This window comes from Flavobacterium sp. C3NV (genome assembly GCF_046825355.2).
Lineage (GTDB): Bacteria > Bacteroidota > Bacteroidia > Flavobacteriales > Flavobacteriaceae > Flavobacterium.
In genome coordinates this window covers 1-230686 of sequence record NZ_JBKQBJ020000006.1, presented here as the reverse complement: position 1 = coordinate 230686, position 230686 = coordinate 1, and the positions used below count along the sequence as shown (strand labels likewise).

The following is a 230686-nucleotide window of genomic DNA, read 5'->3' as shown; positions in this document are numbered from 1 at the left end:
GGGGTAATAAATTCTTTTACTGGTAAATGTTTTTTACTTGGCTGTAGGTATTGACCAATAGTAACAACATCCACATTTGCATTGCGTAAATCTGTCATAGTCTGAAAAACTTCTTCTTCAGTTTCGCCAAGACCTAACATAATTCCGGATTTGGTTCTGTTGATTCCTTTTTCTTTCAGGTAACGTAAAACCTCTAAACTACGATCGTATTTTGCCTGAATACGTACTTCACGAGTCAAACGACGAACCGTTTCAACATTGTGAGATACTACTTCAGGGTTTGCTTCTACAATTCTGTCCAGGTTTCTTTCGATTCCTTGAAAATCAGGAATTAAAGTTTCAAGAGTGGTGTTTGGGTTCATTCTGCGAATCGCCTTTACGGTTTCGATCCAGATAATAGAACCGCCATCTTTCAAATCATCTCTGTCAACACTTGTAATAACAGCGTGTTTGATGTTCATGATTTTTATAGAACGGGCCACTTTTTCAGGTTCGTCCCAATCTACCGTTTCCGGTCTTCCGGTTTTTACACCGCAAAATCCGCAGGAACGCGTACAAACATTTCCTAAAATCATAAAAGTAGCTGTTCCTTCACCCCAACACTCACCCATATTTGGGCAACTTCCTGAGGTACAAATGGTGTTTAAGCTATATTTATCTACTAAACCACGAAGTTCAGTATATTTTTGTCCAATTGGAAGTTTTACTTTTAACCATTTCGGTTTTCCAGTTGGTATATTTTCAATGACTGTTTCCATATATCAAAATTCAAAGTACAAAGATACGGAATGTTGTTTATTTGGAGATGCTAATTTGCTTTTCGTTTACTTTTCATGTCTCTTACTGTTATTTGGGATTATGATGTTCAAATATTAATTATTTGTTTTTAAATATGTTCTAAAGGTTTTCTTTAATAATTATTATCAATATTTTGTTATTTAATTTATCTTTTTAAAATTTAAATTCAACCTTAATATATTACAAATTTGACTTTTGAAGTAAAATAAAAAAAATATCATGTAGTAATTTTGTTGTTAATTTAACAATGTAAGAAACATGAAAAAAAGATTTATTTTATTAGGAGTTTTATTTGCTGCTTTTGGTTGTACTACTATGAATGCGCAAATTCTTTCAGATAAAGCTATGGGAGCTTTAGGAAAAGGTGTTTCGGGATTTACTTTTAGTGATGCAGATGCAGCAGCTCTTGCTAAAGAATCGATTGTAGAAATGGATGCAAATAATCCTGTTGCTGATGCGGCAGATGGTTACGCGATTCGATTAAATCGTTTATTTGGAAAACACGCCTCAAGCGAAGGAGTTAATTTAAATTATAAAGTTTATTTAGTAAAAGACATTAATGCTTTTGCAGCAGCAGACGGCAGCGTTCGTGTGTTTGCAGGTTTGATGGATATTATGGACGATAATGAGTTGCTTGCCGTTATTGGTCATGAAATTGGTCATGTCGTAAATCACGATACAAGAGACGCGATAAAAGCTGCTTATAAAAAAGAAGCTCTCTTAGATGCGGCTTCTTCGCAGTCAGGAAAAATTGAAACTATTTCAAAGTCTCAGTTAGGAACATTAGGAAATGCAATGATTGATAGTAAACATAGCAGAAAACAAGAATCTCAGGCAGATTTATTCTCATATGATTTCATGAAAAAAAATGGTTATGATGTTAATGCAGTCGAATCAGCTTTTAGAATTCTACAAAACTTAAGTCAAGGCGCAGATTCTTCTTTTCTTACGAAGATGATGAGTTCTCACCCTGATTCTGGTAAAAGAGCTGATGAAGCTAAGAAAAGAGCTGTAAAGGATGGTTTGTATAAAGCTTATGAACAACAAAAAATTGTAAATACGGCACCTGCAAAAGCGACAACCAAAACTGCAACGAAAACAACCACCAAAAAGACAACTGCAAAAAAGAAATAATTTTCTATAAAATGAAAAACCGGTAAACGATCAAAAGTTTACCGGTTTTTTTATTTTTAGTAGAATGATAGTTTATAAAATGTTATAAATTCGTTTTAAATTTTTATCTTTAATTGTTAAAAAAATAAGCTTTGTCTAAAATGAAATAGTATTTTGTTATTTACATTTGTTGTTAAATTGTAATTATAAAAAGATGAAAAAGAGATTTGTAATAGTAGGACTAATATTTGCGGTTTTTGGTTTTACCAAAATGAATGCGCAGATTAATTTTGGCGAAAAAGCCATTGGAGCTGTTCAGAAAGGAGTTACGGGTTTTACTTTTAGTAATGCCGATGCTGCTGCACTTTCTAAAGCTGCAGTAGATAAAATGGATACTGAAAATGAAGTTGCAAGTGCAACTGATCCTTACACTTTAAGATTGAACAGAGTATTTGGAAAATATACTGCTGGTGACGGATACACCTTAAATTATAAAGTGTATAAATTAAAAGAGGTTAATGCTTTTGCAACTGCAGACGGAAGTGTTCGTGTATATTCTGGTTTAATGGATATTATGGATGATAATGAACTTCTTGCTGTAATTGGTCATGAAATTGGTCACGTTGCCAATAATGACTCAAGAGATGCGATAAAAGCGGCTTACAGAAAAGAAGCTTTGCTAGAAGGTGCGGCTTCACAATCTGCGACCATCGCAAGTGTTACAGATAGTCAGCTGGGTAAAATAGGAAGTGCGATAATCGACAGTAAATTTAGCCGTAAACAAGAAGCTGAAGCAGATTTGTTCTCGTATAATTTCCTGAAAAAGAATGGTTATAACGTAAATGCCGAAGAATCTGCTTTTAGAATTCTGGCTAAGATGAGCGAAGGATCGCAAGCGTCATTTATTGATCAGATGATGAGTTCGCATCCGGATTCACAACAAAGAGCCGAAGATGCTAAAAAAAGAGCCGAAAAAGACGGTTTATATAAGCCGTATGTGCAACAAAAAATTGTAAATACTGCGCCTGTAGCTACGAAAACGACAGCCAAAAAAGCTACAACTACGAAAAAAACAACTACTAAAAAGAAATAATAATTTCTGATAGAAAAATAAAACCCGATAAGTTTCTCAGAAATTTATCGGGTTTTTATTTTAAGATTAACCTAAAACGTGAAAAGCCAGTACTTTTTGTACATCGTACACATTTACAGATTTATTAAATTGCTTTACAATACTTGGGTTTAGCTCGCTTGAAACCCAAATTTTCAATTCGGCATCAAGATCAAAAGTTCCGGCAGTTTCTACGCTAAAGCGAGTGATGCTTTTGTAGGCGATAGATTTGTATTCTGTTTTGCTGCCTGTAATTCCTTGTACATCAACCAGGATTAATCTTTTGTTGGTAAAGATAAAAGTATCACGAATAAGTTTAAAACCCATTTCGATTTCCTCGTTATCAGTCAAAAGTTGTCCGTATTTTTTAATTAAATCTTCCTGACTTACTGAACCTGCGTTGCCAAGTATAGCTGAAAATATTCCCATTTTTTAGTTTTTAATTTTGATAGATTTGATTTTCCTTTAAAAGGTGATGTAAAAGTAATTAAAATTAAAAATAATATTGATTTTCTACCATTAAGAGATTAAGAAAAATTAAGTCAAAAAGTTGTGCTTAATTTTTCTTAATCTCTTAATGATTCAATTAAAATGTAGTTTTAAATTAAAGTCATAAAAAAAGCAGAACCTAAGTTCTGCTTTTCTATTTTTATTATTGAGCTTCCGTTTTTATAGTAATCGGAAGGTTATAGGCAGTTCGAACTGCTTTCCCGTTTAATACTCCGGGAATCCATTTTGTTTTTAATGATTTTAGCACTCTGATAGCTTCTTTTCCAAGTCCGTAACCAGGATCATTTTTCACCATGATATCGGTAATAGAACCGTCTCTTTCGATTACGAATGAAACATACACTTTTAAAGTTCTGTCAGCATCCAGTTCCGGTCTGTTGAAATTGTTGCCTACATAAGTATAAAACTTAGCCATTCCTCCTGGAAATTCCGGCATTTTGTCTAAAAGCGCAGGAAGTACAGGTTCGTTGGTTATTGGTGCTACTGATACAACTTCTGTATCTCCACCGCCGCCTCCAGTTGTTGGTGTTGCGTTTAAAGCACTTCCTGTTCCTGCAGGATTTTCCGGAGCAGTCACATTATTTGCATTTGTAGCAATTTCAGGAGTAGCCTGATCTGGCGTTACAATAACAGGACGAGTTAATTGCGTGCTGGTAGATGGCGCTGCCGCTGCAGTTTGTTGTTGTTGAACTACTGGCTCTTCTGTTTTTGGAATAACAGGGTGCATTTCATAAGGGGTTACCACTACAGGCCCCGGATCAAATGGTACTGTTTCTACCACAGAAGGTTTGAACTTGTTAATTAATACTGATACACTTCCCAAAGCCGCTAATAATAGCAAACCCATAAATAGAGCTGAGATGGTAGTTTTTGAATTCTCTTGGCGTAATTGATACGCGCCGTACTCTTTGTTTTTGTTTTCGAAAACAAGATTGGTCCAGCTTGTTTCGTAGATACTTGATTTAGACATGATTTATGGATTTTAAGGTTAAGTAACATTTAAATCATAAGCGATAAGGTTTTGGGTTTGGCAAACAACGGAAACGTTGTTGTTTTAATGTGTGGATAATTTACTTTTTTAAGAATAAAGTGAATTATATTTTATTCTTTACCTAAAGATAATAAATTATCTATTACGTTCGATAATTTCTGCCAATAATTTTTTAGCACGAAGTAATTTTACTTTTACATTGCTTAAAGGCTCATCGATTTTAAGTGCGATTTCCTGATAAGTCATTTCCTGAAAATAACGCAGCTGGATTACTTCCTGATAATGTGGTTTCAGTTCTTTGATGCATTGTAGCAGGCGGGAAAGATTTTGCTCTTTAATTAAAGCATCTTCGGCTGATGGAGTAGGGTCGGCAATATTGTAAGCCTGTTGGTCTTCGTTATCAGTGATTTCTATAAAAAGATTGGTTTTCTTTTTACGCAATAAATCAATATATACATTTTTTGCAATAGCAATTAACCAGGTGTTGAATTGAAATTCAGGGTTGTAAGAACCTATTTTGTCAAAAGCTTTAGAGAAGGTTTCAATAGTGATATCTTCGGCAGTAGTTTCGTTTTCCGTACGCTTTAGCATAAAGCCGTACACTTCGTTCCAGAAATAATCTAATAAAAAAGTAAAGGCGATTTGATCGCCCTTTTTTGCTTTTTCTATTTTAGAATTTATTTCCAATATACAGGTTTTGAAAAGATATTAGTTATAAAGATATTAATTTGTGTGAATATAAGCATGATTTCTACGATAGGAAACCAAACTTTAATATCATTTTCTTTTAATTTTCCAGCAGAAAATCCAATTACAGTCCATGCCACGGTATAACGTGTTGCTAAAATAGCCAGTACTGCAATCCATTGAAATTGGAAAGCTAATAATACTATAACTAAGATAAAGAAGAATAATTGTGATATAAAAAACAAAGCCAATTGCATTTTGTCGAAAAACTTATAATGCTCGGCAGTAGAAATGTGTCTTCTTTTTTGAGTAAACCATTCTCTGTAAGTTTTTTTTGGTTTCGAGTAGGTGAAACTTTCCGGAGTGTAAGATATAGTCGTATTATTTTTATTTGCAGCCTGATTGATAAACAAGTCATCGTCGCCTGAACGAATCTGAATGTGCTCTATAAAACCATTTACATTAAAAAACTCTTCTTTTTTATAAGCTAAATTACGGCCAACTCCCATATATGGAAGTCCTAATTTTGCCCATGAAAAATATTGTACTGCCGTTAAAACAGTTTCAAAACGAATGATTTTATTCAATAAAGAACGCTCAACTTTCTCATAGCCTCCATATCCTAAAACAATCGTTTTATTCATGGTAAATTGAGAAGTCATTGCCGTAATCCAGTTTTTTGAAGTTGGATAGCAATCTGCATCAGTAAATAATAAGTATTCTTTTTTAGAAGCTTTGATTCCTAAGGTTAAAGCATATTTTTTATTACCCCAAAAAGCTTCGTTATTTTGCACTTTTACTAAACGAATGTTAGGATATTGTTGTTCGAATTGCTCAAAAACTTCTAAGGTTTCGTCGCTTGAAGCATCGTCTATTAAAACAATTTCGAAATCAGGATAATCTTGTTCTGCCAATAACGGAATAAACTTTTTTACGTTTTCTTCTTCATTTTTAGCACAAACAATTACCGAAACAGGTAATTTTTTTGATGTAATATCTTGTGGTTTGGCAAAAGCAAACTTTCCAAAAATCCCTAAGTAGTAGAAAACCTGGATAACAACAATAGCAATAAAGAAGTAAAATAAAGTTATAAGCATCTGATTTTAATGTCTTTTAATTTCTGAATCTTGCGCGTGCAAATGTACTTATGAATTCCTAGATTTCAATGGCTAAAGCCAATTTACTTTCGGCATTTTGACATTTCTTTTGCAACAGCAATAGCCTGAGGGTTTTCAGTTTTTTCTAATTCCGTAATAATGTTTTTATAATTGTGGTCGTTGCGGTTTTGAGACAGTTTTTTGGTGGCCTGAATTTCATCAATTTCAATTTCAAAACCAAATATTCCTCTCGCTTCGCGCATTGTTTTTGTTGATAAATCTTCAACACGAACCGGATTCTCAGAACCCGCTTCATATTTATCAACCAATTTTTTAAGCTGCTCTATTGTCGTGTTTTCGTCTACAATTTTAATTCGGCCATAAACATGTACGGCTATATAATTCCATGTAGGTACATTTTCGTGATCGTACCAGGAAGACGAAATGTAACTGTGCGGACCTGTAAAAATAGCCAAAACCTGATCGTTCTCGGCAAAACCTTCTGCTTGCGGGTTTAATTTAGAAATATGTCCTTGTAAAATTTCTTTTCCGTCAGCGGTAACTTCAAGTTCTATCGGAATATGCGTAGCGCATAATTTCCCCTTAGTTTGATTGATGAGAATGCCAAAACTATTTTCTTTCAGAAAGGTTCTGATCGATTCCGGATCTTCGTCTTTGTATATTTTAGGAGTATACATTTTTATGAATTTTGATTTAGAGATTTTCCCAGGCAAATGGCTTCCGGTCGATCTGTATATTTTCCGTAATTCGGAATTACTTTGTATCCTTGTTTTTGATAAAACTGAACGGCGCTTTCATTTTTTACTCGTGTTTCTAAAACCAAATTGGTATAACCAAGATTTACAGCTTCGTTTTCTAAAAAACCTAAAATCGTTTGTCCAATTTTCTTTCCCGGATATTTGGCATACATTCGTTTTACTTCTCCGATATTTTGATCAATTGGCCTGATAGCGCCACAACCCACAATTTCAGAATTAATTTCAGCTACAACAAATACAAATTTTGAATTTTCATTCTCCCAATCCTGAAAAGAATTTTTTCCATCACTTCCAAAACGAAGGTAAAGATTTTCTGATAATTCTTCTGTAATTGCCAAAACTTTTTCGTCGTTCGGATTTACTATTTTTATAGAAATACTTTGTATCATCTTATTTGAAGAAAATGAGTTTTTTAGATTTGTCACATCGAGCGTTCCGAAACTTCGGAAGAGATGCTTCGTTGATATAAAGGACTTCGACTTCGCTCAGTCTGACAATATTGTGATTAGTAAAAATTAGTCAATTCGTGTTCTTAAATCACATTAACTTCCGCTTCAATATGAATTCCAAACTTTTCGAAAACAGTTTTTTGAACATCTCTCGAAACGGCTAAAATTTCCTGTCCGGTTGCGTTTCCGTAATTTACCAAAACCAAAGCCTGATTTTTATGAACTCCGGCGTCGCCAAAACGTTTTCCTTTAAAACCTGCTTGTTCTATTAACCACCCTGCCGGAACTTTTACCTCAGTTTCTGAAACTTCATAATATTTCATTTCAGGAAACTTTTGATGGATTTTCTCGAAATCAGATTTTAATAAAATCGGATTTTTAAAGAAACTTCCGCTGTTTCCCAGTTCTTTAGGATCCGGTAATTTGCTTTGTCTGATGGAAATTACAGCATTACTCACGTCTTTTAAAGTTGGAGTTGTCACATTGTTTTTAGCCAATTCAGCCGTAATGTCTCCGTACGAAGTATTGATTTTGTGATTGCGTTTTGTGAGTTTATAAATTACCGAAGTGATAATATATTGATCTTTAACTTCATTTTTGAAGATGCTTTCTCTGTAGCCAAAATTACATTCGGCATTGGTGAAAGTTTTTATTTCCTGAGTTTCAATATTCATGGCTTCGCAAGAAACAAAAGTGTCTTTTATTTCGGTTCCGTAAGCACCAATATTCTGAACTGGCGTTGTGCCTACATTTCCGGGAATCAGAGACATGTTTTCTAAACCTCCAAAATTGTTATCGATGGTATAAAGAACGAAATCGTGCCATGTTTCTCCAGCCTGACTTTCGACCCAGACAAAATCGTCATCTTCCTTGATGATTTTCTTGCCTTTTAAATCTATATGAATGACCAAAGCCTCAATATCTTTGGTTAAAAGCATATTACTTCCGCCGCCTAAAATAAATTTTTTCGCGTTTTTGTTTTCTTCTAAAATGGTTTTCAATTCATCAACTGAATGAACGGCAACAAATTGTTTGGCTCTGGCTTCGATACCAAAAGTATTGTGGTTTTTTAAAGAAAAATTGGATTGAATTTCCATAAATAAAAGGCTTTTTTTGTCCCGAAACGTCGGAATATTTCTGAGTTCAAAAGTAAGGATTATTATTTATTTGGGTTGGTTTTCTATAAAATAACAGACAATTAAATGATTAAAATTATGCGTGAGAGAGGATCAATTGGTTTTTGTGAAGTTTTATTTTATAGCTTCAATAAATTGCTGCATTTCTTTCATTGTTCCAATAGTAATTCTGCTCCATTTTCCATTTTCTTCATAGATTTTGGTTCCTATAATATTATTGAGTTCTAATTGTTTAAAGAAATCCTTTTTATAATTCTCCAGCGAGAAATAAATAAAGTTAGAATAGGAAGGAATACATGTTAAGTTGAGTTGTGTAAGTTGGTCAATGGTATATTTCTTAGCCTCTTCATTTTTTGCATATACTTCCTGAATGAATTTTTCATCATTTAATGAAGCGATTGCGGCGACTGTAGATACCTTGCTAATTGATAAGCCAGGAGATGATTTTAAAATATTGAGTGAATCAATTGTCGTAGCATTTGCAATAGCATAACCTACTCTTGCACCAGCTAAACCATACATTTTGGAGAAAGTTTTGGTTATAATTAAATTTTTGTTGTCAATAACCAGATCACTTAATGATTGTTCTTTTGTAAAATCGATATAGGCTTCATCGACAAAGACAATCGCTTTTTTGGTAGCCTCTTTTACAAAAGATACTAATTTTTCTCTATCACATATTGTTCCTGTCGGATTGTTAGGATTGCAGATATAGATCATTTTTGTATCTGAATCAATTGCTTGTAACATGGCTGTTAAATCATGTTTTTTGTCTTTAGTTAACGGAACAGCGATTTTTTTTATTCCTAATTTTTCAGATGGAGATGTCCAGTAGTCAAATGTATTTTCGGCGATTATAAAATTACCTTTATTTAAAGAACTGTATTGAAGAACTAAATCTAAAATTTCTGTTGAGCCGGCACCAAGCAGAATGTTATTATCTAAGACATTGTTCTTTTTTGCAATAGCGGTAATTAATTCAGGATAAATATTCCAGGCGTATCGATTGCTGTTATTGATACTTTTGGTCATAGCAATTCTGGCTAAGGGAGAAGGGCCATAAGGATTTTCGTTTGATCGTAATAAGATGGGAGATTTATCGAAATTTGGTAAAAGATATTCTTTGGATGGATTTGCAAATGCTTCAAATTGGCAAAAACCTAATCCTACCGCACCTAAACCTATTTGTTTTAACCAGTTTCTTCTATTACTCATCTCTTTTTTATTAAATTAAACGATTCAACAATATGTCGTTGCAATTGAAGAAAAGTTACATGTTGGTTTTTCTTAATAAAATTTTTAATTTGAATTAAAGTTTGTGTTCTATCTTTTGTATGTTTGGTTCTCTGTATCTCAAAAATATATGTATGAAACAATTTTGTAAATTATTAGTTTTTTTAGTCGTGATTTTTCAAGTTTTAAGTTGTGACAAAAAGAAAACCGATACTGCAATTAAGAAGTTTGAAAGTAATAAAACCTCTGATAAAGCTGCAATTGTAAAAGTTAATAATGAAGTTGATGATTTTTCTTTTCCTGTTGATAGTACGTTACAGGTTAAAATTCTTCGAACAGAAGTATTTCATAACGATGAGGTTGAACAGAATTTCGACAAGAAAGTTTGGTTTGGTCTCTTTAAAAAAGATAATGTTTATACTCTTTCTCAAACCCAGGTATTTATAAAGTCTGTAAATGATCCTATTGTAGATGAAAACGAAGAAGACAAAACGGGTTGGGAAATTACAACATCAATAAAAGATACTTGTATTGTTCTAATTGAAAAAAAGCCATATTTGAGTAATAGAGAAGTATGGAATATAAAAGTGCCTGCAAATCTTGCTGATAATGAGGATTTTGAGTTTAATTATAAAAACATTGAATATACTTTATTTGCATTTGTGAAAAAAAGAAAAGAAAGAGTCGATTCAGAATGGATTGAGGTTTCTGATTATAGCCTTTATTTAAGAGCTTATGAAAATGGCAAAGAAACTAAGACACTTTTAGTTGCGAAAAAAAACATTGATGAAAGGTTTATAGAAATAGTATTTGCAGGCGATATCGACGGAGATGGAAAATTAGATTTAATTATTGATACCTCAAATCATTATAATGTTTCAAGGCCAACGCTATATTTATCAAAACCGGCATCCGAAGAAAAAAAGATCATCAAACCAGTTGGAGTTTTTACAACCGTAGGATGTTAGGTTTTGCAATGCAATTTATAGGTTTAACTTTAATTTTTAAAATGTAATAATGGTAGAATCAAAAATGATATCTCGAAGAGAAAACATTAAATCAGTTCTTAATAAGTTGGTATTAATTTTAGTTTTTTCCTTTCTTCCAACATTAGTTATTGCTCAGATGAACATATATGGAAATTGGAAAATTGGTAATTTAATAGGACTTAATGATGTTGATGAATATTCTATGATCAAGCAAAAAGAGTTTTCATTGGGAAATAGTTTGACTTTAAATTTAGATGGGACATTCTCAAGTGGATATTCAGCTAAATGTGGTAATGATTGTTTTAAAAACACCTCGGGAAGATTTATATTTATTGATGAAGTGCATATTCGTTTTATCTTAGAAGATATTCATTTTAGTGGTTTTTGTGGGGGCAATTTAAAATCGGAAACAGAATTAAATAGAGATTTAGGGATTTTTTATATTTATAAAGATTCAGATTCAGTTCGGTTAATTAAAAGCAATGGAGTTTTAGAAGATGATAATAATAAAATTTTATATAATGAGTTAATGGATTCTTTTGATTGGAGATCGTATGATTTTGTCTGGAATAATACGAAAGGAAAAGATCAGGAAGATATCATAAAAGATTGTATTGATAATAGAAAGCTGATTGATTTTTTTAAGTGTAAAGTTGTCTTTTCAAAAAAAGAAAAATACGGTGATGTTATTCTTGTTCAGGAAAATAGTAATTTCCACTTTGTGATTTATGATGATTTCAAAAAGAAAGTTTCTTTGGCTTATCCTCGCGTTATCGAATGAAATTTTTTATAGCAAAAATTCGCAAAGTTAGCAACGTTTTATCAATACAAAGCTTTGCGAACTTTGTATTTTTAAAAAAGTTTGGGAGGTAAAAATCTTGCGTTCTTTGCGGTTAAACTAAGCACAAGAATCCAGCAATTCATGATATTTATCCGCAATAATCTTCATATTAGTATCATAATTCGCATTTTGCTCTACAAATTTTCTGTTCTGAATAATAGCATTATTTCGGGATTCAGCATTTTCAAAAGACCAAATTAGTTCTTCGGCCAGCATTTCGATATTATCAATTTCAATCAATTGTCCGTTTTTGCGATGCTTGATCCAGCTTTGATTTCCGGGAATGTCTGAAACTACAGGATAACAATTACAAGCCATTGCCTCGAATAAAGACGCCGAAACTCCTTCGGTAATTGGCATGCTGATATAAATATTCGATTGTTGTAATAATTTAGGAAGTTCAGTATTTGGAATTCTTCCTGTAAAAATTACCTTGCTTTCGATTTGAAGCTCTTTTGCCAAGTCTTTTAGAAACTGCAATCGTGTTCCGTCGCCAACAATTGTCAGCGAAAAATCAATCCCTTTTTGGTTTAAAATTGCAAATGATTTCAAAATCGAATCATGGCGATATTCTGGTTGTAAAGATCGTGTTACAATCGCTTCAATTTTATTTGAATGGTTCGTTGAAGGAGAAAAAAGTGATAAATCAATTCCTTTTGGAATAACCAAAACTTTATTCATGTCAACACCAATTGCTTTCATCGAAATAGTCATGACCGGACCCCAGGCATGAATTAAATCGGCTTTTTTGAAAGCGTGTTTCTGAATGATTTTTTTTAAGGGTAATAAAACCGAGCCTTCCGGCCATAAATCTGTTCGGCCTTGTTGTGCAATTGCGATAGGATGCATTCCTGAAATCGCAGCCAGAAAACCGTAACTGGTTGTTCTCTCTGCAATAATCATATCCGGTTTTTCTCGACGGATTGTTTTTCGAATTGAAATAGGAGAAAAGACATATTCTAAAATACGTTTGAATCGGTTGAGTTTTGAATTGTTGGGTGTTTGAAGTTCCCAGGTGCAAATTTCAAAATCGCCAAATTCTTTCAAACCATTCATCCACGTAATCGCATCCGCACGATAAGATTCTCCCAGAAAAAGTATTTTTCTTTTTTTCATGCGATGATTTTTTTGCCACAGATTAAAGGATTTAAAAGATTTCTTTACTAATCTGTGTTAATCTGTGAAATCTGTGGCAAAAATAGATCTAATTTTTTAAAATTCATCCGTCTCTAAGGCGCGATTGATGAATTCGTTTAAAGGTTTTAAAGCAATTAGTTTTTTGCTCATTTTGGCAACAAAGTCTTTTTGAGTGACTTCAGCAAAATCATATTTTTGAGTAGCTGTAAAGCTTTTCAACTTTAAAAACTCAATTGCAGGATGATCTTTTTCGTAACCTCGTGGAGGATTTTTAAGCGAATTGGTTTCATTTACATCCAAACGTCCAAACTCTTTCTTAAAGTTTTTATCGGCAATAATAGCTTCCAGATCTTCATGAAAAAACGCAATTTCTTTACGTACTTTTTTTAAGTCTTCCGCTTCTGGCGAATAAAATCCGCCGGCGATAAAACTGGCGCCTTTTTCAATATGTACATAATATCCGGCGCGATTAGCTCCTTTAACGCCGGTAGACATCCAAACTCCTAAATGGGCTTTATACGGCGATTTGTCTTTAGAGAATCGAATGTCGCGATTGATTCTGAAGGTGCAATTTTTAACTTCGAGCAATTCTAATGACGGATCAAGAGGTTTCATTACGTCAAGAAAATCACTTACTAACTGGTGGTAATCTTTTTTGAAAATCTCATATCTCTTTTTGTTATCCTGAAACCAATCTCTATTGTTGTTCTTTTTTAAATCGTCTAAAAATTGCAATGATTCTTTCGTTAGCATATTCTTTATTTTATTGCAGTTGTTTTTTTAAGTCTTCTTCACTGATAAAACCTGTAGTTTTCCATTGTACAGCTTTGTTTTCGTATAATACAATTGTTGGTAATTGGTCAATTTTTAGCTGAGTTGCCAATGTTTTATTTTTATCAACATCAATTCTAATAATCTTTACTTTATCTGCCATGTCTTTTTGCATTTGTAAAAGAAACGGTTCCATTTGCTTGCATGGTCCGCACCAAACAGCATAAAAATCGACCAAAACCTTTTTGTCTGAATTTAATAAATCATTAAAATCATTCATAGACATTCCGGCTTCTGCCGCTGCGGGAATTCCAAATCCTTCTTCGTTCCAGTTCAGGAAACCGCCATTTAATTCGTAAACGGTATCAAAACCTAATTCTTTTAGTTTTGTAGCTGCTTTTTTGCTTCTTCCTCCGCTTAGGCAATAGACAAAAACAGGTTTCGATTTGTCGTAAGATGCTGCTTTTGCTTCGAAATCATCACTATTCCAGTTTACGTTTTTGGCATTGTCGATATGTTCCGATTCGAATTCGTCAGGAGTTCGAACGTCTAAAATTTGTGGATGATCGGTTGTTTTAATTTTTTCTGCAAATTCTTTTGGATGCAGTGATTCAAAAGAGCTTGATTTTTTATCGTTGCAGGAAATGAATACAATTGAAACTATTAGCAATAAAATTTTGGGGAATTTCATGGGATTAAATTTTAAAAATGGTATCGCTAAAGTAATGATTTTTCAATTTATATTTTCGCCACGAATTTCACGAATTAGCACAAATTAGTTTTTCTGAAAAATGAATTTCACAAAACTTATCTATTTTAGATTGATTTTAAAATTTAAATAAGAAAATAATTAGCGTTAATTCGTGAAATTCGTGGCAAAAAACTTCTCACAAATTAAAAATCTTATAACTCTGATGTGTCGATTTTACAATAGTTTCGGTACGTTCAGGATGTGTATCTGAAATAAAGAGCTGACCAAAAGTCTCGCTGTTTACCATTTCGATAATTTTACCAACCCGGGTTTCATCAAGCTTATCAAAAATATCATCAAAAAGTAATAACGGTTTTACGCCGCTTTGTTTTTTTAGAAATTCAAACTGAGCCAACTTCAAAGCGATCAAAAATGATTTTTGCTGGCCTTGCGATCCGAATTTTTTTATAGGATGCGAGTCGATCTCAAAAGATAAGTCGTCTTTGTGAATTCCTACGCTCGTGTAATGCAGTGCACGATCTCTGTTGATATTTTCCTGTAAAAGCGTTAGTAAGTCTTTTTCGAACAAATGACTTTCGTAAACGAGTTGCACCGTTTCTTCAGATCCGGTTATGGCCTGATGATGTACATTAAATATAGGTATAAATTGTTCAAGGAAATCTTTTCTTTTTTCAAAAATCGATTGTCCAAAACTATTCAGTTGTTCATTATATATAGATAAGGTATCATTATCGAAAGTATGATTCAGGGCGAAATACTTCAATAATGCATTTCGTTGTACAATTACTTTTTGATATTGAATAAGCTGATGCAGGTAAGTGGAGTCTAATTGCGAGATTACGCTGTCCATAAATTTACGGCGTGTTTCGCTTCCTTCAATAATTAAATCGCGATCTGCCGGAGAAATTATTACTAACGGAATGAACCCAATATGATCGGAGAATTTATCGTAAGCTTTTCCGTTGCGTTTTAAAATTTTCTTTTGCCCTTTTTTTAAACTGCAAACAATTTGTTCTTTTCTGTCATTCTTTTCCAGTTCGGCATCAATTACAAAAAACTCTTCTCCGTGTTTGATGTTTTGCACGGCCAACGGATTAAAATAACTTTTTCCGTAAGCCAAATGATAAATAGCATCCAGTACATTTGTTTTCCCAATTCCGTTTTTGCCCACAAAACAATTGATCTTGCGGTCAAAATCAAAACTGACTTCGGAGAAATTTTTATAATTGAATAAAGAAATTTTGTTTAAATACATTTTTTTCGAAACTGTAATGATAAAAGTTGGCATTTCCCATTTATGACTTCTCCTGCAGATTAGGTTTTTTCTACAGCTCCGGATAACTCTCGGGATAAAAGATTAAAAAGGATTTTGTTCTGCAAATTTAATTGAATAAAAGCGTAATCTGTTACAATCTGTGAAATCTGTGGTTAAAAATTACTTTTAATGGTATTGAAAACTTTTGTTAAGTAGAAAATAGTCAGATGCAAATGGCTAAAAAGATCCAAATAGTTAGGCTTTTAGCGGATTTTGGGGTGAATTATTTCGGGATTAAAGAGTAAGAATTGGCTGTTTAGTGAATTATTTTTTTTAAATAGATATAAATTTGCTTTTTTTTACGTTAGTTTCAATAAAAATTTTATTTTTGCCGTTCACTAAATTAATTTTAAATGGCTACTTACAATAAAAGAGGATATAAAGCACCAAAGGAAAAGGAAGTTAAAGAGGAGGTTGTGAATGAAGAACAACAAGTAATTCTTGATGGAAAAAACAGTACTACAGCCGACGTTTTTTCTAAACTGGATGAAACTGCTTCAAAAACTGAGGATTGGGTTGCTAAAAATCAAAAAATCATTATTGGTTTAGTTGCCGGTATTGCTGTTGCTACTATTGGATATTTGGCTTACCAAAAATTCATCGAAGCTCCTAAACAAGACGAAGCTGCAAGCGAAATGTTTGTTGCTCAGCAAAATTTTGATAAAGCGACAAATGGTGTAGCAAGTGATTCATTATACAAATTGGCTTTGAACGGTTCCGAAGGTAAATTTGGATTCGTAAAAATTGCTGAAGAATATTCTGGAACTGATGCTGGAAATTTAGCAAACTATTATGCTGGTATGGCATATTTGAATACAGGTAAATTTGATGACGCTATTAAATATTTAGGTAACTTTAAATCTAAAGAAGCTATCGTTAATGCATTGGCAATTGGTGGAATTGGAGATGCTTATTCTCAAAAAAACCAACAAAAAGAAGCTTTAGACTATTACGTAAAAGCAGCTGAATCTAACAAAAACGATTTTACAACGCCTCGTTTCTTATTAAAAGCTGGTAAGACGGCTTTGGCTTTAGGTCAAAAAGAAGATGCTTTGAAATATTTAACAGATATTAAAGAAAACTACGATGCAACTCCAGAAGCAGCTTCTGTAGATGTGTTGATTGGATTAGCGCAATAATATTATGGCAGAGTTTAGATTTTAGAGTTTAGATTTGTATTTTTACAATCTGAAATTAAAAAATCTAAAATCTTAAATATAAAAGATGGCTACCGAAAATAAAAATTTATCAGAATACGATAAAAACACGATCCCAAATGCGAAAGATTTTCGATTTGGGATTGTTGTTTCTGAGTGGAATGAAACTATAACCGAAGGGCTTTATAATGGTGCTTTTGAAGCATTAATTGATAATGAAGTTCCGGCTCAACAAATTATCCGCTGGAATGTTCCGGGAAGTTTTGAGCTGATTTATGGTGCAAAGAAAATGTTGCAGACACAAAATGTAGATGCAGTTATTGTAATTGGATGCGTAATCCAGGGGCAAACGAAACATTTTGATTTTGTATGCGAAGGTGTAACACAGGGAATTAAAGATTTGAATGTTCAAACTGATATTCCGGTTATTTTTTGCGTTTTGACAGACAACAATATGCAGCAGTCAATCGATAGAAGTGGAGGAATTCACGGAAACAAAGGTACTGAAGCTGCAATTGCTGCAATCAAAATGGCTTATATCCGCCAGCAAGCTTCGATGTCGCACCCGTTTCATCAGCCGTTATTGTCTTCAGGAGCAATTCAGATAGAAGAAACGCCGATAAAAATCGAGAAAGAATAGCAATATTTTTCTTCTAAAATATTAAAAACCTGTGCTGTGTAAAATAGTACAGGTTTTTTGTTTTTTTTATGACAGCACTTATTCTAAAAGCCAAGAGAAATTCATTAAATTTGTGCTTCTTGGTTCAAAAATTTTAACCTTAACTTTTTAATTATTTTTTCTTAATGTCGAGTATCATTCAATTACTTCCTGATCACGTTGCTAACCAAATTGCCGCTGGAGAAGTGGTTCAAAGACCTGCTTCAGTCGTAAAAGAGCTGTTAGAAAATGCTGTTGATGCTAAGGCAACCGACATTAAATTGATTATTAAAGATGCCGGAAAATCATTAGTTCAGGTAATTGATAATGGTTCAGGAATGAGTGTGACCGATGCGCGTTTGTGTTTTGAGCGTCACGCTACTTCTAAAATACGCCAGGCTGAGGATTTGTTTTCACTATGTACAAAAGGTTTTCGTGGAGAAGCATTGGCTTCTATTGCGGCAATCGCGCACATGGAAATGAAAACCAAACAAGATCAGGACGAACTGGGAACTCATATTGTTATTGAAGGAAGTAAATTTGTTTCGCAGGAAGTTGCCGTTTTGCCAAAAGGAACCTCATTTGCTGTTAAAAATTTATTTTTTAATATTCCTGCCCGACGCAATTTCTTAAAATCTGATATAGTTGAATTTCGGCATGTTATGGATGAATTTCAGCGTGTAGCTTTGGCACATCCTAATATTCATTTTACATTTTATCATAACGGCAGCGAAATGTACAATTTGCCTGCTGCAGGTTATCGTCAGCGTATCGTTGGGATTATGTCAGGTAAAACCAATGAAAAATTGGTGCCTGTTAATGAAGATACAGAAATTATCAATGTTCAGGGATTTGTTTGCAAACCCGAATTTGCCAAGAAAAGCAGGGGAGAACAGTTCTTTTTTGTAAACGATCGTTTCATAAAGAGCGGTTATTTGCATCATGCGGTAATGGCGGCTTATGACGGACTTTTGAAAGATGGTTCACAGCCAAGTTATTTCTTGTTTTTGCAAGTTCCGCCAAACACGATCGATATCAACATTCATCCTACTAAAACAGAAATTAAGTTCGATGATGAACAAGCGTTGTATGCTATTTTAAGAGCTTCGATCAAGCATAGTTTAGGGCAATTTAATGTTGCGCCTGTTCTTGATTTTGATCGGGATGCCAATTTAGATACACCCTATCATTATAAAGATTTAGAGGCAGAAACGCCAACAATTCAGGTCGACGGAACTTTTAATCCGTTTACAGATGATAAAACCAATCAGCATTATGCTAAATCGGGTTCAAGTTCAAGTTCTAGTTTTAGTTCAGGATCTGGATCAAGTTTTAGTTCAGGATCCGGATCTGGTTCAGGATCAAATTCATATTCGGGATATAATAAAAGAGTAGAACCAACGGCAACGTGGGAAAGTTTATATGTAGGTCTGGAAACCGATACAATAGAAAGTTCGCCTTTTACATTCGAAAATGAAGAAGTAACTTCGTCCTTGTTTAATGATAATGAAATTGAGCAGGCAAGTCAGGGAACGTATCAAATTCATAAAAAATACATTGTTTCGCCTATAAAATCCGGAATGGTAATCGTTGATCAGCAACGTGCGCATCAACGTATCTTATACGAACAATTTTTGCTTAATATGACCGTAAATCAGGCTTCGAGTCAGCAATTACTGTTTCCGTTGAATTTGTTTTACTCTTCTGATGAAATGACATTAATCGAAGAATTAAAACCTTCATTAGAAACCACCGGTTTTGTTTTTGAAGAAGCGCAGACCGATCATATTGTAATTTCGGGAATTCCGGTAAATATTACCGAAAGTGAAGTTTCTCTTGTAATTGAACAATTATTGAGCGATTTACAAGACGGAATCCCGGCCAGCAGTTATAGCCAGAATGATACAATTGCCAAATCGATGGCCAAAAGTTTAGCGGTTAAAACAGGATCTTACTTAACCGAAAAAGAACAAGATAATCTGGTAAACGGTTTGTTTGCCTGTAAAGATCCAAATATTTCACCTTTTCAAAAACCAACTTTCATCACCATGCGTGTGGAAGATATAGATAAAAAGTTTGCCTTATGATGAATATGACTCCCGTTGTAAAACAATTATTGATAATTAATATTATCTTTTTTATTGGTTCTCAATTAGTGCCGGTTTCTTATGAATATTTTGCTATGTTTTTTCCTGAAAATCCAAATTTCAGAGCATGGCAGCCTATAACGCACATGTTTATGCATGGCGGTATTATGCATATTGCTTTCAATATGATTGCAATGGTTTCGTTTGGTTCTGCATTAGAACATTTTTGGGGAGGTAAGAAATTTTTATTTTTCTATATTTCATGTGGTTTAGGTGCCGCGTTACTACATACAGCAGTAAATTATTATTCTTTTCAGGACACTATGAATGTTTTAATGGCTAACGGATATCAGAAAGCAGATGTTATGAAGCTTTTAAGCGAAGGTAAAATCGATACAAGATGGCAGGATTTAGTTTCTGTTTCGCAGTTTTCAAGTTTTACAGATTCTTATATTGGTACGGTTGTAGGAGCTTCCGGAGCTATTTACGGTTTGCTTACGGCTTTTGCTTTTATGTTTCCTAATGCTGAGTTAGCGCTTATGTTTATTCCCGTTCCTATTAAGGCTAAGTATTTTGTGCCGGGAATTTTGGCTGTTGATTTGTTTTTAGGATTTAGAGGAAGTTCTTTGTTTGGAAGCGGAGGCACAGGAATAGCACATTTTGCACACGTTGGAGGAGCTATAACTGGGTTTTTAATTATGTGGTACTGGAAAAAAAATCAGTTTAACAATAATCGTTGGAATTAATTTTTAACTTTAATATAGAATAAAAACCAAAAGAAGCTTTTATGAATATTCTTGATGATTTAAAATTACAGTATAAATTAGGTGGTATAGCAATGCGTGTTATTTACTGGAACGTTGCTTGTTTTATGATCGCTTTAGTGTTTTTTTATCAATATTCAGGAGGCGGTTTTGCTTATCCGGATTGGCTGGCTTTATCATCAGATCCAAATGTGTTTTTGTTTAAACCCTGGACATTCTTAACCTATGCTTTTTTTCATGCATCGTTTTGGCATTTATTGTTCAATATGATGGTTTTAAATTTTGCCAGTAATTTGTTCCTGACCTTTTTTACTCAAAAACAATATTTAGGTTTGTACATTTTGGGTGCAATTTTCTCTGGAGTTGTTTTTGCGCTAAGTTTTTATTTTTCAAACGTAGCAGGTTCTATTGTTGGTGCTTCGGCAGCTATTATGGCAATCCTGGTTGCGGTAACAACTTATCAGCCTTTGATGGGTGTGCGTTTAATGTTTTTTGGAAACGTTAAACTTTGGCATATTACGGCTGTAATTTTAGTTTTGGATTTAATGCAGTTCCGATTAGAGAATACCGGCGGACACATTTCGCATTTAGCCGGAGCAGTTTTTGGATTTGTCTTTATTAAATTGCTTCAAAACGGAATAGATTTAAGTAAAATAGTGTCCAGAATATTAGGTTTTTTTGCGAATCTATTCAGAAAATCCCCTTCGACCCCTTTCAAAAAAGTTCATAAAAATTACCAAAAACCTACAGAAAAAGTGACATCAAGAATTGTTACAAAAGACAAAACGCAACAACAAATTGATGAAATTTTAGACAAGATTAGCCAGTCAGGTTATGATTGTTTGACAAAAGAAGAAAAAGAGTTTTTATTTAAAGCTGGAAAATAATCCTTTTAGCAAGAAAATATGAAAAACCTTTCGTGGTTTAATAAAATAATGTTCTTTTTGAATATAGTACTGACTGTAGTGACATTTAGTATTTATATTTTACCTTTTTTGGCACCTAGAAGTTTTCCGCTTCTATCGGTGCTTACACTCTTTATGCCGGTTTTTTTTGTGCTAAATGGGTTGTTCTTTATTTACTGGGCAATTCAGTTTAAAAAACGCCTTATTTTATCTGGTTTGGTTTTGTTGACCGGAATTACCTTTATCAGTAAATTTTATAAATTCTCTGCCAAGGAATATATCAAAGACGAAAAAGACTTTTCTATTATGAGTTACAATGTTCGTCTTTTTAATGTTTTTAAATGGCTGGACCGGGATGATATTCCGTCTAATATTAAGGCTTTTATAGATGAAAAAGACCCGGATATTCTCTGTATTCAGGAATACTCCAATTCGGCTCACATCGACTTAAAAGTATATCCTCATCGTTATATTTTTATAGATGGAAATCAGATTAAAACTGGTCAGGCTATTTTTTCTAAGTTTCCTATTATATTCGAAGGGAATATTATTTTTCCTAATTCAGATAATAATGTTATTTATGCTGATATAAAGCGTGGTAAAGATGTAATTCGTGTGTATAATATGCACTTGCAATCCATCAAAATTTCGCCTGATGTCACTAATATTTCGAATAATATAGATAATGTAAATCAGGAAAAGTCACAGCTTATTTATACCCGAATAAGTAAAGGATTCAGGCAGCAACAAGAGCAGGCAGAAATATTTAAAGAGAATATTAAAAAATGCAAAACTCCCTTTATTATTTGTGGGGATATGAATAATAGTCCGTTTTCGTATGTATACCGAAGTATAAAAGGAAAACAAAAAGATGCTTTTGAAGAAGCAGGAGAAGGCTTTGGTGCGACTTATAAGTTCCGTTATTACCCAGCGAGAATTGACTATATTTTTACTGATAGTAAAATGAAAGTAAAAGGTTTTGAAAGCTTTCCTGACTTCGAAAACTCAGATCATTATCCTATAATGGCAAGGCTTTCTATGGAATAGTGCTTTTAATCATAAAAGAGCGCAAAGGTTTATTTAGAGTTCCTAAAGTTTAATTAATAAGCTTTACGAACTTTGCTTTTCTAACCTTTGCGCTCTTTTTGTCTACGAAAATAATCTGAAAGATTAAAGAAATTGAACAATTACTAAATACCACCTAAATCATGATTAAAAAACATTTTTTATTACTTCTTTTTGTTTGCTCAGGTATATTTGCTCAGAAAGATATTGACATTAATGAGTTAAAATGGCTGCCAAATTCGCATTCATTTTGGGTAAATTCAGCTGAGAATATTTTGATTTATGATGTAGATAAATTAAATCAGAATACAACTGTTTTAACCGCTAAACAATTAAAAGACGCTGGTTTTAATGGAAACATCGAAGAGTTGGTCTGGAATCAAAATAAGACAAAAATATTGGTTTATACCAACTCAAAAAAAGTATGGCGTGCTAATACAAAAGGAGATTATTGGTTCTTTGATTTAAAAACCGGAAAAGGACGAAAACTTGGTGTGACCTTAGAAGAATCGTCTCTTATGTTTGCAAAGTTCTCTAGTGATAATGAAAATGTTGCATATGTTTCAAAACATAATATTTATTTGGAAAATCTAACTTCAGGTAAAATTACGCCTCTAACAACTGACGGAACGGATAAGGTTATTAACGGAACTTTTGATTGGGTTTATGAAGAAGAATTGGCAGCGAGAGATGGATTTCGCTGGAGTCCTGACGGAAAAAGTATTGCTTTTTGGCGTGTTGATGCAACAGATACAAAGTTTCATTTGATGATTAATAATACGGATGCTTTATATCCGTTTGTTGTTCCTGTTGAATATCCTAAAGCGGGAGAAAAACCTTCGGCTGCGAAGATTGGAGTTATTGATGTTGCTTCTGTAAAAACAAATTGGCTTAATATTCCGGGGGAACCTGATAATAATTACTTGGTTCGTATGGAATGGGTTGCCGCAAATGAAGTAATGGTGATTCAGCTTAACAGACATCAAAACCAAGCTTCTATTTATAATTGTAATACTCAATCAGGAAAAGCAAATTTAATTTATCAGGAGAAATCTCCTGAGTGGATTGATGTTTTCGATATTTCTTCGGGAGTGTATGATGGTTTTCCATGTCAATTTGTAGATAACGGAAAAGCTTTTTTATGGAGTTCTGATGCTGATGGATGGATGCATGTTTATAAAATTAGTAGTGACGGAAAAAAGAAGGAACTAATTACGACCGGAAAATTTGATGCTTATTTTAAAGCCTATAATGAGAAAACAAAATCTATCTATTATATTGCCAGTCCAACAGATGCAACACAACGCTATTTGTATGAAACGAATTTGAACTCGAAGAAAACAAAAAGACTTACCCCTGAAGCTTTTGAAGGGACTAATAAATATGAATTCTCTACAGACGGATCTTATGCAAAACACACCAATTCTAATATTAACCGTAATCCTAATATTAGATTGGTTTCGCTTTCAGATCATAAAAAAATACTGCCAAAAGAAGAAGATGTTTTTACAGCTCCTGCACGTGAATTTTCTTTAGAAAAATTTAAAGTAACCACTGTTGATGGTGTTGAAATGGATGGGATAATGGCAAAGCCTCTGGATTTTGATTCATCTAAAAAATACCCCTTGTTTTTTTATGTTTATGGCGAGCCAGTAGCTACTGTCGCGAATGATGTGCCGTATTTTAATGGATTTATAGATCATTTGATTCCAAAAGGATATATCGGGATTGCAATGGACAACAGAGGAACTCCATCTCTTAAAGGAACAAAATGGAGAAAATCTATTTATAAAAATATAGGAATTATCAATACGCGTGATCAGGCGATGGCGGCGAGAGAAGTTTTGAAATGGAATTTTATCGATAAAGATAGAGTTGCTGTTCACGGATGGAGCGGTGGTGGAGCTGTTACTTTAAATTTGATGTTTCAGTATCCGGAAATATACAAGACCGGGGTAGCGATTGCTGCAGTTACAGATCAGCATTTTTATGATAATATATACACAGAACGTTATATGGGATTGCCAGATGAAAATGAATCAGCTTATGTTCAGGCTTCGCCGGTGACTCATGCGAAGAATTTAAAAGGAAATTTGCTGTACATTCACGGAACAGGAGATGATAATGTGCATTATAAAAATGCAGAGGTTTTGATCAATGAATTAATTAAATATGATAAAGTTTTTAATTTAATGATTTATCCAAATCGTTCGCATTCTATTTACGAAGGTGCTGGTACCCGCAAACATTTGGTAGATACTTTTTTGAAATTTATAGAAGAAAAATGTCCTCCGGGAGCAAAGTAAATAAACTCTGAAAATAAAAAAAAAGGAGAATTTCTGTAATGAAATCTCCTTTTTTTTATTTTATAAATGCTGTAGTGCCAGCAAATAAAAATATAGTATTTTTTATGTAATCGAAATAATTTACAATATTTTCTGGCTCTTTAGATAATCCATTGCAAATTTTCCTTCGTTAAAAAGTAAATCCAAAACACTTAAATTGTTGATGAATCCGTGTTTGTCATCAAAAACCTGAGTATATTTTTCAAAAACATTTGGATCTTTTTTTCCGTTTGCTAAAAATCTGAAATCAGTAATGTTTTCGACCTCATGAAAATATTCTGTTGTTTTAGAAAACTCTAATTTCATTCGTAAACACTTCGTTACAATATCGAAAACTTCCATATTCAGGTCCATTAGAAAAGTGTGTTGCTTTTCGAAAACAGGAGCGATATCATCTTCAAAGAACTCAAAAAAAGGTGAGCTTCTATAAGCTGCTTCTAAGGATTTAAAATGCTGTTTCTGCCAGTCAAATTCATTTTCGATCATAACATCTTTTGTTTTTTGATGAGCAGATTTCGAATGTTTAACAGGGATGTTTAATAACTGAATTCCGTTTGGACTATAGATATAAGTACGGTTTCTATTGGTCTGTTTTTGAAAATTATCTTCCATTTCAAAAGTAATATTTTCAGATTGAGCCATAACTGCAAAGTGACTAATCGACGGAAAATAGGTAGGAAGTAATAACGAGTTCATTATATTCTTTGTTTAAAAGTTTCAGGTTTCATGTTTCAGATTCTTTGCGAACTTGAAACATGAAACCTGAAACAAAAATAACTAATTTTTTTTATGCTTTGTTTTCTTTTCTTTTTCTCCAGAAATATTCTCCAACAAAATAAAGTGCAAGAATAATCAGGAAGTATTTAAAGTAAGATTGTGGCTGTCCTTCACCATTAACAGTAGTGAAAACCCTGTCCCAACGAACTTTGTTAATTCCTTTTCCGTTGGTATCCCAGCTCATCCAGATAAAAACCGGTTTTCCTACGATATGATTGGCAGGAACGTAACCCCAGTAACGGCTATCTTCAGAGTTATGACGGTTGTCTCCCATCATCCAGTAATAATCTTGTTTGAAGGTGTATGTCGTTGCTTGTTTCCCGTTGATTAAAAAATGAGAACCGTCCAGCTGTAAAGTATTGCCTTCGTATTTGGTAATGATTTCTTTGTAAAATGGCAAAGATTCATTGGTCAAAGCTACTGTTTTTCCTGCTTGAGGAATGTAAATAGGGCCAAAGTTATCCTGACTCCATTTGTTGATGTGAGGAAAAATCGCGTTGTCATTTCCTCTGTCAATTTCTCTTTTTACAGCAGTAATTCCGGGAGTGTTTTTTAAACGTTCAGCGCTTGCTTCTGTTAATGCTCTAAAATAAATAGTATCTCTCTTTTCCTGATCTTTAATATAAGCGCCATCAGTAATATCAAGCTCTTTCATTAATGATTCAAAATCAACCGGAGTTTTTCCATCTAAAGCTACTGAATAAGAATATTGAGGTTTAGCGCGTTCCGGTAAAATTAATTTTTTTCCGTTAATAAAAACAAAACCGTCTACAATAGATAAACTGTCGCCAGGAATACCAACGCATCTTTTTACATAATTCGATTTTTTATCGATAGGTTTTATAACTCCTGGTCTTCCTTTTGGCTCGTAGAAATAATGAACAGTATCTACAGGCCAGTTGAAAACAACAATATCAGATCGTTTTATTTTTTCTAAAGCCGGTAACCTGAAATAAGGTAATTGTGGCCAGCTTAAATATGATTTTCTTTTTACAAATGGTATCGTATCATGAACCATTGGCAGCGCCACAGTTGTCATAGGTACACGAGGACCGTAGTTTACTTTGCTTACAAACAGGAAATCACCAATTAATAATGATTTTTCTAAAGATGAAGTCGGGATTGTATAAGGCTGTACGACATAAGTGTGTACTAATGTTGCTACGATAATAGCGAAAAGTAAAGAGCTTACAGTATCAGCAGTTTTATTTTGAGGCCTTAATTCTCTGTTGGCATTATATTCTAATTTCTGGGTATAATTTACATAATAGATGTAAAAACCAAAAGTAAAAATTCCTAATAAGGTATCTAGAGTAGATTTTTTGCCAAATGTTCTTAAGGTTTCTACCCAAACAACAGGAAACATAATTAAGTTAATAATCGGGATAAAAAGTAATATAGTCCACCAGGTTGGGCGGCTAATTATTTTCATTAAAATTATTGAATTGTAAACCGGAATTGCAGCTTCCCAGGTTTTTCTCCCGGCTGCCTGATACAGTTTCCAGGTTCCCAGAAAGTGAATTATTTGTACGGCTAAGAAAAATACGAACCAAAGATATAGTGTCATAGTTTTTTTGTTTTATGTTTCAAGTTTCAGGTTGTTCTATAGAAAACCCTGATGCTTTAGAATTTTATTATTTTAAATTTAATACATCTTTCATGCTGTAAATTCCTGTTTTACCAGCAAGCCATTCAGCAGCAATTACAGCTCCAAGAGCAAAACCTTCGCGGTTGTGTGCAGTATGTTTTAATTCGATGCTGTCTACAATTGAGTCGTAAGTTACGGTATGAGTTCCCGGAACATCTCCAATTCTTTTAGCTTCAATATGAATTTCATTATTGTTTTTTGCTTCTTCTAAAGTCCAATTGGCGTAATTGCTATTTTCGATCACACCTTTTGCCAAAGAAATAGCGGTTCCGCTTGGGGCATCTAATTTTTGCGTATGATGAATTTCTTCCATCGATACTTTGTAAGAATCAAATTGAGACATGATTTTAGCCAAATATTCATTTAATTCGAAGAAAATATTAACTCCTAAACTAAAATTTGAACTGGATATAAAACCGCCTTGTTTTTCGTTGCAAAGAGCGACCATTTCATCAAAATGTTCTAACCATCCTGTTGTTCCTGAAACTACAGGTACATTGTTGTTAAAACAGCTCGAAATGTTGCTTACTGCTGCGGTTGGAACGCTAAAGTCGATTGCAACATCTGCAGTTGAAAGTCCGTCGTATGTATTGAATTCGTCTTTCTTTAAAACAATTTCATGACCTCTTTCTAAAGCAATTCGTTCAATTACTTTACCCATTTTTCCGTAACCTAAAAGCGCAATTTTCATTTTGTATGTATTTTTTGAGTTTAAATAACAGCAGTTATTTAAAAGTGGTAATTAAAAGTTAGTCCAACGTTTGGTCTGAAAGTAATATCGTTAGGATATACTTCCGGACGCATTGATAGTCTTTCGTTTACGTTGAATTGAATCAAAGCCGCGTCAACATTGGCATCTATAATGTTCAGGGCATAAAAAGCAACAACAAATAAAGCAGATAAATCCCTGTTTCGCTGATAGAATTTCTGGCCTGCAACAAGTCGGCTTTCATCAAGAAATTGGTATTTATCGTCGTTATAGCCTTCTAATCTTCGTTTGTAAGCGTTACGATAATCACGGTATTTGTTATTGTTATCAATATAAAAATACAAACTCGTACCAATTGCTCCGTAAACCAAAGGAATTTTCCAGTATTTTTTATTGTATGCCTGACCTAAACCGGGCAAAATTGCAGAATAAAAAGCTGCTTTTGCCGGAGTAAGCGGATCAATTTCTTGTAATTTGCTAGTGTCTTTAACAACCAAAACCGTTTCTTCTTTTGCCTGGGCAAAAAGAGAGACGGTTCCTATTAGAAAGAACAATAGACTTATGGGGACAATCTTATTCACTATCCGTTTATTAATTTTATAATTCTATTAAAGTCGGCTTCAGAATTAAAAGGAATAGTGATTTTTCCTTTTCCGTTGCCAGCGACTTTTACATCAACTTTCGCACCAAAATAATCGTTGAAAGTGTTTTTTTGTGTTTCTCTAACTACAAATGAAGATTCTGCTTTTGGTTTCCCTTCAGCTTTTGGCTTTAAACTTTCGTGATAATTTTTTACTAAAGTTTCTGTTTCACGAACAGATAGATTGTCACTTACGATTTTTTGATATATATCAGTCTGAATATCCAGATCTTCAATATTGATGATTGCTCTACCATGTCCCATGCTGATAAAACCATCACGAATACCGGTTTGAATAATCGGATCCAGTTTTAAAAGACGTAAATAATTGGCAATTGTAGAACGTTTTTTTCCAACGCGCTCACTCATTTGTTCCTGTGTCAATTGAATTTCATCAATCAAACGTTGGTACGAAAGTGCGATCTCGATTGGGTCTAAATCATGACGCTGGATATTTTCTACCAAAGCCATAACCAGTGACTCATTGTCGTTTGCAATACGAATGTATGCAGGAACATGAGTTAAACCTACTAAAGTTGAAGCGCGTAAACGACGCTCTCCGGAAATTAGCTGGTATTTATTGAAGTCTAATTTTCGAACAGTAATAGGTTGAATCACACCAAGTTCTTTAATAGAAGTGGCTAATTCGCGTAACGATTCTTCATTAAAATTGCTTCTAGGCTGAAACGGATTTATTTCGATAGCACTTATTTCAAGCTCAATGATGTTTCCAACAACCTTGTCAGCATTTTTGTCTTCTACTGATGTAATGTCGTTTTCCGGATCTTTTAATAATGCTGATAATCCTCTTCCTAAGGCTTGTTTTTTAATTGCTTTTGTCATAAAAACTATTTACTGTTTTTCTTTATAATTTCTTGAGCTAAATGAATGTAATTTACTGCTCCTTTGCTTGTTGCGTCATAATTAATGATGCTTTCGCCAAAACTTGGAGCCTCGCTTAATTTTACATTTCGCTGAATAACGGTATCAAAAACCATATCGTTAAAGTGTTTTTGAACCTCTTCTACAACCTGATTGGATAAACGTAATCTCGAATCGTACATGGTTAGTAACAATCCTTCGATATCAAGATCTGGGTTGTGTATTTTTTGAATACTTTTTATCGTGTTCAGTAATTTTCCTAATCCTTCAAGTGCAAAATATTCGCATTGAATAGGAATTACTACAGAATCCGCCGCTGTTAAAGCATTAAGAGTTAATAATCCTAATGAAGGTGCGCAGTCGATGATGATATAATCATATTCGTCTTTTACACTTTCTAATGCTTTTTTAAGCATGTACTCTCTGTTTTCTTTGTCAACCAATTCAATTTCGATGGCAACAAGGTCAATGTGAGCAGGAATCACATCAACATTTACAGCTGAACATTTTATAATGGTTTCTTTGGGAGTGTTACTGTGTTCAAGTATTTGGTAGGTACCCATCTCAACAGATTCTACATCGATCCCAAGGCCAGATGTGGCATTTGCTTGAGGATCAGCGTCGATCAACAATACTTTCTTTTCTAAAACACCCAATGAGGCTGCAAGATTTACCGATGTAGTAGTCTTTCCAACGCCTCCTTTTTGATTAGCAATCGCAATGATTTTGCCCATTTATTTTCTGAATTTTGAACCGTAAAAATACAATTATTTATGGTTTCTGAAAATCTATTTTGTTAACATTTAAGAAACTTCGGTTAATCGTTGTATGGTGCGTGTTTTGAGGGATTTAATTTCTTATAGAATAAAAAAAGAGTACCGAAAATTCGTTCTATTTTATTCTTTTTTTTAGTATAAATGAACAAATCTGGCGTTTTCAATCCTGAAAAGTATTTAAATGTTAAATCTGGTTCTTACTTTAATTTTTTGTTTTTAAATCTTTTACTAAACTGGCTGTAAAAAATAAAATGGTAATGCCTCCCAAAACAATGCAAAGCCACATAAACCAGGATTGTTGCCAAAAAGACTGATTTGCTATTGAAGCTTTTGTCGCATTTTTTTGCTGAATATCGTATAGGGTTGTTTGTGGTAAATTGCCAGTAATATTATTTTTAAAATTCGAAAGATCATATTCCGGTGCCCCCAGTTTTTTGTTTCCCGTTTTTAAGATATAAGTTTCATTAGAATTTAAATCTGCAATAATAGAAATTGGTTTTTGATGGTATTTGATTTTTGAAATCGATAAGGGCTGATTATCGTGATTTTTGATTTTTATAAAGAACTCTCTTTCGAATATTTGAGGAAATATAAAAGTATTTGTGGCATTTGAATTCAATTCGAAAGAAGTAATTTCTTCGTCGAATATTTGAGATTTCCTTTTTGTCTGGCGTTTTGTTTTCTTGTAAAGAATGGCAGTTCGCTTGTAATAAGTAGGTTTTGAAATTTCGAATGAAATCTCATTAATAATTTGTGGCGCATCAAAAAGAATATGAATTTGAGTTTCTTTGTCTGAAGGAATTTCTGTTGTTACTGATTTCTTTGGAAAGATCTCCTGCAAAACACTTTTTTGCGATTGGGAGGTAAAATTCCCAACTTTAAGAACATTGACCGGAAGTGTTTTTTGATCATCAAAATCTATTTTTAAATAGCGATATGTATTCAATGGATATGAAATCGTTTTAACGACACTCGTTTCTGAAGTACTGCTTAATTCATACAGCATTTGAGAATTTGAAATTCCGAACCATTCTTTTTGGTCGTCACTTCCGGATATAGAGTATTTTTTTTCGACATCAGAATTTGCAATAAAAAGCGAAAGCTGGTTATGACTTTTATTCGACGGAATTGCAACAATTACCGAAGTGCTCTTTTTGGGCAAAACTGTTTTAGAAACAATAGTATATTCTTCGAAAGTGTTGAAGGAACTATTTTTAGCTGTTTGAATAAAATAGGGAACTTCAATTCCTTTAGAATCAAATAGCCTGATGTCGCTCAAATCCTGTTTAGAAAAAGATCGGACTTCAGGTGATACAATGATTTCATGAAAGCCGTTTTGAGTGACTTTCTTTAGTTTCGCAGTAGTTTGATATTGCCCAAACGAAAGGTTTGCGATAAATAGTAAGGCGAGAAATTTATTCAGTTTCATTGGTTTCTTTTGGCTTATTTTCATCAATAACTAATACTTTGATTTTTTGATATACAAAAGAGATAATCAAAATTAAGATTCCTAAAAGGATAAACGATATGATTTTTCCCGTTTCGGAAATATTACTAATGTCGTATAAAAATAGTTTTAAGATCGTTAGACCAAGTAGCGATAAAGCGATTATTCGTAAAGATTTCAGTTGTTTTTTTATTCCGATAATTAAAAACACAAAAGCTAAAACTCCCCAAAGAACTGGAAATCCTGTTTTGACGATTTTAGTTCTGGCCAATGCAATATAATCTTCGGCAATAAATTCACGTAAATACGGCAAATTCGATTTGTAACTCGCGTACATAGGACTCGTTTGTATGTCCTGAACTGTTACAGGAGAATTCATAAATACAAGACCATGAAGCATCACTTCTGAACTTGCGATATAAATAATAAAAAATGCTGCAATCCACATAAAGTATCGGCTTTTAAGAAAAGTAAAATCGACTTTTTTATAGATTTGAAACAATTGATATCCAAAATATATCGTGATAATCAATGAAATATAATGCAAGTAAAAAGCAATTGCTCTTCCGTTTCCTGAACTAATAATGTCTTTATGTTCAAAAAAAGGATAATTGGAGAACCAGAAAGCAAACAATACGATATTAGAAATTACTAGTAATAAAGCACCCTGATATCCGGTTTCTGTTTTTCTTTTTATCAGATAAGAAGAAAACAAAGCCGAGAATAACAAATGATATAAAATAGGTAATGCTATCGAACTGTAAAGGTTATCGATATAATGATTCGATTGATAAATAACTTCGAATAAACCGGTGAAATAGGTAATTACAAAGCCAACTTCTAAAACAATTCTTTTATATTTTTCAGGATTAAAGCTGATGCCGAATATCGTTGAATTTTCAGTTTCATTTTTTAATAAATACCAAATGGCAAACAATGAGCCTGCAGCAAAAATACCCGTTATAAATATAGGATTTATGATAATATTTAAAGGTAAAGTGCCATTGTAGTATTTGTTCCAGTCCATGATCAGACTGAAAATCATTAGAATATGAACTATTATAGAGCCAAATCGGTAGCTTGTAATTTTAGATTTTTGAGATAACCATAATAATAGAACGGCTTCTGCTGCCCAAAATAAGGTAATAAAATTCCCTTCGAACTGAATAGGAATTGCTAATGTTATAAAAGTCAGCGTTAGACCAATAAGTAAATAAGCAGCTTTCTGGTCGAGATCGAATTTTTTGTATAAAATCCAGGCGTAAATTAAATTCAACAAGGCAAGAATCGTAGTAAATAAACCTTTTAATTCCGGATGATAGTTGGTCAAAATCGCCATTCCGGCACCATAAAACAAAAAGGTATTGCTGGCCAGAATTGTCAGTTGAGTTTTAGAAAATTCTCCTTTCGATCGAATGTTATTTATAAGGTTCATTAATATAAAAATGAAATAGAAAATAAATCCAAATATTAAGGCTCCTAAATAATGGGGTTTATCAGAACTTAAATCCCTGGTTAACCAAGCAGCATATAATAGGACCGTAAAGATGTAGGCAAGTATATTAACCAGATTCCATTTTTTATAATAAGCAATGCCTAAGATCCCAATATTTAAAATGATGATATAACTAAAAAGAACTACATAATTTCCTTCGCCGGTGCTTACCATAAACGGAACCGCAAATCCGCCTATTAGTGAAAGAACGGCTAGTTCGACCCTGTCATAAGATAATGATATTAAAGCGCTAAAAGCTGTAATAATGACCATGATACTAAAGGCAACTGTTTGATTGAATAAATGATAATCGTGAAAAGCGATTCCTATCGTGAAGTAAAAAATCGCAATCGCTCCGGCAACAATGACCGAACTGAAGGCTGCGTAATTTTTACGCAGTTTATGAGCAATTCCCATAACTAGTACACCACATAATACGCCAATTCCAACTCTTGCCGGTTCGTTGATCCAGTCTTTGTCGATGGCATATTTTACAAAATAACTAATTCCTAAAACCAGAATTAAAACTCCAATTTTGTTGATCAGGTTTTCTCCGATGAATTTCTCTAAATCCGGATTTTTCTCCTTGAAGTTTTCCCAAAATGATTTTTGTGGTTCAACAGGAACAATTGGTCTTTGAACTGGTTTTGGTTCCAGAGGTCTCGATTCAATTGGTTTAGGTGTATTATCAATATTAGAAGATAAAGCTATTTTTTCTAATTGCTCATCTGATATTTTTTCTTTGATTGCTTCTGGTTGCGTAGGTTCAAAAATAGCCTTGTTCGATTGTTCAGGCTCAATCTTAAATTCTTCTTTTTTTGCAACAGGAATTGGTGCAACAGGAATAATTTCAGCAGGTTTTTCAACTGTTTTTAAAAGATCAATCTTTTTGCTAAGTTTCTGAATGTCGTTTTCGAGGTGATTAAAACGACCTTTGATGGTATTAAAGATATAGATTAAGAAACAAAATAACGCAACTAAAAGAAAACTTTCCATAAAGAACTAGGTATAATGTTATGATTGGTAAATATAATAACATTTTAATACGAAGGGTATTTTTTTAGTTCTTTTCGTGTTAAATGAAGTATTTGTTTTTTTCTGTAGAATTCGCTTGATCTAAAACTCTCTATTTGTAATTACAACTCTGTTATTTACTCAGTTTTTACTTTTAGCATTGCTATTAAAGAAAAATTAAGCCTTTGTATAGTTTTTGATGAGAAAATTGGGAGCAAATACGGACATATAGATTAAAGATTATGACTATTTTTCGAATCCTTAAAAACTATATTAAACCCAAAAATATTATTTATGATTAAAAAGTTAATCTCAGTATTTGCTGCATTTACAGTCATGCTGATGCTATGCAGTTTTGTAACGTTAAATTTATCTGATGAAAAAAATCAGGACAATAAGTTAGAAGGCAAGATTGTTTACAACAAAAAGAAACATAGTATAACCTTATCATGGCCAGCATTTGGCTCTACAGGAAATTATGTAATTACAAGGGGAGGAAGTCGTTTGGCATCCCATTTTGTTGCTGTTGGTTCGACTACGAAATTGACATTTACAGATAATAAACCAAATGCGGATAAATACGAGAACTATTATAAAATTACCCGAAATGCTATAACGATAATAGTTTCGATAGAGAACCAGATTTTTGGCAGTAATATGTATTTCTATGATAGAAAATATGAAAAAGCAGAAACTGCACGAAACGATATTAATTCGCAGTTTAGCGCTATTGGCCTGGGCGGATCAAATGGCGAGTGGACTACAAAACGTCAGGCGTATTATTTTAAAGCAAATATTGAGGATCAAACTTACGATTCGGGCGGGTCAGGTTCTGCATCTTCGGGAACAGCAAATTCAATAGAATTAGGATTTTATTCTCATATAGGAGGTTTGGGTAAAGTGCCATCGGCTGTTAAATTGGGTTCTATATTCACGAGACCTCATCTTTCTGGCGGTGCAAATGCTACATGTACATTTTGGCGTTCTGTAGAAAATGTAGCAGTAATGCGGGATTTTGGCTGGACAGTTTCACAATCCACCAGTGCAAGAAGAATGCTAATTGAAAGTACTTCGAAATACATTTCAGATATTGGAGATACCAACTTTTGGGGCAGCGGCGGTTTTATTGCCGACACGCATTACACATCCTCCAGACCAAACTGGGGCGGGCAACAACAATGGTACACCAGAAATGCTGTTTTTCCTTCAGGTTCCGGAGCAATGGGAGGTTCATACAATATGGTTTGGCAAGGTTGCGTGAATCCTCCAAAAGCGGATGATGCCAATTCGCCAGTTCCTAGTACACCTATTATAAGAGAAAAACCTTTTCTTTTTATCGATAATGATGGCGAGTATAAAGTATTTGTTCCGGAATGGCAAAAGGACAGAGTGGGAGTTTCCTGGTCGGCAACAGATATGGGGAGAGGAAAAGTTCAGGATTTGCTTACCGACTGGTATGTTGCCAAAGAAGGTGACACTGATGTTGAAATTAATAATGCACTAAAATCAGGTAAAAATATATTTTTTACGTCAGGGCATTACGCATTGAATGCTCCTATTCAGGTAAATAGAAAAGATGCCATACTTTTGGGTGCCGGTATCGCTTCGGTAACGCTGGAGCCTACGGAGAAAAACACTTGGGGATGTATATATGCTGATGACAAAGACGGGATTATCATTGCCGGACTTCTTATGGATTCATTTAATAGTACAACGTATCAGGTTAGAATTGGTAATGAAGGAGCAAATGCTGACCACTCTGCAGATCCTATTTTACTTTCAGATATCACTTGTAGAGTAGGTGGGGTTCAGTCAAAAAATATTCAAATACATGCTTCTATGGAAATCAACAGCAACAATGTGGTTGGGGATCATTTCTGGTTGTGGCGTGCTGACCATGGTTCGCAAAAAGGCGGAAATGCACGCTGGCTAAGGGACAGATGTAAAAACGGACTTATTGTTACAGGTAATGACGTTACGCTTTATGCTTTATTTGTCGAACATTTTCAAGAATATGAAGTATTATGGTTAGGAGAACGAGGCAGAACTTATTTCTTTCAAAACGAACCACCATACGATGCACCAAATCAGACAAGCTGGAGCAGTCAGGGAGGTAAAGTAGATGGTTATGCAGCATTCAAAGTTGCTAATACTGTAAAAGAACATCAAAGTATAGGCATGGGATCTTATGCTGTTTTTACGGGAACGGATGGCAAAGTGAATAAGAAAAATGGTTTTGAAGCTCCTAATAGTCCAAATGTGAAACTCGAAAAAATGTGTATCACACGTTTTGCGGGGCCGGGTAATATTCAAAATGTGAGTAATAGTATGGGCGGTAGTACAGCAACAGGTGTAAAACGTGTCGCATTATATAACAATGGAGAAGGTACTCAGCCGTACGACGAAGAATTTGATTTACCAAATCGTGAATCCTATCCTGCCTATATTGTTATGGAAAAGTAAAAAAGAAGCGTTACTATTAAACTGGAAAATCTTTCAAATCAAAAAACTCTGAAGACCAATTGATCTTCGGAGTTTTTTATTGTCCAAAATTAGTACATAATATTTCAATATTTAAGAAGCAGGACTTAATTTATCAAAATCTCGATTTTTACATTAATTGCACCGCTCTTTTTGTTTGAAGCAATATCCATAAAAGCTTTTTTAGAGAGATCAATTTCCCGACCTTTTACAAAAGGACCTCTGTCGGTAACTTCTACGATAGTGGATTTTTTATTTAATATGTTTGTTATTTTTAGTTTTGTACCAAAAGGAAGTTTTTTATGCGCAGCAGTGAGCTTGGTGTTGTCGAATTTTTTACCGCTTGCTGTTTTTCTTCCGTTAAATTTATCATGATAATAAGAAGCATGAGCTTTTTCTTTATACAGTTTTAAATTCTCAATCTTCGTGTTTTCATCTCTTGATATAGGACTTTCTTGTGCAATAGCTGTCATTGAGATAGCGAAAACAATATATAATAGTATTCTTTTCATTTTCTTGAATTTGTTTTTGCAAAAAAAGCTTAATCGATAGAATTAAGCGTATTGTAAACGCCATATTTATAATATTAAAAGCCATATTTGTTTTTTTTATAAATGAATAATTGAGTTTAATTGGCTCATTTGTTTCTAATTATAATTTACTGGGGAAATATTTTTTTTCTTATTTCTAAATTTGTTTTGGATAAGCAAAAAATAGTTATATATTTGCACCCGCTTACGGGGTGTAGCGTAGCCCGGTTATCGCGCCTGCTTTGGGAGCAGGAGGCCGCAGGTTCGAATCCTGCCACCCCGACAAAAGTCTTTTCATTTTTTGAAGAGACTTTTTTTTTGCATTGAATTGAAATTGCAATTTCAAAACTTCTGAAGAGAGAAGAAAAATTACCACAGAGAACACTAAGTTTTTTAAACATTGTAAATTCAGTAAAAACACAAAGTTCACAAAGCTTCGCGGACTTAGAATTGTTTAACATAATTCCAATCTCCATAAACTCTGCGGAAAACCTTTGCGATCTCTGCGGTAAAAAATAATTACGAAACATAATTTTTTCAGTGTTTCTCTATAATATGTAGCATTGATATGTCACGAAGAATTTTTATTTCTCCCATATTCACTATTCTCTATTTCAGAATAGCAAAAACTGATTAATTGAGTTCTTTATTCCAACAATAAAAACTTACTTTTGCACCATCAATTATTAATAGAATCATATTATGTCAGATACAATCGAAAAAATTAAATGCCTAATCATAGGTTCTGGTCCTGCAGGTTATACTGCTGCTATTTATGCTGCCAGAGCAAATATGAATCCAGTTTTATATCAAGGAATGCAGCCTGGTGGTCAGTTGACTACGACTAACGAAGTAGAAAATTTCCCGGGTTATGTTGATGGTGTTACAGGACCAGAAATGATGGTTCAATTACAAGAGCAAGCAAAACGTTTCGGATCTGATATCCGTGATGGTTGGGCTACAAAAGTTGATTTTTCAGGAGATATTCATAAAGTATGGATTAACGATTCAATCGAATTGCACTGTGAAACGGTTATTATTTCTACAGGAGCATCGGCTAAATATTTAGGATTACCATCAGAACAACATTATTTACAAATGGGTGGTGGAGTTTCTGCTTGTGCCGTATGTGATGGTTTTTTCTACCGTAATCAGGAAGTTGTAATTGTTGGAGCAGGAGATTCTGCTTGTGAAGAAGCACATTACTTATCTAAACTTTGTAAAAAAGTAACGATGTTGGTAAGAAGCGAAAAATTCAGAGCTTCTAAAATCATGGAAGAACGCGTTCGCAAAACCGAAAATATAGAGATTTTATTAAACCATGATACTGTTGAAGTATTGGGAGATGGAAATGTTGTACACGGCATTAAAGCGTTGAATAAAACTACTGCAGAAGTTGTTGAAATTCCTGCTACAGGATTTTTCGTTGCCATTGGTCACAAACCAAATACAGATATTTTTAAAGACTACCTTACTCTTGATGAAACAGGTTATATCATCAATACTCCGGGAACATCTAATACCAATATACCAGGTGTTTTTGTAGCGGGTGATGCTGCAGATCACGTATACCGTCAGGCAATTACTGCTGCAGGTACAGGATGTATGGCTGCATTAGATGCTGAGAGATATTTGGCGTCTAAGGAATAAGTTTTCAGTCCCAGTCTCAGTTTTCAGTTTATTGAAATAGGAATAGAGCTATCAACAAAAAGTCCCATTCGCCGCGGCGAATGGGACTTTTTTGTTGATTTTACATTTAAGAAGCTTCAGACTGAAAACTGAAACTGAACACTGCGACTTTTTACTTTATCTTCTTCAATAATTTTGCTTCTTCAGAAAAACGTGTCAACGTAATAGCAGGACTTCCTAAAAGAGAAAGTTCAGCTTTGTCTCCAAGCGCTATTGAGGCTGTAGTTTCTACTAAAACACTTCCTGTTGCATAATTTTCTGCAGTAATATTGGCATCTTTCAAAGTAAACTTGGTTCCTGTAAAAATGGAATTATTATCTAAACGAATCGTAGCTTTTTCGGCAATTCCTTCAATATTGGCAACCGATTTTTGATATAAGTCACATTTGAATTTTATAGCCGATACCAATGTTTTAATCGAGGAATTTTTACTCAATTGTAAATTTGCATCTTCAGACTTTAAGTTCAATTCGGTTTTTGATTTATCATCAGCAAATAAGGTAAACTTTTTAGAATTTACATTCAGGAATAACTTAGCATAATCAAAAGTATTAAATGTAATATCATCTAACTGAAGTTCCTGAATGGCATAAACTATAGCATCATTTTTGGCTATTACAGTTTTTAATGAACTGGTATACGTAACACGAACAATTAGTTTTTTAAAAATAGTACTTTCTTTAGAAGTGTACAAACGAAGTACTTTTTCTCTTAAATCCATACCGATAATATCATGTAAATTATCGTCGGCTTCAATTTTTATTTCATTTTTTTCTCCTCTTTCAAGATAAACTTCTAAATTATCATCGGCTTCAATGCCATCAAATTCTCCTACTTCTTTTACTGAAGTGGTTACGATTTTAGATCCTTTTATTTTTTCTCTTCTTTGACCAAAAGTTAATGTCGTAACCAATAATAATAGGAGTAAGGCTGTATTTTTTTTCATTAATTCTAGATTTGATTTTCACAAATATAAAAAAATCATCCACTTTCGATGAATGATTTTTTTATATTTAACAGATAAATATCTTTTACCCCTGGCTGATACTTCCTCCTGAATTCGAAGTTTTCTCGATTGTTTTAGGAGTGTTGTTGTAATTAACACTTCCTCCGCTGTTTGCTTCAGCTTTCAATTTTACAATAGGATGAACATTTACACTGGCTCCGCTTGAAGCTTCAGCATGAATATCATTGGCTAATAATTCACCTGCATTTACATTTGATCCGCTTGACGCTGAGGTATGAAATGTTAAAGCTTTTCCTTTTACACTAATAGTACTTCCGCTTCCGGAATCAGCAGAGATATTGTCCGATTCTACATTAACATCTATTGTCGCTGCGCTTGAAGATTCTAAATCTAGATTTTCACCCTGAATTATTCCTTCGTTTGATACAGTTGAAGCACTAGAAGCTTCCAACTTGTCAATTTTAGGCATTTTTACCGTTACTTTTTTCTTAGTTATATTTCGAAAAGAATTGAATTTAGATTTAATGATCAAAGTTCCGTTCTCTACTTTCGTAATAATGTCTTTCTGAAGATTATCATCGGCTTCAACAACAATTTCAGTTAAATCAGATTGTATGACTACTAAGTCAATCGCATTGCTTACATCTATTTTTGTAAAATCTCCCTGAACAATTCTTTTTTCGGTAGTCACATTTCCGCTTCCTTCAATTGTATTCACGTTAAGATTACATGAAGCAAACAATAGTGCAGTAACAGTCGCAACTATAAATTTCGTAATATGAATGATTATTTTTATCATGGCTTAGTTAATTTTGATTATAACTCCGTTTTTGTCAGTGGTTAATCTGCCGTTTGTTTTTTTTCCGTTTAAAATTTCTTTTCCATTAATTTTAACCGAAACCTCATTTACTGTGTCATTGTCAGTCTGAGTTTCTTCTTCGTATATATCATTATGGTCATTCTCTCCAGCTGGACAATTCAAACATTTAATTTTAGAACCGTCTACTCTATAGTTATAGTTGCCACTAAAGTGTAAGTTGAAAAAATTATCTTCAGAATCATCATAATCCTGAACCGAAGCGTCTGGCTTGAATAATTGACCTTCAGGTAAGTACAAATATACATCAACTTCCTGACCTCTAAATTTGTTTTTTACATCGGTAAGAAAATAATTATCTAAAACTAAATGATTCCCGTTGATCTGAAATTTATAATTGATTTTTTCTGCTCTTTGTCTTGCTGAGATAAACGAATTTCCTCTGGCACTTTTTTCAATCTGAATATAAGGAGCAGCTTCATCAGTATGCAAAACATGTAAACGAACATCATTCGAATAGAGTAATTGATTATTAGCTGAATCCTGAACAAATTCAAATTCTCTATGATGATTTAGATCTTTAGCATAATAATCATTGTATCTGAATTTTACGAACAATGTATCTTTTGGCGTAATGTTAAGCGTTTTTTTCTCTACTGTTTTATTGTCATGCGAAATTTCAGTAGCTTGTTTAATTCCAATACTAATAACGATTGCAATGGCAATAATCCAAATTGCTAGCAAAGTATATTTTACAATATTTCCAATAGATTTTAAGTTTGGAGATAACAATTTGAAACCTAAAAGTGTCAAAAAGAAAAACGGAATTCCAACGGCAAAGAACATTAATAAACCAAATGACCAGATAGGGTAATCTGTAAAGTTTCCTGCTTCAACAAAGTTTTGCCAAGGAAAATCGATAAAGATGTTTGTTCCTAAAGTAAAAACTCCAATCAGTAAAGCGATCAAAACACTAATTCCTGAAATGATCAAAATTACGCCTAAAAACTTTGCGAAGATTTTAAAAACCGTCATGATAAAGTCTCCAAATGAACTACTTATTCTCTCAGCTCCCGACTTTACCTGGTTTCCCATTGCGTCATAATCTGCATTTTTAAATTTATCAGATAAATTTTCAATTTCCTCACGCACTTTTTTCTCTATGTTCGAAATCGTAACCGGTTCACCAGTCATTTCCAGTTTTTCAGATGTTGTTACCGCTTCTGGTGTTACAATCCAAAGAACGAAATAAGCTAAAATTCCTGTTCCAAAACCTGCAAAAACAAATATTAAAAAGATAATTTTTATCCACACAGCGTCAATCCCAAAATAGTGTCCTAAACCAGTTGCTACACCACCAATCATACCTTTTTCTTTGTCACGGTATAATTTTTTATGTTTTCTTGTCGTGTTATAATCACTAAAAGACTGATTTGTTTTTTCTTCGTCTTCAAGGATATAATCTTCCGGTTGTCCCATTACAACAATCACTTCATCAACATCTTTCAGTCCTACAACATGTTTGTCGCTTTTTTGTTTTTCCAATAATAATTCAGAAACACGCATTTCGATGTCTTTAATAATTTCATCTTGTCCAGATGAGTTGTTCAATGATCGTTTTATAGCGTCAAAATAGCGTGTCAATTTTAAATATGCGTCTTCATCTATATGAAAAACCATACCGCCTAAGTTAATATTTACTGTTTTGTTCATGACTTATTGATTTTGATTGGTGATTAGATTTACGGCGTCAGACAATTCAGTCCATGTTCCGCTAAGTTCGTTTAAAAATGTTTGTCCTATTTCGGTTAATCCATAATATTTTCGTGGTGGTCCTGAAGTCGATTCTTCCCAACGATAATTAAGCAAACCGTCGTTTTTCAGCCTGGTTAGAAGTGGGTAAACTGTTCCCTCAACAACTAGTAATTTAGCGTTTTTTAAAGTGTCTAATATTTCTGATGTGTATGCGTCTTTTTCTTTTAGAACCGATAAGATGCAAAACTCAAGAACACCTTTGCGCATCTGTGCTTTTGTGTTTTCAATGTTCATAATTTCATTTTGTTTTTTTTAGATTGAACAATTCGTTTTTTGATTGATGATGATTGATTGATGATGATTGATTTCGAAACGATTCGTGTTGATTGCTTGTAAAGTTTCGACTATAACTTTTAATTCTTTATGTCACACTGAGCGAAGTCGAAGTGCTTCATAAAATACTGATTACTTTATAAAAGGAATCGAAAGCGGATATTTATAAAACTCTCCGTTTGAAGCTTTTATAGAAGCGTAAATCACTAAAAAGAATTCAACAAATTTTAATAATCCAAAAAGTAAAACTGCCGTTGCTCCAATACTTAAAATTCCAATATTTCCGTCGATGTTCAGATTTCTGATGATTAAATCTTCATCGTTAAAAACCGTATTGATTGGTAGGTTTTTTAACAGTACAAATGCAAAAATCGGAATTGCAATTAATGCTAAAATTAAGGTGTAAAGCAAAAGACTCAATTGAAAGTTTAATGTTTGCTTTCCGTGATAATTTACAAATTCTGATTTGTCTTTGTAACTCGTCCAGATCAAAATTGGGAAAATATAATTCCCAAATGGGATGATGTATTGACTCAAAGTGCTTAAGTGTGTGAACGTTGCAGTGTTCTTTTCTGATGTTTTTTCCATGATGAGTGGTGTTGTTGTTTCCATGATTAAAAGTATATAGTATTTTCTTATGCAAATATATGTCTAAAAGACAGTATCTTGTTTTGCATAGTACCAAATATTAACATAATTTTAACAAAGTTGAAATTTTTAAATTGCTTATAATGCATTGAAAACCATTCAAAACGCTTGGTTTTGTTGGCTTTTTAGGAAAGTAATTGCGATTTATTGTGCGTGCATAGTTTTTTTGTATTTTTACATGAAAAAATAAATATCATGGCAATATCAGTTTCTAAACTCAACAAATTTGTATTATTCAAATTACCATCAGCATACTTTTGCGGTGTACGTGTAAAGGCAATCGACGAAGATAGATGCGTGGTAAGCGTAAAACACAGATGGATCAATCAAAATCCTTTTAACTCGATGTATTTTGCAGTTCAGGCAATGGCAGCAGAGTTAACAACCGGAGCATTGGTCATCTCTCAAATTCAACAAAGCGGAAAAAAAATATCGATGCTGGTTGCCAATAATAAAGGAAACTTCACCAAAAAAGCAACGGGTAGAATAACATTCGTTTGCAATGACGGACATTTAATTTCCGAAGCAATTCAAAGAACAATTGCAACGGGCGAGGGCCAAACCTTCTGGATGAAATCTGTAGGAACAAACGAAGAAGGAGTTCAGGTTTCAGAAATGGATTTTGAGTGGAGTGTTAGATTGAAATAAGTTTCTAAAATTTTTTGCCACAGATTAAAGGATTAAAAGGATTTCTAGGCGATGAACTTTGACAAAGTTTGAAACTTTCTCAAAGTTGATGTATAATTTTTTTGTCGCGAAATTAATATACGCATTTTTGTTATCCCGAACGAGGGATCTCCACAAGCAGTTCGACAGTTTAATGAAAAATACTTTGCGTTAGTTTCTGGCGGAGATCCCTCGTTCCTCGGGATGACAAGATTGTGATTACTGGACTTTTAAAAATCTTTTTAATCTGTGAGATGAGTGGCAAAAGAAACATAAAAAGAAAAGGCCTCGAATATATTCGAAGCCTTTTTGGTAAAATGATGTTGCTACTATTTTTTAGAGCAACATTTTTTGTCTTTGTCACCTGATTTTTTAGAACAAGCTTCTTTTTTAGCTTTTTCTTTTTTAGGAGCTGGTTTTGTGTCTTGCGCTTGTAAACCAATTGTAAATAAAGCGATGGCTAAAACGGTAAATAATTTTTTCATTTTTTTTATAATTTAATTGTTAGGTAATATTCTTTTTTTGATTGAAGATGTTGGATCAAATATAATACGATTTAGTTTTCAAAATTGTCAACGATAAGTTAATGCAATCAAAATAGTATTAAAATTATTGTTAATAATTCAGATTTACCCCAAAACCAATTCCCATATCACTATCATAATGAGTTGTAATCCCAAAGTTTCTGCCAGCGATATATTTTAGACCCGCCATATATTCTTTATCTGTATTCCACATTAAGTTCATTCGCAAACGTCTCGAAAGCGGAATGTCTTTTCGTTCAAATTGAATTCTCACATTTCCATCGGTGTAAACCTCAACTTGCGCTTTCACGAGCATTGGCAAAGTATATTCCATACCGGCACTAAAAACCGAACGATTGTCTTTGGTATTCTTTTGTCCAAACATATTTTGTTCCTGTTCGTCCATTCCCATTTTTCTGTAACGCCAGTCAAAACCTATAAAAGGCATAAACCATTGCATTTTGCCAATATATCTACCAATATGAGTTTCCGTTTCATAACCGTGTTCATTATTATAACCCAATCTCCATTCGGTTCCAATACTCCATCGCGTGTTGCTGTACATTGCTTCACCGTCATTTCCGTTTGTGGCAAAATCATTTTCGGCCATAAAATGAAACATACGATCGTCCATTTTTAGCATTTTATACGCCATTTTCGGATCATGAATCAACGGATTTGGTGCTGAATTTTCATAAGTAAAAATACGTCCCATTCCCGCCATCATGTGATATAGAATATGACAGTGGAAAAACCAGTCGCCATCGGCATTTGCCTGAAACTCGATAGTGTCGGTTTCCATAGGCATAATATCAATTACATTTTTTAACGGAGAATAATCACCATGCTCGTTTATAATCCTAAAATCGTGTCCGTGTAAATGCATCGGGTGGCGCATCATAGATCCGTTGTACAATACAATTCGAACGTTTTCTCCTTTTTTAATTAAGATTTTGTCCGTTTCAGAAATCACTTTATTGTCCAGACTCCAAACATAACGGTTCATATTTCCGGATAATTCGAAACGAAGTTCTTTTACCGGCGCATCTTTGGGTAATGTTGTTTTGGTTGGAGATTTTAGCATTCCATAATTCAAAGTCGTAATCTCGGCAACTTCTGTAGTATCGTTCGACATTTTCATATCGTCCATTTTCATGCCTTCCATATTATGCATCGAATGATCTTCGGTTTTTGCAGATGCATCTTCACCGGAAATTTCAGGATACATTACGGCATTCATGTCCATTTTATTTAGGGACATTTTCATCCCCATATCATTCATTTCTCCGTTCATCTTCATCATATCGTTCATCATTTTCATCCCTTCAAAATACTTTAATTTCGGAAGATGAGAAACAGATTGTTTGGTTCCTTCACCTAAAAATAAAGAAGCAGATCCGGTTCTGTCTTCGGCTGTAGCCAAAAAAGCAAAGGATTTATGATCTTCAGGAATGGTAACGACAACATCATAAGTTTCAGAAACGGCAATAATCAATCGGTCGACTTCTACAGGTTCAACATCATTACCATCACTCGCTACAACCGTTATTTTTCCGCCTCCATAAGTCAGCCAGAAATAACTCGAAGCACCTCCATTTGCAATTCTCAATCTTACTTTGTCTCCAGCCTTAAATTGCGAAAGTTGATCTTCATTTTTTCCGTTAATTAAAAACTTTTCATAATAAACATCACTCACATCCATGGCATTCATACGTTTCCATTCATTGGTGACTTTCGTCGAAAACTGACCTTTTTTAATCGCTTCGGCATAACTTTGAGTTGTCCCTTTTTTTATAGCAAACCAATCATTGGCATTATGAAGCATTCGCTGTACGTTCTCCGGTTTAAGATCGGTCCATTCGCTTAGTATAACCGGAATAGTTGGTAAATCATCAATTCCTTTTCTAAAAGTAGAATCGTCTTTCTTTTTATTAATGATGAAAAGTCCGTACAAACCAATTTGTTCCTGTAAACCTGAATGGCTGTGATACCAATACGTTCCGTTCTGGATAATTGGGAAAGTGTATTTATGAGTCGTTCCCGGCTTAATGGGCATTTGTGTTAAATACGGAACACCATCTTCTTTATTTGGCAGAAATAATCCGTGCCAATGCAGTGCAGTATTTTCTTTTTTTAAATCGTTATGCACATAAATCTCAGCAATATCACCTTCGGTAAAAGTTAATGTTGGCATCGGAATTTGTCCGTTGACTGCGATCGCGCGTTTTTCTTTTCCGGAAAAATTGACAATCGTATCACGAACATGCAAATCGTAACGAACTACTTTTTGTGCACTTGAACTTAAGGCAATCAAAAAGGCAATTATAGTAATATGTAATTTCATATTGATTTTTTAAAGGTTGAGGTTTCGCAATCGCAAAGCATTTACAATTACCGAAACAGAGCTTAAACTCATTGCCAAAGCGGCTAACATCGGCGAAAGCAAAATCCCAAATACAGGATATAAAATTCCCGCCGCAATAGGAACTCCCAAAACATTGTATATAAAGGCAAAAAACAGATTTTGCTTAATATTTTTCATAACCGAAAAGCTCAGCTTTTTAGCTTTTACAATTCCGTTTAAATCTCCTTTTACAAGCGTTATTTTAGCACTTTCAATGGCAACGTCGGTTCCGGTTCCCATAGCAATCCCGATATCCGCTTTGGCTAAAGCCGGAGCATCGTTAATTCCGTCGCCGGCCATGGCAACTATTTTTCCTTCAGCTTGTAAGCGTTCAATTTCTCTCAGTTTATCTTCGGGAAGACAATCTGCTTTAAAAGAACTTAAATGAAGCTGATCAGCCACTGCTTTTGCCGTATTTTTATTATCTCCGGTAAGCATTATAACCTCAACGCCCTGATCGATTAAATCTTTAATTGCTTTTGCACTATTTACTTTTATGGCATCTGTAATGGTTACGTAACCCAAAACAATATTGTTTACGGCAATGTATGAAACCGTTTTTCCCAGATTTTGCTCGGCTGTAATTTTGCTTTCAAAATCATCAGAAACCGAAGCGTTAATCTGTTCCATCAGTTTTTTGTTTCCTAATGCGATTTTCGAATTGTTAACCGTTCCTAAAACTCCTTTTCCGGCAACAGCTTCAAAATCCGGAACTTCCAATAATTGCTGATTTTTAGCTTTTGCAAAATTGACAACGGCTTGCGCCAAAGGATGTTCGCTGTGTTGATTTAGCGAAGCAATGTTTTGCAACAGAATATCTTCGTTATTATCAATCGCATAAATTTTTTCTACAGTTGGCTTTCCTTCAGTAATAGTTCCGGTTTTATCTGTAATTAAAACATCGATTTTATTCATGTTTTCGAGCGCTTCGGCATTTTTAATTAAAATTCCGTGTTGTGCACCTTTTCCAACTCCTACCATAACCGACATTGGTGTTGCCAATCCTAAAGCACAAGGGCAGGCGATGATTAAAACCGCAATAGCATTAATTAATCCGTAGATATAAGAAGGTTCAGGACCAAATTTTGCCCATAGAATAAAAGTCAATATAGAAATAGCAACTACTGTTGGAACAAAATATTTCGCCACGCGATCTGCCAGTTTTTGAATTGGTGCTCTCGAACGGCTTGCGTCGTTAACCATTTGAATAATCTGCGAAAGCAAAGTTTCTGAACCTACTTTTTCGGCAATCATGACAAATGATCTGGTTCCGTTTATGGTTCCCGAAATCACATTGTCGCCCGCTTTTTTATCCACCGGAATGGGTTCTCCGGTAATCATGGCTTCATCAATACTGCTTTCTCCTGAAGTTATTTTTCCGTCAACCGGAATTTTTTCTCCTGGTTTTACTCGCAATAAATTACCTTTTTTAATATCATGAATTGAAATTGTTCTGTCGTTTCCGTTTTCTACCAAAGTGGCTTCGGTTGGTGCTAATTTCAGTAATTCTTTAATCGCGCCATTGGTTTGTCCGTGAGCTTTGGCTTCTAATAGCTGTCCTAATAAAACTAACGTAATGATAACCGTGGCGGCTTCAAAATACAAATGAATGGTTCCGTGATGCGATTTGAATTCAGACGGAAAAAGATCAGGAAAGAACATTCCGGCAACGCTAAATAGAAAAGCAACGCTGGTTCCAATTCCAATTAAAGTAAACATGTTTAAGTTCCAGGTGATAATCGATTTCCAGGCACGAACAAAAAACATCCATCCTGCATAAAATAAAACCGGTATTGAAAATAGAAACTGAACCCAGTTCCATTTTTCAATCGACATAATGTTAAAAAGAGGATTGTTCGGAATCATTTCTGACATTGAGATAATGAAAATAGGAAGCGTGAACAATGTTGCAATCTTCATTTTTTTTAGCAAGTCAGTATACGTTTTATTTTCTTCAGATTCAGATGCCTGCATCGGCACTAAATCCATACCGCAGATTGGACAATCGCCCGGTTCATTCGCAATAACTTCTGGGTGCATTGGGCAGGTAAATTGAGTTCCAATTGCAATTTGCGGAACCAAATCCATTCCGCAAACCGGACAGTCCCCGGGTTTATTATATGTTTTATCGCCTTCGCAATGCATTGGGCAGTAAAAAACTCCGGTTGCGTTATGATTATGAGTTACAACTTTTTTTTTATGATCATGGCCAGCATGATTGTCTTTGTTTTGGCTGGAACAACAGGATTTAACAGGCGTTTCCGTTGTATTTTTAGATGAAGTCATCTCAATAGTATATTTTCCGGCTTCGGTTAAGACTTCCTGAAATTTTTCAGTGGCAACATGTTTTTCCATTGTAATAGTTGCCAATGGAGGATTTAAAGTCACTTCGGCCTGAATTCCTTCTACTGAGTTCAAAGTTTTTTCTACTTTTTTTCGGCAGCCATCGCACGACATTCCTGAAATTATATATTGATGAGTCATTGTTTTTTGTTTTTTAAGGTATTACAATGCAAATTTCCGAAGTAAGATCTACAACGGTTTGTATAATTATGAGAATGATTTGTAATATTTAGGAAAGAGTATTTAACCGCAAAGGGCGCAAAGTTTTTTTGGATATGCTTGGTTTTATAAAAACGCTAAGTTCGCAAAGCTTTGTCTAAAATAACTTTGCGAACCTTGCGTAAATCTTTGCGCCCTTTGCGGTTAAATAAAATTTACAAATTCTCTATTTGAATGCGTTTTTTATCTTTCAACTGCTTGAAATAAGTAGGCGTGAAACCAGTAATTTTTTTGAACTGATTACTTAAATGAGCAACATTGCTATAGTTTAACATATCAGCAATTTCGCTTAGCGAAAGTTCATTATAAATCAAAAGCTCTTTTACCTTTTCTATTTTTTGGCTGATAAAGTATTTTTCGATCGTAGTATTTTCAATTTCCGAGAACAGATTACTCAGTGTGCTATAATCCTGGTTGAGGTTTTCGACCAAATAATCAGACAAATTAACTTTAAGTTCGTTGTTTTTATGATGAACCAAATCGACAATTAGATTTTTAATCTTTTCAATGGTTTTACTTTTTTTATCATCAATAAAATCAAAACCCAAAGCTTGCAGATTTTTAAGTAAAATCTCTTTCTGAGAATCGGTAATATCATCTTGCAGTTCGACTTCGCCTAATTCAACAGCAATAGTCTGAAGTCCGAGTTTATCCAACTCAGACTTCACAACCATTTTACAGCGACCACACACCATGTTTTTGATGTAGAGTGTCATATTTATTTGATGGTTTCTACCACGTTTCCGCAAGTCAGCATCGAAGAACCATAATACGGATTCTTAACTGCTTTTTCTTTGCTTAACCAGTCAGCATCTGCCATTGGGCAATATTGTTTGTAAACAGCGACATCAGATTTAGAAACTTTAATTAAATCGTAGGTATTTTTTGAAAGTGATTTAAAAGTTTCACGTTGTTTTTTAAGATCTGAAGTACCTGAAATGCTTTTGGCATCAGCGGTTAATTTTTTTACCACTTTCATCCAAACAGTATGCTCGTTACTTTTTAGTTTGTCCATTTTTACTGCAGTAATTGCAGCTAATAAATCATTGGCTTTCGCCGAAGTTAATTTTGCATCGCTTTTTATTAAAGCATCTTTTACCGTAAAATAAGCATCATAAACAGTTTGTAACTGACTAGAATCAACATCTTCATTTGTAGTTATTACTGTTTTTATTGTTGTTGCCTGAATAGTATTTGCAGAAAATAATAATGTGATTATTACTGCTATAGTTGAAATTGTATTTTTCATTGTATGTGATTTTTGATAGAGAATGTGAATTTATCCTCTAAGTTAAATAATTTTATTTTTTAATTGAATGTTTAATCTCGCAAAGTCCCAGTGACACAAAATGTGATTTTTTTTCGCAGAACCTTACAGTCTTAGAGCCTTAACAGCTAAACCTAATTATGGCTGTCAGAAATAGAATTATTTTATTTTTGGTGGTAACCAGATCGAAGTAAAACCATCAGAAATACTAGCATTATTGTAGTATGAGATTTGTTTTTTTGTAGAAAAATTAAAAAGATTATTGCTTAAATCAATTTCGTTTGTGATCAGGCTCAATTGCAGAAATGAAGTTGTACAACCTGAATGGTCGCATTTTCCGTTGCAGCCATGTTGTCCTTTTTTATCTTCTTTGGTTTTCTTACAACAATCTTTCTGGCAAGAATCTGTACTTTCTTTTTTTGAAGTTTCCTTCTTTTCGCATGACATTTTCTCTTCAGTTCTTCCACAAGCATAACCCGAATTGGACATCAAAAAGAAGCCAAGAGTTAAAAAGAGAAATAATATGTGGAATTTCTTAGTCAATGAAATTGTTTTTTGAAAGTACAAATTTAGATATTTTTTTTAAGAGCAACTATATATTTAAGATTTCCAATTTTAAGTTTTTTTAAAATCGGTAGGTTTCATGTTTTTTCTTTTTTTAAAATAGTTCGAAAGATGACTTTCATCTGTAAAACCAAACTCATATGCTATTTGTTTGATAGGAAGCTGATTGTTGTGAATTCGTTTTTCGATCAGAGTAGTTCTCAAATTATGAATATATTCACGATAACTAATAGAAAATGTTCTTTTGAAATAAGCACTAAAATAGGTTTCGGCAATATTAAAATGATTCGCAATAACCTTTATCTGAACCAGTTTTGGCTGATAAATGTTCTGATGAATATAAGATGTGATTTGTTCGTTATCAATTGAATTTCCTTTTACGACAAGATTTTGGCCGCGCATGGTTTCTTTAATTAACCCGAAAATCGAAAGAATCTGGTAAAATACAATAGGAGAGGTCGAAACATCGGTTTTACAATTATAAGCAGCAATGTTCTCGATTGTGTTTTTTAATATCGTTTTGCAGGGATCATCTAGTTTAAGGACGGTTTCTTTTAATGTTTTATCGCGCATGAAACTTTCCGGGGTATGAATTAAAAATTCATCGCAAGTAAGATTTTGTTTCGAGTTGAAATAATTATCGGTAAACTTAATATAGAAAAATCGAGTACTTTTTTTAATATCAAAATAATGCTCGTCTTCCGGAGAAATCACAAAAAGATCACCTGTTTTATAAGGTAATAAGTTGTTGTTTAGATGATGAACGCCGTTTCCTTTTTTGATGTAAATAATTTCATAATAAGTATGCGTGTGAGGCGGAAGGTGAAATTTCTCATCTTCAAATTCATCAATCACCAGAGTTTTGAATTGATTTAATATTGGCATAACTTAAATTTACAAGTTTATATCGCAAATATACAACTAATTTTCTGTTTAACAGCGTTAACTTTGCACCATAGAAAATCTATTCCTTTCTTATAAAAACAAATGAAAAAAAGTCTTATCGCACTCTCATTAGGAGGATTAACTATCGGTATTACCGAGTTTGTTATGATGGGTTTGTTGCCAGATATTGCCTCAGATATGAAAGTCTCGATTCCGGTTGCAGGATATTTAATTTCTGCTTACGCACTTGGCGTTGTTATTGGAGCTCCTTTATTAGTAATCCTTGGAAGAAACTTTCCGCCAAAAAAAATGCTTTTAATCTTAGCATTGATGTTAACCGTATTTAATGCGCTTTCGATCATTGCACCTACTTATAATTTTTTATTCGCTTCCAGATTTCTTTCCGGATTGCCACACGGAGCCTTTTTTGGGGTTGGAGCAGTTGTAGCGAGCCGTTTGGCTGATAAAGGCAAAGAAGCTCAGGCTATTGCAATTATGTTCTCAGGTCTAACATTGGCCAATTTAATAGGTGTGCCTATTGGTACTTATATAGGACATCATTTTATATGGCGTTATACTTTTATATTAATTGCTATTGTTGGTCTACTTACGTTTTTGTTTATTTCTTTATGGATGCCAAACTTAGAAAAAAGCGGAAACGTAAATATGAAAACGCAACTGCAATTTTTCAGGAAAACCGAGGCTTGGTTAATCATCGGTATTACTGCCATTGGATTTGGAGGATTATTTGCCTGGATCAGTTATATCGCACCTTTGTTGATTAATGTTTCTAAATTTTCAGCAGAAGATGTTTCGTATATTTTAATTTTAGCTGGTTTAGGTATGGTTGTTGGGAATTTCCTTGGAGGTAAATTAGCCGATAAATATTCGCCGGCACCAACAGTATTAGCTTTGTTGTTTGTAATGTCGATCGATTTGATTCTGGTGTACTTATTTTCATCCAATCAATATGTTTCTTTATTCCTGACTTTTCTAACAGGAGCTATTTCTTTTTCGGTTATTGCGCCTATCCAAATGTTAATGATCAAAACGGCTAAAGATGCTGAAATGATTGCTTCAGCTGCACTTCAGGGAAGCTTTAATATAGGGAATGCTTTGGGAGCCTTTTTAGGAGGTTTGCCTTTGGCAGCAGGATACAGTTATGCTTCGCCAAACCTTATTGGTGTGGTAATGGCAATTATCGGAATGATTATTACTTTTGTTCTAATGCAAAAACATAAAAGCAATTTGCAATTGCAACGTGCTTAAGTAACATGTAAAAATTTTATTTCTTAAATTATACAGCCTTTAAACGGAATCGTTTAAAGGCTTTTTTTGTGCTATAATTAATTACTTCTTCTGTTTAAACTATCCTTATTTCTATATATGAATGTCATAGGACGGACATGGAGAGTTTCTTTTTCTTGTTTCACACTTCCTTTTAAGAATTTTTATCGTCTTGTTTTGATCATTAATAATTTTACAATCTTTATTGATGTAATCGATTGTTTTTTCTTTAAAATCGCAATGAATTCACAAAAAACAATAATATAATTCATATTTTTATTTAGCTAAAATTACATAAGTCGTATAAAAAAGGCGTTTTATTTTTAATGCTTTATTTTATTTATGAAATTATTATGAATTTTAACTTTTTATATAAAAAAAATATTTATGTTTGTGTAATCGATTACAACTTTTTATTGTCGCACTAAAAAGGAGCTGTTCATAAAATTAAAAGCAGTATTATTCTCAGTTAGGATAACCTTTCGTAAATAAAAAGCTTAATAAATTACAACCTGAAAAACCACTTAAAAACAATAAACTATTAATAACTTAAACAATCAACCATGAATTTTAAAGATTTATTTAACAAAGGAACCAATTGTTGCTTTGCAGTTGTTTTCTTATTGTGTTTACTGACGAGCAATCGAATGAATGCCCAGACTGTAATACTTGAAGGAACAGTAGTAGATGCTGCAGGATTGACTTTACCCGGTGTTAATGTATTAGAAAAAGGAACAAAAAATGGTGTTTCGACAGATTTTGACGGGCATTATAAAATAAAACTTTCAAATCCGAAAGCAGTAGTTACGTTCTCGTATATAGGTTTCAAGATGCAAGAATTAGCTGTGTCTGGAAAAACAAAATTAGACGTTGTTTTAGCAGAAGATTCACATGCATTAAATGAAGTTGTAGTTGTTGGATACGGAACAGTAAAAAAATCAGATTTAACAGGTTCTGTTGCTTCAATTTCAGGTAATGATTTAAAGAAAGTTCCTGTTTCTAACGTTGCAGAAGCTTTAACCGGAAGAATAGCAGGGGTTCAGGTTACTTCATCCGAAGGTTCTCCGGATGCAGAAATAAAGATTAGAGTTCGTGGTGGCGGTTCACTAACACAAGATGCTTCGCCTTTAATTATAGTAGATGGTTTTCCTGTAAATAGTATGAATGACATTGCATCTTCGAATATTGAATCAATGACCGTACTAAAAGATGCATCTTCTACAGCAATTTATGGTTCAAGAGGTGCAAACGGTGTTATTATTATTACGACTAAAACAGGGAAAGACGGAAAAATGGCAGTTAGCTTTAATATGTTTTATGGTATGAAAACAATGGCTAATGATATTGATGTTCTTCCTGTTGATGATTTTGTAAAATGGCAATACGAATATGCTTTGCTTAGCCAGACAGATAAAACTATTGTAAGCAATCCAACTTCTTATACCAAATATTTTGGTAACTGGGCCGATCGCGATTTGTATAACGGTGTGAAAGGAACTGATTGGCAAAAACAAATTTACGGTCGTCGTGGTGAAGTAAATAGCCGTGATTTAGGAATTCGTGGAGGAAATGACAAACTTAATTATAATTTCAATTATTCCTATTATGATGAGAAAGCAATCATGATTGGTTCTAATTTTAAAAGAAATAATTTATCATTGGCACTAAAAAATAAGGCAAGTGACAAAATTGATCTTGCTTTTACAGTACGTTACTCTGATACAGAGATAGATGGAGGCGGTAACAATGATCAAAAACAATCTTCATCACTTGACAGCCGTTTACGACATAGTGTTGGCTATTCTCCAGTTCCAATGCCGGGATTAACAACTGATAATGAAGACCAAACGGTTAACAGTTATTTAGTAAATCCATTTTTAGTTGTAAGTGATAATGATCGTCAGCAATCTAGAAAAAATTACAATTTATTAGGAAGCTTTGGTTGGAAACTTGCTAAAAATCTAAAATTTCAAAGTGAGTTTGGATTGGATAATAATAATTCTACAGATTATCGTTTCTACGGATCAACTACCTATTTTTCAAGTACTGCAAAATTTGGAGCAGGAATGCCGGCTATGGTAATGAGTGACCGTAAAGATGTACGCTTTAGAAATGCCAATACATTAAATTATGATTTTAAAAATCTTTTAGGAGCTAATCATCATTTGACAGCACTTTTAGGAGAAGAAATGATTACGACTACTTCAAATAATGTGACAACAACAGTTCTAAACTATCCTAGTTTCTTTGATTTGGATGAGGCAAGAAAATTGACAACTCAGGGAACCCCGCTTTCCGTTGACAATTTTTACAGCCCTGATGATAAATTACTGTCGTTTTTTGGTCGTTTAAATTATGATTATAAAGATCGTTATTTATTGTCTGCATCTTTTCGTGCAGATGGTTCAAGCAGATTTCTAGGAAATAATCGTTGGGGATATTTTCCGGCAGCTTCGGCAGCATGGAAAATTTCTGAAGAAAGTTTCTTGAAAAATACATCCTGGTTAAATCTTCTTAAGTTTAGAGTAAGTTACGGAGAAGCAGGTAATAATAATATTCCGGTAGGACAAACAGTTCAAAGCTATCAATCAAGTACTAATAGCAGTATGAACGGTTTTGATAATTATTGGTCACCATCGAGTGTTTTAGCAAATCCAAATTTAAAATGGGAAACTACTGTAACACAGGATTTGGGTCTTGATTTTGGATTTTTCAAAAATCGTTTAAGCGGAACTTTTGATGTGTATAAAAATGTTACACAAGATTTGTTAATTGAATTTCCGGTAGGAGGTACAGGGTATAAGACACAGTTTAGAAATATGGGAGAAACACAAAATAAAGGTTTCGAAGCTACTGTGAATTTTATAGCAATTGAAAAGAAAAATTATGGTTTAAATTTTTCTGTTAATATTGGTATTAACAAAAATAAAATTAACTCTCTTGGTGTAATGGATAATTTTGGAATGAATACCAATTGGGCATCAACAGATATTGGTAACGACTATGCTGTAAATGTGGGTTCTCCAATAGGGTTAATGTATGGTTATCAAAGTGATGGCAGATATGAAGTTTCAGATTTTGATTATGTTGGAGGAAAATATACTTTAAAAGCAGGTGTGGCTGATGCTACAAGTGTTATTGGTACTGTTGTACAGCCAGGTATGATGAAATTAAAAAATACTGATGGTTCTACAGATAATAAAGTTACCGCATCAGATCAAACAATTATTGGTAATTCTAATCCTAAAAGTACAGGAGGATTTGTAATTAATGGTAATGCTTATGGCTTTGATCTTTCTGCAGCTTTCAATTGGAGTATAGGAAATGATATCTATAATGCAAATAAAGCAGAGTTTTCAACATCAAACAGAAATGGGCAATACAAAAATTTAAGTTCTGAAATGGCAGATGGTAAAAGATGGACAAGTGTAGATCCTGTGTCAGGACAATTGGTAACAGATCCTGCTACTTTAGAGACTCTAAATGCTAATACGACAATGTGGTCTCCTTATATGAAAAATTTTATGTTTACAGACTGGGCGGTAGAAGATGGTTCTTTCTTAAGGCTGAATACACTTACTTTAGGATACACCACGCCAGAATCATTTACTTCTAAGTTGGGAGTAAGTAAATTAAGATTCTATTTTACGGCAACGAATGTTTTTGTGATTACAAATTATTCTGGTCCGGATCCTGAGGTGTCAACAATAAGAAGAACACCACTAACACCGGGAGTTGATTATTCAGCATACCCGCGCAGCAGACAATTGGTTTTTGGTTTAAACCTTAATTTCTAATTTAAAATTTATCAAAATGAAATATAAAGTAATAATAGCAGGATTGCTTGTCTCAGGTTTATTGGCTTCTTGTCAGGATTTAGGTGATGAATACTTTGATACGCCTGCACAATCAACATTAGGAGACGAAATTATCTTTTCTAATGCTGAATTAGCACAAGGTGCTGTTGATGGAATAAAAATCTCATTTGGTGAAGAGCAGTCCTACAGAGGAAGACTTTTAGCGTACCAGGGATTAAATACTGATACGGAGTGGCTTTTAGCTTCTTCCAGTGATAACGCCAAATCAGATTTGGTAATCTATAATGCTAAGCCTGACAATACAGAGATGAACTCTCCAAAAAATGCCTGGGCAATGATGTATGAAGGAATTGAGCGCGCCAATTTATGTATTAGAGGTTTGCGTACTTACGGAGATCCTAAGCCTAATAGCGCATTAGGACAGTTATTGGGAGAAGCGCTAACACTACGTGCTATTTATTATGCTGATTTGGTGAGAAACTGGGGAGATGTTCCTGTTCGTTTTGAGCCTGTTGTAACGGCAACTATTTATATTCCTAAAACAAGCCGTGACGAAATTTACAAGCAATTAATTGCTGATTTAGACGAGGCTTCTGATTTGGTAGCATGGCCTAATGCATCTTCGGCAACTGCAACTACAGAACGTGTAAATAAGGCTTTTGTAAAAGGTTTGAGGGCTCGTTTGGCCATGATGGCAAGCGGCTATCAGCAATATCCTGACGGAGTTAGAAGGAGTAAAGATCCTGAACTTTCTGTGGCTAATATGTATAAATTGGCATTAGATGAGTGTCGTTCTGTAATTAATAGTGGTTCTGCACATTTAGAGCCAACTTTTGAAGGGCTGTGGAGAAAATACAATCAGGAAATTTTAACGGCTGGTGGTGAGTCTCTATGGGAAATTCCTTTTGGACCTACGAGAGGAAGAATGTTATATACTCTTGCAGTTAGACACGATGCTGTAGATCAGTTTCAAGGTATGGGAACAAACAAAGGTGGTGCTAATGGACCATTACCATTCGTTTACTATGACTACGATCAGGCTGATACCCGCAGAGATGTTACTTGTGTTCCTTATAAATGGGGGCCTGTAACAAACGGGAAAGCAAAACAAGAACTTACAGATTTACAAACCTGGTATTTTGGTAAATACCGTTTTGAATGGATGAACCGTTTTGTTAGTGCACCAAATGATGATGGTGTAAATAAAATTTATATGCGATATGCAGAGGTACTTTTAATTGCTGCTGAAGCTGCTAATGAATTAGAAGGGCCGGCATCTGCATCAGTTTATTTAAAGGAAATTCGCCGCAGAGCTTTTGCTTCAGGAAGTCAGGCTGTAAAAGTAGATGCTTATGTAGACGCATTGACCAGTAAAGAAGCAATGATGAACGCTATTATTGAAGAAAATAAATATGAATTTACCGGAGAAATGGAACGCAAATATGCGCTTATACGCTGGAATTTATTAAAAACAAAATTAGATGAAGCCAAAGAGAAAATGACTAATCTGAAAGCCCGTACAGGTTCTTATCAGGACGTTCCTTCAACATTGTATTATAAATACAAAGATGATGGAGTTACTTTGGATATTTATGGATTAAACCGAGGAGAAACTTTGGCTCCGACAGGGTTTACTTCTAAAGCTTGGGATAAATTAGAGGATAATAAAATAAGCACTTTGTACAAGTTAGGAGTTGATCCTGATAAGAGACAATTTTGGCCAATTTGGCAAACGTTTATTGACGGAAGTAATGGGCAATTGACAAATGACTGGGTTTTAGGTAACTAATCACAATTAACAAATAAATTATAGTTTATAATTATGAAAGCAAAATATATATTAAAAGGATTGCTGGCTATGTTTTTATTGCTAGTTGCCAGTTGCGAAAGCTATAATGAAGGAGTTTTAGAAGATATTGGAGCGAGCAGAGCATTTTCTCCAATAGAACTAAAAGCCTTTGTTAGAAATCAAACCTCAGTAGAATTAAACTGGACAGTAAAAGATGATGTAGATCATTATGTTGTAGAATTTAGTGCAGATGATACTGAGTTTAAAACGATCTACAAAACAGTAAATGTATTACCTACAGAACTTCCTGTAACAATTCCGTTAGAAGGAGAAACCCTTTATTCAATCAGAGTAAAAGGAGTAAGCGCAACAGGAGCAGCAGATTCTAAATGGTCTATTGTTACAGCAAAAACATTAACAGAGCAAATTTTATTTCCTGTCGAAGATATTGATGTTGAGGCTAAACAAGTTACTTTAAGATGGACGCCAAATAGTACTGTGACTCAAGTTTCTATCAATCCAGGCAATATTGTACATACTATAACTCCTGCAGAAAAAACAGAAGGGGTTGCAGTTATAACCGGATTAGCAAGTGAAACAGATTATACAGCAACTTTACTTAATGGAACTAAAACAAGAGGAGTTAGGACGTTTAAAACCGGAATAGATATTGGAACCGGAATTTTAGTAAAACCTACCGATGATTTAAATGCGGCTATTGTTGCTGCTCCTGCAGGTTCTACACTAGTGCTTATGCCTGGAGATTATCAGGTATTTAAGGGTGAAATTATTTTAAACAAAGCAATTACAATAAGAGGATTACGTGCAGGCGATAAACCGTTATTGCATGTGAGATTTACACTTAATGCCGGCACAGGAAATGTTTCGTTAATTGATTTAAATTTGGAAGGAAGTACTGCTGGCGATACTAGTTTTATTACAATTAATACTCCTAGTGCAACTTACGGTGATATATTAATTAGTGGTTGTTATGTACATGATTATTTACGAGCTTTAATTTATGGAAGTGTTAATTTGGCAAAAGTAAATTCATTTACTGTAGATAATAGTATAGTTGAAAATGTAAGTACAAATGCGCAAGCTGAAACTGTAGATTTTAGAAACACGTATGTAGCAAATATCGTATTGAAAAATAGTACATTTGACTCTTGCTCAATCGGACGTGAATTTGTTCGTGTAGATAATGCCGGCTTAACAGGTACGGGTTTAACAACAAATGTACTAATTGACAAATGTACTTTGTACAATGTTTCAAGTAACGTAGCGTCGAAAAGAATTTTATATCTTCGATTTGGAGCCAATACTTCTACTGTAAGAAATACAATAATTGCGTCAACAACTGCAATTTATTCGAATCAGAACGGATCAGGAACACCTACGGCTCCACCAACATTTGCAGGTAATAATTATTTTAATGCTAGTTTATTATATACAGTTGGTGCTGCGGCAATAACAGTTGATAAATCGACATCATTTACAACATTAGATCCTCAGTTTGCAAATGCTGTCGGAGGCGATTTCACAATAAGTAATCAAACCCTAAAAGACAACGTAGTGGGTGACCCTCGTTGGATAAAATAGTTCATTTTTAAGTGTTAGTTAGAAAAAAAGGGATGTAGCTTTAGGCTATATCCCTTTTTTGTTTTAAGATTAAGTAGTTCAAAGGTTTTTAAATCCAGAACGGAAATCTGAGATTAGAAACTGCGACCGTAAACTTTTTAGTTATTCAATATCCAGATCAAATTTTTCTAATAATCCGGCAAGTGCGGCATGAGATACTTTAGTTCTTTTTATTTTATTTTCAGAGGGATCAAAGGCATAATTTCTGGAAGAACGAAAATCAGTTCTTTCCAAAATACAATCCTGAAAAGTAGCATTGGCAAGATCACAATTTTTAAATACAGCTAAAGACAAATCAGTATTCGAGAAATCGACGTCTTTTAGCGAGCAATCGATGAAGTTTGTCTTCTTTAATTTTTTATAAATAAAAGTCGAATAGTCCAAAAGGCAATCCTGAAAAGACATCGAAAATAAAAAACTATTACTGGCACTGAAATCTAGTCCCATTAATTTACAACCGATAAATTTGATGTTTTTTAATCCTGTATTTTTAAGGACAGAAAGCGAGAGATTGCAGTTTTTAAAAGTACAATCAAGAAAATCGATAGAACTGAAATCACTTTTAGAAAAGTTACAATTGATAAACTCGCAGTTTACGAATTCGTTATCTGATAATTTTTGATCCGAGTAATCAATAGTGTCAAAAGTTTTGTTCTGGTGCAATGCAGTATTCATAATAATAAGTTGAGGTTTGAAAGAGTTTTAAAAAAGGCAGTTACTCTAATTCGATACAATCGAAAACTTCATTTTTTAGAACCGTTTCGTTTATTTCGTCTTCGGTGTCAATTCTTAAAATGTTATCACAATCTTCAAGATCAAAATTCCATAAAGCGTGTGGCAGCAATTCCTGAAGTAGTGCATTTGCGAATTCTAATTTCGAATTTGTATCAACGGAAGTTTTAAAAACATAAATCATAATTTGCTTTTTTTTACTTGGCAAATTTCAATAAATGCTTTTCGTTTTGATAGGATTCTACAAGCAATAATTAGGACTTATCAATCAATTTTCGATACTGGATAGGAGTGATTCCTTCATATTTTTTAAAAAACCGACTAAAGTAAGAATGATCCTCATGTCCTACCTGCATTGCAATTTCGCTTATAGAAAGAGAGGTTTGAAAGAGTAAATATTTGGCTTCGAGTAAAATGGTTTCGTCAATCCATGTGGCTGCGGTTTTGTTAGTGATGGCCTTGACAGATTTATTCAAATGATTTGGGGTAATATTGAGTAAAGAAGCATAATAATTGACCTGATGATGTGTTTTGATATTGGTATAAATAAGCTCTTTAAACTTATTGGTAATCACTTCAGCAGCCGAAATACTTTTAGCACTTTTAACCGAATTTTTATTCATTTCGTAAAACAGTGTAATCAAATACGATTGCACAATATTAAGATTTGCGGTCGAGGTTTCAGAGTATTCTTTGTGAAGTCGCTTCAGAATGGCTGTAATATCAGTAACATCGTTAACATCCAGCGTGATTTTCGGGTTGCCGGAAATTTTCATAAAATCAAATTCATTAATCATTTCACGGCTGCCGTATTTTCCAATTAAAATATCAGGATGAAATTGGCATATATAGCCTTTATGTATATTATTAATATTTTCAAGTGAGAAAATCTGACCGGCCGGTATCACAATGATTTCATTATCTGTAGTAGTATATTCCTGATACCCCAATTTCATAACATGCTGACCTGAGGAAATAAAAATTAAGGTATGACAAGAATGTTTAGAAGGTGGAACAGGATACTGCATTTGCATTACTTCCTCAATTTCAAGACAGAAAAAATGATCTGAATTTGATTTGAAAAGCAAATGAATAGGATTATCTTCTCCCAGAAACTTCTCGCGAAAACCTGTTGGACTATAGGTTTTTATTTTCTCAATTGTCTTTGCTTTCATATTCAATAATACAATCTAAAATCGAGCAATTTGCACAAAGCATAATGTTTTTGATACAATTCTTCTACCACTTCGGTGATATCATCATTATCCTGATACAAACTAAAAAAGGCTTTATCGATTGTGCTGGAACTGGCAATTTTATTATAAGTAGATCCGTAACCTGAAATGGCGCGCGCACCTGTTATGTCTAGAAAATATTGAGCTTCTTCGTCATTTAAATCCAATACTTTCAAGTTGGCAAAATGAATGATTTTACCTTTCATCTTCCCTTCAAAAAGTTCGGCTATTTCTTCCAGACTGTAATAATAATCATGAAGGCAAATAGTATTGGCTTCACCTGGCATTACCAGATAAATGATCTCATAATCCTTAAAATTATGATCTTCATAAAGCAATACATTCAAACTTTCTTCAAGACCTTCAATCGTATCGCAGGTTTTGTAAATACTGGCAATACCCTGATCAATAGCAATTTCTTCCAGGTTCTTTACCGCTAAAGTTTCTCTGTCATCGTCTACGTCTGGAACACCTTCGAGGCAGAAGATGAATTTTTCGTAATTCATACTATTGTGTTTCGGGTTGCTGATAAGTCTTTGTTTTTCCTATCTCACAAAAGTATTTTTTATTGGCGAAAAACTACTATACGAAAAGTTTTTTAACGCATTTTTGACATTGAAGAAATACGTGTTCTTTTGTTATCCCGATTTCTATGATTTTTTTTTAGGAGCTAATCCCGCTATTCGTTCCAATCTTTTGTTCCGAACCCCGGAACAAAAGGATTTCCACTTCTATCGGGGCTAGGTCTCCGCAAAGAAGGGCATTTTTTTGTTGATTTAGCAAATAGGATTTACTTATCGGAGTGAAAAGCAAAGTTTTTAAAACAAAATAGTAGATTGTTTAATTTTTAATTCGTTTCGAATATAAGTTCATTCCAAAAATAATTCCTGATGAAACAAATGGAACAAAAGCAGAGATTTGCCAGAAAAGATCTGTTCCGGTTTTTAGTCCTGTATTTGATATCTCGTATATTCCGAAACCAATAAATAAAACACAAATGATTAATAGAGCAAATTGAATTTTATAGTTCATCCTCATAGTTTTTATGATTTTATAAAATTAAATAAAAATAGTTACTCTGCCCTGTTCAAAATTAAAAATTTATGCCACCATTTTGGTGCTGCTTCCTGTAGCGTTTCGGTATAATTGATGATGGTAGATGCTCTTTTATTGCCACAAGCAGCACAAAAAGAAGCTTTGGGAGTTCTGTACGGTTTAGCACAATTCTCACATGCAGAACCATACAAGTCAATTCGGTGGTGCATGATTGCATTAGGATTGGTTTCGTCAAATCCTGTTAAATCTTTATAATACCCGAGCAAGTCTTTAAAACGCGTCCTTCTTGTCATATTACATTTTCCTGTTTGAAAACCATCACGATAAAGCTTAGAGGCTATTTTATATTCCTCTTCATCAAGCATAGGAACTTCCATTTTGCAACGCCAACACCAAAGATTTTTCATGGTTTTCTTTTTCAGGTTTGAAATGTATAATGAGTATCTTTTTGTAATTTTTAGCTAAATATCTTGCTAATTTATAATCGTTTATTGAGAATAATTTACGGTTTCTCACATTCTGCAAACAAAATTCGCTTTTTTAACATTTATAACACTACGTAGAAATACCTGATTTTGAAGAAACCATATAAATTACAGACAAAAAAGCGGATTAGTTTATACTAACCCGCTTGTCTTGTATGCCAAAAAATATATTTTAGTGAGATACCGCTTTTAAACCTATAATAGAACCAATAAGTGTTGTAATAAAAAAGAGTCGCCAGAAATTAGCCGGATCTTTAAAGATTAAAATACCAATTAAAACAGTTCCAACGGCTCCAATACCTGTCCAAACGGCATATGCGGTACCAATAGGTAAAGTTTGTGTCGCTTTCATCAAAAGTCCCATACTCACAATAAGGGATATTAGAAAACCTGTATACCACATGTACATTTCATTTCCGGTTGTTTCTTTTGCTTTTCCTAAACACAATGTAAAGCCTACTTCAAATAAGCCGGCAATAATTAAAATAATCCAGTTCATATCTTTTTTTTGCAAAGGTTAGAAAAGGAATTGGCTGGGGATTTTACATTTGTTAAAAAATGAAACTATTTTATTTCGGCTCGAATTCTGCTCAGACTTACTTGAGAAATTCCTAAATAAGAAGCAATATGTCCTAATTGAACCCGCTGAATCAAATGCGGATAATCAATAAGTAATTCTTTATAGCGTTCTGTAGCAGTACGAAACTGACGTGAGATCAGTCTTTCTTCAGTTTTTACGAGTTCTTTTTCAGCAAATTTTCGTCCCCAGTTGGCAATATTGATGTCTTCTTCAAAGAGTTTCTGTAGTTTTTCAGATTTTAATTCATACAAATCACAATCTTCCAGAAGTTCAATATCTTCATATCCTTTCTGATTAGCGACATAACTTTTCATTGATAAAACTGTGTCTCCTTCTTTACCAAACCAAAAAGTAACCTCGTTATCATCGCGATTAGCATAAGCTCTTGCAATTCCCTTTCGAATAAAATAAATATTGGTTTCAATTTTATCAGCGCGCAATAAAATATGGCCTTTAGAGAAATGTACTTCTTTCGCACAATTTTGAAGTTTTAGTTTTGAAAGTTCCGGAAGAGGATATATCAGGTCAAGAATTTGCTCTATTTCCATGTTATGTTTTTATTTTTTATTTAATCAAGTCACAGATTTACTTCGTTTGTTCGATTTTCAGTCTCGAGTCAAGAAAGTATTTTTGCGACTTTGACAAAGAGTTACTAACTTAAAAAAGAGTTAGATAAAATTAAAGGTTTATAAAAAAAAACTGCTAAATCTGCGTGAAAAATATCTAACACTTAGATTTATAAAATAGCATCAAGAGACTGTCGTAAAATAGTTACAGCATTTTCCATTTCAGATGGATCAAAATGTCCAAAACCTAAACGCGTTGCCGTAAGATTTTTGGTTTGATATAAAACTGTTTTGGGCAAAAATAATCCATTTGCGGCACATTGTTTCTGCAATTGTATCAAATTAAAGTTGTCCTGCCATTCTACCCAAATCGCCAGACCTCTTAACGGAACCTGAAATTTGATTTTTCCTTCCAGCTTTTCTTTCAATAATAAAACAAAATTATCCCTGCGTTCTTTGTAGATTTTTTTGTTTTTTTTCGAAAGGCGATGCACTTCACCTTCCTTGATCCAATCGGTTAAAACCTGTTCTTTTATTACATCAATTCCCGGCTCGAGAATATTTTGATGTTTTTCGAGCTCTTTTATAAATGCAGATGGTGCAGCAATAAATCCGTAACCAAAACCTGCCGGTAAAGACCTTCCAAACGATCCAATGTAAACCACTCTTTCATTTGAATCTAAAGCGGCGAGAGGCAATACGGGATTATTGTCGTAATGAAAATCAAAATCGTAATCATCTTCTATAATTACAAATCCGTAGCGGTTGGCCAATTCCAGAACTTCCATTCTTCTTTTTGCACTTAGTGAAGTTGTTGTTGGATAATGATAATTCGAGGTCAAATACAAAATTCTGATTTGATGTTCCTCGCAAATTTGTTTTAACTGTTGGGTATCGATGCCGTCTTTATCAACCGGTATTGTGATAATTTGTGCGCCACTATCAGACAATGTCATATTAGAAATATAATATCCCGGAGAAGCCACCACCACTTTATCGCTTGGAGAAATGAGTAGTTTGGTTACCAGATACAAACTAATTTCATGACTGCTTGTAGTCAATAAATTAGAGGTTGAAATACGAATTCCTCTCGTTAAATTTAAAAAATTAGAAAACTGGGTTTTAAAATTCAAATGCGATTGCGCCTGAATTTGTTCCCAGGTTTTGGTGGTTTTTTGGTTTTTTAGTTTAGAAACATACAATCTTGCCAGAACATCACTTTGCACCAATCGCAAATCAGGCAAACCATCATTAAACTGATACGGTAAATTGCTGGTTTCTTTTGGATTTTCAAGAATTGTAGAATGCTTAAAAGTAAAACCCTCGTTTGCTTTTGAAACATTTTTACTTTCGTCAGTAAAATCGGCTTTGTTTTTTTGTTGTTTTTCAGATAATATAAACGTTCCCTTGTTGGGCAAAATTTCGATCCAGCCTTGCAATTCGAGATCCTGAAAAGCTTTGATCAAAGTGTTCCTGTTTACTTCTAAAACTTTGCATAATATACGGGTTCCCGGAAGTTTTGTACCCTCTGGAAGTAAGCCTATTTGTATCGCTTTTATAAACTCAAAAACGATTTGCAAATACAAAGCGGTAGTTTCTTCCGGCTTAAGCTGAATGAAACTTTTAAAAGGAATTTGAACCGGACTATCCATTTTTGTAAAACTGGTATACATTAGTAGTACGGCAAGATACTACTTTTGCAAAAAATTAAAACAAATGACAAAACTTTATTTTGCTGCACTGACTCTATTAAGTGTTAGTTTACAAGCTCAGGTGCAAAAAGATACCATTAATATTGATGAAGTAATTATTCATGAAAACAGGTTTAGTACACCAATATCCAAGAAAAACAGAAACGTATATGTAATTGATCAGGCCACAATTGCAAAATTACCGGGACGATCTGTTCAGGAAATTCTGCAATATGCAAACGGAGTTGACCTGAGACAAAGAGGCCCTTTTGGAAGTCAGGCCGATGTAAGTGTAGACGGAGGAAGCTTCGAGCAAACCGTTGTACTTATAAACGGAACTAAAATAATAGATTCTCAAACGGCGCATAATATGCTGAATCTGCCTATTCCGGTTGAGGTAATCGAAAGAATTGAAATCATCCGCGGGCCGGCTGCGCTTACCTATGGCGTAAATAGTTTAACCGGAGCGATTAATATTATTACCAAAAAACCAACGCAATCCGGGTTTTTAGTCAATACTTATGCAGGTTCGAACTTCGAAAAAGATACACAAGATACAGGCGATACCTTTTACGGAACCGGAATTCAGGTGGGTGGTGTTTTAAGCAAAGAGAAACAGCAACATTCACTTTTTGCTTCGCATGATAAAAGCAACGGATACCGATATAACACAGCTTTCGAAAATAATAAAATCTTTTATCAGGGTAATTATCAATTGAATAATGCCAACGAAATTTTAACTTCATTTGGTTATATCAAGAATGGTTTTGGTGCCAACGGATTTTATGCGGCTCCGGGAGATAAAAACTCAAGCGAAGTGGTACAAACAACTTTTGCATCGGTACAATCGAAACATCAACTGTCTGAAAAATGGACTTTGATGCCTAGAGTAAGTTACAGATACAATTATGATGATTACCGTTATTACGGAATTTCGAACTTAAATGCGGGTAGGAGTCAGCATTACACCAATTCAGTTGCAGCGGAATTGAATACTACTTATAAAATGGAAAAGGGAGAACTAGGCTTTGGAGCAGAAGTAAGAACGGAAGATATTAGTTCGTCTAACATTGGAGATCATAATCGCGACAATTACGGAATTTATCTGCAATACAGAACGACTTTTATCGATAAGCTTGATGTAAATTTTGGAACCTATGTCAATTATAATTCCGATTATAAATGGCAGGCTTATCCGGGACTTGATGCAAGTTATGCTGTAACAGATGCTTTTAAGATCATCGGAAATATTGGTACAAGTCAGCGTATTCCTTCGTTTACAGATTTATATCTTAACCAGCGTCCGGGAAATATTGGTAACGCTAATCTGGATACCGAAAATGCTTTTCAGAGTGAAATAGGATTCAAATACATCAAAAGAGATTTTAGTTTTAATGCCAATTATTTCTTCAGAAAGATCAGCAATTTTATCGACTGGACAAGAAACGTAACAACCGAGCCTTGGCAAAGTAACAATTACGGAAACCTGAATACCAATGGTTTCAACCTGCGTACCAATTACAGAGTCAATTTTTCTAACGATTCTAAGTTGAATATCAATCTGGCATATTCTTATCTTGATTTTAAATTTCAGGATGTAATTTCGACTGTTTATGCGAAGTATTTGGTCTCATCTCTGGAACATCAGGTAACCAATACAATAGATTTTCAACATAAAAATTTCACCGCTTTATTCGCCACTCGTTTCAGTCAAAGAGTAACCGGACCATCTTATTGGGTAAATGATTTTAGAGTAAGTCAATCGATCAAAAAAGTAACGGTATATGTAGATGCTCAAAACATTTTTAATGCGACTTATTATGAATTAGGTGCGGTGCCTCTTCCTTCAAGATGGTTTAGTCTTGGAGTGAAATTTGTGACTTTCTAAGCTTTTTTACTTTTAAAATAAAGATATAAAATCCCTTTAATCAGTTAATGGTTAAAGGGATTTTGCTTTTAAAAACAGATTGTTTGATATCGATAATTAGTTTAGTATTAATTTTCTAAGTTTGTACAAACCTCATCGTTTAGAATTTACTCGTTATTCATAACTCCAAAAAATACAATTTGAAAATTCCTGTTTACAATCAGAGCTCAGAAGCAGTTGGTGGTATTTATATCGCCGAATTATCTTTATTGGGAGTAGATTCAGAATCCATAAATAAATTAGGAACGCATCGCGATGATTTTTATATTTTGTTTGTATTGACCAAAGGAAAAATGATCATGGAGTGTGACATGATAGAGGTCAAAGCAAGTGCGTTAAGTATTGCAATAGTCAAACCTTTTCAGATTCATGCGCCAAAAATGGTTTCGCCGGATGCAGCTGGATACTATATTAGTGCCGCCCCATTTTTAATTCCGAATGATTGCGCAGCTGTTTTTGAGAACCTGAAAATTACAGATCAGTTCAATAAAATTGATAAACTCGAGAAGAAGGATCTTTTGCAAACCATTACGTTATTGCATCGTTCTTTCGATAAAGCGATTTCGAATAAAACCGCTATTGTCAATGGTCTTTTTAATGCTTTGGTTTACCGTTTTGTCAATATTTATTCAGCATCTAGTACTTCGGTATCAGAACTTAAAAATCAATCGATGCTGATTTATTCTAATTTTAAACAATTAATTTCTGATGCTACCTTTTTAGAAAGCCCTTCTTTTTTTGCTGAAAAATTAAATATTACTACTTCGCATTTGAATTATTGTGTAAATGCTTCGACTGGTAAATCCGTTACGTATTGGTTACAAAATGCGATGATTTTAGAGGCACAGCGATTTTTGTATTATACAGAATATGATGTCAAAGAGATCGCTTTTATGCTAGGCTATGAAGACCATACTTATTTTTCGAGATTATTCAAAAAAATAACCGGTGAAACCCCTTTAGTTTTTAGGTTGAAATTCCGCGAATAGTCCAATCATCCCTATTTCTTCTGCAATCTGTTTTTTAGGTTTTAGTTTCAATTTTGCATTGAAATTAAAACATACCATTATGAATTCGATGCCTAAAATTATTGGAGATTTTATGGAACTTGCCTTTAGCAGTAAAATTTGCAAAGTAAAAGTTACAGATACTAAAATGCTGAGCCAAAATATAAAGAGAATCAGGTTCAAAGGGCATTTTCCGCACATCAATTTTAAAATTGGCCAAGCCATAATTATCAGGATTGATGATACCAATTACCGAAATTATACGCCCAGTAAATGGAATAGTGAAAAAGGAACATTTGAAGTTATTTTTCATATACATAAAAATGGTCCGGGAAGTTATTTCATCGAAAACCTAAAACCAGATGATCAAATAACGGTGGGAATGCCGCGAGGTTTTGAATTTTTTAAAAAAGAAGAAAAATACCAGTTTTTTTATGGAGATGAAACCTGCATTAGCGTTTTTAAAAGTTTTAAGGATGAAATAAATGCTAATGAAAATAATTACCTCGGTATTTTAGAACTGGATCCTGATGATATGGAAGTTGCTGATAAGTTAGGTTTTTCGGTTGATATTGTTCCAAAGTCTGCCAACAAAGCCGAATTTGCAATAGAAACACTAAATAGATTAGATGCTAAAATTTGGGATTTATGGCAACATGGACAATTTTATTTAATGGGAAATGCCAAGTCTATTCAGGCGTTTAGAAAAGTCTTAAAAGAAAAAGGTGTTCTCAATAAAAAAATCTATACCCAGGCTTATTGGGCTGAAGGGAAAATTGGATTATAATCACATAATCAAAGAGTTGAAGTTGTATAACTTAATTTTGATACAATTTAGAACAATCAATTTCAGATTTTTTGCATCATAAAAGAGTAGTTTTGAGGTGAAACAAATTTAGTTTTTTAACCACAAAAAAAGGCTCAAAATGGTACATGAAAGAGTGATGGAGAAGTTGTCGATTTTGGCTGATGCGGCGAAATATGATGTTTCATGTTCGTCAAGTCAAAGCAATCGAAAAAATAAGGATAACGGATTAGGAAATGCAAAAGGATATGGTATTTGCCATTCGTATACCGAAGATGGCCGTTGTGTTTCGTTGCTGAAAATTTTACTGACCAATCATTGCATTTTTGATTGTGCGTATTGCGTAAGCCGAAAAAGTAATGATGTAAAACGCGCTGCTTTTACAGTGCAGGAAGTGGTTGATCTTACGATTGGTTTTTACAGAAGAAATTATATCGAAGGATTGTTTTTGAGTTCCGGCATCTTTGATAATCCGGATTATACGATGGAACGTTTGGTGAGGATTGCCAAGAAATTACGATTAGAAGAAAATTTTAATGGTTATATACATCTTAAAGCCATTCCGGGAGCCAGCGATGAATTACTGCAACAGGCCGGAATGTACGCCGATCGATTGAGTGTAAATGTCGAAATGCCAACAGAGAAAAGCCTGAAATTATTGGCACCGGATAAAAATCATATCGATGTGATCAAACCAATGGAATATCTGAAAAATGAAATTGTTGGTCATAAAGAAGAGAAAAAACTCAATTATAAAGCGCCAATTTTTGCTCCGGCAGGGCAAAGTACACAAATGGTGATTGGTGCAACGCAGGAAAATGATATGGAAATTCTGGGAATGGCCAATTATTTTTATGATCAAATGAACATGCGACGCGTGTATTATTCAGGATATGTACCCATAAGTTATGATACCAGACTTCCTGCAATAGGAACTCCCGTGCCTATGATTCGCGAAAATCGTTTGTATCAGGCCGATTGGTTAATTCGTTTGTACGGATTTAATGTAAATGAAATCGTAGGTTTTGATCAGCCTAATCTGGATCTTGATATCGACCCAAAATTAGGTTGGGCGCTGCGCAATATGAATCAGTTTCCGGTTGATGTAAATACAGCCGATCTCGAACTGATTAAGCGTATTCCGGGTATCGGGTTTTTGAGTGCAAAAAAAATTGTTGCAGCAAGAAAATTTAAAAAACTAGTTCCTCAGGATTTACAAAAATTAGGAATAGCCTACACGCGCGCCAAATATTTTCTGGCATTTGCAACGCCTTTTCAATTACAAAAGGATTTAACTTCTATTCAAATCAAGGATCATATTCTCAATACTCAAAAGAGTAAATACAAGAATGACTTTTCGAATCAACTTGCTTTATTTTAAATGACACAGGTAATTTACGATGGAACTTATGAAGGCTGGGTTACAGCCGTATTCGAAATTTATGAATATAAATTGCAGGATATTGTTTTTGCCAAAAACGAAGCTTCTGCCGATTTGCTTTTTTCTACCAATCATACAGTGATTACAGATGAGGTAAAAGTAAAGCGCGTTTTAAGCGGATTACAAAAACGCCTTTCGAAAAATGGATTTCACGGTTTGTATAATGCCTTTTTATCAGAAACCAATAAGATCGAAGAAATCATGTTTCGATATGTAGCATATGTACTCTCAAGTACTGTAAATGTTGAAGACGATTTTAGTAATAATTATGTTTTAGAACTGCGAAAAGCCATTAGACTAACCGGAAAAGAATCACATCGAATGGAGGCATTCGTCAGGTTTCAACTAACAAAAGACCAATTGTATTATGCAATCGTCGAACCGGATTGCAATGTTTTGCCCCTTATAGAAAATCATTTTAAAAGCCGTTATGCTGATCAGCGCTGGTTAATTTATGATGCCAAACGTAAATATGGTATTTATTATGATCTTAAAAATGTTTCGACTGTAGCTTTACAATTTAATACTGAATCTAATTCCTCTAAATTTTTAGCTGAAATAGGCGATGAAGGCGAAGAACTTTTTCAGGATCTATGGCGCAATTATTTCAAGAGTGTCAATATTGAATCCCGAAAAAATACAAAACTTCATTTGCAGCACATGCCAAAACGATACTGGAAAAATCTAACAGAGAAAATCCCGGATATCAAGGGTCGCGTTTAGTGGTGTAATGCTTTAATAAATGTCTTTTAGAGATAACGCAATTTTTCCTCTTCGATATCTAAATAATGCATTTGGCGTCTAATAATGGTTTCATCCATCGTTTGATCTTCTTTATTTTTAGCGATCAGCCATTGTCTTTGCTTGTTTAATAAATCAAGATAAATTACTTTAAGTTCCTGGCCTATTGCTTCATCATCAATGCCGTTGCTGTATTGTTCCCATTTGTGAATAAGATGTTGTAGCGAAGTATTGTTTTCGATCTGATCGCTATAATTGCTTTTAAGATAATTTAAAGCAAATTCGGCCAATTCGTGGCGTAAGTTATTATGAACTTCTTCTTTTGGCAGCGGATCATAAACATCTGTAAGATTGATTTTTTTAATGAAATAAGGCAATGTTAATCCCTGAATGACCAGCGTTAAAAGAATAACGATAAAGGTGATAAACAAAATAAGATTTCGCTGCGGAAAACCGTTTCCATTATCCAAATAAACCGGTATAGACAAGGCAGCGGCTAATGATACCACACCTCTCATTCCCGTCCAACCCAATATAAATGGAGTTTTGTAGCCAGGATTTCTGCTATCGGCAACGGTAATAAAATTTCGCGCAATGAGTGTCACGACAACAGCACCATAAGAGGATATAATTCTACTGATAATTAAAACAAATGTTATCAGAACGCCATAACCAATTGCTGACGAAATGCTAACAGCCTCGACTTTAAGTCCGTTTGTAATTTGAGGCAGATCTAAGCCAATCAGCATAAAAACAAAACCATTGAGGATAAAAGTAAGACTCTGCCAAACATTTATACCCTGCAAACGAGATCTGCTGCTCAAAAAGCGGTGTCGGTTATTAGACAATAGCAATCCGCCACACACTACGGCCAATACACCTGAACTGTGCACTTCTTCGGCAGCGAGGTAAATAATATAAGGTGTAGCTAATGATAAAACGATATCTACATTGGCATCTGTAGGCAAATATTTGTGCGCCTTCATAAAAATCCATCCAATTAATAAACCAATTCCAACTCCGCCAAAAATCATCCAGCTAAAACTTACTGCGGCTTTGTAAAATATAAATTGCTCTGTCGCTACGGCAATCATTGCAAATCTGAAAATAATTAAGGAAGAAGCATCATTTAGTAAACTTTCGCCTTCTAAAATCGATGAAATAGTTTTGGGTACTTTTACAAATTTCAAAATAGCACCGGCGCTTACCGCATCAGGAGGAGATACAATTCCGCCCAGGACAAAACCCAATGCTAATGAAAATCCCGGTATGATATAATTAGCAACTAATGCTACAGATAGAGCCGAGACAAATACAACGACAAAGGCAAAACTGGTAATAATGCGTCTCCAGCGCCACATTTCTTTCCATGAAACTGTCCATGCCGCTTCGTACAACAATGGCGGCAGAAATATAAAGAAGATAAGATCAGGTTCGATTTGTATTAAAGGTACTTTTGGAATAAAACTGATAACCAATCCAGCCAATACTAATAATATTGGATAAGCTACTTTTATTTTATTAGCTAACATTATCAGTAATATAATGATAATTAACAGACCTAAATAAAAAGGGAAATTCTCGAGCATTCTTTTGGTTTATGGATTTTAGTTTAAACTTCTGTATTCAATTGGGGTATAACCCGTGTTCTTTTTAAACATTCGATTAAAATGCTGCGGATATTTAAAACCCAGTTCAAATGCGATTTGACTAACCGATTTATCAGTATCAAAAATTCGTTCTTTCGCTAAAGAAATTAATTTTAACTGAATGTGTTCCTGAGCAGATTTGCCTGTTTCTTTTTTAATTAAATCTCCAAAATAATTAGCAGAAAGATGCAAACGATCTGCAAAATAGCCAACAGAAGGCAATGCTGAATCTTTTGCAATTTCAGATAAAAAATATTCGTTTAACAAATTTTCAAATTTCGATAAAACATCAGTATTGATATTTTCTCTGGTAATGAATTGCCTGTCATAAAAGCGAACACAATAATTGAGCAACAATTCAATATTGTTACTGATGATGCTTTTGCTGTGTTTATCGATCGACTGGCTTAATTCGTATTCTAATTTACTAAATAAATCTTTTATTATTTGCTGTTCTTTCAAAGATAAATGCAGTGCTTCGTGCGAGTCGTAAGAAAAGAAAGAATACTGACTTATGTTTTTTGCCAGTGAAGTTCCTTTTATCAGATCAGGATGAAAAAGTAATGTTAAGCCCGTAGATTTATAATTATCAGTATTATTAACCTCGAGTACTTGTCCCGGTGCTACAAAAACCAATGTACCATCATCATAATCATAATTGTTACGCCCGTATTTTAATTCACCGCAATTTCCGGCTTTTAAAAATATAGCATAAAAATTAAAATGTATTCGGGTATGATTAGGGAGTGCTTTACTATTAGAATTATCAAAAACACTTATTAAAGGATGCTGGGTTTCAACATCTTTCAATTGATTGTATTGTGTAACTTTTTCGAGTTTTATAATAGGATCCATGACGCGTCTGTGAAATTATATACACAAATATACTACTCAGATTTTTAATAACTTAGCGTGATTATGCAAATCAGTAAAAATGGTTATAATAGCAGTAATATGTATTATAGGTAACTGAGATTATTGGAGGAAATTTGTAGTACTAAAAATGTTACTAAACATATCAGATCACTATTTTTAAAAATAAAATTATGGAAAAGAGAATATTAGGAACTCAGGGTTTAGAAGTTTCTGCACTGGGATTGGGTTGTATGGGATTAAGTTTTGCTTATGGTGCCCAAATAGAGAAACAACATGCTATAAAAATAATCAGAGAAGCCTACGAACAGGGAATTACCTTTTTTGATACTGCCGAAGCGTACGGTATTGCCAACGAAGAATTGGTAGGAGAAGCTTTAAGTCCATTTAGAAAAGAAGTGGTTATTGCTACTAAATTTGGTTTTAAAGACGGACAGGCGTTTAACGGACAAGACAGCCGACCTGAAAATATCAGGGCTGTGGCCGAAGAATCTTTAAGACGTATGAAAACGGATGTTATTGATTTATTTTACCAACATAGGGTAGATCAAAATGTACCAATTGAAGATGTTGCCGGAACGGTGAAAGATCTTATTCAGGAGGGAAAAGTAAAATATTTTGGAATGTCTGAAGCGGGTGTAACCTCTATTCGAAAAGCGCATGCAGTTCAGCCCATATCTGCTTTACAAAGTGAATATTCGATTTGGTGGAGAGAACCTGAAGTAGAAATTTTGCCAACACTCGAAGAATTAGGAATTGGTTTTGTACCGTTTAGCCCTTTAGGAAGAGGGTATCTAACGGGAGCAATTACAGAAAGTACCAGTTTTGAAGCGACGGATTTTAGAAATACCTTACCTCGTTTTAGTGAAGAAAACAGAAAAGCCAATCAAAAATTAGTCGATTTATTATCTGCCATTGCTTCTCAAAAACAAGCAACTCCTGCACAAATTGCATTAGGCTGGTTATTGGCGCAAAAACCTTGGATTGCACCAATTCCGGGCACCACAAAATCACACCGATTAACAGAAAATATTGGTGGAGCCTCAATTAAATTATCTGTAGAAGATATTAAAAACATTGATGATGCTTTTGCTCAAACCACGATACAAGGAGATCGATATCCTGCACAATTGCAAAAATCGGTAGACAAGTAAAATAATAAAACCCTTAAATAATTAGTATTTAAGGGTTTGTTTTTTAGTATCGATTTAGAATCTATTAGTTCCAGATTCCGTTCATTTCGGTCAAAATAATAGGTTTACCGTTCGTAACCACAATCGTATGTTCGTGTTGTGCCATATGTCCGCCTTTGTTTCCTACCATCGTCCAGCCATCCTTAAGTTCTACTGCAAGAGAAGATGAGGTTGAGATAAAAGTTTCAATCGCTACAACCGAATCCTTTTTGAAACGTCTTTGATCAAATCGGTTTTTATAGTTTAATAATTCATCCGGTTGTTCGTGCAAGCTTCTACCAATACCGTGCCCGCCGAGATTTTTGATTACTTTGTAACCTCTTTTTTTAGCTTCAGTTTCGATAAGATATCCTATTTCAGAAATCTTTACACCGCCTTTTATATTATCTATTGCTTTTTGTAAGATATCTTTTGAAGCGTCAACCAGTTTTTGGTGTCCGTTTACATCTTCACCAATTACAAACGAACCTCCGTTATCTGACCAAAAACCGTCAAGTTCTGCCGATACATCAATATTAATTAAATCACCTTCGTTAAGAATTCTTTTATCTGACGGGATACCGTGACAAAATTCATTGTTTACACTAATGCAAGTCCATCCCGGAAAACCATACGTTAAATAAGGTGCCGATTTTGCCCCTAATTCATTCAGGATTTTTCCGCCATAATCGTCTAATTCCTTTGTTGTCATTCCTGCTTTGGCAAAGTTTCTCATTTCTTTCAAAGTAAAAGCCACAGCTTCACTTGCCTTTTGCATTCCTATTAATTCTGACTCTTGTTTTATTGACATGATTTTGTTTTTTCTGATGAATACAAAATTAGTTATTTTCTACCAGTTCTATGTCCATCGTTTTGATCAATCCGTCCTGAAAAGTATAAACATGGTTTACAAGTCCGTCAAATATTAAACCGCCTTGTAAATCTTTTACGTTTTGATGCACCTTAACTTCCAGGCTTCCGTTCTCTCTTTCATCAAAACCAACAGGCTCCACTTTTGGGTTTATTTCTGTCCATTGTCTAGTCCAGTATTCCTTGATTTCGTCGTGTCCGCTTATGTAACCGCCTTCCCAGGCTTTTGACCATTGCACATCATTTTGCATTGTCGATAAGGCGTTGTCAATGTTTCTTTCGTTAAAAGCAGAATATGCCTTTTTGATTGTATCTTCAAATTGATTTGCCATTGGTGTGTTAGTTTTTGAGGTTTAAATCTTTATTTCTTATACGATGTTTTTTCCGGTGGTAGTTACAGTGACAAAATTTCCATTAATTACCAGACATCCAATTTTTACTAATTTGTTGATTGTGGTCGATATCTCCGTTTCTGACATTACATCTTTATATTTCTCCATAATTTTTTCAATGCTGGATGAACCTTTGCAGGCATAATTTACAAAACGTAAAAGAGAATCATCTCTGTGGGTAAATCCTTTTTTGAAATAAATTTCATAAACGTAATCATTTTGTAACGCTTTTTGACTTTTCTTCAAAGCAGAAATAAGATTTGAAATTTCGTTATGAGCACTATTAAATCTGCTATATAATTCATATTCAATTCCTTTATATTCTATCTTATAGGTCCTGGTAAATTTTTTCTCTGCCTCACCAATTACTGGTTTTTCATATACCGCTAATTTCTCATTAAGTGCCTTTTCTAAATCCTCATTCAATTCAAGAATATCCGATTTATGGAGGGTAACTACATTTATAACATTTTCATTGAATTGCTTTTGCACTTTGTCATTTATAAATGGTGCAATAGTAAAATCTTTGAAGTACGAGCAATAGCCGATGTTTTCATATTCGTTATTTTTTGCTAGATACATTTGTACCCCATTGTCATATTGTTCTTCACTTTTTATTTTATTGTTTTGTTCTCTTTCTAAGTGACATGGATAGCAGACTTCTTTAGGAAGATATATGCTTTTTGTTGGAATAATTGGTGTTTTACAATCTTCGCATTTTGGAGCTGTCTTAGATTCCCAATAGTCAGGGCAATCTCTGGACCATTTATCGGGCGATGGAAAATAAAGTTCAATATCATATTTCTCGGTATATGCCTTTATTATTTTTTCAGCTTCCTGTAAAAGAGCTTCTTCCGATTCAAATTTTTGATATTCTAACTCGGCTATATTTTGTTTACTGTAAGAGTTGTTTTTTTTGAATATTAAATCAATAGTTAAACCAATATATTCCCAATCAGAATTCCATAAACACTGTATAGCAATAGGCTTAATTTCTTCTGTATTAAAAATATTTTGAAGGATACTTTTTATCACAATTACTACTTTAGAAAAATGAAATCATTTATTTTTTGTTATAGCTAATATAAAACTATTTCAGAAACAATTTAAACTACACCATTTGCAAAAGCTAAAAATGATTTTTCTAGACACTTTTTTTATTGAATCAAAAAGGATTTAATATATTTGAAATATGAGTACAGATAACAAAAACATAACGATCAGGCCTGCTGTCAATACTGATTTGCCTAAGCTTGCCGAATTCCTGCAGACTCTTGTTGATGCAGAACGACCATTTGATCCAACACTAAAAGAGGGTGAAATATTCTATTATGATATACAGGAATTAATATCAGATAAAGCGACAGAAATTATGGTTGTCGAAAGTAATAACGAAATTATTGGAAGTGGTTATGCGCAAATTCGATCTGCAAAACCGTATGAAAAACACGAAGTATTTGGTTATCTTGGCTTTATGTTTGTAAGCCCGGAATTTAGAGGACAAGGAATTAGCGGTTTATTACTTACTGCTCTTAAGAAATGGATTTTAGATCAGGGAATAACAGAGGTAAGATTGCAGGTATATGATGAAAATGAAGCTGCAGTGAGAGCCTATGAAAAAGCAGGTTTTAAAAAAATCGTTACAACAATGCGCTGCGATATTGGTTAAGTATTTTTTATTAAAGTCAGTTTTAAAGCTTTCGAAATAAATTTAAAAACAAAGCCCTTAAACAGTAATTGTTTAAGGGCTTTGTTTATGAGAACATTTTGAAAAATCAGTCTTGTTTTCCTAGTAATAATTTTTCTAAATATTCAATTTTATCTTTTTCCGCTTGCAGCAAACGCTCGTAAAGTTTTTTATTTTCTTCTAAAGATTCCATTAGTTTATCTAATGGATTGAAAGTACAATAGTTTGAATTTACTGGACCATTTAGAGTGCTGTCATTAAAAGTATTGAAATAAGTGACCATGTTTTCTTCAGTAAAGTTTTTTATGGCTTCTACACTCACGCCAAGTGCTTTTGCTACAGCGACAAGTTTTTCTTCATCTATAGTTTCGCTATTTTCGATAGCAGAAATAGCTTGTTGATTCGTTCCTAAAGCTTGTGCCAAAGCTTCTTGCTTCATGTCTTTCAGTTCACGAATACGGCTAATTTTTCGCCCTATATGGTATGGTTTTGTTACTGTGCTCATAATTCAAAGATATCTAAAATTCTTTAAAATTTTCTAATTTGGTAAAACACATTTTTTATCTGTACGATACATCGTCAGAAGTTAAGTTTAAAAAGAGCTGCTTTTTATATGTTTGATCAAAAGTACAATTTTTCGTATAATTTATTGACTAGAGAAATATAAAAGCTATATTAAATTCTATTTCTCTTCCTCTAAACCATCAACAGCAGAAATTTGATCCAGGATATTGGTTTGGTTGGGTGAGATATAGTTTTTTACTTCGCTTGGAGTTTCTTTCTTAAAAAGAAGATCTAATGCATGATAAAGTCGTAATAAAACTTCTTTGTCTTCTTTTTCGATTTCTAAAGCACTATTAAAATTAAAAACATAATTATTCGAATTGCGTACTTCTACTTTGATCGTTTTTGATGTGATTTTAAATTTAACTATATCCATATTGTTAGCGCATTAATTATTTTGCAAAAATGAGACTTTAACCCCAATTAGCATTATTATTTTTTATGTTTTTTTTATAAGTAAAGAAAAGTTTTTGATAATAAGGATTGGAAAGAGTCTATTTTTGAACTTAATGTGATAGACTAACTTTTGATATAAAACCTTATCTTTTATAGGAACAACAATTTAGGCCTAAAATTGACTTCAGGATTTTATTCATTCCTGAGTTTTATTTCTTAATCTAGGTTAATCGATAAACAGCGATAACCGGGGTAAATTTGTAAAAGAAAATCAAAACAACTTAATACATAAAATATCATGGAAAATAAAATCTTAGGCTTACACCATATTACTGCCATTGCAGGCGACGCTAAACGTAATTTTGACTTTTATTCAAAAATACTAGGATTAAGATTCATCAAAAAAACAGTGAATTTTGATGACCCGGGAACCTATCATTTTTACTTTGGCGATGAAGTAGGAAGCGCAGGAACCATCTTAACCTTTTTTCCTTGGGGAGAAGGAATTCAACAAGGACGAAAAGGATCTGGAATGGCGACAGAAATTGGTTATTCTGTTCCTAAAGGAAGTCTTGATTTCTGGCAGAAACGTTTTGAACAATATAATGTGATCTACAATAAACCGGCAGAAAAATTCGGCGAAAAATATCTTACTTTCCTTGATCCGGACGGGTTGAAATTAGAATTAATCGAATCTAAAACAGAAGACAACAGAAAAGGTTGGGAAACAGATGAAGTAAGAGCTGACGTAGCAACAAAAGGTTTTCATAATATTACGCTGACTTTAAATGACATTAAACCAACTGCAGCAATCTTAACAGAAATATTTGGTTACAAATTGATTGATCAGGATGTAAACCGTTATCGTTATGCAACAGATGCAGTCGAAAATGCCGCAATTGTTGACTTGGTAGAATTAGCTGATGAAAAACGTGGTTTAAATGCAAATGGAACTGTTCACCATGTGGCTTTCCGTGTAAAAAATGACGAAATTTTAATGCACTTCCGTGAAAAAATCGAAGCTTACGGGTTGTCAATTACACCACAAATAGACAGACAATATTTCCATTCGCTATATTTTAGAGAACCAGGTGGAGTTTTGTTTGAAATTGCCACTGATAATCCAGGATTTACAGTTGATGAAAGCTTAGAAGAATTAGGTCAGAACTTAAAACTTCCCGCACAATACGAATCTCAAAGAGCAAGTATTGAAAATCATTTGGTTAAAATTAATTAAGCTAAAAATTTGTAAATTAGATTCTTAAGGAAAAAATATATGGAAACAATAAAACTGGAATTAGACGAGAAAAAGCATGGAGCCTTTAATCTTTATGTTGATGATAAAAAGCTGGGCGAAATGACAGTAAGCATTAAGCCTGATTTGCTGACGGTTTACCACACTGGTGTTGAACCTGAAGGAGAAGGAAAGGGATATGCAAAGAAACTTTTAGACGAAATGACGTCGTACGTACGTGCCAATAATTTGATGGTCTTGCCGCTTTGTCCGTATGTGCATGCACAATTCAAAAAACATCCGGATGAATATCAGGATATCTGGAAAAAATAATCTTAGAACTTATGAATATAGAGACTATAACAGACCGTGTGCCTTTAAATGATGCTAAAAAGGCGCTTATCATGATTCACGGACGTGGTGCAAGCGCTCATGATATTCTTTCGATTTCAAAACATCTCAATGTCGATGATTTTGCCTTGGTTGCCCCTCAGGCAGAAAATAGAACCTGGTATCCTTATTCTTTTTTAGCGCCTATAAATGAAAATGAGCCTTCATTTTCAAAATCATTAGAAGCTATTCATAACGTTGTTGTTGCAATTCAGCAAAACGGAATTGAAAAAGAGAATATCTATTTTCTTGGATTTTCCCAGGGAGCTTGTCTGGCTTTAGAATTTACTGCCAGAAATGCGGCTAAATACGGAGGCGTTGTAGCATTTACCGGCGGACTTATTGGCGATAAGGTTTATGAAAATCATTACGAAGGAAATTTTGAAAACACACCAATTTTTATCGGTACCAGCGATCCCGATTTTCACGTACCTGTTGAAAGAGTAAATGAATCAGAAGCGCTTCTAAAAAAAATGGGAGCAAATGTTACTAAAAAAATCTATGAAAATATGGGACATACCATAAGTCAGGACGAAATAAATTTGGTTAATGAACTTATTTTAGGGAAGGAGAAGTTTTAAGTTTTATTTACTTTTTCTTTGAGTTAACTTTATTTTTTTTGTAAAATGTCTATCTTAAGTCCTTACTTAGTAGGGATTAATTCCAATAAAAAACCCTTAAACATTTGATGTTTAAGGGTTTTGTTTTTTGTAGCGAGGACGGGAGTTGAACCCGTGTCCGCCGCGGCGGATATAAATCCTGTAGCTATAAGTTTTGGATTATAATTTGAATAAATTCTCTGCCAATTCCTGTTTTGAAATATTTCTCTCTTTTCATTGCTTCGGATTTAGAATAGAAAAATTCGACATGAATTACAGTCCATGGTCTAAATTTTAAAGTAAATCCTTTTGTTCCAAGATAATTATGAGACTTAAATCTTTCTATTAAATTAGAAGTAAAACCAGTATAGTTTTTATTAAATCTTTCAGAATAAAGTATATAGACAACAAATTCTTCCATGTATAACTTTTATAAACGAAAAAAACACCAACTTTTCAGTGGTGTTTTTTATTTTGTAGCGAGGACGGGAGTTGAACCCGTGTCCGCCGCGGCGGATATAAATCCTGTAGCTATAAGTTTTGGATTATGTTTTGAATAAATTCTCTACCAATTCCTGTTTTGAAATATTTCTCTCTTTTCATTGCTTCAGATTTAGAATAGAAAAATTCTACATGAATTACAGTCCATGGTCTAAATTTTAAAGTAAATCCTTTTGTTCCAAGATAAGTATGAGACTTAAATCTTTCTATTAAATTAGCAGTAAAGCCAGTATAGTTTTTATTAAATCTTTCAGAATAAAGTATATAGACGACAAATTCTTCCATGTATAACTTTTATAAACGAAAAAAACACCAACTTTTCAGTGGTGTTTTTTATTTTGTAGCGAGGACGGGAGTTGAACCCGTGACCTCAGGGTTATGAATCCTGCGCTCTAACCAACTGAGCTACCTCGCCAAGATTGCAAGTGAACCGTGTTCCTCATTGCGGGTGCAAAGATAGAAATAATATTAAAGGTTGCAAGAATAAAATGAAGAAAAAAAAATATTTTTAAAAATGCATTGTTTTTGGACATATATTCTTATATTTCGAAAAAATTAAAAGTAGCACATGGATCCAAAAATACGTTACGAAATCGAGTTTCCCATAAATTCTTCGCCGCAATTATTATATCAATATATATCAACACCGTCAGGTTTGTCAGAATGGTTTGCAGACAATGTAAACTCACGAGGCGAATTTTTCACTTTTATCTGGAATGACTCGCAGGAAAAAGCGCGTTTGGCTTCTAAAAAAACAGGAGAAAAGGTAAAATTCAAATGGGTTGATGAAAGCAGTAAGGATACGGAATACTTTTTTGAATTGCATATCTTAGTCGATGAACTGACTAAAGATGTATCATTAATGGTAGTCGATTTTGCAGAAAAAGAAGAGGTAGGAGAAGCTAAACAATTGTGGGAGAATCAGATCTCGGATCTGAAACATCTTATAGGATCTGTTTAGTAAAATTCTATTTTATACCTTATATTTGCCCTGAACAAAATTCAGGGTTTTTTTATGATCAATTTTAACGGAAACATAGTAGCACAAGACGACAATATATTAACTCAAAATCGTGCTTTTTTGTATGGAGATGGTGTTTTTGAAACACTAAAAATAGTCAATAATAAAATCTTGTTTCTTGAAGATCATTATTTTAGATTGATGGCTTCGATGCGTGTGGTTCGAATGGAGATTCCGATGAATTTTACAATGGAATATTTTGAAGAACAGGTTTTAAGTCTTGTCAGTCAAAAAAATATTTCTTCTTCGGCAAGAGCCAGAATTACCGTTTTTAGAAATGACGGAGGTTTGTATTTACCAAAAACGAATGAAGTTTCGTTTTTAATTCACGCAACTGCGCTTGAAAGCACTTCTTACGCTCTAAATACTGGAGAATATGAAGTCGATTTGTATAAAGACTTCTATGTAACCAAACAATTATTATCGTCGATTAAAACGACTAATAAAATGATAAATGTAACCGGAAGTATTTTTGCTCACGAAAATGGTCTGGCTAACTGTCTTTTAGTAAATGATACTAAAAATGTTGTCGAAGCATTACAAGGTAATCTGTTTATGGTTGTGGGTGAAAAAATGATCACGCCGCCAATTTCTGAAGGCTGTTTAAACGGTATTATGCGTAAACAAATATTAGCTTTGGCTAAAAAAGTAGAAGGCATAGAAGTGGTAGAAGAAATAATTTCACCATTTGATCTTCAAAAAGCTGACGAATTATTTCTGACAAATGTAATCACGGGGATACAACCGATAACTAAGTATCGAAAAAAGGAGTTTACAAGTAATCTGGCTCATTTACTAGTGCAAAAGCTGAATGAATCTATATCTGAAAATTAATTCAGATACGGATTTTCAGGTGCATTCGACCAAATAAGATAGTCGCCTCCGAGCTCAATAATTTGCTCTTTCCAAAAATGGGTGGTCGATTTTCCGATAATTTTGTTTTTATAACTATTATCAGTGATGATCCAGGAGTTGCCTTGCATTTCACTCTCAAGCTGATTTTCGTCCCAACCGGTATAACCTAAGAAAAAACGAATATTGTTTTTGCCAATAGATCCGTCGTTTATTAAGTCTTTGGTCGATTCGAAATCACCTCCCCAATAAATCCCATTTGAAATCTCAACACTATTTGGAATCAATTCCGGGATATTGTGAATAAAATACAGGTTGTCCTGTTCAACAGGGCCACCATTATATATTTTGAAATTGGCCTCAATTTCTGGTATTAAATCATTAATCGTATACTTTAACGGTTTATTAATGATAAAACCTATTGATCCTTCTTTGTTATGGTCTGCTAGTAAAATTACCGATCTATTAAAAGATAAATCTCCAATTATAGAAGGCTCGGCAACAAGCAGGTGTCCTTTTTTTAATTTTTCTGAAATCATACGGCTACAATTTTTATTAAATTTAATCATAAAATTTTTAAAATCCCAAATAAAATCGTTAAACCGCACAAAAAAACCCTCCATGAGGAGGGTTTTGATTATATTATAAGTTTAGAGAACTTTCTTACTTAGTTCACTGCACCTTCTAATTCAGCTCCGGCTTTGAATTTTACAACATTTTTAGCAGCGATTTGAATAGTTTTTCCTGTTTGAGGGTTTCTTCCGTCTCTTGCAGCTCTGGCAGATACTGACCAAGATCCAAAACCTACTAAAGAAACTCTACCACCTTTTTTCAAAGTAGCTCCTACGTTTCCTAAAAATGACTCTAAAGCTAATTTTGCCGCAGCTTTTGTGATTCCTGCATCAGCAGCGATAGCATCGATTAATTCTGATTTGTTCATAATAATTAGTTATTAATTGTTGGTTAAAAAAAATTGTTAATACACAAATTTAGTAGGAAATCCGTTCCTTGCAAGTGTTTTCTTTAATTTTAGCGAAAATTGTTGATAACTTGCTTTTTTTGTTCATAACGCTAGTTGTTTTTGCCTCAAAATCAGGTAAAAACCCCTGTTTTACTGACCTTAATAGACCTTTGCGCTATCAGTAAAAGTTATCCCGTTTAGTAATTCTGCTACTTGCATTCTCTTTTTTCCTGGTAATTGTAAACTCAAAAGCTGAATAAAGCCGTCTTTGATCGCAATTTTGATTTCTTTTTTACTGCTAATCAAGCTTCCAACTTCATAAGAATGGCTTTCTGAAACCAGTTTGGCCTCGTATATTTTGATGCTTAATTCTTCATCTTTATCTTTTAGGAAACACCACGATGCAGGATACGGACTTAATCCGCGAATTAAATTATTGATTTCGTCTCCGGATTTCGTCCAGTCGATCTTACAATTTTCCTTGTTGAGTTTGTAAGCTGTTTTAATTTCGTTATCATCTTCCTGAATTGTAGTGGTTACATTTCCGTTTTCAATAACTTTTAAGGTATCAATTACAGTTTTGCTTCCTAATAACATTAATCGATCGTGCAATTGTCCTGCATTTTCTTCTGGTTCAATAGCAATTTCCGAATTTAAGATCATTGCTCCGGTGTCTATTTTGTCATCAATGAAGAATGTAGTAACTCCGGTTTTTGTTTCTCCGTTAATAATAGCCCAGTTAATAGGTGCCGCACCACGATAATTAGGTAATAAAGAAGCATGAAGATTAAAAGTTCCCAAACTTGGCATTTCCCAAACTACTTTTGGCAGCATTCTAAAAGCAACAACAATTTGCAAATTGGCGTTTAGCGCTTTTAATTCGGCTAGAAAACTTTCGTCTTTTAAATTGGTTGGCTGTAATAAAGTAAGGTTGTTTGCCAAAGCATATTCTTTTACTGCCGAATATTTTATTTTTTGTCCGCGTCCTGCCGGTTTATCTGCGGCTGTAATAACGCCAACAACATCATAATTGTTTTTGATAATGGTGTCCAGAATGCCTACGGCGAATTCCGGGGTTCCCATAAATATAATTCTCAATTTTTCCATTATAATTTTAAAGTGTATTTATTGTTTGCCTGAATAGTAATATAATTGTTTTCAAGTAATTCCTGAAGTGCCAAAATTACATCATTTGCATCTAATTTTATTTTAGTTTCAATTTCTCTTGAAGTTAAAGCTGCTGTTTTTAATAAGTGCAGAATTTTATCTGCAATCGAATCGGCTTCGGTAATTTTTCCTTTTTGAGTAATACAATAGGAGCAGACTCCACAATTTTCTGTCGTTTCTTCTCCAAAATAATCCAAAATCAATCGGTTTTTGCAGGTTTTATTGTCCTTTATATAATGCAGAACAGATAAAAGCTGGTCTTTTTTAAGCTGATTTTGTTTTTCCAGATACTTTGCAACTCTGTTTATGGTAAGATTATCTTCGCGAACTTCATTGAATAATATAGTAGCGTCGTTGTTTTTAGATTTGTATTCGATGATTTCTTTCTCTTTTAGTTTTTCTAAAACAGCAGAAACCTGAGCCTCGGTATGATTTGATTTTTTTGCAATTAGCGAAAGATTAAAAGGCATTTTCATTTCATAAATCCCCGGATAAGTTCTCAATATTGCCAAGATGATTTCTTCGTCATTAGAATTCAGACTCATATAGCGAATTACTTCTTTCGATTCAATCAAAAACTGCATCGTAATTTTTTCAGAGAATTCCTGAGACATCGTAATAATTCCCTGCTGATTTAAAAATTGCAAAGCATTATAGGTTTTAAGAGTAGGGAAGTCGTATTTCTGGCAAAAATGATTCAGTTTAAACGAAAAAGAATCATCTAAACCTTCGCCATAAGCAATCTGAAAATAATTGCAAAGCTTCACATACATCGTGTTTAGAAACTTTTTATCGGGCAAAATACTTAAAAATTGCTGTTCTGACTGAATGCTGTCTGAAGAGTTTGTCAATACTACAGAAAAAGCTTTCTCGCCATTTCGTCCCGCTCTTCCGGACTCCTGATAATAGTTTTCTATATTTTCAGGAAGCTGCGTATGAATAACCGTTTTTACATTGTCTTTGTCGATTCCCATTCCAAACGCATTAGTGGCTACAATGACCTGCGCTTGTTCAGACATCCACAATTGCATGTTTTTATCTTTTTCTTTTGATGAAAGTCCACCGTGATAATAGGTCGCTTTGAATCCTAAGGATTGTAATTGCGTCGACATATTCAGGCATGATTTTCTATTTCGTACATATATAATAGAAGGTTGTGGATTTTTCTTTAAGATTTGTTCCGTGCGATACAATTTGTCTTCGACTTCAAAAACCATGTAGGCAATATTTTTTCTTTCAAAAGATTGCTGGAAAAGTATTGGGGTTTTTAATCCTAATTCGGTTTTAATATCTTCAATAACTCTTGGAGTTGCTGTAGCGGTCAAAGCTAAAAACGGAATCTTAGGAAAATGTTTTTTTAGTTCTGAAATCTTCAAATAAGCCGGACGAAAATTATGTCCCCATTGCGAAACACAATGCGCTTCATCAATAGCAATTAAATTTATAGGAAGATTTTTTATGCGTTCCAAAATCCAGTCAGACTGAAGTCGTTCCGGAGAAAGGTATAAGAATTTGTAATTTCCGTATTGGCAATTGTCCAGAAGATCAATGATTTCTTCTGTATGAATTCCGCCTGTAAGAGCAATTGCTTTAATCTCTCGCTTTTGCAAATTGGCCACCTGATCTTTCATTAAAGCAATCAAAGGCGAAACAACCAGGCAAATACCAGGCTTCATCATGGCCGGAACCTGAAAACAAATCGATTTTCCGCCACCGGTTGGCAATAAGGCAAAAGTATCCTGACCATCCAAAACCGAGTCAATAATCTCCTTTTGCAACGGTCTAAAACTGTCGTGTTTCCAGTATTTTAAAAGAAATTCTTGTGCTTCTGGCATGGGCTCGTTTTAAAGTTAAAAAATTTAGAAATCAGTTTCTAGTTTTGCAACTTTAAACACCTGCCTAAATTTTATCTAAGATATAAAGAATTCTGTTGTCAACCGTATCTTTAGGTACTTCAATTAAGTCGTAGCCATATTTTTTATAGGTTTCAACAAGATGTTTCTGGATCGTTAATGCCTGTTCGAAATTTTCGTAGCGCTCTGTGTCGCATTCGTAAATTTCTTCCCAAGGTGGTAAAATAAAAGTTTTGGTGTATTTAAAATCCTCGCAAGCTTTTACAAAATGCTCCGGATAATCATCGCCTATATAATCCATATAAGCTACAACATCAGGAATACCGCGATCTATAAAAACTACATTGTCGGGTTCTTCAAGAGCGTCTTCGTATTGTTTAATGCGTCCTTCGAGCAACATTTCGCTAAACAATAAAGGTTGTTCAAGAAACAATTGGTCGATACCCCGTTGCTGTGCTTCGAGTGTAACTTGTCTTGAAATTTCAGGATAACAGCAGTAGCCACGAGCTACCAATTCGTTAATAAGAGTAGATTTTCCCGTTCCCGGGCCACCAATTAAAACTATGATTTGTTTTTGCACTTTCTTAAAATAAAGCGCAAATTTACCTAAACTTATTGTATTTAAAAAGATTATTTTGCCTTGAGCGAATGATTTCGCAATTTTAGGTGATATCACTACAGCTTTTGACTAAAACTTTGGGGCTATATCGCTTCAACTGGACTAAAGTCCAGCCCTATTAAATGGATCGTTCCGCTGGAACTCAAACGAAAAAGACTCGTAGGCTCGACAAAATTAATCGTTCCGCTGGAACTCAAACGAAAAAGACTCGTAGGCTCGACAAAATTAATCGTTCCTCAGGAATTCAAACGAAAAAGAGTCGTAGACTCGATAAATATTGTAGGGCTGGATCTTTGTCTAGCGCTAAAGTCCAGCTCTACAAAATGAATCGTTTCTCAGGAATTCAAACAAAAAAGAGTCGTAGACTCGACAAATATTGTAGGGCTGGACTTTAGTCCAGTTTATAAAGGAAGATTATGATATTGATAAGTTGTTTTTAGCCAGTAGTTTGAATTATTTAATAAGTTCTGGTTTTAACCAAATATTTGCCACCATTTCTTTTTAATTTGTTCCGGAATTATTCGAGGATTATCTTCTATTTGGTTCCCATCAAAATCGAGAACATATTCATTAGATACAAAATCAAATAATCTTATAGTATTGTTTTCTATTGTTAATTCAGGTTCTCCTTCAACATTAAACCAAATATCTCTGCCTCCAAAACTCCAAACTATTTCTCCATCTTTAGTAATTCTAAAAATTTCTGATTCTCCATGAATTATAATGTCATCTTTGAGTTTGTGGATAGCGACGTTGACATGTGAATCAAATTCTTTATGCCAAGCCAGTTCTAAAGAAGGAATGTGTAAGCAATAAATTTCATTATAGTTAATGATCCATATTTTATCATCTTCAATAATAAAAGAATCATTATATATGCCATTCATTTCGTGAAATTGGTAAATTAAAGCACTTGAAATTTCTATTCCTGACTCTTTAATAATGATAGTGTGACTTTTTTTATGACATGTCCCAATGTTTTTAAAATGAATTTTTTTATATTCTCTCAATGCATCATTTGAATTCAATGTATAATTTATGCCATCAAATATTTCAATTTCGAAATTTTTATAATTCAGTTTCATTTTTTAGGTGTAATTTAGAATATGTGGTACCTAGGGAATAAATTTAAGTTTGGGAACATATTGTTGCCATTATTTAGTCTCTACAATATATACTCCGCTAGGAGTTAAATATCTGTAGAAAGATAGAGCGGCCTATATAAAAATGTCCTGTAGGGACTACACATTTTGAATAATGATTGGAAAAATCTGAATTACTCGCAAAATAAATACTTCCCAGAACTCGCACCCTTTTTCTCTGAAGGAATAATAATATGCGATTCAAATTTCTTCCCTTTCAAAACATCATTTACAAAATCCAGAACATATTGTTGTCCCTGATGAAAAAGGTAGCCAGAGAACTCATGCCCTCCGCCACAAAAAGTGATCATTTCGATATCTTTATGGAGATCATTCATGTGATTATAAACGGCATAAGAACCAAAAAGAATCAGCCAGCCCGAAGCATTTGTTGGGCAGGAGCGATGCGAACCAGCTGCATACGGAACTGTATCGTCATTATTTCCGTGTGCCAATAACATCGGAATCGCTTTTTCTTTTGTAATTAAATTAATATCCTGAATAGCGCCCGAACCACCAATGAAACCTTTGTATTTAAAGTTTTCAGGAAGATTGTTTTTGTATAGATTCATGAGTTTGTAATCCCAAAACGAAGCGTGAAAACCAATTTCAGCACCGGCACTAATTCCTGAAATGAATATTTTTGATGCATCGAGATTGTATTTGTTGGCATTTTCGATCAAAAAAGAAGTTGCTTGCCACATATCGCTAACACCAATTTGTATTGCTTTTATTTTTTCGGTTAAAGTTCCTTTGCATCCAAAATCTTTTCCCTTCATATATAAAGAATATGAAATGCTGGCAACCGCATAACCATTTTTGGCCATAAAAAGTCCGAATTCTTTTTCGCTGGTACGTTCTCCACCAGAAAATCCTCCGCCAAAAGCAAAAACAATCAACGGAATTTTTTCGTTGGTTTTCTTTTGAGGCAAATACAAATCCAGATCGAGTTTGATGGTGTCATTCTGAAAATAAGTCATCGTTTTGATTTCCTGTGCCTGAAGGTTGTTGATTATAAGTGCGATAAAAAGTAAAAGGATTTTTTTCATGGTGTTGTGGTTTAATCTCTCAAAGTCGCAGAGTCGCAAAGTTTTTTTAGATTCTTGTTTTGTGATTTAGCGAGCGAATTTTTGTGTAATACTTTCTCAAATATAAAAGTTCGCCACGAATTTCACGAATTTTCCTTAATCTTTAACTTTATAAAATAGCATTACATGCAATAATTCGTGAAATTAGATTTGAGATGATATTAATTGATGCAAATTCGTGAAATTCGTGGCAAAGAATCAACTCTTTCTACAATGAAAAAAATCTAAAATCTAAAATCTGAAATCTGAAATCAAAAACGTATATTTGCCTTCTATTTTAATGTGCAAATGGAGAACGATAAAGAAAAAAACACAGCCGAATTTTACGAAAGATTAAAGGTAGAGTTAGATAACTCAAATACTTGGCCTGCAGAATATTTGTATAAATTTATAGTGCCTTCGGTCGATGATAATGTCGAACGGGTTGAAAAAGCTTTTGATAGTATGGGCGCCGTTATTAAAACAACAAAATCTAAAACAGGTAAATTTACCAGTGTTTCTGTAGATGTTACAATGCATAGTGCTGACCAGGTGATTAGCAAATACAAAGAAGTTTCTACTATAGAAGGTATAGTTTCATTATAAATTATGGTCGAAAAATATAAAAAAGAAGTCGCGAATGACGTTGTTTTTAATTTAGAATACAATTCTGAAAGACAGCGTTTACTTATTCCTGAATATGGTCGTCATTTGCAAAAACTGATCGATCAGGCAACGATTATCGAAGATGATGAAACGCGAAATAAAGCCGCGAAATACATCATTCAGGTTATGGGAAGTCTGAATCCGCATTTGCGTGATGTACCGGATTTTCAACATAAATTATGGGATCAGCTTTTTATCATGTCTGATTTTAAATTGAATGTAGAATCACCGTATCCAATTCCGTCAAGAGATGTGTTGCAGTTAAAGCCGGATGTTTTACATTATCCACAAAATTTTCCTAAATACAGATTTTACGGTAATAATATCAAATATATGATTGATGTTGCCAATAAATGGGAAGATGGAGAAATGAAAAATGCATTGGTATTGGTTATTGCCAACCACATGAAAAAATCATACTTAAGCTGGAACAAAGATACTGTAAAAGATGATGTGATTTTTGAACATTTATTTGAATTGTCAGGAGGAAAAATCAATTTATTACAAAGCACAGAAGAGCTTTTAAATACTACTGATTTACTGCGCACCAACAAACGCATGTCGAACAAAATCACGCCACCGGGACAACCAAAAATCCAAAGCAATAAAAACAATAAAGGTCCGGGAAAACCAAAACCTTTTCAGAAAAATAATCAAAAGTAAAAAAAGGGACTAAGGTTCTAAGATGCTAAGGGGCTAAGGTTTTTAGTTCAGGATCTTATAATTTTAGTAACTCAAAGCCCTAAAAAAACAAAAACAAAAATAAAAAAGAAGGTACTAAGATACTAAGATGCTAAGCTACTAAGATTTTTTAGCTCAGAACCTCAGAACCTTAGAACCTCAGAACCTAAAAGAGAAATATGGGAATTTTTAAAATCGAAGGAGGAACTCCTTTAAAAGGAGAAATCACTCCGCAAGGAGCAAAAAATGAGGCATTACAAATTTTATGTGCCGTGCTTCTAACGGGGGATAAAGTAAAAATTAATAATATTCCCGATATTATTGACATCAATAAATTAATCACTTTGTTGGGTAATTTAGGAGTTAAAATTCAACGCAATGAACCGGGTTCGATTACGTTTCAAGCTGATGAAGTTAACGTTGGATATTTAGAAACAGAAGCTTTCAAAAAAGAAGGTGGAGCGCTTCGTGGTTCTATTATGATTGTTGGACCACTTTTGGCCCGTTTCGGAAAAGGATATATTCCTAAACCGGGAGGAGATAAAATTGGTCGTCGTAGATTAGATACGCATTTTGAAGGTTTTATTAACCTTGGAGCAAAATTCAGATACAACAGAGAAGATCACTTTTACGGAGTAGAAACTCCTGCAGAAGGACTTCAGGGAACAGATATGTTGCTTGACGAAGCATCTGTAACCGGAACAGCAAACATTGTTATGGCAGCTGTTTTAGCAAAAGGAAGAACTACAGTTTACAACGCAGCTTGTGAGCCTTACTTACAGCAATTGTGTAAAATGTTAAACTCAATGGGAGCTAACATTACTGGTGTAGGATCTAACTTATTGACTATCGAAGGTGTTGAAAGCCTTGGAGGATGTGAGCACACAATCTTGCCGGATATGATCGAAATTGGTTCCTGGATTGGTCTTGCGGCTATGACAAAAAGTGAAATCACGATCAAAAATGTAAGCTGGGAAAACTTAGGTTTGATCCCGAATACTTTCAGAAAACTAGGTATCACTATCGAAAAACGTAACGATGATATCTATATTCCTGCTCATACAGATGGATACGAAGTAAAAACAGATATCGACGGTTCTATTTTGACTATTGCCGATGCGCCATGGCCAGGATTTACGCCTGATTTATTGAGTATTGTTTTGGTTGTGGCAACACAAGCAAAAGGCGATGTTTTAATTCACCAGAAAATGTTCGAAAGCCGTTTGTTTTTCGTGGATAAATTAATCGATATGGGAGCAAAAATTATGTTATGTGATCCGCACAGAGCGGTGGTTATGGGACATAATTTCGAATCTCAACTAAAAGCAACTACAATGTCATCTCCTGATATTCGTGCAGGGATTTCGTTATTAATTGCGGCGTTATCAGCAAAAGGAACCAGCACAATTCAAAATATCGAACAAATCGATCGTGGATACGAGCGTATCGACGAACGTTTAAGAGCAATTGGAGCAAAAATCGTGAGAGCGTAAAAAAATAAAAGTTAGCCACGAATTACACGAATCTACACGAATTTTTAAATTGATTTTCCTCAATTTAAAAAAAAATAATTGGTGATAATTGGTGTAATTCGTGGCGAAAAAATATAGCTCAGCTAAAAGAAACGGAAATGACAGATGAACAAAAAGCTGTAAAAGCTACTATATTTAGTATAGTTGGAAACACCTGCTTAGCCTTGGTAAAAGGCCTGGCAGGTTTTTTTGGCAATTCATACGCCTTAATTGCAGATGCGATCGAGTCTACTGCCGATATATTTTCGTCTTGTCTGGTATTATTCGGAATTAAATATTCTAATAAACCTGCAGATGAAAACCATCCTTACGGACATGGTCGTGCAGAACCATTAATTACTTTTTTGGTTGTTGGTTTTTTAATCACCTCGGCAACTATTATTGGGTACGAAAGTATTGCTAATATTCAAACTCCGCACGGATTGCCAAAATCATGGACATTGTATGTGCTGGGAGTAATTATTGTCTGGAAAGAGTATTCATATAGACTGGTAATGAAACGAAGTAAAGAAACTAATAGTTCTTCGTTAGCGGCCGACGCCTGGCACCATCGTAGTGATGCTGTTACATCGGTAGCGGCTTTTATCGGGATTTCGATTGCGCTAATTATGGGAAAAGGTTATGAATCAGCAGATGATTGGGCGGCACTTTTTGCTGCTTTTTTTATCCTGTATAATAGCTATAAAATTTTCAGACCTGCGCTTGGCGAAATTATGGATGAAAACCTGAACGATGATTTAGTCGAAGAAATCAGAATTGAATCACTAAAAGTAGTTGGTATCCTTGGAACCGAAAAATGCTTCATCCGTAAAGCTGGAATGAAATATCATGTCGATCTTCATGCCATTGTTTCGGCTAAAATTTCGGTAAAAGAAGGTCACGATTTGTCACATAAACTACAAGATACCCTAAAAGAAAGAATTCCTGAATTGGGCAATGTTCTGATTCATATCGAGCCGGATGATTATCACTAAGGAAAGAGGCTAAGGTTCTAAGATGCTAAGTTTCTAAGGTTTTTGACAGTTTTGTCAGGCTGAGCGAAGTCGAAGCCCACGCAAAGAATATTAAATTGCATAATAAAATCCGCTTATTCTTTTATTGAGTAAGCGGATTTTTTATTTGGGCGTTTTTCGCCGCGGCGAATGGGCTATCCGCTATATTCCCGATTTAGAAAAACAAGTCTTTTTAGTCGTAGTTTTTATTAATTGGGAGATGTCGCTTCTGTCCCTAACGCAATCTTTGGGAATGAAAATTCGTAAAAAGTAATATGCAATCTTGTCATCCCGAACGAGGGATCGTCGCAAGAAACTCCGCAGTCAAAATCGCCAATCTTTGTCGAGCTACTAACGAAGATCCCTCGTTCCTCGGGATGACAAGATTGTGGTTACATCTTTTCGAAATGAAATACTAAACTAGAACATTCTTATGAAAACGATTGCCCATAGCCCCGATAGAAGTGGAAATCCTTTTGTGTAATGAAATGGAACAAAAGATTGCAACGGATAGCGGGATTAGCTCCTGAAAATTATCATAGAAATAGGATTGTGAAGATTAAAAAAAAACTCAGCAACTTAGAACCTCACAACCTTAGCACCTTTAGTCTAATACATTCAAAATCTTTAATCCAAACACAACGCCGTTTTGCTGAATTCCGCCTTGATAAGAATGAACATAATCTACTCTGAATAATTTAAATTTCCCGAATCCTAAATTGTCTAAACCAGCCGTAAATTCTGTGTAAGGTTTTCTATCCGGAATTGCCAGAGAATGAAACCCAAGATTCATGGTAGATTTTAAAAGGTTCAATAACGGGATTTTATTCATAATAAATCCGGTATCGTTATATTCGAAATGGTTTTCAAAATAACTGTCGTTTGTGCTGTTTGCATAATACGGCATTAAATTAAAAACATTCAGATAACGATCGCTTGTTCCTATATGAGTTTGGTTTCCGTTAAAATGTCTGTAATCGATAAACGAAATATTTTCGGCATTGAAGAGCTTTCCTGCTTTTACATTCATTCCCAGAGTTCCTTTATTGCCTAATGATAAATCGTAAACAACAGCGGCTCCAATGCGTTCAAATTCGTATTTTTTCTCGCTGGCGGCAAATGCTTTTTCGAAAGCTAAAAATAGGGTTGGATATTTATCATTTTTAATATTGTATCTGCCATCAGGTCGTGAAATATATTTGTTGCCAAAGTTAATTCGGGCATTTATTGCGGCTTTAAATAAATGATGAGGATCAAAAGCCGGTGTTGTAAAATCATTTGGCGCCAACGGATTATTAGAAGAATAGATATCATCTTTTTTAAAGAAAGAATAATCAGTGGTATTAAAAAGAGGTTTTCGTTGCTCATAACCCACTTTTCCAAATAAATTAACGCCATTTAGAATGTTTTGCGAATAGCCAATCTGGGCATACTCCAGATTGTACAATTTCATATAATTGTCTTTAAAAAACAAAGAACTTACAGAATTGATGAGCTTAGTTATGGGTTGAGCACCATTAAATTGAGCCACTTTTGTTCCTCCCGAAACATTAATAGTTGCAAAATTTATGTTATTGAATTTATGTGTAAAATCTCCTGTAATACGAAAGCGCTCATCCGAAAAACCATAATTAAATGTTGTACTTATCGAAGTGCTTTTTCCTTCGTCTTCATTCCATTTTTTAAAGGAGAAACCAGAATCTAAATTGAAACCCTGAACGGTATTAAAACTTAAAGAAGCGATGTTTAATAGTCCTTTGTAATCAAACGAATATTTTTTGAAAATGTTTTTATAATCATATCCCATTAAAATATCGGTGACTTTAAACTTATTGTTTTTTGCATCCACCGAATCCATATATTTTTGAGATTTTCTGATGGTTTGCAAGCTGTCTTTTTTGGTGTAATCCGTACTTTCTTCGATGGTTAGCGGAATTGGTCTGATCTGATTCCAGAAAGCATCGTCTTTTTTGTTGGCATTGGCTTCAAAAGCGACAATTTCATTCCCGAAAGTTTTCTTTTCAAACGAAGTCGGAAACTCATAATTAGAGTATACATAATTAAATTTTCCGGAGAATTTTACGCCAAAGATACCAGCATTAAAATCGAGTGTTTGTGCATTTTTTGTCCAGATTTTATTTTTTGTATTGTAACTAAAGCTTTGTTTTAGGGTCATAACTTCGGTAAACTCATTCTTCATTCGGTACCCTTTTATATCTAAATCAAGGGCATAAATGGCAAAGCTATCGTCGACAATATAAATATAACCCTCAAAAACAGGTTCTTTATCGCGTTTTGGTATGACTTTAATTTTATAAACCTGTTGTTTGTTGTCGTCGTAAAATGTTCCTTCGAGTTTGTATTTGTAATAACTAAAAGCATTGTCGGCAATAGGTGAGATGAGCTTAACATCAAAGTCAAGCGTGTTATCATAAAAATCATAGGTCGATAACGAAGCAGTATTGTAACTATATCCTTTATTGTTTCCGGAAATTTTAGAAGCAATAATTTTCTCTTTTAATTTGTCGGGTTTTTCAAAAGTAATTTTAGAAATAGTTTCAGATAAATACAAAATTCCGGTTCCGGTAGAATCCAGATTGGATGCCATATCCTGGCCAAGATCTACTTTTTTGCCCAGAATTTTTTTAGGCAAATCCTTAACTTTAAACATTCCTTTCGAATAAAAATCGGCAGTATATCTTCCGGTTTTGTCCGAGTTGTCTTTTTTTTCCGCTATAGCACTCCTTATAATGGCATCAGCAGGATTTTTTTTAGGATCAATTACAACTTCATTTAGAGCAAAGCTTTCTTCAGCCATTTTTACATCCAAAACAATGCTCTTTGAATCTCCCGAAACAGATATCTTTTGAGTTTTGAAACCCAGATATTGAAAAACAATTTTGTTTTTACCAACTTCCTTTATGTTTAGTTGGTATTTTCCTTGTTCGTTCGAAGTAGTTCCGCTATAAGTGTTTTCTTCAAATACAGAAACAAAAGGCAGCGGATTTCCTTTTTCGTCGGTTATAGTTCCCTTTATTTGGGCAAAATTTGAAATTGAAAAAAATAAAAAGGCAAGTAAAGTATAGTTTTTCATGGAAGTGGTTTGTCTAACAAAAATAGAATAAGTTAAAAATGAGCTTATTAAAAATTTGTTAAATAAAGACCTACAAGAAAGATTGAATCGCGAGATTATAACTTTTTAGTCCAAAGCCTAAAATTACGCCTTTTGCATTGCCCGATAAATACGATTGATGTCTGAAACTTTCACGCGCATAAGTATTCGAAATGTGTACTTCGATTACGGGTGTTGTCACCGCTTTTATCGCATCTCCCAAACCTATTGAAGTGTGTGTATAAGCGCCGGCATTCAAAATGATTCCGTCATAAGTAAAACCAAATTCCTGAATCTTTCCAATCAGTTCGCCTTCGATATTACTTTGGTAATAGGAAAGTTCGATGTTTGGATACGTTTTTTGCAACGTTTCAAAATAATCTTCAAAAGTTTGGCTTCCGTAAACTTCCGGTTCTCTTTTTCCTAAAAGATTCAAATTGGGCCCGTTGATTATAGCGATTTTCATATTTAAGTTATTTTGAAAAGTATTTAGATTTTTTTAAACCATATAAGTAATATAAGTTCATTTAATCTAGGTTACTATATTGTTGATTTTTTAGTGATTGATATTGCAATTGATTTTTGACATTGACATTTGCAATTGAACTTGGTAAAAATAAAAAAACCGTTCTAATTTATAGAACGGTTTTTATAAAAGTATGTGATATATTTTTTTAGAACAACATTATTCCAGCTGAAAGTTGGAACACAGAGTTTTTAAGGTCAGCTTTAGAAGAAACTTCAGTTAAACCAAAACCATAACGGCCTTGAATAAAGATGCCTTCAGTGATTTTTAAACCAAGTCCTGCATTAATTGCAAAGTCAAAAGTTTTAGGATCCTGAGCATCAAATTCTTTCTTATTACTTAATAAGAAAGAAGCCTGAGGTCCTACTTCTAAGCTTAAAGATTTTGTTACATAAATTTTAGCCATTACTGGAATAGATAGGTAACCTAGTTCGTTTTTAAATTCTTCACCCAAATATTTATAGCTTGCACCTTGAGTAGAATATAAAAGCTCAGGCTGAATAGAGAATTTTTCTAACAATTTAATTTCTCCAACTAAACCAACATGATAGCTTGTGATCCCATCTTTGCTATAATCTATACCATCAAAACTTGCATCTCCAGTTTGATTTGCAAAGTTAGCTCCGGCTTTTACCCCAATTTTTAATAATTGTGCTTGAATTGTAGCTGATGTTGCCAGGAACAAAACAGCTGCTAAAATTATTTTTTTCATAAAAGTGTTTTTTAAAATTTGGTATTTTTTAATGTTATCTATTAGTCAAAACTACATTATTTTGATTTTATTGCTTTGTATTTTACTTTAAATAATTAATAAAATTCGCACCCAATTGTGATTTTATAGCCTTCCTTTTTTGTTTTTTTTATCTAAGATATTGACGATCAGTTTATTATTTGTAATTGAATTCTGTCTTATTTTATTAGTTTATAAACTTATAGTGGACTTTTTTTAACAAGTATAAGTTTAGTTTTACGATATTAATAATAAATAAAATTGTAAACATGAAAAAAATTATTTTAGCTGCTATTGCAGTAATGACAGTGGGTTTCGCCAGCGCACAAGAGCAAACTAAAAAAGGAAAATACCTTATTGAAGGGAATACTTCTTTTGGAGCTACAGGAACTGGTAATACAGGTTTTGCATTAAGTTCAGAAGATGGTACAACTTCTTGGAATATTGGTGCAGAAGGTGGTTATTTTGTTATGGATAATTTAGCTGTAAAAGCTGGATTAGGTTATGGAGATACAGGAGCTGATTATGGAGGTTCTATGTTCTCTTATAAAGTAGGAGCTAAGTATTATGTAATTAATAAAATTCCTTTTGAGCTTTCTTATACAGGAGCAAGTGTAAAAGATGCAGATGAGAATCCTTCTTATTTAGGAATTCAAGGAGGTTATGCATGGTTTATTGGAAATAATATTTCTATCGAGCCAGGTCTTCGTTACAACCTAACATTGAATGATAATTATGGAACAGGTAAAGATGTTCTTCAGTTTAATATTGGTTTTGCATTGCATTTCTAATCAAGAATTCTAATAATTTTCAAAAGCCTTCCTAAGTTTTAGGAGGGCTTTTTTTGTTTATGGTTGTTTAATTTACAACAAATTAAAGTTTGTTCGTTTGCTTTTAATAAGGTTAACTGTCTAATTACCACTTTATTTGTTAAATTCCAAATTATTTTTTGTGAAGAATATCTTTATATTTGATCATTAAATTTAACCAAAACAAATTAAAATGAAGAAAATTATTTTAGCTGCGATTGCAGTAATGGCATTTGGATTTGCTAATGCACAACAAACAAGATTTGGAATAAAAGGAGGTCTTAACCTTTCAACAGTAGTTGGTGGAGATGTTGATGATACTAAATCATTAGTTGGTTTTCACGTTGGCGGTTTTGCTGAAATTCATGTTGTAGAGAAATTTTTTATCCAACCAGAACTTTTATTCTCAACGCAGGGAAGTAAATTTGATGGTTTTGGAGGAGATTACGATTATAAATTGAATTATTTAAATATTCCGGTTTTAGCAAAATATTATATAGTAGATAAAAAATTTAGTGTAGAAGCTGGACCTCAATTAGGGGTTTTGTTATCTGCAAAACTTGATGGTGAAGATATTAAAGATTATACAAGATCAGTAGATTTTGGTTTTAACATTGGAGCGGGTTATAGTTTTACTGATAATCTTTCGGTAGGTCTTCGTTATACTATTGGTTTATCTCCTCTTTCAGATAAAGATATTGATAATGAAGATGATTATTACAATAGTGCAAAAAACAGTAACCTTGCGTTATCTCTAGCTTATAAATTCTAATTTTTTTAGAATTAATTAATCTCAAAAACCTTTCTGAAATTCAGGGAGGTTTTTTTATGCCCGAAGTTTTTTTATAACAAGAATTGTTACGTCATTACGCGGAATTTATTATTAGTTTATAAATTAACTTTTAACAGGGATATTCATATATTTGTCAAAAATAATTAACCAAAAAAATAAATGAAAAAAGTAATTTTATCTGCAATTGCAGTGATGGCATTTGCGTTTGCAAATGCTCAAGATGTTAAGTACGGTCTTAAAGGAGCTTTAAACGTTTCAACTTTTACTGGAGATACAGATGGAGCTAATCTGAAATCGCGAATAGGTTTTAATGTTGGAGGTTTTATAGAAATAAAACTTTCTGAGAAATTTGCTTTGCAGCCAGAGCTTCTGTATTCTGATCAAGGAACTAAATTTACAAATATTGGAGATTACTTAGATGGAGATTTTTATACTGGAGATATTAAATTTAATTTGGCTTATATAAATGTACCTGTAATGGCTAAATATTATGTAGCAGAAAGATTTAGTATTGAGGCTGGTCCGCAAATTGGGTTTTTAGTTTCTGCAAAAACAAAAACAAAGTTGGATGGATTTAGTCAAACTGTTGAAAATGATATTAAAGATAGTTTCGAATCAATCGATTTTGGATTAAACTTTGGAGCAGGTTATGAATTTACAGAACATTTTGGAATTGGAGCAAGGTATAATTTAGGATTAGCGAACATCGCAAAAACTGAAGCAGGAGATAATACTAAACTTCACAATAGTGTTTTTTCGTTTTCTGCAGCTTATAAGTTCTAATATTTATAAAAAGATATTTAAAAAGCCTTTCTGATTCAGAAAGGCTTTTTTTTGTAGGAAAAATACATTTTTAATAAGATTTTGCGCCTAGTTACTACAAAAAATGTTAAAATACAAATAATTTTTTGGTAAGTATATTTCTATATTTGCCCTCGAATTAATTTAACCAAAACAAATAATAATGAAAAAAGTTCTTTTATCTGCAATTGCAGTTATGGCATTTATGAGTGTAAGCGCTCAAGAAACAAGATTTGGAGTTAAAGCTGGGGCAAACTTAGCTAATTTTACAGGAGATGTTGATGATTTAGATTCAAAAGTTGGTTTCCACGTTGGAGGTTTTGCTGAAATCAAACTTACTGATAAATTTGCAGTTCAACCTGAGATTTTGTTCTCAACACAAGGAGCAAAATATAAAGAGTCAGGTTACGAAGAAAAAACAAACTTAAGCTATTTAAACATTCCAGTAATGGCTAAATACTATGTTGCAGAAAAATTTAGTCTTGAGGCTGGTCCACAAATTGGATTTTTATTGAGTGCTAAGTCAAAGTTTGACGGTGGCGGAGAATCTGGAGATGTAGATATTAAAGATGGTTTGAAATCAATTGATTTTGGTGTAAACTTTGGTGCAGGATATGATTTTACTGAAAATCTTTCTGTAGGTTTACGTTATAACCTTGGTTTATCAAATATTTCTGATTCAGAAGAAGGTGATGGAAAGATTAAAAACAGCGTTTTCTCTTTATCTGTAGGATACAAATTCTAATCTAATTAGATAATTTCATACTAAGAAACCTTCCTGATTCAGGAAGGTTTTTTTTATCTCTACTTGTTACAGTTTTGAAAACTAATGAGTTAGTTGGGTTATGTTGAGGATAAATTTTTATATTTGTATAAGAATATTCTGTTTTTTATTGTTGTTTTTGTTCATTAATTTTAAATTTATAGAAATGAGAAAAATTACTTTATCAATTGTAACATGCATGGTATTTGTGTTTGCGAATGCCCAGTCAACCAGATTTGGAGTAAAAGGAGGGCTTAATATTTCAAATTTTACAGGTTATCAGGAAGATGTTAAATCCTTAGCCGGTTTTCATATTGGGGGATTTGCAGAAATAAAATTTTCGAAAAAATTTGCAATTCAGCCTGAGTTTTTGTTTTCTACACAAGGTACCACGATTGAAGGTTTTGATGGAGATTCGAATACCAGTGTCAAACTGAATTATTTAAACATTCCTGTTTTAGCTAAATACTATATTACAGATGCTTTTAGTGTCGAAGCCGGGCCACAGATTGGGCTTTTATTATCAGCTAAAAGTAGAGGCGAAGACATTGGTGATTTGTATAAATCGTCAGACTTTGGTCTTAATCTAGGTTTGGGGTATAATTTTACAGAAGATTTTTCTATAGGTTTACGTTATACCATTGGGCTTTCTGATATCGCAGATGTTCCTGATGATTACGATGATTATCCTGATTTCTATAATGCAAGCTTTAAAAACAGCAACTTTGCACTATCGTTAGCTTGTAAATTTTAAAATTTACAACGACATAATTTTATAAGCCTTCTTAATTCAGGAAGGTTTTTTTATGTCTAAAAATGTTTTACTTTGTAAGTATGAATTGGAACCGATACATCAAAGATTATCAATCGTATTTAAGGATCGAAAGAGGACTGTCTAAAAACACTATCGAAAATTATGGTTTTGATATCGAACGACTGTGTCTTTTTTTAGAGACCAATCAAATTGAAGTTTCTCCTTTAAAAATTAATGATGAAACGATACAGCAATTTATTTATGCTGTTGCCAAAGAGGTTAATCCGCGTTCGCAAGCCCGGATTATTTCAGGTTTAAAAAGTTTTTTTAATTACCTGGTTTTTGAAGATTACAGAAATGACAATCCGCTGGAATTAATCGAAACACCCAAAACTGGACGTAAATTACCGGATACTTTATCGGTACAGGAAATTGATGCGCTTATTGCTGCGATTGATTTAAGTTCTAACGAAGGTGAACGAAATCGTGCCATGTTAGAAACCTTATACGGTTGCGGACTTAGGGTTTCAGAACTGGTTTCGCTAAAAATATCGGATTTGTTTTTTGATGAAGGGTTTATAAAAATTACCGGAAAAGGAAACAAAGAACGTTTTGTACCTATTGGAAAATTGACTCAAAAATACATACAGATTTATCACAAAGAAGTTCGCGTAAATCTAACGATTAAAAAAGGTCACGAAGATACTTTGTTCCTGAACCGAAGAGGAAATCAGCTTACTCGTGCCATGATATTTACCATTATCAAAGATTTGGCGGTAAAAATCAATTTACATAAAAGCATAAGTCCACATACTTTGCGCCATTCATTTGCTACTCACTTACTTGAAAATGGTGCAGATTTAAGATCGATTCAATTAATGTTAGGTCATGAGTCTATCACAACTACTGAAATTTATGTGCATCTGGATCGAAGTTTTCTAAAAGAAGTGATGCATTCCTATCATCCTCGAAAATAATTTTTTTTGCGATGACAAGTCATTTTAAGCGAAAATTTAATATATTGTGATGTATTTTCTACTAAATGCAGATAAGATCGACAAACAGCGCTTTTATTGTTTTAAATGTTATTTTGATCACTAAATTTAAGTAAAATAAGTAGCATATGGTTTTTGATTTATATGGAAATGAGGACTGCTTAGAGGTAAATAATTTTTATAAGAAGTTATTTGCAGAAATGCCTGATTTGCTTTTTCAGTTTGTTATTGATTGTGATAACAATTATACTTTTCCACTTGTCAGTAAATCTGCTGATGAAATTTTTGAGCTTACAGCCGAAATGTTTTTAACTGATCCCAAACTCATTATTTACGATAGAATTTATCCTCAGGATCGCGATTTCTTTTTTGATTCATTAGTCAAAGCGCGAAGAGAAGTAAAACCCTGGGAGATTGAATTTAGGGCTGTTCTTCCAAAAAAAGGATTGCGTTGGTTTAAAGTTTCTTCTAAAACCGAATTGTCTCCTTCAGATGGCTGTGTGAGTTTTTATGGTCACGTTTCTGATATTACAGAATTGAAAGATAAAGAAGAAAAGCTGCGTATATCCGAAGAGCGTTTTCAGTTTGCTCTTGATGCTTCTACGGCCGGAATCTGGGATTGGGATATGGTGACCAATAATGTTTTTTATTCTTCATTATCACTTAAAATTCTGGAACTCGAATCGACTGATATTTTTGATGATCCGGAACGTTGGGATAAAATTGTGCATCCGGATGATTTGCCTAAATATTATTCGGATATTCAGGAACACTTTGATAATAAGATTCCGTATTACGAAAATTACCATCGTGTAATGACGTCGAGTGGTAATTATAAATGGATTCTGGATCGCGGAAAAGTGATCAAAAGAGATGAAAACGGAAAACCATTACGTGTTATTGGTACGCATACCGATGTTTCTTTACAAAAAGAAAAAGAGTTAGAACTTTTAAAAACCATGAAATTATACAGCGATCAAAATAGCCGACTGGTGAATTTTTCGCATATTGTTTCGCATAACTTAAATACACAAGCCGGCAACATTAAATCGATTTTAGACTTTATTGATGCTGATATTGAAAGACAAACCGTAAATGAGATGCTGGAACATTTAAGGACCGTTTCGAACGACTTAAATGATACGATTTCAAATTTAACTCAGATTGTAAAAACACAAAGCAATATTAATATTGCGGTTGTATCCTTAAAACTTTGTGACTATATCGACAAAACGATCTCGACTATAAAAGGGTTTGATAAACAAAAGAATGTTACGATAATAAATAATGTTCCTAAGTATTTGACGATTAATTTTAATCCGGCTTATATGGAAAGTGTTTTGTTGAATTTTGCCACAAATGCCATAAAATATGCGCATCCGGATCGAGACCCTGTTATTGTATTTGATTTTTCGATTGAACCCGAAGGACATAAATCCTTAAAAATTACCGATAACGGATTGGGTATTGATTTGAATGTATACGGTGATTTATTATTCGGTATGTATAAAACATTTCATAAACATCAGGAAGCCCGCGGAATTGGCTTGTATATCACCAGAAATCAAATTGAAGCGATGAAAGGGACGATTTCTGTTGAAAGTGAGGTTGGAGTAGGGACTAGTTTTAAAATCATCTTTAATGATGTTTAAAATCCTAAATTGATATAAAATAATAAAGGCTATCTGTAGAAGATAGCCTTTATTATTTTATAGTGTTTCGAGATTACTTCGCAATATTCACTGCTCTTGTTTCTCTAATTACAGTCACTTTTACCTGACCCGGATAAGTCATTTCGGTTTGGATTTTTTGTGAAATTTCGAATGATAAGTTTGCTGCATTGTCATCAGAAACTTTTTCGCTTTCTACAATTACACGAAGTTCTCTACCAGCCTGAATTGCGTATGCATTTTTTACACCGCTAAAACCGTAAGCTACTTCTTCAAGATCTTTCAAACGCTGAATGTATGAATCTAAAACCTGACGTCTTGCGCCTGGTCTTGCTCCTGAAATAGCATCACAAACCTGAACGATAGGAGAAAGTAATGATTTCATTTCGATCTCGTCGTGGTGAGCTCCAATGGCGTTACAAACTTCTTCTTTTTCACCATATTTCTCCGCCCATTGCATACCTAATAATGCGTGAGGTAAATCACTTTCAGTATCCGGAACTTTACCAATATCATGTAGTAAACCTGCTCTTTTTGCCAGTTTCACGTTAAGGCCTAATTCGGCTGCCATGATACCACAAAGTTTAGAAACTTCTCTGGAGTGTTGCAATAAGTTTTGTCCGTAAGAAGAACGGTATTTCATTCTACCTACAACTTTAATTAACTCAGGGTGTAAACCGTGAATTCCTAAATCAATAACGGTGCGTTTACCAACTTCGATAATTTCGTCATCGATTTGTTTAGCCGTTTTAGCCACAACTTCTTCAATTCTTGCCGGGTGAATACGTCCGTCAGTTACCAATTTGTGCAATGACAAACGTGCAATTTCTCTACGAACCGGATCAAAACAAGAAAGAATAATAGCTTCCGGTGTATCATCAACAATGATTTCTACTCCTGTTGCAGCTTCAAGCGCTCTAATGTTACGACCTTCACGACCAATAATTCTACCTTTTACATCATCAGATTCAATGTTGAAAACAGATACGCAATTCTCAACTGCTTCTTCCGTTCCAACTCTTTGAATAGTGTTGATGATAATTTTCTTAGCTTCTTGTTGCGCTGTAAGTTTTGCCTCTTCAATAGTATCCTGAATATGAGACATTGCTTTACTCTTAGCTTCAGCTTTTAAGCCTTCAACCAATTGTTCTTTTGCTTCTTCTGCAGAAAGTCCTGAAATTACTTCAAGTTGTTGCAATTGACTTTTGTGTAATTTGTCAACTTCAGCTTGTTTTTTGTCTAAAACTTCAATTTTGTTATTGTACTCGTTTGTTTTAGCTTCAAAATCGTCGTTAACTTTTTTGGCTTTAGAAAGTTCGTTAGAAATTTGAGATTCTTTATCGCGAACTCTTTTTTCTACTTCGGCTACTTTTTTATCTCTGGCTAAAATTACTTGTTCGTGCTCAGATTTTAATTCAATGAATTTTTCTTTTGCCTGAAGAATTTTATCTTTTTTAATGTTTTCGGCTTCTAAATTAGCATCTTTTAAAATTGAAGAAGCTTCTTTTTTTGCGTTCTTGATTAGATTAGAAATATTGCTTTTTTCGATAATTTTAGCGATTGCAAAACCTGCTGCAATCCCTATTATACCTGAAATAATGATCGTTATTATGTCCATGTTTGTTAAAATTTATATATAAAAAAAGCCTACATTAATTGCTTGAATAAACTCGTAAAGACAAGTTTTGAGCTAACTCACTGTTCAAGTTTCCTTGCCGAAGCATGGCATACTATAGTAGCGAAGATTCACTCACTTTAATTTGTTAGTGTTGAGTTTACCAATTGTGAACTAATGTAGGCAGTATCTTAGTTTCTGTAAAGAACGTTTAATTTTCGAGATATTGATCTAATAGCGAATTTAATCTTTTAATTCTTTCGATGGTTTCTTCTCCATCGATTGCGTTATCAATTTGTTTTTGTTCTACTTGTGATGCAAATTGCAAGGCACACATAGCCAGAACATCTTGTTTGTCACGAACTGCGTAACTTTCTTCGAATTGCTTGATCATAGCATCAATTTTTTTTGAAGCACTTCTAAGTCCTTCTTCCTGAGTAGGTTCTACCGTTAGCGGGTAAACCCTGTCTGCAATTGATATTTTAATTCTTAGCTTTCCGTCCATGTCTTTCTAGTCTGATAGTTGTGCTATACAGTAATCAATTTCGCGAATTAATGAATTTATTTTAAGCTTTGTCTCTCTCTTGTTATTGTCGCTGCCGAGCAACGAATTGGCTATTTTAAGTGTATCATATTGCTTTTTCAAAGCCTCCATTTCTTCAGATTGTTTCTGGATAATTTGCGCAGCTTTGGCTAGTTCTAATCGTAATACCTGATTATTTTTTTCTAGAGCTTTTGACTTCTCAAAAAGCTTTTCGACTTTATATTCAAGAGTATCAATTATTTCTGCAATTACACTCATTGTAAATCCTATTCATTACTTAATCATACAAAGTTAGTATTCCTTTTTATTAATGCAATTTTTTATCGATTTTTTTACATTAAAAATAACCAATTAAATGAAATTCAATCAATTGTATTTTTGTAGCTTTTTACTCGGTTTTGGCCTCTTATTTTTTTATCTTAGCAAAAATGTTGCTTATGAAATTCTCACTACTTGCCCTGTTTTTTTGCCCTTTTATTTTTGCTCAAACGCAATATCCAAAGAATGATTTCCGCGCACCGCTTGATATCCCGATGCAGCTTTCCGGTAATTTTGGGGAGTTAAGGCCCAATCATTTTCATGCAGGATTCGACTTAAAAACCAATCAAAGAGAAGGATTAAGTGTACACGCAATTGCTGACGGATATGTTTCAAGAATAAAAATTTCGACTTTTGGAAACGGAAAATGTATTTATATTACGCATTCAAATGGGTATACTTCAGTTTATGGACATTTACAAACTCCTGTTGGTGAAATTCTGGATTATGTAAAAAAAACGCATTATAAAGAAAAAGCTTATGAAATCGAAATGTTTCTTAAGCCAAACGAATTGCCTGTTACAAAAGGGCAAATAATTGGACTTTCCGGAAATACAGGTTCATCTGAAGGGCCACATTTGCATTTTGAAATTCGCGATAGTAAAACAGAATTTGTGATCAATCCGATGTTTTTTGGATTTGATAAAGATATTAAGGATACTAAAAAACCTACGCTTTCTGGTTTGTATGTTTATCCTTTAGACAATGCAACGGTGAATCAGTCGAAACAGCCTTTGTTGGTGAATATGACGCTTCAAAAAGACGGAACTTATCTGGCAGGAAAAGTAAAAACAAACGGAAAAATTGGTTTTGGAATTAATGCTGTTGATACCGATGATGTTTCTCATAACAAAAACGGTGTTTTTAATGTTTCCAGTTTTTTAAACGGAAATCAAAATTACAATTGTCAGTTTAATACCTATTCGTTTGACGAAATGCGTTACATCAATGCCTTTATTGATTATTCGCGATATAAAAAGACAAGTCAGCGTGTTCAGAAACTTTTCATGAAAACGCCTTTTGCATTAAGTATTGTTAAAACAGATTCAGAACGTGGTATAATTTCGGCTCAGCCAAATCTGGCTTCTACTTACAGAATTGAAGTTTCTGATTTTTACGGAAATCAAAATTCAATTACAGTTCCAATTGAGTATGATACCGCAACACCGCTTGTGCAGGCAGAACCTTTTACGTCAAAATATTTTATTAAATATAATAAGGACTCCAATTTCGAGAAAGATAATATGTCGGTTTTCTTTCCTGCAGGAACTTTCTACGAAGATTTTAATATGAATTTTGATGTAAAAAATAACCGAATTTACATTCATGATGATACGGTTCCGGTACATTCAAACTTTACCATTACTATTAAGGACAGTACTTATCCTGAATCTTTGCGTGATAAATTGTATATCGGGAAAGGTACAAGTTATAACGGAACCATTAGAAAAGGAGATGTTTTTACTGCCAAAGCCAAAATACTGGGCCAATACGGTTTGGTTCTCGATACAATTGCTCCTGTTATAAAAATTGCCAAACCTGTTGAGGGAAAATGGATCAGCGACCAGAAAAAAATCGATTTTACAATTAGCGATGCTGCATCAGGCATAAAATCATATAATGGATATTTGAACGGTAAATGGGTTTTATTTGAATATGAAAATAAAGCCAGAAGAATTTCGCATACTTTTGATAATGAATTTTTGCTGGAAGGAGAAAACGATTTAAAAATAGAAGTCATTGATAATGTGGGTAATTCTGCTATCTTTGAAACTCGTTTTTTTAGAAGTCAACCAAAATAAAACCAAAGCGATTGAACCATAATAAGCTACTATTTGTTTTCCTTTTTTTATGCATTACGTGTTTTTCATTTGCTCAAAATGCTCATGTCAAAGGTGTTATTTTAGATGATCATAATCGTCCTGTTCCAGATGTAAATATTACCTCTTTGGGTATTACAAAACAATCTGATGCCAATGGTTTTTTTGAAATCAATGTACCTTCAAATAAAAAAACGTCGCTGATTTTTACTCATATTTCCTTAAAAATGATGAGTCTTACAGTGAGTTTAAAACCTAATGAAGTTTTTGTTTTTAATCCCGTTATGAGCAGTTCAGAAGAGCAAATGGGAGAGGTTTTTGTTTCTTCCAGAAATAAAAAACGCGTTCAGGGAATTGCAACGGTTGATGCTGCTACCATTAAAAAAATTCCGGGCGCAAACGCAGGAATAGAAAATATTCTAAAAACATTACCGGGAGTAAATTCAAACAACGAACTCAGTACGCAATATGCGGTTCGTGGTGGTAATTACGACGAAAATTTAGTGTATGTAAACGAAGTCGAAGTCTATCGTCCGTTTTTAATTCGTTCCGGACAACAAGAAGGATTGAGTTTTACCAATACGGATCTGGTTCAGAATGTTGATTTCTCTGCAGGAGGATTTCAGGCCAAATTTGGCGATAAATTATCCTCGGTTTTAGATATTACGTATCGAAAACCAACTCAGTTTGGTGCTTCGTTAGAGGCCAGTTTATTGGGCGGAAGCATTTCTGTTGATGCTGTTTCTAAAAATAAAAAATGGTCAGCGGTGACTGGTGTTCGTTATCGCAATAATAGTTTACTCGTAAATAGTCAGGATACACAAACCAATTATACGCCAACTTTCGCCGATATTCAGACGAATGTTAATTATGATATTTCGGATAAGTGGCAGGTGAGTTTTTTGGGAAATATATCTCAGAATAAATACCTGTATGAACCATTAACGCGCGAAACAAAATTTGGAACAATAGATCAGCCCATGTCGCTGGCAGTGTATTACGAAGGAAAAGAACGCGATCAATACGATACTTATTTTGGCGCTTTAAAAACAACTTATAAGGTTTCACCAAGTTTAACCTTAAAATTTATTGGCTCGTTGTTTCATACAAAAGAGGAGGAACATTTTGATATTTTGGCACAATATCGTTTAGGAAATGTAGGGGAGCAAGGTCCGACTCAGGTTGATTTTACACGCGGAATTGGTTCACAACTCAATCACGCCAGAAACGATCTTGATGCGTTGATCGCAAATGCAGAAATTAAAGGCTTTAAAGAATGGAAGAATGACAGCCAGCTAGAGTTTGGTTTAAAATATACCCGAGAATCGATTCGTGACAGGATTGTAGAGTGGGAAATGATCGATTCGGCAGGATTTTCTATTAATCCGCCTATTGTTATTTTGCCTAAAAACAATCAGCCGTACGAGCCTTATACCGGGCCGCTTTTGCCATATCAGGATGTTCGAGCTACCAATTTTAATACTATCAACAGGTTTTCGGGTTACGCCCAATACAATAAAAAATCAGAACTGGGATCTAATCAGGTTTGGTATAATATAGGTGCTCGTTTCCAGAGTTGGGATGTTTCCGGTGCGGCCGTTGAAGGAAAAAATCAAATTGTTTTTAGTCCGCGTGCACAGTTTGCCATAAAACCGGATTGGGATATGGATATGGTTTTCAGGCTTTCGGGAGGATTATATTATCAACCGCCTTTTTACAGAGAACTTCGTGATCTGGATGGCGTTGTGAATCCAAATGTAAAAGCGCAGGAATCCGTACATATTGTTTTGAGTAATGACTATAATTTCAAGATGTGGAACCGCCCGTTTAAATGGGTCACGGAATTGTATTATAAATCACTTTCAGATGTCAATGTATATTCGATCGATAATGTCAGGATTCGTTATATCGCTAATAATAATGCAAAAGCTTACGCGCAAGGTCTTGATTTCAGGTTGAACGGAGAATTTGTTCCGGGAACTGAATCGTGGATTAGTTTTGGTTATTTAAGAACCGAAGAGAATTATGCTGATAAAGGATATATCGCCAGACCAACAGATCAGCGTTTGAAATTTGCGATGTTGTTTCAGGATTATATGCCTAATATCCCAAGTGTGAAATTATATCTTAATCTGGTTTATAATACAGGTTTGCCCGGTGGAGCTCCGGCCTATTCAGATCCTTATTTGTATCAAAACCGATTGAATGATTATCGTAGAGTAGATGTTGGTTTTGCCAAAGTTTTTGTAGATAGCAATACAAAGGTAGCTAAGGCAAAATGGTTGAAAAACTTTAAAGAATTATCTGTTGGATTAGAGATTTTTAATCTTTTTAATAATCAAAACGCGATAACCAATACCTGGGTTCGTGATGTGTACTCTAAAAATCAATACGCGATTCCAAATTATATGACTTCAAGGGTTTTTAATGTAAAGCTGAATGCGAGGTTATGACAAATAAGCGTGAAAAAAGAAAACGAATTTTTTACGTGCCGGGAATAATATCTTTGGTTTTTATTCCGTTGTTGTGTTTGTATTACTTTTATAAAGTTGATGCTTTTAAGGTTTATAATTATCTTGAGTTTTTTGTTCCCAATAAAGATGAACTTGCAAAATTTAAAGTTGAAGATTTAAGAAAGTATAAAATTTTTAAGTTTGATGACAATAAATTAAAAGAGGAACGAAAATTAAAAGAATTGAGTTTTTTTGTTCATGATTTGATTAAGAAATATGATACTATAAATGGGGCTAAAATTCATTTTGGACCAAAAACAGATTACGATACTTTTGTTAGTGTAATTAGTATTATGTCTGAGGAAAATGTGCCGACCTGGGTTTTGTCTGAAGATAATATTTATGTATTGGCAAATGCTAAACCAAGACATAATAGAAATCGTGGCTTTGTTTGTGGTAATGGACAATTTTCAGAAATAAATACACTTAGAATGGCGGAAGAAAACCGAAAAAAAGAACTTCAGATATTTCAGGTTTCTTTTCTAAAACAGCAATGGATTATATTTCTGGGTTATTTGGGATTAGTGCTTCTCAACATCTTTGCTTTAGTAAAATTCAATAAAACGAAATAATACAATCAAAAATACTATATTTGATATCCTAATATAATTTGCATACATGAAAAAATCCTTAACATATATAGCCTTGGCAATCGTCGGAACATTAGTGAGTTGTAAAGACGAAGTTCAGAAACCGAAAGTGATTTATGATGCAGCCAACAAATCAAATGTTGTGTCCAAAACAGATTCAACGCAGATTGAAATAGCCGATTTGCCTATTCAGATGGAAGGAACAAGTTATTTAATTCATCCTGTTGGCGATTTGCGCGTTTTCGAAAAAGGAACCAAATCACGTTACGGATCTTCGAGTGTAAACGATGTGAGTTTTACGATTTCGAATTTAGGCGAATATGAAATTACAGGATATTTACAGAATTTAAAATTTCAAAAGGTAGATTCAGATTCCATTCGCCCTTTATCGGATAAGCCTGTTTTGATCTTGACTGCTACGTATTTAAAGTCAGTTGCAGACAGAACTCAAAACCAGATTATGGTATATACGCTGGCAGATTCAGATACCAATAAAGACGGTAAAATTGATTCAGGAGATATTAAAACATTATATCTAAGCAGTATTAGCGGAGAAAATTTCACAAAGATTTCCGAAGATTTTCAGGAATTAATAGACTGGAGTTTAGTCGAATCTAAAAGCCGTCTGTACTTTAGAACAATAGAAGATACCAACCAAAACGGACAATTTGATAAAAACGACGTTTTGCATTACAACTACATTGATTTAGGATCTAAAAAATGGGAAGTGAAAAGTTATAAGCCTATTTAAAGATTCTAAGTTACTAAGGTTCTAAGTTGCTAAGATTTGGAATCAAAAGAAAAAGCCCTTTAAAAATTAAATCAATTAATTTTTAAAGGGCTTTTTCTTTTAAGGCGGATAAAATCCTTTTAATCTATATATCCCGATAGCTATCGGGAGTGGCAAAAAAAAACTTAGAACCTTAGAACCTTAGTGGCTTAGTGCCTTTAGATCAATATATCACTTTCCAAATCAGATTTTTCGATCTCGAAACCAAAACCTAAGCGTTCTACGAGCTCAATAACCAGCTTTTTATACCAGTTTTCAGATTTTGGATGAATGTATATCTTTTCAATTAATTGTTTAAGATCAACGTTTATTTTTATTCCGTCATTTAATTTGATGTCACTTTTTGAAGTATCGGTAAGAATGCGTACTTCACGTTCGTACTGAAAACTTTTTCGTTTAAACAAAAACGGAAAGAACAAATCATCAAACGGAATGTATTCTTTTTTGTAATCGATATAATTGACTTCGCCAATATATTGGTCAAAATTATTTTCGGGCCGTACTGCTTTTTGTAATCTTCCAATAGTAGATTGTATGGCTAATCCTTCGCTGTTTTGGGTGAAAATCTGCCACATGGCAAACGATTCATATTCGTTAATATGCCAACTGCTAATGGCTACTTTTTCGCGATGTGTTTTGTAGTAATTTAAAAATTCAGGATTGTCTGCCGCCAGTTTTTTAATCTCTTCAAAAGTAGGTTCGCTAAAAGTACCTTCATATTGATCTTCGAATTTATCAGATCGGGACATGAATAATTTCTTCGACAATAATAAATCAAGAAATTTAGATAAGTCTAAGTATTTCCAAACAATGGTATCCGGATCATCAGGAAGCGTTATGTTTGGATTGTTGAGATACATTTTTTGAGTTTTAAGATTTATTCTAAAAAAAAAGCCACAGATTATACAGATAAATATAAGATTTTAATTCAGTAGTAGAAAAATAATCCGTGTTAATCTGTGTAATCTGTGGCTAAAAGTTGGTTCTTTTGTTTACGATTCAAAAGACTGCATCGTTACCAGCTTATTGTAAGTTCCGTTGTGAGCAATCAATTCGTCGTGTGTTCCCTGCTCAACGATTTTTCCTTTTTGCATTACCACAATCAGGTCTGCTTTTTGAATGGTCGAAAGTCGGTGTGCAATTACAATCGAAGTTCTGTTTTGCATCATATTCTCTAAAGCCACCTGAACAAATTTTTCGCTCTCGGTATCCAAAGCAGATGTTGCTTCATCCAAAATCATAATCGGAGGATTTTTCAATACCGCACGGGCAATTGATAAACGTTGTTTTTGTCCTCCTGAAAGTTTGTTTCCGCTATCTCCAATGTTAGTGTAGATTCCTAAAGGTAACTCGCTTACAAATTCATAAGCATTCGCAATTTTTAGAGCTTCAATAATTTCATCATCTGTAGCGTCTAATTTTCCTAACGAAATGTTTGCTTTTATAGTATCGTTAAACAAAATACTGTCCTGAGTAACCAATCCCATTAAACCACGAAGAGATTGTAAGTTCATGTCTTTTATGTTGATGCCGTCAATAGCAATAGTACCGTCATTTACATCATAAAAACGAGTCATTAAGTTGGCAATAGTACTTTTTCCGCTTCCTGATTGTCCAACTAGTGCTACGGTTTGACCTTTTTTAATACTAAGAGAAAAGTCTTTTAAAACCGTTTCGTCCTGATATTTAAAATTGATATTTTTAACCTCGATACTATCATCAAAAGATGTTTTTACAATAGCATCAGGTTTAGAAGTAATTGGATTTTCCTGATCTAAAATTTCCAGAACACGTTCTGCTGCTGCATTTCCTCTTTTTACTCCGTAAGAAGCTTTGGAGATTGCTTTTGCAGGTGTCAGGATATTGTAGGCTAATCCCATATAAGCGATAAAAGCAGCGCCATCTAAGCTTTTGTCGATTAAGACCATTTGACCTCCGTACCATAATAAGATCGCAATTACAGTGATTCCCATAAATTCACTTGCAGGAGAGGCTAAGTTCTGGCGATTACCAATACTATTTGATAAGTTGAAAAAACGTTCTGTAGAATTTTGAAAAACATTGTTGAAATAATTTTCAGAATTATATCCTTTTACAACCTTCAAACCTCCAATGGTTTCTTCTATAGTCGATAAAAAAGTCCCTTGTTCCTGCTGCGCTTTAGTAGATTGTTTTTTAAGCTGTTTTCCAATTAATGAAATAATATAACCGGAAACAGGAATAAAAATAAAAACAAAAAGTGTTAGCTTAGGACTGATAATCAACATTGTGGTTATGGTGAAAATAATAGTCAAAGGTTCTTTTACAATAAGTTCCAGAATGGCTAAAAATGAGTTTTGTACCTCATTTACGTCGGCTGAAATTCTGGAAATTACATCTCCTTTTCTTTTTTCAGAATAAAAAGCTAAAGGCAGTTCCAGCGTTTTCTTGTACATTGCATTTCGCATGTCTCTTAAAACACCATTTCGCAAAAAAGTGATAAAAAACATAGCGGCATAATCGGCTAAGTTTTTAAGTAAAAAGATCGAGATAATAATCGCGACCATTATCGATAAAACATAACCGGATTCATGTGTGCCTTTTGTGGTGGTAATATAATAGCTTAAATAGTCCTGGCCGTAGTCCTGAATTTTTAGAATTCCCTGATATACCGGTTTTACCGTAATTTGCTTGTTTTTATCAAATAATACCTGAAGCATCGGTATTAAAGCAACAAACGAAAGAGTGCTAAAAAGCGCATACAAAACATTGAAAAAAATGTTTAAGAATGCATATTTTTTATACGGATATATAAAAGGGATTATTTTTTTTATGTTACTCATTTATTTATAGATATTATTTTCTGCTATAGCAATGGCTTTTTCCAGTTTTTCTAGCAATAATTTTTTTTCTGGTAATTGTGTTAAATAAGCTGAAACTTTGATTTGTTCGTCATTGTCAAGCATTAAATAATTTATTTGTTCAGGAGATTTTTCACTGCACAAAATTAATCCAATTGGTTTGTTTTCACCTTCTTTTTGTTCGTTTTTCTCTAACCAACGTAAATAGAGCTCCATTTGGCCTTTGTATCCGGCTTTAAATTTTCCTAGTTTTAAGTCAATAGCAACTAATCTTCTGAGGCCGCGATGATAAAAAAGTAAATCGATATAGAAATCTTCATCATCAATAGTTATTCTTTTTTGGCGTGCAAGAAAAGCAAACTCGCTTCCCATTTCGGTAATGAAATTTTGCAATTGTGCCAAAATAGAACTTTCCAGATCCTTTTCAGAATAACTGTCATGAAGTCCCAGAAAATCAAGAAAGTAAGGATCTCTAAAGGTGAGGTCCGGACTAATTTGTTTTTCTGATTTTAAAAGAGCAAGATCACTAAGAATAGTTTCTTCGGGTTTTTTGCTAATGGCAGTTCTTTCAAAAAGCATACTGTCAATACGTTCCTGTAAAGTTCTCACGCTCCAACGTTCATGAACGCTCATTTGAATATAGAACTCTCTTTTAATATTATTTTCAATATAAATTAAGGTTCTAATATGAGACCAACTCAATTGTGCACACACTGTGTGCACAATTGTAAAGTCTTGAATTATAGAGTTTAACTTGATGAAGCTGTGTAGATTTCTTTTGTTAAATCCACTTCCGTATCGTGTAGAAAGTTCCTCGCTTAAATTCTTAATGAGTTTCTTTCCATAATCGGCACGATCATTTTTTAGAATTTCTTCATTAATGGTCTTTCCAATTTTCCAATACAACAGCGTTAATTCCTGATTCACCGTTTTGGCAACAAAATGACGGGTCTGATCTATTAATCCTATAATCGAATTTAATAGTTCAGGCTGATCATTTGCTTCCGGTTTATCACTCATTATTTTTTATTTCAATTGCATTCCTGCAATGATGTTTTGTATTTTTTCGTCTAAATAACTTTCTGCAGCATCAAAATTGGTAACCGAATCTAATTCTGCATTAACACTAATGTAGAATTTAATTTTAGGCTCAGTTCCGCTTGGTCTTGCGCAAATTTTAGAACCATCTTCTGTATAATAAATCAATACATTCGATTTCGGGATATCCATTGCAGATTCTTCACCTGTCAATAAGTTCAAAGCAATCGATGATTGATAATCTTCGACCATAATTACTCTTTGTCCGCTGATTTCTTTCAAAGGATTTTGACGCAAATCAATCATCATCTGATTAATTTCCTGCAAACCTTCCATTCCTTTTTTGGTTAACGAAACCAAGTATTCTTTATAGAAACCATTTTCTACATAAAGCTGTAAAAGTTCATTGTAAACGCTGCTTCCCGCCGCTTTTGCCTGAGCTGCAACTTCACATATTAATAAAGTAGCTGCAACAGCATCTTTATCTCTTACGGCGTCACCCACCATAAAACCAAAGCTTTCTTCCCCACCGCCAATAAATTCAAGTTCCGGGAAATCTTTGATCATTTTGGCAATCCATTTAAAACCGGTCAAACCAACTTTGCATTCAACGCCATAACTTGTAGCCAGTTCCATCATCATCGGAGTCGAAACAATTGTAGAGCCTACAAATTGTTTACCGTTGATTTTGCCTGCTTTTTTCCATTGTTTCAATAAAAAAGAAGTCATTAAAATCATTGTCTGATTTCCGTTAAGCAAAATCATTTTACCATCGTTGTTTCTCACCGCAACACCAAGACGGTCGCAATCAGGATCTGTTCCTACAACAATGTCAGAATTGGTTTTATCGGCCAAAGCCAAAGCCATAGTCAAAGCCTCTGGCTCTTCAGGATTTGGAGATTTAACCGTTGGGAAATCCCCGTCAGGAATTGCTTGTTCCGGTACAATATGAACGTTTTTGTAACCCGCTTGCGCTAAAGTATCCGGAATAGATTTTATAGAAGTTCCGTGCAATGAAGTAAAGACAACATGTAGGTTATCTTTGGCTTCAGCCGGAGTATTAAAACTTGCGTTTTCGATAGATGATTTTATAAATGCTTTGTCGATTTCAGTATCAATATATTCAATCAGACTTTCGTTAGCATTGAATTTAATTTTATCGTAGCTTAAATTTTCGATCACATTAATAATTGCAGCATCCTGAGGAGGAACAATTTGTCCGCCATCTTCCCAGTAAACTTTGTATCCGTTGTATTCCGGCGGATTATGAGAAGCCGTAAGTACGATTCCGCATTGACATCCTAAATGTTTAAGAGCAAAAGACAATTCAGGAGTTGGTCTTAAGTCAGAGAATAAGTAAACGTGAATTCCGTTTGCCGAGAAAACATCAGCCACAACTTTAGCCAAAGTATTACTGTTATGACGACAATCATAAGCAATAACCACTTTTAAAGGTTGGTTTGGGAAAACTTCGTGTAAATAATCAGATAAACCCTGAGTATTTTTTCCAAGCGTATATTTGTTGATTCTGTTGTTTCCAACGCCCATAACACCGCGCATTCCGCCAGTTCCAAATTCAAGATTTTTATAAAAACTTTCCTCAAGTTCCTTTGGCGACGTAGTCATTAATTCTTTAACCGCAGCTTGCGTATCGTTGTCAAATGTAGGTGTTAACCATTCGTTTACAGCATTCAGGATATTAGGTGCTATATTCATCATTCGTATATTTTTATATTTAATTTAAAATAATAATAATTTTCAGGAGCTATTTCCTGCTGTCCGTTATATCTTTTATGGCGAACCCCGCCATAAAAGGATGCCACTCCCATCAGGGCTAGGGCTTCACGTTAAAAATTAACCTCTCGGGCTACTTTGTAACGCGCTTCGTTGTTTTTAGTTCTCAAAATAATTTCTCCAAGAAAACCTGCAAGAAACAATTGAGTTCCTAAAATCATAGTTGTTAAAGCAATAAAAAACCAGGGATTGCTTGTTACCAGGCTATATTTCATTCCGTTATACATATGGTATAATTTAGAAATACCAATATATGCGGCAGATAAAAAACCGATAATAAACATTACCGAACCCATTGCGCCAAATAAGTGCATTGGTCTTTTTCCGAATCTTGACAAGAACCAAATTGTAATTAAATCAAGGAAACCGTTTATAAAACGCTCCATTCCAAATTTGGTTTCACCGTATTTACGAGCCTGGTGAATCACCACTTTTTCGCCAATTTTATTAAAACCGGCATTTTTGGCTAAAACAGGAATATATCGGTGCATTTCGCCCGAAACTTCAATGTTTTTTACCACCGTATTTTTGTAAGCTTTTAAGCCGCAATTGAAATCATTCAACTCAACTCCCGACGTTTTTCTGGCCGCCCAGTTAAAAAGTTTAGACGGAAGATTTTTTGCTACAACAGAGTCGTAACGTTTCTTTTTCCATCCCGAAACCAAATCAAATTTTTGAGCCGTGATCATTTCGTATAATCCCGGAATCTCATCCGGACTATCCTGCAAATCGGCATCCATAGTAATAATAACGTCTCCTTGCGCTTTTGCAAAACCAGCATGAAGGGCCTGTGATTTTCCAAAGTTTTTCATGAAACGAATTCCTTTTACATTAGGGTTTTCGTTAGAAAAACTTTCGATAATATTCCAAGAATCATCTGTACTTCCATCATCTACAAAAATGATTTCATAAGAGTAATTATTAGATTGCATCACTTTAATAATCCACGAATAGAGTTCTTTTAGTGATTCCTCTTCATTAAGAAGCGGTATAAGTATAGATAGATTCATTTATATTTTATTATAGACTTAAGGTTTGTCATTTTTTACTATTGCCCCAATAATCAGAGAATAAATTAATCCAATTAATGAATACATGACAAGTGTTACTGGAAGAACAATTAATGGGTTCATGAATTTTTTAACCATGCTAAGCCCCATTTCTAATTCTTTTGATGTTATATTAGGATTCTGAGTTATCATTCCTTCTTTAGAAATTTCTAACATTTCGTTTATGAATTCAGGAAATATTAGATTAAAAATTACACTAAATATGGCATATACCAAGCCTGCAATAACAGTAATTGAAACTCCTGTTTTTAAACATTCAGAAAAAGATATGAATCCATTGTTGATATCCTTCTTATAATGATTACAACCTAAGTATATAAATATAAGAGGAAGAACTAAATAGTTGGCTATGTTTACAATTACTCCAACACTTGAGTTTACTAATGATTTCATGCCAATTACATACATAACGACAAACTCTAAAACCATTATAACACCGAACAAAAGACCGTACATAGTTCCCGACTTAGCAGGAGATATATTTTTATCCATATAATTATTAGTTTAATTAATCCACAAATATAGCAATTCCCAATATATGAGAGATAAAAAAGCTTTTTGAATTTAACTAAAAAAAAGTGCGCTAAACATTTGTAGATTAAAAAAGAATTGTAAATTTGCAAACTGAAATAATTAAAAGTTTTAAACAAAAAAAGAGTATCCTTTGTTTACACCTTTTTCTAACCATGAAAAAGCTTCAAAATAAAAATGCTCTAAACAATAAATAAAAATAAAAGATGAAAAAAGGAATTCACCCAGAAAATTACAGATTAGTTGCATTTAAAGACATGTCAAATGACGAAGTTTTTATCACTAAATCTACTGCAGATACAAAAGAAACAATTGAAGTTGACGGAGTTGAGTATCCAGTTGTAAAAATGGAGATTTCTAGAACATCTCACCCTTTTTATACTGGTAAATCTAAACTTATCGATACTGCAGGACGTATTGATAAATTTAAAACTAAATATGCAAAACACGTTAAAAACTAATAACTGTTTTAATTTATATAAAGCCTTCCAATTTGGGAGGCTTTTTTTTTGAGAATTATTTAACCGCAATGTGCGCAAAGTTTTTTTATTTCAGGTTGTACTAGTACCGCAAAGTTCGCAACGCTTTGTGAATAATTACTTTGCGAGCTTTGCGTAAAATCTTTGCGGGCTTTGCGGTTAAATGATTAGCAATATAAAAAAATATGATTCTGGACAATATTTTAGTAGTGGCTCTAAAAAAAAGCAATTATTTTTTGGTTTGAATTAATGTGCATTTAATGAAAACGCATAAATATTTGTAACTTTGATCTCGATAACCAAATCAAGATTTTAACAAGTACAAATTTTATATTTATGAATTACATTCTTTTTGACGGTCCCGTCCGGAATGCTTTACTACCTTTTACCTTTACAAGACCTGTTGCTGACATATTAATTGGAATCATGACGATTCGCCAAAAATGGGAAGCACGTTTAGGTTCGACCATAACCACTATTACCGAAGATTACTTATCAACCAAATTTCCGATGGTGGAAATGGAAGAAAACGTGATGATCAATGCGGCATATTTACCAAATGATGCGCTTGCAGAACTGGTTTCTGATTTAAAAGAAAATCAGGCAATCTTTAAAGGAGATGATGTGATCGCTTTTTTTACCACAGAAAATCAGGAAGAAGTAGATTTTGATTCTTACGAAATCATTCAATATAACGGAGATGCTCTGACTGTAGAACATACTTGGGATATTTTCTCTAAAAACGACGCTGCCATTCGTGAAGATTTTATTTATCTAACCGAAGACAGAAAATCGCAATCTATCCCGAAAAGTGTAAATGTTATTGCGCCTGAGAATGTTTTTATCGAAGAAGGAGCAAAATTAGAGTTTGTTACACTGAATGCTTCAACAGGACCTATATATATAGGTAAGAATGCTGAAATTATGGAAGGAACCGTAATTCGTGGTCCTTTTGCTTTATGCGAGAATGCTCAGGTAAAACTAAATGCCAAAGTGTATGGCGCTACAACAGTTGGCCCTGGATCAAGAATAGGAGGAGAGGTTAAAAATTCGATTCTTTTTGCGAATTCAAACAAAGGACACGACGGATTTTTAGGTGATTCTGTTTTAGGTGAATGGTGTAATATTGGAGCTGATAGTAATAATTCGAACCTGAAAAATAACTACGAAGAAGTAAAATTATGGAGTTACGAAACCGAAGGTTTTGCTAAAACCGGACTTCAGTTTTGTGGTTTGATGATGGGAGATCACAGTAAATGCGGAATCAATACGATGTTTAATACCGGAACTGTAGTAGGAGTAAGCACCAATATTTTCGGAAGTGGTTTTCCTCGCAATTTTGTGCCAAGTTTTTCTTGGGGAGGAGCTGCAGGATTTACGACTTATGTAACTAAAAAAGCTTTTGAAACTGCCAAATTAGTGATGGGAAGAAGAAACATAGATTTCGACGAAACAGAATCAGCGATCTTAGAACACATTTTTGAGGAAACTAAAAAATGGAGAAAAGACTAATTTTTAATTAGATAATTAGTCAATTTGATAATGAGATAATTTAGTAAAGCCCACAGGTTTTTAGAAACTTGTGGGCTTTTTTATTTTTAAAATTAAATGTTACTTATCAATTTTAGTAAAATCTCCTTTTAGGTTAAATTTTAATTCTAAGCCATTGGTAATCTTAGCTTCATAGCCAAAAGTTCCTATTTCGATTTTGGTTATTTTCTCCTTACGAAAGTTTGTTTTTACATACGAAGCGATTTTTTTCGGGATAATAGAAGAAGGAATTTTATCTCCATTACCATCAACTTCTTTCCAGTTTCCTTTTTTATCAAATTCTATTTCGATTTTATTATCATATTTAACTTTGTATTCTGTAGAAAGGATTTCTTTATCTTCTAATATATAACTGGGTTTTTTAGATCCAAAGTGAGCCTTTAAAAAAGTTTGTGCATTTGCCGGTAAAGCTTCTTTTTTAATAACGGTTTTTTGTGCATTTGCAGAAAGTCCAAATAGTAATCCTGCAATTAGGCTGACTACCAAGTTTAATTTCGTTCTCATATTTGCTGATTTTAATTGTTATACAAGATAAGACTAAATTTTGAAAGATGTATTGAAAAAGAAAAGCCCTGATGTTGGAATCAGAGCTTAGGTTTTATTTTAATTAAAGATTATTTATCAATTCTCAGAAAATTTCCCTGAAGATCAAAAACTAAATCCAAATCATTAGAAAGTTCTACATCATAATAAGTTCTTTCTTTATCGATAGCTGTTAATAGTAAAGCAGGATAATTTGCAGTTACATAAGCAGCGATTTTTTCTGGTACTAAAGCGTTTGGAATAGCCAGGCGGCCTCCGTCAATCTCGGTCCAGTTTCCGTTCGCATCAAAATCAATTTCGAAACCATTAGAAAGAGAAACATCATAAACAGTTCCGTCTGAACTTGCAGAATTTTGTTTTTCTACTAATCTAATTGTTGAAGTCGGAAAATGTGTAGCAATTAATGTTGTTGCTGCTGCAGGTAAAGTAGTTGGGTTTATTACAACTTCATTATGATTGTCTCCGTCGTGATCAATTCTAACAAAATCTCCCTGCATAGTAAAAACTAAATCTAAGTCGTTAGAAAGTTCTACATCATATTTTGTTTTTTCGTTTTCAATTTGAACTACAAACAAACCAGGATAATTTGCAGCTATATAAGCATTGATTTTTTCCGGAATTAAAGCTGTTGGAATCGCATTATTCCCTCCATCAATTTCTGTCCAGTTTCCGTTAATGTCAAAATCAATTTCGTATCCGTTAGAAAGTGAAACATCATAAATAGTTCCGTTTAAGCTTGGGTTATTTAATTTTACTGTCGATTTATAAACAGCATTTGGAAAATAAGTTTCAGTAAAAGTTTTTGCCGATGATGGAAGTGCTGCTGCTTCAATTACAGTTTGAGTAGTAGGAGTTGTGTCATCATTACTATCACAAGAAGTTGTAGAAAGTAAAATTGATAGTGCGAATAAGCTTGTTATGAATGTTTTTTTCATGATTATTTATTTTGATAATTTATTATAGTACAATATTAGAGCCTGAATCTATAAACAATTAGGAATTTTCTTATTTTTTTAAAATATACTTTATAGATAAAAAAAAAGCCCTGATGTTTGAATCAGAGCTTTAGGTTTTGTTTTAAGTGATAGTTATTTATCTACTCTAATGAAATCTCCCTGAAGATTAAAAATCAACTCAATAGTACTGGTTAGTTCCACTTCAATATAGGTTGGCTCTTTATCAATTGATGTTACAGATTGATTCGCGTAATTTGTTGTTACATATGCCTGGATCTTTTCAGGAACCAGTTCGACCGGAACTGGCTGATGATTTCCGTCAATATCTACCCAGTTTCCATTAGCATCAAAATCAATTTCAAAACCATTCGTTAAAAAGACATCATAAATAGAACCATCATTATCAGCTCTGTTTTGTTTTTTTATCGTTTGATAAGTTGCATTAGGAAAATAAGTTGTTATAAATGTACCTGCTGGTGCTGGTAAATCAGCAGCATTAATTATAGTGTCGTGATCATCATCGCTGTCGCAAGATGTTGTTGAGAATAAAAGAGACAAGGCAATAAAACCAGTTAAAATTATTTTTTTCATGTTTGTATTCTTTAATATATTATGCTTAATTATCAATTCTAATAAAATTTCCTTTTGAGTTAAATTCCAGTTCCAGACCATTACTTAAATCCACTTCGTAACCCCAGGTTCCTTTGTCGATTTTGGTAACTGTTGCACCTGCAAAATTGGTTTTAACGTAATTTGCAATTGCTTTTGGGAGTACTGTTACCGGAATCGGCTGATGATTGCCGTCTACTTCTTCCCAGTTTCCTTTTCCGTCAAATTCTACTTCCATATTGTTGGCAAACTGAACTTTATAATCTGTAGAAAAAGTTTCTTTATCCTGTAAAATATAAGTAGGTTCCTGACCGGTAAAATGAGTTTTTAGAAAAGTCTGAGCATTAACTGGCAAAGCAGTTTTTGTAATAACAGTTTTTTGTGCATTGGCAGAAAGTCCAAATGATAACCCTATAATTGCTAATGCAGCGAGATTTAATTTCGTTTTCATAATTGTATGTTTTTAAATTCTGATACAAGTGTATAACCTGAATTAGGAAACAATTAGGAAAAAAAAGAAAAATACTACTTTTTTGGAAAATTAATTTTAAACTGATGATCGCCAGTAAAGATATATTCGACCGTAATCGAATAATTATTGATAATAGATTTTACAATTGATAAACCTAAACCTGTAGATTCGTTTGTAGTAGTGTGACGGTAAAATCTATTGAAAATAACAGCTGAATTTAACGGTGCATTATTTCCGGAATTTGAAATTATGATTTCATTTTTATTGATAACAAAATTCACAAAACCTTCCTGATGATTATGTATCAAAGCATTCTTTAATAAATTACTAATCAATGCAATCGCAAGACCTTTATTCATTTTAAAGAGTAACGAATCATTTTCTGTAATAATTATTTTTACTTTTTTAAATTCGGCCAGATCAGTATAATCTTCCGTTAATGTCAAAATAAGTTTATTGAAATCAACCTCTTGCTCTTCAGAGAATTGTTGGTTTTCAATTTTGGATAACATTAATAAAGATTTATTCAATCTTGTTAATCGGTTTAAAGTATCCGTTATTTTTCCAATTTCTATCATTTGTTCTTCCGGAAGCGTGCTGTTTTCTGCAAATAATTCCAGTTTATTGATGCTTATTGCCAAAGGGGTCTGCAATTCGTGAGAAGCATTTTCTATAAATTGTTTCTGGCTCGAATAAATACTTTCGTTACGATTAAGCATTTTCTCAACTTCTTTTGCCAATGTATTAAATTCATCAATAGGAGAATCGATAGCTTTTAGTTTGCTTCCGGTTCCTAGTTTTATTTCTTTAAGGTTATCAAGAACAACATGAAATGCTTTCCATATTTTTTTTAATAATAAATGATTTACTGCCAATATGCTTATAACTAGCATGATGTATAAACCAATTAGTGCCAAAAATAAATCTTGAAGCAATTCGTCTTCTTCAACAATAGAAGCTTTTATGATGAGCTCATAATTGTTCCCTTCCTCATCTTTAAAAACAGATTTTAAAATTCTGATAGGTTCATCATCATTATCATATTCCATGAATTCCTTGGTAGAAAAAAACTCATCTTTGGTGCGGTAATTTCCTTTAGGAAGCGGTTTTATGGTAAATTTATTGATTCCAAATTCAGGAGAATTCAACAATTTTCTATCCGCGAAAGCGTGACGAACAATAATTATTTTTGAGTTTTTTAAGTCGTCGTCAATATTATCATAGACTTCATCTAAAATCAGCACATAAAAAATTCCTGCCCATATTGGGATAACGAGAAGCAGCGTGACTGCCAAATAGCGAAGTGTATAATTTTGTAATTTCATTAACTCATTTTATATCCAATACCGTAAACAGCCTGAATGTCAATTTCTGCATTGCTTTCTTTAAGTTTTTTACGAAGATTTTTAATCTGCGAATATACAAAATCTAAATTGTCGGCCTGGTCCGTATGATCACCCCATACATATTCAGCAATCGCAGTTTTATTAATTAATCTGTTTGGGTTAATGATGAAATAATATAGTAAATCAAACTCTTTTCGGTTTAAAACCAATGTATTATTTTCGATCAAAACCGTTCTTTGTTCCGGAGAAAGTGTGATGTTTTTCCAGATAATAAGATTATCTCCATTATGATTGTTTCTTCGCATTGCCGACTTGATTCTGGCATGCAATTCAGACAAATGAAAAGGTTTGCTTAAGTAATCATCAGCACCTAAATCCAGTCCTTTTACTTTATCATCAACAGCATCTTTTGCCGAAATAATAATCACGGCACTCTGTTTTTTTTGCTTTTTAATTTCCTGAAGTAAATCCAATCCGCTGCCGTTAGGTAACATAATATCAATCAGGATGCAATCGTAATCATAAGATCCAAGTTTGTCAAATCCTGAAATATAATCATGTGCAGTTTCTACAATATATTTCTCTTTTTCAAGTGATTGCTGCACCACTTCACGTAAACCTGCTTCATCTTCTATTATTAAAATTTTCATCTTTTGCCTGTTTTATGTAATTCAAATGTAAGAATACAAGCTCAAAATAACATCTCATTTCTGGAAACATTTGGGAATTTTGACAGACTTCTTAGATTGTTGGATTTTTAGACTTCTTAGATTTTAAAGTGTACCGCTTAATGTTTGGTCTTTTTTTTGATAATTTCTAAAAGTCTAAGTAGTCTAACTCTCTCTAAAATCTTGAATTCTAATTGCCACATTCTCTAATTAAATCTATCTTTGCACCTTCAAAAAAGCACTTGCTAAGAAATCTAATACTCTAAGCAGTCTAAAATCTAAAAAATCTAAATGATTACAGTTAACGATATTTCGGTTCAGTTTGGTGGAACTACATTATTTAGCGATGTTTCTTTTGCTATAAATGAAAATGATAAAATTGCCCTTATGGGTAAAAATGGTGCGGGAAAATCGACACTTTTAAAAATAATTGCAGGTCAGAGCAAACCTTCAACCGGAAGTATTTCGACTCCAAAAGATGCTGTTGTGGCTTATTTGCCTCAGCATTTATTAACAAAAGACGGATCGACTGTAATGGAAGAAGCATCTAAAGCTTTTGGTGAAATCTTTAAAATGAAAGCTGAAATCGATGAAATCAACGAACAATTAACTGTTCGTACCGATTATGAAAGTGATGCTTACATGAAATTGATCGAAAGAGTTTCTGACTTAAGCGAGAAATTTTATGCTATCGAAGAAGTAAATTACGAAGCAGAAGTTGAAAAAATATTAGTTGGTTTAGGTTTTGAACGTGAAGATTTTACACGTCAGACTTCTGAATTTTCAGGAGGATGGAGAATGCGTATCGAGCTTGCAAAAATTTTATTGCAAAAACCAGACTTAATTTTACTGGATGAGCCAACCAACCACATGGATATTGAGAGTATTCAATGGCTGGAAGATTTCTTAATCAACTCAGCAAAAGCGGTTGTAGTAATTTCGCACGATAGAGCGTTTGTAGACAATATTACAAACCGTACTATTGAAGTTACAATGGGAAGAATTTACGATTATAAAGCCAAATATTCTCATTACTTAGAATTAAGAAAAGACCGTCGCGTGCACCAACAAAAAGCATACGACGAGCAACAAAAAATGATTGCTGATAACAGAGCATTTATTGATCGTTTTAAAGGAACATTCTCTAAAACAGATGCCGTTCAGTCTCGTGTTAAGATGCTTGAAAAACTGGTTATTGTTCAGGTTGATGAAGTAGATAATTCTGCATTAAAATTAAAATTTCCACCGGCAGCCCGTTCAGGACAATATCCTGTTGTAGTTAAGGAGCTTTCTAAATCATACGGAGATCACGTAGTTTTTAAAGATGCTAATATTGTGATCGAAAGAGGTGAAAAAGTTGCCTTTGTAGGTAAAAATGGTGAAGGAAAATCGACCATGATCAAAGCGATCATGAAAGAAATTGGTATCGATGAAGGAAGTGTAGAAATTGGACACAATTCTCAAATTGGATATTTTGCTCAAAATCAGGCTTCATTATTAGATGAAAATGCTACAATTTTTGAAACAATCGACAATATTGCAGTTGGAGATGTTCGTACACAAATAAAAAATATTCTTGGAGCATTTATGTTTCAGGGAGATGATATAACAAAGAAAGTAAAAGTGCTTTCCGGAGGAGAAAAAACACGTTTAGCAATGATCAAATTATTGTTGGAACCTGTTAACTTATTGATTCTGGATGAGCCTTCGAATCACCTTGACATGAAAACCAAAGACATTATCAAAGATGCTTTACGTGACTTTGACGGAACTTTGATCCTGGTTTCTCACGACCGTGATTTCCTTGACGGATTAGCAACTAAAGTTTTTGAGTTTGGAAACAAACGTGTGAAAGAGCATTTTGAAGATGTAGCAGGTTTCCTTGCACATAAAAAAATGGATTCTATGAGAGAGATCGAGAAGTAATCTAGTTAAAAATATAATAATACAAAGGGCGTTAGTTAATTCTAACGCCTTTTTTTTATGAAAAAATATGAAAAAATGATTATTAAATAAATGTTAAAAACATGATATAGATCAGAATTGTAAATACTGGTATTAGATAATTTTAATAAAGCAAAACAGCGATTTTTTATAGTTTGAGTTTTGTGAAAAAAAATAAATCTAAACTTTTATTATGAATTTTTTAAATCAGTTTTTCTTCAAAAAGATTGTCTTTTTAATCTTTTTATTTCCTCTTTTTTCGAATGGGCAAACTACAGATGCTAATGCTCAAAGCGAGGTAAAATATCCTCAATTTAAAGTTCAGGGACTTTTTCAGGGACGTTACTTAAGCGGCTTTACCAAGGGTGTAGATGCCACAACCGGACTGCAGCACTCAGATGGTGAAGGGGTCGAAGATACATTCGATATAAAAAGAATGCGTCTGGGGCTTACAACCAAATTAAGCGATGGATTTGATATTGTTGTTCTGGCAAATTTTGCAGACGTAAAATCAGATCCTAAAAACAAGATTCTTGAAAATGCCTTTGCAAGATATATTTTTAATAAAAATATAGGTGTTATGGCTGGTCAGTTTAGACCCGCTTTTGGAATTGAGGAACTAAATCCTGCTGATATCCTTAAATCATTCGATTATTCTAATCAGTATACAGAGTTTGGCAATAATGGCTGGGCAAGTTTTCAAATTGGAGCTTCTGTATTTGGAGGTTTTAATTTAGGAAAGCTTCCGGTTAGTTATGCATTTTCTGCCGTGAATGGAAATGGCAGAAATCAGGCTTCAGACAAAGACGATGGTAAACAATACTCTTCTCGTCTGGCTTTCGAATTAAATAAAAAACACAATATCAATTTTGGTATTAATGGTGGTATCGGGGAAGTTTTTAATACCAAAGTTTTTGCAGTTGCCCTAGATCTTACAGCCGATTTTAAACTGGCAGATAAACTAATATTACAAACTCAGCTTGAAGGCAAACAAGGAATAAACCACTACTTATATTATTCTCTAGCTGCAGAATCCAGAACAGGAAATATTAATGATTACGAAATGCGTGGTGCTTATTTCTTACCCAATTTAAGGTATGAAATTAAATACCAAAAATTAACCGCCATAGAATTTTCGTGTCGATATGAATATTTTGACAGAAGTTTTAAAATCAATTCAAATGCCAGACAAACCTATACGCCAATGGCAGGTCTGGAATTTGGAAAAGGGTACACGGGACGTATCGAAATGGGAATGCAGTTCGATAATTACAAACGCAACGTCGCCAATACTACAGCATACGATAACAACTTATTTATCATACAATTTCAAGGAAGATTTTTCTAGAAATTAAACTATTGCGTAGTGTTTTGCTACACAAATATTAACTAATCAATAATTTAAAATAAAAATGAAAACAAGTATCAAAATAGTACTTTGTCTCTTTTTTGCAATTGCAGGACTGAGTCCTTCTTTTGCCAATAACACAAACAAAAAAGATATTATTGCAGAGCAAACCATAGCTCAGGTTTCAGTTCCTTCAGATTCAAAAATAACTGTTCAAAAAGAGATTGCAACACCTTCAAAGGCACAAAATGAAACTGTCAAAAAAGCTTCGACAGATTCCGAAAAAGCAATACCGGCAAATGCTCCGTTTTTGTTTTGGAGTCAATTAGTCTTGCTTCTGGTAATTATTTATTTCGGAATAAAATATGGAGGTATCGCGTTGGGAATGCTTGGTGGTTTAGGAGTTACCTTATTAGTGTTTTTATATGGAGTAGAACCGGGAAAACCTCCAATAGAGGTGATGCTGATTATTCTAGCGGTAGTTACAACATCATCATCTTTAGAAGCGACGGGAGCATTAAATTTAATTGTGAGTTACGCTGAAAAATTGCTTCGTAAAAATCCGAATAAAATTGTTTTCCTGGCACCCTTAACAAGTTTTACGCTTACCATGCTGGTAGGTACAGGTCATGCGGTTTACCCGTTATTGCCGGTTATTTATGATGTTTCTATTAAGAATAAAATTCGTCCGGAACGTCCAATGGCAATGGCCGCAATTTGCAGTCAGTTAGGGATTACGGCGAGCCCAATTTCGGCAGCAGCGGCAGCTTTGGTGGGGATTTTTGCAGCAGCCAATTTGCATGTTAGTCTTATCGATATTCTTAAAATTACAATTCCGTCTTGCCTTGCCGGTTTGCTTCTTGCGGCACTTTGGAGTTTAAAAAGAGGAAAAGATTTAGAAAATGATCCAATTTTTCAGGAAAAAATAAAAGATGAAGAACAGAGAAAATATATTTTTGGAGATCTGGAAGCGCAAACTAACAAATTCGGAAAAAAATCTAAAACTGCTTTAGCGCTTTTCCTGCTTGGAATTTTAGGAATTGTAATTATTGCTATTTTTCCCGAAGCCATACTTCCATTAGATAAAGAAGGAAATCCTTTAAAAATGAGTATTGTATTGCAATTTGTGATGTTAGCGGTTGGTGCCATTATACTTTTTGCTACAAAAATATCAGCAAAAAGTATTTCTGATACCAAAGTTTTCAATGCAGGTATGGTCGCGGCGATTATGATTTTTGGTATTGCCTGGATGAGTGATACCGTTATCGAAAATAACAAACCCTATATTTTATCTCTTATTAGCGAAACGGTTACGGCACATCCGTGGACATTTGCTCTGGCTATGTTTTGCGCTTCTGCATTCCTGAAAAGTCAGGCAGCGACATTATTGGTTATTATGCCTTTGGGAATTTCTTTAGGGATTCCAACACCCGTTTTGATAGCTTGTATTCCCGCGTCATATGCCTATTTCTTCTTCTGTTTTTATCCAAGTGATTTGGCAGCAATCAATTTTGACAGATCCGGAACAACAAAAGCGGGTTCATGGATATTAAATCATAGTTTTATGATTCCGGGTATGATTGCGGTCTGGACGGCAGTTATTGTAGGTTTTGGATTGGTTGAATTGTTATAAGATTTAATTATTATTTAAAGGTTTTAATTCTAATAAAAAAAGCACAAGAGAGATCTTGTGCTTTTTTATTTTCAGATGAATGATTAGGCTTCTTTTAAAACACTTTTCTTTTTAAAATGTAAAGCGATATAGGCGGCAACAAAACAAACTATTCCTATAATAACCATGTTCCAAATAGGTTTTGTAGTTTGAGAAAAACTACCGTTTTCTATAATTAAAATTCTAAAAGCTTTTAGGAAATGAGTCAACGGAATTACGTTGGCAATTGCCTGAACAGCTTGCGGCATTTGACTTAAAGGCCAGGTAAAACCGCTAAGGATAAAACTTGGAGTTGCAATGACCATTAAAATCTCTGTAGCTTTTAATTGGCTAGGAACTAAAATACTGACCAGAATACCTATAAAAGAAACCGATAGCACAAATATGCCGGCAATGAAAGTAAGAGGTAATAAATTTTCATAAAAAGGCAATCTGAACCATAAAGTAAAAAGCCAGTAAATAATCCAAATACCAAAACTCATAATCATATAAGGAATTATTTTTACAGCTAACAAGTTTAAAAGTGAAGGGCATCTTTTAACTAAATCTTTAAAAGTTCCGTTTTCAAATTCTGAAGCAAACGAAAGCGCTAATCCTAATAAAAGAACTTGTTGCAAAACAGTCGCCAAAACGCCGGGCCAAAGAAAATACATATAATTGGTACTTCGGTTGTATTTTTTTATGAAAGTAGTTTTGAAAGGTTCGTATTGTGATGCCAGTAAATTTTCAGGAACACCTTGTTTTCTTAATGTTTCAATTTGAACTCCGGCTTTCATTGTTCCAAGACAAACCTGAATTGCTGTTGAAGCATAATTGGCGGTCAAAACATTCGAAGTATTTACTATAGTTGTAATCTCCGGATACTTCTTGGTAAGTGTCATTTTTTCAAAATCCTTCGGAATAATAACAACACAAGTCGCTTCTTTTTCGATAGCAATCTGCGAAAGATTGTTCTGATCGTATAAGATTGAAGCAATGTGAAGAACTTCATTGTCCTCAAACATCTGAATGGCTTTCGAACTTAATTCAGATCGATCCTGATCAATAATAATGATCGGTAAATCGGTCACTTTGCCTTTTCCGTAGACATAACCCAATAAAACTCCATAAAGAATTGGTGCTCCAATAAAAAGCAATCTCAGGACTTTATTGCTCCAGAATAATCTGAATTCCCGTTTAAGCAATGAAAAGAAATTTTGCATAGTTTAAAGAGATAAAGTAACAGTTGTTTTGGTGATAAGATCTTTTGTTTCGTCTATGTTAGAAGGTGTTATTTTTATTTCGAATAAACTTTCCTGCATTTCATAATCAGGATATGCCGTTGCGATATTACCGTAAGCGCCAAGTTGTTTTATTGTAGAAATCGTTCCTTTTATATCTTCTTTTTTATACGGAACATGAACCGTTATTTCCTGACCTTTTTTAAATTGTGCCAATTGATTTTCCGGTATCGTAAATCTAAAATAAGTACTGTTGGCAATATATCCATTAAATAAAGTATAACCCGGTAAGGCCAGTTCGCCAAGATTTAAAGTAATGGTTTCGATACTCATATTTTGGGGTGCAATTATGTAACGTTCTTTATCTGCAGTTTCTACTTCCTGCAAAGCACCAAGAGCTCTGTCTTGTTGTCCAAGAGCCATTGTTTGCTGCTCGATTCTGGCACCTTTTTTAGCATCATCTAATTCGGCAACAACAGCATTGTATTGTGCCTGAGCTCCTTGGTATTTGGCAAAAGTTTCATCGTATGTTTGCTGAGATATTAAAGAGTCTTTCAGCATATTCGTCAATCGTTTAATTGATTTTTGTGCAAATTCATATTGTTCCTTTAATCCCATTTTTTTGGCTTCAAGCTGTTTGATTTGGTTTTCGGTCGCTCCTTTTACAGCCATTTTATATTGTGCCTTGGCTGATATTACGGCTCCTTCGGCCTGACTTTTTTTTGCATCAACTTCCGGAATATCAAGAATGGCAAGTGTATCTCCTTTTTGTACAATATCGCCTTCCTTGACAAAGATTTTTAAAATTTTGCCTGGAATTTTGCTCACAACGGCAATTTGTTCTTTTTCTATTTTTCCCTGAATTACATTTTCTTTTTTAGCTTTTTGACAGCTTATAAAAATGAAAATTAAACTGACTATGATGATTGCTTTTTTCATAAAATAGAAATTTTATTTAGATAATTTTTTTGATAGATCGCCGGTAGCAATTATAGTTTCAATTGCTGATAATCGCTGTTCGATTAAAGTTGTCGTTTTATTTACGGATGCTTTATACGAATCATTTTCGGCTTCAAGACGTTCAGATATGTTTATCAAGCCTTCTTTATATTGTTTTATGGCAAGATTTAAGTTGTTTCCGGCTACTTTTTCCTGTTGTTGCGTAATGTCAATTTTTTGAGTCAGAACACTATAATCGACAAAGTTTTTTTCGAGAAGCAATTCGAGTTTTTCTTTGGTATCGTCGATCTGATTTTGAACTTGTTCTATATTTATTTTGGATTCATGCACTTTATGTTTTCTTTCAAAACCTGAAAAAACTTCCCATTTCATTGCGGCGCCTACCACCCAGTTGTTGCTAATCGTTGCTTCGTTTAATCCTAAATATAATGCTTGATTTATTCCGGTAATGATTGGGGTTGTAGCATTTGCATCGAAAAGGCTTGAATACGAAACTCCTCCAAAAGCACCTAGAGTGGGTAAGTATGTACCTTTTTCTTTTTTTAATAAATATTCGTAAGCAGTTTTAAAAGATTCCAAAGCTTTTATTTCCTGTTTGTTTTGCGTGCTCAATTTTTCGTCTGTAATTAAATACGGAACCAAATTGTATTGAACATGCTCAATTTCGGTAGTGGAATATCCTGTCAGGTATTGAATTTTTTTATAAACTAGTCTTCGTTTTCCGTCCAGTTCAATTTTTTTAGAAGCCAGTTCTAGTGATGCTAATTTAATTTTGTCTCTGTCATACGGAACGGCAAGTCCTTGTTCGATAGCTTTTGTAACACGTTTGGTTTCTGTTTCCAATCGGTTTTCGCTATCTTTTATTAGTTGGTCTATTTGTTTTAAGAGCTCAAGTTGGTCAAATGTATTAATGACATCTTTTATGATTTGATCTTTCTCAGATTCTTTTAAAAACTCAGTTCCTTTGGTTTTTTCGTGAATAGCTTTGGCTCCGTTCGGGATTTGCATTCCGCTAAAGAGAACTGTTTTAGCCATGACACTTCCGTTAAAAATGTTTCCGTAATTTTTAAAAGCCGTTTTTCCATCAAATAATGGATAATTTACAATAGGTATGGTAGCCGTAGGAAGATCGACGGTTAGTTTATTATCAAAATAAGTATAAAGAGCACTGGCTTCTACAGTTGGGATGTACTTGTTCCAGACGCTTTTTTCCTGAAGATTTAATTTCTCAATATCCAGGTCTTTGTTTTTTAAGGAAACGCTCTTTTCTATTGCTTTGTTTATAGCTTCTTCCAGAGTTGTCGAAACTTCGATCTGGCCGTAGCTGTAAGTGAATGAAAGAAAGAAAATGAAAATAGGTAAATGTTTTCTCATCGTAATTTTGTTTCTTAAGTTGTAATAAATCTTAAACAGTATTTTGTAAGATATTATAAAAGGCAGATATCTTAATTGAAGAGGTATTTACAAAGTTAGAATATTAATCTTACATTAAATGCTTTGTGATCAGTAAATTGGCAGAGATAGAGAATGTTGCAACTGTTTTTGATCTCAATTATAGAAAGTTTTCTAATGATGTTAAATTCTTACGTTTTTTTTATATCTTAGTCATCATAATCCGGCTTAACTAAATATTAACATGAAAAAGAGCGTCTTGTTTTTTGCTATTGTAATCAGCGGTTTATTTAGCTTCTCTGCATTTTCTCAAACAGATAATGAACCTGTTGCTTTAGGTTTGCCGGGTGACAATCTTAATTTGTATGCGGTAGTGGATATTTTTCAAAAATCTAAAACTTTAGAAGATTTCGAAAAAGCATTAAATGATCCGGAAAATAAGGTGAATAATTTAGACTTAAATAATGATGGAGAAATAGATTATATCGAGATCGAGAGTCATAAAGAAGGAAACACACATGTAATTGTACTTCAGGTTGCCGTAAATAATACCGAAACTCAGGATGTCGCTGTTATCGAAGTTGACAAGGATAAAAAGAATAATGTACATGTTCAGGCCATTGGCGATGAAGATTTATATGGTAAAAATTATATTGTAGAACCTTCGGATAATGTTTCAGGCACGCCAAATCCCGGTTACAAAGGTGATGGTACTGTAATTGTAAATAATAATACGACCAATAATTATAATACAACAACCACTAATCCGAGTTATGTAAGTACAAGTGTGAGTGCATGGCCAGTAGTATTGTTTTTATTTTCTCCAGTATATGTTGTTTATAGATCTCCGTGGCATTGGGGATATTATCCTTCTTACTGGCGTCCTTGGCGTCCGGTTTACTACCATGATTATTGGGGATATCACGGACATTATTACAGAAGTCCTTATTATCGCAGAACGGCAGTTGTAAGAAATCCAAGATATTATAATAATTATGTGTCAAGAAGAAATACATCTGTAATCGTTAGGGATAACAGAACTAACGGACGTTATAATACGACCTACAATGGCAGGGATTATAAAAGACCAGCTCCGGTTACTTCTACAAGACCAACGCGACCAGGGAATACAACGCGACCGGGAAATACAACAAGACCTGTAACACGCCCCACTAACCCATCGACAAGACCGGGAAATACAACGAGACCTGTAACGCGCCCGACTAATCCATCGACAAGACCCGGGAATACAACAAGACCTGTAACACGTCCTGTAAATCCCACGAATCCTTCAACGAGACCTGCTGTAAAACCAACACAACCCGTAACTCGTCCTGCGGCAAGACCAGCAACGACAAGACCGGCAAACGGAAGTTCAAATAGAAGATAGTAATTCGGGTTTTTAATAATTGCTAATATTGGCTTAATTTTTTAGTTGTGATGCTTATGAGTAAAAATTTACACATAATAATTGTTTTTTTTATAATACCACTTTTCATGAATGCTCAAACGCTTACCACACCAGCGGCAGCAGATGAGAGTAGTGTTAAGTATCCTCAGTTTCAATTTAAAGGTCTTTTGCAGGCCAGATATTTAGAAAGTTTTGGTGAAAATGTAGATGTTTTGGGAGTTCATCATTCGGCTGGTGAGGTTACTCAAAGTTCTTTTGATATAAAAAGAATGCGTGTTGGACTAAATACAAAACTAAGTGAAGCGACTGAAGTTGTGATTTTAGTAAATCTGGCCGATTTTAAATCAGATCCTAAAGGAAAGGTTCTTGAAAATGCTTATGCGAAATATACTTTTAGTAAATATTTAGCTTTAACCGGAGGTCAGTTTCGTCCGGCATTTGGTATTGAGGAATTAGTTCCGGTAGATATTATAAAATCATTTGATTTCTCTAATCAGTATTATGAGTTTGGAAAAAACGGCTGGACGAGTTTTCAAATCGGAGCGTCTGCAACCGGATCTGTTGATGTTGGTAAAATCCCTGTGAGTTATGCTGTTTCTGTTTTAAACGGTAATGGAAGAAATCAGGAAATGGATAATGATAACGGAAAGCAATACGCCACAAGATGGGTTTTTGGATTATCAAAAGTGCATAAAATAAATCTGGGTCTTAATGGTGGAATTGGGAAAAGGTCTGATCAAAAGGTTTTTGCCGTAGGAGCAGATATTACCAGTGATTTTAAGCTTACAGATAAATTTACTTTCGATTTGCAAATTGAGTATAAACAGGGAACGAATCAAAATTTATATTTTTCTTTACCTCCGGAAGGCAGAACTGCGAAAATTGATGATTACCAAATGCGCGGTATTTATTTTTTACCTAATCTAAGATATCTCGTAGACTATAAAAAACTGACCTCACTGGAACTATCTTGCCGATTTGAATCCTTTGATAATAATTTTAAGACAAGCCCAAATTTAAGAAGGACTTATACGCCCATGATAAGTCTTGAATTTGGTAAAGCATATACAGGCAGGATTGAGATGGGATTTGAAATCGATAAATTCGATAAAGATATTCCTAATACAGCGTACTATAGTGACAACTTATTTCTAATTCAGTTTCAGTGCAGACTTTAGTTTAATTTAATTTTCATCTTATGAAAGAAGTAAAAATTCCCCAAGCCATAATAACACTTGTAGTTGGAATTGCAATTTGGTTAATTCCGGCACCGGATGGCGTAGTTATCGAAGCCTGGCATTTATTTGCCATTTTTGTCGCCACCATTTTAGGGATTATTTTAAAGGCGGCCCCAATGGGAACCATGTGTATGATTGCGATTGCATTAACAGCTTTTTCGCAGGTTTTGGCTCCGGGCGAGGCGGGTAAATCAGTTACTTTGGCATTAAGAGGTTTTGGAGATAAAGTAATCTGGCTTATCGGAATTTCGTTTTTTATCGCAAGAGGATTTATTAAAACAGGTTTAGGAAACAGAATCGCTTTCTTGTTTATTAGAATATTTGGTAAAAGTTCCCTTGGTTTGGCTTATGGTTTAGGATTGGCTGATTTGGTTTTGGCTCCGGCTGTGCCAAGTAATACCGCAAGAGGAGGAGGAATCATTTATCCTATAATGAAATCGATGTCAATGAGTTTTGGTTCGATGCCGGATCAGCCTGAAACACATAGAAAATTAGGGTCCTATCTTACGTTAAGCAGTTATAATGCCAACTTAATAGCGTCGTCTATGTTTTTGACCGGAACAGCCAGTAATCCTATGTGTCAAAAATTTGCACTTAACCTGGGAATCAAGATTAGTTGGATTTCGTGGGCAACTGCAGCTATCGTCCCGGGTTTGGTGGCGTTTTTTGTAATTCCTCTGGTATTATACAAAATTTATCCGCCGGAGCTAAAGAAAACGGGAGATGCTCCGCAAATTGCAGCTCAGAAACTAAAAGAAATGGGGGCAATAACACGCGATGAATGGATGATGTTGCTGACTTTCTTTATCTTATTGTTTTTATGGATGACCGGCGATTTGTTTTCTATTGATGCCACCACAACTGCATTTATTGGTCTGGTAATTTTATTGCTTACTTCGGTTTTAACCTGGGAAGATGTAAAAGCCGAAAAAGGCGCATGGGATACCATTGTCTGGTTTTCGGTTTTGGTCATGATGGCCAGTTCGCTCAACGAATTAGGTTTTATTGGCTGGTTTAGTAATTTGGTAAAAGCAGAAATAGGCGGTTTAAGCTGGCAAATGGCTTTTCCGATTATTATATTGGTATACTTTTTTAGTCATTATCTTTTTGCAAGTGCAACCGCACACGTCGCTGCGATGTATGCGGCTTTACTTGGTGTAGGTGTTTCGTTAGGAATTCCGGGTTTGCTACTTGCTTTTATGCTGGGATTTGTAGGGTCAATCTACGGAACTTTAACGCATTATGGTCACGGTCCGGCACCTGTTTTCTTTGGGAGCGGCTACGTCGATTTAAAAAGCTGGTGGGTCAAAGGGTTAATCACCGGATTAACAATGTTACTTATTTACATGGTAATCGGTGGATTATGGCTAAGACTTATTGGCTACTTTTAAAAATTAAATTCTAATTCCGGGAGGAAGTAATTCCTTGTATTGAGGATTTTTTTTGATGAACAATACAATTCTTGGATGAATAGGCATTAATCTGAATTTCTTTTCTATAATAAGTTCCATGATGTTTTTAAGTACTACATCAATTAATGCTTGATTGTCAAAACCTTCTGGTGAGTTGATTTTGGTGAGAAAGATTTTCTTTTCCTGAAATGAATATTCAACAGAAAGTAATCCTTCAGGGACTATGGTTTCAAATTGTCTTGCAAAAGTATTGTCTTTGATTTCCATAGTTTCAATAGGTTCCATATTAGTCATGTTTTTTGGGGATTGAATTAAAAAAATAATAGAAAAAGAACGTTAATAGTATTGTATAAAAAATCTTGGAAGGATCTTTTGATATTGGTTATAATGACTGCAAAGGTAATCATTTGATTTTCAATATAAAATTATTTTTTGATAGTCCTGTGAAGGCTTGGATTAACTGTGCTTTTTGTAGAATTATTTTGTTTAAATTAATTATGGTGTAAGATTTGCAGTCTATATTGCTAAAAAAAGTAATTTTAGCTTGAAATTAAAAGCTGTAACCATAATCTGTTTCTATTAAAATGAGTAAAATTCCTGTATACTTTATGCCTGGTCTGGCAGCTAGTCCTGCTATTTTTGAAAGAATCAAATTAGATGAATCTGTTTTTGAGGTTTGTTTGTTAGAATGGGAAATTCCGCAGGCAAAAGAATCCTTATCTGATTATGCGCTTCGGATTTCGAAGAATATCAAACATGATAATCCGGTTTTAATTGGAGTTTCGTTTGGAGGAATTCTGGTTCAGGAAATTGCAAAACATATCAATGCCCGAAAAGTAATTATTATTTCGAGTGTGAGAAGTAATCTTGAATTCCCGAGAAGAATGAAAATTGGTAAAACGACAAAAGCCTACAAACTGATTCCGATGAAGTTGATTCTGAATATCGAAAATCTGGCAAAATATTCCTTTGGAGAAAAAATCAATAAACGAATTAAATTATACGAAAAGTTTTTAGCCGTTCGCGATCTTAAGTATTTGCAATGGGCGGTAGAGTCGGTTATTTTATGGGACAGAAATGAAATTGATCCCAAAGTGATTCATATTCACGGCGATCACGATGATGTTTTTCCTATAAAATATATCAACAGTTGTATTGTCGTAAAAGGAGGAACTCATATTATGATCCTGAATAAATACAAATGGCTGAATGAGAATTTGCCTTCGATTATATTGGAGGATTAGAAAACTTTAAAATCCCAATTTTTTAAAATTTCAAATTCCAAATGTTTGTCGGTTAAAACCTTTGTCAAAGTTTAAAACTTTGACAAAGGTAGTTGCGCAATTTGTGTACAAAGTTATTTCGCACAATCTTGTCATCCTATTTCTATGATAAATACAATTTTTTTTAGGAGCTAATCCCGCTATCCGTTCCAATCTTTTGTGTCCGCCGTGGCGGACACAAAAGGATTTCCACTTCTATCGGGGCTAGTGCAGCCGTTTTCATAATACTTTAGCCAATCTTGTCATCCTGAGGTACGAAGGATCACACAAGAAGCTCGACAAAGATTGCGGCATCACTTTACGGAATTACTAGTGCGATCCTTCGTGCCTCAGGATGACAAAATAAAGCTTTAATAAAATAAAAAATCCCAAACTCTTTTGGAATTTGGGATTTTAAAATATTTGTAATTTAAAGAAGTTTAGATTTTCTTCATTTGATCTTTCATCATTGTGATTTGCTCTTTCAGCATTCCTTGTTTGTCTAATTTCTTAGCTTCGTTCAATAAATTAGTTGCTTCAAGTTTTCTTCTTCTTGACATTGCAACTCCGGCAAGGTTTAATTTTGCTACTGCTAAATCCATATCCATTGATAGTCCAAGTTCGATCGCTTTTTTGAAATGTTTCTCGGCCTGGTTGATATTCGTTTGAGATAACATGATTCCGTGAAGGTAATTAAAGTATCCTTGTTGTTTTCTAACTAAAGCCGCTTCCGGGTTTTTGATGTATGCCAACCATTTTTTAGCACCTTCGAAGTCTTGTTTTCTTAATTTAAGGAAGGCTAAAAGGATAAATTCGTTTTTAAAGTAAAGAAAAATCGGAATTGCCGTCAATAATATAAGGAAGATTCCGTTCCCGATATTACTTTCGGTAAATTGCCAGATGCCAGCAACTACAAGAAGTCCGGCTAAAATAAGTTTAATATTTTTGTGAAACATAATAGATGTATATTTGTGATTGCAAATATAGTAAAATGAATTAAAAATATTTTTATTAAAGTACTTGCCAGAAAAAAAAGTCTTTGTATATTTGCACTCGGTTTTGGAATAACGATATACAAAACAGAAAAACAGATAATAGACACCATTTTAAAGATACAAAGCAATGAGCAAAAGAACATTTCAACCATCGAAAAGAAAAAGAAGAAATAAGCACGGATTTATGGACAGAATGGCTTCTGCGAATGGAAGAAAAGTTCTGGCGCGTAGAAGAGCTAAAGGAAGACATAAATTAACTGTTTCTAGCGAACCTAGACACAAAAAATAATGTTTGTATAAACATACATAAGGCGATTACTTTTTTAGTATCGCCTTTTTTTATACCTTGTCGGTAAAAAAATCTGCAACGTTCTAGTTTAGAATATACTACGAATGTTTTTTAAAGTACTTTATATAACTACACAATACAAATAAAATGCCTAAAGACACATCAATAAAATCAGTTTTAATAATAGGGTCAGGACCTATTGTTATTGGTCAAGCTTGCGAATTTGATTATGCAGGTTCTCAATCTGCACGTTCTATTCGTGAAGAAGGAATTGAAGTTATCTTGATAAACTCAAATCCAGCGACTATTATGACCGACCCAACAATGGCCGATCATGTATATTTGAAACCTTTAACTACAAAATCGATTATTGAGATTCTGAAAGAACATCCACAAATTGATGCTGTTTTGCCAACAATGGGTGGACAAACGGCTTTGAATTTATGTTTGGAAGCTGAGGAAAAAGGAATCTGGCAGGATTTTGGAGTAAAATTAATTGGGGTTGATGTAAACGCAATTAATATTACCGAAGACAGAGAGCAGTTTAAACAGCTTTTAGAAAAAATTAATGTACCGACTGCACCTGCAAAAACGGCTACTTCATACCTGGAAGGAAAAGAAATTGCTCAGGAATTTGGTTTCCCGCTTGTAATTCGTCCTTCGTTTACGCTTGGAGGAACTGGAGCAGCAATTGTTTACAAAAAAGAAGATTTTGATGAGCTTTTAACTCGTGGTCTTGAAGCTTCTCCTATACATGAGGTTTTGATTGACAAAGCTTTAATGGGATGGAAAGAATATGAGTTAGAACTTTTAAGAGATAAAAATGATAATGTTGTGATCATTTGTTCGATCGAAAATATGGATCCAATGGGAATTCATACCGGAGATTCGATTACAGTTGCACCAGCAATGACATTATCAGATACAACATTCCAAAAATTACGTGACTATGCCATCCTGATGATGCGTAGTATTGGTAATTTTGCAGGAGGTTGTAATGTACAATTTGCAGTTTCACCAGACGAAAAAGAAGATATCGTAGCAATCGAGATTAATCCTCGTGTGTCTCGTTCTTCTGCATTGGCATCTAAAGCGACTGGTTATCCAATTGCTAAAATTGCTTCTAAACTAGCTTTAGGATACAACTTAGATGAATTGCAAAACCAAATTACAAAATCTACTTCGGCTCTTTTTGAACCGACTTTGGATTATGTAATTGTGAAAATACCACGTTGGAACTTTGATAAATTTGAAGGTGCTGACAGAACTTTAGGTCTTCAGATGAAATCTGTTGGTGAAGTAATGGGAATTGGACGTTCGTTCCAGGAAGCATTACACAAAGCGACTCAATCTCTTGAAATTAAGAGAAATGGTTTGGGTGCTGACGGAAAAGGATATAAAAACTACGAAGAGATTATCGAGAAACTAACTTTTGCAAGTTGGGATCGTGTTTTTGTAATTTATGATGCAATCGCAATGGGAATTCCGTTGAGCCGTATTCATGAAATTACTAAAATCGATATGTGGTTCTTAAAACAATACGAAGAACTTTATACTTTAGAGAAAGAAATTTCGAACTATAAAATTTCTAATCTTCCAAAAGAACTTTTGCTTGAAGCGAAACAAAAAGGTTTTGCCGACAGACAAATTGCTCACATGGTAAATTGTTTAGAAAGCGAAGTGCATACATTACGTATGGACCAAAACATTAACCGTGTTTTTAAACTGGTTGATACTTGTGCAGCTGAGTTTAAAGCAAAAACACCTTATTACTACTCAACTTTTGAGGCTGAAATCGAAAAAGCAAATGGTGAGCGTTATGTAGATAACGAAAGTGTTGTAACCGATAAAAAGAAAATCATAGTTCTTGGTTCAGGACCAAACAGAATTGGACAGGGAATTGAATTTGATTATTCTTGTGTACACGGAGTTTTGGCTGCTAAAGAATGTGGTTACGAAACAATTATGATCAACTGTAATCCTGAAACGGTTTCGACTGACTTTGATACAGCTGATAAATTATACTTCGAACCAGTTTTCTGGGAACATATTTATGATATCATTCAGCATGAAAAACCAGAAGGTGTTATTGTGCAGTTAGGTGGACAAACAGCTTTGAAACTGGCTGAAAAATTATCTAAATACGGAGTAAAAATCATCGGAACTAGTTTTGATGCACTTGACTTGGCCGAGGATAGAGGACGTTTCTCAGATTTATTGAGAGAATTGCATATTCCGTTCCCACAATTCGGAATTGCTGAAACGGCTGACGAAGCTTCTGCTCTTGCAGATACTCTTGACTTTCCGTTATTGATTCGTCCTTCTTATGTATTAGGAGGTCAGGGAATGAAAATTGTAATCAACAAAAAAGAATTGGAAGAGCACGTTATCAACTTATTGAAAACGATTCCAGGAAATAAATTGCTTTTGGATCACTATTTAGCCGGAGCAATCGAAGCTGAAGCGGATGCAATTTGTGATGCTGATGGAAATGTGTATATCATAGGAATTATGGAGCACATCGAACCTTGCGGAGTACACTCTGGAGATAGTAATGCTACTTTGCCTCCTTTTAACTTAGGGGAATTTGTAATGCAACAAATAAAAGATCATACAATAAAAATTGCAAGAGCGCTGAAAACTGTTGGTTTAATCAACATTCAGTTTGCGATAAAAGATGATACGGTTTATATTATCGAGGCAAATCCTAGAGCATCGAGAACGGTACCGTTTATTGCAAAAGCTTACGGAGAACCTTATGTAAACTACGCTACAAAAGTAATGTTAGGACATAATAAAGTAACTGACTTTGACTTTAATCCGCAATTGAAAGGATATGCGATCAAACAACCGGTTTTCTCTTTCAGTAAATTCCATAATGTAAACAAAGCATTAGGACCAGAAATGAAATCGACAGGAGAAAGCATCTTGTTTATTGATGACTTAAAAGATGATCAATTCTACGAATTGTATTCAAGAAGAAAAATGTATTTGAGTAAATAATCTCAAATCCTGTTATATAAAAAAGCTCCAATGAAAATTGGAGCTTTTTTAGTTTTATAGTATGCTGATTCTTTAAAAAGAGATCAGGTATAGTTTTTACAACATTCAATCTTCATTCTTAATAAGCAAAATCATATTTAAAATTAAAAGTACCATCTGTTACTTTTGTTGTAATAGGGTTTGAAGTGCTTACTGGTTTTGAGTCGTCTTCAACGCAACTAAATGAAAATGTACCTGCAAGGGTTTTTGCACTTAAGTCAATCGAAGTTATTGATATATTTCCTTCAATTACCTCCTGCATATTTTCTTTGCTCAAAGCCATAGAAACTTCAATCTGTGTTTTTGAGGCATCATATATGCTTTTGGTAATACTATAGCTGCCTATTTTAAGATCGCTTCTTTTAATGTAAAGTCTAATTTCTTCTAATCCTTTTCTTCCCACTAACTGAATATATTCTGATTCCGGATAATAAGTAAATAAAGGTTTGGTAGCAAAATTTGAGTTAAATGGGTTGTTGACTTCCCATAATTTACCATCGATTTTTGCTGTCATTGCAAATTTTGAAGTTGGTACAGTAGGATTTTCCGGATTTTCTTCGCTGCTATTATCGCTTGAGCAGCTGTTTAATACAAGAATTAAAAATAGTAATAGGGTTTTTAAAGTAGTTTTCATCAATGATTTTTAGATGTTAATTAAGGGATAAATGTAGATTAATTTTTGTTAATATTAAATTTTGAATTATAATATTTTGTAATAAAAAAGCTCCATAATTGGAGCTTTAGTTTATTTTAATGCGGAAGTTATTCCTGTTTGCTTTATATTATCTGTTGGTGTTTTCGCTCTGTGTAAGAGCCATATTATCCCTTGTGTTTTTTTGCACTGAAATTGCACCAAACAATGCTAACAAAAATGCAAATGCGTAGAACCCTTTTTCGCTTGGTAAAATAGTCGCATTTATTAATCCGATAGTTAATAAAGCAATGGATAATAATGTACCAAACCAACAAATTCCATAATAGATATTTGTTACAGGAAGATTCTCAAGTCTGTCTCTAACACTTTTTTGTAATGATACTACACCAAATAAACCGAACATTAGAACGGTGAAATAATATCCTTTTTCATTTAATAACATTTCGGCTCTTGCAAGCCCAACTATAAATCCAACTGTTCCAGCTCCAAGAGCTACCCAAGATGCCGCGATAAAAGCGACCGAAGTTTTTTGTACCATGTTTTTTTTAATTCGTGTTTTGGTTAGGCGCAAATATAATTAAATTCAGTTCAGATTAGCATAAAAACAAATAAAAATTACACAGTATAATCTTTCAAAAATGTATAAAAAAAAGCTCCACAATTATGGAGCTTTCTCGTTTAAAGTAAGATAGATGTATTATTTAATCAATTGTTGCAAAGGCTTCAATTGTTCCATGTCGATTTTGGATTCTTTTAGAACCGACATTAAAGTCATGATATTATTCGGGTTCATGTTTTCGCCTAATACGCGAACTACTGCAAAACCGTTTTCTTTTCTGTTAGCAAAAACGACAAACTCTTTGATATTGTCATCAGAACCTACATAACTTATTGATGCTCCATCTTTACCAGAACCAAAACTCATCAATTGCTGGTATTTTGGGTCTTTTAGAATTGCTTTGACTTTGGCTCTTTCTGCCTCAAACTGAACCTGATTGGTAGCATTCGCTTTAAAAGCCAGAATGTTCATCTTGTCAAATGATTTTAGAGCCTCGGTCTGTTCTGCAGATAGTTTTGTTTTCTCTACGTTTAAAATACTCGGCGAAACATCAAGAGCAATAAAATTTTTGTTGTCTGTATTTTCTACAAAATATTTCTGCAATGAAGGATCAGAATTACAACTTACTAAAGTCAGTAATACTAAAAGGGCTGAGGTAAAAATGTTGGTTTTCATCTTATTTTTTGCTTTTAGAGGCTTTTTTTAGATCAGCACCACCCGGAAGTTTCATCTTATCTGTAAGAACTGAAATTTCGTTGATATCAAAATTACCTGTTAATGATAATAAAACAGTTTCGTCGTTTTTAGCACCATCAACGTACATTAATAATTCTCTTATTTGAGAATCTGAAGCTCCTGATTTTACAGATATTTTAACATTTCTGCCGCCATCATTAATTCGCATTAATTCTTCTAATCCTGCCGTTTTTATATATTTGTCAGCAGAGGCTTTCATGTCGGCTTCAATTTTAGGATTTTTAGTAGTAAACACTTTTAAGTTGTCTAATTTTTTAATGAGATTAATGTATTGTTGTGTCTCTTTATCAGAGGGATCAGCTTTTACTTTACTCATTAAATCAAACATTTTTTTGTTTACAATTACAGAGGTTACATCGTCCTGACCATCAAATTTGTCAAATGCGCCCTGTGCATAAAAAGTAGTGGTAACGAATGCGAAAACTAGTGTTATGATGAAATTTTTCATTTTGATTGATGTTTTATTGTTTAAAAATTTTATTTTTTGATTGTTCATATTCATTAATGTATTGTACACTTTCGATACCTACATTAACATTGCTTGATAATAAGGCCAAAGCTTTTTGCGTTGCTGCTAATGCTTCTTCCGGATCATCATAGGTTCCTAGTTCTGTTTGCGCCACAGCCGGAGCTGCATTTTTTTCGCTTACATAAAAATAGGTTCCAACTCCTAGTAAAACAACAACCGAAGCCGCAATCGATAACCACGCCACATTTCGTTTTTTAGTTTTTAGTGGTATTTCCTGCGTCGATTTTTGTTCTTTTACCTGAGAGAAATAACCAAACATAGGTTTGTATTGCTCTAAATGCTGCGCAACATTTGATGAAGAAAAGTATTCTTTTAATTGATTTTCTTCGGCAATACTGGTTTCTCCCTGAAAGTATTTTTCTAATATATCTTCTATTTTATTGAATTCCATAACTGTGTGTGTTAACCATTGATTCTCTAATTTTTTTTCTCGCTCTCGAAAGTGCTACCCGAATAGCCGTTTCATTCATGTTGACAATTTTCGCAATTTCATCAAATTCATATTGTTCAACATCGCGTAACTGAATTAATATTTGTAATTGTTCGGGCAACTGACTTATAATTTTCTCTACCCATTCTAAGCTATTCGAGTCCTCTAATTTTTTATCCAGCTGAGGCTCCCGGTCGGTATAGTTATTATGTACAATTTGAAGATTTCCGGCTCTTTTCGATTTTAACTGATCCAGACAATAATTTTTTGTCATTGTCATCGCTAATGCCTCGACACTATTATAGTTGTCTAAATTTTCTTTTTTATTCCATAATTTAACTATCACTTCCTGCGTAGCATCTTCGGCCTCTTCTGTACTGGTTAATAATCTTTTTGCCAGACGAAAAACTTTGTCTTTAAAAGGATTTATTAATTCTATAAACACATTCTGATTCATAAAATTGGTTGGTTATTCGTTAGCTTATATAGTCAAGACGAGGCACTATTATTTTTGTTACAGGGCAGATGTAAATTTTAATAAAAAAAATACATTAAAAATAATTAATGTTAAAACTAAAGATACTATTTTTACGTTAATACTACATAGATACCTACTATATGAAAACAATTTTAAAGAGCGTACTGTTATTATTTTTGCTTGCCTATTCTTTGCAATCTTGTGAGGATCAGGACGATGTTGCCGCTCCGGCTGATTTGCAGGTGAAAGATTTCATTTGGAAAGGGCTAAATCAATACTATTTGTGGCAAGCCGATGTGCCTAATTTAGCCGATGATCGTTTTAATAATAATCAGGAAGCGTTAAATTCTTTTTTACGAGGGTATTCTCAACCGGAAGATTTATTTCAGGCTTTATTGAATAAACCTATTAGCAAGTTCCCAAAAGGTCAGGCAATTGATCGCTTTAGCTGGATTGTTTCTGATTATACTGTTTTAGAACAGGAACTTCAGGGAACTACAAAAAATAATGGTGTAGATCTTAGATTAAGTTATAAACCAAATAGTACAACTGATTTAGTGGGTTATGTACGTTATATTATTCCTAATTCTGATGCTTCAGCAAAAGGAATCAAACGTGGTGATCTTTTTACAGCAATAAACGGAACTCAACTTACAGTTTCAAACTATCAATCTCTTTTGGCTGGCGATAGTTATACACTAAATATGGCTGATTTTAATGGTACTAGTTTTGAGCCTAACGGAAAAACAATTTCGTTAGTGAAAACAACTTTAGATGAAAATCCTATTTTTATCAATAAGGTGATTACTTCCGGAAGTCATAAAATAGGTTATTTAATGTATAATGGTTTTTATGCGAATTACGATGCACAGCTAAATGCTGCTTTTGCCGAATTGAAATCGCAGGGAATTACAGATCTTGTATTGGATTTACGATATAATGGTGGTGGTTCTATACAAACTGCAACGCGTTTGGCAAGTATGATTACAGGTCAGTTTACGGATAAGATTTTTGCTAAAGAAAAGTGGAATGCTAAGATAAATGCAGCTTTTGAAATTGATAATCCGGAATTTCTAAATAATCGTTTTGTAGATAAAGTAGACGGAGCAGCAATAAGCAGCTTAAATTTATCTAAAGTCTATATTCTAACTACCACTGGTACTGCTTCTGCGAGTGAATTAGTGATAAATGGTTTGGTGCCTTATATTTCAGTAGTTCAGATAGGAGAAACAACAGTGGGTAAAAACGTTGGCTCTGTTACTTTATATGATTCTCCAACTTTTGGAAAAGCAAATAGAAATCTAAATCATAAATATGCCATGCAGCCTTTGGTGCTGAAAATAGTAAATGCTGCTGATTTTGGAGAGTATACAGATGGTTTAAAACCAACTTATGAGCAACTGGAACGTATTACTAATCTGGGTGTTTTAGGTGATACTTCAGAACCGTTATTAAGTATTGCTATTTCGCAAATTACAGGCGCAACGGGTAAAAAAGCGCAACTGGATAAAGGTATAGCTCTAAAGAATTTTACAGATACCAAAGCAATGGATGGTGTAAGAAATCAGATGTATGTAAAAGATGCACCGGAAGGACTTTTAAAATCACTAAAATAATAAACATAAACAAGGCTTTCAGAAATGAAAGCCTTGTTTTATCCAAAATAATAAACTAATTCTATTCTAAGATTTAGTTGTTAAAGTAAAATCCGTTTGGATTAACACCTACGCTAAAATCATTAGCAAGTTTTCCTGTTAGAGAATAGATATAAATATCTCCATTATCTACACCATTTACTCTGTCTGCAACATATATTTTGCTGTTTTTTACTGCTAAACCATAAAGTGAAGTAACCTCTGTAGCCTTGAAAACTGGGGCAGCTGGTAAAGCTGTAGCGCTTGTAGAAAGAGAGTAAATATTACTGTCAATAGTGTAATATAATTTATCGTTTTCGATATCTAAAAATCCAGGATGTGTTATACCTTCAAAACTAAGAGTCGAGGTAACAGTATTACTGCTTAAATTAACCTTTACTAATTTACCAGCTGTTTGGGTAGGAGCGTAGTTAGGATATCCTTCACATAAAATATACAAGCTTCCATTATCTTTTACCAATGCTGACGGCATATCACCTACTACAAAGTTAGTTACCACTGAGTTAGTTGCAGAATTAATTACAGTTAATGAATTTCCGAAGTTATAACCTCCTTTGTGAGTCACATAAAGTTTACCACCGTTTTCAATTATTTTTTCAGGTCCTTCAACTACAGGAATTTTAGATGTTATCGTGTTTGTAGCAAGGTCAAGAATCCCTACATAATCATCATTAGCATCTTCTCCTACTCCCCAGTTTGTAACATATCCTTTTCCATTTGCAAAAGCGATATATCTAGGATTTTTGATACTTGCAGTAATAGTAGCAACGCTCTTAAAAGTATATCTGTTTACTACTTCAATTTTATTAGAATTATTTACAACCAGATAAGCGAAATCTCCATTAAAACCAATGCATTGAATAATGTCATTTGTTGTTTTTTCAGGATTTAATAAAGAAAAAACATTATTTTCAATTTTTAAATCATCTGATAGATAAGATACATTTCCATTCGATTTAAGAAATTGACCTTCATTTGCAATAAATAATCCGCCTTCGTAATTTCCACGAGGTTCCGGTGTAGTATCATCATTATCACTGCTACATGACACAAAAAATGCCGAGCTTAGTATGACAGTTAAGAATAGTTTGTTAAATCTTTTCATTGTATTTAAAAATTAAGGTTTATGTATATTGTATAATTTCTTCCCGGCATTTGTCTGCTGGCAACGGGTTGGTAATTTTCATTCCAGATATTTAAAGCCTGTATTCCAAGTTTATAACTGTTCTTTTTTCCAAAATCGTAATCAATACCAATATTTCCAATGTTGTAATCTTTTACTTTACTTGCAGGATTGTTAAAAGGCGTTGTGTAAGCATCTCCGTTGTATAAATATTGAAAATAAGAAGATACTTTTTTCCAATTATAAGAAACAGATCCTGTTAGTTTGTGGTAAGGAACATAAATCAATTGCTTGTAAACAGATTCTCCTTTTATTAATTGTTTACTTTCAGAAACCGTATAAGCGTAAGTTCCGTTAACCGTAAAATGGTTGTTTCCTATTTTTGGTCTCCATTCTACTAGTATTTCGGCACCATAAGCTCTCACTTTATCTGTGTTTTCAGGTGACCACGCGCCGCCGCTTCCCTCAGTTGGAACCCAGCGTAATAAGTCTTTGATGGAATTATAATAGGTGGTTAGAGAAACAGAAAAATTCTTTGTAAAAAATTCATTGCCAATTTCTGCCTGATAAGAAGTTTCAGGTCTTAGATCAGGATTACCGCTTCCTTCCCAAAACAAATCATTGTATGTGGGCATTCTGAAATTTTTTGAGGCGTTAAATTTCACACGATAAAAATCAGTGAATTGATAACGTGTTCCAAAAGAAAACAGGAATGGATTTCCAAAATTATCGGTTACTTCCTGACGTATGCTGGCATTATAATCCCATTTGTCAGTCACCAAATGACTTAACAATAAACTAGCCGAACCAACTTCTCTTTTTGCATTATCGATACTCGAACCATATCCTTTATTACGGCTGTAATCGACAATAGCGTTTAGTTTGATTTTATCATTTACATCAAAAGCCAAATCATATTTTATGATAGAAGTTTCAACTTTACCATATGTAAATAGTTCAGAATCTATATTGCTAAAATATTTATAAGATTCCCCAATATGCGCCACTTTCAATTTTGAAGTAAAACGATTGAATAAAATTTCCCATTCTAATAAATTTCGGGTATTAAAATCGTTGTATTTTGTTTTGCTTTCTGAGGGTGTAATTAACGAAAAATGACGTTCTGCATCATAAAACTGGCTGTATGCTTTTATGGTGTTTTTAGCATTTATTTTATACCCAAAAGTGGTGTTCATGCTGGTATTATAATATTCACCATTTATGTTTCTCTGATCTGTTGTGCCGGGATACTTAAAATCATTATCAGAGCTATTTCTGGAAATATTTACCTGTAGACTATATTTATCAGAAGATGCATTAATGCGATAGTTGGCGCTTAAAGTATTGTAACTTCCCAAGCTAAAAAATACCTGATTCGAAAATTCATTTTTAAATCTCAAATCATTATTAAGGTGAATGCTTCCGCCGATTGCACTGCTTCCGTATAAAACGCTTCCTCCACCAGCTTTGACAGCTATAGAATTAAAATCTCTTGTTCCAACGGTATTGAAATCCGTCTGACCTAAAAATTGTGAATTAATATTTATTCCATTCCAGATAACAGCAGTTTGTGCCGCAGTCGTTCCTCTAAAAGAAGGTCCGGATGTCATACCAAGACCGTTTTCCTTAAAATAAATGACAGTATTATAATTTAAAAGGGATGTTAAAGAAGATGCATTTTTATTGATAACCGAATCATTCAATACCAGAACCGATTGTGAGGCGGAGTACTTTTTAAGATTAACATCAGATACAATAACTTCTTTTAAGTTATTAATAGTATCTCTCTGCGCTACAATAATCTGGCACAAGAACAATAAACAAAAAGCAAAAAGTTTTTTCAATGTCATAATTTCTAAACTCTTTTTCCCGAGAGCTCGATATTGGTTACATAGGCAGGTCTCCTGGCTTGCGTCTTGTTGTTTACCTTCCCGTTCGCGGGGGCGAGCAGTGGTTTGTAGTTAACAACAATCGTTCTTTTTAGAACTAAGCTTACAGTTGCGGGTACAGCTCAAGATTTGATTATTACTTGATTCCCTTTTAATGTGTTTCGAAATAACACAACCTTAATTATTTGCAAAGATAAAGTTAAAAATGTCGAATTTTCTAATTTGTTTCACTATTAAGAATAAATTCTAAACAAAACGTATTTAAAGTGCTATTTTTATTACCTCACCAAAATCTACTTTGTTATTAAAAGCATCTTTTAGCGGCAAGGAAGTATGATGACATAAAATGCTACGAATTACTCCAGCGTGCGCTACAATAATGATAGGTTTTCTTATTTCTTTTGAAATTTGAGATAAAAAATCACCAACTCGTTCGTGTAATGCTATAAACGATTCGCCATTGGAAACGCTAATATTTACAAAGTCTTCCATCCAGGGATTAAGCTGCTCCGGCGAAATTTCATTCCAGTTTTTCATTTCCCAATCGCCAAAATTCATTTCCATCAAACGATCTTCTTTTTCAAATGAAATTGCTTTAATGTTACTTTGAATGTATTCGGCTAATATCACACAACGTTTCAATGGACTGGAAAAAATTATTGCTTCAGGAGGTAATTGCGAAACAATATTTTCAAAAACAGACTCAAAGGGTTCTGCTAAACCCACATCCGATTGTCCGTAGCAAACTCCTTTTTCGCAAATCGTTTCAGTGTGACGAACTAGATAAACTTCCATATCAAAAGAATACTTAAATAATAAACAACCTCGCAAACCTGTTGTGTTGCACCAAGGCAATCTCCCGTATAACCATCAATCCATTTCTGGAAATAACGTGCTAGAAAAAATCGCATTATAAAAACCGGTATTAATGCCAAAAGGAATTTATATTGAAAATAGGAGAAAACGAAAAGAGGAAGCAATCCGAAGAAAAACGAACCAAAAACTTCTTTCCAGGAATGGTTTTTAGCAATAGGTTTACTTTTACTCGAAGCATCGTCTCTGGAATATTCATGTGTAAAAATAATAGAGATAGCTGCCAAACGACTTAAAGCATGAGCCGAAACAAATAAAATAAAAACCTGAAAAAGGGCTATAGAACTATCTCCTTTAAAAAGTGAAACAGATTCTGAAAGCAATTTGAATTTCAATAAAAAAAGTAAAACCAAACCAATTGCTCCATAAGCACCAATAGCACTGTCTTTCATAATGATCAGGATTTTTTCTTTGGTCCAGCCTCCGCCAAAACCATCACAAACATCTGCAAAACCATCTTCATGAAAAGCTCCCGTGGTAAGGACAGAAATAATTAGGGCGAAAATCACCGCAGTTTCTACAGAAAGAAAAAGAGAAAAAAGATAGAAAGCCAGAAAAGAAATGCTTCCCACAATCCAGCCAATTAAAGGAAAATAACGAGTCGCCTTGTTTAAATAATCAGGATGATGGTCAATGTTTTTCGGACACGGAATTCTGGTGTAAAACATTAAAGAGGTAAAAAAAATTTGTAGTTCTTTTTTCATTTAAAAAAAGGTGATTATAAATTTAAGGTTAAGACTGAAAACTGAAACTGAAAACTGCGACTTTTTCATTTCCTACTAATGCCCGCACTTTCAAAACTTGCCATATCATTCAAAAAAGTTTCAGCTGATTTTAAAACAGGGAAAGCAATTGCACAACCTGTTCCTTCTCCCAAGCGCAAATCCAGATTTAAAATAGGTTTTGCATCTAAATAATCAAGAAGCTTTTGATGCGCTTTCTCGGCAGAACAATGACAGAAAACGGCATTATTTTTAATGTCAGGATTAATTTTAACAGCAATCAAAAAGGCAACGCTGCAAATAAAACCATCAACCAAAATCAGCATTTTGTTCTCGAAGGCAGTCAACATTCCGCTGGCGATTTGTATAATTTCAAAACCTCCAAAATAGGCGAGCTGTTGTTTTAATTCGGCTTGACCGGAATAATTTTCAATGGCGCTTTTTAGAATGTTTTGTTTTTCAATTAATTTTTCATCTTCAACTCCTGTTCCTTTTCCAACACAATCTTCGATAGGTAAACCCGTTAAAAGACTCATTAAAACAGAAGCGGTAGAAGTATTTCCAATTCCCATTTCGCCAAAGCCAATACAGTTAGAACCAGTTTTAGCAATGTCTTCAACGATCGATTTTCCTTTCTCGAAACACAATTGCAATTCGATTTCGCTCATGGCAGGAATGTGTAAAAACGACTGTGTTCCTTTGGCAATTTTGGCATGAATCAAATTCGCATTGGTGGGAAAATCATAATTTACCCCTGCATCTACAATCGATAACCGAATATCATTTTGATTACAAAATACATTTATTGCTGCACCGCCTTCCAGAAAATTACCCACCATTTGTCGGGTAACATCTTGCGGATAAGCACTCACGCCATGATTTGCAATGCCGTGATCAGCTGCAAAAACTATTATATTGGGATTTGTTATTTTCGGATTCAGAGTTTCAAAAACCATTGCCATCTGAAAAGCCAGTTTTTCAAGAGTTCCTAAAGACCCAATAGGTTTGGTTTTAGAATCTATTTTTTCCTGTAAAAGTATACCGAAATCAGGTTTTGGTTCAGCCGATTTTTTAACTTTTAGATTAAAATCTACAATAGAATTTTTAGTAACGTTTTTAATTTCGATACAAACCGGAGCTTCAGATTTTTGTTTCCAATGCAATTGTTGTAACATCGGTTGATTGTCGTAATTCGTTGCCGGTTTTCCAATACAGAAATAACCCAAAGGCTCTATGTTTTCAGGTAAATCAAGAATCTTTTTAAATTGATAATAATCTAAAATCGAAACCCAACCCATGCCGTAACCTTGTTCCGTAAGCGAAAGCCAGATATTTTGTGCCGCACAAACCGAACTAAATTTTACCGCTTCGTTACTACCCACAGTCCCAATCGTGAACTGATTTAGAACCGATCGATCATACGCAATAATAAGTCCAATTGGCGCTTCTTCGATTGCTTCAAGCTTCAACGATTTGTAATGCTCTTTTTGTTCCGGATTATCGGTAAGTTCCTCAGCCTTTTTATTATAATCTAAAAACAGATTTTTTACAGCCGTTTTAACTTCATCAGACTTAATTATAAAATAACGTGTAGCATCGGTCAATCCAACAGATGGCGCCCAATGTCCGGCTTGTAAAGCTTTCTCAATCACTTCATCAGGAACTTCATCAGCAGTAAAATGTCGGGTATCGCGACGCGATTTTAAAATATCATCTAAGTAGCTCATAAATTCTTTAAATTACAATTTTTAAATTCCAAATTCCAATTCAATGTCAATGACAATATCAATTGCAAAAATCAAATTGCAGTTTGAAAATTTAAAGATTTAAGTAAAGATAAAGTATAAGGTTGGAATTTGGAATTTTAAATTTTGGAATTTCCTTATCCAGTTTTGGAATTTGACTCCTTAATCTTAACCGGAATTCCTGAAACCATCAAAACCACCTCATCAGCATTCGAAGCCAGAAACTGATTCATCCAGCCTTGCAATTCGGTAAATTTTCTGCCAATATGAGTTTCGGCATGAACGCCCATTCCAATTTCGTTGGTCACAATAATCAGTGTAGCATTTTTTTGATTGGCGATCGAAAGAAACTCTTTTTTAGCTTCTTCCAGACTTAAATTTACATCGTATTGATGGTCTGTAAAAAAGTTGGTTAGCCAAAGTGTCACACAATCTATAAGCACTACTTTTTGGGTAAAATCAATTTTACTTAAATACTTTTCCTCCTCAATATTTGTCCATCGTTCATCACGTTCCTGTTGATGACGGTCGATTCTGTTCTGGAAATCTGCATCCCATTTTCTGGCCGTTGCTACATAAATTGGTGAATCTGTAAGTTGTAAAGCCAGGTTTTGGGCATAACTGCTTTTTCCTGATCGTTCGCCTCCGGTAATTAAGTAAATCATTTTTTGAGTTATGAGTTATGAGTTGTGAGTTATGAGTTGTGAATTATGAGTTTTGAATTATGAGTTTTGAGTTATGAGTAATGAATTATGAGTTAGATGTTAAGATTAGATCTTGAAATTAGGTTTTGAGAGTTTACTTGTTTCAAATATTAATAGTTTAGTCAATGTTGCAAATTAATAATGCACTCACAACTTATAACTCAAAACTCATAATTAATAACTCAAAACTAATAAGGACAATGTCTACAGTCGTTTCCGCAGCAAGAACCTCTTTTTAGATGAAACCACGTTTTAAAAACATAATTGCCATTTTCGATATAATAATCGATTCCTTCAATTAATTTCTCTTGTTTGGGTAAAGCTGTTGCTTTGTTTATAAGCGCTTTTTGAGGTGTCATTGTTTCTACATAAGCATCAATTTTGTCTTCGCAAGCTTCTTTAAAACAAACAGGGCAGAGGCAATCGCCGCCGTCAGAAAGATTAAAAATAGGAGGGAAATCATTGCACCAACATTTGTTTTCGGCTGAAGTATCCCCACAAGTAAAAGAAGATTCGCAGCTAGAGCAAACTTTTGTTTTTATGCTATTCATAGGTTAAATGTGGTATTTGTTGCATTTTGTAAGAATAAAGATAAATAAAAAAAAATAGAAATTGCGTTACCTTTGTCACTATCAAAACGTAAATTATGAAATGGTGATGATTTAAATTTGATGTGAAAATCCAGAAATCAAAAACTATTCCTTAAAATAAGATAACTTATATATGAAACATTTATTTCCGAAATTGATTTTTATTCTACCTCTTTTTCTTCTTGTTGGATGTAAAAAAAATGAGACTGAAACCGTTGCAAAAGCTGTCAATGCAAAAAACAGTATTGAGTACGCATCCGGACTTTCTATTGTAAAACACGAAGGATATTCAGTTGTAACCGTAACAGAGCCTTGGCCAAATGCCAATGCAAAATTTACTTATGTTCTAAAAGAGAAAGAAGCTAAGGTTCCGGACAGTTTACAAAAATATACCACAATAAAGGTGCCTTTAGAATCTGTTGTAGTAACCTCAACAACCAATATTCCGTTTCTTGAAATGTTAGAAGTAGAAGATAAACTGGTAGGTTTTCCGCATACTGATTATGTTTCATCTGAGAAAACCAGAGCTTTAATCGATAAAGGATCAGTTAAAAATGTAGGTGAAAACGAAAAATTAAATATCGAGCAATTAATCGAATTGTCTCCGGATTTGATTGTAACTTTTGGTGTAGACAACAACAATCCGGCGCTGGATAATTTGAAAAAAAGTGGTTTAAGTGTTTTAATTCAGGCCGACTGGATGGAGCAGTCTCCACTAGGAAAAGCAGAATGGATCAAACTGTACGGAGCTTTATTCGGTAAAGAAGACAAAGCCAAAGAATTATTTGATAAAATTGTTTTGAGTTACGATCAGGCCCAAAAGTTAGTGGCTGATAAACCTGCCACTTCAACTGTTTTATACGGTTCTATGTACGAAGATGTTTGGTATGTAGCCAAAGGAAATAGCTGGGTAGCACAATTTATGGCAGACGCTCATGCCAATTATTTATGGGCAGACTTAAAAGGAACGGGAAGCGAAGGTTTATCTTTTGAAAAAATATTGGTAAAAGCCAAAACTGCCAATTTCTGGATAGCTTCAGGATCGTTTAAAACTTTAGCCGAAATAGAAAAAACGAATCCGCATTACAGTCAGTTTGATGCGTTTAAAAATAAAAATGTTTATACATTCGAAGGTAAATACGGAGCAACCGGAGGAACTGTTTATTATGAATTGGCTCCAAGCCGCCCGGATTTAGTATTGAAAGATTATATCAAAATATTTCATCCTGATTTATTGCCAAGCTACGAATTTACTTTTGCATCAAAATTAAACTAAGCGTATTGATCAATAAAAAGCGAAATATAATCCTGTTTTCGGTACTTGGTTTAGCACTTTTATTCATGTTTTTTATGGACATAAGTTTGGGTTCTATTACCATTCCGTTCAAAGAAGTATATACAAGTTTAACAGGCGGTCAGGCCAGTAAATCGACCTGGGAATATATCATTATCAATTATCGTTTGCCAAAAGCAATTACGGCAATGTTAGTTGGTGTAGGTCTGTCTATAAGCGGACTTTTAATGCAAACCTTATTCAGGAATCCGTTGGCAGGTCCGGATGTTTTAGGATTAAGTTCCGGAGCAATACTAGCCGTAGCCATTGTGATTTTAGGAGCAGGGTTTTTACCATCATTTTTAAACGTAATTTTATTATCACCATACGGAATCGTGTTCGCCTCAACATTAGGAAGTATCCTGGTTTTAATGCTGGTTTTGTTAGTAGCACAACGTTTACGAAACACAATGGCAATTTTAATTGTAGGGCTTATGTTTGGTAGTTTTACAAGCGCTATCGTTGGGGTATTAACTTATTTTAGTTCAGCCGAACAATTGCAGAAATTTACTTTTTGGTCGTTAGGAAGCCTCGGAAATCTTTCGTGGACATCTATTTCTATCCTGGCAGTTTGTGTTGGTTTTGGATTGCTTTTAAGTGCCAGCAGCATCAAACCGCTAAATGCACTGCTTCTTGGCGAAAATTATGCTAAAAGCATGGGATTGAATTATAAAGAAGCAAGACTCATTATCATATTCGCCACAAGTATTTTGGCCGGAAGTGTTACCGCATTTGCAGGCCCAATAGCGTTTATAGGTTTAGCAGTTCCGCACATTGCAAAACTAACATTTCAAACCAGTAATCACGCCGTTTTGTATTGGAGCACATTTTTTTACGGCGGCATCATCATGCTGTTTTGTGACATGGCATCCCAATTACCGGGATTAGACACAACATTGCCTATTAATGCCATAACATCGATAATTGGTGCACCTGTTGTTGTATATTTATTAATGAGAAAAAGAAATTTTCAGTAAAAACTTACAATAAAATAGTATCTTGGTTTTTTAAACACATAGAAACATAGTTTTTATTTCAATTAAAAAATTAATGATTACTCAAAAATACTTAGATGAATTAACGTACGAAGTTTTAGGAGCTTCTATTGAAGTCCATAAAATAATTGGAAAAGGATTGCTTGAAAATGTTTATCACCAATGTTTGAAAGAGGAACTCTCACAAAGAAAATTAAATTTTTTCACAGAGATGAAAGTACCGATAATATATAAAGAGAAAGAGTTAATTGCAGATTTCAGATGTGATTTATTTGTTGAAAATTGTTTGGTAGTGGAATTGAAAACAGTTTCAGAAATAAATGCAGTACATCAAGCTCAACTTTTGACTTATATGAAACTTTTAAAAGCACCAAAAGGAATTATAATTAATTTTAATTGTTTTAATATTTTTAAAGAAGGTCAAAAAACTTTTGTGAATGAATATTTCAGATTGCTTCCAAAATATTAAGGTTGCAGCTATGTTTAATTTACGAGTAAATTTTAATTTCCTTTTTTATAAGACAAGAAACCTATGTTTCTATGTGTTTAAAAAATAAGCAGTATGAGGACTATTTTAGAAACTTCAAATTTAAGCATTGGCTATAAGTCCAAGAAAGCAACTGTGGTTATTGCCGAGAATCTGAATTTGAATTTAACTTCAGGAAAACTCATTTCATTAATAGGAGCAAACGGAATTGGGAAATCGACTTTATTACGTACGATTACAGGAATTCAGGAACCACTATCAGGAACTGTTTTTCTGAACGATAAAAATATAAACAGTTACAAACCTCTTGATTTAGCCCAAAATCTAAGTTTGGTATTAACCGAGAAATTACCGCCAAGTAATCTTTCTGTTTTCGAATTAGTGGCATTAGGCCGTCAGCCATACACCAACTGGATTGGCACTTTAACCCAAACAGATATCGAGAAAGTTCAGGAAGCATTAGAACTGACACAAATCGAACATTTGGCTCAAAAAAAACATTTCGAAATTAGCGACGGACAATTACAAAAAGTACTAATTGCAAGAGCTTTGGCACAAGATACCCCGCTTATTATTCTGGACGAACCCACAACACATCTTGATTTATTGCATAAAGTTTCGTTGTTTAAATTGCTGAAAAAACTAACACAGGAAACTCAAAAATGTATTTTGTTTTCGACTCATGATATCGATCTGGCAATTCAGTTAAGTGACGAAATGATTATTATGACACCAGAATTAATTGTTCAGGACGAACCTTGTAATTTAATTTCAAACGGAAGTTTTGCAACGTTGTTCAAAGATGAACATATTATTTTTGATGCCGAAAAAGGGAAGTTTGTGATTACTTAGGATTATTCATAAGCGAATCAGTGAAATCAGTGTCTTAATTTTGACGCGGATAAAACAGATTTACTTCGTAAAACACGGATAAAAACGGATTTGATTTGCAATAATTTTATTTTCTAAAAGCTTAACTTGATGACATTGCCCAGCGGGAAGTTATATTTATAGAAAAAGTTATCACATTTTAGGTAGAACGCCAGAGGGGTGAAATATTTATCTGTTTAAAAGGAATATTTCAGATATCGCTCCGCTGTAGATTTAGTTGAGGGTCAATGCTCTAGCTATAAATATTACGCTCCGCTGGAGCTTTTGACCAAAACTTTAAATTAATTTAAAACTTTGCTCTATTTTGAAAAGGAAGATTATAAAATATTATTTTCTTTCTTAAATCTATTTCTTTGTATGGTAAGCGTAATTGTTAATTCATTGATGTCAGTGCTTAAATCGGCAAGATCAAATTTCATTACCTGACCTGAATCAATAATATAATAAACGAAATAATAACGGGTATCTTTTTCGTTTTTATGTTCAGTAACGACTCTTTCGTTTTCAATATTACTCCAGGGAACCATAATTAAATTTCTATACTGAATTCCTTTAGAATTAATTCTAAATTGAATTTCATCAATTCTCTTTATTTCTTTAATTAGATAAGGAATTTGAAATAGAAAAATACCTGATAGTATAAGTGATACAAGAGATTGGTCCTGATTTAGAAAATATATTGCAGCCGCAACAAGTCCTATTAAAAGCAATATCCTCAAAAGAATATTTGTTCTTGTGTAGTAAATTAATATTTCTTTAGAATAACTTAGATTATTTGCGTCTATTAAAGGTCTCATTTTAAAGTTTTATTCCAAGTTTGTCTCTTCGCCTCACCAATCACAAAAGCCACCGAATCAGCTATATTAAAACTTCTGATTAATTTCGACATTAGGATCGTTAAAAGATTTCAGTTTTATAAAATATTATTTTCTGTATTAAAACTATTTTTCTGTCTATTAAGTGCTAGTTGAAGTTCTCCCTTGCTAATATTGAATTTTCTAAGATTAAATCGCATCACCTTTCCTGAATCGATGATATGGTAAATAAAATAGTTATTACTATTATCATCACTTGTATATTCGGTTACGGCCCTTTCGTTTTCGATATTATTCCAGGGAACTAAAGGGAGATCTTTATATTTAATTCCCTTAGAATTAATTCTAAATTGAATTTCATTGATTCTCTTTATAGATTTAACTAAAAAATAAATTTGCAATAGAAAAATACCGAATGCTAAAAGAATTAGTACTACTTCTTTGCATTCTGAATTACAGATGATAACAATCACAGTAGCAATCAACATACATATCTTCCATACAATATTTATTTTCGAAATGTAAATCAGAGTTTCTTCTGAGTTGCCGGGATTATTTTTATCAATGATTGATCTCATTTTAAATCTTCAACCCAATTTGTCTCTTAGCTTCTCCAACTACAAAAGCGACAGAATTCGCGATATTAAAACTTCGGATTAATTTCGACATCGGGATCGTTAAATGATTTTCAAAACGGGCTAAAACTTCCTGGCTTAATCCAACACTTTCTTTTCCAAAAACCAACCAGTCTCCATCCTGAAAATCAGTTTCCAGATATGACTTTTCGGCATGAGAGCTCATCAGGAAAACACGTGACTGATCCGGAATTTGCTGAATCCATTCTTCAATGTTTTGGTATTCGGTAACGTCAAGATGTACCCAATAATCCAAACCGGAACGTTTCAGGTTTTTATCATTAATCACAAAACCAAACGGATGAATTAAGTGTAATCTACTTTCGGTACCCACACACAATCGTCCAATATTTCCAGTATTATTTGGTATTTCAGGTTCTACAAGAACAACGTTTAGCATTTTTTTTGAGTTATGAGTTATGAGTTAAGAGTTATGAATTGTGAGTTTTTAATAATTATCTAATTGACACATTATCTAATTAACATTATCTAATTTAAAATCGGAGACTTCTAAAACGTCACCGGCTTTTAAGTCTTGCAAATATACATTTCCTATACGAACACGAACCAGTCTTAAAGTAGGAAAACCAACAGCAGCTGTCATTTTTCGAACCTGGCGAAACTTTCCTTCATTTACTGTTATCGATGCCCAAGAAGTTGGTCCATGGCGTTCGTCTCTTATTTTTTTTGCTCTTGGCCCAAAATCAGGAATTTCAGTAACGATAAAAGCAGAGCAGGGCTTCGTTTTGTATTTACCGCCATCAAAACCAATTTCTACACCTTTTTGCAATTCCTCAATCGCTTCCGAAGTAATAATACCGTCAACCTGAACATAATATTCTTTATCGACTTTTTTGCTTCTTATTTGTTCGCTCACTTTTCCGTCAGTTGTCAATAAAAGCAATCCTTCAGAATCTTCGTCAAGCCTGCCAATAGCCATTGTGCCTTCGGGGAAATTGTATAATTCCCCCAAAAGCTTTTTCTTTCTTTTTAATTCATAAATAAATTGACTCAGATAGCCGTAAGGTTTAAAAAGAATAAAATGTTGATGCATGCTGTATTTTTAGACTGCAAAGATAGTTTTGTTTGAGATGGAATTAAAATATTGACGCAATAATCCAAATGCAATGTTAAAGGGTTTAGAAATCCGCTGTAGAATTCGTAATATTATAAGACTAACATTAAAATACAAAATTATGGAAACTAATAACTTAGGAACGAAAAAGATAAATGGAGTACAAAAAGATATAGATGAAGCCAAAGGTAAAAACATTTCTCACGATGGAAAATCAGATGATCCAAAACTTAAAAAAGAGGTAGTTGCCGATAAAGATGGTGATAAAAAAGTGGTCGACAGAGCGCGAAATGAAAACGAAGATATTAACGTAAAGGATGATGGGAAAGCTAAAGGTGCTAATGCCAATAGAGGAGTGTCATCAGATGAAGAGGCCAAAAAAACGGTAGAGAATAAAGACCGAAATTCTGATATTACACCCAATCGTTATCCTAATTCTAATCCTGAAAGTCATGAAGATCGTGGGAACATGAAATTAGATGAAGAGTAAGCTCTCTCTTTAAATACTAAATATTTCGCTGAATTGAGTCCTTTTTCTCTAAAATAACATTTGATTGGCAAACGGCGTTAATGTTATTTTAAACTTGGTTTTGAGATTGGTTGTCCTCTTGGATCTTTGTAAATTGTAGTACAAATTTTAAATAAATTAAAAATGGCACTTTTAGAAAACAAAGTAGCTTTTGTATCCGGTGGAGGTTCAGGAATTGGACGAGCAGTGGCAGAAGCTTACGCTCGAGAAGGAGCAAAAGTAGTACTTTCAGATATTAACGTAGAGCATGGTGAAGAAACCGTAAAATTTATAAAGGACAAAGGTGGAGAAGCTTTTTTTGTAAAAGGAGATTCATCAAGTGCAAGCGACAATAAACACATGGTTGAAGTAGCGGTTTCTAAATATGGCCGACTTGATATTGCATGCAACAATGCAGGAATGGGAGGCCCGGCAAAACCAACAGGAGAATACGAACCAGAAGCCTGGGATAAAGTAATTGCGCTGAATCTAAGCGGAGTTTTTTACGCCTGTCGTTACCAGTTAGAACAAATGGAAAAAAACGACGGCGGAAGTATTGTAAATATTGCGTCTATTCACGGGCAAGTTGCAGCTCCGTTAAGTCCGGCTTATACAGCATCTAAACATGGTGTTGTGGGGTTAACAAAAAATATTGCGGCTGAATATGCACAAAAAAACATTCGTTGTAATGCAGTTGGACCGGGTTATATCGAAACGGCTCTGCTAAAGGACAATTTAAATAAAGACATGATGACTGCCATAGCAGCAAAAGCCCCAATGAACCGCTTAGGTACATCAGAAGAAATTGCAGAGTTAGTGGTATTTCTAAGTTCAGAAAAATCTTCTTTCACAACCGGAAGTTACATCATTGCCGATGGTGGATATACAGCAATTTAATACTTCTTTCAATATAATATTACGAAAAGCTATCTCAGTTTGAGGTAGCTTTTTTATTTGAACAATAGTTAAAAAGAAGGCTTTGTCTTGTTAAAATAATTGTTTAAAGTAAATTCTTTCAATAACATATAATTTTGTAATGTCAGTATTTGTGTAGTAAATGTTTAACTAATTTGATTTAAAGATGAATTTAATTAGTATATGTTTATAAAATTGGATACAATAAGTTTAAGGTTTAACAATATTCTGTTAACTTTAAAGGATATAAATTTGATTTCTAAAACTCTATTATTCAACGTATGAAAAAAATCTACTCTGTACGCCACTTCATGGCACTTTTAATTTTTTGTTGTTGCTGTTCAGGAAATCTGCTTGCACAGATTCTAATGCCTGACCCAATTCTAAAATTGCCTTATAAACAAGATTTTAGTACCTGGCCAATAGATGGTACAAGCTTTTTGCCTGGTTTTCAGGGATGGGTTGCGGGTGGTAATACTTCAGGTCAAACCTCATATGTTACTGATGCGACTCTAACAGCAAACGGAACCATAATAGCTGGTAAAGATGCTGCGAATACTGCTGGTAGTTTTTATAACTATGATGGTAAAATTGGTTTTCTAAATACAGGTACCCTCAATCTTACACTTGGTTTTGCTTTTTCAACTATTGGTAAAACTGCCATACCGGTTCAGTATGATGCAATGACGATTAGAAATCCTTATGATATTCCTCCAAAAACGACTAATAGCAGGATTAATGAAATGGTTTTGCAATATAGAATTGGAGATAACACTCCTTTTGTTACGCTAGATGCAACAGCTTATAGAAATAATACCGAAAATCAGTTAAGTGGTGTAAAAGATCAAAAACTGGAAACAAAAAAAATTATATTACCTGTTGAGTGCGAAAATAAACCATTAGTTCAAATAAGATGGATTTCAAGACAGGAATCAGGAGGGGGTTCACGTCCTTCTTTTGCAATTGATAATATAATAGTTGGAAGAGATGATACTGCTCCTATTAATGAAACAGGCTACCCTAAAGCAGCTGCTATTTTGGGACAAGGATTTGATTTTGTAAATAAAATCGACGAAATAGGTAAGACTTATTATGTTTTACTACCAGGCGGAAGTACAGCTCCAACAATTGCTCAAGTAAAAGCAGGTCAGGATTCAAACGGAATTGCAGCATTGCAATCTGGATTTCTTGACATTACAAATGCTTCTCTGGAATATGTAAAAAGTTTTACAGGATTAAGTTTAAATACTGCCTATTCTGTTTTTTCTGTTTCTGAAGATCCCTTCAATAATATTCAGGAAAATGTAACTAAAACAGATGTGACTACTGCAAGTGTATTAGTACCATCTTTGGCAACAACAGTTGCTTCTCTTGACCTTGGATTAGTAGAACAAGATTATAATTCAGATAATTTAAGTTACCAGATTCAGGGAGAAAATATTTCAACAGGCGTTACGGTAAGTGCTACAGGAAATTTTACAGTTTCGAAAGACGGAAACAATTTTGCCACATCGATACTATATGCTGCAACAGATTTTGCTTCTAATGCCACGCCAACTGTATATGTTCGATTTACTCCAACTGCGGCTGAAAGTTTTTCAGGACAAATTACACATGAAATTACCGGAGGTGCAACAAAAATAGTTACGCTTACAGGAATAGGAACTAATCCGTATGTGGAAGGTTTTAACAGCTCAAATGTCCTTACAAATGGTACCTGGACACAATATGATGTAGCAGGACCATTAAATAAATGGAGTACAACAACAGTAGCAAGAAACGTAAACTCAGGAACCGGTGCAGTGTTGATGAACGGATATTCTGATACAGGAGCCAGCAAAGACTGGTTGATTTCGCCAAGATTACGTTTAGACAATGCATCCAAATTTGATAAAATGGCTTTGCTTTCGTTTTATTCCCGCAAGTTCTACGCAGGAAGCGATTTAAAATTGATGGTTTCTACTAATTACGACGGTAAAAGCAATCCTGAAACAGCTACCTGGACAGAATTAGATGGTAAGTTTCCAACAACAACAGGATCGTATTTTCAATCTCAATACATCAAATTAGATGCTTATAAAACCAACAACACGTATTTGGCGTGGGTTTATGTAACAACAGCCGGAGGAACAAATAATGCAGCAGAATGGTCTATAGATGATTTTGCCATTACCAATGAAATAGGTTATGTTGATTCGAATCCTAATTTAAATTTTGGAGTAGTAAATCAGGGGAATACTTCTGCCACTCAGTCATTTACTCTTAAGGCTGAAAATTATGGCGATATCACGGTAACAGCGCCGGCAGATTATCAATTATCTTTGGATAATGTTTCGTTTCAATCTAGTGTTTTTGTTACTTCGGCAGATGCATTAGCAACCAAAACAATTTATGCAAGATTTGTACCTTCTGTAAAAACATTTGCAATTTCTGGAGCCTTAACAGTAACGGGAACTTCTTTAAACAAGAAAATTGGGTTTTTGACAGGATCTTCATTACCACAAGAAGATACTTTTGATGTGGTTACTTATAATTTAGAATTTTTTGGAGCCCCAACGGCGGCTTATGGGCCCGCAGACAAAACGATACAACTTGAAAACGTGGCAAAAGTCATGAATAAATTAAATGCTGATGTCTATGTGGTTCAGGAAGTTTCCAGTGATGCTCAAATTGATGCTTTAATTCAAAAAATAAATATAAATGGTAAGACCTTCGATAAAACAATTTCGACATCCTGGTCCTATTCATGGGATTCAACTGCAGATCCTAGTTTTCCTCCGCAAAAATTAGTAGTTCTTTATAATACACAAACTGCTACTATCAAAGCTACAAAAGTAATGTTCAAAGATTTGTATGATGAAGTTCGTGCAGGTACAAAAAGTTTAGCAAATTATCCGGGAGGTAGTGGTTCAAGTTTCTTTTCATCGGGACGTTTACCTTATATGGTACAAATAGAAACAAATATTGGCGGAACAAAAAAACTGCTTAATTTGGTCGATCTTCATGCACGTGCCAATAGCGGAACTGATATTAGCAAATACAACCAGCGTAAATATGATTCTCAGGTCTTAAAAGATAGTTTAGATCAATATTATGCAAATTCTAATTTAATTATTTTAGGAGACTATAATGATGATGTCAAAGCATCAGTTATTACTCCAAATCCTTCGTCGTATAAGATGTTTGTAGATGATACCGCAAATTATACTGCACTTACTTTAGAAATTAGTAAGGCAGGTGCTTATAGTTTCCTGAGTTCGGGAGGGTTTTTAGACCATATCACGATTTCTAATGAATTGAATGATCAGTATATTCAAAATTCAATTGCAGTTTATGATCCACGTACGGATATTGCAAATTATACCACAACAACCTCAGATCACGGACCAGTAATAGCTCGTTTTCAATTAACAGGAAACTTGTCTACAATTGATTATGAACTGAAAAACGGATATCTGGTAAAAGCATACCCAAATCCTGCGACAGATATTGTAAATGTTGAAGTGAAAACAAATGATACCAAGAAACTAAAATTAAAATTTTACGATATTTCAGGTCATTTAATAGGAAATTCGGTAGAAATAAATGCAACACAAGATTTGAGTACAACCGCTATTCCGGTAAGTTATTTACAATCCGGAATTTATTTCTATACCTTAACAGAGAACAATAAAGTTGTTTACAAAGGTAAGGTTATAAAAAAATAAGAGTAATTTAAATTATAAAAGAGGCATTCACAACAACAGTGAATGCCTCTTTTTTTTAGAATAATCCTCTGAATTTATTTAAGTCGGTGTCAGGAGAAATTGTATAAAAAAAATCCATCTGCCATTGCTGTGTTTTTTGTGCTTGTTTGCTAGTGGTTTCATCCCAGGGCGGATAAACCCTTGTAGCTCTTTTGCCTTCTTTAGTTACTGTCGAAAAGATTCCTTTTGCTAATAAAATACTTTTCGGAAAAATAAATTGTCCGTATAAATCATCCTTTCGAACACTAATAATTACAAAATCAATTAAGTCTGCAGTATCAAAAGGCTCGATAATTCCGCTATTATTCCGTTTCCACAAGGTTACAAATTGTCCTGTTTTTGTTGGGGTAATTTTTGCCGTCCGGTAACAAATGTTCTTTTGGTTTAAATAAAAACGATAGGCGTCATAATCAGCACTCTCATTTTCAGGTTGAGGTATTGTAATTTCAAAATCGCAACAATCATAAACCAGTTCTTTTGCAAGAATAAGATCTTTAGGTACTGATTTTAGATCATTCCAATTGTTTTTGATTGTCATTTTAGGCGAAGTTTCTATTGGGTTATTCGGGTAAAATTACCACAAAAAGAACTTTAAAAAGAAACATTCAACCCAAAATTTAATCCCCATTGAAACTGATTAAAAGATTGATTACTTAACGGATTTATATAATAGTTCATTGCAGGCTCGACAAAAATGTTTGTTTTCTTATAAACACGATATTGTAGTGTACTACTTAATGTAGAACCATAAACAAAATCATTTGCATTTACGTTCTGACCAATCGAATTACCATCTAATGCCACATTATTAGAAATCAGTTTCCCCACAAAACCACCGGTGTTTAAATTGACACTTGCTCTGTTCAGATTAAAAACAACATACGAAACTTCTAAAGGCATTTCTAGATATCGTAAATTTTGATCCAGATTACCATTTTTAAGACTGTTATTTTCGATGTTATTTTGCTTGAATGCATCACTAGTCGAATTAGGAACAAATAAGTAATCATTATTGGCCGTAAGAGGTGCTGATAAAGCCGCCGAAGCAGTTTGATTAAAATAGTCATTAGAGCTAAAAAAAGCATTATTGTTTGCACTTATGTACGAAACGTTTGCAACACTCTGTCCTAATTCGTTAACCTTTAAACCGGAAGCCACCGCCCATTTCTTATTGATTTTGTATTTGGTTTTTACTCCGTAACTGTTACTTTGTTTGGAATCATTTGTATTGCCCAGGGTTTTTTCGTTCTTGTAATTTTCAGAACTTGCAACTCCGGCAAAAACTTCAACGGCCCATTTTTCATCGTTAGGATTAAGTTTGTTTTTATCTTTGTTTTCTTTTTTCTCCTCCGGCGTTATACCTTTTTCTAAATTTTGAAGCTCTGCCAGTTGTACAGAATCTTTTTTGCTTAGTACGTCATTAAATTTCGAACTGGTTTTTTGATTGGTTGCCAGTTGTTTTTCAGAGAATAAGTTGGTGCTGTTTTGCTTCGCGTTATTGTCTGCTGTAGTTTTTTGATGACCAGTTACATTTGAGTTTGCGTTGGCAAAAGCAATATTATTGTTGGTTTTTGAAGTTGATTGATCTTCAAAAAATGATTTTGATAGTTGATTTTTCGAACTCGGATTAAACGGATTGACTTTACCGGCAGAAAATGTTTTTTCGGCTAAGATCTGATTGCTGGCTTTTTTGTCTGCATTGGCAATCTGATTTTTAGAAACCGAATTAAATCCATTTGTCTTACTTGTAGCCAAAGCTTTTTCGGCCAAAGTTTTGTTCGAAAATTGCTTATCTGTTAAAGGCAGAATTTTCGAATTTGGATTAAATAACCCTGCTTTTCCTGAAACAGTATTTTTTTCTTGTATTGCCTGATTTGAAACATTTTTATCAACATTCGCCACTTGGTGCTGCGAATCTGAATTAAATCCGTTTTTGTGATCCGTAACAAAAGTTTTTTCGGCTACAGCCTTATTATTATTATTATTATTATTATTATTATTTGGTTTTTCAGTATTTGAATTTAAATCCCCACCATTATTCTTTTTAGATTCTGTATGAGCAACCGCTGTTTTTTGATTTTGATTTTTTTGAAAATTTTCAGGTTGATTCGCCTTGTTTTTTATAGATGAAACGTCATTAATAATATCAGATTCTTTTTCGGTAACAGCTTTTCCTGATTTGTTTTCCTCAGTAGAGATTGTTCTGTTTGTATTTGTGTCATTTTTTTTCTCATCAAGAACAACGCTATTATTTTGCTGAGTATCGATTTGTATCGTTTTAATTCCTGAAATCGAATTAAAATGTAAAACAGAAGGGAGTAGCAAGCCTAATAATAAGCATGCCGCAGCCGACCACCAAAGAATAACCCTTTTCTTCTTTTTTGGTTTGTCTAATTTCTTCTCAATTTCACCCCATAATTCAGGAGGCGGAACACTCGAAAAGTCTTCCATTGATGAAAAAATATCTTCTATATTTTGCTTTTTCATGCTATTTTAAAATTTTTTATGCTCAGTATTCTTTTTTGCAAAATGTGCTTGGCCCTGTTTAAATTTGATTTTGACGTTCCTTCCGAAATTTTCAATAATTCTGCAATTTCCCGATGTTTCATTTTTTCAAAAACATATAAGTTAAAAACCGTTCGGTATTGATCAGGTAAATCCCGGATATACTCTAATAGTTTTTCTTGTTCAATAGGAGCAATGTCTAATTCTTCTTCCTCCACAAAATCCGTATCAGGATCAAAAACATCCAAAAAGAAGCTTTCTTTTTTCTTTTTATTTAAGGTTTCAATTAGTTTGTTAATGAAGATGCGTTTTAGCCAGCCTTCAAAACTCCCTTCAAATTTATATTGACTTATTTTTTGAAATACAATTACAAAAGCTTCCTGAAAAACATCTTTTGCATCATCTTCGTTTTTCATATACTTTAAACAAATGCCATATAAAACAGGAGAGAACAACTGATAAATTTTCAGTTGTCCCTCTCTGTCATTTTTTATGCACAGTAGAATGTATTTTTCTAAATCGTCTTTCAAAAAATGTGGTATTGTTTGGTTTTGCAAAAATAGTTTTTATAAGCTTATAAAACTACCTTTTAAAAATAGTACGGGCTGCATCCTGGTTATTGCTGACAATCGTTAAATTTTGATTGTCAAGACTTTCTATAATATAAGTCTTCCCTTCAAAAGTAATTAAGTCATTTTCTGACTGGTCAAAAAAGCTATTGCCTTTTTCTATTTGATAAGCACTATTTCTAATTTCTACATTGTTTTTATAAGTGATCACTCTTCCATCAGAAGTAAAAATGACCTTCTTTGTAAATCCGATCGTTTTAGGAGTCGCCGTGTATGGGTTGCTGCTTCCGCCAATCGATTTTTGCCAGATCCAGGTATTCACAATAGATCCGGAGTTCATTTTTGTCGATTCTAGTGAATGAGCCGTTGAAAAAAGGCAACACACTATAATAAGTAATAAGAATTGCTTTTTCATGACTAAATTATTTTAGAGCAGTGATTTTAGCCTGAATTGCTTTTTTGAAAGCTATTACCTCTGCACTTTGGTCAGCAGTATCGGTATTGTCAATAAAAATTTTAGTAATTGCAGCGCCTTGACGAAGTTCAAAATATACACCACCATGATCCGGTGCATCCGGAGTACCATAAGTTTTAGTTTGTCCTTTTAAAGCTAAAATTTCAGCTGGCACATCTTTTAAGAAAAGAGTATAATCTCCTTTTTTAGTTGTAGCAGTATATCTGTATTGGCTAAAGTCATAACCACCGGCAACAACATTTTGGAATTTTAAAATATTAAAATCATTTAGTTGATAGAATTTTTGACAATCAGCTCCTGTACATTGTTTATTAAAGCTTCCTATTACAATATTGTTTAAGTTTTCAGTGCTTTTATTGAAAAGAATGATTTTTGAAGTTCTTGGGATTATAATAAAATCTGACGGATAGTTTGGTGCCGAAGTAATATTTTCATCCGGTTGAGGTGCTTTTTCGTAATAGTTAATTAAAATCTCGCACTTGTTTTCTACTATAGATGTTATTTTAATAGAATATCCAGTTGTCGTTTTTAAACCTGAAAAAAGACCTACCACAATCTCTTTAGTAAAATCAGGAGGAGTATCTGTACTATTTGGACAAGAATTTTCACGCTTAGTAAAATATGCTTTCATTCTTTCTTCGCTACCTATTAAAACTGCAGTTGGATTAACAGGTAAAGTATTGACATTGTATGAGCATAAAAGTGGGAATCCTGTGAAAGTTTTGTCTTCGCTAGCCCCGCAATCAACCTTTATATCGTCATTATTAAGAGAGCAAGCACCAAATCCAAAAGCTATAAACAAGCTTAACATTAATTTTTTCATGATAAATTTTTAATAGGTTATATATACTGTAGATGTACTTGTTTTGAAATGGTTGCGTTGAATAAAAGTTTTTTTTTAATGTGAATAATTTTCTAAATGTTTTTTTAATTCAGACTGGGCATTAAAATGTGAAATTTCGATTTTAAAAATTAAGCACTTCGTATTATTGATTACTTTTACTTTTTTAAAAATAAATTAAGTTATGTTCGATTTTCTTCCCTCTTTAGTCGCTTTTGTTGTCGCTTTGTTTTTAGGCGTATTTGTGGGTAAGTTGTTGTTTTCGGCTCGATTTCAATCAGAGAAAATCAGTCTCGAAGAGCGATTAAGTGCTGCTATAAATCAATTGCAATTGCAAAAAGAACAATTTGAAAGAGAAAGAAATAATTTTGAAAAACAGATTCAGTTGGTTGCTGCCGAAAAGGAAAACATTCGAACAGAAAAAGACAGTTTAGCGATTCAGCTTTCTAAGAAAGAAGTAGATTTCGAAAATTTGTGGGAACGCCATAAAGAACAAAAAAACGAGATAACGGAATTGCAGGAAAAATTTACCAAAGAATTTGAAAACCTGGCCAATAAAATCCTTGAAGAAAAATCGGCAAAATTTACCGAACAAAATAGCGAAAACATGAAAAATATTCTGTTGCCTTTGCAGGATAAAATTCAGGGTTTCGAGCAAAAAGTGGAACAAACCCACAAAGAAAGTATCGATTATCATGCGGCGCTGCGTCAACAAATTGTCGGTTTAAGTGAGATGAACGCTCAAATGAGCAAAGAAACCTTAAACCTTACCAAAGCCCTTAAAGGAGATAGTAAAATGCAGGGAAATTGGGGCGAACTGGTTCTGGAACGTGTTTTAGAAAAATCAGGTTTAGAAAAAGGACGCGAATACGAAGTACAGCAAAGTTTTACCAATAACGAAGGAAATCGCGTGTTTCCTGATGTTGTGATCAATTTGCCTGATGGTAAAAAAATGATTGTTGACTCTAAAGTTTCTTTGGTAGCCTATGAAAGATGGATCAACGAAGAATCAGAAATCCTGAAAATCGATTTTCTAAAAGAACACGTAAATTCTATAAGAAGACATGTAGAACAATTGGGTAATAAAAATTACCATGATTTGTACCAAATAGAAAGTCCTGATTTTGTTTTATTATTTATCCCAATAGAACCGGCTTTTGCGATTGCATTAAACGAAGATTCGGCACTTTATAACAAAGCATTCGATCGTAATATTGTAATTGTAACCCCAAGTACTTTGCTTGCCACTTTAAGAACTATCGACAGCATGTGGGCCAATCAGAAACAACAGGAAAATGCTTTTGAAATTGCCAGACAAGCCGGAGCATTATACGATAAATTTGAAGGTTTTGTGGGGGATTTAGTGAGAATTGGAAACAAAATTAAAGATACTAAAACCGAATACGAAAATGCGATGAGCAAATTGGTTGATGGTAGAGGAAATTTAATTTCGAGTGTCGAAAAATTAAAGAAAATGGGAGCAAAGGCCAAAAAGTCACTGCCGGAAAATATAGTTGCCAGAGCTGCAAACACAGACGAAAATCAATCTTTAAACTAAGATTTTATGAAAAGAATTCTAATCATTATCGCAGCAATTTGTGTATTGGCTTTTACAGCTTATTTTGCCTTTATTTATTATGTTCCGTACAGCGAAGGATACCGTTCAGGCGAATTGATCAGGATGAGCCATAAAGGAGTAGTAATGAAAACCTGGGAAGGCGAATTGAGTCAGGGCGTTTCAGGATCGCAAATTTTTAGCTTTTCGGTTTTAGACAGTGATAAAGAAGTAATAGATCAATTGAATAATCTACAAGGACAATATGTAAAATTGACTTACGTAGAACGCTATAGAACGTTTAGCTGGTGGGGAGATTCCCATTTTTTTATCACCGCTATTCAAAGAAAATTCCCCATTTAAATATAAATAAATATGACAACAGACTTTAAGCCGGTATCTTCATCAAAAATCAGTATTTCAGAATTAATGCTTCCGTCGCATACCAATTTTAGCGGAAAAATTCACGGAGGTTACATTTTGCAATTACTGGATCAGATTGCATTTGCTTCTGCCTCAAAGTTTTCAGGAAATTATTGTGTAACGGCTTCTGTTGATACGGTGAATTTTTTAAAACCAATTGAAGTGGGCGAGCTGGTGACGATGAAAGCTTCTGTAAATTATGTAGGTCGAAGTTCAATGGTTGTAGGTATTCGTGTCGAAGCCGAAAATATTCAGACAGGAGCAATCAAACATTGTAACTCCTCTTATTTTACAATGGTTGCTAAAGATAAAGATGGTAAAAGTGTTCCTGTACCGGGATTAATCTTGTCGAATCTTGACGAAGTGCGTCGTTTTAGAAAAGCAATTAAACATATCGAACTTCGAAAAGAGGTAGAAGAACATGAAAAAGTAACCAATGTAAGTTCTATAGAAGATCTCGCAGGTTTAGCAAAATACAATGTATTATTAGAAATTAGCTAGAATAATGCTCTCCATTTAAAAATAAAGAATATGGTAAAGTTTGGATACACAATATTATATGTAGAAGATGTTCAAAATTCGATTGCATTTTATGAAAACGCATTTGGTTTTTCAAGAAAATTTGTAACTCCCGAAAATGATTACGGAGAATTAATAACGGGCGAAACAACGATTTCATTTGCATCAAAAAAATTAGCCGCTCAAAATTTAAAAGATGGTTTTATCGAAAGTAATTCTGACGATAAACCTTTTGCAATTGAGTTAGGATTTATTACCGATAATGTTGGCGAGTTGGTACAAAAAGCAACTTCTTTTGGTGCGGTTTTAATAAAAGAACCAACGCAAAAACCTTGGGGACAAATTGTAGCGTATGTGCGTGATCTTGATGGTTTTTTAATTGAGATTTGTACAGAAGTGCAGGGGTAGAAATTTTGTTATTATTGAAAACGAAATTATTTTTTTTCTACGAATATTTAATTCCTAACGGAATATCTCGTAGAGAATATATATTGGTAGAATAAAATTGTAGAACACAGAGTATGTCACATAGGGCAATGTCATTAAGTTATGCCAATCCCTTTGTGATCTTAGAGCAAAGCGTAATTCACAAAACTTTGCGAACTTTGCGTAATTCTTTGTGAACTTTGCGGTAAAATTAACTTAATGACATTGCAAGTAAGGACAATATTCGACAAACAAAAAAACATTTTTTTACCAACTCCATTTCACATTTTACAAACAAAAAATATTTCACAAATATTTGGCAAAAATCGGCAACCGTGTCCGTGAAAATTTCGTAACTTTAAGTATAAACATTTGGTTATCACGTTTTCACGGAGTACTGCCATTCAATTTTTAAAAACTTATATTAAGTCCAGTTTTTTTCTCTTCTTAAAATAAAAAAAATCGAATGACATAATTGTTTAATTATTGACGATTATGAAAAAAACTACTTTTTTTATTTTGCTATTTACAGCCTATTCTGTTATCGCACAGGATAAATTTTTTACCAACACAGGAACTATAAATTTTGAAGCTTCTGTACCTTTCTTCGAAGAAGTAAAAGCTGTAAACAGACAGGTTGCCATTGTTCTGGAGCCTAAAACAAGTACATTTATTTGTACTGTGATTGTTAGAGATTTTCGTTTTAAGTTAGATATGATGCAGGAACATTTTAACGAAAATTACATGCAAAGCCGCCGTTATCCTAAAGCTGTTTTTAAAGGAAAAATCGAAAAGTTTGACTTAAAAGATATCAATGAAATTGAAAAGGAATATCAAATAAAAGGAAAATTGGTTTTGCGGGGAAAATCGAAAGATGTTATAGTAAATGCTTTAATCAAAAAAGTAGGCGACGGAATTCAGATTGTGTCTGATTTTCCTATTTCTGTTTCTGATTTTAATATTCAGATTCCGAATGAAATTGCTGCTAAAATTTCGAAAACGGCCAACACCGGATTAATTGGAGTGGTTAAAACCAATGATTCGATGTATCTTACTTTAAAATAAAATTTAATTCAGACAGCTTGCAAGTGCAGTTTCTAAATCAGTAAATTGAAAATCAAATCCCATCTTTTTTATTTTTTCAGATGAAACCCTTTGGCCTTCTAAAACCGCCACACTCATTTCGCCTAAAACTATTTTCAGGACAAATGCAGGTGCTTTTGGAAGCCAGATTTTGTACCCAAATAAATTGGCCAGTGTTTTAGATAAACTCTCGTTTGTGGTATTGTCTGTAACGCAGGAATTATAAGGACCATGCATTTGCTCGTCTGCAATTGCTTTCAAATAAATATTGCATAAATCCTCGATATGAATCCACGGAACATATTGTTTTCCTGTACCTAAAATGGCACCAAAACCAGCTTTAAAACTCGGAGCTATTTTTTTTAAGAAACCTTCGTCTTTGCCCAATACAATTCCCGTTCTAATTTTTACGGTTCGAATACCTAACGAATTTATTTTATCGACCGCTTTTTCCCATTCCTGGCAAGTAATGCCTAGAAAGTCATTTGCCGGCGGAGTATCTTCGGTACATATATTATCGTTAGTATAAGCGCCATAAATTCCAATTGCCGATGCAGAAACAAATGCATCTAGCTTTTTATTCTTTTTTTCTAAAACAGAAAATATAAGATCGATAGGCTGTGTGCGGCTTTCGAGTATGTCTTTTTTACGTTTTTCAGTCCATCGTTTTTCAACAATTCCTTCTCCTGACAAATGAATAATGTAATCTGCTTTTACTATCGCTTCTTCATCAATATAATTGCGGGTCAAATCCCATTTGTAATAGGTGATCGATGAAGTGTTTTTTCTATCTGAACGGCTTAAAATAGAGACTTCGAAACCATTATCAATAAGTAAATCGGTTAAGTGTTTGCCTATAAATCCAGTTCCTCCGGTAAGTAAAATATTTTTTGCCATAATAGTTTATAATTTATTTAACAGCGTATTCTGTTTAACGATAAGTAAAGATACTTAAACATTGATTACCTTTAAGGCAAATTAAAAAATTTAATAAGATGGAAGCTAAAAAGAAGACTATCAGTAAAGAAGACATCGTTTCAATATATATGGAAGAAGTTCTGGAAAAAGGACAAAAGCCAAAATCAGTTTATCATTTCGCCAAAGAAAATGATTTTACCGAAGCCGAATTTTATGCCTTTTTTGGAACACTAGAAGGACTGGAAAAAGAAATTTTCAGATTGTTTTTTGCCAATACAGTCGATTTGCTGCATAAAAACGCAGATTATCTGGAATACGATATGAAAAACAAAATGTTGAGTTTTTATTTCACTTTTTTTGAAATTCTTACTGCCAACAGAAGTTATGTTTTACAATCCTTAAAATTCGACCGAAATCCGTTAAAAAACTTAGTGCAGCTTACTACGCTTCGCAATAGTTTTAAAGAATATGTTTCAGAAATCCTAACCGACGATTACAGATTAGAACAGGAAAAGTTGCAAAAGTTTCAGGAAAAAGGAATTCAGGAATCGGCCTGGTTGCAATTAATGCTTACCATAAAATTCTGGGTTGACGATGATTCAGCAGCTTTTGAAAAAACAGATATTTTTATCGAAAAATCAGTAAATGCTTCATTTGAATTAATGAATGTTGCGCCACTAAATCACTTGATAGATTTAGGTAAATTTCTTTTTAAAGAAAAAATCTACAGCAAACAATGAAAACAATCGATTATATACCAACGTCAAAAATAGAAAGAGCCAGTAAATTGGTGCAAACCGGTGCGAAAATAGGCGTAAACTATGTAAAGCATTATGCCGAAAAAATGGTGAATCCAGATTTGACACGCGATAAACTCAACGAAAATAACGCCGAAGATATTTACGACGGACTAAAAAGCCTGAAAGGAAGCGCGCTAAAAGTGGCCCAAATGCTAAGCATGGACAAGAACTTTTTACCTCAGGCCTATGTCGAGAAATTTTCGTTGTCGCAATTTTCTGTTCCACCGCTTTCTGCGCCATTGGTTTTAAAAACCTTTAAAAATAATTTCGGAAAAACACCTTACGAAATCTTCGACGAATTCAATGCCAATTCTGTCAATGCGGCAAGTATAGGTCAGGTACATTTGGCGGTAAAAGACGGTAAAAAGTTAGCCGTTAAAATTCAGTATCCCGGTGTTGCCAATAGTATTTCATCTGATTTGGCTTTGGTAAAACCAATAGCGATCAGAATGTTTAACCTTCAGGGAAAAGATTCTGATAAATATTTTAAAGAAGTCGAAGATAAACTCATCGAAGAAACCAATTACTTACTCGAATTAAAACAAAGCGAAGAAGTAGTAGAAGCGTGCAATAAAATCGAGAATTTACTTTTCCCAAGATATTATCCTGAGTTTTCATCAGAAAAAATTATCACGATGGACTGGATGACAGGAATTCATCTTTCTGAATTTACCGCCATAAATACAGACAAAGAAGTTGGCGATAAACTAGGTCAGGCACTTTGGGATTTTTATATGTACCAAATTCATGTACTACGAAAAGTACACGCCGATCCGCACCCCGGAAACTTTTTGGTCGATGATCAAAACCGTTTGATTGCGCTTGATTTTGGATGTATGAAAATAATTCCCGAAGAATTTTATGTGCCGTATTTTGAGTTAATCAATAAAAACGTAATTACAGATAAAGCGCTTTTCAATCAAAAATTGTTCGAATTAGAAATTCTTCGACCAGATGATACTCCCGCAGAAATCGAGTATTTTACCGAGATGTTTCATGATTTGTTATCCCTTTTCACGAAACCATTCCAAAATGAAACTTTCGATTTTGCCGATGAAACTTTTTTTGACAGCATTGCCAAATTAGGCGAACGTTTCTCTAACGATACCAATCTCAAAAAAATGAATGGAAATCGTGGATCTAAACATTTCATTTATATGAACCGTACTTTCTTTGGTTTGTACAATTTAATGTTTGATTTGAAAGCGAAGATTGTCGTTTCGAATTATATAAAATATTAGGAGGTAAAAACAGTACTCCGATAATAAAATTAAACTTAAATAAATGAGAAATATTCTAATTGTCGGAGGAAGTAAAGGAATCGGAAGTGCTGTTTTATTGCAACAGCTCGAAACCAATCGGGTGTATAATATCAGCAGGAGCGCGCCGGAACTTACACATCCGAATCTTACTCATTTTGGTTTAGATGTATTGCAGGATGAACTTCCTGATCTAGACGAAATAGATTCTTTAGTTTATTGTCCCGGTTCTATTACGCTAAAGCCTATCTCGAATTTAAGTGTTGATGATTTTAGAAAAGATTTCGAAATCAATGTCATTGGCGCTGTAAAAGTTATTCAGAAATATTTGCCTGTTTTAAAAAAAGGTGATGAACCTTCGATCGTTTTATTCAGTACCGTTGCCGTAAAATTAGGAATGCCTTTTCATGCCAGTATTGCAACTGCAAAAGCAGGTGTCGAAGGATTGACAAAATCACTTGGGGCCGAATTGGCTTCAGTAGTTCGTGTCAATGCCATTGCGCCTACTATTACAGATACTTCACTTTCGGCTTCGATCTTGCGAAACGATCGCATGAAAGAAAACATGATCGATCGCCATCCTCTAAAAAGTTATTTAAAACCTCATGAAGTTGCCCAAATGGTTGATTTCCTGATTTCTGAAAAAGCGAATTCTATTTCAGGTCAAATTTTCGAAATGGATTATGGATTAGTGACTTTTAAAATCTAAACACTATGAAAATTCTCCTGACAGGTGCAACAGGTTACATTGGTAAACGTCTTTTGCCTATTTTAGTAGCGCAAGGACATCAGGTAATTTGCTGTGTAAGAGATAAAAACAGGTTTTACATACCCACAGATTTTCTGCAAAAAGTACAAGTCATTGAAGTCGATTTTCTAGAAAAAGAAACGCTGACAGCAATTCCTGCCGATATTGATGCCGCTTTTTACCTCATTCATTCCATGTCAGGTTCTGATACCAATTATGATGAGTTAGAAAGTATTTCGGCAACTAATTTTACCGAAAGAATAAATCAGACTCAGGCGCAACAAATCCTCTACTTAAGCGGAATTGTAAATGACAAGTCACTTTCTAAACATTTGTCGTCCCGCAAAAATGTCGAAAGTATTTTAGCGAAATCAATAGTACCGTTAACCACTTTAAGAGCCGGAATTATAGTAGGATCGGGCAGTGCTTCTTTCGAAATTATCCGCGATTTGGTCAACAAACTTCCGGTGATGATTACGCCCAAATGGCTCAATACAAAATGCCAGCCCATTGCGATAAACGACGTTTTAGAGTTTCTCTCCAAATCACTTTTAAATCCAGTTACTTATAATCAGAGTTTTGATATTGGAGGTCCGGATATACTCACCTACAAAGAAATGCTATTGGCTTTCGCCGAAGCAAAAAATCTCAAACGGTACATTTTTACTATTCCCGTAATGACACCTAAATTGTCATCATACTGGCTGTATTTTGTTACCTCAACCTCATATAAACTGGCATCGGCTTTGGTAAGCAGTATGAAAGTCGAGGTTATTTGCAACGATCATCGCATTAATGAGCTTTTGCAAGTGAAGCCCATGACGTATAAACAAGCGCTTTCGAGAGCTTTACTCAAAGTCGAAGAAGATAAAGTGGCTTCAAGCTGGAAAGATTCCCTTGTAAGCGGACGTTTTAACCGCAATATCTCGGCACATCTAAAAGTTCCTAAAAAAGATTGCTACATCGACCGAAGAAAAAAAGAAATCGAAAATCGCGATTATACCATAGATAGAATCTGGTCAATAGGAGGTGAGACAGGTTGGTATTACGGCGATTGGCTCTGGAGTTTACGAGGCTTTATCGATAAGCTTTTTGGCGGCGTAGGTTTGCGCCGTGGCCGAACCAATAAACACGACATTCATTCCGGCGATGCTTTAGATTTTTGGCGCGTTTTATACGCCAATAAACAAGAAGGAAAACTGATCTTATATGCCGAAATGAAATTGCCCGGGGAAGCCTGGCTCGAATTCAAAATCATTCATAATACTTTATATCAGGCTGCAACCTTCAAACCCAAAGGTATTTTAGGAAAACTATATTGGTATTCTGTTTTACCTTTTCATGGTTTTATTTTCAACGGAATGCTTAATAAACTCATTAAGTAGTTTTAGGAGCTGTTTCCTGCTATCCGCTATATCTTTTGTGGCGAACCCCGCCACAAAAGGATACCGCTTCTATCAGGGCTAGGGATGCAGTTTTTATTAGAAGTTTTATCCATTAATATTACAATTTTGTCATCCTGACGAAGGAAGGATCACACTCGTAACTCGTCAAAGATTGAGCGGTATAAATTTTTCTTTATTGAAATAACAAACCCGACAGGTTTTTAAAACCTGTCGGGTTTACTTTTAGGAACGGAATTTCTAATGTGATCCTTCGTTTTTCAGGATGACAAGATTGTGGTTAAACGTTTCAAAAAACATTGGAATTTGGGATTTAAATTTTTGGAATTTTATTTCAATATCCCTGCCTTATAAGTCGCAATCGCGCGATCCCTTGCAAAAGCGTGATCGACCATTGGTTCATTATATCCTAAATCAAATTCAGGAATCCATTTACGAATGTAGATTCCTTTTTCGTCGAATTTCTTTAGTTGAATTTCCGGATTAAAAACCCTGAAGTAGGGTGCAGCATCGCAACCTGTTCCTGCTGCCCATTGCCAGTTGCCTACATTTGATGCCAACTCGAAATCCAGTAATTTCTCGGCAAAATACGCTTCGCCCCATTGCCAGTTGATCAATAAATGTTTGCATAAGAAACTGGCGACAACCATACGAACACGATTGTGCATATAGCCGGTTTCGTTAAGCTGACGCATTCCTGCATCGACCATTGGGTAACCTGTAGTTCCGGAACACCAACGTTTAAAATCGTCTTCATTATTGCGCCATTGAATGCCATCATAAGCCGACTTGAAATTGTGATTCACGCAATTCGGGAAGTTAAACAGAATCTGGATAAAGAATTCTCTCCAAATTAATTCGCTTAAAAAAGTCTGGTTTTTCTTGTTCGCCCAATTCACTAATTTGCGAATACTAACAGTCCCAAAACGTAAATGTGGCGAAAGATAAGATGTACCATCCAAAGCCGGAAAATCTCTTATTTCTTTATAATTACCTATTTGAGTTAAGTTGTGCGGCAATACTTTTATGCTGCTTCTTTCAAAACCAATTTGGGATAATTCAGGAAACTTGAAATTGTTTTTAGCAAAATTACTGAATAAAGGTTTTGTATCATATTCAAAAGCTTGTCCCGAAAGATGATATTTCTCCAGCCATTTATTTTTATAAGGTGTATAAATCGTGTACGGAAGTCCATCAGCTTTGGTGATTTCTTTTTCTTCGAAAATCACGTGATCTTTGAATGAAAAAGCTTCTATGTTATTTTCTTTTAATAAAGCCGAAATAGCCAGATCACGTTTTATAGCGTAAGGTTCGTAATCTTTATTAAAGAAGATTTTCTGAATGTCAAACTCTTCTACAAGCGATTTCCAAACGTCGAAAGTCTTCCCTTTTTTGATTAAGATGGAGGAATCAATTGCCTGAAGTTGTTTGTTTATAGCTTCGAGTGAATCGTAAATAAAACTAACGCGCGCATCATCTTTAGGGAGATTCTCTAAGATATCTTCGTCAAAAATAAATAACGGAATTACGGGAAAATCAGATTGCAGGGCATTGAATAACCCGATATTATCATCGACACGTAAATCACGTCGAAACCAGAAAAAGGTTGCTTTTTGTTTAGTCATTATAGTATATTTCTTTTGCCACAGATTATGAAGGATTTTGGTTTCACGCAGATCTACCCAGATTTAAGCAGATTTATTTTTGATTTTAATTTAGTAAATCTGTGTAGATCTGCGTTAAAATTAATCTGTGACGTAAAATTATTTTGAATTGAATAGTTCCTCGATTTTTTTGTGGCGATATTCAAAAATGGATTTCAGTTTGTTCCTGACCATTATTGTATTGGCGAGTTGACCCAAGAAACCAAATGGTAGGGCATAATGTACCACATCGGTCATTTTGGTGCCGGTTTCTGTGGGTTCAAAAAAGTGTTTGTGATGCCATAATGCGTACGGACCAAAACGCTGTTCGTCTACAAAATATTGGTTTTCTGATGAAACTGTTATGATGGTCATCCAGTTTATTTTGATGCCCAAAAGTGGTTTTAAAGTATAGGTAATCACTTGCCCAGAATACATACGTTTGCCATCGAAATCTTCAATTACGAAACTCATATCGTCAGGTGTTATCGTTTGAAGGTTTTGTGGACTCGAGAAAAAGTCCCAACATTTTTCGATACTGGCGTTTAAGTGTTGTACGGTTTCTAGTTTATATACTTTCATAAAATCGATTATTACGAATGGTTCTTGAGATACGTTTGCGTTAGGGGTTGTAGTGGAGCTCTTTTTGTGTCAGGCTTTTTTTGCCTGATACAAAAAAGCGGGAACGGAAGACCCGACCCGCTTTTTCTGCGGGTAACGCCCAAATTATGCTACATTTTATAATATTTGAAAGGAACGAATAACATTCCGAAACATTCTCCGTGTTCTTTTCCTAAGTGTTTGTGGTGTATTTTATGCGCTTTTCGTAAACCAATCAGGTATTTGTTCTTGGTGTTTTTAAACCATTTAAAACGCTGATGAATTAGAACATCGTGAATTAAAAAATAGCAAGCGCCGTAAGTCGTGACGCCGCAAGCGATGAAAAACAAATAATTGAATCCGCCCTGAACGCCAAAATAAAAAAGCACAATACTGGGAATGGCGAAAATGACAAAGAAAATATCGTTGCGCTCAAAAGTATCCGGGTATTTGGGTTGGTGATGATCTTCGTGAAAATACCACATAAGCCCGTGCATGATGTACTTGTGCGTGAGCCAGGTAACACATTCCATGAAGAGAAAAACGCCTAAAAAGATTAAAAAAGAAATCATTTTTTATGTTTTGAATTATTATAATAATTAATTTTTGCCAATCTTGTCATTGCGAGGAAAGAAGCAACCTCACTGTTATAAGATGTAAAGTTTGATTTAGCAAATGTGGTTGCTTCTTTCCTCGCAATGACAACATTGCGGGGAAAACGAAGATTAAACCAACTTCAACTTGTAAGTTACAAAAGATTGCGCTAAAAGTCCAGCCTTTGTATAATTTGAAACTCTGATTCTTGAGCTTCCAATTTCGTAATACGGTGTGTTTTTTAGTTTTTTTAGTAACTTTTTGTAATAGATGTAAGCTGTATAAACGCCAAATTGAGCTTCGATAGGTAATTTTACAATTCCCTGATAAGCAATTCTGAAATCTTCTTCGATTTCGTTGATGATCGTGGTTTTGGCATTTTCATCGAAAGAATTTAAATCGACTCCGGGAAAATAATTTCGGTTTAAAACCAAATTATCATCTTTAAGATCTCTCAGGAAATTCACTTTCTGAAATGCCGATCCCAAACTCATGGCTTCGTTTTTTAGCTGCTCGTATTTTTGTTCATTTCCTTTTACAAAAACTTTTAGGCACATTAAACCCACAACATCGGCTGAACCGTAAATATAGTCTTCGTATTCGGTTTGTGAATTGTAGGTTGATTTTATGAGGTCTAATTTCATGCTTTTAAGGAAAGCCTGAACCAAATCATCTGTAATATTGTATTCTTTTACGGTATGCTGAAAAGAGTTGAGAATAGGGTTTAAGCTAATGCCAAACTCAACGGCTTTGTAATATTCTTTTTCGAAATCATTGATAAGATTTTCTTTGTCGTACTCATGAAATGAATCGACAATTTCGTCAGCAAAACGAACGAATCCGTAGATGCTGTAAATCGCTTCACGAATGCTTGGTGATAGCATTTTTACCGCTAACGAAAAGGATGTACTGTAGTTTTGGGTGACCAATTTGCTACATTTGAAAGAAACGGTGTCGAATAGTGATTTCATTTTTTAAGATCTAAAAGATTTTTGAATTAACTCGGCTACTAGTTTTCCTGAAATTAAAGCAGGCGGAACACCTGGGCCAGGAACGGTTAACTGTCCTGTAAAATATAAATTCCTGACTTTTTTACTTTTTAGTTTTGGTCTTAAAAAAGCCGTTTGCAATAAGGTATTGGCCATTCCGTAAGCGTTTCCTTTGTAAGCGTTATAATCGGTTACGAAGTCATTCTTGCAAAATGATCTCTTAAAGATAATATTATTTTTAATTTCTTGTTTGGTAAGTTGCTCAAAACGAGTGATGATTTTTTCGAAATATTCTTCTCTAAGTGCTTCACTATCATTTATTCCCGGTGCTAACGGAATGAGGAAAAATCCGCTTTCCATTCCTTCCGGTGCTGCAGTCTGATCTGTTTTTGATGGAAAATTGGCATAGAATAAAGGGGCATCCGGCCATTTTGGTTCATCGTAAATATCAGCTGCATGCTGATTAAAATCAACATCAAAAAATAAAGCGTGATGCGAAATGTTTTCTATTTTTTTATCAAAACCCACAAAAAACAAAAGCGATGATGGAGCGAAAACTCTGCTTTCCCAATATTTCTCTGAATAGGCGCGATGCTCGATATCTAATAAAGTTTCGGTATGATGATAATCTGCTCCGCTTAAAATGATATCGGCTTGTATTGTTTTTCCGTTAATGACAATTGCGGTTGCAGTTTTGTTTTCGACTATTATTTTTTCGATAGCAGCATTGGTTTCTATTGTGACTCCAAGTTCCAGTGCTAGTTTTTCGATACCGCGAACAACGTCGAACATTCCGGTTTTGGGGTGCCAGGTTCCTAAGCCAAAATCAGCATAATTCATAAAGTTATAGAATGATGGTGTTTTGGTAGGTTTCGCACCCAGAAATAAAACGGGAAACTCCAAAATCTGAATTAGTCGTTCGTTTTTAAATTTCTTACGAATATCAGTACTTACGGTGCTAAAAAACTGATTGAGTTTTAAAGTAGTTTCCACGGTAATTAATTCCAGAGGAGAAACTCCGGGACGATACACCAAATCTTTAATTGCAATGTCATAATTGCTTTTAGCCTGCTTGATGAAAGTTTCGAGTTCGTGGCCACTTCCTTTTTCGATACTTTCAAAAGTGGTTTTTATTTCTTCGAGATTGTCATAGATGCTGATGAAATCATCAACTCCAAAATATACCCTGTAAGCAGGATTTAGTTTTATAAGCTCGTAATAATCGGTAGTTTTTTTATTGAAATCCTGAAAAAAACGTTCAAAGACATCTGGCATCCAGTACCAGCTTGGTCCCATATCAAATGTGAAACCGTCTTTTTTGAATTGTCTTGCCCTGCCGCCAATAGATTCGTTTTTTTCATAAAGAGTCACTTTGTTTCCTTGTTGTGCCAAGTAACATGAAGCGGCTAAAGCAGAGAAGCCTGATCCTATTATTGCTATTGTTTTTTTCATTTGTTTAACAAATGTACAAAAACTTTAAACAAAATAGATTATAGCATGCTAATTGTTTCTTCCATCGAGTCGAAAATTCGTATTCTTTCGGGCAGCATTTTCTGGTCTATGTTTTCGACCATATTACCCATAAGCCAAATTTCGTTGTTTTTCTGGAGTAATTTTTGTCCCATTGATTTTACATATTGATTGATAACACTGCGATCCGGCTGCACTGTCATGAAAGATATAAATGTAATGTTCTCGAAATGTTTGGTTAAATCCTGAAGGTTTTCGATTGGCATACTTTCGCCCAAATAAATGGTTTTGTAGCCATGGGATAAAATTTCGTATTGCAGGTATAATAAACCTATCTGGTGAATTTCGTTTAATGGTAACGAAAGCACAAAAATTCTATTGGTCTTACTTGGTTTTAATATTTGAAGACTTTCGGTATAGATTAATATTTTTTGTTTGATCAAATGACTCATGAAATGTTCATTTGCAGGAGTTATGGTTTCTGATTGCCATAATAATCCTAATTCTTTCAATAAAGGAAGAAAATGATCTTTGAAAACTTCTTTGAATGATTTTTCAGAGATCAGCCAATCAAAAGTATTGAAGAATATTTCCTGGTCAAAATTCATCATGGCCATTTTGAATGAAGTTATGGCGTAATTCTGAGAATTTTTCTTCGAAATAATTTCACGAACCAATTGCGGTATCTTTTCTTCGGGATAAGTGGCGATTTTAGAGATCTTATATCCGTATTCGTGTAATAAAGTAATGTTTAAAAGCTTCTGTAAATTTTGCAGGTTATAGAGTCTAATGTTGGTGTCAGTACGCATTGGCTCTAAGATGTTGTATCTTTTCTCCCAGATACGAATGGTGTGTGCTTTTATTCCTGATAAGTTTTCAAGATCTTTTATGCTGAAAACAGTCTTAATATTGTTTATCATTACTGGCTATTTGGTGAACAAAAATAGAATAAAATCTGAGATGTGTCTTAAAATCTTCTTAAGATTAGAGAATTAATCGAATTTGATGTTGGAGAATTTATTTAATTTATCTAAATGCAAAATTGTTTTAGAACTGTCTTTGCTTCGATTGTACATAGTTTCGAATTTTGCTCCATAAATGATTTCATTAAAAGTGTATGATGTTCTCGCCGCAACTGTATTACTATACATATTGTCGAAAGTGGTTATAAACACGAATATCTCACCATGTATTTTTTCGAAATCGTCTTTGGTAAAATTATACAATGGACTGTTTTCAGTAATTGGATGTACCAGAGTCCAGCTTAACGAAAGGGCATTTATTTTATCTAATTCGAGTTCCAGACTGTAAAATTTATTGGTTTGCTCGCCATTTTCTTCCACACTCATCACTAATGTTATTTTTGCTGTAGCATCTGTAAAGTTGGTATTTTTAAAAGGCACCAAACGTATCATTAATCCTTTGTTTTTCCCGTAAGGTGAAATCAGGGCATTGTCTGAAAATTTTAAAAATGCGGTTGGTTTGCTGAATCTTCCAAAAAATAAACCTGTTGCAATCGCGAAACTTAATAAACCAATTAAAGCTTCGGCTGCAGATAATGCGCTGGTTAAAAAACCTGTTGGGCTTATGTGTCCGTAACCTACCGTGGTAAAAGTTTGTGCACTAAAAAAATAGGCCTGGCCAAATTGGGTTAAAACGCTTTGAGATTGCTCTATTCCGTCGAGATGTTCGATACCAATGGCGTAATAGATAACGGCAAAAACAAAATTGAGGACAATGTAAAAAATAAACAAAATCGACATAAATTTCCAGTTGGGCATATCAATCATGGTATGATACCAACTAATGCGGCGAAAGAAGTGCATGCCTCTTTTTTCGATATTTGGGGTTCCGTCTTTGTTTACAAATCTTCCTCCGTAACTGTTTGCATTTGCTCCAAAGCCGGAGTTTTTATCGGTTTGTGCTTGGTGGTTTATCTTTTTTAAAAGTGCCATTAAGGTTTGGTTTAAAGGACAAATGTAAGGATAACTTTGAGATGAAATTAAGTCGAAATTTTTTGAATAAAAAAAGCAATCTGTAAAATTGATGTTTACAGATTGCTTTAGTATTGAATGCGTTTGATGACGTTTTATTTACAAAAAGTCGCTTTGTTTTTTATGGCGCTCTGACTGCCTAATTCGATTGCTTTAGAGAAATCTTTGCAGGCATTTTTTTTGTCTCCCATTTTATTGTAGGCTAATGCTCTTAAGTTGTAAGCAATATAGTCTTTTGGGTTTAAACCAAGTGATGAGGTGCAATCGTCAACAGTTTCTTTAAAGTTGTTTAGTTTGTAATTTACATTGGCTCTGCCTGTAAATGCATCTGCGTTCATGGTGTCAAGCTCAATTGTTTTACTAAAATCTGCCTGGGCGCCTTTTAGATCGTTGAGTTTAAATTTTGCAACACCACGATTTTGGTACGCTTCGACGAATTTAGAATTCATGCTAATGGCTTTTGTGTAATCGGCAATTGCGCCTTTTGTGTTGCCGGCTTCAGCTTTTTTCATGGCTTTGTCAAAATAAGCCGTTGCAGATTGTGCCCACGTAGAGCAAGTGATCATAATAAATGATACAATTAAAAAGTGTTTCATAAACCAATTTGGGATTAGGTTAGTAGGTTAAATAATTCTGGAAACGAATTTAGTAAAGTTTTGTTTTGTTGGGAAAGTTCTTTTGTGAAATAACTATTATTTAATTTATTTTTTTTGGATGATTTGTTTTTTGTTGTGGTAATGCATTGGAAACTAGATTTTTATTTCTGTTAAAAAAAAGATTATTTAATCTGATTTCTTATTACGAACAAACGGATTGGAATTTAGCCTCCAGATATATCCAATTTGTAAATTTCCTGACGATAAAGCAATGTTGTTAGTGTCATTGCCTGAGAAAGAAGAAAATATAAGGTTATTGATATATGATAGACCAAGAGACCAATTTTCTTTATTATAACCAACAGATATTCTTGGGAAAAATGTAGGGTAGATTTCTATCTTTTGTTTGCCAAAATCGTTTATTCTTTCAGTACCAAAGTTTACCCCTATAGTTGCTGATCCGCTGGTAAACCATCTTTTGTTAATTGCCCAGGTATAAGCATAACCTCCACTTACTCCGAATTGGAAATTGCGTAATGAATTTTTAGATTTGTGTACAAAAGAGCTGTCAGAACCTATTTTGGTAAAATAAACTCCTCCGCCAAGCAAAAAGCTTCCGGCTGATTTTAATTGTCTTTCGTTTTGATTAAAAGCGGCTTTATAAGAGAATTTCTTATTATTAAAAACATATTGGCCAAAAGCGCCATATTGCTGAATATTTAGGTCAGGATATAGTTGTGTGTTTTTATCCGATTGATCTGAAGTATAAAAGCCGTGATATTTTTGTATAAAAAGGTCTATAATGAACTTTTTTCCGTAATGGTGAATTTGAAAATCAAGTGCTTTGGTTTTTCCTTTTTCATCATCTTTCAGGAAACTCAAACTATGACCATAGCTTAAATCGATTATGGTATTTTTTATAGCAACTCCAAAACCTAAACTCATCGGAGTATTGGGCATGAAATTTTTAATTTCTCCATCTGTTTCCTTTTCCATCGAAATAGATTTCATCGATAGATAAGTTCTTAGAGAGACTTTATTGTCAAAAGGTTTAATATACGTTGTGTCAATCTGCGCCTCGCAAAAATAAGGAAGGGTAAAAAAGAGCAAAAAAGAAAAATATAATTTCATTAGGATGTCAAACGGAAAATAAGGCCTCTTAGTATTTTAGAAAAACCGATTAAAAAGGTTTACAGGGGTTAAAAATAAGACGTAATTAATTGATTTTAGTTACAAAAATTTATAATCTAATGTAAATAAAATGTGTTTTAGAGTTATTCTATTTGTTTTTATAAAACGATAATTTTATTTAAAAAGGGATTCATTTCTTAATTGAGATTTTATTCTAATTTCTTTTCTGCTATAATTTTTTATGTAAATTTGATTCGTATCTATTTGTGCAACAATCTTGTAATAGATAGATATACTCAGAAAAAGGAATGTTTTTTTTTCTAAAAATAAACGTTTTAATTAGTAACCCCAATAATAATTAAAAGGAATGAGAAAAAATTTTGCCCTTGCTTTTGGTGCGCTTTATATGTTGTTTTTTACAATTCCGTTTCCAATGCTTATTTATTATAGCGTTAATAGTGAATTTGATGTAGCTACGCTGAAAGATAAAAATCCGTGGTTGGCTTTGATTATAGTTTCGATTTCGATAATTCTTTGGCTGATTGTTTTAATTGGCTATTTTCATAAATGGATTCTTCAAATTTTTATTTCAAAAAGAAACATAGAAAAACTAAAGTTGGGCGGAGTATCGCGCGAAGCAAAAATTTTAAGCGCTGTAAAAACATCTAAACCCAATGAGAAATTCAATACCTATGAACTTGAACTATCATTTAAAAACCTGGCTGATACAGAAATTACAAGCAAGACCGTTATTACGGATGCTAAACCTCACCAACGTCGTTTTGAAGTGGGAAAAAAATTAAGTTTAATACTCGACAGAGATGCCAAAGAGGCTCCGCATTTTATTATTGCCACTACAGAAGTGGGTTTAAATATAGTCAGGATAGCATTTATTGTATTCGGCTGGCTGGTATTTGTTGCAGCTGTAATTGGTTATTATATTTATGCATATCGAACAGAAAGTTATGGTATGGGCTGGCGTTTTATAAGTTTTGGACATCCGCTGATTGTGTGTCCGATGGTGCTTTTGTTTTTTAGGTATCTTCTAAAATTTATTTATAGTAAACTTTCAGGATTAAATGGCAGTTCATCAATGATCAAGTTTAAGGGAATAAGGACCTGGGCGAAATTGATTAAAGTAAGCCAAACCGGAACTTATATTAATGATCAGCCCGAGATTCTTTTTCAACTCGAGTACACAGATAACAAACATCATGTTCATCGCAATAGTCTGAAAAAAGTAATCAGGCTTCTTGAACTCGATATTACCAAACAGGAAAAAATAGAGATTTTTTATCTGCCGGAAAATCCAAATAAAATTGCTTTTGCAAGCGATCTAAATACTATAGACTAACGATGAGAAAATTAATTATACTGCTAATTTGCTGTCAGCTTTTGTTAAGTTGTGAGCAGGTAACTAAAACTATCGAGGAGACCTTTAAGCCGAATGATACTTTAGTACAAAAGGAAAAAGAGAAAGAAAACACAATACCTGAAACAACGGTAAATACTCAGATTGATGTTGAGCAAATTATAAAAACAGCAATTGAAACGCATTCTGTAGGACATATACATACTGAAGGAAAGAATGTCAATTTTCTAACAGATACAAGCGAATTGGAAAAAGCAGAGGAGGCTTTGAGGAAATTGCCTCAATATGCCGGAAAAGAGATTTTTATTTATTCGACGCTGTATTTTTATAATGACGGACTCATTAATGTGATGCTTCAGCATCCAACAAATCCTAAATATGTGGATATTTATGATTATAAAGAGGGTAAATGGTCTGAGCCTAAACCTCTTCAGTTATCGGTTAGGGACGAGGTTCAAAAGCGTTTGGTTTCACTTAATAAAATTAAGTTTGTAAATGTTGCCAAAGTAACTGCTACTTACAATGAGAAAGCAAAAGAAATAGAAGGAGCAAAACCTCTTACAAGTGCTTATGTTTCTATTTGGGATAATAAGATGCGCTGGTATCCTTCGAGTATAAATGGGAGCAGAGAAAGATATTCGATACAATTTAATGATGACGGAAGTTTGAAAGCATTTAAGCAGGAGTAAGGCTTTATGTTGAGTATTTATAATTTGCCTGACTTATTGATGGCATTAAAAAAAGGTAAAACAGATTGTATGTTTTACCTTTTTTAATTCTTTATGCTATTTGATGTGAATTATAAAATCAAACCGACAATTTTATTTTAAAATCGCCGGCAATAAATAATCATGAACTATTTTGTCTGCCTGAGCATGTCCGTAAGGTTTATTGTAAGCTTTTGAAGTGATTATGACTACAAGTGATAAGTCTTTGAAAATTATAAATTCGTTTCCGCCATTTCCGGCGCAATAATAGGTTTCGTAATTTTTACCTTTGTAATTGACTGTTTTATTCCAAAATAAATAACTGTAGAATTGGTTCTCTCGCTCAGGAATCTGAATTTGTTTTGTAAAGGTTTTTTCTACCCAATTTACAGGGATTATTTGTTTGCCATTCCATGCGCCATTATTTTTATATAACTGGGCGTATTTTGCATAATCAAGCGAAGTCATTTGCAGGCTGCCCGCTGTATTTGGTACTTTTTGCGGTGTATATTGCCATTGATAATTGGTAATGTTTAGGGGTTTGAAAAGTTTTTCATCGGCGTATTTTTCTAGTCTGCCAGGAACACTTTTATCCAGAATATCTCCTAAAAGTACCACGCCGGCCGTAAAATAGTCCCATTTGGCTCCATTAGTTTTAGCGGGATCAGTAGTTAAATCCAATGTAAATTTTACCCAGTTGTCTGTAGGATACATGTTTTCTTCGTTTCCTGGTGATTCGCTATGGGCGTCAGATCCTTCAAATGAAGAGCTCATCGTGAGCAGGTCTTTTATTTTTATGCTGTCTTTTTTTATGTTATAATTTGCATAGTCTTTTAAATTATAAAAAGAGCTAAGTGTCTGGTCTTCGTTTTTAATAGATCCATCATGTATGGCTACACCCATAAGTGTCGACGCAAAAGATTTTCCTGCCGAACGGGTATCATGCAAAGTATTTCTGTTGGCATCATTAAAATATTCTTCTATCAAAAGTTTACCATCATAAATGGCGACAACACTTGTTATTTCTTTTAGATTGTATGAAGCAATTTCCTTATTTAGTAATTCAATTTTCTTTTTGTCGAATTGAAAATCAGAAACTTCCCATCCGCTGTTGGGTAATATTGGCTGTATTTCCATTTGTTTGGCAGTCACTTCAGGAGTTTTTATGATCAGTTTAATTTGTCCTTTGGCTATTAAATTTCCTGCTATTGCTTCGGTATTTTTATTGGTGATGATATAAGGTCTAACTTCGATTCTTAGATTGTGAGTTCCGTTTGTTAATGCTTTTTCTCCGCCATTAAGTTTAAAACGGTCCCACATGTGCAAAGCCCAAAGATTTTCAGCTTTAGAACTAGTAAGCGGAATTCTTAATGTTGTAGAGGTGTCTTTGCTGCTGCCGTACCCAAAATTACAGCCGGAGTTAATGTTGTCTTTATAAATAAATTTATTATCAATATAAAAAGCAAACTGAAGATTACCCATTTCTACAAGTTCTTCAGCCGATAAATTAGGAGCTAATTGATGTAAATAGTTTGTTATTGAGTTATCCAGAAAAATCCTGATGTTAAGATTTGATTTGTACGTAAGATTGAATGACTCAAGAAAATCGGTTTTTTTGTATTGATCTAATGGAATGTTGCCATCCATAAAAGTGACTTTCCCAACGTTTGATTGATGAAGTTCTCCCGTAATTCCTTCGGTTTTAAAAAGATCGGCATTTTGGCTGAAGCCAGTAAGGCAGGAAAGGCTGATTGCAAGTAGAAATAATGTTCGTTTCATATTTTTGATTGATTGATTTGATTGAGGTGTAAAATTATTCTGCCGCCAGCATTAAAAATTGTACCAGATTAACATTTGGCATTATTTCATTAAAAGTAATTTTAAATGTGCAGAAGGATTTAATCCGTTTACCTCTTTGAAACATCTTGTAAAATGACTTTGATCAGAAAACCCGCATTCGTAAGCGATTTCGGTTAAGGATTGTTTTTGTAAAGAAAGAAGTGAAAGTGCTTTTTCGACTTTTAATTTTCTCATGTATTCACTTAAAGTGCAGTGAAAGTATTTAGAAAAATCTCTTGACAGGTGAACGGGGTGTATTCCGGCTATTTTAGATAAATAATCTAACGAAATGGTATCTCCAATCTGGTCGTGGAGAATTTCATCGATAATCTGTACCCATTTTGGATTTTTGTATAACAATGAATTGTTGTGTGCGCTTAGTTTTGATAAGATTTCGATCAGTAATGTTTGTGTTGCAAAATCTACAGCCGAGCCTTCAATTTTTGCCGCCCTGAAAACTTTATACATTAAAAACTTAATTTCCGGTTTTACGATGTTGATGCTTCCTTGCAAATTATCCTCTGATAATGCTATCGTGTCAAACCAATGTTTTTCGATTTCGAGATGAAAACCTCTGGTAAATCCGTCCGGTTTTATATTATAATGAGGTTCCTGCCAATTATGAAAAAGCAAACTTCCGGGAGAGCAATTGTAGATCTCTTTTTTATTTCCCTCGATAACATTGCCTTCAAGGATAAAAGTAAAATAAGCGTTTTCATGATAATGCCAATCGACTTTACTGTGGGTGTAAACGGTATCTGTTAAGGTTATTCCGTCCAGTAAAATAGTTTCATTGGTTTGCCCGTAAAATGCGCCTCTTTGCAGATGTTTCATGTTAATTGCATTAATTTTATTAAGTGCTGAGGTATTTTCGATGGTTCTAATATATACTCTAAATTAATACATAAAGAATCTTGATCTTTTCTATTAGAAGAAATAAATCATAAAAAGTTACAGAAGAGGTTTGGTTTACTTGAGATTGTTTTATTTTGGTCTCACTTAGAAATCTTAATAATAAAAATGCAAACATTCTTAACAACAATCTGTCTTCTGTTTTTTACTTTTAATATATCGCTGGCGCAAACCAGTCGTAATGATCTAAAAGATGTTAATTTAAAGGGGAATGTAAAATCATTTGGTCAATGTTTCCTTGAAGGTACTTCGATGCCTCTTGCGGATAGTAATAAAATATGCCAAATGGGAATTGGTAATACGTATAATGAAAAAGGCTTTCTTCTTTCATCTAATTCTGTTTCTTATAATGCTAAAGTACTTGAAATGAAATATTATTATGATACAGATGGTGTTCTTAATGCGTCTGACTATTATAATCCGAAAACAAAAATGAGCCAATCATTTCTTATTACTGTAAAACAGGATACGACCAAAAATGAAGTAAGTTATTGGTTTTATGAGGGAAGTGTCTTGCAGTCGAAAACAGTTTTTATTCGTGATGAGAAAGGAAATTTAGTTGTACATATGAATTATGGTAAGGATGAGAAGCTGAATATGGAAAAACATTATGAATATGATGCTGGTAATTATAGAATAAAAGAATCGTTTTGGAGTATTAGTCCTCCTGGATATTTAGATAAATCAATACTTAAAAGTGTGGTTACGTATAAAAATGATGAATTTGGTAATCCTATAATGAAAACCAATTCAAGTAGTAAAGAAACGACCATTTATACTTATAAATATGATAATAATGGTAATTGGTTGCTGCGTACTTCTTATAATGACAAAGGAAAAATTAATCAAATAGCCGAACAATATTTCCAGTATTATTAATGAATACGATAAGAGATTTGTTTTAAATGAAAAAAAAAGTACTTTAGAGAGTCTGTCATTTCTGTAAAGATCCTAAAATGAAAAAAGGTCAAGTAAATTAATACTTGACCTTTTTTGTGACCCGACTGGGGCTCGAACCCAGGACCCCATCATTAAAAGTGATGTGCTCTACCAACTGAGCTATCGAGTCATTCTTTTCTTGAATGCGGGTGCAAATATAAGGAGTTATTTTTTAAATATCACTACCTTCTTTTAAGTTAATTTAATGTAAATGTATTGTTTTGGATTAATGAGTTGAAATAGAGGTGGAAACAAATGAAGTTAAAATGCATTTTAATGTGTTTTAACTTTTAATATATCTGTTTGTACAGCAAAACAAGCAGGTTTTTTTATTAGAATAGTCTGATTAAGCTCTAAAAAACTCTTATTTTCTAATTTTATTGCGTAGCAACCTGAACTAAAAAATTTTCTTAATTCCAGGCATTAATACAATGAGCGATCCAACTATAAAGCTGCTTAAGACTATTAATGGCGCTATGACAAGAAGTTTTATTGCTGGATCAATATTCCAGTTTCTAATTGCTAATGTGAAACCAATAATTACTAGCGGATGAAAAATATAAACGCAAAAACTACTGCGGCATAGTTGACTTAGTATTTTTGAAGAAATATTCCAATTCTTTTTTCCTTTGATTAATAACGTTGTGAGTATAGAGATTCCAATCCATTGCTCCCATACGGCGTATAATAATGCCTGCCAATGAAGGCCACCGGAAAACCACGAAGAAGGTGTGTTTAATTTGAATTTGATGACAAAAAATACAAGAAAAAATAATAAGCAAAACCATATCGATCTTTTGAGTATTTTTTCTGTTTTCTCAGAAAGTTGGTCGAACCAGTTGTTTTTAGCCGCCAATAATCCAACAATAAACAAGGCGATATATTGAGGAAAGTGTCCTAATTGAAATCCGACTGGTTCAAGAACCCATCCAACCGGAAATATAATTCTAACAAAGAAGCTAATAATACCTAGTAGTACGGCAAATAATAAGATGGTGATTGCTTGTGGTGCTTTTAGAGATTTTTTAAGGCTGAGGTTAAATATTTTTTTTATAAGTGAATAGATTAAAGTGAATAGAAGTAAAGCAGCTACAAACCATGTAACGCCTAAATCGATCCAACTATCGAATTTGCTTAAATATTCGAAATAGCTAATCTGTTGCTTTCTGAAATTGTAAACTAAATAACTTAGAAAAGGAGAAAGGATAAAAGAATAGAATAATAAAGGAATTCCTAGTCTGATTAGTCGGTCTTTAATGAATTTTGCTGCGCCTTTTCTGGAATAAGAAGAACTAGTGAAGTAGGCTGCTAACATGAAGAAATAACCCATAAAAAAAGACTGATTGATGCTTACGAACATTGTCATAGGAATCCGAGCTCCCATAAGAGGAGTTTTTTCGTTGTAATACCAGCCTTTAGAAGAACTGTAAGCAATAACCGTGTGATGAAGTACAACTAGTATTGTTAGTAGAACTTTGATGTTATCGATGTATAATATTTTTTTTTGGGGCCCAAAATCTTGATTTGGGGTAATAGTTGTGGTTGACATCATAATGGATTTAGTTTTATTGATGGCAAACGTACAACATGAAAATACAGTGATGGCAAGGCTTGTTGTGGTTGACTAGCTTTTGTGACGAGCAACAAGCTTAAGCAATATGTCTGTTACGGAGCTTTTGGTAATAGTTATTGAAACTGTCAATTTGTTTTCTGGAAACAGGAACTTTTAGAGTTGTTTCATGAAATGATAATAGATATCCCTGGGAGTTTCCGGATACTTTTTCGACCTTAAACATGTTGACTAAATAAGTTCTGTGACATCTAAAAAAGTGAGGATAATTTGTTACATGATTTTCGAATTGTGTTAACGAAATTCTTTTTACTTCTGTAGTGATTTGATTGTTGTTTAATATTGTTAACTCAATATAATTACCGTCTGCTTTTGCAAAGAGTAGTTGATCAATATTCAAACTAAAATCATCTTGTTTTACTTGTGTAGTGATAAATAGAATAGATTCGATAGTTGTTTTTTCAGTTTCAGCTGCAAGAGGAACAAATTGAATGACAAACGGAGCTCCCTTTTTTGATTCAAAATAGAAGTGAGATAATCTTAGAAAAAAATAGAAAAATATGCCCGCCACAAAACAATTTCTAATTTCTTCAAAAAAATAATTCCAGGACCAGTTTTTTGGATTGTTATAAAGTAAATCGCGTATTAAAAAGCTGGACGTGCCTATTAAGGTGAATAGAAGTATGATATGGATATATTCTTTAAATAAAGTCCATGTAGCTTGATTTTTTGCTTTGGTAAAATAATTCAATACTTTAAAATAGGAGAGTAAAAGTAATGCCGGAACAAAGGCGTGGAAAAAACAAATAAGCAAGTAATGCATCCTGAGCTCCGGATCGTATACACCAAAGGGTTTGAATAGCAAGAGGAACATTAGAATAGTAAGAAATACAACAAATGAACTTTTTATTAAATTTTGAGACTGATATCGTGTAGGATATTCAATTTCTTTTGTTAAATGTTCTGTGTTGATGTAAAATTTCATACTCAAAGATAAGGGAATATTGTGGAAATTTAAAAACCAGTAAAAATGATAAACGCCTTGTAAATAAGGCGTTTTCTTTTTGAATAAAGTAAAATTGTGACCACGGTGGGATTTGAACCCACACGCCCTTACGAGCACCACCCCCTCAAGATGGCAAGTCTACCGTTTCTCCACGTGGCCTAAAATAAAAAAAGGTCAAGTAAATAAATACTCGACCTTTTGTGACCCGACTGGGGCTCGAACCCAGGACCCCATCATTAAAAGTGATGTGCTCTACCAACTGAGCTATCGAGTCATGCTATCAAGGAAAGTATTTTGTAAATCACAAATTTTGTGACCCGACTGGGGCTCGAACCCAGGACCCCATCATTAAAAGTGATGTGCTCTACCAACTGAGCTATCGAGTCATATTCTTTCCTTGAATGCGGGTGCAAATATAAGGAGTTATTTTTGATATTTGCAAGCTTATTTATTATAAATTTGTCTTTTTTTACTCAAAATTTACAACACCTTAATTTTTAGGTTCTTATTAAAATGAAAAAGATTATATTATTAGGATATATGGGCTGCGGAAAGTCAACAATTGCCCAAAACTTGTCAAAAATTACAAATATTCCGTTTCTGGATTTAGATAAATGTATCGAAAATAAAGCAAATTTATCTATAAATGAGATTTTCGAGCAATTTGGAGAGATTCATTTTAGGAGATTAGAACACGAAATGTTTCTGGAATTACTTCAATCTTCAGAAAACAGCATAATAGGTTTAGGCGGAGGAACGCCTTGTTATGCTAATAACCATGAATTATTAAAAAGAGATGATGTTGCCTCGATTTATTTAAAGGCTTCAATAGACACTTTATACAATAGATTAATTCATAACAAAAGCAAACGCCCGCTAATTGCTAATATGAATGAAGAGGAAATGAGAGAATTTATCGCAAAGCATTTGTTCGACAGAAGCTATTATTACAACCATGCCCAACATAAAGTTTCGGTTGATGATAAAGCTGTCGAGGAAACAGTTCAGGATATTCTGGAAATCTTAGCTTAAAAAAGCATAATTGTCGCCGTTGTCATCAAAAACAACCTGAACATGCTCTAGTAAAGAGGTCGATAAGGAGATGCCTTTAAAATCGGCCTTTACAGGATATTTTTTATGATTTCGATCTACAAGCACTGCTGTTTTGAATTTCTTTAACGGAACGTCTAAGAAATGACGAACAGCATAGATTAAAGTAGTACCTGAATTTAAAACATCGTCTACAAGTACCAATCCTTTGTTTTCGTATTCTTCTTTTGTCAAAGAAGTCTGTATAGGCAATTGCGGATTTTGTTTGTCGACTTTAACTTCACAAAGAGAAACCTTAAGTGTCGAAATCGTGCTTAAGGCTAAAGCAATTTTTTGAGCAAAAATAGATCCATTAGAAGCGATTCCCGCAATTACAACTTCTTCTTCGTCAACAAAAGTCTCGTATATCTGATAAGCGATACGTTTTATTTTATGTTCGATTTCCTGATTTGTTAAGATGATGTTTTTGCTCATGATTTATTTTTTTGCTAATATAACTAAATAAAATTCCAATATAAAAAATCCAAATTCCAAATTTGAAAAGGAAATATCAATAGTGAAAATCTAAAATTTAAATTATAAACTCCAATGTTAGATTTTCATTCTCTGAAATTTAAAAAGATTTTGAAGTTTTATTATTTGTTGATTTTTGGAATTTGGGTTTTAAGAATTGGAATTTATTCCGTTTCTTCTTCCTCAATAATATCATTTCCGTATTCGTCGATATCTCTTCTGTCTTTTTTTGTTGGTCTTCCTGTTCCGGTTTTTCTGTAATGTTCTTTAGAGAGTTTTAATAACTCTAAATGTGCATAAGCTTCGGCCGGTGTTTCATTTTTTCTGTATATATCTACCAGTTTTGCTCCAACGCGGCTTTCAGGAATGTCAAGTACCGTTATAATTTGCGTGATCTGATCTTTTCTAAAGGTAATTTTATCAGTTGGGAAAACTTCTTTCGAGGGTTTGGCAACCTGCCCATTTACTGTAATATGGTTCTTTTTGCAAGCTTCAGTAACCATATTTCTGGTTTTGTAATAACGTACGCACCATAAGTATTTATCTATTCGCATAATTTTTCTAAATTCAAAGTTAAATTCTTTACAAAAATAAATCAATATTGTATCTTGCGCACCTAAAAAATTAACAATAATGAATAAATTTAAATATTATTTTATTTTATTACTTGCGGGAATAGCGATTGTGTCTTGTAATAAAAGTGATGATGACGATGTAGTGACTGTGCCTCTAAGGGACTATAAAGAACAATACAAAGCAGATAATGATTCTATTGTTAATTATTTAAAGACTAATTATATGACCGTTATACATGCTCCTGGAACTCCGCAGGATCTGGATGTCGTGATAAAAAAAATAGTTCCTGGTGATGGAAATGTTTCAATTTGGGATCAAAAGGAATATCCTTTACAAACAAGAAAGGTTTACAGCAATGATGTTAATTACGAAGTTTATTTTTTAAGTTTAAGAGAAGGAACAGGAAGCAAGCCAATGAATACAGATAGAATCGTTGCTTCTTACTCAGGTAACTTTTTAAATGGAAAAGTATTTGATAGTTCTTATGGAAATGCTGAGACTTTTAACTTATTTGCATATTCCCCTGAAGGTGGTGTAATCGAGGGTTGGTCTGAGATTTTTCCTCAGTTTAAAACCGGTACTTCTACAACAGCGACAGGAACGGGTGTTATTACTTATGATAATTATGGTGCAGGAGTTATGTTTTTGCCATCAGGATTAGGTTATTATGCCGGTACTGTAGGTAGTGATGGTCCTGCATATTCTTGCTTGGTGTTTAGTTTTAAGTTGTTTGATCTGCAAAGAATGGATAATGAATATACTATTTCTTCATCGACAGGCGGAGTTGTTATCCTTGGAGATGGTGTTCCGGATTATTTAGAGGATGTAAATGGTGATGGTTATCTTTATGATTTTAGAAACACAACTAAATATCCAAACCCTCCAAAAGAATTGATTGATGATACTGATGGAGATGGAGTAGCTGACTTCGTAGATTTTGATGATGATGGTGACGGTTTTACTACAAGATTCGAAATTACAAAACCAACAAATGAAATAGGTATAGTTAAAGTTGGTGATGTTTATATAAATTACGGAACGGGATTTTATTATCCTTGGGATGCTAGAGAAGATAATCCTGGTACGCCAAATACAAATGAATTTGAGCCTAGAGGAATTCCTAGAAAGCCAACAGGGGCGAATGGAACTTTTGTACCTGAAGATTATACTGCTGAAGGACGATTAAGAATTCATCTTGATAAAACATACCCGATTAAAAAGAATTAACTTTTTGATTGATAATAAACTAAAACCTCGAAAGTGATTTCGGGGTTTTTTTTTGTGCTCAAAAAGCTCTCTTGTATTAAGATTTTTTAATTTTTGGAAATTAATTTATCAGTTTACGTTTTCCCGTAATGAATATCTAAATCAAAATAGTAGGTTTGTAAGAATAAAGATTGAATCTCAAATAAAAACAGCAAGAGTTTAGTAGGACTTTTGTTGAAATTAAGATCAGTTAAGGAGGCTGTAAATAGAAAGAAACGATGAGTCTAAGATGAGTCGTGATTTTTGTTAAACTTATAATGATGGGCTTTGGGGGGTATCATCAATTATTAGTTCGGTCTCTGAAGTTAGAGAGGTTCAGATTTATCTGGGGTTGAATTTTGTTAATTCAGGTTCGAATCAGATTGCTGTTTTTCTACTGATCTGTTTTTGTATTAATATTTAATATTGGTACAAAAGTAAAAACCTCGAAAATCACTTTTCGAGGTTTTTTTTATAAGTAAGAAAATCTAAAATTATTTTCTTTTGATCACTCTTTCTACAGCTTCAACAATTGCTTGGTTGTTTAATTTGTATTTTTCCATTAATTGCTCTGGAGTTCCGGATTCACCAAAACTATCATTTACAGCAACAAACTCTTGTGGAGCTGGATTGTTTAAAGCTAATACTCTTGAAACGCTTTCTCCAAGACCTCCAAGAATGTTGTGTTCTTCTGCAGTTACCACACATTTAGTTTTTGCCAGTGATTTTAGAATCGCTTCTTCGTCAAGTGGTTTAATAGTGTGAATGTTGATTACTTCGGCAGAAATTCCTTTTGCTTCTAATGCTTCAGCGGCGATAAGAGCTTCCCAAACTAAGTGTCCTGTTGCTACAATTGTAACATCAGTTCCTTCGTTTAATAAAATTGCTTTTCCAATTACGAAAGGTTCGTCAGCTGGCATAAAGTTAGGCACGACCGGACGACCAAAACGTAAATAAGCAGGACCGTGATGATCTGCTAATGCTAATGTTGCAGCTTTGGTTTGGTTGTAATCGCAAGTATTGATTACAGTCATTCCTGGCAACATTTTCATTAATCCGATATCTTCAAGGATTTGGTGTGTTGCTCCGTCTTCTCCTAATGTTAAACCAGCGTGAGAAGCACAGATTTTTACGTTTTTATCAGAATAAGCAACAGATTGACGAATTTGATCGTAAACTCTTCCTGTAGAAAAGTTAGCGAAAGTTCCTGTAAAAGGAATTTTTCCTCCAATTGTTAAACCTGCAGCAATACCAATCATATTAGCTTCTGCAATACCAATTTGGAAAAAACGCTCCGGGTGATTTTTTTTGAAATCATCAAATTTTAATGAACCAATTAAATCAGCACAAAGTGCTACTACTTTTTCGTTTTTTTGACCTAGTTCAGTCATTCCCGCTCCAAAACCTGAACGAGTATCTTTACTTCCTGTATTTGTATATTTTTTCATTTTTGTCTTTTTGAGATGCTAAGTTTCTAAGTGACTAAGATTTTGAGTTTAAACTGAAATCTGTGCACTGAGACTGAACACTTTTTTAATAGTCGATTTGATCTGCAGAATAGTTTTGAGCCAAAGCACTTTCTAATTGGTCATTGTTAGGTGCTTTACCATGCCAAGCGTGAGTATGCATCATAAAATCAACTCCGTTACCCATTTCAGTATATAATAAAATACAAACTGGTTTTCCTTTTCCTGTTCTTGATTTTGCATCTGTTAAACCTGCAATGATAGCATCGATGTTGTTTCCTTCTTTGATTTCAAGAACGTCCCAGTCAAAAGCTTCAAATTTTGCACGGATACTTCCCATTGCTAAAACTTCGTCAGTTGTACCATCAATTTGTTTTCCGTTAACGTCAACAGTTGCAATAAGGTTGTCTACTTTTTTAGCAGAAGCATACATGATCGCTTCCCAGTTTTGACCTTCTTGTAATTCACCGTCTCCGTGTAAAGTATAGATTAAGTGATTATCACCATTTAATTTTTTTGCTTGTGCAGCACCAAGAGCTACAGATAAACCTTGTCCTAATGAACCAGAAGCCATACGAACTCCAGGCAATCCTTCGTGAGTTGTTGGGTGCCCTTGTAAACGTGAGTTTAATAATCTGAAAGTTGCAAGTTCTGAAACAGGGAAATAACCGCTACGTGCTAATACGCTATAAAATACAGGAGAAATATGACCATTTGAAAGGAAGAAAATATCTTCTCCAATTCCGTCCATATCAAAACCTTCTTTACGCTCCATAATGTTTTGGTATAGTGTTACCAAAAATTCAGTACAACCTAGTGAACCACCTGGGTGACCTGAGTTGACAGCATGTACCATTCGAAGAATATCTCTTCTTACTTGGATAGTTAAATCGCTTAATTGTTGTGTGTTAGGCTTCATTTTATGTATAAAAGTTAAACTGGTGCAAAAGTAATTTTTATTTTGCGGGCTGACAAATGATTTTTCGCTTTAGTTTGCTGTAATTGTTAAATTTTGGATCTTTTTATTGTGGATAACGAAAAAAGCTGATATCTATTCTTATAAAGTTGTTTGAAATGTCTTATTGTAGTGTTTTTATGGCCTATTGGATCTTTTTTATTATTTAAAAGCATTTAAATTTGTTTAATTGTGAGATTTAACTAGAAGATTTATAAACCCTTCTAATATAAATGAGTAAATAAAAAAAATAGCAGATCAACATATAACCTTCTCTTTTTGATATTAAAGGATCCTCTGATTATTTTTTAAAATTCGAACTTCAAAAGAAGGTAAAACAAAATATTTAAGAATAGATTTTTAAACAATTAAAAAAGAAAAATGAAAAAATTATTAGGGTTGATGATGTTATTTAGTATCCTTAGTTGTTCAACTGAAGAATTAGGAGTCGAAAAATCAGGTGGTTTGACTGCAAATGTTCCAGTAAGGCTAAATAATAGTTTGAGTACAACGACAGGAAAGTCAATTAAAAGGGGAATATTATATGTGGAGTTAAATTTTTTATCATTAATTATATATTCAAATACTGGTGGTCCTTCGACTATTATAAAATTCGACATAGTTGCTAATGATGATGTAAATGCTGATGACGCTATCGTATTGAAAAACATACAGCCAGGAAACAAGATTGCATTTCAAGCTTTAGGAAATGGAGATTTAATGCCAAACAGTATTGTTTACACTGGAAATTCATTAAAGGAAAGATTTGTGAAAGTTGATTCTAGATCAGCGCAAGAAGTATTTGATGAAGCTAATGCTAAAGTGCCATATTTAAAATGGGATACAGGATTAGTTTATAAAGATGTAGTTTCAGGCAATAATTCTGAATTGGTTTTAGATTTAAAACCAATAACAGGTAGAAAAATTATTATCTATGAATTATCTGATGAACTAAAATCGCTTGGATATACAGCATCTATCACTTCTAATTATGATCCAACTGTTATTCTTTCACAAAACAATACGGTATTAAGCTTTGATGATGATGCCACTGAAAGTATTTCTGGTGACAACATAATTATTTATGATAATAATAATGAAAAAGTATTGGAGTATTTTTATAAACCAACTATAATTGCTGGAGAATCTACGAATATTATTGTGACAATTACTTCAGATAAAATACCTGTTAAAAATACAATTAATACTTCTCTTTTTGTTCCTGTTTTTAAATCAACAGAGCCTATACGAATTAATAATTAAGATGAAAACCTGAAATTACTATTACGTATTGACCGCATATAAAAAAGTTTGCCACAGATTACAAGATTAAATTGATTTAGAAAAATCTATTAACTTATAATCTGTGGCAAAAATCTATTGTAATTATTGTAATCTGGGACAAAAAGGGCTTATTCTGTATCGCCTTCGCTATAAAAATTGTTTTCTTCATCTTCAGAGCCAATTTCTTCCTGCTCATCGTCAAGCTCTGAGCCCGGAATATCTAAATCGTTTCCGAGTTTGTCACTATTTTGTTTCCATTCGTTGTCATTGTTATCATTTTGAATGACTGTTCTTTCGCCTGAAATTCCTTCAGGATCAATATCTTCTAGTTTTTCTTCCTGATTGTAAATATCTTCGGTTGCCGGATAATCTAAGTTTTCCAGATTTCTTTCGATTTGATCGTCCTTAATTTGATCTAAATCGACAGGATTTTTTTCTTCTGAATTTATCATGGTTTCTATATTTTTAATGAATATTAATTTTGTTCTTTTCTAATTATTAAAGTTAATCGCTTAATACTGTTGTGGTGTTACATTTTAGCAATGTGGTTGTTGTAACTTTTACATTTAGGTTATTTGTCGAAAAGCTGTCGCATGTTTGCGTTAGGGATAGAAGTGAAAAGCCCGCAGCCTGACGAAGGAAGTGCGAGGACTTGTAGCAAATAGCCCGATCCGCCGCGGCGGAAACGCCCATGAAAAAAAATAAATTCAAAATTCAAAATTCAAAATTCAAAAATTCAAAAATTCAAAATTCCAAAATTCCAACTCGAAAAACAAAGCTTTTGGGTTGGTGAAAATCATTATTTCATTTTCTAATGGACAAATTATCTTATTGATTAAATTTTCCTGAAATTAGCCTATCTTTGCCGACTGAAAAAAGAAACAGATGAAGTTTGATTTATTGAAAAAAGATCCGCAATCTAAAGCGAGAGCGGGAAGTATTGCTACAGATCACGGCGTAATCGAAACGCCTATTTTTATGCCTGTTGGAACGGTTGCATCTGTAAAAGGGGTACACCAGCGTGAGCTAAAAGAAGATATTAATCCCGATATTATCCTGGGAAATACATACCATTTATATTTACGTCCGCAGACAGAAATTCTTGAAAAAGCGGGTGGATTGCACAAATTCATGAATTGGGATCGTAATATTTTGACTGATTCTGGTGGATATCAGGTGTATTCTCTTTCGAATAACAGAAAAATTAAAGAAGAAGGTGTAAAGTTTAAATCGCATATTGATGGTTCATACCACTTTTTCTCACCGGAAAGTGTAATGGAAATTCAACGTACAATTGGGGCTGATATTATTATGGCTTTTGATGAATGTACGCCTTATCCTTGCGATTACAGATATGCACAGCGCTCGATGCACATGACACACCGTTGGTTAGATCGTTGTATCAATCATTTGGATAAAGTACCTTATAAATATGGTTACGAGCAAACTTTTTTCCCGATCGTTCAGGGAAGTACTTACAAAGATTTACGTCAGCAATCTGCTGAATATATTGCCAATGCAGGACAACAGGGTAACGCCATTGGTGGTTTATCTGTAGGTGAACCTGCTGAGGAAATGTACGCGATGACCGAAGTGGTTTGCGAAATTTTGCCTGAAGATAAACCTCGTTATTTAATGGGAGTAGGAACTCCTATTAATATTTTGGAAAATATCGCGTTAGGTATTGATATGTTCGATTGTGTTATGCCAACTCGTAATGCGAGAAACGGTATGTTGTTTACAGCAAACGGAACAATCAACATTAAAAACAAAAAGTGGGAAGCTGATTTTTCGCCAATCGACGAAATGGGGCATACTTTTGTAGATACTGAATATACAAAAGCATATTTACGTCACTTATTTGCAGCTAACGAATATTTAGGAAAACAAATTGCAACGATTCATAATCTTGGTTTTTATATGTGGTTGGTTCGTGAAGCCAGAAAACATATCTTAGCAGGAGATTTTAGACCATGGAAGGAAATGATGGTTAAAAATATGAGTCAAAGACTTTAAAATATGTTGATTTGTTTAATCGTTTATTCGGTTAAACGATTAAACAAATAATCGATTAAACTTTACTATGTTAACAATAATAGATAAGTATATTTTAAAAAGATATTTAGCCACTTTCTCGGTGATGATCTTATTATTTATTCCGATTGGGATTGTAATTGACGTCTCTGAAAAGGTGAATAAAATGCTGGAGAACAAGATCCCGTTTACAGCAATTGCAGTCTATTATTACAATTTTACGATTTATTTTGCGAACTCCTTGTTTCCGATATTTTTGTTTTTATCGGTTATTTGGTTTACCTCAAAATTGGCGAATAATACAGAGATTATTGCGATTTTAAGTTCAGGAATTTCGTTTACTCGTTTTTTACGGCCTTATATTATTGGTGCTTCGATCGTTTCGGTTTTTGTGCTTTTAATGGGTTTTTTCATCGTTCCGGCTGCCAGTGAAGGTTTTAATAATTTTAGGTATACGTATCTAAAAGGAAACGGAAAACAGCTGATGCGCGGGGAGAATACCAATGTGTACAGACAGATTAATGACAACGATTTTATTTTTGTAAATAGTTTTAATGAAGAGTCTAAAACGGCTTTTAATTTTACGCTGGAACATTTTGAAAAAGAGCAGTTAACGTATAAAATTACTGCAAGTCGTATTAAATGGGATCCTAAAAAGAAAATCTATATTCTGTACGATTATACCAAAAGAACCCTTGGCGAACTGAATGATAAAATAGAAAAAGTACCTGAAAAGAATGTGGCTTTCAAATTTGAACTGGCCGATTTAACTCCGGTGGTTTATATTGCTGAGACGCTTCCGTTAGGTAAGCTGATTGATTTTATCGAAAAGGAACGTAAAAGAGGTTCAGGAAATATTAATACTTATCTGGTAGTACTTTACAAAAAATACAGCGTACCGGTTTCTGCTTTTATTCTAACTATTATTGCCGTAGCGGTTTCGTCTATGAAACGCCGTGGTGGTATGGGAACGAATCTTGCGATTGGTATTGCAATTGCATTTTCATTCGTATTTTTTGATAAAATATTCGGTACTCTTGCCGAAAAATCTACTTTCTCACCTTTATTTGCTGTCTGGTTCCCGAATATTGTTTTCGGAATTCTGGCAGTATACTTATTACGTAATGCGAAACGATAATTTAAAAAGTTATTTAAATCTTCATTTAATTGTTTTTATCTGGGGTTTCACGGCTGTTCTTGGCGCTTTGATCACTATTGATGCTGAAAATTTAGTATGGTTTAGAATGCTTCTTGCGGGGATTTTTCTGGCTGGTTTTATCGTTTATAAGAAACAATCTTTCGTGATTTCGGCCACTTCTTTTGCTAAATTAATTTTTGTTGGACTGCTGATAGCAATGCATTGGATTTTCTTTTTCAAGGCGATTCATGTTTCGAATGTTTCAATAACACTTTCGATATTTTCGTTAGGCGCTTTTTTTGCTTCTTTGCTTGAACCGCTTTTTTACGGAAGAAAAATTTTATTTTATGAAGTTTTCTTCGGATTAATTATTATAGCAGGTTTAGCCTTAATCATGCGGGTAGAAGTAAGATACCTGGAAGGAATGTATTATGCCTTGGCTTCTATTATTCTGGGAGTTTTGTTTACCTTAATGAATGGAAAGTTGATTTCTGACCATGAACCTTCGGTAATCACGTTCTATGAGTTTGGCGCGGGAGTTTTCTTTATTTCGATTTATTTTTTGATACAAGGAAAATTCAATGCAGATTTCTTTACCATGTCATTAAATAACTGGATTTTGCTATTGGTTTTGGCATCGGTTTGTACCGCATATGCTTTTACAGCATCTGTAAAAGTGATGCAGAAATTAACGCCTTATACAGTAATGTTAACCACTAATTTAGAGCCTGTTTACGGAATTATTCTGGCTTATTTTATTTTAGGCGGAAAAGAAAAAATGAGCACAGAATTTTATATTGGCGCCTTGATAATTGTAATTACAGTTATCCTAAACGGCGTTTTTAAACATTATAAAAATAAGAAGGAAGTGTAATAATTTCCTTATTTTTAAATTACATTTTTACATTTTAAATACGATTTAATCACACCAATGATATAATATTTTTATATTTGCGGTTCGATTTAAAAACAAAATTCAAAAATCCATGGAATATTTAGATTTTGAGCTTCCAATAAAAGAACTTGAAGAACAGTTAGAAAAGTGTGTTATAATTGGAAAAGAATCTGATGTTGATGTAACATCAACCTGCAAGGAAATCAACAAAAAATTAGAACAAACTAAGAAAGATATATATAAAAACCTTACGGCTTGGCAACGAGTTCAGCTATCAAGGCATCCAAACAGACCTTACACTTTAGATTATATCAGAGCTATTTGCGGAGATACATTTTTAGAACTTCACGGAGACAGAAATTTTAAAGATGATAAAGCTATGGTGGGCGGACTAGGGAAAGTAAACGGTCAGTCGTTTATGATCGTGGGTCAGCAAAAAGGTTTTAATACAAAAACACGTCAGTACCGTAATTTTGGTATGGCAAATCCTGAAGGATACCGTAAAGCTTTACGTTTGATGAAAATGGCAGAGAAATTCGGAATTCCGGTTTTAACTCTTGTAGATACTCCGGGTGCATATCCAGGTCTTGAAGCCGAAGAAAGAGGACAAGGAGAAGCTATTGCCAGAAATATTTTCGAAATGGTTCGTTTGCAAGTGCCAATTATTACGATTATCGTGGGTGAAGGTGCTTCTGGAGGAGCTTTAGGAATTGGTGTTGGTGATAAAGTATATATGTTAGAAAACACATGGTACTCGGTAATTTCACCAGAATCGTGTTCGTCTATTTTATGGAAAAGCTGGGAGTACAAAGAACGTGCTGCAGATGCTTTAAAATTGACTTCATCTGACATGAAAAAACAAAAATTAGTGGATGACGTAATACCAGAACCGCTGGGTGGAGCACATTACGATCGCGAAACTACTTTTAAAACAGTAGCGGAATACATCACTAAAGGATATAATGAATTGAAAGACTTATCAACAGCCGACTTAATTGCCCAAAGAATGGACAAATACAGTAATATGGGCGAGTATAAAGAATAAATTCATGTAAAACGATTTAAAATCCGAAGCCTTACAGTTTCGGATTTTTTTTTGGTTATGAACAAAATTATCTTATTTATAAACAATTAATAGTTATAACTCGATAGCAATTTTTTTTTAAATTTTGCTACTTTCGCTATATGGAAAATTTCAAAAATGCAAACCCCGCAAAGGTAAATAAACCCTCAGTAATTAGTTTAGAAAAAGGAAAGCTTCCTCCGCAAGTTCTTGATTTAGAAGAAGCTGTGCTTGGGGCAATGATGATTGATAAAAAAGGTGTTGATGATGTAATTGATATTTTGCAAGGAGATGCTTTTTACAAAGAGGCGCATAAATATATTTTTGAAGCAATTGTTCAGCTTTTTACAGAAACACAGCCAATTGACTTGTTGACGGTTTCGACGCAGTTGAAGAAAAATGGAAAATTAGAATTGGCTGGAGGAGATTTTTATTTAATTCAGCTTACACAAAAAATCGCATCTTCGGCGCATATCGAATTTCACTCGCGTATTATTCTTCAAAAGTTTATTCAAAGAAGTTTGATTCGTATTTCGACTGAAATTATCGAAGCTTCTTATGATGAAACTGCCGATGTATTTGATTTGCTTGATCAGGCCGAATCTAAACTATATGAAGTAACGCAAGGAAATATAAAACGTAGTTCTGAAACTGCTCAGAGTTTAGTACTTCAGGCTAAAAAGAAGATTGAAGAAATTGCAAAACAGGAAGGTTTAAGTGGTGTTGAAACTGGTTTTCATAATCTGGATAAACTGACTTCGGGATGGCAGCCTTCGGATTTAATTATTATCGCGGCGAGACCTGCGATGGGAAAAACGGCCTTTGTACTTTCGATGGCAAGAAATATTGCTATTCAGTACGGGCATGGAGTGGCTTTGTTCTCTCTGGAGATGGCATCGGTTCAGTTGATTACCAGGCTAATTTCATCAGAAACAGGATTGTCATCAGAGAAATTGCGTACCGGTAAATTAGAGCCTCACGAATGGGAAATGCTGAGTACCAAAGTAAAAAACTTAGAAAAAGCACCTTTGTTTATTGATGATACGCCGTCGCTTTCTATTTTCGATTTAAGAGCAAAATGTCGTCGTTTGGTTTCGCAGCACGGTATCAAGATTATTATTATTGATTATTTGCAGTTGATGACTGCCGGAGGAAATAATAAAGGAGGAGGAAATCGTGAGCAGGAGATTTCTACAATTTCCCGAAACTTAAAAGCCTTGGCAAAAGAGCTTAACGTTCCGGTAATTGCACTGTCTCAGTTATCGCGTGCGGTAGAGACGCGTGGTTCTAGTAAACGTCCGTTACTATCGGATCTTCGTGAATCTGGAGCGATTGAGCAGGATGCTGATATTGTTTCGTTCTTATACCGTCCTGAATATTACAAAATTGAAGAATGGGATGATGATGAGGCATCGCCAACAACAGGTCAGGCAGAAATTATGATCGCCAAACACCGTAATGGTGGTATCGAAAACATTCGATTGAAATTTATAGGACACCTTGGTAAGTTTGATAACCTTGATGATTTTTCAGGTAGTTACGACGATTTACCATCAAAAATGAATCATGAAGAGAATCCGTTTATAACCAAAAATTTACCATCGCCTAATGAAGCATTTGGAAGTAACTTAAATGACGATGATGACGACAGTGATGTTCCATTTTAATAATACAATTAGCCTCTTTATGAGGCTTTTTTTATACTTAAATGTTAACTTTTTTGATAAAATTGAGTAGTTTAGCCAAACAATTGATTCCAACAATTGCATATTAATTAACAACCAAAAACAAATTTAGATTATGTCACAAGAAAAATTTCCAGGTAAAATTGAAATCAGTTTAGCTGTTGGTCAGGAATGGTCAAAAAAGTACAAAGATTCTCCAGAGGGTAGAGAAAAAGATTCAGTAAACGCTTACTTAGTACCTTTAGAAAGCTTAGAAGCAATTTTGAAACTTAAAGAATCTTTAAAAATTGATGCGACCAGAGCTTATAAAGGAATTAATGAGCTTGGAGAACAAACTTTAATGTTTGTAGGAGCTAAATTAAATGAAAAAACAGGTATTTATGAAGACGTCTTTTTAGATGGTGATCTAGGTACAGCAGTTTTGTATGATGGAGCTAGGCCATGCCCTCCTTTTGGAGATCCAACAGGTCCTCTATAATGGTTGATCTTGTAATATATTCGGCCTATTTTGTTTTATTAATAAACTTAGTGCTGTATACATATAGCTTTTTCCGTTTGGAAAAAGCTAATGTTTTTTTTGTTTTTTATCTTGCATTTGTTTTTATAATGCAATTTAGTTTAGAGTTGATGTATCGTTTTGCAATGAATAATTTATTTGCCATTAATATCTTTTTTATTGGCCAAATAATTTTGCTGGGTTTGTTTTATAGATCCATCTTAAAATACAAACAGCAAAAAACTTTTGTAATATGGAGTCTTGTTGTAACTCTTTTGATTTTAGGAATTCAGTTTTGCATTGATTTTACTCAGTTTTTAAAATTCAATTTGTTCGCGATTACCATTACTTCATTGTTAATTGTTGTGTATGCCTTATTGCACTTTTATAATATGCTTACCAGTAATAAAGAGTATTACTATTTTACAATTGGTGTAGTTTTTTATTTATTGACTAGCACAATATTATTTTTGGTAGGCAATTTAACTATTGGTTTGAGTAATGAATTCAAGTTGATGAGTTGGACTTTAAATGCTTTTTTGCTTTTGGCGTATTACCTTTTTATTTTATTTCAATGGAAAGTTAGCTTTAGTTCTAAAAAGAAAATTAATATTTGAATATGAATGGAAGTCCGGTTTATGAAAAAGAAATTGTCGCCATAATTCTGTATACTTCGTGTTTTTTTATGGTGGTAGCGGTCTTTTTAGTCGCATTTTTTTATCTCTCAAGAAAAAAAATAATTCAAAAAGAATTAGAGAAAAGAGATTTGATATTGCAATATCAAAAAGAACAATTGCATGCTGTGATTGTTACTCAGGAAGAAGAGCGAAAACGAATTGCTCAGGATTTACATGATGATATTAGTTCTAAACTTAATATTGTTTCATTAAATACCCATTTACTTTCCGCCCCAAATTTAACCGAAGCCGAAACAAAAGAGATTACAGATAATATTATTAACCTAACCACAAAAGCATTAGAGAATTCAAGAAAAATTGCCCATAATTTGTTGCCTCCGGTTTTTGAGAAATTCGGACTTAGTGCTGGTGTCGAAGAGTTGTGCGAAGAATTTGAAAGCAGTAAATCTGTAAAAGTAAAATATAAGAATGAAGTTGATTTTGATGATAAGGATATCGATCGGCATTTACATGTGTTTAGAATTTTGCAGGAATTGATGAATAATTCTTTACGTCACGGAAAAGCTACCGAAATACACATTACATTTAAAAACATAAACGGAATACTGACCTGTAATTATCAGGATAACGGAGTAGGACTTGATACTGAAAATGTTGAAAATCAAAAAGGATTGGGAATGAAAAATATCGACAGTAGGATTTCTTTTTTGAACGGCACTATAAAAATGACTTCTGAAAAGGGTAACGGAGTTGCTGTAATTTTCACTTTTTAAGTTAAAATCGATAAACAAACACTCTTTTTGTTTAATATGTTAAGATTCTGAAGCTGTTTTCGTTTGATATTTTGTAATTTCGACGAACCAAACGACCAAAATCAAATAAAAATGAGTGCCGCTATTAAAATTGCTTTAGTAGATGACGAAGTTTTATTCCGGAAAGGAATATCTTTTTTATTGCAAAGAGAAGATAATATCGATATTATTTTTGAAGCATCAAACGGAGAAGAACTTCTGTCTAATTTAAATGACAGCATAATCAAACCAGATATTATTATGATGGATTTGAAAATGCCTGTTCTTAATGGTGTCGAAGCCACCAAAATAATCCGAAAATTATTTCCTGAAATTAAAATAATTGCTTTAACCAGTTATGATACAAAATCGTTTATTGCAAACATGATTCAGGTTGGGGCTGTTGCTTACTTAATCAAAAATACAACGCCAAAGGATTTAATTCACACTATAAATCAAGTTGCAAAAAAAGGTTTTTATTATAGTGAGAATGTTCTAAAAACAATTCAGGACACCATTATTTCGACTAAAAATTCAAAAGGAAATTTAGAAACAAGTTTTCTTTCTCCTCGCGAAATAGAAATTCTTCAGCTCATTTGCCTGCAAAAAACAACCACAGAAATTGCTGAGCATCTTTATTTAAGCCCGCGAACTGTCGAGGGACATCGTAACAATTTATTACTAAAAACAGAATCCAGAAATATTGCCGGATTAGTCGTGTACGCGATTCAAAACGAAATTGCAGTTTTAACAATTTAAAATCTAACTTGTCAAAAACTGAATCGAAAGTACGTAATACAAAATTATTGATAAGACAAGTAAGCATAAAGCTATTTTTTGCATTACATTCATCCCCTTTGGTTGGTTATTACTATCATTAAACTTCATGGTTTTTGGTTTTTCATTGATTAGTTTGATGACTCGGGACAGCAAATGTAACAATAATATATTTTTATGAAATAGGTGTTTCTACCTGATTTTGAGAAAAATGCACCTATGATTTATTTTTCATAAACCCTTATTTAACATTAAAAAAAGTATAAAACCCGCATATCTGTTGTGTTTTTAAAAGCTTACTTTATATCTTTACTAAAATAATTTTCTAATGAATAAGAGTTTAGTTTATATTTTCATATTTCTACTTTCATTTACAGCAAAAGCTTCGTTTATCTTAATTCCGATGGACGAAACCACACAACAAAACCATCTCAAAGCATACGGAATAACTTATTGGTGCTTAAGTAAAGATTATAAGGCAAGTTGGTTGCTTAATTATCGTGGAGGTTCATTTTTGTTGCCTGATGCTGACGAAATTCGTAAAGAATGCAAGATTCGCGGAGTAAGCTTTGAAGTACTTTCGGATACTGAAGAAGCCTCTATTTTAAACGACATCTCTAGTCCGTCACAAAATATGGAATCGGTTATTCTCGAAAAAGCACCAAAAATTGCTGTTTATACCCCAAAAGGAAAACAACCTTGGGATGATGCTGTAACATTAGTTTTAACTTATGCCGAAATTCCTTTTACTCCTATTTATGATGAAGAGGTTTTAAGTGATCAATTATTGCTTTATGACTGGTTGCATTTACATCACGAAGATTTTACCGGACAATATGGTAAGTTTTATGCTGCATATAAAAATACACCCTGGTATATAGACCAAAAAAGAGATGCCGAAGCTTTAGCTGCAAAATTAGGTTATAGTAAAGTATCACAAGAAAAAGGAGCGGTTGCAAAAAAAATTCGGGATTTTGTTATTGGCGGAGGATTTATGTTTGCGATGTGTTCTGCAACAGATAGTTTCGATATTGCACTTTCTGCCGATGGTGTTGATATTTGCGAAGCTATGTTTGATGGTGATGCCAGCGAATCTAATTACCAATCAAAATTAAATTACGGAAATTCATTTGCTTTTAAAGACTTTACATTAGAAAGAAAACCCGAGGTATATGAGTTTTCAGATATTGATATGACGGCTAAGCGCAGAATCCCGATGGAAAAAGATTATTTTACCTTAATGGAATTTTCTGCAAAATGGGACCCAATTCCAAGTATGTTGTGCCAAAATCATACACAATTAGTAAAAGGATTTATGGGGCAGACAACGTCTTTTGATACATCATTGATAAAATCGAATGTTTTAATAATGGGAACCTGTGAACTTAATGGCGAATCACGATATATTCATGGCGAGAAAGGAAAAGGAATGTTTACTTTTTTTGGAGGACATGATCCTGAAGATTTTCAACATCAGGTAGGAGATCCACCCACAGTTTTAGATCTGCACCCAAACTCTCCGGGATATCGTTTGATCCTGAATAACGTTTTGTTTCCTGCCGCAAAAAAGAAGAAATTAAAAACATAATTACTTCAGATAAAATTCGAACCAAATAGGAATATGATCCGATATTCTTCGCGCTTCTTTTAATGAATTAAAATTTTTGTAAAACGGAACTATACCAGAATTCATAAATTCTATAATACTTGTTTTGTAAAACATATTATCAAATTCAGAAGCGAGGCAAATATTGTTTTTGCATTGCTGTTTTAATGTTGTTTTTTGATTTTGTAAAATAGGAGAGTACCCCATTTTTTTTAAAGGATTAAATACCGTGTGGGATTGAGGGCAATTAAAATCACCTAAAAATACTAAATTTAAATTAGGGTATTCAAGAGGAAGAAATTTAAAGTATTTAATTTCGGTTTCTGGTTGTTTGCTCTTGGTAATAGCGTGAAAATTAACCAGAGTAATAGTCTTTTGATTTATTTCGAAAGTTGCAAAATAAGGTTCCCTGTCAATTTCCAGATGATACTTTTTTTCTAACCAGGCATTTCCTTTTAGTTTGATTTTGCTGGTTTTCCAAAGAAAAGCATAACGCTCTCTTTTGTAACTGCTGCTGCTTGTCGGATCACTAATAGAATAATCCCATTTTGTGCCTTTTTCATTTAGTAACATCGCAAGTTTAGCAACAGCTTGTGAGCCGCCATATCCTGCAACAACTTCCTGAATCGCTACAATATCGTAATCTAAGATAGTGTTGGCGATAAAATTTAATTCAGATTCTGATTTAGATTTTCCAAAGTTTTCTAAATTCCAGGATAGGATTTTAGTTTGTGAAAAGGTGAGAACGGTAAAAAATAAAAGAACAAAACTTAAAATATATTTCATGCTATAGGTAAAAATTCAAATATAAGCATTTAAAATTTTTAGACGCGTGGTTTACTTTAGATGAAATTGATTTGTATAGATTTCGTTCATCGTAAGGAATATATTGTGAAGAAAATATAAATTATTCTTTTTTATACCTGTTTTTTAAAGCAGTTCCTATGATGATGATTTGCAAGACAAGAAGAGCGGGTATGAAAATAATTTTCCAGTCTATTTCAAGCCAGCCTGTTTTTTCAGAAACAAATGCAAAACTTAAGGATAGAAAAAGACAAAGTAACATGGTTTTCATAACGATTTTATTTTGAGTAGTATTAATTTTTGAGATGAACATTCGCTGCAAACTCTTCCCTGAATTACTTTTATATTTAGTTTTCATTAGGTGGTTAATAAATTCTACACAAACTTAAATCTATAAAAAATCATTTCCTTACGGGATTCCGTAAAAAGGTTATAAAATTTACACTAAACCAAAATCTTTTGCAATTGCAATTAGATGTACGTTATTGTTAGCTTTAAAGTATATTTTCAATTTATTGATGCGTTTCTCGATACTGCTGGTTCCGTTTGGAGTTATTGATGAAGCTTTAAACTCACTCGAAATATTTTCCAGAATATAACCTTTAGCCAAAAGCTTTAAAATCGAAATATCATAAGATTCAATTTCAATCAATGCTTTATCATTAAAACTAAAAGATAAATCTGAAGAAAGAATTTTTTCCTCGTTTCTAAAAGTACCTTCAATCGCTTTTCTTAATTCAGTAATACTGTTTCTTCCTTTTGAAACATATGCATTTATGCTTAAATCATAAAAAAGAGATTTTATACGATACGACTTATCCTCAATAGAGAATACTATTTTTTTTAATTTAGGCTGAACTTCATTTGCTGCTTCAATAAGTTCTTCGCCGCTCGAAAGTGTGATATTACGATGATCAGACTTAAAAGATAAATCGCTTATGAGTAGATCATAAGGCTCGTTTTCAAGCAATGCTTTTTTTATTCTTAATAAGCCATCATCGCAATATTTCACATGATCAATGGTTTGAACTTGTAAATCTTCAAGTACCTGAATAACGGCTATGCTTATACTGTCTAAATCTTCGGCAACTAAAACTTTTTTGAACATATAATGGTGTTTACAAAGGAAAGGTGAAACTTAATCTAAATCCTTTTTCTGAATTGTTGTCAAAAATAATATTTCCATTTATAGTTTTAATACGGTTTTCCACATTTTGCAATCCATTTTTAAAATTTGGTGTACTATTTTTCGTTCCAATCCCGTTGTCGTTATAAATTATCGTCATGGTTTTGTCATTTATTTTAAAATTAATACTCACTAAAGTTGCCTGACTGTGTTTTTTCATGTTGAAAAATAGCTCCTGTAAAATTCTATAAAGCACTATTTTTTTGTTTTTTTCGATATCATGCCATAAAATAGAGTCAAAACCGTTTAATAAAATATTCAGTTCAGGAGTTTTAAATCCCGAAATCATCTCTTTTAAAGCGCTTGCATAATGTTTTCCCGTAGAAATAGCGCTATTTTCTTTAGAAATATTTCTTGTTCTTGCGTAAATAGCATCAAGGCTGTTCAACAATTTTTCTTTATTACCTTCATTTGTCAAATCAATATTTTCTGCAAATGTCAATGTCTCGTAAACATCATGAGTCAGTTCGGCACTTAATTGATTCGAAATACGTAGTTCACTTTTAAGAACCGCATCATTTTTTTCTTTCTTTCCTTTAATAGTTAAATAACAATAAAGAAATAAACTGAACATGGTGGTAAAAAAAAGAATGATGTACGAAATAATATTGCGATTTTTTTGTCTTTCTAACTGCAGCTCATTTTTTACTTTTTCTGCTTTGTAGTGCAGATTTTCGTCTTTGTCTTTTTTAGAGTAATATTTAATTTCGGCAAATTGATTTTTGGCCGTTTTTCTGGCTTTTTCAATACTATCAGCGAGTTGAATAAATTTAGCAGAATATTCTTTTAAATTTTTCCCCTCACTAGTCTTCGCTAGTAATTTTAAGCTCTGAAGTTTGTTAGATGCATCATTTAATTCATTCGATAGCAAGTAGGCTTTTTTTGCATAAGGCTGTGCTTTTTGAGGATTGCTTAATTGAAAATATTCAGCAATGTGCAAATTAGTATATAAAAGAGCATAGCTATCTTTTAATCTTAATTGTATGGCCAGAGCTTTTTTATAGTACTCAATAGCTTCCGGTTTACCCTGCTGATGGTAACAGAGTCCTACATCATCTAAAATTCTCGCATATTCATAATCATTTACGTACTTATTATTTTTGCAAATTGTTTTAATTTTTGATAAAGGAACCAATATGCTTTCTGCAAGCTTTACTTTTTTCTGCCTTAGATATATTTGAGAAATACTATTAAGAACAGTTATCTTTCTAAACGAACTGGTTTTAAGGTGTAATGCTTTTTGATAGTATAAAAGAGAATTTTTATAATCGTATGTATAATAATAATTGGCACCAAATTGTTCATAGACATTTGCAGCGAACCTTGGTTTTTTTATTTTTTTTAAATGCGGAAGTGTTTTTGTTAGTAATATTTCACTAGCAACAAAATCACCCTGCATTTGTTCAATTGCAGCCATGCAGGTAAGCGCATACACATATTCTATGTAATAGATATCAGTATCGCAGAGTAATTGCGCTTTATTAAAATAATCGTATGATCCGTTCAACTCGTAGGAATCGAAAAGAATATCTGCTTTATTAAGTACTTTTCGTATCTCAGATTTGTTATGATTTCTTTTAATAACAGATTCATGTTTTGGTGATTTTAATAAATAAATTACGCATCCTAACATTAAAAAAATGAGAATTGACAAAGAATATTTTAAAAATGTTTTATTCTGAAATGATTTGAAAATCTTTTTTATCATAACAATGGCATTTTTATAAAGACTTTAAAACCTTTTCCGGGATCTGAATCTATGTCGATCTTTCCTTTTATGGAATGAATTCTGTTCTCAACATTATGAAGTCCGTTTTTAAAAGATAGTTTTGTTAGGTCGGCACCTTTTCCATTATCGGTATAATTGATAATAATATTTTTTTCTTTTTCTTTAAAATTAATTTCTACTAAACAAGCATTACTATGTTTTTTCATGTTTACAAGTAGTTCCTGAAGTACTCTGTAGACTGTTGTTTTTTTATTTCTATTTAGAGTATTCCAGGAAATTGTTTCCAGATTGCTTAGAATAATGCTCGCGTTTGAGGTATTAAATCCTAAAATCATTTCTTTTAAACCTGAAACATAATTTTCATCGGTAATAATAGAGCATTTTTCTTTTGATATATCTCTGGTTCGCGAATATATAATATCAAGATTATTTAATAAATGTTCTCTGTTTTCAGTTAGTGCAAGGTTTTTGTTTTCAACGAATGCCATGGTATGGTAAATATCGTTGGCAAGTTCATCATGTAATTTTTTAGCGATTCGGGTTTCGCTTTTATAAGTTGCTTCAATTTTTTCTTTCTTTCCTCTCGAAGTGAGGTATAAGTAGAGTACTATTATTAAGCTCAAACTAAGTACAATAATAATATACGCAATTATATTTCGGTTTTTCTGCCTTTCCAGCTGTAGTTCGTTTTCTGCCTTATGAGTTTTAAGTTTTAAATTTTCGTCCTTTTCTCTTTTAGAATCATATTTTACGCGCGCAAATTGATTTTTGACTTTCTGCCTTACTTCAAAAACACTGTCAACGAGATCGACATACTTCGTAGAATATTTTTTCAATTCTGCGCCAGAACTATTTTGGGTAATTAGTTTTAGTGAAGATAATCTTTCATCAGCATTATTAACAATGGTGAATTGATTGTAGCTTAACAGCATGTATTTTTTTGCCAGGGCAGCATTTCTTTTTTCATAGAATTTTGCCAAATGAAGATAGCTTTTTCCTAAATCAAAAGGGCTGCCTTTCTCTTGTCTTATTTCAAGGCTTTTGTTTAAATAATAAATAGCCTTTTCAAAGTCGTTTGTTTTAAAATAGCAAAACCCAACATTGTCTAATGCTTTAGCATAAAACAAATCATCACTTATTACTTCTTCTTTTGTAATTAAGGAAAGAAAGATTTCCAGAGACTCTTTGTATTTCTCTTCTTCAATCAAAATGACGGCAATGTTATTTTGAGCAGCTAGATTTCGCCATGGAACAGTTTGTAGCTGTAAAGCCTTTTGATTGTATAATGTTGCATTTTTATAGTCATATGTGTTTAGGTAATTAATACTTAAAATAACATAGCTATTCCATGTATATTCCGGGTTTTTTATATATTTTAGATAAGGTAGTGCTTCAGTAACTGTAGATTCGCTTCCTGCATAATCACCGTGACTTTGCTGAATGTCCGCCATTCTGTTTAAAGTACTTACGTAGCTTACAGCATCAGTTACGGGATGGCAGATAAATTTTACTTTATTATAATAATAGAAAGCGCTATCAAAATCATTATTATCATAAAAGCTATTGGCAACTTTAATTAGTTTGTCAATTTGTGGTTTTGTACTTTTTTGATTTAGAGTTTTATTGCTACTCTGTTGGCAGGAAAAAAAGACCAGAAAAGTAAAAATTATATAGAGAAAACTGCGCATTATATCTGTGGTATCATGCGCCAAAAATAAAGAATTTTAATTCTTAAAAAAGAGTAGAAATACGGTATTTTGTGTTTATTTGATGTTTTGTTTTCTAATTGATATTCAGTGTTATAAGGGCAATAAGTCTTTATTTGTAAGTATTGCCCGAATATATCTGCAGAATTTATTCCTGAAATTAAACAGCTCTCATTCCTGTTGCTATGGCAAGTCTGTTCCAGGAATTAATAGTAATAATGATCAAAATGATTTCTGCTAAATATTTATCATCAAAAAGACGTGCAGCATTCTGATAAACTTCGTCAGAAACATGATTAGTAATCATAGTAATTTGTTCGGTTAAAGCTAATATTGCCTGTTCTTCTTCAGTAAAAACATCTGCTTCACGCCATGCACTTATCAAATAAATACGTTTTTCAGTTTCACCATATTTTTTGGCATCTGCAGTGTGCATGTTAAGGCAAAATGCACAGCCATTTATTTGGGAGGCGCGAATTTTTATTAGCTCTTTTTGTATAGGAGTTACTGAGGTCGTTGCGTTGTACTTTTCTAAATTCATTAAAGCTTCATATGCTTCAGGAGCAACTGTTGGAATAACAATTCTTGGTTTCATTTTACTTATTTTTTAAAGTTTGATACAAAGGTCAGGGATAACTGTTTTAAAAAACTTGAAGTACTTCAAGAAATGAATCTAGATTTTGCCCGCTCTGATTTTACTCATAAATTCTGCCGAGAAATCCAGATAGGAGGCAAGCATGTATTGCGGAACGCGTTGAACAAATTCAGGATGCAAACCATTAAAATGATGATACCTTTCTTCTGCTGACATGGTAAATAAAAATTTGATTCGCATTTGTGCAGCACCAAAAGATTTTTGTGCAACAATTCTAAAGTAACGTTCCAGTTTGGGGATCTGAAACAAAATGGATTCTAAAGTTGATTTTTCTATAGCAATTACCTCTGATTTTTCTACAGCCTGTATATAAAAATGAGACGGAATCTGATTATGATAACTCAGATAATCTGTAATCCACCAATTCTCAATCCCAAACTGAAGCGTTTGCTCAGCTCCTTTATCATTGATGATATATTGTCGCATGCAGCCTTTAATAATAAAGTAAAGCGTGTTACAAACCTGACCTTCTTCTACTACAAGTTCCTTTTTCTTAATAGTGGAGATGTTTAAGCAAGAATCCAGAATATCTATTTCTTCAGAGTCTAATTGTACTATCTTTTCAATATGTTGTAAAAGCGCCTTTTGCATAATGTGTATGATTGTGTAACAAATGTACTTTTAAAATTTAATTCTTAAAAACAAGAATTTCCAAATGATACTAAAAGCAAAAAACCACTCGCGTTAGCGAATGGTTTTTCTATGATAAGTAAGTAATCTAAATTGAGTTTATAAAACGTTTATTTTACTTTGTTAAGTATTGCTTTGAAAGCTTCAGGGTGATTCATTGCTAAATCTGCAAGAACTTTACGGTTCAATTCGATTCCGTTAGCTTTTACTTTACCCATGAATTGAGAATAAGACATTCCTTCCAATCTAGCTCCAGCGTTGATACGTTGAATCCATAATGCACGGAAATTTCTTTTGTTTTGTTTTCTATCGCGGTAAGCGTAGCACATTGCTTTCTCTACTGCATTCTTAGCAACTGTCCAAACGTTTTTACGTCTACCAAAGAAACCTTTGGCTTGCTTCATTATTTTTTTTCTTCTTGCTCTTTTAGCAACTGAATTTACTGCTCTTGGCATAATTTTAATGTGTTTTTGTAGCAGGCGTCCTGAATTAAATCAAAGGAACTTAAAAGCCATACTCCAAGGTTATATAAATAATTTTTTAACCTAAAGAATTATTAGATAATTCTTAATTGTTGTTTAATGCTTTTCATATCTGTTTTGTGAACTAGCGCTGAGTGAGTCAAAGCTAATTTACGTTTTTTAGATTTTTTAGTCAAGATGTGACTTTTAAAAGCATGCTTTCTTTTAATCTTTCCAGAACCAGTAACTTTGAAACGTTTCTTGGCGCTAGATTTTGTTTTCATTTTAGGCATTTTTCCTAGTGTTTTAATTTATTCTTACTTACTTATATCTTTGTTTCAATCTACAGTTTCAAACTCAGGAACTGAATGCTGAAACTGTAAACTGACACTATTTTTTCTTTTTAGGAGCAATGAACATGATCATTCTCTTTCCTTCCAAAACCGGCATAGCTTCCACTTTACCGTACTCTTCTAAGTCTGTAGCCAAACGAAGTAATAAAATTTGTCCCTGATCTTTATAGATGATAGAACGTCCTTTAAAGAAAACGAAAGCTTTTAGTTTAGCACCTTCTTTTAGGAACTTCTCAGCATTCTTTCTTTTAAATTCGTAATCATGCTCATCCGTCTGAGGACCAAATCTAATTTCTTTTACTACAACTTGCGTTGATTTAGCTTTTAATACCTTATCACGTTTCTTTTGTTCGTAAACAAATTTCTTGTAATCCATGATTTTACAAACCGGCGGCTCAGCATTTGGCGAAATTTCAACCAAATCCAATTCGAACTGATCCGCTAAACGTAAAGCTTCTGCAAGCTTAAACACACCTGGTTCGATGTTCTCGCCTACTAGTCTTACTTCTTGTACACCACGAATAAGGTTATTTATTCTGTGTGCATCTTTTTTTTCTACTCGAGGTTGGTAACCTCTGTTGCTTCTTATTGCTATGACTTTATAATTTAAGTTAAACTGTAAAAACTTTTAATGTCTTTTTTATTTCTTCGTTTACAATAGCGACAAATTCATCAATTGTAACTGTAATATTCCCTTTTCCTTCTTGCCCGTGACGACGGATCGAAATAGTTCCGTTTTTCTCCTCTTCCTCACCTACAATAAGCATAAACGGTATTTTTTGCATTTCAGCATCTCTAATTTTCTTACCAATAGTCTCGCTTCGGTTGTCAATTAGGGCGCGAATTTCGTGATTTTCTAGCAAATCTAAAACTTTTTTAGCATATATTTCGTATTTCTCGCTCAAAGACAAGATTATAGCCTGTTCTGGCATAAGCCAAAGTGGGAAATTTCCTGCTGTATGCTCCAGTAAAATTGCTATAAAGCGTTCCATAGATCCAAAAGGAGCTCTGTGAATCATAACCGGACGATGTAATTCATTATCAGCGCCTTTGTAAGTCAATTCAAAACGCTCAGGAAGGTTATAATCAACCTGAATAGTTCCCAATTGCCATTGTCTTCCCAAAGCATCTTTTACCATAAAGTCAAGCTTAGGACCATAAAAGGCAGCCTCGCCATATTCTACAACAGTATTCAGTCCTTTGTCAGCCGCAGCATTGATAATCGCATTCTCAGCTTTCTCCCAATTTTCATCAGAACCAATATATTTATCTCTGTTTTCTTTGTCTCTCAACGAAATCTGAGCAGTAAAGTTTTCAAAACCTAACGAACCAAATACATAAAGTACCAAGTCAATTACTTTTTTAAATTCCTCATCTAATTGTTCCGGAGTACAAAAAATATGCGCATCATCCTGAGTAAACCCTCTTACACGAGTTAAACCATGTAATTCACCAGATTGCTCATATCTATATACAGTACCAAATTCAGCATAACGCTTAGGTAAATCTTTGTACGACCAAGGTCTTACATTATAGATCTCACAGTGGTGAGGACAGTTCATTGGTTTCAATAAAAACTCTTCACCTTCGGCAGGAGTATGTATTGGCTGAAAACTATCAGCACCATATTTAGCATAGTGACCAGAAGTAACATAAAGTTCTTTCTGACCAATATGTGGAGTAACCACTTGCTCGTATCCGGCCTTTTTCTGGGCTTTCTTCAAAAATTGCTCCAAACGATCTCTAAGCGCAGCACCTTTAGGTAACCATAAAGGTAAACCTTGTCCAACTTTCTGGGAGAAAGCAAACAATTCAAGTTCCTTACCTAATTTACGGTGATCACGACGTTTGGCCTCCTCAAGAAGTTCAAGATATTCAGTCAAATCTTTTTGTTTTGGGAAAGAAGTTCCGTAAACACGAGTCAGCTGTTTGTTTTTCTCATCACCTCTCCAGTAAGCACCCGCAACACTCATAATTTTAAAAGCCTTGATGATACCAGTATTTGGGATATGTCCACCTCTACATAAATCAGTAAAAGTAGCATGATCACAAAAAGTAATAGTTCCGTCTTCAAGATTCGAAATCAATTCAGTCTTGTAAACGTTATCTTTATATAGTTCTAAAGCATCTGCTTTACTAACCGGACGCATTTTAAACTCATGTTTCCCTCTTGAAATCTCAAGAACACGGTCTTCGATCTTTTTAAAATCAGCATCAGTGATCTTCTGATCTTCAAAATCCACATCATAGTAAAAACCGTTAGAAATTGCAGGCCCAAGAGTTAGTTTAATTCCCGGGAACAATTCTTCCAGTGCTTGCGCCATTACGTGCGAAGTCGAATGCCAGAAAGCTTTTTTCCCTTCAGCATCATTCCATGTATATAAAATAAGACTACCGTCGGTCGTCAATGGAGTTTCGGTTTCAATTGTTGTACCATTAAAAGACGCAGAAATCACGTTTCTTGCAAATCCTTCACTAATGCTCTTAGCAACCTCCATCGGAGTTATGCCTGAAGCAAACTCTCTAATTGACCCGTCGGGTAAAGTAATCTTAATCATTGTTTATAATTTTGTGAATGCAAATATAACGCATTACAGAAATACATACAATACATATATTCATGTTTATACTATTAATATAAGTAGGGCGGAATCAATTTCCTTCAATCAGTCTGGCTTTTGTCTATATATTATAGTAGAACTGAATTCATAACCCGACAGATTCCAAACTTTTCGGGTTTGTTGCACCTATTATATAAGGACAAGTTTCTACTGTAATATATATGAGCAATTTTCACATACTAATACATAGATTAGCTTTTATTGGAATTTGGAATTTTAAAGATTTGGAATTTAATAAAGATTAGGAGCTATTTCCCGCTGTCCTTCCAATCTTTTGTGGTGAACCCCACCACAAAAGG

Annotated in this window: 223 protein-coding genes, 6 tRNA genes and 1 riboswitch (1 of these 230 cut by a window edge); of the genes, 90 read left to right on the top strand and 139 right to left on the bottom strand. The window is 33.7% G+C overall.

Annotated elements, in window-relative coordinates; genetic code table 11:
* Positions 1-758 carry the 5' portion of a lipoyl synthase gene (gene lipA / locus ACIDC4_RS11255; RefSeq protein WP_412045348.1) on the bottom strand. 109 nt of this gene lie to the left of the window's left edge, so 758 of the gene's 867 nt are visible here — the first part of the coding sequence; its start codon is at positions 756-758; its stop codon lies beyond the left edge, outside the window.
* Between the two features lie 298 nt (positions 759-1056).
* Here lipA and ACIDC4_RS11250 point away from each other — a divergent pair, with 298 nt between their 5' ends.
* Both ACIDC4_RS11250 and ACIDC4_RS11245 read left to right on the top strand, forming a co-directional pair.
* A complete protein-coding gene (locus ACIDC4_RS11250) occupies positions 1057-1932 on the top strand; it encodes a M48 family metalloprotease (protein ID WP_412045349.1) in 876 nt (291 codons plus the stop codon).
* Positions 1933-2125: 193 nt separating this feature from the next.
* Complete coding sequence (locus tag ACIDC4_RS11245; protein ID WP_412045350.1) at positions 2126-3004, top strand: M48 family metalloprotease; 879 nt, start codon at positions 2126-2128, stop codon at positions 3002-3004.
* A gap of 66 nt (positions 3005-3070) precedes the next feature.
* Here the strand turns inward: ACIDC4_RS11245 and ACIDC4_RS11240 are convergent, their stop codons facing one another.
* From ACIDC4_RS11240 to hisC, 8 genes are all read right to left on the bottom strand, one after another.
* Positions 3071-3451, bottom strand: coding sequence for a PH domain-containing protein (locus tag ACIDC4_RS11240; RefSeq protein WP_065450978.1), 381 nt, complete (start codon positions 3449-3451; stop codon positions 3071-3073).
* A 223-nt stretch (positions 3452-3674) separates the two neighbouring features.
* Complete coding sequence (locus tag ACIDC4_RS11235) at positions 3675-4502, bottom strand: energy transducer TonB (protein ID WP_412045351.1); 828 nt, start codon at positions 4500-4502, stop codon at positions 3675-3677.
* A 156-nt stretch (positions 4503-4658) separates the two neighbouring features.
* The gene (locus tag ACIDC4_RS11230; protein ID WP_194616885.1) at positions 4659-5210 is read right to left on the bottom strand and encodes an RNA polymerase sigma factor; all 552 of its coding nucleotides are present in this window, start codon (positions 5208-5210) and stop codon (positions 4659-4661) included.
* Positions 5201-6307: a glycosyltransferase gene (locus tag ACIDC4_RS11225; protein WP_412045352.1), complete on the bottom strand. Its 1107-nt coding sequence runs from the start codon at positions 6305-6307 to the stop codon at positions 5201-5203. Before ACIDC4_RS11225 ends, ACIDC4_RS11230 begins: the two co-directional genes overlap by 10 nt.
* 83 nt (positions 6308-6390) lie before the next feature.
* On the bottom strand, positions 6391-7005 hold the full coding sequence (locus ACIDC4_RS11220; RefSeq protein ID WP_412045353.1) for an FMN-binding negative transcriptional regulator: 615 nt from the start codon (positions 7003-7005) through the stop codon (positions 6391-6393).
* 2 nt (positions 7006-7007) lie between these two features.
* On the bottom strand, positions 7008-7475 hold the full coding sequence (locus tag ACIDC4_RS11215; RefSeq protein ID WP_412045354.1) for a GNAT family N-acetyltransferase: 468 nt from the start codon (positions 7473-7475) through the stop codon (positions 7008-7010).
* Positions 7476-7618: 143 nt separating this feature from the next.
* Complete coding sequence (murB, locus tag ACIDC4_RS11210) at positions 7619-8632, bottom strand: UDP-N-acetylmuramate dehydrogenase (protein ID WP_412045355.1); 1014 nt, start codon at positions 8630-8632, stop codon at positions 7619-7621.
* A gap of 153 nt (positions 8633-8785) precedes the next feature.
* Entirely contained in the window at positions 8786-9886 is a 1101-nt protein-coding gene (gene hisC / locus ACIDC4_RS11205; protein ID WP_412045356.1) for a histidinol-phosphate transaminase, read from the bottom strand.
* A gap of 152 nt (positions 9887-10038) precedes the next feature.
* Here hisC and ACIDC4_RS11200 point away from each other — a divergent pair, with 152 nt between their 5' ends.
* Both ACIDC4_RS11200 and ACIDC4_RS11195 read left to right on the top strand, forming a co-directional pair.
* Positions 10039-10872 (top strand): hypothetical protein, encoded by an 834-nt coding sequence (locus tag ACIDC4_RS11200; RefSeq protein WP_412045357.1) that lies wholly within the window; start codon positions 10039-10041, stop codon positions 10870-10872.
* A gap of 49 nt (positions 10873-10921) precedes the next feature.
* Complete coding sequence (locus tag ACIDC4_RS11195; RefSeq protein WP_412045358.1) at positions 10922-11674, top strand: hypothetical protein; 753 nt, start codon at positions 10922-10924, stop codon at positions 11672-11674.
* Between the two features lie 117 nt (positions 11675-11791).
* Here the strand turns inward: ACIDC4_RS11195 and ACIDC4_RS11190 are convergent, their stop codons facing one another.
* From ACIDC4_RS11190 to recF, 4 genes are all read right to left on the bottom strand, one after another.
* On the bottom strand, positions 11792-12850 hold the full coding sequence (locus tag ACIDC4_RS11190; protein ID WP_412045359.1) for a glycosyltransferase: 1059 nt from the start codon (positions 12848-12850) through the stop codon (positions 11792-11794).
* Between the two features lie 96 nt (positions 12851-12946).
* A complete protein-coding gene (locus ACIDC4_RS11185; RefSeq protein ID WP_412045360.1) occupies positions 12947-13624 on the bottom strand; it encodes a DUF2461 domain-containing protein in 678 nt (225 codons plus the stop codon).
* 10 nt (positions 13625-13634) lie between these two features.
* On the bottom strand, positions 13635-14333 hold the full coding sequence (locus ACIDC4_RS11180; protein ID WP_412045361.1) for a thioredoxin domain-containing protein: 699 nt from the start codon (positions 14331-14333) through the stop codon (positions 13635-13637).
* A 196-nt stretch (positions 14334-14529) separates the two neighbouring features.
* Positions 14530-15609, bottom strand: a complete 1080-nt coding sequence (recF, locus tag ACIDC4_RS11175; RefSeq protein ID WP_412045362.1) for a DNA replication/repair protein RecF — start codon at positions 15607-15609, stop codon at positions 14530-14532.
* 413 nt (positions 15610-16022) lie between these two features.
* Between recF and ACIDC4_RS11170 the strand changes: the two genes are divergently transcribed.
* The 7 genes from ACIDC4_RS11170 to ACIDC4_RS11140 all read left to right on the top strand — a co-directional run bounded on the left by ACIDC4_RS11170 (position 16023) and on the right by ACIDC4_RS11140 (position 24611).
* Complete coding sequence (locus tag ACIDC4_RS11170) at positions 16023-16808, top strand: tetratricopeptide repeat protein (RefSeq protein ID WP_412045363.1); 786 nt, start codon at positions 16023-16025, stop codon at positions 16806-16808.
* A gap of 85 nt (positions 16809-16893) precedes the next feature.
* The gene (gene ribH / locus ACIDC4_RS11165) at positions 16894-17466 is read left to right on the top strand and encodes a 6,7-dimethyl-8-ribityllumazine synthase (RefSeq protein WP_412045364.1); all 573 of its coding nucleotides are present in this window, start codon (positions 16894-16896) and stop codon (positions 17464-17466) included.
* Positions 17467-17630: 164 nt separating this feature from the next.
* Entirely contained in the window at positions 17631-19571 is a 1941-nt protein-coding gene (gene mutL, locus ACIDC4_RS11160; RefSeq protein ID WP_412045365.1) for a DNA mismatch repair endonuclease MutL, read from the top strand.
* Positions 19568-20317 carry a rhomboid family intramembrane serine protease gene (locus ACIDC4_RS11155; protein WP_412045366.1) on the top strand — a complete coding sequence of 250 codons (750 nt, stop codon included), beginning with the start codon at positions 19568-19570 and terminating at the stop codon, positions 20315-20317. The genes mutL and ACIDC4_RS11155 overlap by 4 nt, the downstream gene beginning before the upstream one ends.
* 41 nt (positions 20318-20358) lie before the next feature.
* Positions 20359-21222 carry a rhomboid family intramembrane serine protease gene (locus tag ACIDC4_RS11150; RefSeq protein ID WP_412045367.1) on the top strand — a complete coding sequence of 288 codons (864 nt, stop codon included), beginning with the start codon at positions 20359-20361 and terminating at the stop codon, positions 21220-21222.
* An 18-nt stretch (positions 21223-21240) separates the two neighbouring features.
* Positions 21241-22287: an endonuclease/exonuclease/phosphatase family protein gene (locus tag ACIDC4_RS11145; RefSeq protein WP_412045368.1), complete on the top strand. Its 1047-nt coding sequence runs from the start codon at positions 21241-21243 to the stop codon at positions 22285-22287.
* Between the two features lie 161 nt (positions 22288-22448).
* Complete coding sequence (locus ACIDC4_RS11140; protein WP_412045369.1) at positions 22449-24611, top strand: S9 family peptidase; 2163 nt, start codon at positions 22449-22451, stop codon at positions 24609-24611.
* A gap of 120 nt (positions 24612-24731) precedes the next feature.
* On the opposite strand, the gene ACIDC4_RS11135 is transcribed toward ACIDC4_RS11140, so the two are convergent.
* From ACIDC4_RS11135 to ACIDC4_RS11100, 8 genes are all read right to left on the bottom strand, one after another.
* Positions 24732-25346 (bottom strand): WbqC family protein, encoded by a 615-nt coding sequence (locus ACIDC4_RS11135; RefSeq protein WP_412045370.1) that lies wholly within the window; start codon positions 25344-25346, stop codon positions 24732-24734.
* A 91-nt stretch (positions 25347-25437) separates the two neighbouring features.
* Positions 25438-26994 (bottom strand): signal peptidase I, encoded by a 1557-nt coding sequence (lepB, locus tag ACIDC4_RS11130; protein WP_412045371.1) that lies wholly within the window; start codon positions 26992-26994, stop codon positions 25438-25440.
* Positions 26995-27061: 67 nt separating this feature from the next.
* Positions 27062-27766 carry a 4-hydroxy-tetrahydrodipicolinate reductase gene (gene dapB / locus ACIDC4_RS11125; protein ID WP_412045372.1) on the bottom strand — a complete coding sequence of 235 codons (705 nt, stop codon included), beginning with the start codon at positions 27764-27766 and terminating at the stop codon, positions 27062-27064.
* A gap of 38 nt (positions 27767-27804) precedes the next feature.
* The gene (locus ACIDC4_RS11120; RefSeq protein ID WP_065450997.1) at positions 27805-28365 is read right to left on the bottom strand and encodes a DUF5683 domain-containing protein; all 561 of its coding nucleotides are present in this window, start codon (positions 28363-28365) and stop codon (positions 27805-27807) included.
* A complete protein-coding gene (locus ACIDC4_RS11115; protein WP_065450998.1) occupies positions 28365-29267 on the bottom strand; it encodes a ParB/RepB/Spo0J family partition protein in 903 nt (300 codons plus the stop codon). The genes ACIDC4_RS11120 and ACIDC4_RS11115 overlap by 1 nt, the downstream gene beginning before the upstream one ends.
* Positions 29268-29272: 5 nt before the next feature.
* Complete coding sequence (locus ACIDC4_RS11110) at positions 29273-30040, bottom strand: ParA family protein (RefSeq protein WP_065450999.1); 768 nt, start codon at positions 30038-30040, stop codon at positions 29273-29275.
* A 244-nt stretch (positions 30041-30284) separates the two neighbouring features.
* Positions 30285-31511: a hypothetical protein gene (locus ACIDC4_RS11105; RefSeq protein WP_412045373.1), complete on the bottom strand. Its 1227-nt coding sequence runs from the start codon at positions 31509-31511 to the stop codon at positions 30285-30287.
* Positions 31498-34020, bottom strand: a complete 2523-nt coding sequence (locus tag ACIDC4_RS11100) for a DUF2339 domain-containing protein (RefSeq protein WP_412045374.1) — start codon at positions 34018-34020, stop codon at positions 31498-31500. The genes ACIDC4_RS11105 and ACIDC4_RS11100 overlap by 14 nt, the downstream gene beginning before the upstream one ends.
* Positions 34021-34332: 312 nt before the next feature.
* On the opposite strand from ACIDC4_RS11100, the gene ACIDC4_RS11095 reads away from it, so the two are divergent.
* Positions 34333-36501, top strand: a complete 2169-nt coding sequence (locus ACIDC4_RS11095) for a hypothetical protein (RefSeq protein WP_412045375.1) — start codon at positions 34333-34335, stop codon at positions 36499-36501.
* Positions 36502-36626: 125 nt separating this feature from the next.
* Here the strand turns inward: ACIDC4_RS11095 and ACIDC4_RS11090 are convergent, their stop codons facing one another.
* Positions 36627-37031 (bottom strand): septal ring lytic transglycosylase RlpA family protein, encoded by a 405-nt coding sequence (locus ACIDC4_RS11090; protein WP_412045376.1) that lies wholly within the window; start codon positions 37029-37031, stop codon positions 36627-36629.
* A 226-nt stretch (positions 37032-37257) separates the two neighbouring features.
* Here ACIDC4_RS11090 and ACIDC4_RS11085 point away from each other — a divergent pair.
* Together ACIDC4_RS11085 and trxB are read left to right on the top strand one after the other, a co-directional pair.
* A tRNA-Pro gene (locus ACIDC4_RS11085) sits at positions 37258-37332 on the top strand.
* Positions 37333-37751: 419 nt separating this feature from the next.
* Positions 37752-38699, top strand: coding sequence for a thioredoxin-disulfide reductase (trxB, locus tag ACIDC4_RS11080; RefSeq protein ID WP_412045555.1), 948 nt, complete (start codon positions 37752-37754; stop codon positions 38697-38699).
* Positions 38700-38850: 151 nt separating this feature from the next.
* On the opposite strand, the gene ACIDC4_RS11075 is transcribed toward trxB, so the two are convergent.
* The 5 genes from ACIDC4_RS11075 to ACIDC4_RS11055 form a co-directional block, all read right to left on the bottom strand.
* Positions 38851-39684 carry a GIN domain-containing protein gene (locus ACIDC4_RS11075; RefSeq protein ID WP_412045556.1) on the bottom strand — a complete coding sequence of 278 codons (834 nt, stop codon included), beginning with the start codon at positions 39682-39684 and terminating at the stop codon, positions 38851-38853.
* Positions 39685-39769: 85 nt separating this feature from the next.
* Positions 39770-40504 (bottom strand): head GIN domain-containing protein, encoded by a 735-nt coding sequence (locus ACIDC4_RS11070; RefSeq protein WP_412045557.1) that lies wholly within the window; start codon positions 40502-40504, stop codon positions 39770-39772.
* Positions 40505-40507: 3 nt separating this feature from the next.
* On the bottom strand, positions 40508-42235 hold the full coding sequence (locus ACIDC4_RS11065; RefSeq protein WP_412045558.1) for a PspC domain-containing protein: 1728 nt from the start codon (positions 42233-42235) through the stop codon (positions 40508-40510).
* A 3-nt stretch (positions 42236-42238) separates the two neighbouring features.
* Complete coding sequence (locus tag ACIDC4_RS11060) at positions 42239-42571, bottom strand: PadR family transcriptional regulator (RefSeq protein ID WP_008464689.1); 333 nt, start codon at positions 42569-42571, stop codon at positions 42239-42241.
* A gap of 171 nt (positions 42572-42742) precedes the next feature.
* A complete protein-coding gene (locus tag ACIDC4_RS11055; RefSeq protein ID WP_412045559.1) occupies positions 42743-43222 on the bottom strand; it encodes a DUF4870 domain-containing protein in 480 nt (159 codons plus the stop codon).
* A gap of 231 nt (positions 43223-43453) precedes the next feature.
* Here ACIDC4_RS11055 and ACIDC4_RS11050 point away from each other — a divergent pair, with 231 nt between their 5' ends.
* The gene (locus tag ACIDC4_RS11050; protein WP_412045560.1) at positions 43454-43906 is read left to right on the top strand and encodes a DUF4442 domain-containing protein; all 453 of its coding nucleotides are present in this window, start codon (positions 43454-43456) and stop codon (positions 43904-43906) included.
* Positions 43907-44253: 347 nt separating this feature from the next.
* Here the strand turns inward: ACIDC4_RS11050 and ACIDC4_RS11045 are convergent, their stop codons facing one another.
* From ACIDC4_RS11045 to ACIDC4_RS11015, 7 genes are all read right to left on the bottom strand, one after another.
* A complete protein-coding gene (locus tag ACIDC4_RS11045; protein WP_230032827.1) occupies positions 44254-44409 on the bottom strand; it encodes a hypothetical protein in 156 nt (51 codons plus the stop codon).
* A gap of 130 nt (positions 44410-44539) precedes the next feature.
* On the bottom strand, positions 44540-46792 hold the full coding sequence (locus tag ACIDC4_RS11040; protein ID WP_412045561.1) for a multicopper oxidase family protein: 2253 nt from the start codon (positions 46790-46792) through the stop codon (positions 44540-44542).
* A gap of 9 nt (positions 46793-46801) precedes the next feature.
* A complete protein-coding gene (locus tag ACIDC4_RS11035) occupies positions 46802-49336 on the bottom strand; it encodes a heavy metal translocating P-type ATPase (protein ID WP_412045562.1) in 2535 nt (844 codons plus the stop codon).
* Positions 49337-49569: 233 nt separating this feature from the next.
* A complete protein-coding gene (locus ACIDC4_RS11030; RefSeq protein ID WP_412045563.1) occupies positions 49570-50130 on the bottom strand; it encodes an AraC family transcriptional regulator in 561 nt (186 codons plus the stop codon).
* 2 nt (positions 50131-50132) lie between these two features.
* Positions 50133-50663: a DUF3347 domain-containing protein gene (locus ACIDC4_RS11025; protein ID WP_412045564.1), complete on the bottom strand. Its 531-nt coding sequence runs from the start codon at positions 50661-50663 to the stop codon at positions 50133-50135.
* Between the two features lie 177 nt (positions 50664-50840).
* Complete coding sequence (locus tag ACIDC4_RS11020; protein WP_230032821.1) at positions 50841-51224, bottom strand: hypothetical protein; 384 nt, start codon at positions 51222-51224, stop codon at positions 50841-50843.
* A gap of 72 nt (positions 51225-51296) precedes the next feature.
* On the bottom strand, positions 51297-52130 hold the full coding sequence (locus ACIDC4_RS11015; protein WP_230032819.1) for an AraC family transcriptional regulator: 834 nt from the start codon (positions 52128-52130) through the stop codon (positions 51297-51299).
* A gap of 102 nt (positions 52131-52232) precedes the next feature.
* Here ACIDC4_RS11015 and ACIDC4_RS11010 point away from each other — a divergent pair, with 102 nt between their 5' ends.
* From ACIDC4_RS11010 to ACIDC4_RS10995, 4 genes are all read left to right on the top strand, one after another.
* Positions 52233-53399 carry an MFS transporter gene (locus tag ACIDC4_RS11010; RefSeq protein WP_412045565.1) on the top strand — a complete coding sequence of 389 codons (1167 nt, stop codon included), beginning with the start codon at positions 52233-52235 and terminating at the stop codon, positions 53397-53399.
* A 581-nt stretch (positions 53400-53980) separates the two neighbouring features.
* Positions 53981-57214, top strand: coding sequence for a SusC/RagA family TonB-linked outer membrane protein (locus ACIDC4_RS11005; RefSeq protein ID WP_412045566.1), 3234 nt, complete (start codon positions 53981-53983; stop codon positions 57212-57214).
* Between the two features lie 16 nt (positions 57215-57230).
* A complete protein-coding gene (locus ACIDC4_RS11000; RefSeq protein WP_412045567.1) occupies positions 57231-59024 on the top strand; it encodes a RagB/SusD family nutrient uptake outer membrane protein in 1794 nt (597 codons plus the stop codon).
* Between the two features lie 33 nt (positions 59025-59057).
* Complete coding sequence (locus ACIDC4_RS10995) at positions 59058-60626, top strand: DUF5123 domain-containing protein (RefSeq protein WP_412045568.1); 1569 nt, start codon at positions 59058-59060, stop codon at positions 60624-60626.
* Between the two features lie 141 nt (positions 60627-60767).
* Here the strand turns inward: ACIDC4_RS10995 and ACIDC4_RS10990 are convergent, their stop codons facing one another.
* The 9 genes from ACIDC4_RS10990 to ACIDC4_RS10950 all read right to left on the bottom strand — a co-directional run bounded on the left by ACIDC4_RS10990 (position 60768) and on the right by ACIDC4_RS10950 (position 66992).
* A complete protein-coding gene (locus ACIDC4_RS10990) occupies positions 60768-61340 on the bottom strand; it encodes a pentapeptide repeat-containing protein (RefSeq protein ID WP_412045569.1) in 573 nt (190 codons plus the stop codon).
* A 40-nt stretch (positions 61341-61380) separates the two neighbouring features.
* The gene (locus ACIDC4_RS10985) at positions 61381-61581 is read right to left on the bottom strand and encodes a hypothetical protein (RefSeq protein WP_412045570.1); all 201 of its coding nucleotides are present in this window, start codon (positions 61579-61581) and stop codon (positions 61381-61383) included.
* Between the two features lie 70 nt (positions 61582-61651).
* Complete coding sequence (locus ACIDC4_RS10980; RefSeq protein WP_412045571.1) at positions 61652-62572, bottom strand: helix-turn-helix domain-containing protein; 921 nt, start codon at positions 62570-62572, stop codon at positions 61652-61654.
* A 2-nt stretch (positions 62573-62574) separates the two neighbouring features.
* Positions 62575-63138: a DUF6642 family protein gene (locus ACIDC4_RS10975; protein ID WP_412045572.1), complete on the bottom strand. Its 564-nt coding sequence runs from the start codon at positions 63136-63138 to the stop codon at positions 62575-62577.
* Between the two features lie 334 nt (positions 63139-63472).
* Entirely contained in the window at positions 63473-63664 is a 192-nt protein-coding gene (locus tag ACIDC4_RS10970; RefSeq protein WP_412045573.1) for a hypothetical protein, read from the bottom strand.
* 41 nt (positions 63665-63705) lie between these two features.
* Positions 63706-64095 (bottom strand): hypothetical protein, encoded by a 390-nt coding sequence (locus ACIDC4_RS10965; protein ID WP_412045574.1) that lies wholly within the window; start codon positions 64093-64095, stop codon positions 63706-63708.
* Between the two features lie 250 nt (positions 64096-64345).
* Positions 64346-64672: a DMT family transporter gene (locus ACIDC4_RS10960; protein WP_121322022.1), complete on the bottom strand. Its 327-nt coding sequence runs from the start codon at positions 64670-64672 to the stop codon at positions 64346-64348.
* Positions 64673-64737: 65 nt separating this feature from the next.
* On the bottom strand, positions 64738-65301 hold the full coding sequence (locus ACIDC4_RS10955; protein WP_412045575.1) for a Crp/Fnr family transcriptional regulator: 564 nt from the start codon (positions 65299-65301) through the stop codon (positions 64738-64740).
* A gap of 188 nt (positions 65302-65489) precedes the next feature.
* Positions 65490-66992 (bottom strand): aminotransferase-like domain-containing protein, encoded by a 1503-nt coding sequence (locus ACIDC4_RS10950; protein ID WP_412045576.1) that lies wholly within the window; start codon positions 66990-66992, stop codon positions 65490-65492.
* Between the two features lie 43 nt (positions 66993-67035).
* On the opposite strand from ACIDC4_RS10950, the gene ACIDC4_RS10945 reads away from it, so the two are divergent.
* The 5 genes from ACIDC4_RS10945 (at position 67036) to ACIDC4_RS10925 (ending at position 72913) form a co-directional block, all read left to right on the top strand.
* Positions 67036-68898, top strand: coding sequence for a TonB-dependent receptor plug domain-containing protein (locus ACIDC4_RS10945; protein ID WP_412045577.1), 1863 nt, complete (start codon positions 67036-67038; stop codon positions 68896-68898).
* Between the two features lie 179 nt (positions 68899-69077).
* Positions 69078-69926 (top strand): helix-turn-helix domain-containing protein, encoded by an 849-nt coding sequence (locus ACIDC4_RS10940; protein WP_412045578.1) that lies wholly within the window; start codon positions 69078-69080, stop codon positions 69924-69926.
* A gap of 79 nt (positions 69927-70005) precedes the next feature.
* Positions 70006-70731: a siderophore-interacting protein gene (locus ACIDC4_RS10935; RefSeq protein WP_412045579.1), complete on the top strand. Its 726-nt coding sequence runs from the start codon at positions 70006-70008 to the stop codon at positions 70729-70731.
* 139 nt (positions 70732-70870) lie between these two features.
* On the top strand, positions 70871-72130 hold the full coding sequence (locus tag ACIDC4_RS10930) for a putative DNA modification/repair radical SAM protein (RefSeq protein ID WP_412045580.1): 1260 nt from the start codon (positions 70871-70873) through the stop codon (positions 72128-72130).
* The gene (locus tag ACIDC4_RS10925; RefSeq protein ID WP_412045581.1) at positions 72131-72913 is read left to right on the top strand and encodes a TIGR03915 family putative DNA repair protein; all 783 of its coding nucleotides are present in this window, start codon (positions 72131-72133) and stop codon (positions 72911-72913) included.
* Positions 72914-72939: 26 nt separating this feature from the next.
* Here the strand turns inward: ACIDC4_RS10925 and ACIDC4_RS10920 are convergent, their stop codons facing one another.
* The gene (locus tag ACIDC4_RS10920) at positions 72940-74520 is read right to left on the bottom strand and encodes a Na+/H+ antiporter (protein WP_412045582.1); all 1581 of its coding nucleotides are present in this window, start codon (positions 74518-74520) and stop codon (positions 72940-72942) included.
* 18 nt (positions 74521-74538) lie between these two features.
* Positions 74539-75435, bottom strand: a complete 897-nt coding sequence (locus ACIDC4_RS10915; RefSeq protein ID WP_412045583.1) for a helix-turn-helix domain-containing protein — start codon at positions 75433-75435, stop codon at positions 74539-74541.
* A 191-nt stretch (positions 75436-75626) separates the two neighbouring features.
* Here ACIDC4_RS10915 and ACIDC4_RS10910 point away from each other — a divergent pair, with 191 nt between their 5' ends.
* A complete protein-coding gene (locus ACIDC4_RS10910) occupies positions 75627-76607 on the top strand; it encodes an aldo/keto reductase (protein WP_412045584.1) in 981 nt (326 codons plus the stop codon).
* Between the two features lie 64 nt (positions 76608-76671).
* On the opposite strand, the gene map is transcribed toward ACIDC4_RS10910, so the two are convergent.
* The 3 genes from map to ACIDC4_RS10895 are packed head-to-tail and all read right to left on the bottom strand — an operon-like array spanning position 76672 to position 78922.
* Positions 76672-77436 carry a type I methionyl aminopeptidase gene (gene map, locus ACIDC4_RS10905; RefSeq protein WP_065451034.1) on the bottom strand — a complete coding sequence of 255 codons (765 nt, stop codon included), beginning with the start codon at positions 77434-77436 and terminating at the stop codon, positions 76672-76674.
* A 28-nt stretch (positions 77437-77464) separates the two neighbouring features.
* A complete protein-coding gene (locus ACIDC4_RS10900; RefSeq protein WP_412045585.1) occupies positions 77465-77827 on the bottom strand; it encodes a nuclear transport factor 2 family protein in 363 nt (120 codons plus the stop codon).
* A 36-nt stretch (positions 77828-77863) separates the two neighbouring features.
* Positions 77864-78922, bottom strand: coding sequence for a hypothetical protein (locus ACIDC4_RS10895; RefSeq protein ID WP_412045586.1), 1059 nt, complete (start codon positions 78920-78922; stop codon positions 77864-77866).
* A 157-nt stretch (positions 78923-79079) separates the two neighbouring features.
* Here ACIDC4_RS10895 and ACIDC4_RS10890 point away from each other — a divergent pair, with 157 nt between their 5' ends.
* Complete coding sequence (locus tag ACIDC4_RS10890) at positions 79080-79556, top strand: GNAT family N-acetyltransferase (protein ID WP_412045587.1); 477 nt, start codon at positions 79080-79082, stop codon at positions 79554-79556.
* A gap of 106 nt (positions 79557-79662) precedes the next feature.
* Here the strand turns inward: ACIDC4_RS10890 and ACIDC4_RS10885 are convergent, their stop codons facing one another.
* Complete coding sequence (locus ACIDC4_RS10885) at positions 79663-80079, bottom strand: helix-turn-helix domain-containing protein (RefSeq protein WP_412045588.1); 417 nt, start codon at positions 80077-80079, stop codon at positions 79663-79665.
* Between the two features lie 177 nt (positions 80080-80256).
* Positions 80257-80514, bottom strand: a complete 258-nt coding sequence (locus ACIDC4_RS10880) for a hypothetical protein (RefSeq protein WP_065451037.1) — start codon at positions 80512-80514, stop codon at positions 80257-80259.
* Positions 80515-80832: 318 nt separating this feature from the next.
* On the opposite strand from ACIDC4_RS10880, the gene ACIDC4_RS10875 reads away from it, so the two are divergent.
* Genes ACIDC4_RS10875 through ACIDC4_RS10865 form a run of 3 tightly spaced genes read left to right on the top strand, consistent with a single transcriptional unit; the run spans position 80833 to position 82739 of the window.
* Positions 80833-81771, top strand: coding sequence for a ring-cleaving dioxygenase (locus ACIDC4_RS10875; protein ID WP_412045589.1), 939 nt, complete (start codon positions 80833-80835; stop codon positions 81769-81771).
* 39 nt (positions 81772-81810) lie between these two features.
* Entirely contained in the window at positions 81811-82101 is a 291-nt protein-coding gene (locus ACIDC4_RS10870; RefSeq protein ID WP_065451039.1) for a GNAT family N-acetyltransferase, read from the top strand.
* An 11-nt stretch (positions 82102-82112) separates the two neighbouring features.
* Positions 82113-82739 (top strand): alpha/beta hydrolase, encoded by a 627-nt coding sequence (locus ACIDC4_RS10865; RefSeq protein ID WP_412045590.1) that lies wholly within the window; start codon positions 82113-82115, stop codon positions 82737-82739.
* Positions 82740-82923: 184 nt separating this feature from the next.
* Here the strand turns inward: ACIDC4_RS10865 and ACIDC4_RS10860 are convergent, their stop codons facing one another.
* The 3 genes from ACIDC4_RS10860 to ACIDC4_RS10850 form a co-directional block, all read right to left on the bottom strand.
* Complete coding sequence (locus ACIDC4_RS10860; protein WP_488381138.1) at positions 82924-83178, bottom strand: GIY-YIG nuclease family protein; 255 nt, start codon at positions 83176-83178, stop codon at positions 82924-82926.
* Between the two features lie 110 nt (positions 83179-83288).
* Positions 83289-83543 carry a GIY-YIG nuclease family protein gene (locus tag ACIDC4_RS10855; RefSeq protein ID WP_412044387.1) on the bottom strand — a complete coding sequence of 85 codons (255 nt, stop codon included), beginning with the start codon at positions 83541-83543 and terminating at the stop codon, positions 83289-83291.
* Between the two features lie 56 nt (positions 83544-83599).
* Positions 83600-83673: transfer RNA gene (locus ACIDC4_RS10850), tRNA-Met, on the bottom strand.
* 153 nt (positions 83674-83826) lie between these two features.
* Between ACIDC4_RS10850 and ACIDC4_RS10845 the strand changes: the two genes are divergently transcribed.
* Together ACIDC4_RS10845 and ACIDC4_RS10840 are read left to right on the top strand one after the other, a co-directional pair.
* The gene (locus ACIDC4_RS10845) at positions 83827-84219 is read left to right on the top strand and encodes an START-like domain-containing protein (RefSeq protein WP_026984135.1); all 393 of its coding nucleotides are present in this window, start codon (positions 83827-83829) and stop codon (positions 84217-84219) included.
* 54 nt (positions 84220-84273) lie between these two features.
* Positions 84274-85113 (top strand): aminotransferase class IV, encoded by an 840-nt coding sequence (locus ACIDC4_RS10840; RefSeq protein WP_412044388.1) that lies wholly within the window; start codon positions 84274-84276, stop codon positions 85111-85113.
* Here the strand turns inward: ACIDC4_RS10840 and ACIDC4_RS10835 are convergent.
* From ACIDC4_RS10835 to ACIDC4_RS10805, 7 genes are all read right to left on the bottom strand, one after another.
* Entirely contained in the window at positions 85110-85670 is a 561-nt protein-coding gene (locus ACIDC4_RS10835) for a YqgE/AlgH family protein (protein ID WP_412044389.1), read from the bottom strand. The two genes, ACIDC4_RS10840 and ACIDC4_RS10835, sit on opposite strands and share 4 nt — an antisense overlap.
* A 128-nt stretch (positions 85671-85798) precedes the next feature.
* Positions 85799-86071: an HU family DNA-binding protein gene (locus tag ACIDC4_RS10830; RefSeq protein ID WP_017498096.1), complete on the bottom strand. Its 273-nt coding sequence runs from the start codon at positions 86069-86071 to the stop codon at positions 85799-85801.
* Between the two features lie 180 nt (positions 86072-86251).
* Positions 86252-87199 (bottom strand): methionyl-tRNA formyltransferase, encoded by a 948-nt coding sequence (fmt, locus tag ACIDC4_RS10825; RefSeq protein ID WP_412044390.1) that lies wholly within the window; start codon positions 87197-87199, stop codon positions 86252-86254.
* The gene (locus tag ACIDC4_RS10820) at positions 87199-89094 is read right to left on the bottom strand and encodes a RecQ family ATP-dependent DNA helicase (RefSeq protein ID WP_412044391.1); all 1896 of its coding nucleotides are present in this window, start codon (positions 89092-89094) and stop codon (positions 87199-87201) included. Before ACIDC4_RS10820 ends, fmt begins: the two co-directional genes overlap by 1 nt.
* 64 nt (positions 89095-89158) lie before the next feature.
* Positions 89159-89692, bottom strand: coding sequence for an AAA family ATPase (locus ACIDC4_RS10815; protein WP_173971741.1), 534 nt, complete (start codon positions 89690-89692; stop codon positions 89159-89161).
* Positions 89693-90204: 512 nt separating this feature from the next.
* Positions 90205-90816: a hypothetical protein gene (locus tag ACIDC4_RS10810; protein WP_412044392.1), complete on the bottom strand. Its 612-nt coding sequence runs from the start codon at positions 90814-90816 to the stop codon at positions 90205-90207.
* A 191-nt stretch (positions 90817-91007) separates the two neighbouring features.
* Positions 91008-91922: an alpha/beta hydrolase family protein gene (locus tag ACIDC4_RS10805; protein ID WP_412044393.1), complete on the bottom strand. Its 915-nt coding sequence runs from the start codon at positions 91920-91922 to the stop codon at positions 91008-91010.
* A gap of 327 nt (positions 91923-92249) precedes the next feature.
* On the opposite strand from ACIDC4_RS10805, the gene ACIDC4_RS10800 reads away from it, so the two are divergent.
* From ACIDC4_RS10800 to ACIDC4_RS10785, 4 genes are all read left to right on the top strand, one after another.
* Positions 92250-92546, top strand: a complete 297-nt coding sequence (locus ACIDC4_RS10800; protein ID WP_017498101.1) for a DUF493 family protein — start codon at positions 92250-92252, stop codon at positions 92544-92546.
* Positions 92547-92549: 3 nt separating this feature from the next.
* Entirely contained in the window at positions 92550-93269 is a 720-nt protein-coding gene (locus tag ACIDC4_RS10795) for a DUF4290 domain-containing protein (protein ID WP_194616807.1), read from the top strand.
* Positions 93270-93466: 197 nt separating this feature from the next.
* Entirely contained in the window at positions 93467-94780 is a 1314-nt protein-coding gene (murA, locus tag ACIDC4_RS10790) for a UDP-N-acetylglucosamine 1-carboxyvinyltransferase (protein ID WP_412044394.1), read from the top strand.
* Positions 94781-94917: 137 nt separating this feature from the next.
* Entirely contained in the window at positions 94918-95793 is an 876-nt protein-coding gene (locus tag ACIDC4_RS10785) for a cation diffusion facilitator family transporter (RefSeq protein ID WP_412044395.1), read from the top strand.
* 622 nt (positions 95794-96415) lie between these two features.
* Here the strand turns inward: ACIDC4_RS10785 and ACIDC4_RS10780 are convergent.
* The 3 genes from ACIDC4_RS10780 to ACIDC4_RS10770 all read right to left on the bottom strand — a co-directional run bounded on the left by ACIDC4_RS10780 (position 96416) and on the right by ACIDC4_RS10770 (position 100161).
* A complete protein-coding gene (locus ACIDC4_RS10780; RefSeq protein ID WP_412044396.1) occupies positions 96416-98905 on the bottom strand; it encodes a DUF5686 and carboxypeptidase regulatory-like domain-containing protein in 2490 nt (829 codons plus the stop codon).
* Between the two features lie 70 nt (positions 98906-98975).
* Positions 98976-99389, bottom strand: coding sequence for a type II 3-dehydroquinate dehydratase (aroQ, locus tag ACIDC4_RS10775; protein WP_194616803.1), 414 nt, complete (start codon positions 99387-99389; stop codon positions 98976-98978).
* Positions 99390-99597: 208 nt separating this feature from the next.
* Entirely contained in the window at positions 99598-100161 is a 564-nt protein-coding gene (locus ACIDC4_RS10770; protein ID WP_395367793.1) for a porin family protein, read from the bottom strand.
* 287 nt (positions 100162-100448) lie between these two features.
* Between ACIDC4_RS10770 and ACIDC4_RS10765 the strand changes: the two genes are divergently transcribed.
* From ACIDC4_RS10765 to ACIDC4_RS10735, 7 genes are all read left to right on the top strand, one after another.
* The gene (locus tag ACIDC4_RS10765) at positions 100449-100970 is read left to right on the top strand and encodes a hypothetical protein (protein ID WP_412044397.1); all 522 of its coding nucleotides are present in this window, start codon (positions 100449-100451) and stop codon (positions 100968-100970) included.
* 211 nt (positions 100971-101181) lie between these two features.
* Positions 101182-101760 carry a porin family protein gene (locus ACIDC4_RS10760; protein ID WP_412044398.1) on the top strand — a complete coding sequence of 193 codons (579 nt, stop codon included), beginning with the start codon at positions 101182-101184 and terminating at the stop codon, positions 101758-101760.
* 180 nt (positions 101761-101940) lie between these two features.
* Positions 101941-102564 (top strand): porin family protein, encoded by a 624-nt coding sequence (locus ACIDC4_RS10755; protein WP_412044399.1) that lies wholly within the window; start codon positions 101941-101943, stop codon positions 102562-102564.
* Between the two features lie 181 nt (positions 102565-102745).
* Positions 102746-103327, top strand: a complete 582-nt coding sequence (locus tag ACIDC4_RS10750; protein WP_412044400.1) for a porin family protein — start codon at positions 102746-102748, stop codon at positions 103325-103327.
* 184 nt (positions 103328-103511) lie between these two features.
* On the top strand, positions 103512-104099 hold the full coding sequence (locus ACIDC4_RS10745; protein ID WP_412044401.1) for a porin family protein: 588 nt from the start codon (positions 103512-103514) through the stop codon (positions 104097-104099).
* Positions 104100-104179: 80 nt separating this feature from the next.
* The gene (gene xerD, locus ACIDC4_RS10740; protein WP_230032718.1) at positions 104180-105076 is read left to right on the top strand and encodes a site-specific tyrosine recombinase XerD; all 897 of its coding nucleotides are present in this window, start codon (positions 104180-104182) and stop codon (positions 105074-105076) included.
* Positions 105077-105222: 146 nt separating this feature from the next.
* A complete protein-coding gene (locus ACIDC4_RS10735; RefSeq protein WP_412044402.1) occupies positions 105223-106746 on the top strand; it encodes a sensor histidine kinase in 1524 nt (507 codons plus the stop codon).
* A 73-nt stretch (positions 106747-106819) separates the two neighbouring features.
* Here ACIDC4_RS10735 and rny read toward each other — a convergent pair whose 3' ends face one another.
* From rny to ACIDC4_RS10720, 3 genes are all read right to left on the bottom strand, one after another.
* On the bottom strand, positions 106820-108382 hold the full coding sequence (gene rny / locus ACIDC4_RS10730) for a ribonuclease Y (RefSeq protein WP_055091880.1): 1563 nt from the start codon (positions 108380-108382) through the stop codon (positions 106820-106822).
* 208 nt (positions 108383-108590) lie between these two features.
* Complete coding sequence (locus ACIDC4_RS10725; RefSeq protein WP_041516860.1) at positions 108591-108884, bottom strand: cell division protein ZapA; 294 nt, start codon at positions 108882-108884, stop codon at positions 108591-108593.
* Between the two features lie 6 nt (positions 108885-108890).
* Positions 108891-109181 carry a hypothetical protein gene (locus tag ACIDC4_RS10720; protein ID WP_065451073.1) on the bottom strand — a complete coding sequence of 97 codons (291 nt, stop codon included), beginning with the start codon at positions 109179-109181 and terminating at the stop codon, positions 108891-108893.
* Between the two features lie 179 nt (positions 109182-109360).
* Between ACIDC4_RS10720 and ACIDC4_RS10715 the strand changes: the two genes are divergently transcribed.
* From ACIDC4_RS10715 to ACIDC4_RS10700, 4 genes are read left to right on the top strand one after another with little or no spacing between them, the layout of a single operon-like run.
* Complete coding sequence (locus ACIDC4_RS10715) at positions 109361-111043, top strand: M23 family metallopeptidase (protein ID WP_412044403.1); 1683 nt, start codon at positions 109361-109363, stop codon at positions 111041-111043.
* Positions 111044-111054: 11 nt separating this feature from the next.
* The gene (locus ACIDC4_RS10710) at positions 111055-113514 is read left to right on the top strand and encodes a TonB-dependent receptor (RefSeq protein WP_412044404.1); all 2460 of its coding nucleotides are present in this window, start codon (positions 111055-111057) and stop codon (positions 113512-113514) included.
* Positions 113511-114146 (top strand): hypothetical protein, encoded by a 636-nt coding sequence (locus tag ACIDC4_RS10705; protein ID WP_412044405.1) that lies wholly within the window; start codon positions 113511-113513, stop codon positions 114144-114146. Before ACIDC4_RS10710 ends, ACIDC4_RS10705 begins: the two co-directional genes overlap by 4 nt.
* A gap of 46 nt (positions 114147-114192) precedes the next feature.
* Positions 114193-114915 carry a hypothetical protein gene (locus ACIDC4_RS10700; RefSeq protein WP_412044406.1) on the top strand — a complete coding sequence of 241 codons (723 nt, stop codon included), beginning with the start codon at positions 114193-114195 and terminating at the stop codon, positions 114913-114915.
* 197 nt (positions 114916-115112) lie between these two features.
* Here ACIDC4_RS10700 and ACIDC4_RS10695 read toward each other — a convergent pair whose 3' ends face one another.
* From ACIDC4_RS10695 to ACIDC4_RS10670, 6 genes are all read right to left on the bottom strand, one after another.
* The gene (locus ACIDC4_RS10695) at positions 115113-115814 is read right to left on the bottom strand and encodes a hypothetical protein (protein ID WP_412044407.1); all 702 of its coding nucleotides are present in this window, start codon (positions 115812-115814) and stop codon (positions 115113-115115) included.
* 132 nt (positions 115815-115946) lie between these two features.
* Positions 115947-117776, bottom strand: coding sequence for an ABC transporter ATP-binding protein (locus ACIDC4_RS10690; protein ID WP_412044408.1), 1830 nt, complete (start codon positions 117774-117776; stop codon positions 115947-115949).
* Positions 117777-118814, bottom strand: coding sequence for a PDDEXK nuclease domain-containing protein (locus tag ACIDC4_RS10685; RefSeq protein WP_412044409.1), 1038 nt, complete (start codon positions 118812-118814; stop codon positions 117777-117779). It abuts the gene before it with no gap.
* A gap of 6 nt (positions 118815-118820) precedes the next feature.
* Positions 118821-120548 carry a phospho-sugar mutase gene (locus tag ACIDC4_RS10680; protein WP_412044500.1) on the bottom strand — a complete coding sequence of 576 codons (1728 nt, stop codon included), beginning with the start codon at positions 120546-120548 and terminating at the stop codon, positions 118821-118823.
* Positions 120549-120679: 131 nt separating this feature from the next.
* The gene (locus ACIDC4_RS10675; RefSeq protein ID WP_230032700.1) at positions 120680-121636 is read right to left on the bottom strand and encodes a glycosyltransferase family 2 protein; all 957 of its coding nucleotides are present in this window, start codon (positions 121634-121636) and stop codon (positions 120680-120682) included.
* A gap of 18 nt (positions 121637-121654) precedes the next feature.
* Positions 121655-122188, bottom strand: a complete 534-nt coding sequence (locus ACIDC4_RS10670; protein WP_412044410.1) for a DUF4199 domain-containing protein — start codon at positions 122186-122188, stop codon at positions 121655-121657.
* Positions 122189-122433: 245 nt separating this feature from the next.
* Here ACIDC4_RS10670 and ACIDC4_RS10665 point away from each other — a divergent pair, with 245 nt between their 5' ends.
* Positions 122434-122688, top strand: coding sequence for a type B 50S ribosomal protein L31 (locus tag ACIDC4_RS10665; RefSeq protein ID WP_029272307.1), 255 nt, complete (start codon positions 122434-122436; stop codon positions 122686-122688).
* Between the two features lie 354 nt (positions 122689-123042).
* Complete coding sequence (locus ACIDC4_RS10660; RefSeq protein ID WP_412044411.1) at positions 123043-124218, top strand: GlmU family protein; 1176 nt, start codon at positions 123043-123045, stop codon at positions 124216-124218.
* Positions 124219-124317: 99 nt separating this feature from the next.
* On the opposite strand, the gene ACIDC4_RS10655 is transcribed toward ACIDC4_RS10660, so the two are convergent.
* The 6 genes from ACIDC4_RS10655 to ACIDC4_RS10630 all read right to left on the bottom strand — a co-directional run bounded on the left by ACIDC4_RS10655 (position 124318) and on the right by ACIDC4_RS10630 (position 128833).
* Positions 124318-124761 (bottom strand): PepSY-like domain-containing protein, encoded by a 444-nt coding sequence (locus ACIDC4_RS10655; RefSeq protein ID WP_412044412.1) that lies wholly within the window; start codon positions 124759-124761, stop codon positions 124318-124320.
* A 110-nt stretch (positions 124762-124871) separates the two neighbouring features.
* Positions 124872-125735: a PepSY-like domain-containing protein gene (locus ACIDC4_RS10650; RefSeq protein ID WP_412044413.1), complete on the bottom strand. Its 864-nt coding sequence runs from the start codon at positions 125733-125735 to the stop codon at positions 124872-124874.
* A 153-nt stretch (positions 125736-125888) separates the two neighbouring features.
* Positions 125889-126347, bottom strand: a complete 459-nt coding sequence (locus tag ACIDC4_RS10645) for a PepSY-like domain-containing protein (RefSeq protein ID WP_412044414.1) — start codon at positions 126345-126347, stop codon at positions 125889-125891.
* Between the two features lie 25 nt (positions 126348-126372).
* Positions 126373-126816, bottom strand: a complete 444-nt coding sequence (locus ACIDC4_RS10640; RefSeq protein WP_412044415.1) for a PepSY-like domain-containing protein — start codon at positions 126814-126816, stop codon at positions 126373-126375.
* A gap of 74 nt (positions 126817-126890) precedes the next feature.
* A complete protein-coding gene (locus ACIDC4_RS10635; RefSeq protein WP_412044416.1) occupies positions 126891-128162 on the bottom strand; it encodes a sensor histidine kinase in 1272 nt (423 codons plus the stop codon).
* Positions 128162-128833 carry a response regulator transcription factor gene (locus ACIDC4_RS10630; RefSeq protein WP_412044417.1) on the bottom strand — a complete coding sequence of 224 codons (672 nt, stop codon included), beginning with the start codon at positions 128831-128833 and terminating at the stop codon, positions 128162-128164. Before ACIDC4_RS10630 ends, ACIDC4_RS10635 begins: the two co-directional genes overlap by 1 nt.
* A gap of 309 nt (positions 128834-129142) precedes the next feature.
* On the opposite strand from ACIDC4_RS10630, the gene ACIDC4_RS10625 reads away from it, so the two are divergent.
* The 3 genes from ACIDC4_RS10625 (at position 129143) to ACIDC4_RS10615 (ending at position 133776) form a co-directional block, all read left to right on the top strand.
* Entirely contained in the window at positions 129143-130777 is a 1635-nt protein-coding gene (locus tag ACIDC4_RS10625; RefSeq protein ID WP_412044418.1) for an ABC-F family ATP-binding cassette domain-containing protein, read from the top strand.
* A gap of 211 nt (positions 130778-130988) precedes the next feature.
* The gene (locus ACIDC4_RS10620) at positions 130989-132143 is read left to right on the top strand and encodes a porin (RefSeq protein ID WP_412044419.1); all 1155 of its coding nucleotides are present in this window, start codon (positions 130989-130991) and stop codon (positions 132141-132143) included.
* A gap of 64 nt (positions 132144-132207) precedes the next feature.
* Entirely contained in the window at positions 132208-133776 is a 1569-nt protein-coding gene (locus ACIDC4_RS10615; protein WP_412044420.1) for an anaerobic C4-dicarboxylate transporter, read from the top strand.
* A gap of 83 nt (positions 133777-133859) precedes the next feature.
* Here ACIDC4_RS10615 and ACIDC4_RS10610 read toward each other — a convergent pair whose 3' ends face one another.
* The 3 genes from ACIDC4_RS10610 to ACIDC4_RS10600 are packed head-to-tail and all read right to left on the bottom strand — an operon-like array spanning position 133860 to position 137369.
* On the bottom strand, positions 133860-135017 hold the full coding sequence (locus tag ACIDC4_RS10610) for an ABC transporter permease (RefSeq protein WP_230032679.1): 1158 nt from the start codon (positions 135015-135017) through the stop codon (positions 133860-133862).
* Between the two features lie 3 nt (positions 135018-135020).
* Positions 135021-135974 (bottom strand): HlyD family secretion protein, encoded by a 954-nt coding sequence (locus tag ACIDC4_RS10605; RefSeq protein ID WP_230032677.1) that lies wholly within the window; start codon positions 135972-135974, stop codon positions 135021-135023.
* 12 nt (positions 135975-135986) lie between these two features.
* Complete coding sequence (locus tag ACIDC4_RS10600; protein WP_412044421.1) at positions 135987-137369, bottom strand: TolC family protein; 1383 nt, start codon at positions 137367-137369, stop codon at positions 135987-135989.
* A gap of 262 nt (positions 137370-137631) precedes the next feature.
* Here ACIDC4_RS10600 and ACIDC4_RS10595 point away from each other — a divergent pair, with 262 nt between their 5' ends.
* The 3 genes from ACIDC4_RS10595 (at position 137632) to ACIDC4_RS10585 (ending at position 141427) form a co-directional block, all read left to right on the top strand.
* Positions 137632-138777 carry a hypothetical protein gene (locus ACIDC4_RS10595; protein WP_412044422.1) on the top strand — a complete coding sequence of 382 codons (1146 nt, stop codon included), beginning with the start codon at positions 137632-137634 and terminating at the stop codon, positions 138775-138777.
* Positions 138778-138884: 107 nt separating this feature from the next.
* Positions 138885-139976: a porin gene (locus ACIDC4_RS10590; RefSeq protein ID WP_412044423.1), complete on the top strand. Its 1092-nt coding sequence runs from the start codon at positions 138885-138887 to the stop codon at positions 139974-139976.
* A gap of 20 nt (positions 139977-139996) precedes the next feature.
* On the top strand, positions 139997-141427 hold the full coding sequence (locus ACIDC4_RS10585) for an anion permease (RefSeq protein WP_412044424.1): 1431 nt from the start codon (positions 139997-139999) through the stop codon (positions 141425-141427).
* A gap of 3 nt (positions 141428-141430) precedes the next feature.
* Here the strand turns inward: ACIDC4_RS10585 and ACIDC4_RS10580 are convergent, their stop codons facing one another.
* On the bottom strand, positions 141431-141742 hold the full coding sequence (locus ACIDC4_RS10580; RefSeq protein ID WP_228520454.1) for a GNAT family N-acetyltransferase: 312 nt from the start codon (positions 141740-141742) through the stop codon (positions 141431-141433).
* 290 nt (positions 141743-142032) lie between these two features.
* Between ACIDC4_RS10580 and ACIDC4_RS10575 the strand changes: the two genes are divergently transcribed.
* The gene (locus tag ACIDC4_RS10575; protein WP_412044425.1) at positions 142033-142692 is read left to right on the top strand and encodes an alpha/beta hydrolase; all 660 of its coding nucleotides are present in this window, start codon (positions 142033-142035) and stop codon (positions 142690-142692) included.
* 458 nt (positions 142693-143150) lie between these two features.
* On the opposite strand, the gene ACIDC4_RS10570 is transcribed toward ACIDC4_RS10575, so the two are convergent.
* Positions 143151-143666: a hypothetical protein gene (locus ACIDC4_RS10570; protein WP_035682014.1), complete on the bottom strand. Its 516-nt coding sequence runs from the start codon at positions 143664-143666 to the stop codon at positions 143151-143153.
* 166 nt (positions 143667-143832) lie between these two features.
* Between ACIDC4_RS10570 and rpmH the strand changes: the two genes are divergently transcribed.
* Both rpmH and carB read left to right on the top strand, forming a co-directional pair.
* Positions 143833-143994 (top strand): 50S ribosomal protein L34, encoded by a 162-nt coding sequence (rpmH, locus tag ACIDC4_RS10565; RefSeq protein WP_008464848.1) that lies wholly within the window; start codon positions 143833-143835, stop codon positions 143992-143994.
* A 147-nt stretch (positions 143995-144141) separates the two neighbouring features.
* Positions 144142-146997 carry a carbamoyl-phosphate synthase large subunit gene (gene carB, locus ACIDC4_RS10560; protein ID WP_412044426.1) on the top strand — a complete coding sequence of 952 codons (2856 nt, stop codon included), beginning with the start codon at positions 144142-144144 and terminating at the stop codon, positions 146995-146997.
* A 118-nt stretch (positions 146998-147115) separates the two neighbouring features.
* Here the strand turns inward: carB and ACIDC4_RS10555 are convergent, their stop codons facing one another.
* The 6 genes from ACIDC4_RS10555 to ACIDC4_RS10530 form a co-directional block, all read right to left on the bottom strand.
* The gene (locus tag ACIDC4_RS10555; protein WP_412044427.1) at positions 147116-147670 is read right to left on the bottom strand and encodes a Riean_0653 family protein; all 555 of its coding nucleotides are present in this window, start codon (positions 147668-147670) and stop codon (positions 147116-147118) included.
* Between the two features lie 148 nt (positions 147671-147818).
* Positions 147819-148229: an inner membrane protein YiaA gene (gene yiaA / locus ACIDC4_RS10550; protein ID WP_412044428.1), complete on the bottom strand. Its 411-nt coding sequence runs from the start codon at positions 148227-148229 to the stop codon at positions 147819-147821.
* A gap of 159 nt (positions 148230-148388) precedes the next feature.
* A complete protein-coding gene (locus ACIDC4_RS10545; RefSeq protein ID WP_412044429.1) occupies positions 148389-148925 on the bottom strand; it encodes a DUF4252 domain-containing protein in 537 nt (178 codons plus the stop codon).
* Position 148926: 1 nt separating this feature from the next.
* On the bottom strand, positions 148927-149454 hold the full coding sequence (locus ACIDC4_RS10540) for a DUF4252 domain-containing protein (protein WP_412044430.1): 528 nt from the start codon (positions 149452-149454) through the stop codon (positions 148927-148929).
* 13 nt (positions 149455-149467) lie between these two features.
* Positions 149468-149926 carry a hypothetical protein gene (locus ACIDC4_RS10535; protein ID WP_412044431.1) on the bottom strand — a complete coding sequence of 153 codons (459 nt, stop codon included), beginning with the start codon at positions 149924-149926 and terminating at the stop codon, positions 149468-149470.
* Positions 149913-150422, bottom strand: coding sequence for an RNA polymerase sigma factor (locus ACIDC4_RS10530; RefSeq protein WP_412044432.1), 510 nt, complete (start codon positions 150420-150422; stop codon positions 149913-149915). Before ACIDC4_RS10530 ends, ACIDC4_RS10535 begins: the two co-directional genes overlap by 14 nt.
* 161 nt (positions 150423-150583) lie before the next feature.
* On the opposite strand from ACIDC4_RS10530, the gene ACIDC4_RS10525 reads away from it, so the two are divergent.
* Positions 150584-152059 carry a S41 family peptidase gene (locus ACIDC4_RS10525; protein ID WP_412044433.1) on the top strand — a complete coding sequence of 492 codons (1476 nt, stop codon included), beginning with the start codon at positions 150584-150586 and terminating at the stop codon, positions 152057-152059.
* Positions 152060-152132: 73 nt separating this feature from the next.
* Here the strand turns inward: ACIDC4_RS10525 and ACIDC4_RS10520 are convergent, their stop codons facing one another.
* The 7 genes from ACIDC4_RS10520 to ACIDC4_RS10490 all read right to left on the bottom strand — a co-directional run bounded on the left by ACIDC4_RS10520 (position 152133) and on the right by ACIDC4_RS10490 (position 159705).
* Positions 152133-153203 carry a YncE family protein gene (locus ACIDC4_RS10520; protein ID WP_412044434.1) on the bottom strand — a complete coding sequence of 357 codons (1071 nt, stop codon included), beginning with the start codon at positions 153201-153203 and terminating at the stop codon, positions 152133-152135.
* A 5-nt stretch (positions 153204-153208) separates the two neighbouring features.
* Complete coding sequence (locus ACIDC4_RS10515; RefSeq protein WP_412044435.1) at positions 153209-155071, bottom strand: TonB-dependent receptor plug domain-containing protein; 1863 nt, start codon at positions 155069-155071, stop codon at positions 153209-153211.
* Between the two features lie 27 nt (positions 155072-155098).
* Positions 155099-155305, bottom strand: a riboswitch (cobalamin riboswitch).
* A gap of 66 nt (positions 155306-155371) precedes the next feature.
* Complete coding sequence (gene cobC, locus ACIDC4_RS10510; RefSeq protein WP_412044436.1) at positions 155372-155905, bottom strand: alpha-ribazole phosphatase; 534 nt, start codon at positions 155903-155905, stop codon at positions 155372-155374.
* Positions 155890-156687 carry an adenosylcobinamide-GDP ribazoletransferase gene (locus ACIDC4_RS10505; protein WP_412044437.1) on the bottom strand — a complete coding sequence of 266 codons (798 nt, stop codon included), beginning with the start codon at positions 156685-156687 and terminating at the stop codon, positions 155890-155892. The genes cobC and ACIDC4_RS10505 overlap by 16 nt, the downstream gene beginning before the upstream one ends.
* Positions 156688-156752: 65 nt before the next feature.
* Complete coding sequence (gene cobT, locus ACIDC4_RS10500) at positions 156753-158432, bottom strand: nicotinate-nucleotide--dimethylbenzimidazole phosphoribosyltransferase (RefSeq protein WP_412044438.1); 1680 nt, start codon at positions 158430-158432, stop codon at positions 156753-156755.
* A 155-nt stretch (positions 158433-158587) separates the two neighbouring features.
* Positions 158588-159115, bottom strand: coding sequence for a bifunctional adenosylcobinamide kinase/adenosylcobinamide-phosphate guanylyltransferase (cobU, locus tag ACIDC4_RS10495; protein ID WP_412044439.1), 528 nt, complete (start codon positions 159113-159115; stop codon positions 158588-158590).
* A gap of 227 nt (positions 159116-159342) precedes the next feature.
* Complete coding sequence (locus tag ACIDC4_RS10490; RefSeq protein WP_412044440.1) at positions 159343-159705, bottom strand: C1orf53 family protein; 363 nt, start codon at positions 159703-159705, stop codon at positions 159343-159345.
* A gap of 172 nt (positions 159706-159877) precedes the next feature.
* Between ACIDC4_RS10490 and ACIDC4_RS10485 the strand changes: the two genes are divergently transcribed.
* The 4 genes from ACIDC4_RS10485 to ACIDC4_RS10470 all read left to right on the top strand — a co-directional run bounded on the left by ACIDC4_RS10485 (position 159878) and on the right by ACIDC4_RS10470 (position 163411).
* On the top strand, positions 159878-161020 hold the full coding sequence (locus ACIDC4_RS10485) for an ABC transporter substrate-binding protein (RefSeq protein ID WP_412044441.1): 1143 nt from the start codon (positions 159878-159880) through the stop codon (positions 161018-161020).
* A gap of 5 nt (positions 161021-161025) precedes the next feature.
* Positions 161026-162054 (top strand): iron chelate uptake ABC transporter family permease subunit, encoded by a 1029-nt coding sequence (locus ACIDC4_RS10480; protein ID WP_488381137.1) that lies wholly within the window; start codon positions 161026-161028, stop codon positions 162052-162054.
* 73 nt (positions 162055-162127) lie between these two features.
* A complete protein-coding gene (locus ACIDC4_RS10475; RefSeq protein ID WP_412044442.1) occupies positions 162128-162541 on the top strand; it encodes a GxxExxY protein in 414 nt (137 codons plus the stop codon).
* A 93-nt stretch (positions 162542-162634) separates the two neighbouring features.
* Positions 162635-163411, top strand: coding sequence for an ABC transporter ATP-binding protein (locus tag ACIDC4_RS10470; protein WP_412044443.1), 777 nt, complete (start codon positions 162635-162637; stop codon positions 163409-163411).
* Between the two features lie 356 nt (positions 163412-163767).
* Here the strand turns inward: ACIDC4_RS10470 and ACIDC4_RS10465 are convergent, their stop codons facing one another.
* From ACIDC4_RS10465 to ACIDC4_RS10450, 4 genes are all read right to left on the bottom strand, one after another.
* Entirely contained in the window at positions 163768-164247 is a 480-nt protein-coding gene (locus tag ACIDC4_RS10465) for a hypothetical protein (RefSeq protein ID WP_412044444.1), read from the bottom strand.
* A 116-nt stretch (positions 164248-164363) separates the two neighbouring features.
* Positions 164364-164843 carry a hypothetical protein gene (locus ACIDC4_RS10460; protein ID WP_412044445.1) on the bottom strand — a complete coding sequence of 160 codons (480 nt, stop codon included), beginning with the start codon at positions 164841-164843 and terminating at the stop codon, positions 164364-164366.
* 1 nt (position 164844) lies between these two features.
* Positions 164845-165300, bottom strand: a complete 456-nt coding sequence (locus ACIDC4_RS10455) for a tRNA (cytidine(34)-2'-O)-methyltransferase (RefSeq protein WP_412044446.1) — start codon at positions 165298-165300, stop codon at positions 164845-164847.
* A 75-nt stretch (positions 165301-165375) separates the two neighbouring features.
* The gene (locus ACIDC4_RS10450) at positions 165376-165954 is read right to left on the bottom strand and encodes a pseudouridine synthase (RefSeq protein WP_412044447.1); all 579 of its coding nucleotides are present in this window, start codon (positions 165952-165954) and stop codon (positions 165376-165378) included.
* A 142-nt stretch (positions 165955-166096) separates the two neighbouring features.
* On the opposite strand from ACIDC4_RS10450, the gene ACIDC4_RS10445 reads away from it, so the two are divergent.
* The 3 genes from ACIDC4_RS10445 to ACIDC4_RS10435 all read left to right on the top strand — a co-directional run bounded on the left by ACIDC4_RS10445 (position 166097) and on the right by ACIDC4_RS10435 (position 171105).
* On the top strand, positions 166097-166465 hold the full coding sequence (locus tag ACIDC4_RS10445) for a hypothetical protein (RefSeq protein WP_412044448.1): 369 nt from the start codon (positions 166097-166099) through the stop codon (positions 166463-166465).
* Between the two features lie 162 nt (positions 166466-166627).
* Positions 166628-167380 (top strand): SDR family NAD(P)-dependent oxidoreductase, encoded by a 753-nt coding sequence (locus ACIDC4_RS10440; RefSeq protein ID WP_412044449.1) that lies wholly within the window; start codon positions 166628-166630, stop codon positions 167378-167380.
* A gap of 299 nt (positions 167381-167679) precedes the next feature.
* Positions 167680-171105 (top strand): choice-of-anchor J domain-containing protein, encoded by a 3426-nt coding sequence (locus ACIDC4_RS10435; RefSeq protein ID WP_412044450.1) that lies wholly within the window; start codon positions 167680-167682, stop codon positions 171103-171105.
* A 55-nt stretch (positions 171106-171160) separates the two neighbouring features.
* Here the strand turns inward: ACIDC4_RS10435 and ACIDC4_RS10430 are convergent, their stop codons facing one another.
* From ACIDC4_RS10430 to ACIDC4_RS10410, 5 genes are all read right to left on the bottom strand, one after another.
* Positions 171161-171682, bottom strand: a complete 522-nt coding sequence (locus ACIDC4_RS10430; protein ID WP_412044451.1) for a MepB family protein — start codon at positions 171680-171682, stop codon at positions 171161-171163.
* 53 nt (positions 171683-171735) lie between these two features.
* A complete protein-coding gene (locus ACIDC4_RS10425; protein ID WP_412044452.1) occupies positions 171736-173631 on the bottom strand; it encodes a hypothetical protein in 1896 nt (631 codons plus the stop codon).
* Positions 173628-174104 carry an RNA polymerase sigma factor gene (locus ACIDC4_RS10420; RefSeq protein ID WP_488381142.1) on the bottom strand — a complete coding sequence of 159 codons (477 nt, stop codon included), beginning with the start codon at positions 174102-174104 and terminating at the stop codon, positions 173628-173630. The genes ACIDC4_RS10425 and ACIDC4_RS10420 overlap by 4 nt, the downstream gene beginning before the upstream one ends.
* Positions 174105-174231: 127 nt before the next feature.
* Positions 174232-174633 (bottom strand): hypothetical protein, encoded by a 402-nt coding sequence (locus ACIDC4_RS10415; protein ID WP_412044453.1) that lies wholly within the window; start codon positions 174631-174633, stop codon positions 174232-174234.
* A gap of 7 nt (positions 174634-174640) precedes the next feature.
* On the bottom strand, positions 174641-175516 hold the full coding sequence (locus tag ACIDC4_RS10410) for a protease complex subunit PrcB family protein (RefSeq protein ID WP_412044454.1): 876 nt from the start codon (positions 175514-175516) through the stop codon (positions 174641-174643).
* 202 nt (positions 175517-175718) lie between these two features.
* Between ACIDC4_RS10410 and ACIDC4_RS10405 the strand changes: the two genes are divergently transcribed.
* The 5 genes from ACIDC4_RS10405 to ACIDC4_RS10385 all read left to right on the top strand — a co-directional run bounded on the left by ACIDC4_RS10405 (position 175719) and on the right by ACIDC4_RS10385 (position 179522).
* The gene (locus ACIDC4_RS10405; RefSeq protein ID WP_412044455.1) at positions 175719-177092 is read left to right on the top strand and encodes a DNA recombination protein RmuC; all 1374 of its coding nucleotides are present in this window, start codon (positions 175719-175721) and stop codon (positions 177090-177092) included.
* Positions 177093-177098: 6 nt separating this feature from the next.
* On the top strand, positions 177099-177452 hold the full coding sequence (locus ACIDC4_RS10400) for a 6-phosphogluconate dehydrogenase (protein ID WP_412044456.1): 354 nt from the start codon (positions 177099-177101) through the stop codon (positions 177450-177452).
* A 12-nt stretch (positions 177453-177464) separates the two neighbouring features.
* Positions 177465-178013 carry an acyl-CoA thioesterase gene (locus ACIDC4_RS10395; protein WP_194616748.1) on the top strand — a complete coding sequence of 183 codons (549 nt, stop codon included), beginning with the start codon at positions 177465-177467 and terminating at the stop codon, positions 178011-178013.
* A 30-nt stretch (positions 178014-178043) separates the two neighbouring features.
* Positions 178044-178439: a VOC family protein gene (locus ACIDC4_RS10390; protein ID WP_412044457.1), complete on the top strand. Its 396-nt coding sequence runs from the start codon at positions 178044-178046 to the stop codon at positions 178437-178439.
* A 513-nt stretch (positions 178440-178952) separates the two neighbouring features.
* Entirely contained in the window at positions 178953-179522 is a 570-nt protein-coding gene (locus ACIDC4_RS10385; protein ID WP_412044458.1) for a YceI family protein, read from the top strand.
* A 3-nt stretch (positions 179523-179525) separates the two neighbouring features.
* Here the strand turns inward: ACIDC4_RS10385 and ACIDC4_RS10380 are convergent, their stop codons facing one another.
* The gene (locus ACIDC4_RS10380; RefSeq protein ID WP_412044459.1) at positions 179526-180437 is read right to left on the bottom strand and encodes a TIGR01777 family oxidoreductase; all 912 of its coding nucleotides are present in this window, start codon (positions 180435-180437) and stop codon (positions 179526-179528) included.
* A 98-nt stretch (positions 180438-180535) separates the two neighbouring features.
* Between ACIDC4_RS10380 and ACIDC4_RS10375 the strand changes: the two genes are divergently transcribed.
* Genes ACIDC4_RS10375 through ACIDC4_RS10360 form a run of 4 tightly spaced genes read left to right on the top strand, consistent with a single transcriptional unit; the run spans position 180536 to position 184650 of the window.
* Entirely contained in the window at positions 180536-181198 is a 663-nt protein-coding gene (locus ACIDC4_RS10375) for a TetR family transcriptional regulator C-terminal domain-containing protein (protein WP_412044460.1), read from the top strand.
* Positions 181195-182499, top strand: a complete 1305-nt coding sequence (locus tag ACIDC4_RS10370) for an ABC1 kinase family protein (RefSeq protein WP_412044461.1) — start codon at positions 181195-181197, stop codon at positions 182497-182499. Before ACIDC4_RS10375 ends, ACIDC4_RS10370 begins: the two co-directional genes overlap by 4 nt.
* A gap of 43 nt (positions 182500-182542) precedes the next feature.
* Complete coding sequence (locus ACIDC4_RS10365; protein WP_412044462.1) at positions 182543-183226, top strand: SDR family NAD(P)-dependent oxidoreductase; 684 nt, start codon at positions 182543-182545, stop codon at positions 183224-183226.
* Between the two features lie 5 nt (positions 183227-183231).
* The gene (locus ACIDC4_RS10360) at positions 183232-184650 is read left to right on the top strand and encodes an SDR family oxidoreductase (protein WP_412044463.1); all 1419 of its coding nucleotides are present in this window, start codon (positions 183232-183234) and stop codon (positions 184648-184650) included.
* Between the two features lie 347 nt (positions 184651-184997).
* Here the strand turns inward: ACIDC4_RS10360 and ACIDC4_RS10355 are convergent, their stop codons facing one another.
* The 9 genes from ACIDC4_RS10355 to ACIDC4_RS10315 all read right to left on the bottom strand — a co-directional run bounded on the left by ACIDC4_RS10355 (position 184998) and on the right by ACIDC4_RS10315 (position 193685).
* On the bottom strand, positions 184998-186293 hold the full coding sequence (locus ACIDC4_RS10355; protein ID WP_412044464.1) for a cryptochrome/photolyase family protein: 1296 nt from the start codon (positions 186291-186293) through the stop codon (positions 184998-185000).
* A gap of 138 nt (positions 186294-186431) precedes the next feature.
* Entirely contained in the window at positions 186432-186893 is a 462-nt protein-coding gene (locus tag ACIDC4_RS10350) for an SRPBCC family protein (protein ID WP_412044465.1), read from the bottom strand.
* A 149-nt stretch (positions 186894-187042) separates the two neighbouring features.
* Positions 187043-187483 (bottom strand): sterol desaturase family protein, encoded by a 441-nt coding sequence (locus tag ACIDC4_RS10345; protein ID WP_412044466.1) that lies wholly within the window; start codon positions 187481-187483, stop codon positions 187043-187045.
* Between the two features lie 153 nt (positions 187484-187636).
* On the bottom strand, positions 187637-188476 hold the full coding sequence (locus ACIDC4_RS10340) for a phytoene/squalene synthase family protein (protein ID WP_078005799.1): 840 nt from the start codon (positions 188474-188476) through the stop codon (positions 187637-187639).
* Positions 188477-188479: 3 nt separating this feature from the next.
* Positions 188480-189946: a phytoene desaturase family protein gene (locus ACIDC4_RS10335; RefSeq protein ID WP_412044467.1), complete on the bottom strand. Its 1467-nt coding sequence runs from the start codon at positions 189944-189946 to the stop codon at positions 188480-188482.
* A 38-nt stretch (positions 189947-189984) separates the two neighbouring features.
* Entirely contained in the window at positions 189985-190884 is a 900-nt protein-coding gene (locus tag ACIDC4_RS10330) for a MerR family transcriptional regulator (RefSeq protein WP_412044468.1), read from the bottom strand.
* Positions 190885-190956: 72 nt separating this feature from the next.
* The gene (locus ACIDC4_RS10325; RefSeq protein WP_412044469.1) at positions 190957-191919 is read right to left on the bottom strand and encodes an ion channel; all 963 of its coding nucleotides are present in this window, start codon (positions 191917-191919) and stop codon (positions 190957-190959) included.
* Between the two features lie 134 nt (positions 191920-192053).
* Positions 192054-192554 carry a tetratricopeptide repeat protein gene (locus ACIDC4_RS10320; protein WP_412044470.1) on the bottom strand — a complete coding sequence of 167 codons (501 nt, stop codon included), beginning with the start codon at positions 192552-192554 and terminating at the stop codon, positions 192054-192056.
* Positions 192555-192740: 186 nt separating this feature from the next.
* Positions 192741-193685, bottom strand: a complete 945-nt coding sequence (locus tag ACIDC4_RS10315; protein ID WP_412044471.1) for a DUF4421 family protein — start codon at positions 193683-193685, stop codon at positions 192741-192743.
* A 367-nt stretch (positions 193686-194052) separates the two neighbouring features.
* Between ACIDC4_RS10315 and ACIDC4_RS10310 the strand changes: the two genes are divergently transcribed.
* Entirely contained in the window at positions 194053-195039 is a 987-nt protein-coding gene (locus tag ACIDC4_RS10310) for a hypothetical protein (protein WP_412044472.1), read from the top strand.
* Between the two features lie 2 nt (positions 195040-195041).
* On the top strand, positions 195042-195746 hold the full coding sequence (locus ACIDC4_RS10305) for a hypothetical protein (RefSeq protein ID WP_412044473.1): 705 nt from the start codon (positions 195042-195044) through the stop codon (positions 195744-195746).
* A 132-nt stretch (positions 195747-195878) separates the two neighbouring features.
* Here ACIDC4_RS10305 and ACIDC4_RS10300 read toward each other — a convergent pair whose 3' ends face one another.
* Positions 195879-197543 (bottom strand): serine hydrolase domain-containing protein, encoded by a 1665-nt coding sequence (locus ACIDC4_RS10300; RefSeq protein WP_412044474.1) that lies wholly within the window; start codon positions 197541-197543, stop codon positions 195879-195881.
* A gap of 81 nt (positions 197544-197624) precedes the next feature.
* Positions 197625-198437, bottom strand: a complete 813-nt coding sequence (locus ACIDC4_RS10295) for a helix-turn-helix domain-containing protein (RefSeq protein ID WP_412044475.1) — start codon at positions 198435-198437, stop codon at positions 197625-197627.
* Between the two features lie 186 nt (positions 198438-198623).
* Here ACIDC4_RS10295 and ACIDC4_RS10290 point away from each other — a divergent pair, with 186 nt between their 5' ends.
* Complete coding sequence (locus ACIDC4_RS10290; RefSeq protein ID WP_412044476.1) at positions 198624-199394, top strand: hypothetical protein; 771 nt, start codon at positions 198624-198626, stop codon at positions 199392-199394.
* A gap of 117 nt (positions 199395-199511) precedes the next feature.
* Here ACIDC4_RS10290 and ACIDC4_RS10285 read toward each other — a convergent pair.
* The 6 genes from ACIDC4_RS10285 to ACIDC4_RS10260 form a co-directional block, all read right to left on the bottom strand.
* Positions 199512-199584 (bottom strand) — tRNA-Lys (locus tag ACIDC4_RS10285).
* A 267-nt stretch (positions 199585-199851) separates the two neighbouring features.
* Positions 199852-201006: an acyltransferase family protein gene (locus ACIDC4_RS10280; protein WP_412044477.1), complete on the bottom strand. Its 1155-nt coding sequence runs from the start codon at positions 201004-201006 to the stop codon at positions 199852-199854.
* 97 nt (positions 201007-201103) lie between these two features.
* Positions 201104-202009: a LytTR family transcriptional regulator DNA-binding domain-containing protein gene (locus tag ACIDC4_RS10275; protein ID WP_412044478.1), complete on the bottom strand. Its 906-nt coding sequence runs from the start codon at positions 202007-202009 to the stop codon at positions 201104-201106.
* Positions 202010-202106: 97 nt separating this feature from the next.
* Positions 202107-202189 (bottom strand) — tRNA-Leu (locus tag ACIDC4_RS10270).
* A gap of 42 nt (positions 202190-202231) precedes the next feature.
* A tRNA-Lys gene (locus ACIDC4_RS10265) sits at positions 202232-202304 on the bottom strand.
* 39 nt (positions 202305-202343) lie between these two features.
* Positions 202344-202416: transfer RNA gene (locus ACIDC4_RS10260), tRNA-Lys, on the bottom strand.
* A 127-nt stretch (positions 202417-202543) separates the two neighbouring features.
* Here ACIDC4_RS10260 and ACIDC4_RS10255 point away from each other — a divergent pair.
* A complete protein-coding gene (locus ACIDC4_RS10255; RefSeq protein ID WP_412044479.1) occupies positions 202544-203062 on the top strand; it encodes a shikimate kinase in 519 nt (172 codons plus the stop codon).
* Here the strand turns inward: ACIDC4_RS10255 and ACIDC4_RS10250 are convergent.
* On the bottom strand, positions 203054-203554 hold the full coding sequence (locus tag ACIDC4_RS10250; protein ID WP_065451151.1) for a phosphoribosyltransferase domain-containing protein: 501 nt from the start codon (positions 203552-203554) through the stop codon (positions 203054-203056). The two genes, ACIDC4_RS10255 and ACIDC4_RS10250, sit on opposite strands and share 9 nt — an antisense overlap.
* 203 nt (positions 203555-203757) lie before the next feature.
* Positions 203758-204147: an RNA-binding S4 domain-containing protein gene (locus tag ACIDC4_RS10245; RefSeq protein ID WP_173971176.1), complete on the bottom strand. Its 390-nt coding sequence runs from the start codon at positions 204145-204147 to the stop codon at positions 203758-203760.
* A 79-nt stretch (positions 204148-204226) separates the two neighbouring features.
* On the opposite strand from ACIDC4_RS10245, the gene bamM reads away from it, so the two are divergent.
* Positions 204227-205396, top strand: a complete 1170-nt coding sequence (gene bamM / locus ACIDC4_RS10240) for a BamM family beta-barrel-assembly machinery protein (protein WP_412044480.1) — start codon at positions 204227-204229, stop codon at positions 205394-205396.
* Between the two features lie 512 nt (positions 205397-205908).
* Here bamM and ACIDC4_RS10235 read toward each other — a convergent pair.
* Both ACIDC4_RS10235 and ACIDC4_RS10230 read right to left on the bottom strand, forming a co-directional pair.
* Complete coding sequence (locus tag ACIDC4_RS10235; protein ID WP_065451154.1) at positions 205909-206862, bottom strand: transketolase family protein; 954 nt, start codon at positions 206860-206862, stop codon at positions 205909-205911.
* A gap of 85 nt (positions 206863-206947) precedes the next feature.
* A complete protein-coding gene (locus ACIDC4_RS10230; RefSeq protein WP_194620285.1) occupies positions 206948-207799 on the bottom strand; it encodes a transketolase in 852 nt (283 codons plus the stop codon).
* Positions 207800-208216: 417 nt separating this feature from the next.
* Between ACIDC4_RS10230 and ACIDC4_RS10225 the strand changes: the two genes are divergently transcribed.
* Positions 208217-209098, top strand: a complete 882-nt coding sequence (locus ACIDC4_RS10225; RefSeq protein WP_412044481.1) for a hypothetical protein — start codon at positions 208217-208219, stop codon at positions 209096-209098.
* A gap of 149 nt (positions 209099-209247) precedes the next feature.
* Here ACIDC4_RS10225 and ACIDC4_RS10220 read toward each other — a convergent pair whose 3' ends face one another.
* A complete protein-coding gene (locus ACIDC4_RS10220) occupies positions 209248-209571 on the bottom strand; it encodes a hypothetical protein (protein WP_412044482.1) in 324 nt (107 codons plus the stop codon).
* 433 nt (positions 209572-210004) lie between these two features.
* Between ACIDC4_RS10220 and tgt the strand changes: the two genes are divergently transcribed.
* From tgt to ACIDC4_RS10170, 10 genes are all read left to right on the top strand, one after another.
* Complete coding sequence (gene tgt, locus ACIDC4_RS10215) at positions 210005-211135, top strand: tRNA guanosine(34) transglycosylase Tgt (protein WP_412044483.1); 1131 nt, start codon at positions 210005-210007, stop codon at positions 211133-211135.
* 67 nt (positions 211136-211202) lie between these two features.
* Entirely contained in the window at positions 211203-212291 is a 1089-nt protein-coding gene (locus ACIDC4_RS10210; protein WP_065451207.1) for an LptF/LptG family permease, read from the top strand.
* Positions 212278-213165: a DMT family transporter gene (locus ACIDC4_RS10205; RefSeq protein WP_412044484.1), complete on the top strand. Its 888-nt coding sequence runs from the start codon at positions 212278-212280 to the stop codon at positions 213163-213165. Before ACIDC4_RS10210 ends, ACIDC4_RS10205 begins: the two co-directional genes overlap by 14 nt.
* Positions 213166-213277: 112 nt before the next feature.
* A complete protein-coding gene (locus ACIDC4_RS10200; protein WP_412044485.1) occupies positions 213278-214231 on the top strand; it encodes an acetyl-CoA carboxylase carboxyltransferase subunit alpha in 954 nt (317 codons plus the stop codon).
* Between the two features lie 140 nt (positions 214232-214371).
* Positions 214372-215916, top strand: a complete 1545-nt coding sequence (gene dnaB, locus ACIDC4_RS10195; RefSeq protein WP_412044486.1) for a replicative DNA helicase — start codon at positions 214372-214374, stop codon at positions 215914-215916.
* 133 nt (positions 215917-216049) lie between these two features.
* Entirely contained in the window at positions 216050-216412 is a 363-nt protein-coding gene (locus ACIDC4_RS10190) for a hypothetical protein (protein WP_412044487.1), read from the top strand.
* Between the two features lie 128 nt (positions 216413-216540).
* Positions 216541-217047 (top strand): hypothetical protein, encoded by a 507-nt coding sequence (locus ACIDC4_RS10185; RefSeq protein ID WP_412044488.1) that lies wholly within the window; start codon positions 216541-216543, stop codon positions 217045-217047.
* A gap of 2 nt (positions 217048-217049) precedes the next feature.
* Positions 217050-217841 (top strand): sensor histidine kinase, encoded by a 792-nt coding sequence (locus ACIDC4_RS10180; RefSeq protein WP_412044489.1) that lies wholly within the window; start codon positions 217050-217052, stop codon positions 217839-217841.
* Between the two features lie 111 nt (positions 217842-217952).
* Positions 217953-218618: a response regulator gene (locus ACIDC4_RS10175; RefSeq protein ID WP_412044490.1), complete on the top strand. Its 666-nt coding sequence runs from the start codon at positions 217953-217955 to the stop codon at positions 218616-218618.
* Positions 218619-218964: 346 nt separating this feature from the next.
* Positions 218965-220224 carry an asparagine synthetase B gene (locus ACIDC4_RS10170; RefSeq protein ID WP_412044491.1) on the top strand — a complete coding sequence of 420 codons (1260 nt, stop codon included), beginning with the start codon at positions 218965-218967 and terminating at the stop codon, positions 220222-220224.
* Here ACIDC4_RS10170 and ACIDC4_RS10165 read toward each other — a convergent pair whose 3' ends face one another.
* From ACIDC4_RS10165 to thrS, 11 genes are all read right to left on the bottom strand, one after another.
* A complete protein-coding gene (locus ACIDC4_RS10165; RefSeq protein ID WP_412044492.1) occupies positions 220225-221028 on the bottom strand; it encodes an endonuclease/exonuclease/phosphatase family protein in 804 nt (267 codons plus the stop codon).
* A 121-nt stretch (positions 221029-221149) separates the two neighbouring features.
* The gene (locus ACIDC4_RS10160; protein ID WP_412044493.1) at positions 221150-221404 is read right to left on the bottom strand and encodes a hypothetical protein; all 255 of its coding nucleotides are present in this window, start codon (positions 221402-221404) and stop codon (positions 221150-221152) included.
* Between the two features lie 81 nt (positions 221405-221485).
* Positions 221486-222154 (bottom strand): DNA-binding transcriptional response regulator, encoded by a 669-nt coding sequence (locus ACIDC4_RS10155; protein WP_412044494.1) that lies wholly within the window; start codon positions 222152-222154, stop codon positions 221486-221488.
* A gap of 10 nt (positions 222155-222164) precedes the next feature.
* Positions 222165-223940: a tetratricopeptide repeat-containing sensor histidine kinase gene (locus tag ACIDC4_RS10150; protein WP_412044495.1), complete on the bottom strand. Its 1776-nt coding sequence runs from the start codon at positions 223938-223940 to the stop codon at positions 222165-222167.
* Positions 223937-225673, bottom strand: a complete 1737-nt coding sequence (locus ACIDC4_RS10145; RefSeq protein WP_412044496.1) for a tetratricopeptide repeat-containing sensor histidine kinase — start codon at positions 225671-225673, stop codon at positions 223937-223939. Before ACIDC4_RS10145 ends, ACIDC4_RS10150 begins: the two co-directional genes overlap by 4 nt.
* 154 nt (positions 225674-225827) lie before the next feature.
* The gene (locus ACIDC4_RS10140) at positions 225828-226262 is read right to left on the bottom strand and encodes a carboxymuconolactone decarboxylase family protein (protein ID WP_412044497.1); all 435 of its coding nucleotides are present in this window, start codon (positions 226260-226262) and stop codon (positions 225828-225830) included.
* A gap of 78 nt (positions 226263-226340) precedes the next feature.
* A complete protein-coding gene (locus tag ACIDC4_RS10135; protein ID WP_412044498.1) occupies positions 226341-226913 on the bottom strand; it encodes a Crp/Fnr family transcriptional regulator in 573 nt (190 codons plus the stop codon).
* Positions 226914-227062: 149 nt separating this feature from the next.
* Positions 227063-227407 (bottom strand): 50S ribosomal protein L20, encoded by a 345-nt coding sequence (rplT, locus tag ACIDC4_RS10130; RefSeq protein WP_041515545.1) that lies wholly within the window; start codon positions 227405-227407, stop codon positions 227063-227065.
* Positions 227408-227508: 101 nt separating this feature from the next.
* Complete coding sequence (gene rpmI, locus ACIDC4_RS10125) at positions 227509-227706, bottom strand: 50S ribosomal protein L35 (RefSeq protein WP_022827375.1); 198 nt, start codon at positions 227704-227706, stop codon at positions 227509-227511.
* A 97-nt stretch (positions 227707-227803) separates the two neighbouring features.
* Positions 227804-228355, bottom strand: a complete 552-nt coding sequence (infC, locus tag ACIDC4_RS10120) for a translation initiation factor IF-3 (RefSeq protein WP_072964996.1) — start codon at positions 228353-228355, stop codon at positions 227804-227806.
* Positions 228356-228377: 22 nt separating this feature from the next.
* A complete protein-coding gene (gene thrS, locus ACIDC4_RS10115) occupies positions 228378-230324 on the bottom strand; it encodes a threonine--tRNA ligase (protein ID WP_412044499.1) in 1947 nt (648 codons plus the stop codon).
* Positions 230325-230686: the final 362 nt, after the last annotated feature.

Excerpts from the sequence above, each read along its gene's own strand:
- ACIDC4_RS11250 (WP_412045349.1), top strand. The coding sequence starts at position 1,057 with ATGAAAAAAAGATTTATTTTATTAGGAGTTTTATTTGCTGCTTTTGGT.
- ACIDC4_RS11245 (WP_412045350.1), top strand. The coding sequence starts at position 2,126 with ATGAAAAAGAGATTTGTAATAGTAGGACTAATATTTGCGGTTTTTGGT.
- ACIDC4_RS11240 (WP_065450978.1), bottom strand. The coding sequence starts at position 3,451 with ATGGGAATATTTTCAGCTATACTTGGCAACGCAGGTTCAGTAAGTCAG.
- ACIDC4_RS11235 (WP_412045351.1), bottom strand. The coding sequence starts at position 4,502 with ATGTCTAAATCAAGTATCTACGAAACAAGCTGGACCAATCTTGTTTTC.
- ACIDC4_RS11225 (WP_412045352.1), bottom strand. The coding sequence starts at position 6,307 with ATGCTTATAACTTTATTTTACTTCTTTATTGCTATTGTTGTTATCCAG.
- ACIDC4_RS11220 (WP_412045353.1), bottom strand. The coding sequence starts at position 7,005 with ATGTATACTCCTAAAATATACAAAGACGAAGATCCGGAATCGATCAGA.
- ACIDC4_RS11215 (WP_412045354.1), bottom strand. The coding sequence starts at position 7,475 with ATGATACAAAGTATTTCTATAAAAATAGTAAATCCGAACGACGAAAAA.
- murB (WP_412045355.1), bottom strand. The coding sequence starts at position 8,632 with ATGGAAATTCAATCCAATTTTTCTTTAAAAAACCACAATACTTTTGGT.
- hisC (WP_412045356.1), bottom strand. The coding sequence starts at position 9,886 with ATGAGTAATAGAAGAAACTGGTTAAAACAAATAGGTTTAGGTGCGGTA.
- ACIDC4_RS11200 (WP_412045357.1), top strand. The coding sequence starts at position 10,039 with ATGAAACAATTTTGTAAATTATTAGTTTTTTTAGTCGTGATTTTTCAA.
- ACIDC4_RS11195 (WP_412045358.1), top strand. The coding sequence starts at position 10,922 with ATGGTAGAATCAAAAATGATATCTCGAAGAGAAAACATTAAATCAGTT.
- ACIDC4_RS11190 (WP_412045359.1), bottom strand. The coding sequence starts at position 12,850 with ATGAAAAAAAGAAAAATACTTTTTCTGGGAGAATCTTATCGTGCGGAT.
- ACIDC4_RS11185 (WP_412045360.1), bottom strand. The coding sequence starts at position 13,624 with ATGCTAACGAAAGAATCATTGCAATTTTTAGACGATTTAAAAAAGAAC.
- ACIDC4_RS11180 (WP_412045361.1), bottom strand. The coding sequence starts at position 14,333 with ATGAAATTCCCCAAAATTTTATTGCTAATAGTTTCAATTGTATTCATT.
- recF (WP_412045362.1), bottom strand. The coding sequence starts at position 15,609 with ATGTATTTAAACAAAATTTCTTTATTCAATTATAAAAATTTCTCCGAA.
- ACIDC4_RS11170 (WP_412045363.1), top strand. The coding sequence starts at position 16,023 with ATGGCTACTTACAATAAAAGAGGATATAAAGCACCAAAGGAAAAGGAA.
- ribH (WP_412045364.1), top strand. The coding sequence starts at position 16,894 with ATGGCTACCGAAAATAAAAATTTATCAGAATACGATAAAAACACGATC.
- mutL (WP_412045365.1), top strand. The coding sequence starts at position 17,631 with ATGTCGAGTATCATTCAATTACTTCCTGATCACGTTGCTAACCAAATT.
- ACIDC4_RS11155 (WP_412045366.1), top strand. The coding sequence starts at position 19,568 with ATGATGAATATGACTCCCGTTGTAAAACAATTATTGATAATTAATATT.
- ACIDC4_RS11150 (WP_412045367.1), top strand. The coding sequence starts at position 20,359 with ATGAATATTCTTGATGATTTAAAATTACAGTATAAATTAGGTGGTATA.
- ACIDC4_RS11145 (WP_412045368.1), top strand. The coding sequence starts at position 21,241 with ATGAAAAACCTTTCGTGGTTTAATAAAATAATGTTCTTTTTGAATATA.
- ACIDC4_RS11140 (WP_412045369.1), top strand. The coding sequence starts at position 22,449 with ATGATTAAAAAACATTTTTTATTACTTCTTTTTGTTTGCTCAGGTATA.
- ACIDC4_RS11135 (WP_412045370.1), bottom strand. The coding sequence starts at position 25,346 with ATGAACTCGTTATTACTTCCTACCTATTTTCCGTCGATTAGTCACTTT.
- lepB (WP_412045371.1), bottom strand. The coding sequence starts at position 26,994 with ATGACACTATATCTTTGGTTCGTATTTTTCTTAGCCGTACAAATAATT.
- dapB (WP_412045372.1), bottom strand. The coding sequence starts at position 27,766 with ATGAAAATTGCGCTTTTAGGTTACGGAAAAATGGGTAAAGTAATTGAA.
- ACIDC4_RS11115 (WP_065450998.1), bottom strand. The coding sequence starts at position 29,267 with ATGACAAAAGCAATTAAAAAACAAGCCTTAGGAAGAGGATTATCAGCA.
- ACIDC4_RS11110 (WP_065450999.1), bottom strand. The coding sequence starts at position 30,040 with ATGGGCAAAATCATTGCGATTGCTAATCAAAAAGGAGGCGTTGGAAAG.
- ACIDC4_RS11105 (WP_412045373.1), bottom strand. The coding sequence starts at position 31,511 with ATGAAACTGAATAAATTTCTCGCCTTACTATTTATCGCAAACCTTTCG.
- ACIDC4_RS11100 (WP_412045374.1), bottom strand. The coding sequence starts at position 34,020 with ATGGAAAGTTTTCTTTTAGTTGCGTTATTTTGTTTCTTAATCTATATC.
- ACIDC4_RS11095 (WP_412045375.1), top strand. The coding sequence starts at position 34,333 with ATGATTAAAAAGTTAATCTCAGTATTTGCTGCATTTACAGTCATGCTG.
- ACIDC4_RS11090 (WP_412045376.1), bottom strand. The coding sequence starts at position 37,031 with ATGAAAAGAATACTATTATATATTGTTTTCGCTATCTCAATGACAGCT.
- trxB (WP_412045555.1), top strand. The coding sequence starts at position 37,752 with ATGTCAGATACAATCGAAAAAATTAAATGCCTAATCATAGGTTCTGGT.
- ACIDC4_RS11075 (WP_412045556.1), bottom strand. The coding sequence starts at position 39,684 with ATGAAAAAAAATACAGCCTTACTCCTATTATTATTGGTTACGACATTA.
- ACIDC4_RS11070 (WP_412045557.1), bottom strand. The coding sequence starts at position 40,504 with ATGATAAAAATAATCATTCATATTACGAAATTTATAGTTGCGACTGTT.
- ACIDC4_RS11065 (WP_412045558.1), bottom strand. The coding sequence starts at position 42,235 with ATGAACAAAACAGTAAATATTAACTTAGGCGGTATGGTTTTTCATATA.
- ACIDC4_RS11060 (WP_008464689.1), bottom strand. The coding sequence starts at position 42,571 with ATGAACATTGAAAACACAAAAGCACAGATGCGCAAAGGTGTTCTTGAG.
- ACIDC4_RS11055 (WP_412045559.1), bottom strand. The coding sequence starts at position 43,222 with ATGGAAACAACAACACCACTCATCATGGAAAAAACATCAGAAAAGAAC.
- ACIDC4_RS11050 (WP_412045560.1), top strand. The coding sequence starts at position 43,454 with ATGGCAATATCAGTTTCTAAACTCAACAAATTTGTATTATTCAAATTA.
- ACIDC4_RS11045 (WP_230032827.1), bottom strand. The coding sequence starts at position 44,409 with ATGAAAAAATTATTTACCGTTTTAGCCATCGCTTTATTTACAATTGGT.
- ACIDC4_RS11040 (WP_412045561.1), bottom strand. The coding sequence starts at position 46,792 with ATGAAATTACATATTACTATAATTGCCTTTTTGATTGCCTTAAGTTCA.
- ACIDC4_RS11035 (WP_412045562.1), bottom strand. The coding sequence starts at position 49,336 with ATGACTCATCAATATATAATTTCAGGAATGTCGTGCGATGGCTGCCGA.
- ACIDC4_RS11030 (WP_412045563.1), bottom strand. The coding sequence starts at position 50,130 with ATGACACTCTACATCAAAAACATGGTGTGTGGTCGCTGTAAAATGGTT.
- ACIDC4_RS11025 (WP_412045564.1), bottom strand. The coding sequence starts at position 50,663 with ATGAAAAATACAATTTCAACTATAGCAGTAATAATCACATTATTATTT.
- ACIDC4_RS11015 (WP_230032819.1), bottom strand. The coding sequence starts at position 52,130 with ATGCCAATATTAAATCAATTCAAAACTCTGGTGATTGATGAATTTGAA.
- ACIDC4_RS11010 (WP_412045565.1), top strand. The coding sequence starts at position 52,233 with ATGAAAAAAAGTCTTATCGCACTCTCATTAGGAGGATTAACTATCGGT.
- ACIDC4_RS11005 (WP_412045566.1), top strand. The coding sequence starts at position 53,981 with ATGAATTTTAAAGATTTATTTAACAAAGGAACCAATTGTTGCTTTGCA.
- ACIDC4_RS11000 (WP_412045567.1), top strand. The coding sequence starts at position 57,231 with ATGAAATATAAAGTAATAATAGCAGGATTGCTTGTCTCAGGTTTATTG.
- ACIDC4_RS10995 (WP_412045568.1), top strand. The coding sequence starts at position 59,058 with ATGAAAGCAAAATATATATTAAAAGGATTGCTGGCTATGTTTTTATTG.
- ACIDC4_RS10990 (WP_412045569.1), bottom strand. The coding sequence starts at position 61,340 with ATGAATACTGCATTGCACCAGAACAAAACTTTTGACACTATTGATTAC.
- ACIDC4_RS10985 (WP_412045570.1), bottom strand. The coding sequence starts at position 61,581 with ATGATTTATGTTTTTAAAACTTCCGTTGATACAAATTCGAAATTAGAA.
- ACIDC4_RS10980 (WP_412045571.1), bottom strand. The coding sequence starts at position 62,572 with ATGAAAGCAAAGACAATTGAGAAAATAAAAACCTATAGTCCAACAGGT.
- ACIDC4_RS10975 (WP_412045572.1), bottom strand. The coding sequence starts at position 63,138 with ATGAATTACGAAAAATTCATCTTCTGCCTCGAAGGTGTTCCAGACGTA.
- ACIDC4_RS10970 (WP_412045573.1), bottom strand. The coding sequence starts at position 63,664 with ATGAACTATAAAATTCAATTTGCTCTATTAATCATTTGTGTTTTATTT.
- ACIDC4_RS10965 (WP_412045574.1), bottom strand. The coding sequence starts at position 64,095 with ATGAAAAATCTTTGGTGTTGGCGTTGCAAAATGGAAGTTCCTATGCTT.
- ACIDC4_RS10960 (WP_121322022.1), bottom strand. The coding sequence starts at position 64,672 with ATGAACTGGATTATTTTAATTATTGCCGGCTTATTTGAAGTAGGCTTT.
- ACIDC4_RS10955 (WP_412045575.1), bottom strand. The coding sequence starts at position 65,301 with ATGGAAATAGAGCAAATTCTTGACCTGATATATCCTCTTCCGGAACTT.
- ACIDC4_RS10950 (WP_412045576.1), bottom strand. The coding sequence starts at position 66,992 with ATGTATACCAGTTTTACAAAAATGGATAGTCCGGTTCAAATTCCTTTT.
- ACIDC4_RS10945 (WP_412045577.1), top strand. The coding sequence starts at position 67,036 with ATGACAAAACTTTATTTTGCTGCACTGACTCTATTAAGTGTTAGTTTA.
- ACIDC4_RS10935 (WP_412045579.1), top strand. The coding sequence starts at position 70,006 with ATGAATTCGATGCCTAAAATTATTGGAGATTTTATGGAACTTGCCTTT.
- ACIDC4_RS10930 (WP_412045580.1), top strand. The coding sequence starts at position 70,871 with ATGGTACATGAAAGAGTGATGGAGAAGTTGTCGATTTTGGCTGATGCG.
- ACIDC4_RS10925 (WP_412045581.1), top strand. The coding sequence starts at position 72,131 with ATGACACAGGTAATTTACGATGGAACTTATGAAGGCTGGGTTACAGCC.
- ACIDC4_RS10920 (WP_412045582.1), bottom strand. The coding sequence starts at position 74,520 with ATGCTCGAGAATTTCCCTTTTTATTTAGGTCTGTTAATTATCATTATA.
- ACIDC4_RS10915 (WP_412045583.1), bottom strand. The coding sequence starts at position 75,435 with ATGGATCCTATTATAAAACTCGAAAAAGTTACACAATACAATCAATTG.
- ACIDC4_RS10910 (WP_412045584.1), top strand. The coding sequence starts at position 75,627 with ATGGAAAAGAGAATATTAGGAACTCAGGGTTTAGAAGTTTCTGCACTG.
- map (WP_065451034.1), bottom strand. The coding sequence starts at position 77,436 with ATGTCAATAAAACAAGAGTCAGAATTAATAGGAATGCAAAAGGCAAGT.
- ACIDC4_RS10900 (WP_412045585.1), bottom strand. The coding sequence starts at position 77,827 with ATGGCAAATCAATTTGAAGATACAATCAAAAAGGCATATTCTGCTTTT.
- ACIDC4_RS10890 (WP_412045587.1), top strand. The coding sequence starts at position 79,080 with ATGAGTACAGATAACAAAAACATAACGATCAGGCCTGCTGTCAATACT.
- ACIDC4_RS10885 (WP_412045588.1), bottom strand. The coding sequence starts at position 80,079 with ATGAGCACAGTAACAAAACCATACCATATAGGGCGAAAAATTAGCCGT.
- ACIDC4_RS10880 (WP_065451037.1), bottom strand. The coding sequence starts at position 80,514 with ATGGATATAGTTAAATTTAAAATCACATCAAAAACGATCAAAGTAGAA.
- ACIDC4_RS10875 (WP_412045589.1), top strand. The coding sequence starts at position 80,833 with ATGGAAAATAAAATCTTAGGCTTACACCATATTACTGCCATTGCAGGC.
- ACIDC4_RS10870 (WP_065451039.1), top strand. The coding sequence starts at position 81,811 with ATGGAAACAATAAAACTGGAATTAGACGAGAAAAAGCATGGAGCCTTT.
- ACIDC4_RS10865 (WP_412045590.1), top strand. The coding sequence starts at position 82,113 with ATGAATATAGAGACTATAACAGACCGTGTGCCTTTAAATGATGCTAAA.
- ACIDC4_RS10860 (WP_488381138.1), bottom strand. The coding sequence starts at position 83,178 with ATGGAAGAATTTGTTGTCTATATACTTTATTCTGAAAGATTTAATAAA.
- ACIDC4_RS10855 (WP_412044387.1), bottom strand. The coding sequence starts at position 83,543 with ATGGAAGAATTTGTCGTCTATATACTTTATTCTGAAAGATTTAATAAA.
- ACIDC4_RS10845 (WP_026984135.1), top strand. The coding sequence starts at position 83,827 with ATGGATCCAAAAATACGTTACGAAATCGAGTTTCCCATAAATTCTTCG.
- ACIDC4_RS10840 (WP_412044388.1), top strand. The coding sequence starts at position 84,274 with ATGATCAATTTTAACGGAAACATAGTAGCACAAGACGACAATATATTA.
- ACIDC4_RS10835 (WP_412044389.1), bottom strand. The coding sequence starts at position 85,670 with ATGATTTCAGAAAAATTAAAAAAAGGACACCTGCTTGTTGCCGAGCCT.
- ACIDC4_RS10830 (WP_017498096.1), bottom strand. The coding sequence starts at position 86,071 with ATGAACAAATCAGAATTAATCGATGCTATCGCTGCTGATGCAGGAATC.
- fmt (WP_412044390.1), bottom strand. The coding sequence starts at position 87,199 with ATGGAAAAATTGAGAATTATATTTATGGGAACCCCGGAATTCGCCGTA.
- ACIDC4_RS10820 (WP_412044391.1), bottom strand. The coding sequence starts at position 89,094 with ATGCCAGAAGCACAAGAATTTCTTTTAAAATACTGGAAACACGACAGT.
- ACIDC4_RS10810 (WP_412044392.1), bottom strand. The coding sequence starts at position 90,816 with ATGAAACTGAATTATAAAAATTTCGAAATTGAAATATTTGATGGCATA.
- ACIDC4_RS10805 (WP_412044393.1), bottom strand. The coding sequence starts at position 91,922 with ATGAAAAAAATCCTTTTACTTTTTATCGCACTTATAATCAACAACCTT.
- ACIDC4_RS10800 (WP_017498101.1), top strand. The coding sequence starts at position 92,250 with ATGGAGAACGATAAAGAAAAAAACACAGCCGAATTTTACGAAAGATTA.
- ACIDC4_RS10795 (WP_194616807.1), top strand. The coding sequence starts at position 92,550 with ATGGTCGAAAAATATAAAAAAGAAGTCGCGAATGACGTTGTTTTTAAT.
- murA (WP_412044394.1), top strand. The coding sequence starts at position 93,467 with ATGGGAATTTTTAAAATCGAAGGAGGAACTCCTTTAAAAGGAGAAATC.
- ACIDC4_RS10785 (WP_412044395.1), top strand. The coding sequence starts at position 94,918 with ATGACAGATGAACAAAAAGCTGTAAAAGCTACTATATTTAGTATAGTT.
- ACIDC4_RS10780 (WP_412044396.1), bottom strand. The coding sequence starts at position 98,905 with ATGAAAAACTATACTTTACTTGCCTTTTTATTTTTTTCAATTTCAAAT.
- aroQ (WP_194616803.1), bottom strand. The coding sequence starts at position 99,389 with ATGAAAATCGCTATAATCAACGGGCCCAATTTGAATCTTTTAGGAAAA.
- ACIDC4_RS10770 (WP_395367793.1), bottom strand. The coding sequence starts at position 100,161 with ATGAAAAAAATAATTTTAGCAGCTGTTTTGTTCCTGGCAACATCAGCT.
- ACIDC4_RS10765 (WP_412044397.1), top strand. The coding sequence starts at position 100,449 with ATGAAAAAAATTATTTTAGCTGCTATTGCAGTAATGACAGTGGGTTTC.
- ACIDC4_RS10760 (WP_412044398.1), top strand. The coding sequence starts at position 101,182 with ATGAAGAAAATTATTTTAGCTGCGATTGCAGTAATGGCATTTGGATTT.
- ACIDC4_RS10755 (WP_412044399.1), top strand. The coding sequence starts at position 101,941 with ATGAAAAAAGTAATTTTATCTGCAATTGCAGTGATGGCATTTGCGTTT.
- ACIDC4_RS10750 (WP_412044400.1), top strand. The coding sequence starts at position 102,746 with ATGAAAAAAGTTCTTTTATCTGCAATTGCAGTTATGGCATTTATGAGT.
- ACIDC4_RS10745 (WP_412044401.1), top strand. The coding sequence starts at position 103,512 with ATGAGAAAAATTACTTTATCAATTGTAACATGCATGGTATTTGTGTTT.
- xerD (WP_230032718.1), top strand. The coding sequence starts at position 104,180 with ATGAATTGGAACCGATACATCAAAGATTATCAATCGTATTTAAGGATC.
- ACIDC4_RS10735 (WP_412044402.1), top strand. The coding sequence starts at position 105,223 with ATGGTTTTTGATTTATATGGAAATGAGGACTGCTTAGAGGTAAATAAT.
- rny (WP_055091880.1), bottom strand. The coding sequence starts at position 108,382 with ATGGACATAATAACGATCATTATTTCAGGTATAATAGGGATTGCAGCA.
- ACIDC4_RS10725 (WP_041516860.1), bottom strand. The coding sequence starts at position 108,884 with ATGGACGGAAAGCTAAGAATTAAAATATCAATTGCAGACAGGGTTTAC.
- ACIDC4_RS10720 (WP_065451073.1), bottom strand. The coding sequence starts at position 109,181 with ATGAGTGTAATTGCAGAAATAATTGATACTCTTGAATATAAAGTCGAA.
- ACIDC4_RS10715 (WP_412044403.1), top strand. The coding sequence starts at position 109,361 with ATGAAATTCTCACTACTTGCCCTGTTTTTTTGCCCTTTTATTTTTGCT.
- ACIDC4_RS10705 (WP_412044405.1), top strand. The coding sequence starts at position 113,511 with ATGACAAATAAGCGTGAAAAAAGAAAACGAATTTTTTACGTGCCGGGA.
- ACIDC4_RS10700 (WP_412044406.1), top strand. The coding sequence starts at position 114,193 with ATGAAAAAATCCTTAACATATATAGCCTTGGCAATCGTCGGAACATTA.
- ACIDC4_RS10695 (WP_412044407.1), bottom strand. The coding sequence starts at position 115,814 with ATGTATCTCAACAATCCAAACATAACGCTTCCTGATGATCCGGATACC.
- ACIDC4_RS10690 (WP_412044408.1), bottom strand. The coding sequence starts at position 117,776 with ATGAGTAACATAAAAAAAATAATCCCTTTTATATATCCGTATAAAAAA.
- ACIDC4_RS10685 (WP_412044409.1), bottom strand. The coding sequence starts at position 118,814 with ATGAGTGATAAACCGGAAGCAAATGATCAGCCTGAACTATTAAATTCG.
- ACIDC4_RS10680 (WP_412044500.1), bottom strand. The coding sequence starts at position 120,548 with ATGAATATAGCACCTAATATCCTGAATGCTGTAAACGAATGGTTAACA.
- ACIDC4_RS10675 (WP_230032700.1), bottom strand. The coding sequence starts at position 121,636 with ATGAATCTATCTATACTTATACCGCTTCTTAATGAAGAGGAATCACTA.
- ACIDC4_RS10670 (WP_412044410.1), bottom strand. The coding sequence starts at position 122,188 with ATGGATAAAAATATATCTCCTGCTAAGTCGGGAACTATGTACGGTCTT.
- ACIDC4_RS10665 (WP_029272307.1), top strand. The coding sequence starts at position 122,434 with ATGAAAAAAGGAATTCACCCAGAAAATTACAGATTAGTTGCATTTAAA.
- ACIDC4_RS10660 (WP_412044411.1), top strand. The coding sequence starts at position 123,043 with ATGAATTACATTCTTTTTGACGGTCCCGTCCGGAATGCTTTACTACCT.
- ACIDC4_RS10655 (WP_412044412.1), bottom strand. The coding sequence starts at position 124,761 with ATGAGAACGAAATTAAACTTGGTAGTCAGCCTAATTGCAGGATTACTA.
- ACIDC4_RS10650 (WP_412044413.1), bottom strand. The coding sequence starts at position 125,735 with ATGAAAAAAACATTCATAACAAGCTTATTCGCACTATCAATTTTACTT.
- ACIDC4_RS10645 (WP_412044414.1), bottom strand. The coding sequence starts at position 126,347 with ATGAAAAAAATAATTTTAACTGGTTTTATTGCCTTGTCTCTTTTATTC.
- ACIDC4_RS10640 (WP_412044415.1), bottom strand. The coding sequence starts at position 126,816 with ATGAAAACGAAATTAAATCTCGCTGCATTAGCAATTATAGGGTTATCA.
- ACIDC4_RS10635 (WP_412044416.1), bottom strand. The coding sequence starts at position 128,162 with ATGAAATTACAAAATTATACACTTCGCTATTTGGCAGTCACGCTGCTT.
- ACIDC4_RS10630 (WP_412044417.1), bottom strand. The coding sequence starts at position 128,833 with ATGAAAATTTTAATAATAGAAGATGAAGCAGGTTTACGTGAAGTGGTG.
- ACIDC4_RS10625 (WP_412044418.1), top strand. The coding sequence starts at position 129,143 with ATGATTACAGTTAACGATATTTCGGTTCAGTTTGGTGGAACTACATTA.
- ACIDC4_RS10620 (WP_412044419.1), top strand. The coding sequence starts at position 130,989 with ATGAATTTTTTAAATCAGTTTTTCTTCAAAAAGATTGTCTTTTTAATC.
- ACIDC4_RS10615 (WP_412044420.1), top strand. The coding sequence starts at position 132,208 with ATGAAAACAAGTATCAAAATAGTACTTTGTCTCTTTTTTGCAATTGCA.
- ACIDC4_RS10610 (WP_230032679.1), bottom strand. The coding sequence starts at position 135,017 with ATGCAAAATTTCTTTTCATTGCTTAAACGGGAATTCAGATTATTCTGG.
- ACIDC4_RS10605 (WP_230032677.1), bottom strand. The coding sequence starts at position 135,974 with ATGAAAAAAGCAATCATCATAGTCAGTTTAATTTTCATTTTTATAAGC.
- ACIDC4_RS10600 (WP_412044421.1), bottom strand. The coding sequence starts at position 137,369 with ATGAGAAAACATTTACCTATTTTCATTTTCTTTCTTTCATTCACTTAC.
- ACIDC4_RS10595 (WP_412044422.1), top strand. The coding sequence starts at position 137,632 with ATGAAAAAGAGCGTCTTGTTTTTTGCTATTGTAATCAGCGGTTTATTT.
- ACIDC4_RS10590 (WP_412044423.1), top strand. The coding sequence starts at position 138,885 with ATGAATGCTCAAACGCTTACCACACCAGCGGCAGCAGATGAGAGTAGT.
- ACIDC4_RS10585 (WP_412044424.1), top strand. The coding sequence starts at position 139,997 with ATGAAAGAAGTAAAAATTCCCCAAGCCATAATAACACTTGTAGTTGGA.
- ACIDC4_RS10580 (WP_228520454.1), bottom strand. The coding sequence starts at position 141,742 with ATGACTAATATGGAACCTATTGAAACTATGGAAATCAAAGACAATACT.
- ACIDC4_RS10575 (WP_412044425.1), top strand. The coding sequence starts at position 142,033 with ATGAGTAAAATTCCTGTATACTTTATGCCTGGTCTGGCAGCTAGTCCT.
- ACIDC4_RS10570 (WP_035682014.1), bottom strand. The coding sequence starts at position 143,666 with ATGTTTCACAAAAATATTAAACTTATTTTAGCCGGACTTCTTGTAGTT.
- rpmH (WP_008464848.1), top strand. The coding sequence starts at position 143,833 with ATGAGCAAAAGAACATTTCAACCATCGAAAAGAAAAAGAAGAAATAAG.
- carB (WP_412044426.1), top strand. The coding sequence starts at position 144,142 with ATGCCTAAAGACACATCAATAAAATCAGTTTTAATAATAGGGTCAGGA.
- ACIDC4_RS10555 (WP_412044427.1), bottom strand. The coding sequence starts at position 147,670 with ATGAAAACTACTTTAAAAACCCTATTACTATTTTTAATTCTTGTATTA.
- yiaA (WP_412044428.1), bottom strand. The coding sequence starts at position 148,229 with ATGGTACAAAAAACTTCGGTCGCTTTTATCGCGGCATCTTGGGTAGCT.
- ACIDC4_RS10545 (WP_412044429.1), bottom strand. The coding sequence starts at position 148,925 with ATGAAAACCAACATTTTTACCTCAGCCCTTTTAGTATTACTGACTTTA.
- ACIDC4_RS10540 (WP_412044430.1), bottom strand. The coding sequence starts at position 149,454 with ATGAAAAATTTCATCATAACACTAGTTTTCGCATTCGTTACCACTACT.
- ACIDC4_RS10535 (WP_412044431.1), bottom strand. The coding sequence starts at position 149,926 with ATGGAATTCAATAAAATAGAAGATATATTAGAAAAATACTTTCAGGGA.
- ACIDC4_RS10530 (WP_412044432.1), bottom strand. The coding sequence starts at position 150,422 with ATGAATCAGAATGTGTTTATAGAATTAATAAATCCTTTTAAAGACAAA.
- ACIDC4_RS10525 (WP_412044433.1), top strand. The coding sequence starts at position 150,584 with ATGAAAACAATTTTAAAGAGCGTACTGTTATTATTTTTGCTTGCCTAT.
- ACIDC4_RS10520 (WP_412044434.1), bottom strand. The coding sequence starts at position 153,203 with ATGAAAAGATTTAACAAACTATTCTTAACTGTCATACTAAGCTCGGCA.
- ACIDC4_RS10515 (WP_412044435.1), bottom strand. The coding sequence starts at position 155,071 with ATGACATTGAAAAAACTTTTTGCTTTTTGTTTATTGTTCTTGTGCCAG.
- cobC (WP_412044436.1), bottom strand. The coding sequence starts at position 155,905 with ATGGAAGTTTATCTAGTTCGTCACACTGAAACGATTTGCGAAAAAGGA.
- ACIDC4_RS10505 (WP_412044437.1), bottom strand. The coding sequence starts at position 156,687 with ATGAAAAAAGAACTACAAATTTTTTTTACCTCTTTAATGTTTTACACC.
- cobT (WP_412044438.1), bottom strand. The coding sequence starts at position 158,432 with ATGAGCTACTTAGATGATATTTTAAAATCGCGTCGCGATACCCGACAT.
- cobU (WP_412044439.1), bottom strand. The coding sequence starts at position 159,115 with ATGATTTACTTAATTACCGGAGGCGAACGATCAGGAAAAAGCAGTTAT.
- ACIDC4_RS10490 (WP_412044440.1), bottom strand. The coding sequence starts at position 159,705 with ATGAATAGCATAAAAACAAAAGTTTGCTCTAGCTGCGAATCTTCTTTT.
- ACIDC4_RS10485 (WP_412044441.1), top strand. The coding sequence starts at position 159,878 with ATGAAACATTTATTTCCGAAATTGATTTTTATTCTACCTCTTTTTCTT.
- ACIDC4_RS10475 (WP_412044442.1), top strand. The coding sequence starts at position 162,128 with ATGATTACTCAAAAATACTTAGATGAATTAACGTACGAAGTTTTAGGA.
- ACIDC4_RS10470 (WP_412044443.1), top strand. The coding sequence starts at position 162,635 with ATGAGGACTATTTTAGAAACTTCAAATTTAAGCATTGGCTATAAGTCC.
- ACIDC4_RS10465 (WP_412044444.1), bottom strand. The coding sequence starts at position 164,247 with ATGAGACCTTTAATAGACGCAAATAATCTAAGTTATTCTAAAGAAATA.
- ACIDC4_RS10460 (WP_412044445.1), bottom strand. The coding sequence starts at position 164,843 with ATGAGATCAATCATTGATAAAAATAATCCCGGCAACTCAGAAGAAACT.
- ACIDC4_RS10455 (WP_412044446.1), bottom strand. The coding sequence starts at position 165,300 with ATGCTAAACGTTGTTCTTGTAGAACCTGAAATACCAAATAATACTGGA.
- ACIDC4_RS10450 (WP_412044447.1), bottom strand. The coding sequence starts at position 165,954 with ATGCATCAACATTTTATTCTTTTTAAACCTTACGGCTATCTGAGTCAA.
- ACIDC4_RS10445 (WP_412044448.1), top strand. The coding sequence starts at position 166,097 with ATGGAAACTAATAACTTAGGAACGAAAAAGATAAATGGAGTACAAAAA.
- ACIDC4_RS10440 (WP_412044449.1), top strand. The coding sequence starts at position 166,628 with ATGGCACTTTTAGAAAACAAAGTAGCTTTTGTATCCGGTGGAGGTTCA.
- ACIDC4_RS10435 (WP_412044450.1), top strand. The coding sequence starts at position 167,680 with ATGAAAAAAATCTACTCTGTACGCCACTTCATGGCACTTTTAATTTTT.
- ACIDC4_RS10430 (WP_412044451.1), bottom strand. The coding sequence starts at position 171,682 with ATGACAATCAAAAACAATTGGAATGATCTAAAATCAGTACCTAAAGAT.
- ACIDC4_RS10425 (WP_412044452.1), bottom strand. The coding sequence starts at position 173,631 with ATGAAAAAGCAAAATATAGAAGATATTTTTTCATCAATGGAAGACTTT.
- ACIDC4_RS10415 (WP_412044453.1), bottom strand. The coding sequence starts at position 174,633 with ATGAAAAAGCAATTCTTATTACTTATTATAGTGTGTTGCCTTTTTTCA.
- ACIDC4_RS10410 (WP_412044454.1), bottom strand. The coding sequence starts at position 175,516 with ATGAAAAAATTAATGTTAAGCTTGTTTATAGCTTTTGGATTTGGTGCT.
- ACIDC4_RS10405 (WP_412044455.1), top strand. The coding sequence starts at position 175,719 with ATGTTCGATTTTCTTCCCTCTTTAGTCGCTTTTGTTGTCGCTTTGTTT.
- ACIDC4_RS10400 (WP_412044456.1), top strand. The coding sequence starts at position 177,099 with ATGAAAAGAATTCTAATCATTATCGCAGCAATTTGTGTATTGGCTTTT.
- ACIDC4_RS10395 (WP_194616748.1), top strand. The coding sequence starts at position 177,465 with ATGACAACAGACTTTAAGCCGGTATCTTCATCAAAAATCAGTATTTCA.
- ACIDC4_RS10390 (WP_412044457.1), top strand. The coding sequence starts at position 178,044 with ATGGTAAAGTTTGGATACACAATATTATATGTAGAAGATGTTCAAAAT.
- ACIDC4_RS10385 (WP_412044458.1), top strand. The coding sequence starts at position 178,953 with ATGAAAAAAACTACTTTTTTTATTTTGCTATTTACAGCCTATTCTGTT.
- ACIDC4_RS10380 (WP_412044459.1), bottom strand. The coding sequence starts at position 180,437 with ATGGCAAAAAATATTTTACTTACCGGAGGAACTGGATTTATAGGCAAA.
- ACIDC4_RS10375 (WP_412044460.1), top strand. The coding sequence starts at position 180,536 with ATGGAAGCTAAAAAGAAGACTATCAGTAAAGAAGACATCGTTTCAATA.
- ACIDC4_RS10370 (WP_412044461.1), top strand. The coding sequence starts at position 181,195 with ATGAAAACAATCGATTATATACCAACGTCAAAAATAGAAAGAGCCAGT.
- ACIDC4_RS10365 (WP_412044462.1), top strand. The coding sequence starts at position 182,543 with ATGAGAAATATTCTAATTGTCGGAGGAAGTAAAGGAATCGGAAGTGCT.
- ACIDC4_RS10360 (WP_412044463.1), top strand. The coding sequence starts at position 183,232 with ATGAAAATTCTCCTGACAGGTGCAACAGGTTACATTGGTAAACGTCTT.
- ACIDC4_RS10355 (WP_412044464.1), bottom strand. The coding sequence starts at position 186,293 with ATGACTAAACAAAAAGCAACCTTTTTCTGGTTTCGACGTGATTTACGT.
- ACIDC4_RS10350 (WP_412044465.1), bottom strand. The coding sequence starts at position 186,893 with ATGAAAGTATATAAACTAGAAACCGTACAACACTTAAACGCCAGTATC.
- ACIDC4_RS10345 (WP_412044466.1), bottom strand. The coding sequence starts at position 187,483 with ATGATTTCTTTTTTAATCTTTTTAGGCGTTTTTCTCTTCATGGAATGT.
- ACIDC4_RS10340 (WP_078005799.1), bottom strand. The coding sequence starts at position 188,476 with ATGAAATCACTATTCGACACCGTTTCTTTCAAATGTAGCAAATTGGTC.
- ACIDC4_RS10335 (WP_412044467.1), bottom strand. The coding sequence starts at position 189,946 with ATGAAAAAAACAATAGCAATAATAGGATCAGGCTTCTCTGCTTTAGCC.
- ACIDC4_RS10330 (WP_412044468.1), bottom strand. The coding sequence starts at position 190,884 with ATGATAAACAATATTAAGACTGTTTTCAGCATAAAAGATCTTGAAAAC.
- ACIDC4_RS10325 (WP_412044469.1), bottom strand. The coding sequence starts at position 191,919 with ATGGCACTTTTAAAAAAGATAAACCACCAAGCACAAACCGATAAAAAC.
- ACIDC4_RS10320 (WP_412044470.1), bottom strand. The coding sequence starts at position 192,554 with ATGAAACACTTTTTAATTGTATCATTTATTATGATCACTTGCTCTACG.
- ACIDC4_RS10315 (WP_412044471.1), bottom strand. The coding sequence starts at position 193,685 with ATGAAATTATATTTTTCTTTTTTGCTCTTTTTTACCCTTCCTTATTTT.
- ACIDC4_RS10310 (WP_412044472.1), top strand. The coding sequence starts at position 194,053 with ATGAGAAAAAATTTTGCCCTTGCTTTTGGTGCGCTTTATATGTTGTTT.
- ACIDC4_RS10305 (WP_412044473.1), top strand. The coding sequence starts at position 195,042 with ATGAGAAAATTAATTATACTGCTAATTTGCTGTCAGCTTTTGTTAAGT.
- ACIDC4_RS10300 (WP_412044474.1), bottom strand. The coding sequence starts at position 197,543 with ATGAAACGAACATTATTTCTACTTGCAATCAGCCTTTCCTGCCTTACT.
- ACIDC4_RS10295 (WP_412044475.1), bottom strand. The coding sequence starts at position 198,437 with ATGAAACATCTGCAAAGAGGCGCATTTTACGGGCAAACCAATGAAACT.
- ACIDC4_RS10290 (WP_412044476.1), top strand. The coding sequence starts at position 198,624 with ATGCAAACATTCTTAACAACAATCTGTCTTCTGTTTTTTACTTTTAAT.
- ACIDC4_RS10280 (WP_412044477.1), bottom strand. The coding sequence starts at position 201,006 with ATGATGTCAACCACAACTATTACCCCAAATCAAGATTTTGGGCCCCAA.
- ACIDC4_RS10275 (WP_412044478.1), bottom strand. The coding sequence starts at position 202,009 with ATGAAATTTTACATCAACACAGAACATTTAACAAAAGAAATTGAATAT.
- ACIDC4_RS10255 (WP_412044479.1), top strand. The coding sequence starts at position 202,544 with ATGAAAAAGATTATATTATTAGGATATATGGGCTGCGGAAAGTCAACA.
- ACIDC4_RS10250 (WP_065451151.1), bottom strand. The coding sequence starts at position 203,554 with ATGAGCAAAAACATCATCTTAACAAATCAGGAAATCGAACATAAAATA.
- ACIDC4_RS10245 (WP_173971176.1), bottom strand. The coding sequence starts at position 204,147 with ATGCGAATAGATAAATACTTATGGTGCGTACGTTATTACAAAACCAGA.
- bamM (WP_412044480.1), top strand. The coding sequence starts at position 204,227 with ATGAATAAATTTAAATATTATTTTATTTTATTACTTGCGGGAATAGCG.
- ACIDC4_RS10235 (WP_065451154.1), bottom strand. The coding sequence starts at position 206,862 with ATGAAAAAATATACAAATACAGGAAGTAAAGATACTCGTTCAGGTTTT.
- ACIDC4_RS10230 (WP_194620285.1), bottom strand. The coding sequence starts at position 207,799 with ATGAAGCCTAACACACAACAATTAAGCGATTTAACTATCCAAGTAAGA.
- ACIDC4_RS10225 (WP_412044481.1), top strand. The coding sequence starts at position 208,217 with ATGAAAAAATTATTAGGGTTGATGATGTTATTTAGTATCCTTAGTTGT.
- ACIDC4_RS10220 (WP_412044482.1), bottom strand. The coding sequence starts at position 209,571 with ATGATAAATTCAGAAGAAAAAAATCCTGTCGATTTAGATCAAATTAAG.
- tgt (WP_412044483.1), top strand. The coding sequence starts at position 210,005 with ATGAAGTTTGATTTATTGAAAAAAGATCCGCAATCTAAAGCGAGAGCG.
- ACIDC4_RS10210 (WP_065451207.1), top strand. The coding sequence starts at position 211,203 with ATGTTAACAATAATAGATAAGTATATTTTAAAAAGATATTTAGCCACT.
- ACIDC4_RS10205 (WP_412044484.1), top strand. The coding sequence starts at position 212,278 with ATGCGAAACGATAATTTAAAAAGTTATTTAAATCTTCATTTAATTGTT.
- ACIDC4_RS10200 (WP_412044485.1), top strand. The coding sequence starts at position 213,278 with ATGGAATATTTAGATTTTGAGCTTCCAATAAAAGAACTTGAAGAACAG.
- dnaB (WP_412044486.1), top strand. The coding sequence starts at position 214,372 with ATGGAAAATTTCAAAAATGCAAACCCCGCAAAGGTAAATAAACCCTCA.
- ACIDC4_RS10190 (WP_412044487.1), top strand. The coding sequence starts at position 216,050 with ATGTCACAAGAAAAATTTCCAGGTAAAATTGAAATCAGTTTAGCTGTT.
- ACIDC4_RS10185 (WP_412044488.1), top strand. The coding sequence starts at position 216,541 with ATGCAATTTAGTTTAGAGTTGATGTATCGTTTTGCAATGAATAATTTA.
- ACIDC4_RS10180 (WP_412044489.1), top strand. The coding sequence starts at position 217,050 with ATGAATGGAAGTCCGGTTTATGAAAAAGAAATTGTCGCCATAATTCTG.
- ACIDC4_RS10175 (WP_412044490.1), top strand. The coding sequence starts at position 217,953 with ATGAGTGCCGCTATTAAAATTGCTTTAGTAGATGACGAAGTTTTATTC.
- ACIDC4_RS10170 (WP_412044491.1), top strand. The coding sequence starts at position 218,965 with ATGAATAAGAGTTTAGTTTATATTTTCATATTTCTACTTTCATTTACA.
- ACIDC4_RS10165 (WP_412044492.1), bottom strand. The coding sequence starts at position 221,028 with ATGAAATATATTTTAAGTTTTGTTCTTTTATTTTTTACCGTTCTCACC.
- ACIDC4_RS10160 (WP_412044493.1), bottom strand. The coding sequence starts at position 221,404 with ATGAAAACTAAATATAAAAGTAATTCAGGGAAGAGTTTGCAGCGAATG.
- ACIDC4_RS10155 (WP_412044494.1), bottom strand. The coding sequence starts at position 222,154 with ATGTTCAAAAAAGTTTTAGTTGCCGAAGATTTAGACAGTATAAGCATA.
- ACIDC4_RS10150 (WP_412044495.1), bottom strand. The coding sequence starts at position 223,940 with ATGATAAAAAAGATTTTCAAATCATTTCAGAATAAAACATTTTTAAAA.
- ACIDC4_RS10140 (WP_412044497.1), bottom strand. The coding sequence starts at position 226,262 with ATGAAACCAAGAATTGTTATTCCAACAGTTGCTCCTGAAGCATATGAA.
- ACIDC4_RS10135 (WP_412044498.1), bottom strand. The coding sequence starts at position 226,913 with ATGCAAAAGGCGCTTTTACAACATATTGAAAAGATAGTACAATTAGAC.
- rplT (WP_041515545.1), bottom strand. The coding sequence starts at position 227,407 with ATGCCAAGAGCAGTAAATTCAGTTGCTAAAAGAGCAAGAAGAAAAAAA.
- rpmI (WP_022827375.1), bottom strand. The coding sequence starts at position 227,706 with ATGCCTAAAATGAAAACAAAATCTAGCGCCAAGAAACGTTTCAAAGTT.
- thrS (WP_412044499.1), bottom strand. The coding sequence starts at position 230,324 with ATGATTAAGATTACTTTACCCGACGGGTCAATTAGAGAGTTTGCTTCA.